General features: G+C 49.9%; 194 protein-coding genes (1 of these 194 cut by a window edge). 100 read left to right on the plus strand and 94 right to left on the minus strand.

Features of this window, described 5'->3' with window-relative positions; translation table 11 throughout:
* Positions 1–89 precede the first annotated feature (89 nt).
* From kduD to J0X00_RS01065, 8 genes are all read left to right on the plus strand, one after another.
* Positions 90–851: a 2-dehydro-3-deoxy-D-gluconate 5-dehydrogenase KduD gene (kduD, locus tag J0X00_RS01030; protein WP_282476774.1), complete on the plus strand. Its 762-nt coding sequence runs from the start codon at positions 90–92 to the stop codon at positions 849–851.
* 22 nt (positions 852–873) lie between these two features.
* Complete coding sequence (locus J0X00_RS01035) at positions 874–1,395, plus strand: YgjV family protein (RefSeq protein WP_282476775.1); 522 nt, start codon at positions 874–876, stop codon at positions 1,393–1,395.
* 14 nt (positions 1,396–1,409) lie between these two features.
* On the plus strand, positions 1,410–1,733 hold the full coding sequence (locus tag J0X00_RS01040) for a cupin domain-containing protein (protein ID WP_020328932.1): 324 nt from the start codon (positions 1,410–1,412) through the stop codon (positions 1,731–1,733).
* Between the two features lie 50 nt (positions 1,734–1,783).
* Positions 1,784–2,419, plus strand: a complete 636-nt coding sequence (locus J0X00_RS01045; protein ID WP_218561541.1) for an RpiB/LacA/LacB family sugar-phosphate isomerase — start codon at positions 1,784–1,786, stop codon at positions 2,417–2,419.
* 111 nt (positions 2,420–2,530) lie between these two features.
* Positions 2,531–3,445 carry an alpha/beta hydrolase gene (locus tag J0X00_RS01050; RefSeq protein WP_282476776.1) on the plus strand — a complete coding sequence of 305 codons (915 nt, stop codon included), beginning with the start codon at positions 2,531–2,533 and terminating at the stop codon, positions 3,443–3,445.
* Positions 3,446–3,618: 173 nt separating this feature from the next.
* Entirely contained in the window at positions 3,619–4,545 is a 927-nt protein-coding gene (locus tag J0X00_RS01055; protein WP_282476777.1) for a sugar kinase, read from the plus strand.
* A gap of 10 nt (positions 4,546–4,555) precedes the next feature.
* Positions 4,556–5,182 carry a bifunctional 4-hydroxy-2-oxoglutarate aldolase/2-dehydro-3-deoxy-phosphogluconate aldolase gene (locus J0X00_RS01060; protein ID WP_218561544.1) on the plus strand — a complete coding sequence of 209 codons (627 nt, stop codon included), beginning with the start codon at positions 4,556–4,558 and terminating at the stop codon, positions 5,180–5,182.
* A 274-nt stretch (positions 5,183–5,456) separates the two neighbouring features.
* A complete protein-coding gene (locus tag J0X00_RS01065; protein ID WP_218561545.1) occupies positions 5,457–5,798 on the plus strand; it encodes a DUF2799 domain-containing protein in 342 nt (113 codons plus the stop codon).
* A 97-nt stretch (positions 5,799–5,895) separates the two neighbouring features.
* Here J0X00_RS01065 and J0X00_RS01070 read toward each other — a convergent pair whose 3' ends face one another.
* From J0X00_RS01070 to J0X00_RS01080, 3 genes are all read right to left on the minus strand, one after another.
* The gene (locus J0X00_RS01070) at positions 5,896–8,463 is read right to left on the minus strand and encodes a pectinesterase family protein (protein ID WP_282476778.1); all 2,568 of its coding nucleotides are present in this window, start codon (positions 8,461–8,463) and stop codon (positions 5,896–5,898) included.
* A gap of 133 nt (positions 8,464–8,596) precedes the next feature.
* A complete protein-coding gene (locus J0X00_RS01075; protein WP_282476779.1) occupies positions 8,597–10,804 on the minus strand; it encodes an exopolygalacturonate lyase in 2,208 nt (735 codons plus the stop codon).
* A gap of 73 nt (positions 10,805–10,877) precedes the next feature.
* Positions 10,878–11,606 carry an oligogalacturonate-specific porin KdgM family protein gene (locus J0X00_RS01080; RefSeq protein ID WP_282476780.1) on the minus strand — a complete coding sequence of 243 codons (729 nt, stop codon included), beginning with the start codon at positions 11,604–11,606 and terminating at the stop codon, positions 10,878–10,880.
* A gap of 529 nt (positions 11,607–12,135) precedes the next feature.
* Between J0X00_RS01080 and J0X00_RS01085 the strand changes: the two genes are divergently transcribed.
* From J0X00_RS01085 to J0X00_RS01130, 10 genes are all read left to right on the plus strand, one after another.
* The gene (locus J0X00_RS01085) at positions 12,136–13,020 is read left to right on the plus strand and encodes a sugar ABC transporter permease (protein WP_020328923.1); all 885 of its coding nucleotides are present in this window, start codon (positions 12,136–12,138) and stop codon (positions 13,018–13,020) included.
* 2 nt (positions 13,021–13,022) lie between these two features.
* Positions 13,023–13,934: a carbohydrate ABC transporter permease gene (locus J0X00_RS01090; protein ID WP_218561548.1), complete on the plus strand. Its 912-nt coding sequence runs from the start codon at positions 13,023–13,025 to the stop codon at positions 13,932–13,934.
* Between the two features lie 33 nt (positions 13,935–13,967).
* Complete coding sequence (ugpC, locus tag J0X00_RS01095; RefSeq protein WP_218561549.1) at positions 13,968–15,110, plus strand: sn-glycerol-3-phosphate ABC transporter ATP-binding protein UgpC; 1,143 nt, start codon at positions 13,968–13,970, stop codon at positions 15,108–15,110.
* A 21-nt stretch (positions 15,111–15,131) separates the two neighbouring features.
* The gene (locus J0X00_RS01100) at positions 15,132–16,418 is read left to right on the plus strand and encodes an ABC transporter substrate-binding protein (RefSeq protein WP_218561550.1); all 1,287 of its coding nucleotides are present in this window, start codon (positions 15,132–15,134) and stop codon (positions 16,416–16,418) included.
* Positions 16,419–16,607: 189 nt separating this feature from the next.
* Positions 16,608–18,245: a pectate lyase gene (locus J0X00_RS01105; RefSeq protein WP_282476781.1), complete on the plus strand. Its 1,638-nt coding sequence runs from the start codon at positions 16,608–16,610 to the stop codon at positions 18,243–18,245.
* 33 nt (positions 18,246–18,278) lie between these two features.
* Complete coding sequence (locus J0X00_RS01110; protein ID WP_256611394.1) at positions 18,279–19,739, plus strand: EmmdR/YeeO family multidrug/toxin efflux MATE transporter; 1,461 nt, start codon at positions 18,279–18,281, stop codon at positions 19,737–19,739.
* Positions 19,740–20,142: 403 nt separating this feature from the next.
* Positions 20,143–21,912, plus strand: a complete 1,770-nt coding sequence (locus tag J0X00_RS01115) for a sodium:solute symporter family protein (RefSeq protein WP_218561552.1) — start codon at positions 20,143–20,145, stop codon at positions 21,910–21,912.
* Between the two features lie 61 nt (positions 21,913–21,973).
* Positions 21,974–23,137 (plus strand): oligogalacturonate lyase family protein, encoded by a 1,164-nt coding sequence (locus tag J0X00_RS01120; RefSeq protein ID WP_282476782.1) that lies wholly within the window; start codon positions 21,974–21,976, stop codon positions 23,135–23,137.
* A 130-nt stretch (positions 23,138–23,267) separates the two neighbouring features.
* Positions 23,268–23,588 (plus strand): heavy metal-binding domain-containing protein, encoded by a 321-nt coding sequence (locus J0X00_RS01125; protein ID WP_218561554.1) that lies wholly within the window; start codon positions 23,268–23,270, stop codon positions 23,586–23,588.
* Positions 23,589–24,164: 576 nt separating this feature from the next.
* Positions 24,165–25,970, plus strand: a complete 1,806-nt coding sequence (locus tag J0X00_RS01130; RefSeq protein ID WP_218561555.1) for an RICIN domain-containing protein — start codon at positions 24,165–24,167, stop codon at positions 25,968–25,970.
* A gap of 197 nt (positions 25,971–26,167) precedes the next feature.
* Here J0X00_RS01130 and ppiC read toward each other — a convergent pair whose 3' ends face one another.
* On the minus strand, positions 26,168–26,446 hold the full coding sequence (gene ppiC / locus J0X00_RS01135; RefSeq protein ID WP_136483792.1) for a peptidylprolyl isomerase PpiC: 279 nt from the start codon (positions 26,444–26,446) through the stop codon (positions 26,168–26,170).
* A gap of 217 nt (positions 26,447–26,663) precedes the next feature.
* Here ppiC and J0X00_RS01140 point away from each other — a divergent pair, with 217 nt between their 5' ends.
* Positions 26,664–27,587, plus strand: a complete 924-nt coding sequence (locus J0X00_RS01140; protein ID WP_218561556.1) for a chemotaxis protein — start codon at positions 26,664–26,666, stop codon at positions 27,585–27,587.
* Here J0X00_RS01140 and J0X00_RS01145 read toward each other — a convergent pair whose 3' ends face one another.
* Together J0X00_RS01145 and J0X00_RS01150 are read right to left on the minus strand one after the other, a co-directional pair.
* Entirely contained in the window at positions 27,588–27,977 is a 390-nt protein-coding gene (locus tag J0X00_RS01145; RefSeq protein WP_136483790.1) for an MmcQ/YjbR family DNA-binding protein, read from the minus strand.
* Positions 27,978–27,982: 5 nt separating this feature from the next.
* Entirely contained in the window at positions 27,983–28,474 is a 492-nt protein-coding gene (locus tag J0X00_RS01150) for a MarR family transcriptional regulator (RefSeq protein ID WP_282476783.1), read from the minus strand.
* 115 nt (positions 28,475–28,589) lie between these two features.
* On the opposite strand from J0X00_RS01150, the gene J0X00_RS01155 reads away from it, so the two are divergent.
* Positions 28,590–29,486 (plus strand): EamA family transporter, encoded by an 897-nt coding sequence (locus J0X00_RS01155; protein ID WP_282476784.1) that lies wholly within the window; start codon positions 28,590–28,592, stop codon positions 29,484–29,486.
* Between the two features lie 167 nt (positions 29,487–29,653).
* Positions 29,654–30,670 carry a GGDEF domain-containing protein gene (locus J0X00_RS01160; RefSeq protein ID WP_136483787.1) on the plus strand — a complete coding sequence of 339 codons (1,017 nt, stop codon included), beginning with the start codon at positions 29,654–29,656 and terminating at the stop codon, positions 30,668–30,670.
* Between the two features lie 217 nt (positions 30,671–30,887).
* Here J0X00_RS01160 and J0X00_RS01165 read toward each other — a convergent pair whose 3' ends face one another.
* Positions 30,888–31,466, minus strand: coding sequence for a hypothetical protein (locus tag J0X00_RS01165; protein ID WP_218561558.1), 579 nt, complete (start codon positions 31,464–31,466; stop codon positions 30,888–30,890).
* Between the two features lie 161 nt (positions 31,467–31,627).
* Between J0X00_RS01165 and J0X00_RS01170 the strand changes: the two genes are divergently transcribed.
* From J0X00_RS01170 to J0X00_RS01185, 4 genes are all read left to right on the plus strand, one after another.
* A complete protein-coding gene (locus tag J0X00_RS01170; protein ID WP_282476785.1) occupies positions 31,628–33,148 on the plus strand; it encodes a DUF3612 domain-containing protein in 1,521 nt (506 codons plus the stop codon).
* Positions 33,149–33,315: 167 nt separating this feature from the next.
* Positions 33,316–34,509 carry an ISL3 family transposase gene (locus J0X00_RS01175; protein ID WP_282476786.1) on the plus strand — a complete coding sequence of 398 codons (1,194 nt, stop codon included), beginning with the start codon at positions 33,316–33,318 and terminating at the stop codon, positions 34,507–34,509.
* Positions 34,510–34,986: 477 nt separating this feature from the next.
* Positions 34,987–35,595 carry an alpha-ketoglutarate-dependent dioxygenase AlkB gene (locus J0X00_RS01180; RefSeq protein WP_136483784.1) on the plus strand — a complete coding sequence of 203 codons (609 nt, stop codon included), beginning with the start codon at positions 34,987–34,989 and terminating at the stop codon, positions 35,593–35,595.
* 185 nt (positions 35,596–35,780) lie between these two features.
* Positions 35,781–36,857 carry a DUF3541 domain-containing protein gene (locus J0X00_RS01185; RefSeq protein ID WP_282477014.1) on the plus strand — a complete coding sequence of 359 codons (1,077 nt, stop codon included), beginning with the start codon at positions 35,781–35,783 and terminating at the stop codon, positions 36,855–36,857.
* A 23-nt stretch (positions 36,858–36,880) separates the two neighbouring features.
* Here J0X00_RS01185 and J0X00_RS01190 read toward each other — a convergent pair whose 3' ends face one another.
* Entirely contained in the window at positions 36,881–37,798 is a 918-nt protein-coding gene (locus J0X00_RS01190; RefSeq protein ID WP_282476787.1) for a DMT family transporter, read from the minus strand.
* Between the two features lie 92 nt (positions 37,799–37,890).
* On the opposite strand from J0X00_RS01190, the gene J0X00_RS01195 reads away from it, so the two are divergent.
* A complete protein-coding gene (locus J0X00_RS01195; RefSeq protein ID WP_136483781.1) occupies positions 37,891–38,787 on the plus strand; it encodes a LysR substrate-binding domain-containing protein in 897 nt (298 codons plus the stop codon).
* Between the two features lie 218 nt (positions 38,788–39,005).
* Complete coding sequence (locus J0X00_RS01200; RefSeq protein ID WP_282476788.1) at positions 39,006–40,193, plus strand: GGDEF domain-containing protein; 1,188 nt, start codon at positions 39,006–39,008, stop codon at positions 40,191–40,193.
* Here the strand turns inward: J0X00_RS01200 and J0X00_RS01205 are convergent.
* Positions 40,159–40,452 (minus strand): hypothetical protein, encoded by a 294-nt coding sequence (locus tag J0X00_RS01205; protein ID WP_218561561.1) that lies wholly within the window; start codon positions 40,450–40,452, stop codon positions 40,159–40,161. The two genes, J0X00_RS01200 and J0X00_RS01205, sit on opposite strands and share 35 nt — an antisense overlap.
* Before the next feature lie 382 nt (positions 40,453–40,834).
* Between J0X00_RS01205 and J0X00_RS01210 the strand changes: the two genes are divergently transcribed.
* The gene (locus tag J0X00_RS01210) at positions 40,835–41,683 is read left to right on the plus strand and encodes a pirin family protein (protein ID WP_282476789.1); all 849 of its coding nucleotides are present in this window, start codon (positions 40,835–40,837) and stop codon (positions 41,681–41,683) included.
* Between the two features lie 288 nt (positions 41,684–41,971).
* On the opposite strand, the gene J0X00_RS01215 is transcribed toward J0X00_RS01210, so the two are convergent.
* Positions 41,972–42,253, minus strand: coding sequence for a pyrimidine/purine nucleoside phosphorylase (locus tag J0X00_RS01215; RefSeq protein WP_136483777.1), 282 nt, complete (start codon positions 42,251–42,253; stop codon positions 41,972–41,974).
* 436 nt (positions 42,254–42,689) lie between these two features.
* On the opposite strand from J0X00_RS01215, the gene J0X00_RS01220 reads away from it, so the two are divergent.
* Complete coding sequence (locus J0X00_RS01220) at positions 42,690–43,076, plus strand: DUF2850 domain-containing protein (RefSeq protein ID WP_282477015.1); 387 nt, start codon at positions 42,690–42,692, stop codon at positions 43,074–43,076.
* Positions 43,077–43,115: 39 nt separating this feature from the next.
* On the opposite strand, the gene J0X00_RS01225 is transcribed toward J0X00_RS01220, so the two are convergent.
* Together J0X00_RS01225 and J0X00_RS01230 are read right to left on the minus strand one after the other, a co-directional pair.
* A complete protein-coding gene (locus tag J0X00_RS01225) occupies positions 43,116–44,483 on the minus strand; it encodes a TrkH family potassium uptake protein (RefSeq protein ID WP_136483776.1) in 1,368 nt (455 codons plus the stop codon).
* Entirely contained in the window at positions 44,480–45,142 is a 663-nt protein-coding gene (locus tag J0X00_RS01230) for a TrkA family potassium uptake protein (protein ID WP_136483775.1), read from the minus strand. Before J0X00_RS01230 ends, J0X00_RS01225 begins: the two co-directional genes overlap by 4 nt.
* Positions 45,143–45,361: 219 nt before the next feature.
* Here J0X00_RS01230 and J0X00_RS01235 point away from each other — a divergent pair, with 219 nt between their 5' ends.
* Positions 45,362–46,480: a mechanosensitive ion channel family protein gene (locus tag J0X00_RS01235; RefSeq protein WP_282476790.1), complete on the plus strand. Its 1,119-nt coding sequence runs from the start codon at positions 45,362–45,364 to the stop codon at positions 46,478–46,480.
* Between the two features lie 84 nt (positions 46,481–46,564).
* Here the strand turns inward: J0X00_RS01235 and J0X00_RS01240 are convergent, their stop codons facing one another.
* Positions 46,565–48,925 carry an ATP-binding protein gene (locus J0X00_RS01240; protein WP_136483773.1) on the minus strand — a complete coding sequence of 787 codons (2,361 nt, stop codon included), beginning with the start codon at positions 48,923–48,925 and terminating at the stop codon, positions 46,565–46,567.
* Between the two features lie 204 nt (positions 48,926–49,129).
* Between J0X00_RS01240 and J0X00_RS01245 the strand changes: the two genes are divergently transcribed.
* Positions 49,130–49,624: a hypothetical protein gene (locus J0X00_RS01245; protein WP_136484000.1), complete on the plus strand. Its 495-nt coding sequence runs from the start codon at positions 49,130–49,132 to the stop codon at positions 49,622–49,624.
* A gap of 63 nt (positions 49,625–49,687) precedes the next feature.
* Here the strand turns inward: J0X00_RS01245 and J0X00_RS01250 are convergent, their stop codons facing one another.
* Complete coding sequence (locus J0X00_RS01250; protein ID WP_282476791.1) at positions 49,688–50,587, minus strand: LysR family transcriptional regulator; 900 nt, start codon at positions 50,585–50,587, stop codon at positions 49,688–49,690.
* Between the two features lie 271 nt (positions 50,588–50,858).
* Between J0X00_RS01250 and J0X00_RS01255 the strand changes: the two genes are divergently transcribed.
* From J0X00_RS01255 to J0X00_RS01265, 3 genes are all read left to right on the plus strand, one after another.
* Positions 50,859–52,553 (plus strand): L-lactate permease, encoded by a 1,695-nt coding sequence (locus tag J0X00_RS01255; RefSeq protein ID WP_282476792.1) that lies wholly within the window; start codon positions 50,859–50,861, stop codon positions 52,551–52,553.
* 102 nt (positions 52,554–52,655) lie between these two features.
* Positions 52,656–53,795: an FMN-dependent L-lactate dehydrogenase LldD gene (gene lldD, locus J0X00_RS01260; RefSeq protein ID WP_282476793.1), complete on the plus strand. Its 1,140-nt coding sequence runs from the start codon at positions 52,656–52,658 to the stop codon at positions 53,793–53,795.
* Positions 53,796–53,905: 110 nt separating this feature from the next.
* Entirely contained in the window at positions 53,906–56,749 is a 2,844-nt protein-coding gene (locus J0X00_RS01265) for an FAD-binding and (Fe-S)-binding domain-containing protein (protein ID WP_282476794.1), read from the plus strand.
* A gap of 92 nt (positions 56,750–56,841) precedes the next feature.
* Here J0X00_RS01265 and J0X00_RS01270 read toward each other — a convergent pair whose 3' ends face one another.
* Entirely contained in the window at positions 56,842–57,675 is an 834-nt protein-coding gene (locus J0X00_RS01270) for a pyruvate, water dikinase regulatory protein (RefSeq protein WP_136483768.1), read from the minus strand.
* A gap of 171 nt (positions 57,676–57,846) precedes the next feature.
* On the opposite strand from J0X00_RS01270, the gene ppsA reads away from it, so the two are divergent.
* Both ppsA and J0X00_RS01280 read left to right on the plus strand, forming a co-directional pair.
* Positions 57,847–60,219, plus strand: a complete 2,373-nt coding sequence (ppsA, locus tag J0X00_RS01275; RefSeq protein ID WP_282476795.1) for a phosphoenolpyruvate synthase — start codon at positions 57,847–57,849, stop codon at positions 60,217–60,219.
* A gap of 242 nt (positions 60,220–60,461) precedes the next feature.
* Positions 60,462–60,728 (plus strand): hypothetical protein, encoded by a 267-nt coding sequence (locus J0X00_RS01280; RefSeq protein WP_282476796.1) that lies wholly within the window; start codon positions 60,462–60,464, stop codon positions 60,726–60,728.
* Between the two features lie 96 nt (positions 60,729–60,824).
* Here J0X00_RS01280 and J0X00_RS01285 read toward each other — a convergent pair whose 3' ends face one another.
* Positions 60,825–61,370, minus strand: a complete 546-nt coding sequence (locus tag J0X00_RS01285; protein WP_282476797.1) for a hypothetical protein — start codon at positions 61,368–61,370, stop codon at positions 60,825–60,827.
* On the minus strand, positions 61,367–61,723 hold the full coding sequence (locus J0X00_RS01290) for a DUF805 domain-containing protein (protein ID WP_282476798.1): 357 nt from the start codon (positions 61,721–61,723) through the stop codon (positions 61,367–61,369). Before J0X00_RS01290 ends, J0X00_RS01285 begins: the two co-directional genes overlap by 4 nt.
* A gap of 223 nt (positions 61,724–61,946) precedes the next feature.
* Between J0X00_RS01290 and J0X00_RS01295 the strand changes: the two genes are divergently transcribed.
* Complete coding sequence (locus J0X00_RS01295) at positions 61,947–62,978, plus strand: AraC family transcriptional regulator (RefSeq protein WP_282476799.1); 1,032 nt, start codon at positions 61,947–61,949, stop codon at positions 62,976–62,978.
* A gap of 672 nt (positions 62,979–63,650) precedes the next feature.
* On the plus strand, positions 63,651–65,255 hold the full coding sequence (gene mqo / locus J0X00_RS01300; protein ID WP_218561572.1) for a malate dehydrogenase (quinone): 1,605 nt from the start codon (positions 63,651–63,653) through the stop codon (positions 65,253–65,255).
* Positions 65,256–65,431: 176 nt separating this feature from the next.
* Here mqo and J0X00_RS01305 read toward each other — a convergent pair whose 3' ends face one another.
* Positions 65,432–65,899 carry an Lrp/AsnC family transcriptional regulator gene (locus J0X00_RS01305; protein ID WP_218561573.1) on the minus strand — a complete coding sequence of 156 codons (468 nt, stop codon included), beginning with the start codon at positions 65,897–65,899 and terminating at the stop codon, positions 65,432–65,434.
* A 112-nt stretch (positions 65,900–66,011) separates the two neighbouring features.
* Here J0X00_RS01305 and rarD point away from each other — a divergent pair, with 112 nt between their 5' ends.
* The gene (gene rarD, locus J0X00_RS01310; RefSeq protein ID WP_136483761.1) at positions 66,012–66,932 is read left to right on the plus strand and encodes an EamA family transporter RarD; all 921 of its coding nucleotides are present in this window, start codon (positions 66,012–66,014) and stop codon (positions 66,930–66,932) included.
* 288 nt (positions 66,933–67,220) lie between these two features.
* On the opposite strand, the gene J0X00_RS01315 is transcribed toward rarD, so the two are convergent.
* On the minus strand, positions 67,221–68,123 hold the full coding sequence (locus tag J0X00_RS01315) for an EamA family transporter (RefSeq protein WP_218561575.1): 903 nt from the start codon (positions 68,121–68,123) through the stop codon (positions 67,221–67,223).
* 108 nt (positions 68,124–68,231) lie between these two features.
* On the opposite strand from J0X00_RS01315, the gene J0X00_RS01320 reads away from it, so the two are divergent.
* The 4 genes from J0X00_RS01320 to J0X00_RS01335 all read left to right on the plus strand — a co-directional run bounded on the left by J0X00_RS01320 (position 68,232) and on the right by J0X00_RS01335 (position 73,378).
* Entirely contained in the window at positions 68,232–69,605 is a 1,374-nt protein-coding gene (locus J0X00_RS01320; protein WP_218561576.1) for a PLP-dependent aminotransferase family protein, read from the plus strand.
* Positions 69,606–69,856: 251 nt separating this feature from the next.
* The gene (locus tag J0X00_RS01325) at positions 69,857–71,086 is read left to right on the plus strand and encodes an aldose 1-epimerase family protein (RefSeq protein WP_282476800.1); all 1,230 of its coding nucleotides are present in this window, start codon (positions 69,857–69,859) and stop codon (positions 71,084–71,086) included.
* Positions 71,087–71,325: 239 nt separating this feature from the next.
* Positions 71,326–72,285: a transposase gene (locus tag J0X00_RS01330; protein WP_282476801.1), complete on the plus strand. Its 960-nt coding sequence runs from the start codon at positions 71,326–71,328 to the stop codon at positions 72,283–72,285.
* Positions 72,286–72,583: 298 nt separating this feature from the next.
* Positions 72,584–73,378, plus strand: coding sequence for a PhzF family phenazine biosynthesis protein (locus J0X00_RS01335; RefSeq protein WP_282476802.1), 795 nt, complete (start codon positions 72,584–72,586; stop codon positions 73,376–73,378).
* A 200-nt stretch (positions 73,379–73,578) separates the two neighbouring features.
* On the opposite strand, the gene J0X00_RS01340 is transcribed toward J0X00_RS01335, so the two are convergent.
* Genes J0X00_RS01340 through J0X00_RS01350 form a run of 3 tightly spaced genes read right to left on the minus strand, consistent with a single transcriptional unit; the run spans position 73,579 to position 77,459 of the window.
* Positions 73,579–74,904, minus strand: coding sequence for a cytochrome c (locus tag J0X00_RS01340; protein WP_282476803.1), 1,326 nt, complete (start codon positions 74,902–74,904; stop codon positions 73,579–73,581).
* 8 nt (positions 74,905–74,912) lie between these two features.
* Positions 74,913–76,697 (minus strand): GMC family oxidoreductase, encoded by a 1,785-nt coding sequence (locus J0X00_RS01345; protein ID WP_282476804.1) that lies wholly within the window; start codon positions 76,695–76,697, stop codon positions 74,913–74,915.
* A gap of 3 nt (positions 76,698–76,700) precedes the next feature.
* Positions 76,701–77,459, minus strand: a complete 759-nt coding sequence (locus J0X00_RS01350) for a gluconate 2-dehydrogenase subunit 3 family protein (RefSeq protein WP_282476805.1) — start codon at positions 77,457–77,459, stop codon at positions 76,701–76,703.
* 420 nt (positions 77,460–77,879) lie between these two features.
* Here J0X00_RS01350 and J0X00_RS01355 point away from each other — a divergent pair, with 420 nt between their 5' ends.
* Both J0X00_RS01355 and J0X00_RS01360 read left to right on the plus strand, forming a co-directional pair.
* Complete coding sequence (locus tag J0X00_RS01355; protein WP_282476806.1) at positions 77,880–78,602, plus strand: helix-turn-helix domain-containing protein; 723 nt, start codon at positions 77,880–77,882, stop codon at positions 78,600–78,602.
* Between the two features lie 115 nt (positions 78,603–78,717).
* A complete protein-coding gene (locus J0X00_RS01360) occupies positions 78,718–79,680 on the plus strand; it encodes a DMT family transporter (RefSeq protein ID WP_282476807.1) in 963 nt (320 codons plus the stop codon).
* On the opposite strand, the gene J0X00_RS01365 is transcribed toward J0X00_RS01360, so the two are convergent.
* Positions 79,668–82,499 (minus strand): alkaline phosphatase family protein, encoded by a 2,832-nt coding sequence (locus J0X00_RS01365; RefSeq protein WP_282476808.1) that lies wholly within the window; start codon positions 82,497–82,499, stop codon positions 79,668–79,670. The two genes, J0X00_RS01360 and J0X00_RS01365, sit on opposite strands and share 13 nt — an antisense overlap.
* Positions 82,500–82,907: 408 nt before the next feature.
* Between J0X00_RS01365 and J0X00_RS01370 the strand changes: the two genes are divergently transcribed.
* On the plus strand, positions 82,908–84,245 hold the full coding sequence (locus tag J0X00_RS01370; protein ID WP_136483751.1) for an MATE family efflux transporter: 1,338 nt from the start codon (positions 82,908–82,910) through the stop codon (positions 84,243–84,245).
* 94 nt (positions 84,246–84,339) lie between these two features.
* Here the strand turns inward: J0X00_RS01370 and aroG are convergent, their stop codons facing one another.
* Positions 84,340–85,392: a 3-deoxy-7-phosphoheptulonate synthase AroG gene (gene aroG / locus J0X00_RS01375; RefSeq protein WP_136483750.1), complete on the minus strand. Its 1,053-nt coding sequence runs from the start codon at positions 85,390–85,392 to the stop codon at positions 84,340–84,342.
* A gap of 178 nt (positions 85,393–85,570) precedes the next feature.
* Positions 85,571–86,215 (minus strand): TetR/AcrR family transcriptional regulator, encoded by a 645-nt coding sequence (locus J0X00_RS01380; RefSeq protein ID WP_240798130.1) that lies wholly within the window; start codon positions 86,213–86,215, stop codon positions 85,571–85,573.
* Between the two features lie 253 nt (positions 86,216–86,468).
* Here J0X00_RS01380 and J0X00_RS01385 point away from each other — a divergent pair, with 253 nt between their 5' ends.
* On the plus strand, positions 86,469–87,530 hold the full coding sequence (locus tag J0X00_RS01385; RefSeq protein WP_282476809.1) for an MBL fold metallo-hydrolase: 1,062 nt from the start codon (positions 86,469–86,471) through the stop codon (positions 87,528–87,530).
* Between the two features lie 47 nt (positions 87,531–87,577).
* Here J0X00_RS01385 and J0X00_RS01390 read toward each other — a convergent pair whose 3' ends face one another.
* The 3 genes from J0X00_RS01390 to J0X00_RS01400 form a co-directional block, all read right to left on the minus strand.
* Entirely contained in the window at positions 87,578–88,651 is a 1,074-nt protein-coding gene (locus J0X00_RS01390; protein WP_282476810.1) for a COX15/CtaA family protein, read from the minus strand.
* Positions 88,652–88,669: 18 nt separating this feature from the next.
* Positions 88,670–89,209: a hypothetical protein gene (locus J0X00_RS01395; RefSeq protein ID WP_282476811.1), complete on the minus strand. Its 540-nt coding sequence runs from the start codon at positions 89,207–89,209 to the stop codon at positions 88,670–88,672.
* A gap of 64 nt (positions 89,210–89,273) precedes the next feature.
* Complete coding sequence (locus tag J0X00_RS01400) at positions 89,274–90,023, minus strand: SURF1 family protein (protein ID WP_240798129.1); 750 nt, start codon at positions 90,021–90,023, stop codon at positions 89,274–89,276.
* Between the two features lie 52 nt (positions 90,024–90,075).
* Between J0X00_RS01400 and J0X00_RS01405 the strand changes: the two genes are divergently transcribed.
* Positions 90,076–90,303: a DUF2909 family protein gene (locus J0X00_RS01405; protein WP_282476812.1), complete on the plus strand. Its 228-nt coding sequence runs from the start codon at positions 90,076–90,078 to the stop codon at positions 90,301–90,303.
* Between the two features lie 40 nt (positions 90,304–90,343).
* Here the strand turns inward: J0X00_RS01405 and J0X00_RS01410 are convergent, their stop codons facing one another.
* The 4 genes from J0X00_RS01410 to coxB are packed head-to-tail and all read right to left on the minus strand — an operon-like array spanning position 90,344 to position 94,641.
* The gene (locus tag J0X00_RS01410; protein WP_282476813.1) at positions 90,344–91,228 is read right to left on the minus strand and encodes a cytochrome c oxidase subunit 3; all 885 of its coding nucleotides are present in this window, start codon (positions 91,226–91,228) and stop codon (positions 90,344–90,346) included.
* Entirely contained in the window at positions 91,221–91,820 is a 600-nt protein-coding gene (locus J0X00_RS01415; RefSeq protein ID WP_136483744.1) for a cytochrome c oxidase assembly protein, read from the minus strand. The genes J0X00_RS01410 and J0X00_RS01415 overlap by 8 nt, the downstream gene beginning before the upstream one ends.
* 11 nt (positions 91,821–91,831) lie before the next feature.
* Positions 91,832–93,475 carry a cytochrome c oxidase subunit I gene (ctaD, locus tag J0X00_RS01420; RefSeq protein ID WP_218561584.1) on the minus strand — a complete coding sequence of 548 codons (1,644 nt, stop codon included), beginning with the start codon at positions 93,473–93,475 and terminating at the stop codon, positions 91,832–91,834.
* Positions 93,472–94,641 (minus strand): cytochrome c oxidase subunit II, encoded by a 1,170-nt coding sequence (gene coxB, locus J0X00_RS01425; RefSeq protein ID WP_282476814.1) that lies wholly within the window; start codon positions 94,639–94,641, stop codon positions 93,472–93,474. The genes ctaD and coxB overlap by 4 nt, the downstream gene beginning before the upstream one ends.
* 322 nt (positions 94,642–94,963) lie before the next feature.
* Between coxB and J0X00_RS01430 the strand changes: the two genes are divergently transcribed.
* On the plus strand, positions 94,964–96,670 hold the full coding sequence (locus tag J0X00_RS01430) for a phospho-sugar mutase (RefSeq protein ID WP_282476815.1): 1,707 nt from the start codon (positions 94,964–94,966) through the stop codon (positions 96,668–96,670).
* Positions 96,671–96,735: 65 nt separating this feature from the next.
* On the opposite strand, the gene J0X00_RS01435 is transcribed toward J0X00_RS01430, so the two are convergent.
* Positions 96,736–97,779: an alkene reductase gene (locus J0X00_RS01435; protein WP_282476816.1), complete on the minus strand. Its 1,044-nt coding sequence runs from the start codon at positions 97,777–97,779 to the stop codon at positions 96,736–96,738.
* Positions 97,780–97,942: 163 nt separating this feature from the next.
* Here J0X00_RS01435 and J0X00_RS01440 point away from each other — a divergent pair, with 163 nt between their 5' ends.
* Positions 97,943–98,524: a TetR/AcrR family transcriptional regulator gene (locus J0X00_RS01440; RefSeq protein ID WP_282476817.1), complete on the plus strand. Its 582-nt coding sequence runs from the start codon at positions 97,943–97,945 to the stop codon at positions 98,522–98,524.
* A gap of 75 nt (positions 98,525–98,599) precedes the next feature.
* On the opposite strand, the gene J0X00_RS01445 is transcribed toward J0X00_RS01440, so the two are convergent.
* Positions 98,600–99,232: a LysE family translocator gene (locus tag J0X00_RS01445; RefSeq protein WP_136483740.1), complete on the minus strand. Its 633-nt coding sequence runs from the start codon at positions 99,230–99,232 to the stop codon at positions 98,600–98,602.
* A 189-nt stretch (positions 99,233–99,421) separates the two neighbouring features.
* Between J0X00_RS01445 and J0X00_RS01450 the strand changes: the two genes are divergently transcribed.
* The 3 genes from J0X00_RS01450 (at position 99,422) to J0X00_RS01460 (ending at position 101,435) form a co-directional block, all read left to right on the plus strand.
* The gene (locus J0X00_RS01450) at positions 99,422–100,258 is read left to right on the plus strand and encodes an AraC family transcriptional regulator (RefSeq protein ID WP_282476818.1); all 837 of its coding nucleotides are present in this window, start codon (positions 99,422–99,424) and stop codon (positions 100,256–100,258) included.
* A 120-nt stretch (positions 100,259–100,378) separates the two neighbouring features.
* Positions 100,379–101,101: an AzlC family ABC transporter permease gene (locus J0X00_RS01455; protein ID WP_282476819.1), complete on the plus strand. Its 723-nt coding sequence runs from the start codon at positions 100,379–100,381 to the stop codon at positions 101,099–101,101.
* A 13-nt stretch (positions 101,102–101,114) separates the two neighbouring features.
* Positions 101,115–101,435: an AzlD domain-containing protein gene (locus tag J0X00_RS01460; protein ID WP_136483737.1), complete on the plus strand. Its 321-nt coding sequence runs from the start codon at positions 101,115–101,117 to the stop codon at positions 101,433–101,435.
* Between the two features lie 162 nt (positions 101,436–101,597).
* Here J0X00_RS01460 and J0X00_RS01465 read toward each other — a convergent pair whose 3' ends face one another.
* Both J0X00_RS01465 and J0X00_RS01470 read right to left on the minus strand, forming a co-directional pair.
* Entirely contained in the window at positions 101,598–102,212 is a 615-nt protein-coding gene (locus J0X00_RS01465; RefSeq protein ID WP_218561590.1) for a fumarylacetoacetate hydrolase family protein, read from the minus strand.
* Between the two features lie 105 nt (positions 102,213–102,317).
* A complete protein-coding gene (locus tag J0X00_RS01470) occupies positions 102,318–102,788 on the minus strand; it encodes a MarR family transcriptional regulator (RefSeq protein ID WP_282476820.1) in 471 nt (156 codons plus the stop codon).
* Between the two features lie 116 nt (positions 102,789–102,904).
* On the opposite strand from J0X00_RS01470, the gene J0X00_RS01475 reads away from it, so the two are divergent.
* From J0X00_RS01475 to J0X00_RS01490, 4 genes are all read left to right on the plus strand, one after another.
* Positions 102,905–103,330 carry an organic hydroperoxide resistance protein gene (locus J0X00_RS01475; protein WP_136483734.1) on the plus strand — a complete coding sequence of 142 codons (426 nt, stop codon included), beginning with the start codon at positions 102,905–102,907 and terminating at the stop codon, positions 103,328–103,330.
* Between the two features lie 176 nt (positions 103,331–103,506).
* Positions 103,507–104,496, plus strand: a complete 990-nt coding sequence (locus J0X00_RS01480; protein WP_136483733.1) for a porin — start codon at positions 103,507–103,509, stop codon at positions 104,494–104,496.
* 400 nt (positions 104,497–104,896) lie between these two features.
* A complete protein-coding gene (locus J0X00_RS01485; protein ID WP_136483732.1) occupies positions 104,897–105,106 on the plus strand; it encodes a hypothetical protein in 210 nt (69 codons plus the stop codon).
* A gap of 477 nt (positions 105,107–105,583) precedes the next feature.
* Complete coding sequence (locus J0X00_RS01490; protein WP_282476821.1) at positions 105,584–106,195, plus strand: glutaredoxin; 612 nt, start codon at positions 105,584–105,586, stop codon at positions 106,193–106,195.
* A gap of 134 nt (positions 106,196–106,329) precedes the next feature.
* On the opposite strand, the gene J0X00_RS01495 is transcribed toward J0X00_RS01490, so the two are convergent.
* The 3 genes from J0X00_RS01495 to uraH all read right to left on the minus strand — a co-directional run bounded on the left by J0X00_RS01495 (position 106,330) and on the right by uraH (position 107,512).
* A complete protein-coding gene (locus J0X00_RS01495; protein WP_256611436.1) occupies positions 106,330–106,464 on the minus strand; it encodes a hypothetical protein in 135 nt (44 codons plus the stop codon).
* A gap of 130 nt (positions 106,465–106,594) precedes the next feature.
* Positions 106,595–106,945, minus strand: a complete 351-nt coding sequence (locus tag J0X00_RS01500) for a hypothetical protein (protein WP_136483730.1) — start codon at positions 106,943–106,945, stop codon at positions 106,595–106,597.
* A gap of 159 nt (positions 106,946–107,104) precedes the next feature.
* Positions 107,105–107,512: a hydroxyisourate hydrolase gene (gene uraH / locus J0X00_RS01505; RefSeq protein ID WP_240798128.1), complete on the minus strand. Its 408-nt coding sequence runs from the start codon at positions 107,510–107,512 to the stop codon at positions 107,105–107,107.
* A gap of 189 nt (positions 107,513–107,701) precedes the next feature.
* Here uraH and J0X00_RS01510 point away from each other — a divergent pair, with 189 nt between their 5' ends.
* Positions 107,702–108,604, plus strand: a complete 903-nt coding sequence (locus J0X00_RS01510; RefSeq protein WP_136483729.1) for a LysR family transcriptional regulator — start codon at positions 107,702–107,704, stop codon at positions 108,602–108,604.
* 198 nt (positions 108,605–108,802) lie between these two features.
* Positions 108,803–110,710: a GGDEF domain-containing phosphodiesterase gene (locus J0X00_RS01515; RefSeq protein ID WP_282476822.1), complete on the plus strand. Its 1,908-nt coding sequence runs from the start codon at positions 108,803–108,805 to the stop codon at positions 110,708–110,710.
* Positions 110,711–110,861: 151 nt separating this feature from the next.
* Here the strand turns inward: J0X00_RS01515 and J0X00_RS01520 are convergent, their stop codons facing one another.
* From J0X00_RS01520 to J0X00_RS01530, 3 genes are all read right to left on the minus strand, one after another.
* Complete coding sequence (locus J0X00_RS01520; RefSeq protein WP_282476823.1) at positions 110,862–112,214, minus strand: peptidoglycan DD-metalloendopeptidase family protein; 1,353 nt, start codon at positions 112,212–112,214, stop codon at positions 110,862–110,864.
* Positions 112,215–112,428: 214 nt separating this feature from the next.
* Positions 112,429–112,728, minus strand: a complete 300-nt coding sequence (locus J0X00_RS01525) for an isoamylase early set domain-containing protein (protein WP_136483726.1) — start codon at positions 112,726–112,728, stop codon at positions 112,429–112,431.
* 227 nt (positions 112,729–112,955) lie between these two features.
* Entirely contained in the window at positions 112,956–113,657 is a 702-nt protein-coding gene (locus J0X00_RS01530; RefSeq protein ID WP_282476824.1) for a hypothetical protein, read from the minus strand.
* A 176-nt stretch (positions 113,658–113,833) separates the two neighbouring features.
* Between J0X00_RS01530 and J0X00_RS01535 the strand changes: the two genes are divergently transcribed.
* Together J0X00_RS01535 and J0X00_RS01540 are read left to right on the plus strand one after the other, a co-directional pair.
* Complete coding sequence (locus J0X00_RS01535) at positions 113,834–115,510, plus strand: SulP family inorganic anion transporter (protein WP_282476825.1); 1,677 nt, start codon at positions 113,834–113,836, stop codon at positions 115,508–115,510.
* Positions 115,511–115,887: 377 nt separating this feature from the next.
* A complete protein-coding gene (locus tag J0X00_RS01540; RefSeq protein ID WP_218561597.1) occupies positions 115,888–117,267 on the plus strand; it encodes a YjiH family protein in 1,380 nt (459 codons plus the stop codon).
* Between the two features lie 354 nt (positions 117,268–117,621).
* Here J0X00_RS01540 and pstB read toward each other — a convergent pair whose 3' ends face one another.
* From pstB to J0X00_RS01560, 4 genes are all read right to left on the minus strand, one after another.
* Entirely contained in the window at positions 117,622–118,371 is a 750-nt protein-coding gene (gene pstB, locus J0X00_RS01545) for a phosphate ABC transporter ATP-binding protein PstB (RefSeq protein WP_136483723.1), read from the minus strand.
* Positions 118,372–118,421: 50 nt separating this feature from the next.
* Positions 118,422–119,285, minus strand: a complete 864-nt coding sequence (gene pstA / locus J0X00_RS01550) for a phosphate ABC transporter permease PstA (RefSeq protein ID WP_136483722.1) — start codon at positions 119,283–119,285, stop codon at positions 118,422–118,424.
* Positions 119,286–119,290: 5 nt separating this feature from the next.
* On the minus strand, positions 119,291–120,223 hold the full coding sequence (pstC, locus tag J0X00_RS01555) for a phosphate ABC transporter permease subunit PstC (RefSeq protein WP_136483721.1): 933 nt from the start codon (positions 120,221–120,223) through the stop codon (positions 119,291–119,293).
* 97 nt (positions 120,224–120,320) lie between these two features.
* Positions 120,321–121,142: a phosphate ABC transporter substrate-binding protein gene (locus J0X00_RS01560; protein ID WP_136483720.1), complete on the minus strand. Its 822-nt coding sequence runs from the start codon at positions 121,140–121,142 to the stop codon at positions 120,321–120,323.
* 404 nt (positions 121,143–121,546) lie between these two features.
* On the opposite strand from J0X00_RS01560, the gene J0X00_RS01565 reads away from it, so the two are divergent.
* Positions 121,547–123,187 carry a methyl-accepting chemotaxis protein gene (locus J0X00_RS01565; RefSeq protein WP_282476826.1) on the plus strand — a complete coding sequence of 547 codons (1,641 nt, stop codon included), beginning with the start codon at positions 121,547–121,549 and terminating at the stop codon, positions 123,185–123,187.
* Between the two features lie 110 nt (positions 123,188–123,297).
* On the opposite strand, the gene J0X00_RS01570 is transcribed toward J0X00_RS01565, so the two are convergent.
* Positions 123,298–124,632 carry a DEAD/DEAH box helicase gene (locus J0X00_RS01570; RefSeq protein WP_136483718.1) on the minus strand — a complete coding sequence of 445 codons (1,335 nt, stop codon included), beginning with the start codon at positions 124,630–124,632 and terminating at the stop codon, positions 123,298–123,300.
* 446 nt (positions 124,633–125,078) lie between these two features.
* Here J0X00_RS01570 and J0X00_RS01575 point away from each other — a divergent pair, with 446 nt between their 5' ends.
* Positions 125,079–125,348 (plus strand): Lpp/OprI family alanine-zipper lipoprotein, encoded by a 270-nt coding sequence (locus J0X00_RS01575; RefSeq protein WP_136483717.1) that lies wholly within the window; start codon positions 125,079–125,081, stop codon positions 125,346–125,348.
* Positions 125,349–125,505: 157 nt separating this feature from the next.
* Here the strand turns inward: J0X00_RS01575 and J0X00_RS01580 are convergent, their stop codons facing one another.
* The 4 genes from J0X00_RS01580 to J0X00_RS01595 are packed head-to-tail and all read right to left on the minus strand — an operon-like array spanning position 125,506 to position 129,622.
* Positions 125,506–126,438, minus strand: coding sequence for a L,D-transpeptidase family protein (locus J0X00_RS01580; RefSeq protein ID WP_136483716.1), 933 nt, complete (start codon positions 126,436–126,438; stop codon positions 125,506–125,508).
* The gene (gene phrB / locus J0X00_RS01585; RefSeq protein ID WP_282476827.1) at positions 126,428–127,855 is read right to left on the minus strand and encodes a deoxyribodipyrimidine photo-lyase; all 1,428 of its coding nucleotides are present in this window, start codon (positions 127,853–127,855) and stop codon (positions 126,428–126,430) included. Before phrB ends, J0X00_RS01580 begins: the two co-directional genes overlap by 11 nt.
* A 23-nt stretch (positions 127,856–127,878) precedes the next feature.
* Complete coding sequence (locus J0X00_RS01590) at positions 127,879–128,679, minus strand: MerR family transcriptional regulator (protein ID WP_136483714.1); 801 nt, start codon at positions 128,677–128,679, stop codon at positions 127,879–127,881.
* Positions 128,669–129,622 (minus strand): DUF523 and DUF1722 domain-containing protein, encoded by a 954-nt coding sequence (locus tag J0X00_RS01595; protein ID WP_136483713.1) that lies wholly within the window; start codon positions 129,620–129,622, stop codon positions 128,669–128,671. Before J0X00_RS01595 ends, J0X00_RS01590 begins: the two co-directional genes overlap by 11 nt.
* A gap of 437 nt (positions 129,623–130,059) precedes the next feature.
* On the opposite strand from J0X00_RS01595, the gene deoD reads away from it, so the two are divergent.
* The 4 genes from deoD (at position 130,060) to J0X00_RS01615 (ending at position 135,529) form a co-directional block, all read left to right on the plus strand.
* Positions 130,060–130,770, plus strand: coding sequence for a purine-nucleoside phosphorylase (deoD, locus tag J0X00_RS01600; RefSeq protein WP_136483712.1), 711 nt, complete (start codon positions 130,060–130,062; stop codon positions 130,768–130,770).
* Between the two features lie 69 nt (positions 130,771–130,839).
* On the plus strand, positions 130,840–132,309 hold the full coding sequence (locus J0X00_RS01605; protein WP_282476828.1) for a lactate dehydrogenase: 1,470 nt from the start codon (positions 130,840–130,842) through the stop codon (positions 132,307–132,309).
* Positions 132,310–132,477: 168 nt separating this feature from the next.
* The gene (locus tag J0X00_RS01610; RefSeq protein ID WP_282476829.1) at positions 132,478–133,965 is read left to right on the plus strand and encodes a hypothetical protein; all 1,488 of its coding nucleotides are present in this window, start codon (positions 132,478–132,480) and stop codon (positions 133,963–133,965) included.
* Positions 133,946–135,529, plus strand: a complete 1,584-nt coding sequence (locus tag J0X00_RS01615) for a GGDEF domain-containing protein (RefSeq protein WP_136483709.1) — start codon at positions 133,946–133,948, stop codon at positions 135,527–135,529. Before J0X00_RS01610 ends, J0X00_RS01615 begins: the two co-directional genes overlap by 20 nt.
* A gap of 105 nt (positions 135,530–135,634) precedes the next feature.
* Here J0X00_RS01615 and J0X00_RS01620 read toward each other — a convergent pair whose 3' ends face one another.
* The gene (locus J0X00_RS01620; protein WP_136483708.1) at positions 135,635–136,810 is read right to left on the minus strand and encodes an MFS transporter; all 1,176 of its coding nucleotides are present in this window, start codon (positions 136,808–136,810) and stop codon (positions 135,635–135,637) included.
* A gap of 140 nt (positions 136,811–136,950) precedes the next feature.
* Between J0X00_RS01620 and J0X00_RS01625 the strand changes: the two genes are divergently transcribed.
* Positions 136,951–137,931 (plus strand): endonuclease/exonuclease/phosphatase family protein, encoded by a 981-nt coding sequence (locus tag J0X00_RS01625; RefSeq protein ID WP_136483707.1) that lies wholly within the window; start codon positions 136,951–136,953, stop codon positions 137,929–137,931.
* A 79-nt stretch (positions 137,932–138,010) separates the two neighbouring features.
* Here J0X00_RS01625 and J0X00_RS01630 read toward each other — a convergent pair whose 3' ends face one another.
* Positions 138,011–138,343 (minus strand): GNAT family N-acetyltransferase, encoded by a 333-nt coding sequence (locus J0X00_RS01630; protein ID WP_282476830.1) that lies wholly within the window; start codon positions 138,341–138,343, stop codon positions 138,011–138,013.
* A 234-nt stretch (positions 138,344–138,577) separates the two neighbouring features.
* Here J0X00_RS01630 and J0X00_RS01635 point away from each other — a divergent pair, with 234 nt between their 5' ends.
* The 6 genes from J0X00_RS01635 (at position 138,578) to sstT (ending at position 144,002) form a co-directional block, all read left to right on the plus strand.
* Positions 138,578–139,225, plus strand: a complete 648-nt coding sequence (locus tag J0X00_RS01635; RefSeq protein ID WP_240798143.1) for a flagellar brake protein — start codon at positions 138,578–138,580, stop codon at positions 139,223–139,225.
* A gap of 410 nt (positions 139,226–139,635) precedes the next feature.
* Positions 139,636–140,556, plus strand: coding sequence for a DUF368 domain-containing protein (locus J0X00_RS01640; RefSeq protein WP_282476831.1), 921 nt, complete (start codon positions 139,636–139,638; stop codon positions 140,554–140,556).
* Positions 140,557–140,796: 240 nt separating this feature from the next.
* Complete coding sequence (locus J0X00_RS01645) at positions 140,797–141,225, plus strand: hypothetical protein (RefSeq protein WP_218561605.1); 429 nt, start codon at positions 140,797–140,799, stop codon at positions 141,223–141,225.
* Positions 141,222–141,854 carry an SCO family protein gene (locus J0X00_RS01650; protein ID WP_282476832.1) on the plus strand — a complete coding sequence of 211 codons (633 nt, stop codon included), beginning with the start codon at positions 141,222–141,224 and terminating at the stop codon, positions 141,852–141,854. The genes J0X00_RS01645 and J0X00_RS01650 overlap by 4 nt, the downstream gene beginning before the upstream one ends.
* 4 nt (positions 141,855–141,858) lie before the next feature.
* Positions 141,859–142,299, plus strand: coding sequence for a copper chaperone PCu(A)C (locus tag J0X00_RS01655; RefSeq protein WP_218562130.1), 441 nt, complete (start codon positions 141,859–141,861; stop codon positions 142,297–142,299).
* Positions 142,300–142,784: 485 nt separating this feature from the next.
* The gene (gene sstT, locus J0X00_RS01660; protein WP_136483702.1) at positions 142,785–144,002 is read left to right on the plus strand and encodes a serine/threonine transporter SstT; all 1,218 of its coding nucleotides are present in this window, start codon (positions 142,785–142,787) and stop codon (positions 144,000–144,002) included.
* A gap of 264 nt (positions 144,003–144,266) precedes the next feature.
* Here sstT and J0X00_RS01665 read toward each other — a convergent pair whose 3' ends face one another.
* The 3 genes from J0X00_RS01665 to J0X00_RS01675 all read right to left on the minus strand — a co-directional run bounded on the left by J0X00_RS01665 (position 144,267) and on the right by J0X00_RS01675 (position 147,942).
* Entirely contained in the window at positions 144,267–145,433 is a 1,167-nt protein-coding gene (locus J0X00_RS01665) for a tetratricopeptide repeat protein (RefSeq protein WP_282476833.1), read from the minus strand.
* A gap of 283 nt (positions 145,434–145,716) precedes the next feature.
* The gene (locus J0X00_RS01670; RefSeq protein WP_136483700.1) at positions 145,717–146,535 is read right to left on the minus strand and encodes a MalM family protein; all 819 of its coding nucleotides are present in this window, start codon (positions 146,533–146,535) and stop codon (positions 145,717–145,719) included.
* Positions 146,536–146,631: 96 nt separating this feature from the next.
* Positions 146,632–147,942 (minus strand): maltoporin, encoded by a 1,311-nt coding sequence (locus J0X00_RS01675; protein ID WP_136483989.1) that lies wholly within the window; start codon positions 147,940–147,942, stop codon positions 146,632–146,634.
* 454 nt (positions 147,943–148,396) lie between these two features.
* Here J0X00_RS01675 and glgX point away from each other — a divergent pair, with 454 nt between their 5' ends.
* The 3 genes from glgX to J0X00_RS01690 all read left to right on the plus strand — a co-directional run bounded on the left by glgX (position 148,397) and on the right by J0X00_RS01690 (position 153,345).
* Positions 148,397–150,397 carry a glycogen debranching protein GlgX gene (glgX, locus tag J0X00_RS01680; protein WP_282477016.1) on the plus strand — a complete coding sequence of 667 codons (2,001 nt, stop codon included), beginning with the start codon at positions 148,397–148,399 and terminating at the stop codon, positions 150,395–150,397.
* A gap of 273 nt (positions 150,398–150,670) precedes the next feature.
* Entirely contained in the window at positions 150,671–152,521 is a 1,851-nt protein-coding gene (locus tag J0X00_RS01685) for an ABC transporter ATP-binding protein (protein WP_282476834.1), read from the plus strand.
* Between the two features lie 119 nt (positions 152,522–152,640).
* The gene (locus J0X00_RS01690) at positions 152,641–153,345 is read left to right on the plus strand and encodes a DUF445 domain-containing protein (RefSeq protein ID WP_282476835.1); all 705 of its coding nucleotides are present in this window, start codon (positions 152,641–152,643) and stop codon (positions 153,343–153,345) included.
* Positions 153,346–153,465: 120 nt separating this feature from the next.
* Here J0X00_RS01690 and J0X00_RS01695 read toward each other — a convergent pair whose 3' ends face one another.
* The 8 genes from J0X00_RS01695 to J0X00_RS01730 all read right to left on the minus strand — a co-directional run bounded on the left by J0X00_RS01695 (position 153,466) and on the right by J0X00_RS01730 (position 164,420).
* Entirely contained in the window at positions 153,466–155,343 is a 1,878-nt protein-coding gene (locus J0X00_RS01695; RefSeq protein WP_282476836.1) for a PhoX family phosphatase, read from the minus strand.
* A 298-nt stretch (positions 155,344–155,641) separates the two neighbouring features.
* Complete coding sequence (locus J0X00_RS01700) at positions 155,642–156,478, minus strand: arginase (protein ID WP_282476837.1); 837 nt, start codon at positions 156,476–156,478, stop codon at positions 155,642–155,644.
* A 6-nt stretch (positions 156,479–156,484) separates the two neighbouring features.
* A complete protein-coding gene (locus J0X00_RS01705) occupies positions 156,485–157,219 on the minus strand; it encodes an IclR family transcriptional regulator (protein ID WP_136483695.1) in 735 nt (244 codons plus the stop codon).
* Positions 157,220–157,503: 284 nt separating this feature from the next.
* A complete protein-coding gene (locus J0X00_RS01710; protein WP_218561611.1) occupies positions 157,504–159,390 on the minus strand; it encodes a methyl-accepting chemotaxis protein in 1,887 nt (628 codons plus the stop codon).
* A 260-nt stretch (positions 159,391–159,650) separates the two neighbouring features.
* Positions 159,651–160,505 carry a hypothetical protein gene (locus tag J0X00_RS01715; RefSeq protein ID WP_136483693.1) on the minus strand — a complete coding sequence of 285 codons (855 nt, stop codon included), beginning with the start codon at positions 160,503–160,505 and terminating at the stop codon, positions 159,651–159,653.
* Complete coding sequence (locus tag J0X00_RS01720) at positions 160,505–161,368, minus strand: ABC transporter ATP-binding protein (protein WP_282476838.1); 864 nt, start codon at positions 161,366–161,368, stop codon at positions 160,505–160,507. Before J0X00_RS01720 ends, J0X00_RS01715 begins: the two co-directional genes overlap by 1 nt.
* Positions 161,365–161,736: a GntR family transcriptional regulator gene (locus tag J0X00_RS01725; protein WP_136483691.1), complete on the minus strand. Its 372-nt coding sequence runs from the start codon at positions 161,734–161,736 to the stop codon at positions 161,365–161,367. Before J0X00_RS01725 ends, J0X00_RS01720 begins: the two co-directional genes overlap by 4 nt.
* A gap of 137 nt (positions 161,737–161,873) precedes the next feature.
* Positions 161,874–164,420 (minus strand): glycosyl hydrolase family 18 protein, encoded by a 2,547-nt coding sequence (locus J0X00_RS01730; RefSeq protein ID WP_282476839.1) that lies wholly within the window; start codon positions 164,418–164,420, stop codon positions 161,874–161,876.
* A gap of 445 nt (positions 164,421–164,865) precedes the next feature.
* On the opposite strand from J0X00_RS01730, the gene J0X00_RS01735 reads away from it, so the two are divergent.
* Positions 164,866–165,480 (plus strand): DUF2057 family protein, encoded by a 615-nt coding sequence (locus J0X00_RS01735; RefSeq protein ID WP_282477017.1) that lies wholly within the window; start codon positions 164,866–164,868, stop codon positions 165,478–165,480.
* Positions 165,481–165,560: 80 nt separating this feature from the next.
* Here J0X00_RS01735 and J0X00_RS01740 read toward each other — a convergent pair whose 3' ends face one another.
* Positions 165,561–166,841: an HD-GYP domain-containing protein gene (locus J0X00_RS01740; protein WP_282476840.1), complete on the minus strand. Its 1,281-nt coding sequence runs from the start codon at positions 166,839–166,841 to the stop codon at positions 165,561–165,563.
* Between the two features lie 211 nt (positions 166,842–167,052).
* Between J0X00_RS01740 and J0X00_RS01745 the strand changes: the two genes are divergently transcribed.
* Positions 167,053–167,589 carry a GNAT family N-acetyltransferase gene (locus J0X00_RS01745; protein WP_282476841.1) on the plus strand — a complete coding sequence of 179 codons (537 nt, stop codon included), beginning with the start codon at positions 167,053–167,055 and terminating at the stop codon, positions 167,587–167,589.
* A 70-nt stretch (positions 167,590–167,659) separates the two neighbouring features.
* Here the strand turns inward: J0X00_RS01745 and J0X00_RS01750 are convergent, their stop codons facing one another.
* The 3 genes from J0X00_RS01750 to J0X00_RS01760 all read right to left on the minus strand — a co-directional run bounded on the left by J0X00_RS01750 (position 167,660) and on the right by J0X00_RS01760 (position 170,806).
* Entirely contained in the window at positions 167,660–169,048 is a 1,389-nt protein-coding gene (locus J0X00_RS01750) for a DASS family sodium-coupled anion symporter (RefSeq protein WP_282476842.1), read from the minus strand.
* 197 nt (positions 169,049–169,245) lie between these two features.
* Complete coding sequence (locus J0X00_RS01755) at positions 169,246–170,103, minus strand: alpha/beta fold hydrolase (protein ID WP_282476843.1); 858 nt, start codon at positions 170,101–170,103, stop codon at positions 169,246–169,248.
* Positions 170,104–170,215: 112 nt separating this feature from the next.
* Positions 170,216–170,806, minus strand: coding sequence for a TetR/AcrR family transcriptional regulator (locus J0X00_RS01760; RefSeq protein WP_136483685.1), 591 nt, complete (start codon positions 170,804–170,806; stop codon positions 170,216–170,218).
* 124 nt (positions 170,807–170,930) lie between these two features.
* On the opposite strand from J0X00_RS01760, the gene J0X00_RS01765 reads away from it, so the two are divergent.
* Positions 170,931–171,887, plus strand: a complete 957-nt coding sequence (locus tag J0X00_RS01765; RefSeq protein WP_136483684.1) for an AEC family transporter — start codon at positions 170,931–170,933, stop codon at positions 171,885–171,887.
* 106 nt (positions 171,888–171,993) lie between these two features.
* Positions 171,994–172,626 (plus strand): START domain-containing protein, encoded by a 633-nt coding sequence (locus J0X00_RS01770; protein WP_282476844.1) that lies wholly within the window; start codon positions 171,994–171,996, stop codon positions 172,624–172,626.
* Here the strand turns inward: J0X00_RS01770 and J0X00_RS01775 are convergent, their stop codons facing one another.
* The 10 genes from J0X00_RS01775 to J0X00_RS01820 form a co-directional block, all read right to left on the minus strand.
* Entirely contained in the window at positions 172,627–173,013 is a 387-nt protein-coding gene (locus J0X00_RS01775; RefSeq protein ID WP_282476845.1) for an MAPEG family protein, read from the minus strand.
* 244 nt (positions 173,014–173,257) lie between these two features.
* Positions 173,258–173,980, minus strand: a complete 723-nt coding sequence (locus tag J0X00_RS01780; RefSeq protein WP_282476846.1) for a hypothetical protein — start codon at positions 173,978–173,980, stop codon at positions 173,258–173,260.
* A 159-nt stretch (positions 173,981–174,139) separates the two neighbouring features.
* The gene (locus J0X00_RS01785) at positions 174,140–174,862 is read right to left on the minus strand and encodes a hypothetical protein (RefSeq protein ID WP_282476847.1); all 723 of its coding nucleotides are present in this window, start codon (positions 174,860–174,862) and stop codon (positions 174,140–174,142) included.
* Entirely contained in the window at positions 174,859–178,125 is a 3,267-nt protein-coding gene (locus J0X00_RS01790; RefSeq protein WP_282476848.1) for a T6SS effector BTH_I2691 family protein, read from the minus strand. Before J0X00_RS01790 ends, J0X00_RS01785 begins: the two co-directional genes overlap by 4 nt.
* Entirely contained in the window at positions 178,122–178,982 is an 861-nt protein-coding gene (locus tag J0X00_RS01795; RefSeq protein ID WP_282476849.1) for a DUF4123 domain-containing protein, read from the minus strand. Before J0X00_RS01795 ends, J0X00_RS01790 begins: the two co-directional genes overlap by 4 nt.
* A complete protein-coding gene (locus J0X00_RS01800; RefSeq protein WP_282476850.1) occupies positions 178,979–181,066 on the minus strand; it encodes a type VI secretion system tip protein VgrG in 2,088 nt (695 codons plus the stop codon). The genes J0X00_RS01795 and J0X00_RS01800 overlap by 4 nt, the downstream gene beginning before the upstream one ends.
* 206 nt (positions 181,067–181,272) lie before the next feature.
* On the minus strand, positions 181,273–181,791 hold the full coding sequence (hcp-2, locus tag J0X00_RS01805; RefSeq protein ID WP_218561622.1) for a type VI secretion system effector Hcp-2: 519 nt from the start codon (positions 181,789–181,791) through the stop codon (positions 181,273–181,275).
* Between the two features lie 299 nt (positions 181,792–182,090).
* A complete protein-coding gene (gene glgB, locus J0X00_RS01810; RefSeq protein WP_282476851.1) occupies positions 182,091–184,280 on the minus strand; it encodes a 1,4-alpha-glucan branching protein GlgB in 2,190 nt (729 codons plus the stop codon).
* 163 nt (positions 184,281–184,443) lie between these two features.
* Entirely contained in the window at positions 184,444–186,624 is a 2,181-nt protein-coding gene (gene malQ, locus J0X00_RS01815; protein ID WP_282476852.1) for a 4-alpha-glucanotransferase, read from the minus strand.
* Between the two features lie 109 nt (positions 186,625–186,733).
* Positions 186,734–189,187, minus strand: coding sequence for a glycogen/starch/alpha-glucan phosphorylase (locus tag J0X00_RS01820; protein ID WP_282476853.1), 2,454 nt, complete (start codon positions 189,185–189,187; stop codon positions 186,734–186,736).
* Between the two features lie 528 nt (positions 189,188–189,715).
* Between J0X00_RS01820 and malT the strand changes: the two genes are divergently transcribed.
* Positions 189,716–192,424, plus strand: coding sequence for an HTH-type transcriptional regulator MalT (gene malT / locus J0X00_RS01825; RefSeq protein ID WP_136483672.1), 2,709 nt, complete (start codon positions 189,716–189,718; stop codon positions 192,422–192,424).
* A 101-nt stretch (positions 192,425–192,525) separates the two neighbouring features.
* Here malT and J0X00_RS01830 read toward each other — a convergent pair whose 3' ends face one another.
* The 6 genes from J0X00_RS01830 to cyoA form a co-directional block, all read right to left on the minus strand.
* A complete protein-coding gene (locus J0X00_RS01830) occupies positions 192,526–192,882 on the minus strand; it encodes a YibL family ribosome-associated protein (protein WP_136483671.1) in 357 nt (118 codons plus the stop codon).
* Positions 192,883–193,003: 121 nt separating this feature from the next.
* Positions 193,004–193,870, minus strand: a complete 867-nt coding sequence (gene cyoE, locus J0X00_RS01835; protein WP_136483670.1) for a heme o synthase — start codon at positions 193,868–193,870, stop codon at positions 193,004–193,006.
* 7 nt (positions 193,871–193,877) lie between these two features.
* Positions 193,878–194,192 carry a cytochrome o ubiquinol oxidase subunit IV gene (cyoD, locus tag J0X00_RS01840; protein ID WP_136483669.1) on the minus strand — a complete coding sequence of 105 codons (315 nt, stop codon included), beginning with the start codon at positions 194,190–194,192 and terminating at the stop codon, positions 193,878–193,880.
* Positions 194,192–194,794 carry a cytochrome o ubiquinol oxidase subunit III gene (gene cyoC / locus J0X00_RS01845; protein WP_136483668.1) on the minus strand — a complete coding sequence of 201 codons (603 nt, stop codon included), beginning with the start codon at positions 194,792–194,794 and terminating at the stop codon, positions 194,192–194,194. Before cyoC ends, cyoD begins: the two co-directional genes overlap by 1 nt.
* Positions 194,784–196,811, minus strand: a complete 2,028-nt coding sequence (cyoB, locus tag J0X00_RS01850; RefSeq protein ID WP_282476854.1) for a cytochrome o ubiquinol oxidase subunit I — start codon at positions 196,809–196,811, stop codon at positions 194,784–194,786. The genes cyoC and cyoB overlap by 11 nt, the downstream gene beginning before the upstream one ends.
* A gap of 6 nt (positions 196,812–196,817) precedes the next feature.
* Entirely contained in the window at positions 196,818–197,732 is a 915-nt protein-coding gene (gene cyoA, locus J0X00_RS01855; RefSeq protein ID WP_136483666.1) for a ubiquinol oxidase subunit II, read from the minus strand.
* Between the two features lie 427 nt (positions 197,733–198,159).
* Between cyoA and J0X00_RS01860 the strand changes: the two genes are divergently transcribed.
* On the plus strand, positions 198,160–198,546 hold the full coding sequence (locus J0X00_RS01860) for a DUF393 domain-containing protein (protein ID WP_282476855.1): 387 nt from the start codon (positions 198,160–198,162) through the stop codon (positions 198,544–198,546).
* A 166-nt stretch (positions 198,547–198,712) separates the two neighbouring features.
* Here the strand turns inward: J0X00_RS01860 and J0X00_RS01865 are convergent, their stop codons facing one another.
* The 5 genes from J0X00_RS01865 to J0X00_RS01885 all read right to left on the minus strand — a co-directional run bounded on the left by J0X00_RS01865 (position 198,713) and on the right by J0X00_RS01885 (position 203,890).
* The gene (locus J0X00_RS01865; protein ID WP_218561628.1) at positions 198,713–199,594 is read right to left on the minus strand and encodes an NAD(P)-dependent oxidoreductase; all 882 of its coding nucleotides are present in this window, start codon (positions 199,592–199,594) and stop codon (positions 198,713–198,715) included.
* Between the two features lie 92 nt (positions 199,595–199,686).
* Positions 199,687–200,403, minus strand: coding sequence for a YebC/PmpR family DNA-binding transcriptional regulator (locus tag J0X00_RS01870; RefSeq protein ID WP_218561629.1), 717 nt, complete (start codon positions 200,401–200,403; stop codon positions 199,687–199,689).
* A gap of 76 nt (positions 200,404–200,479) precedes the next feature.
* Positions 200,480–200,689 (minus strand): DUF3283 family protein, encoded by a 210-nt coding sequence (locus J0X00_RS01875; RefSeq protein WP_168796966.1) that lies wholly within the window; start codon positions 200,687–200,689, stop codon positions 200,480–200,482.
* A 161-nt stretch (positions 200,690–200,850) separates the two neighbouring features.
* Positions 200,851–201,048: a hypothetical protein gene (locus J0X00_RS01880; RefSeq protein WP_136483661.1), complete on the minus strand. Its 198-nt coding sequence runs from the start codon at positions 201,046–201,048 to the stop codon at positions 200,851–200,853.
* 865 nt (positions 201,049–201,913) lie between these two features.
* Positions 201,914–203,890, minus strand: a complete 1,977-nt coding sequence (locus J0X00_RS01885; RefSeq protein WP_136483660.1) for a replication initiator protein RctB domain-containing protein — start codon at positions 203,888–203,890, stop codon at positions 201,914–201,916.
* Positions 203,891–205,163: 1,273 nt separating this feature from the next.
* Here J0X00_RS01885 and J0X00_RS01890 point away from each other — a divergent pair.
* Together J0X00_RS01890 and J0X00_RS01895 are read left to right on the plus strand one after the other, a co-directional pair.
* Positions 205,164–206,381 carry an AAA family ATPase gene (locus J0X00_RS01890; protein WP_136483659.1) on the plus strand — a complete coding sequence of 406 codons (1,218 nt, stop codon included), beginning with the start codon at positions 205,164–205,166 and terminating at the stop codon, positions 206,379–206,381.
* A gap of 7 nt (positions 206,382–206,388) precedes the next feature.
* The gene (locus J0X00_RS01895) at positions 206,389–207,360 is read left to right on the plus strand and encodes a ParB/RepB/Spo0J family partition protein (RefSeq protein WP_282476856.1); all 972 of its coding nucleotides are present in this window, start codon (positions 206,389–206,391) and stop codon (positions 207,358–207,360) included.
* 78 nt (positions 207,361–207,438) lie between these two features.
* Here J0X00_RS01895 and J0X00_RS01900 read toward each other — a convergent pair whose 3' ends face one another.
* Entirely contained in the window at positions 207,439–208,470 is a 1,032-nt protein-coding gene (locus J0X00_RS01900) for a spermidine/putrescine ABC transporter substrate-binding protein (RefSeq protein WP_136483657.1), read from the minus strand.
* Positions 208,471–208,677: 207 nt separating this feature from the next.
* On the opposite strand from J0X00_RS01900, the gene J0X00_RS01905 reads away from it, so the two are divergent.
* The 14 genes from J0X00_RS01905 to J0X00_RS01970 all read left to right on the plus strand — a co-directional run bounded on the left by J0X00_RS01905 (position 208,678) and on the right by J0X00_RS01970 (position 225,293).
* Positions 208,678–210,738: a GNAT family N-acetyltransferase gene (locus J0X00_RS01905; RefSeq protein ID WP_282476857.1), complete on the plus strand. Its 2,061-nt coding sequence runs from the start codon at positions 208,678–208,680 to the stop codon at positions 210,736–210,738.
* Positions 210,739–211,029: 291 nt separating this feature from the next.
* The gene (locus J0X00_RS01910; RefSeq protein WP_136483655.1) at positions 211,030–211,302 is read left to right on the plus strand and encodes an STAS domain-containing protein; all 273 of its coding nucleotides are present in this window, start codon (positions 211,030–211,032) and stop codon (positions 211,300–211,302) included.
* Positions 211,303–211,318: 16 nt separating this feature from the next.
* Positions 211,319–211,678, plus strand: a complete 360-nt coding sequence (locus tag J0X00_RS01915; protein WP_136483654.1) for a response regulator — start codon at positions 211,319–211,321, stop codon at positions 211,676–211,678.
* A 147-nt stretch (positions 211,679–211,825) separates the two neighbouring features.
* The gene (locus tag J0X00_RS01920) at positions 211,826–214,009 is read left to right on the plus strand and encodes a chemotaxis protein CheA (protein ID WP_282476858.1); all 2,184 of its coding nucleotides are present in this window, start codon (positions 211,826–211,828) and stop codon (positions 214,007–214,009) included.
* 75 nt (positions 214,010–214,084) lie between these two features.
* A complete protein-coding gene (locus tag J0X00_RS01925; protein ID WP_256611910.1) occupies positions 214,085–214,558 on the plus strand; it encodes a chemotaxis protein CheW in 474 nt (157 codons plus the stop codon).
* Positions 214,558–215,022: a chemotaxis protein CheW gene (locus tag J0X00_RS01930; protein WP_136483651.1), complete on the plus strand. Its 465-nt coding sequence runs from the start codon at positions 214,558–214,560 to the stop codon at positions 215,020–215,022. Before J0X00_RS01925 ends, J0X00_RS01930 begins: the two co-directional genes overlap by 1 nt.
* Before the next feature lie 10 nt (positions 215,023–215,032).
* Positions 215,033–217,447: an aerotaxis transducer Aer2 gene (gene aer2 / locus J0X00_RS01935; protein WP_136483650.1), complete on the plus strand. Its 2,415-nt coding sequence runs from the start codon at positions 215,033–215,035 to the stop codon at positions 217,445–217,447.
* Between the two features lie 15 nt (positions 217,448–217,462).
* Positions 217,463–218,293: a protein-glutamate O-methyltransferase CheR gene (locus J0X00_RS01940; RefSeq protein WP_282476859.1), complete on the plus strand. Its 831-nt coding sequence runs from the start codon at positions 217,463–217,465 to the stop codon at positions 218,291–218,293.
* Positions 218,294–218,301: 8 nt separating this feature from the next.
* Positions 218,302–218,946: a chemotaxis protein CheD gene (locus J0X00_RS01945; RefSeq protein ID WP_282476860.1), complete on the plus strand. Its 645-nt coding sequence runs from the start codon at positions 218,302–218,304 to the stop codon at positions 218,944–218,946.
* On the plus strand, positions 218,943–219,995 hold the full coding sequence (locus tag J0X00_RS01950) for a chemotaxis response regulator protein-glutamate methylesterase (protein ID WP_282476861.1): 1,053 nt from the start codon (positions 218,943–218,945) through the stop codon (positions 219,993–219,995). The genes J0X00_RS01945 and J0X00_RS01950 overlap by 4 nt, the downstream gene beginning before the upstream one ends.
* Before the next feature lie 18 nt (positions 219,996–220,013).
* The gene (locus J0X00_RS01955; protein WP_218561637.1) at positions 220,014–221,225 is read left to right on the plus strand and encodes a methyl-accepting chemotaxis protein; all 1,212 of its coding nucleotides are present in this window, start codon (positions 220,014–220,016) and stop codon (positions 221,223–221,225) included.
* Positions 221,226–221,264: 39 nt separating this feature from the next.
* Positions 221,265–221,564 (plus strand): STAS domain-containing protein, encoded by a 300-nt coding sequence (locus J0X00_RS01960; protein WP_282476862.1) that lies wholly within the window; start codon positions 221,265–221,267, stop codon positions 221,562–221,564.
* Between the two features lie 39 nt (positions 221,565–221,603).
* Positions 221,604–223,304 (plus strand): fused response regulator/phosphatase, encoded by a 1,701-nt coding sequence (locus J0X00_RS01965; protein ID WP_282476863.1) that lies wholly within the window; start codon positions 221,604–221,606, stop codon positions 223,302–223,304.
* Between the two features lie 315 nt (positions 223,305–223,619).
* On the plus strand, positions 223,620–225,293 hold the full coding sequence (locus tag J0X00_RS01970; protein WP_282476864.1) for a FapA family protein: 1,674 nt from the start codon (positions 223,620–223,622) through the stop codon (positions 225,291–225,293).
* Between the two features lie 115 nt (positions 225,294–225,408).
* Here J0X00_RS01970 and J0X00_RS01975 read toward each other — a convergent pair whose 3' ends face one another.
* Positions 225,409–225,771 carry a hypothetical protein gene (locus tag J0X00_RS01975; RefSeq protein ID WP_282476865.1) on the minus strand — a complete coding sequence of 121 codons (363 nt, stop codon included), beginning with the start codon at positions 225,769–225,771 and terminating at the stop codon, positions 225,409–225,411.
* Positions 225,772–226,075: 304 nt separating this feature from the next.
* On the opposite strand from J0X00_RS01975, the gene pdxH reads away from it, so the two are divergent.
* On the plus strand, positions 226,076–226,711 hold the full coding sequence (gene pdxH, locus J0X00_RS01980) for a pyridoxamine 5'-phosphate oxidase (RefSeq protein WP_218561640.1): 636 nt from the start codon (positions 226,076–226,078) through the stop codon (positions 226,709–226,711).
* A gap of 41 nt (positions 226,712–226,752) precedes the next feature.
* Here the strand turns inward: pdxH and J0X00_RS01985 are convergent, their stop codons facing one another.
* The 3 genes from J0X00_RS01985 to J0X00_RS01995 all read right to left on the minus strand — a co-directional run.
* Positions 226,753–227,469, minus strand: a complete 717-nt coding sequence (locus J0X00_RS01985) for a helix-turn-helix transcriptional regulator (RefSeq protein WP_136483640.1) — start codon at positions 227,467–227,469, stop codon at positions 226,753–226,755.
* A 317-nt stretch (positions 227,470–227,786) separates the two neighbouring features.
* Positions 227,787–229,661 (minus strand): SUMF1/EgtB/PvdO family nonheme iron enzyme, encoded by a 1,875-nt coding sequence (locus J0X00_RS01990; protein WP_282476866.1) that lies wholly within the window; start codon positions 229,659–229,661, stop codon positions 227,787–227,789.
* A 152-nt stretch (positions 229,662–229,813) separates the two neighbouring features.
* Positions 229,814–230,686: the 3' portion of a PEGA domain-containing protein gene (locus tag J0X00_RS01995; RefSeq protein ID WP_218561642.1), read on the minus strand. The gene runs 231 nt beyond the window's last position; the window shows 873 of its 1,104 coding nt (coding positions 232–1,104); the start codon falls outside the window, past its right edge; its stop codon occupies positions 229,814–229,816.

Raw genomic sequence — 230,686 nt, forward strand, 5'->3', positions numbered from 1 at the left:
GGTTTCTTTTTGATCCACGATACAGACATACAAACTGAGATGGCCAACTCGCCGCCACTCAAAAACCAGCTACCACTGAGGAAAACGTTATGATTCTTGATTCATTTAACCTGGAAGGCAAAGTCGCTATCGTCACGGGTTGTGACACTGGTCTTGGTCAGGGTATGGCACTCGGCCTAGCTAAAGCAGGTTGTGACATCGTGGGTGTAAACATTGTTGAACCGACTGAAACTATTGCGAAAATAGCAGAAACCGGACGTAAGTTCGTTGATATCCGCGCTAATCTGATGGTTCTGGACGACATTCCATCCATCATCGACCGTGCAGTGACTGAACTGGGCCGTATTGATATTCTGGTGAACAACGCTGGCATCATCCGTCGTAATGACGCGATTGAATTCAGCGAAAAAGACTGGGATGACGTAATGAACGTCAACATCAAGTCAGTGTTCTTCATGTCTCAAGCGGTGGCGAAACAGTTCATTGCACAAGGCGAAGGCGGCAAGATCATCAACGTAGCGTCCATGCTCTCTTACCAAGGTGGTATCCGCGTCCCCTCTTACACCGCATCAAAGAGCGGTGTCATGGGCATTACTCGCCTGATGGCCAACGAGTGGGCACAACACAACGTCAACGTGAACGCGATTGCACCGGGTTACATGGCAACCAACAACACGGCCGCGCTGCGAGCTGATGAAGATCGCAGCAAAGAGATTCTGGATCGCATTCCGGCGGGTCGTTGGGGTACACCGGAAGACCTGGCAGGCCCAGTGGTCTTCCTGGCGTCGAAAGCATCAGACTACATCAACGGTTACACTGTAGCGGTTGATGGCGGCTGGTTAGCCCGTTAATTACTAGGAAGCATACGAGAAGATGATTGCAGATTTATCACTGGCTCAGGCATTAGGGTTTGTCAGCTTTGGTTTAGGAATCTCCACTTTCTACCAGAAAAACGACCGGCGGCTGAAGATCGTAATGTTCGCCTTCAATCTCAATCATCTTCTCCACTTTATTTTGCTTGGTTCGGCAGTCTCTGCGCTTAGCGCGGCCCTGTCGGCCATGCGCACAGCCAGTTCCATCTACACCTCGTCGAAATATGTGGCGGCGATATTCCTGCTCGCGGGAGCGGGATTAGGCCTTTACATTGCCGACCATTGGTGGGATCTGTGGCCAGTGATTGGTACCATGATTGGTACATTTGCTATCTTCATGTTGCGCGGCATTCAAATGCGCATTGCGTTTCTGGTTGGTGCCTGCTGCTGGCTAACCAACAATATTCTGGTTGGCTCAATTGGCGGCACCTTGCTGGAGCTGACTGTGATTACCGTTAACAGCCTGACCATTTTCCGCATGCTGCGTGAACAAAAACGCGCGCTGGCCAGTCAGGCACTGTAAACAAAGAGGGCATCATGTTTGTCTATAACCAAGATGTAAAACTGGAAGATCTCGGCGCTGGGGTTTCTCGCAAAATCCTCGCCTACAGTGACAACATCATGAGCGTTGAAGTGCATTTTGAGCAAGGCGCGATTGGCCCGATGCACAGCCACCCGCATGAACAGCTGACGTATGTGCTGTCGGGTGAATTCGAATTTACCATTGGCGATGAAACCAAAATCGTCAAAGCCGGCGATGCGCTATACAAAGAGCCGAACGTGATGCACGGCTGCGTTTGTCTCAAAGCTGGAGTGTTGCTCGATAACTTCACCCCAATGCGCAAAGATTTCATTCAATAACGAATTTGCTTTTTAACTGATTGTTGCGGATAAACCGCAGGAGAAACTCTATGAAAATCGCACTGATGATGGAAAACAGCCAGGCTGGCAAAAACGCGATGGTTCTGAACGAACTGAACACCGTAGCGGCACCGCTGGGCCACGACGTTTTCAACGTTGGTATGTCTGATGAAAACGACCATCACCTGACTTACATCCACCTAGGCATCATGGCCAGCATTCTGCTGAACTCAAAAGCGGCCGATTTTGTTGTGGCAGGCTGTGGTACCGGTCAGGGCGCAATGATGTCGCTGAACCTCCATCCGGGTGTAATCTGTGGCTACTGCCTGGAGCCTTCAGATGCGTTCCTGTTTAACCAAATCAACAACGGTAACGCGCTGTCTCTGGCTTTTGCGAAAGGCTTTGGCTGGGCAGGTGAACTGAACGTTCGTTACATTTTTGAAAAAGCGTTCACTGGCGAGCGGGGTCAGGGTTACCCAATCGAACGTGCTGAACCTCAACAGCGCAATGCTGGCATTCTGACTCAGGTGAAATTCGCGGTCGCCAAAGACGTCGTCGAAGCACTGCGCGCTATCGATCAGGAACTGGTGAAAACGGCTGTGGGCGGCGCACGCTTCCAAGAGTGTTTCTTCAGCCACTGTCAGGTGCCGGAAATCGCAGAATACGTACAGTCTCTGCTCGACTAAGCACTGCTTTACTTATTTATCGGGAACTCATCATAAAGCTAGCCTTCGCGCTGGCTTTTTTTATTCAACCGACAGCATAATAGTTCCACCTCTTCGCTTCAAGGATTTGATATGACTGACGTTTCGTTTACTTCTCTCACGCAGTGGTTCCCCGACCACACAGTCATTCCGCTCTGGCCATCGACTCAGCCCGTCCCCGACCTTGCGCCTCGTTTCAGTGACCGCAGCAGTGATGAAGTGGTGCGCGACCGAGAAGTTTCTCAGGTTACCCAGCCAGAGATGGTAGTGGTAACTTCTGAGCACTCCAACGGAATCGGCCTTGTGGTCTTACCCGGTGGCAGCTATCAGCGCGTAGCCTTTGACAAAGAAGGCATGGACACCGCCATCGCGATGAGTGAGAAAGGCTATACCGTGTTTGTGATGACCTACCGTATGCCAGGCGATGGCCATGCGGAGGGTGTGCACGCACCGCTGGCGGATGCTCAGCGCGCCATCAGGCTGGTTCGGGCTCATGCTCAGCGCTGGGGACTTCGTCATATCGGCATCATTGGTTTTTCAGCAGGCGGACACGCGGCGGGCACACTAATGGTACATCACCATCAAGCAGTTTACCTTTTACAGGATTCTGCCGATTTACTGTCGCCACGCCCAGATTTTGCAGCGCTGATGTATCCTGTAATCAGCATGGATGAAGAGATCGGCCACGACGGGTCCCGTTATGAACTGATGGGCGACGATCCGGATACAGCGACTCGTCAGCACTATTCGCTACACACCCAGGTGCGCCCAGATACACCACCCTGCTTTCTGATGCACGCCAGCGATGACAACGCCGTCAAAGCCGACAACAGCCTGGTCTTCTGGCAGTCCCTAAAAGCGTACCATGTCCCAACCGAACTGCACATTTTTGCCCGCGGCGGCCACGGCTTTGGCCTGCGCGGTGTCCAGCATCTGCCCGCCAAACACTGGCCACAGCTACTCGACACTTGGGTACAGAGCTTGTACATCTCGGCGTCCACGCGGTAACTTCAACGTCAAGTAGCACGTAGAGTACATGCCGGCTTTTGCTCTTTAACTTCACACGCAAAAACTCAAATAAAGACCCAATTCACAATTTAAATGAACCATAGTTTTAAATTTATTGTTTCATGTTTTTGTTGTTGTCATAATGACGTCAGATTATTTTGAGGAGTACTCCAATGAAGATGAATCGAGTCGCGGTCATCGGCGAATGCATGGTGGAATTGCAAAAAGCCGACGATCAGCTCAAGCAGAGTTTTGGTGGCGATACGCTAAATACTGCACTCTATCTGTCTCGCCTGACGCAGCAATACGGCATCACCACCTCTTATGTGACCGGATTAGGGAAAGATCCGTTCAGCAAACAGATGTTGACCAGTTGGCAGCAGGAAGGGATCAACACCGATCTGGTACAGATCTCCGAGAGCAAACTGCCGGGTATCTACGCAATTGAAACCGCACCGGATGGTGAGCGCAGTTTCTACTACTGGCGTAACGATTCTGCGGCGAAGTACTGGCTGCGCGAAAGCCCGCTGCTGAGCCTGGCAGAAAAGCTTAGCCAACATCAGGTGGTTTACCTCAGCGGTATCAGCCTGGCGATTTTACCCACAGATTGCCGTAAAAAATTAGTTGAGCTGCTCACACTGTGTCGCAAAGATGGCGTAACCATCGCCTTCGATAATAACTACCGTCCTGCCCTGTGGGAATCTGCCCAGGCAGCGCGCGACATGTACGCCAGTATTCTGCGTTTAACGGATATCGCGTTTCTGACATTTGACGATGAAGTGATGCTTTATGGCGATAGCGCGGAACAGCAGGCGATCGAGCGCACGCAAGGTTTTGGCGTCAAAGAGATCGTGGTGAAACGTGGCGCGGACGAATGTTTTGTCGTGACGCCTGATGATTTTATTGCCGTACCGGCCATCAAAGTGAGCAAAGTGGTAGACACCACCGCCGCCGGTGACTCATTCAGCGCTGGTTATCTGGCCAAACGTCTCACTGGTGGCAGTACCGTCGACTCCGCGGTTTGTGGCCACGCTCTGGCGAGCACCGTTATTCAACATCGTGGGGCAATTATTCCGTGCGATGTCATGCCTCTAATTTAAGGATGGAAAAATGAAAACTCTTAACGAGCAACTGCGCGAAATCAAAGTCGTTCCGGTTATTGCAATCAAAGACGCGGACAAAGCCGTAAAACTTGCCGAAGTGCTGATTGAGAACGGCCTGCCTTGTGCAGAAGTGACTTTCCGTACTGAACAAGCTGCGCTGGCAATGAAAAACATGCGTGAAGCTTTCCCGGACATGCTGATCGGCGCGGGTACGGTACTGACCACAACTCAGGTAGACCAGGCGATTGAAGCGGGTGTCGACTTTGTTGTCAGCCCGGGCTTTAACCCAACCACAGTGAAATACTGTCAGCAGCGCGGCGTGACCATCGTCCCTGGCGTGAACAATCCAAGCCTGGTTGAGCAAGCGATGGAATTGGGTCTGGATACACTGAAATTCTTCCCGGCTGAGCCTTCTGGCGGTATCGCTATGCTCAAAGCCCTGACGGCCGTTTACCCGGTCAGCTTCATGCCAACCGGCGGCGTGAGTCCGGGCAATGTGAAGGACTACCTCGCTATTTCAGCGGTGCTGGCGTGTGGCGGAACCTGGATGGTACCCAACGATCTTATCGACAATGAGCAATGGGATGAACTGGCTCGACTGGTCAAACAAGTCGCCACTGTTGTTGGTGATTAGGTAATCACTCACAAAGCATCGCATTCTGATTTGCTTGTGCCTTAGTTAATCTGGATTGTTATTTTTGCAATATACAAGCTCCTGATTTAACCAGATAAAATACCCAAAAGGTCCATACACAGTATGGGCCTTTTATTTAGCGGACAATATAGTAAAACCATCGTCAGAACGAATAAAGGCACCCGCGAATTTTTACGCTATTTTACATAAAGAGAACAGAGGTTTTCTAGAGTGCCGCCTATACTGTTATTTGGTTACTCACAGGAGAAATCAAATGAAACGAATAATAGTAGTATTAGCTCTCACCGGTTTAGCCGCGTGTAGTTCAAACAGTATGCCGGATTCATATTCAAGCTCTGACTGGCAGAAATTTGGGTATGAGCAAGGAGTTTCCGGGCTGGTAAAACTATCCGGTAAAGAAATGAAGCAAGCTGAATTAATGACTGCCTACAACAAGGGATATGAGCAAGGCCGAAACGTATATTGCCAGCAAGATGCCTTATCACTGGGCAAATTACATCGTCCTTATCACGGCGTATGTGATGAAATTGATCCTACTTTCCGTACGAAATACCGTGAAGGAACGTGGTGGGACGATGGGGCAAGTTTGGAATAGTGCTTCCGTCAGCGGTGAATCGTTCGGGGCTGAGTACATAGAAATCTCTACGCTGATGCTGTTAACTGGCCTTGCCGTGACACGGCAAGGCCTTATTTTATTGTTCAATTTTCAGCTTTCGCGCCAGTTTCTTCAGCGCTTGATTACGTTGAATTTCGTCCAAAACCAGGTCCGCCACCATTTCAGCCCCCTGCTGCTGAAAATGTGTTGTATCCGGTTTTTCCAGGCTACCGGTTCGTCCCAAGTAATACGGAAACTCCGCACTATCAACCGCCAACCACAGTTGACGCCAATTACCATGCTGATTAGCAGCGGAGACAACTCGTTGCTGAATATCCAATAGGGGTAACTGATGATATTGGGCTGTATCCAGCACTGTCTGATAATAACTGCCAACATATTTATATCCTTGCTGACTGTTTTGTCGAGTAATATGCTGATTAGCCGTTATAGGTAATGCCGCTTGATTATCCGCATTGAGAACCCTGGGAACTGATGTGAGTAAAACCGGATGCATCTTATGTTCGAGTGCAAAAGCGATATAACGCTCCAGCGAGTGTTGAAAAGAAAGCAGTTCTTCCCCCTGTTCAAACTGTGGAAGCCCACTGACATCATTGGGATAAGTACACAAATTAGCAACGTCAATGACACCACGTTTGGCTTTAGCGCCATTACATTTTTCATCATTATGCCCAAACTGAATAAACAGATAATCGCCAGGTTTTACTAACGGTCGCAAATAACTCAACCAAAGGCCGTTAATATAATCACGTGAACTACGACCAGAACGGGCGGCATTGACCACCGACAAGCTAGGATTCGCCGTCAATTTCGCAGCCAACGCCTGTCCCCACCCCATACGTGGATAAACATCCGGTTCATAATTAGAAGCCGTCGAATCACCCACGATAAACAGTCGGGTATCCGCTTCTGTTATTCGTTGCTGCGCTAATGCAAGTTGCGTCTTGTTCTTGAGATAATTGGCGCCAGGCTCAAGGCTTAAGATCGGCTGAAATGCCAGGTCGGTCAAAGACACCTGATTAGCCAATCCGGTCTGACTGTTGTAACCCCGATTATGGATCACTTTGTTGGAGAGGGATTTCATTTCTTGATGCCACTGCTCAGAGTAATCCACAGGGCTGAATTTTTCCTCTGTTTGCTGACTAAAATCAATAAAGTTCCGCTTCGTCTGTAACCATACCGAACGTGAAAATACCGGTAGTCCTTCCATCCCAAGCAGCTGTTGCGGGCCATCAATTCCGGCCTGTTCAGCCAGTTCTGAAACTTGCAAATCACTGAATGCGTTGACATTACCTGTGGTAATACCATTATTGACAACATCGGCTACCAGTGCACTGACACAAATCGAACGGGGTTGGTCACTATGCAAGCAAGACGCTCCACTGTGATCATCGGCACTGATCAGGAGGGGAGGTGTCATACCTGCTATCGAAATACGATAGCGTCCGCGCTGGTCCGTATCGACCATGCTCTGCTGACCCAAGGAGTCTTTTACTGTCACCTGCGACGGAAACTGCATCAGTTGATGCAGGACTTCCCCCTGCAATTCGCTCTCACTGCCAAGAGAAAGATCGGGCTCCCAGCCAGCGAGGATCACGTTATCCTGATAGGCCAAATTATCTTCATCACTTAACTGCGGACGTTGCGCGACCGATACCGCTCCCTCACCCCAATTGCCATATTCCCAGAACCGCGAGTCACTTGGATAAAACCAGATAGGCTGCTGATTAATATCCTTCCCGCTCATTCTATCCCAGCCATAAATATGGTTATCCATCTCGCAATTGATAAAGGCGGCATGCCCAATGGCATTGGGATCAGCATAACGGCCATCGCTGAAAGTCGTCGTTGGATGCCAAGGGCGCCCTAAACCATAACTGTTGGCCGGAACCCCCGGTTCTTTAATGATCCGACAATCTTTAAAAACAAGCCCAAAGGGTTGATTAATATTGGTTGAGGGCGCGGTGATGTACCCATACACGCCGCCGCTTTCAACATCATCACGATCACGTGCGATGATCTCCGCTTGCTTAAACAAGCCGGTACCGTGACCAAAAATAAAATCGACCGTGCCGCTGATACGCGACTGTTCAAAGACACTACGCCCGCCACGCAAATATAACGTATCCTGGTAACCGACCAGGTTAACATCCTTAAACTGAGCCCGATCAGCCGTTCTTGACACCATCAATGCAACAGCCTGAGTATGCTGTAGTTTGCTCGGATCATCGTCTGACTTAGCCTGATTAGCAATAAAATCAAAGCCATTTTCAATGGTCAATGTACGCGCTTTAAAATCATTCGCATCAACATATACGGTGCGGCTACCAGACGTTCCCATACGCACGCCATTTTTATCCAAAGTCCCGTTGGCATACGATGCAGTGATAATAGTATGCTCACGATCCTCACCAATCAGGTAAAGGCGGTCACGGCTGATATTTAACCGCTCTTTATACACACCGTTACGAATATAGATAACAAACTGCTGATTATCGCGAGGCGCTGCATCAATAGCCTGCTGAACCGAAATAAAATCACCGCTGCCATCCTGTGCAACCACAACATCATAAAGTGGTACAGCCATTAACCCTCCGCCATAAAGCAATGCAGATACTCCTAACGCTATTTGATACCTATTCATATCACCCTCTTTCAAGTCGTGCGGTTGCTATTCGTCTTTGCCACTCAAAGGAGGCAAAGCCTAGGATTAGTAATAAAAAAGCATGTAATGAGAAAGGGGCTTACTAAGAAAAAAGTAAGCCCGGGACAGACAATTAGTCCATGTTTAAGATGTGCCGGATTTTTTCTACCTGAAGGTCACCCGGATGTACTTCACCGTCTGTTGGCTTCGCGGCTGCTTGCAGTGCTTCCTGTGTTGACCGATCAACTCCTTGTGTTGACTCATCATAGATAAAGCGATTGCCGCGCAACGTTTCACCGTTCACCACATCGCGGTATTGGCTGGCGATATAAAAACGGTACGATTGATTATCAATAAACTCTCCCTGTTTACCCGCGGCTTCGTAAGGGCTCTTACGAAACAAGTAGTTAAATCGAACGTTATCAATCGATACGTTATTTTCCAGCGTCAGTGCGCCCGGGTTGAAGTTATCGGTAAAGCCATCCATATTGTTTCGAAAGGCAAGGTTGTTTTTCACAATGTGTGCAACCGGTAACCCTTCACCGCCGAGCTTAAATCCGTTACCCCGGGTTCCGCCTTGCACGTCAACCTGCAAAGTCTGGCCATTCATATACGATACTGAATCGAGGATCGTCACAACACCATTAGCGCCATCTTCGACCTTATTAAACAGGTCCCATCCGTCATCTATATTGTGGTGTGATATGCAGCGTATAAACGTATTACCATCACCAATGCGCATTTTGGCAGCAAAACCGTCTGCGTTGATCTGCGATTCATCCATATTATTGAAGCTAACACTATCGGTCACCAGGTTATAACTTGCCCACAACGCCCGGCCAATACCATCCGGTGAAGAAATCTGAAAGCCGGTATCCGGAGCGCCATGCGTTACCATGTGTGAAAAATGGTTGTGACTACCATGTACTATGGTACGTGCGCCAGCCACTTCAATATTCGAAACCTTCCAGTAACTGGCTTCATGAAGATACGGACCAACAAAACGGACCTTATTACCCAGAGGTTGCAACGTTTTCATTTTTTCAGCAGTCCCGCTGGCACTGATCGGAAGCTCAAGACCATCATAGTCGCCATCTTCGAGTAGGATCTTACCTCCTGGGGGAAGGAGAATTACGGCTTGCGCTAATGTTAAACGGCCATTGTTCCCTTTGGGGTTAACTCTGATTTCCATCGGGTTATCCAGTACCACTTTTTCTACATTGTACTGGTAACTCATCGGTTGCCTGTCTGGCCCCTCAGAAGGTGTGTAGATCACCTCAAATGGCGTTATCGCCTGCTCCAGTACTGTCGGAAATACAAACATTTCACCCGCTGTAACCCTTTGTTTTTCGACTATAGGCTGACCATTCTGCAACACACTAAATAAACCGGTGTAATTTGCTCGGGCCTGTAAAACATAGTCATCCGTCGCCGATTTATCCGGAGAGGATTGTTGCAGTACCGGGTTGACCAATTTGGCGTGATAGCGTGGAGCATCCACAGTATCGGCTTTTGCGAGCGTCAATGTGACATTGCTGACCGTCATCTTTGCGTTACGAGAGGCAAAAAAGCCCACATACTGATGTTCGCTATCTTGCATTTCGACAATGTTAGCGTTAGCGCCGTTGACCTGTTGGGTTTTAATGATTTGGCCATCATCGTAACTCACAACGTAACCTGAGTTAGTGCGTGTAAGAGACATTTGATAAGTCTTACCCAGACCAAATTCGACACCTTCAACGTAGACATCGCGACTCATCCTGTTACCTGCCGTACCCCAGGGTTGATATATTCCTTCACGATAAGTGGCATCAATATTGACAAGCCCATTGCTCGCTTTTTTATTCGCTCTCACCAGGTTCATCACCATATTTGATGAAGAAGGGAACTCCTCCAGCCCTTCAGGCTGGGGATCCAGGCGAGCTTTGCCCAGAATATCACGCACCATCAAGCCCGCCCCTTCCTGACGGTTGGGGCTGGACCCTGTTTCAGGACCAAGTTGCTCAATGGTTACCTGCGCTGACAGGGTAAAATTAGTGCCGGAGGGTAATTGGGTATAATAAAACGTGCCCCCCTCATGGGAATTTGCAATTTTTCCACCGCGGCTCTCGAGCGTAAATTCGGATGCGATAGGACCGGGCTGAACCAGCTTGCCTTTAGCAACAACCTGGTTCATACCCACTTTTTCAGGAAGAATCGTGGAACCAAAATTCAAATCAGTCGATTGACCGAATGTAATTGCCTGCCAGACCTGACCACTGTCCAGAACTGGAGAACTGGTTGAACAGGCAGAGATTGCAAGTAAAGAAGAGGCACAAAGTACCAAAGGAATCGTTTTCATCGGGTCACCTTTCACAGGAAGAAAATTGGCCCAATACAATCTAATGTTGAGCCAACCTGACATGCTGATGCAATTAAAAACTGTATTTCACACCAGCACGAAAACGTGGGCGGTAGCTATCGACTTCGTCATCATCCTTTCTTGAAGGCGTTACACCGATTTCGCCAAATGGCCTCCAACCGCTTTCAAGCCCTTGATATTCAAATGTAAAGTTAACTTCACTGATACCATCACTGTCATCTTTGTAGACAATCTGCCCTTCCTGCTTCCAGGTGTAGTCCATGGATGCACCCAACGACCAATGTTCAATACCTTTGTATCCTGCTCCGAATGTCCAACGATTGTAGTGAGAGCTTTTGTCCACATTAGGTTTTGTCTCATAGTGATAACGATGGCGGAATGACACACCCCACTCATCATTCACTTTATAATCCAGTTTGAGGTTAAACTGGTTACCCCACTTACCATCGCTGGATTCCCATTTATATTGAGGAGTCAGGGATAACGAGTCAGTCAGTTTATAACGATAGCTAATATTGGCTTGTTGACCATTACCGGCAAATTCACTAAATGGATCTTGGTTCAGTTCACCATCTTTATTATTTGACGCCCACTTAGCTTCCACTTCAAAGCCTACGCCATTCGCAAAACGATGGCTAACGGCCACGCGATCTTTGTGCGATGCCCCCGCCCGGTCACCATGTTCTGGTTGAAACTCATGACGAATATTAATAGTAGCGGCACTTGCTGAAGTTGCAGTTAAAGCAAGTATCATGGCAGAGAACAACATGTTAATCTTCATAATTAAAACACCATTTTGTTTTTATTGATTTGATTGTTTCATTTTATTTATAACACATGAATATGGAAGATTAAGATCAGTAAAGTGTGATCAATGAAACCAGCCAACACTAGAAACAAAAAATATTTGTGACCAAAGTTGAAATATCGGTTCATTTTAATAAAAAAACAACTAATACCAAGCGTGAATAAATTTACAAAATCAATGTGAAAAGCCCACTTTTCATTCCCCCCCTCTTACATTGAACAAAAAACACCACATATATATAAATTAAATCAATAACTTAAACAAAAAAACAATCTAGCCACATTGACCTCGAACAACACTACCCTCTCTACAATCAAAAAAACAAAACACTGTTTCACATTTTTTTATTTAATTGCCCAAAAAAAATAACATCGATCACACTTATCGTTTAACTCTGTAGAATTTCATTATTTATCTGCGTTAAATGAATTTCATAAGCTAATAACTAGAGTCATAAAATGAATCATGGTTTAGCGAAAAATAAACTAACGAGGATGAGAAAATGTATGAAAGTCGTAAGCTAGGATTGGCGTACCTGTCTCCCTACATCATAGGGTTGATTGTGTTTACTGCCTTTCCTTTTGTTTCGTCATTTTTGATGAGCTTTACCGATTATGACTTGATGACCGCACCCAAATTTGTCGGTATCGAGAACTATCGTTATATGCTCACAGAGGACGATTTATTCTGGAAATCAATGAGCGTCACCTTCGCGTACGTTTTCTTGACCATTCCAGTCAAATTAGCGTTTGCGCTGTTTATTGCCTTTATCTTGAACTTCAAGCTCAAGGGCATCGGCTTTTTTCGCACCGCTTACTATATTCCGTCGATTCTCGGCAGCAGCATTGCGATCGCCGTTCTGTGGCGCGCTCTGTTTGCCATCGATGGTGTGTTAAACGGCATGCTGGGCTTTATTGGCATCGACCCGGTCAACTGGCTTGGCGAACCCTCTTTTGCTCTGTTCTCGATCACACTACTGCGAGCGTGGCAGTTCGGGTCAGCGATGGTGATCTTCCTCGCGGCTCTGCAGAACGTGCCGCAATCTCAGTATGAAGCGGCCCTGATTGACGGTGCCAGCAAGTGGCAAATGTTCATGAAAGTGACCGTGCCACTGATCACCCCTGTGATTTTCTTCAACTTCATCATGCAAACCACACAAGCCTTTCAGGAGTTCACAGCGCCTTACGTTGTCACTGGCGGTGGCCCGATGAAGTCGACGTATCTGATCTCACTCTACATCTACGAAACTGCATTTAAGTTCTTCGACATGGGCTACGGCAGCGCGCTGGCTTGGTCGCTGTTTATTGTGGTGGCGATTTTCACTGCCATCACATTCCGTTCATCAAAATACTGGGTGTTTTATTCCGGTGACAAGGGAGGCAAATAACCATGTCTACAACCATCACTGCTCAAAACGAGGCCAGCGAAATCCGTGCCAGTAACGTCGAGAACGAACGCACACTGCGCCGTGAAAAGATCAACGCCACCATTCGCTACACTGTGTTGATCATCGTCGGCATTATGATGCTCTACCCCTTGCTGTGGATGTTCTCCGCCGCCATGAAACCCAACCATGAAATCTTCTCTTCCATGAGCCTGATTCCCAGCGAATGGAGCCTGGAAGGATTCATCAACGGTTGGAAAACCGGTACCGAGTTCACCTTCGCCCACTACATCATGAACACCTTCTTGTATGTGCTGCCTAAAGTGTTCTTTACCGTTGTTTCCTCAACCATCGTCGCCTACGCCTTTGCCCGCTTTGATATTCCGTGGAAGAAGTTCTGGTTCGCGACCTTGATCGCCACCATTTTGCTGCCTCAGTCAGTACTACTGATTCCTCAGTATTTAATGTTCCGTGAAATGGGTCTGCTGGACAGCTACTTACCGCTGTACCTGCCGCTGGCTTTCGCCACTCAAGGCTTCTTCGTCTTTATGTTGGTGCAGTTCCTGCGCGGCGTTCCAACGGACATGGAAGAAGCGGCGATGATTGACGGCTGCAACTCTTTCCAGGTGTTGTGGTACGTCGTGGTTCCGGTGATTCGCCCGGCCATCATCTCGGTAGCGCTGTTCCAGTTCATGTGGTCGGTGAACGACTTCCTTGGCCCATTGATCTACGTATCGAGCGTCGAGAAGTATCCGATTGCCCTGGCTCTGAAAATGTCTATCGACGTCACTGAAGGCGCGCGATGGAACGAGATTCTGGCCATGGCATCGATCGCCATCATCCCATCGATCATCGTGTTCTTCATGTCTCAGAAATATTTCGTGGAAGGCGTGACCAGCAGCGGCATTAAAGGCTGATTTTGGAATTAAACAAGTTTTGGAGTTAAAACAATGGCTGAAGTCAAATTCAACAAACTGGAAAAAGTCTATTCCAACGGATTCAAAGCCGTACACGGCATCGATCTGACCATTCGTGACGGAGAGTTTCTGGTGATCGTCGGCCCGTCGGGCTGTGCCAAATCCACCACCCTGCGCATGCTGGCCGGTCTGGAGAACATCACCGGTGGCGAAGTCACCATCGGCAACAAGATTGTCAACAACCTGCCACCGAAAAATCGCGGCATCGCGATGGTGTTTCAGAACTACGCGCTTTACCCGCACATGACGGTGCGCGAAAACCTAGGCTTCGGTCTCAAACTGCAAAAGCTGCCGAAGACAGAAATCGACCAACGTGTAAATGAAGCCGCTAAGATCCTGGAGATCGAAGAGCTGCTTGAACGTCTGCCGCGCCAGTTGTCTGGTGGTCAGGCGCAACGTGTGGCGGTGGGCCGCGCTATCGTGAAAAAGCCGGACGTCTTCCTGTTCGACGAACCACTTTCTAACCTCGATGCCAAACTTCGTGCCTCGATGCGCGTACGCATTTCGGATCTGCACAAGCACCTGAAAGCGGAAAACCGTCCCGCGACCGCGGTGTACGTCACGCACGATCAAACCGAAGCCATGACCATGGGCGATCGCATCTGCGTCATGAAACTCGGTGAAATCATGCAAGTCGACACGCCGGAAGAGCTGTACAACAACCCGGTCAATATGTTCGTCGCCGGCTTCATCGGTGCACCAGAAATGAACCTGCGCGACGTCACGCTGGATGACATCGACGGCGAGTTAGTGGTATCGCTGGAAGGTCAACACCTCACTCTGCCTGCGGACAAAGCCGCCAGCATCCAAGCCACTGGTTATCACAAAACTGTACTCGGCATTCGCCCGGACAACATCACGCTGGCGCTGACCGACGATATTCCGGAAGGAGTACAGGCGCTGACCGGCGATGTGATTCGCATGGAAAACATGGGCCACGAAGTATTTGTTTACTTCCGTGTCGGTAAAGAAGAGTTCACTGCTCGTGTGCCGATCGACGATGTGAAGGCCAAGCTCAACATGGAATTGAAACGCGGTGTGACCTTCATGGTGGACATGAACAAAGCACACATTTTCGATAAAGAAACCGAAAAGAACATCTCGCTAAAAAAATAAAATAGCTTGGAGGCTAACCCTATGAACATGAAAAGAACACTGCTATCAACGCTGACTGCGCTCGCGCTCAGTGGCATGGCTGCCAATGCCTACGCACAAACTGAACTGCGTATGTCCTGGTGGGGTGGCAATACCCGCCACCAGGCGACCTTGAAAGCGCTGGAAAAATTCCACGAAAAATACCCGGATATCGTCGTCAAAGGGGAATACACCGGTTGGGATGGTCACTTGTCGCGCCTGACCACGCAAATTGCAGGTAACACTGAGCCGGATGTGATGCAGACCAACTGGAACTGGCTGCCCATCTTCTCCCGCGATGGCGGCGGTTTTTACGACATGAACCAGAATAAAGATGCGTTGCAGGTGGCTCAGTTCCCGCAGCAGGCCATCAACATGACCACCGTCGACGGCAAGATCAACGGCCTGCCGGTGAGCATGACCTCTCGCGTGTTCTACTACAACAAGGACATCTGGGCGAAAGCGGGGGTGGGCTATCCGAAAACCTGGGATGAGCTGATGAAAGCGGGTCAGGCATTCAAACAAAACCTCGGCGACGGCTACTACCCACTGGTGATTGAAGCACGTGATGTGTTCGCGATGAACCGCTCGCTGTTCATTCAGAAACATGGCAAAGACATCATCAGCCACGACACCAACCTGCTGGCATTCAGCGACAAAGAGATGACCGAATTCTTCCAGCTTTATGTGGATCAGGTTAAAAACCACGTGTTCCCGTCGACCAAAGAGTTCGCTTCTTACGGCAAGGGTAACCTGTACGAAATGCGTCCTTGGATTGACGGCCGTTTTGGTGGCCTCTACATGTGGGATACCGCGGTTGAGAAATACGTTGACAACCTGCAGCCACCAATGTCGCTGGAACTAGGTCCCTACCCAATGGAAAACAATGCGGTAGAAGCTGGTCTGCTGGCTCGCCCATCGATGATGTTCTCTATCGGCCGCAACACCAAACATCCGCAAGAAGCGGCGAAACTGGTGAACTTCCTGCTCAACGATCCTGACGGTATTGAAGCACTGGGGCTGACACGCGGCATTCCAATGAGTCAGTCGGGGCTGTCGACGCTGCAACAAAGCGGCCACATCGACCCAAGCAGCCTGTCGTACCTTGGTTATGAGCAGGCCAAAGCGCTGCCTCAGAAAATCATGCCAACCACCTACACCGACAACGCACAGTTGATGGAACTATTCAGCGAGGAGATGCAGCATCTCGACTATGGCCAGTCCAGCGTCGAAGAAGCCGCCAAAAACTTCCTGCGCCGCGGTAACCGTGTATTGAAACGTATGAACTAAGCGTTCACGTGGTATCAGCACCCCTTGTCAGGGGTGCTTTTGCAGTTTGTGGCGCAGACGTTTTGAGTCGCCATGGGTAAGTCGCTCACATTGCAAAGGCCACTTACCCTTGTTCGATTTGTTCGAATGCATTATCCGTTGCTACTGCGCGGATCTTCTTATCTCCGAAAACTAAAATGGAGTGGCACTATGGTTTTCACCCGACATTCGCATCTCCCGTTACTGATGGATTACTATCAGCGCCTGTTGCAACTGGCGACCTCTCCTACCTCGCCGCTGCTGGCCGATGGAATTGATATCCACACCTTACAACCGGTGCACTGGACATACCCGGATGGCCAGCGCGTGCCGATGAGCAATTTCGCCAGCCAGCAGAATTTTCTGCGTGGCCTGACCGCACTCAGCACCCTCACTCAAGACCCTGGTTTTGAACAGCAGGCACGCCATATCACAGCGTATTTTTTCGATCATTATGTCGATGATGCCAGCGGCCTGTTTCACTGGGGCGGCCATCGGTTTATTCATTGGCAGAACGGCAATATTGAAGGCCCGGCCAGCAAAGAATGCGTGCACGAACTCAAACACCATTTCCCATTCTATGCCTTTTTACACCAGGTCAATCCGGCGAAAACCGAAACATTTCTCAAGGGGTTCTGGGCTGCACACGTCTCCGATTGGGAAAAGCTCGACCTCAGCCGTCACGGAGAATATGGTCAGCACTTTGATCCTGAGCTATTTACCCGCCACCAGCCGCAGCCTGTGGTTGAGCCAGCGCTCTGGCCTGCACTGCCCGAAACGGTTGGTCTGACGTTTGTTAACGCCGCCACCGATCTTATCTACGCCGCCAGTCATTATTTCCACTACACGCGAGATGAACATGCCAAACGTTGGGCAAAGCATCTTTATCAGCAGTTTGTTCTGGCGCGTCACCCGCAAACGGGCATGCCGGTGTATCAGTTTTCTTCGCCATTGCAACGCCAGCCGATCCCGGACGACGACACCCTGACCTACTCCTGGTTTGGCGATCGGGCAAAACGCCAGTTCGGCCCGGAATTTGGCGAGATTGCCCGTGAAGCCAATGTGCTGTTTCGCGACAGCTGGCCGGTGGTGGTTGATAATCCGCTGGCCATCCTCGAATGTGCTAAGCTGCTGGATGAGCCGCAGATGCGTCAATGGGCGATTGACGGCATCACGGCATACTTTGCCCATGCCTGGGATGAGACCCACAACCAAATGATTCCGATGTGGAACAGCGGCGAAGACATGACTGGCTATACGTTTGTGCGCGACGGTTACTATGGCGATAAAGGCACAACGTTGGCCAGACAGCCGACCGATCCTGCCTATCTGCTAACGCTGATCCGCGCCAGTCTGCAAAGTGAAGACGCCACGCTGCGTGATCTCACCGTGCGTATGTGGAAACGTTTCGGTTTGGGAGAACTCGATACCACCACCTTGCATGCAACACATGTGGCTGAGCAGACTACGCTGACGTCTTCTTATCTGCTCATGGCAATCCTTGAACTGCACGCCGCCAATCACGATGAAAGATTGCTGCGTTTAGCCGACAATATCGCAGAAAATCTGCTGTGCCAGCACTATCATGCCGGCTTCTTCTTGCCCGGACCGCTGCATCGTTATGTTCGACTTGATGATCCGCTGCCTTACGCGTTGCTGGCTCTTGAAGCGGCGCATCAGGGTATGTATGCCGATATTCCCGTGATGATTTCCAAAGGTGGCTACCTGCACGGTGAGCGCCTGGTAGGCGATGCCATCAAAACGGTGTACGACCACGACGTCATTTACAATCAGACCTCAGCGGCCTGAATGCTGTTCTCTTATTATTGATGGAAGTGGATTTTGTCTGACCGTTTTTCTTCAGAAACAGAGCTGGTTACCAGGCCAGACTCCGAACCGCCTTGCTCCCAATCGCCAGCACGCCGCTGGTGTGTGCGCTATCGTCACCGCGTATTAATTCAGCGCAGTATTCTGCCTTTTACCTGGCCGATTCTGGTTGAGTTAATCTGCGTGGTGTTGATGGGGATCGTCAGCACCATTCTGGTCAGCCGGATTGGTAAAGATGCCACCGCCGCGGTGGGGATCACCGACAGCGTGACCTACATTATTCTGTCACTGCTCACGGCAATCGCGCTCGGCGGCTCGGTATTGATTGCTCAAGCCTTTGGTCGCCGGGATCGGCAAAAAGCGCTGTTTGGTGCCAGTCAGGTGATGAACCTCGGCGTGTTGGTCAGCGTCGTCTGCTGCGTGGCAATGTTTCTGTTTGCCAGGCCTATTCTGGCGGTGGTGGCCTACGGCGCAGAGCCAGAGGTGATAGCGCTTGCCGATCAATACCTCAAGATGATTGCGCTGAGCTATCCGGCACTGGCGATCACGCTCTCGGGCAGCGGCATTTTGCGCGCCGTAGGCAATTCGCGCTCGCCCGCAACGACCAATATACTGATGAACATCCTCAATATCATTATCAGCTACCCGTTGATTTACGGCATCGACGCGCTGCACTGGAGTGGCTTAGGAATGCTGGGCGCCGGGATTGGCATCAGTGCGGCTCGCTGGATTGGGGCGGGAATGATTCTGTTTGTGCTCACTCACAACGGATCGCTACGCGTGCCGGCAAATGAGTTTCTCAAACCGTTCAGCCGTCCAATCCTCAGAGAAATCTTGGTCATCGGCGTGCCTGCCAGCGTCGAGTCGCTGATGTTTAACATTGGCAAACTCATTACGCAAATCATGGTTGCAGGCATGGGAACGATTGTCATGGCGGGTAACGTGGTCACTTTTTCCGTCCTGCTGTTTGTCAATATCCCCGGTAATGCGTTGGCTATGGCTGCGACCGTGTTGATTAGCAAACGTCTTGGTCAGAACCAGACCCGCACCGCGCGGTTGGAAATGCAACTGATCCTCTGGTTGGCGAGCGCAGCACTGATCGTGCTGGGCATTATGACCGTACCGTTTGCCCACCCAATTGGCGCCATTTACACCGATGACCCAGCGGTGATTGACGTTGTGGTCAATCTTATCTATCTCAATGCGTTGATGATGCCGATTTGGGCGGCGTCATTTGTATTACCTGCTGCGTTTAAGGGTGCCAAAGACGTGAAGTACAGCATGTGGACGGCAATCCTCAGTATGTGGGGTTGTCGGATTGTGCTCGGCTATCTGCTGGGTATTTATGCGCAGATGGGCATCTACGGGATCTGGCTTGGTATGTTTGCCGACTGGTGGCTACGCGGCACCCTCTATTTATATCGTATGATCAGCCGTCGCTGGCTCAATGTCTATCTCACCAGTCGGGATAACTGAGATCGTTCTAAGCTGACGGCGCCTCGAGACGCCGTCACTTTTTAATCGCTTTCGCACACCAACGCATACGACTTCGCGTATTCTTAACAAAGAACTGAGGATACCGAAGCCGCTATGACTCAGTTCCATTTCACTCGTCCTGCTTTATTTTGATCACTTCTGATTATCGTAGAACGGTTAGTTTTTCAGTCAGTTAATCGCGACAAAGCCTTGCAGCATAAGCTCTAATCCAATATGGATGCGCGCTGACTACGGCAAGAAATTGGGACGGTCTGTTTATGATTCAGATCACTAAATCATTAAAAATATAAAAAATGAACCATTGTTTCGATTTTTATCACATACCATTTCAATTAACCCTCATATAATCATTGAAAATTAAAACAGCGTTTCGAGGTTTAACATGCAATACGATTATCTTGTCATTGCAGGCTACTTTGCCCTGATGGTGGCAATCAGCTTGCTGTTCAAAAAGATGGCCAGCAGCAGTACCAGTGATTACTTCCGCGGGGGCGGTAAAATGCTCTGGTGGATGGTGGGTGCGACCGCCTTTATGACTCAATTTTCTGCCTGGACATTCACCGGTGCTGCCGGTAAAGCGTTCAGTGATGGTTTCGCCGTCCTCGCGGTCTTTATCGGTAACATGGTGGCGTATGTATTCGCTTACTTCTACTTTGCTCGTCGCTTCCGTCAGATGCGAGTCGATACCCCAACCGAAGGCGTGAAACGTCGTTTTGGTGGCGTCAACGAGCAGTTCTTCACTTGGGTGATCATCCCTCTGAGCGTGATCAACGCCGGTGTATGGCTCAACGGCCTGGGGGTGTTTGCCTCGGCGGTATTTGATGCTGACATCGTGACCACCATTTGGGTTACCGGCCTGGCTGTACTGGCAATTTCATTGCTGAGCGGCGCTTGGGGTGTAGTGGCTTCTGACTTTATTCAGACTCTGGTCGTAGCGGTTATCTCTGTCGCATGTGCACTGGTTGCTCTTTACGTGGTGGGCGGTCCGAGCGAAATTGTTAATAATTTCCCTGGTGGCTTCATTATGGGCCCCGATATGAACTATCCACTACTGCTAGTGTGTACCTTTATCTTCTTTGTAGTGAAACAGCTGCAAAGTATCAACAACATGCAGGAATCTTACCGCTTCCTAAATGCAAAAGACTCGAAAAATGCCAGCAAAGCTGCCCTGTTGGCGCTGGGTATGATGGTGGTTGGCGCGGTGATTTGGTTCATTCCACCTTGGGCGTCTGCCATCCTTTACCCTGATGCGGCGACTCAGTATTCGCAACTGGGCGCGAAAGCGGGCGATGCGGTTTACCTGGTGTTTGCACGTGAAACCATGCCTCTTGGCACCGTGGGACTGCTTATGGCCGGTCTGTTCGCCGCCACCATGTCCTCGATGGATTCAGCACTGAACCGTAACTCAGGCATCTTCGTTCGCAGCTTCTACGCTCCCGTCATGCGTAAAGGTCAGGCAACCGACAAAGAGCAGTTGCGCGCAGGTCAAATCGCGTGTCTGGTGAACGGTCTGCTGGTTATTTTCATGGCGCAGTTCTTCAACTCACTGAAACATCTGAGCCTGTTTGATCTAATGATGCAAGTTGCGACGCTACTGCAATCACCGATTCTGGTGCCGCTGTTCCTGGGGATCCTGATTCGCAAGACGCCAAAATGGACACCATGGGCCACCGTGGTATTCGGTATGCTAGTCTCGTGGTCTGTAGTGGAATTCTTCACCCCGGCGAACGTGGCAAGCTGGTTTGGTATCGATGATCTGACTCGTCGCGAAGCCGGTGAAATGCGCACCATCATCACCATTGCGGCACACCTATTCCTGACCGCGGGTTTCTTCTGCCTGACCACGCTCTTTTACAAAGAAGAGAACGACCCATACAAAGTGCAAACGGCCGAGTTCTTCAAAGATGTGGACACGGAATGTGTTGCTGAAGAAGGTCAGGACATTGTAGACCGTATGCAACGCAACAAGCTGGGTACTCTGGTGATGTTCATGGCGGCGGGTCTGTCACTGATGATTCTGATACCGAATCCAATCTGGGGAAGACTGCTGTTCCTGGGTTGTGCGGCGGTGATTGCTTTCGTCGGCTACGCTCTCAAGCGCAGCGCCGGGCTGGACACCGTAGTAGTAAAAAGTGTGATTTCTTCTAACTGATTCAATTGAACGTTCACTGCCAATCCTCGTCGGTTGGCAGTGCCATTTACGGAGATTATTTATGGCTAAAGGTGATGTAATTCAGCTGGCATTCGAATCATTCATCGACAGCGACACCCAAGTAAAAGTGACTCGTCTGACTCCAACGGACGTGATCTGTCATCGTAACTACTTCTATCAAAAGTGTTTTACCAATGACGGCAGCAAACTGCTATTCGCTGGTGACTTTGACGGAGCCCGTAACTACTACCTGGCCGATCTGAACACACAGCAGGCCAAACAGCTTACGGAAGGCAAAGGCGACAATACCTTCGGCGGATTCATCTCTAACGATGACCGTTCTTTCTTCTATGTCAAAAATGAACTGAACCTGATGAAAGTGGACCTCGAAACACTTGAAGAACAGGTCATCTACACTGTCGATGACAAGTGGAAAGGTTACGGTACTTGGGTGGCGAACTCCGAATGCACCAAACTAGTCGGTATCGAAATCCTCAAACATGACTGGCAGCCACTCACCTCATGGGAAAAGTTTGCTGAGTTCTACCACACCAAACCCACCTGCCGCCTGATTAAAGTCGATATTCAATCCGGTGAATTTGAGGTAGTCCATCAGGACAACGCATGGCTGGGTCACCCGATTTACCGTCCATTCGATGATTCGACCATAGGCTTCTGCCATGAAGGTCCGCACGATTTGGTAGACGCCCGCATGTGGTTGGTGAACGAAAACGGCAGCAATGTGCGTAAGATCAAAGAACATGCACCGGGTGAATCGTGTACCCACGAATTCTGGATTCCGGATGGCAGCGCCATGGTCTATGTTTCTTACTTTAAAGGCATGACCGAGCGCGTGATTTACAAAGCCAACCCGGAGACGCTGGAAAACGAAGAGGTAATGGTCATGCCGCCATGTTCACACCTAATGAGCAACTTTGATGGCTCTCTGATGGTGGGTGACGGCTGTGATGCGCCAGTAGACGTGGCCGATGCCGAAAGCTACGACATCGAAAATGATCCGTTCCTGTACATTCTCAATACCAACACCAAGCACTACGCGAAGCTGGCAAAACACAGCACATCGTGGGATGTACTCGATGGTGATCGTCAAATCACTCATCCTCACCCATCTTTCGCACCGGGTGATACGGGCGTACTGTTTACCAGCGATTTTGAGGGTGTGCCGGCCATTTACATCGCCGATATTCCGGCTGAACTAGGTTAAATCCCCTCTATGCTGCGCTAAGCCTTCCTTCACTGCGAAGGCTTTTTTACCCAGCCAGAATACTGCGCGAAGCTCTTGGCTGGTTTACACTTCTAACTCGCGTCAATGATAAAACATAACGGAGTCAGGAATGATCATCACCACAACCCCTCAGATCGAAGGCAAGCGGATCGTCCGCTATTGCGGCGTCATCGCCGGTGAAGCCATTATGGGTGCAAACATTTTTAAAGATATGTTTGCGGGCATTCGCGACATCGTCGGCGGCCGTTCAGCAACGTATGAGCATGAATTACAAAAAGCGCGCACCATTGCACTGCAGGAGCTGGAAGCCCGCGCTGCAGAGCTCGGTGCCAATGCGGTGGTCGGTATCGACCTCGATTACGAAACGTTCGGTAAAACCAATGGCATGCTGATGGTGTCCGTCAGCGGCACAGCCGTACTGGTGGAATAATCGGGTAATTACCGACTCTCTTTATTGACTCGGCAGGGTATTAATACCAAAAAACGTTTTTTCCTGCTCGCTCTCTACAGATAGATAAAAGCTAGGTCCACTGACAGACTTGACTTTGATAATAAACGTGAATGGGAACCACGCTGTTTGGATTTATAGCAAGCTGCATATTCAACCCAAAGATTACGGTTCACCGCCCTGCGGGTTAAAGCAATTTAGCGCAACGTGCATAAATCGTTTATGCCCACCCCTTAAATAGCTGACATAGATATTTAAGATCTGACCAGTTTATTATTTATGCCAATACCAATCCAAAGATTTTAACGTTAAATGCTCTGAATTTAATCTATTTGAAATAATAACCTTAATATATCTAAACTGGATGAGTGAATTATTAAACATATTAGTATTTTCAATATATTTTTTGATAGAGGAAACGTTTTCTTATATCTATAGCGAGTAAGCTGGGTGATAGCTCAACTGCGATCCATTGCTTTAATTAATTATAACAATAGGATCTGTTAAGCCTTAATAAAAATTACACTTTTATCAACATAAAATCTTATAGGGAACCAAATGAAAACTCTACATCATTATCCAAGGTGTAAGATAGCTTTAGCCTTATCTTTCGCTGCGTTGAGTGCTTCTGCATTTGCTGAAAACTGCTCCACCACACCAACTTCTGGTGGCACATACTATTTCATTAATAAAGGTTCTGGACAAGCGCTCGATGTTAATACCACTGATACCAGTACCGTACCTAATGTAATGAGTTACGAATATTGGGGAGGCACTAATCAACAGTTCGTATTGACTAAGCAAAGTGATAACTACTGGGAAATTAAATCTATTTATAACAGTAAGTTATTAGAAGTGTTAAACGCTTCCACTTCGAATGGTGCTAACGTGGATACATACAGTGATTGGGATGGCGATAATCAACGTTGGGAGTTAAAGGTTCAATCAGGTGGTGGGTTTAAAATCGTCAACAAGAATTCTCAGCATTCCCTCACAGTTGCTGGCTCAAGCAATGGTTCAAACGTTTACCAAAATGAAGATGCATCACTCAGTTCGCAACGTTGGTATATCAATCCGGTATCTGGTAGCTGTGGTGATTCATCAAGTTCCAGCGGTTCGTCATCCCCGGATACTTCCAGTTCCTCCGCAGCGCCCACGGCGGATGCGGCAAGAATGGCCGGTGCCAACAGTGAACCACTGACTAATGGTTATCCATCGTTCATAACCAGTGTCAAGTCAGATGCAACCGTCGTTTCAACCCTAGCCGGTGTTGTTGACGCGATTAATAATGCCAGTGCTGGTGATGTTATCTATATTCGCGAAGGTACCTATTATCCTTCCGATACTATCAAGATCCAAAATAGTGGCACTTCGACCAAAGCGATTGTACTGAGTGTATACCCGGGTGATGATCGACCTGTATTTGACTTCTCTGCAATGTCCGAAAGTAGCAGCAACCGTGGTTTTCAGGTCAGTGCTAACTACTGGCACATCTATGGCTTTGATATTACCAAAGCAGGCGATAATGGTATGTATTTGACTGGCTCGCACAATACCATTGAGTTCATGGAGTTTTATGAAAACTCAGATACGGGTCTGCAAATCAGTAGCGGCGGAGCTTATAACTTCATCAAAAACTCCGACTCTTATTACAATGCGGACTCATCACTTGAAAATGCGGATGGATTTGCCGCCAAGTTAACGGTCGGTACCGGAAACTACTTCTACGGTTGTCGAGCATGGAACAATCTTGACGATGGCTTTGATGGCTATCTACGTGACAATGGTAGTAGCGTTACAACAACCTTGGAATACACCTGGATGATTCGCAATGGGTATCAGAAAAACGGCGTGGCGGGCTCAGGTGATGGCAACGGTTTTAAAACCGGCGGAAGTGACGACAAAAATTTAGCTCACAATGGCCTTTATATCAATACCATTTCGGCAGGCAATACCGCAGATGGATACGACCAAAACAGTAACCGAGGTACGGTCACGATCTATAATGCGATTGCTTATAATAATGCACGTAACTTTGGTTTAGGCGATGGTAGCTCTCGAGAGCTGAAGAAGCTCACGCTCAACAACAGTGTGTCTTTAGGTGGCGGTAGCAGCGATAAATTTGGCGCCAGCTCAACCAGCATCAAAAACAACAGCTGGCAGAACAGCCTGTCATTTTCTTCATCTGATTTCGAAAGTGTTGATATAAATAACTTACTTGCCGCTCGTCAGAGTGATGGTAGTTTACCTGTGGTTAAATTCTTCCACCTCAAATCTGGCAGTAAGCTTATTGACGCAGGTACCGATGTTGGGCTGGATTACAATGGTAACGCACCTGATTTAGGTTCTTTTGAATCAGAATAAACGCATGTTCTAATCGCTAATCCTCAACATTTCTAGTTTATCCGGGTGTCTCAGATACCCGGATTTTTTGTTTACTAACCCTAATGTTGAAAAACAATATAGCGTGATTAGTTTTAATGGCATCTCTATAGCTGAATCGTAATCGGCGTCACTTCATTCCAAACTGAGGCAGACAATACTTATGCCGGCTCGGGCTATCATGTCCGATACAACACCTTAATCACGTGCCAGCCAAACTTGGTCTTGACCAGTTGCGGAGTGAGCACTTCGCCTTTAAAACACGCTTTATCAAACTGCGGCACCATTTGGCCCTGGCGAAATTCACCCAGATCACCGCCGCGTTTGCCCGAAGGGCACTGAGAATATTTCTTCGCCAGAGTCTGAAACTTGGCGCCTTTTTTCAGCTGCTGCATAATATCGTCAGCTTGTTCTTTGTGTTTTACCAGAATATGCAACGCTGCTGCCGTTCTTGCCATAACTTTTACCTCACCCGAAAAAGTTGCCTAGTCTAGCGGAACTCCGCACCCGATGCACTCGGCATTGTTTCATTTACATCGTGAAAACATTTTTCAAACAACTGTTCGATTGTTCTCGAACTGGCACTCCGTCTGCACTAAAAAAACCGCGTTACCGTTGCCGATGCGCTATTTTCAGTTAGTATAGAGTGAATAACGATTAATTAAGATACTAGTTATGGCTAAAACTCCCAGTAAGGCAAATCAGTCGCAGGGCATGCTGATGTTCACGCTGAATATGCAAAAACAGCTGTTCGCGATTGGAACATTAAAAGTACGCGAAATTATTCCTTTTATGCCGATGACTCAGATTCCCTACTCACATCACCATGTGGTTGGTACTGTTACCTTCCGCAACACCACCGTGCCGGTGATTGATATGGCAGCGGCGATCGGTTTTCGCCCGATCCACCCGGATGAATATGAAAAAAGCTATCTGATCGTCACTGACTGTCTGCGTACTGTCGTGGCATTTATGGTGCGCGGGATTGAAAAGATCATCGAATGTGACTGGCGCAGTATTGAGCCATCTCCGCCGTCAGCCGGGCGCAATGTTTTCGTGACAGGTATTACCCGCTACGAGCAGAAAATCGTTCAGATGCTGGATGTCGAACTGCTGCTGTCTAAAATTTACCCGCAGTATGAATCCACTAAAGTGCCGATGCTGACCGATGTGGAACGTGAGCGACTCAAAGCCCTCAATATCATGCTGGTGGATGACTCATCTATCGCACGTAAACAGCTGGCGGATGCGCTGGATCGTATCAATATCCCTTACCAGATCTGTAAAAACGGTCTCGAAGCGATTGATATGATGCGCAGACTGGCTGCAGACCATCAGGCGATTGATATCCTGGTCAGCGACATTGAAATGCCGGGACTGGATGGCTACGAGTTGGCATTTGAGGTACAAAACGACGCTCACCTCAGCCATGCCTACTGCATCTTGCACACCTCACTGTCGAGTGAAATCTGTGTCGATCGTGCCCATCAGGTCGGCGCACATGAAGCATTAGAGAAATTTAACGCCACCGAACTGATTGAAGCTATGCTGCGCGGTGCCAAAAAACTGAGCCAGCCCGCGCTCTCTTCCAGCCACTGATCACGCCTTGCCTTGCGGCCACAAACGCTGCAAGGCTTCGCGCTCCCCTTTCCTTAGTTTATTCACAACCAACTGGTAAGAACGCAGACACAGATCTTCGATCATTCCCGGCTCCACATCTCCCTGCAGCGCGACTGAAATCCAGTGACGCTTGTTCATATGGTAGCCCGGCCGAATCGCATTAAACTGGCTGGTGAGAATTTCACCGTCTTGAGGAGTGCATTTCAGGTTCACAAACCACTCCGAGGCCGATTCAAAAAACAGCACAAACATTTTGCCGCGAATTTTATACACCAGAGGCTCAGGACCAAAGGGATAGTCCGCCTGTACCTGCGGCAAGCTTTCGATAAATTCAATCAGCGTCTGCCTGGGTGTGTTTGTCAGCGCCATACGCCTTACTCCTGCGCTTCGAAATCACTCAACCACTGTTTGAGTAACAGTGTCAGCGCCTGCTGCTGCTGCGGGCTCAACGACTGGGTTAACTGCTGCTGAATGTTGACATGTTCCTGCACCAAAGTATTGATTAATAACAATCCCTGCTCACTGAGTTTGACTTCAATACTGCGTCGATCCGCCGTGCTGTGTACGCGGGTGATCAGGCCTTTCTGATCCAGTTTATCCAGCCGGTTGGTCATCGCGCCTGAGGTAAGCATCATAGAAGAAAGCAGCTCTGACGGTGTCAACTGATAAGGGACTCCGGATCGCAGCAACGTGGCGAGCACGTCAAATTCGCCCATTTTCAGACCATGCTGCTTGTGCAGTTCACCCACCGCTGCTTCAAGGTGCTTAATCAAACGCATCATGCGTCCCATGATACCCATAGGTAAAGTGTCTAACTGTGGCCGCTCTGCCTGCCACTGTGCAAGTACGCGATCAATCGCATCCATCGGGTTGTATTCTCCTTTATCGGCTTCGATAATTTACTTTAACATAAAGATACTTTACAAGAAGCATTCTGTGCGATAAATTTCACTTAAATATCTCAACATAAAGATACTTGATATGAACATTTTATTTGCCATGATTCCTGCCTTCCTGTGGGGAACCACCTACGCTGTCACTAAATCTACCTTGGCCGACTGGCCACCTTTGGCACTAGGAGCGTTGCGCGCACTGCCTGCCGGTCTGCTGCTGCTTGCTCTAAAACCAAGCTGGCCTGATAAGACAAGCTGGAAAACGCTGAGTATGGTTGGCCTGGTCAATATTGCCGCATTCTTCAGCCTGATCTTTGTCATGGCTTTAACGCTGCCATCAGCCATTTCGGGGGTCGGTATGGTGTCTGTCCCTGTCTTTGCCATGGGCTACCATTGGCTGGTCCGGCGTCAACGACCATCGCTGATTCAGTTGATGTGCGGTCTAGGCCTGGTGCTGCTCGCCTGGATGTTATTTGATCCTAAAACCCTTAGCCTCAACCCGTTTGGTCTGATGGCCATGCTGGCAGCAATCATGTGCATCATTTTTGGTTCAACCCTGACCAAGGCACTGGGTGGACGCATTCACTGGTGGTCAGTGCTGACCTGGCAACTGATCATTGGCGGCCTGGCGCTGAGCGCGGCTGCACTGGTACACGCTTTGATTGAACCTCATGCCTATCTGGAGGCGCTACATCATTTTTCTGCCCGTAACGCTATCGGCATCCTATGGATAGTGGTGGCCAATACTGTTATCGGTTATGGTTTGTATGTGTGGCTACTGCAACGTATGTCGGTGGTCGATTTTACCTTTGGCGGTATCGCCAATCCGGTGGCCGGTATTGTGTGCGGGGGCTTGTTACTGAGTGAATTTTACCAACCGCAGCAATATGCCTTGATGGCCGGGATGATCGTCATGTCATTATTACCTCAGGTGATCGCGCTGCTGCGTCAGCGCCGCCCGTTAAAACTGGCTGCTCACTCGTGAGCGGCCTAATTTAATTAGGTTTTGATCTGTATAGAAAAAAGGACTTAGCTAAAGCCTAGTCTGACTCATGGAACCTTACATATCATGCGTTTTTTAAAGCATTGCTGACCAAACTCAGCTATTATTTGCTAATCAAATGGTTATCGCCTAGTGACTTCCGATACATAATGACTGACGACGATTTCAAAAAATCCACGGCCAACCTCAAACAAGCCGTTCCACTGATGATCAAAAACCATGTTGCCGCGACGCCTGCCAACTACGCGCTCTGGTACACCTATGTTGATAACAGTATGCCTCAGTTGAACGAGGAGATGGACGCCATTCTGGCCAACTTCGATCTGTTCCCGCCAGCCACTGGTGAGCATCTCTACAAGACGCACATAGCGACCAGAGCCGAAACCAGCGTCAGTGAACTGCGCAACAATATCGAATTGCTGGCCAATGAAATCTGCTGCTCCATGTCAGACACCATGACGGACACCAGTGCATTTGAGGCCGCTATCGATAAAAGTCTGAATGACCTTGAACGGGTTGAGCATGAAGAGCTTTCCATCGAGGAAGTGATGATGATGATCCGTCAGTTTGTCAGTGAATCACACGATATCCGGCACTCGACCCGTTTCCTCAACAACCAGTTACAGAGTGCCAGTCAGGAAATATCACGCCTGAAAGCGCAGCTGGCGACGGTACAGCGCGATGCCCTGTTTGACAGCCTGTCTGGCCTGTATAACCGCCGAGCCTTTAATGATGATCTGGCCGCCCTAATGCATGGCCACCAGCCAATGAGCATTATTTTGCTCGACATCGATCATTTTAAAAGATTTAACGACGAATTTGGCCACCTGTTCGGCGACAATATCATACGCAGCCTGGGTAAACGTCTGCAGGCGAGTTGTCGGGAAGGTATCACTGCTTATCGTTTTGGCGGCGAAGAGTTTGCACTAATCCTGCCGAATAAATCATTGCGCAGCGCACGCCAGTTCGCCGACACGTTGCGCCGCTCAATTGAAAAACTCAAGGTACGCGATCGCCGCAATAATAACCAGGTTGGTAACATTACCGCCTCGTTCGGAGTTTCGCAGCGTGATGACCTTGATAGCGCGCAGTCACTGCTCGATCGGGCCGACCAAATGCTGTACGACGCCAAGCACTTGGGACGTAACCGGGTGATGCCGATTTAAACAGGCACGTCAAGCAGCACACAACAGCTTTGCGAAACGCTGAGACAATAAAAAATCCACCGATTTAACCCGGTGGATTTTTTATTACTGAAGGCCTTACCCAAAGTAAACGCTTTGGCGATGAATCAAGTTACCTAATATCACTGTGCTATGTATCACTCTGATATAAGGCTCTGATTGATATCACTGCGCGGCTTTTCACCGCAACGTTTTGCTATCACAGATTAAAGCAGTAGCTCAGGCAGTAGTCTTCTCCGCTTTTGGACGTGTATTCTTTATCCTCACTGCACGCCTGTGGTCTGCCACGCTCGTCTCCCTTAATAAGGCTTATCCAGTGACGCATCGCAGCGGTCGGTTCCGTCTCATCACACATCTGACAGAAGGTGGTACAGGTCTCAAGCTGGATATCGTCAATCTCTACCAACTCAACGCTGCCGGTGCCTTTCATGCAGCCCAGCAGCACTTCTACATGGCAGCCACTGCCATCACGCAGCAGGATTGAGCACGGATTGTCTTTTCCGCCAGTGTACGCCACAAAGTGTTTCGGATATTTCAGTCCACTGTGAGTACCGTCTTTGAAATAGGCCAGTACGTGACTGTAATCAATCATGTAGCTAGTCACATCTTGGTGTGAGCCATTTTCCAGCGGAAACAGGCGATCGAGCAGCTGTTTGGCTTTGGCTTGTTTTTCACACTGCTTATCAGCGCTGATCGTCTCGACGGCGAAGACAGCTTCAGCGATAAATGGTTTCGGTTGTTGTTGGATTTCTGTTTTATCGAATGTCAGCATATTCATCGTCTTTCCCTCATGGATAACCAAAAATGTTTCGTCCTGTGCATTCACATTAAGCTGGTTAAGTATTTTTGTTTTCCAGTTTGTGACTTGCTTGTTTTGTAGATTAGCGGATTTTTTACTACAATTTCACAACAAAAATTTTACAATGTGAATTTTACAAAATGGCCGTGTCAAAAAGCTTAGTCAGACAGTCTCATTTTCTCGGGACTAAAGTCAGAAACCTGAGAAAACGCAATCACTTAACAATGGAGGATCTCTCCGCACGCTGTATTCGGGTTAATCCGGAGTACGCGCCATCCGTCTCCTACCTGTCGATGATTGAACGGGGCAAACGGGTACCAAGTGTGGAAATGCTCGAGGTGATCGCCAATGTATTTCAAACAGATCCGGCCTGGTTTCTCGATGACGAGCCGGAGCAGGCCGATATCACCCCGGACAAAGGTAACCGGGGCGGGATCAGCGGCATGGCTCTGGAGCCAAGCTTCTTGTTTTCGAACGACATTTTGCAGATCGCCATACCGGAAATGCTGTCACAAACCGGCATTACCGGTCGCCAGTTTGCTCATCTGCTGATCCGAGCCCACCAGGAAAGCCTGCAGAACCATTTTCCCGATTTGGAACGTGCTGCTGAAGAGGTCGGTCTTAAACGTCTGAACCTGGCGGTGGAAGATCTGTTCGATATCGCCAAAAGCCTGGGGCTGAATATTCGCTGGGTACAGCGTACACCTCGTGACGTGGTGGACGAGCTTGGGGTGAGTGCCAAACAGCTTATCACCTCATTTTTTGAACCTCCCGGCACCATTTATCTCAATGAAATCCTGCGCCAGCATCCGACACGGCTTAAATATGATCTGGCGGTCTACATTGGTCACAATGTCCTGCACAGCAAAGACGGCCTGAAAAGCGTACTCACTGTCGGTCATACGCAGGGCTGGGAAGAGCAAGACAGCCAGCCCACTTCAGAGCTTAACTCGCAGGATATTCTGCAGGCGTGGCGAGACTTTGAATCGAGCTTTTTTGCCGGTGCCCTGCTGTGTCCTAAAGTTCCCTTCCGCCAACTACTCGACCGCAATGGCTATGAAATTGATGTGCACCTCAAAGCCGGTGTATCACCGTCGGTCGCGATGCGCCGTATGACGGTCGTTTCACCCTACCCGTACTGGCACTATTTCGATGCTTACGGAGCAGGAAAGCTCAAAGCGGTTTATCGTGGTAATGGTATCCCTCTGCCCTGGGGCAATATGCGTAAAGTTAACGACCCCTGTCAGCACTGGGCGGTTTTCCGTCGCCTCTCTGAGCCTCAACCGGACAGCTCCGCACAGATCTCGATTCTCAACGTCGGGGACGAACCGCGTATTTACTGCTGTGAATCGATCAACATGACCGATCCTGCCGGCAATAACCGGGTGTTGTGCGCAGGTATCGATCTTAACCCGGCCATTGCAGCGCAAGGTGGAGATGCACTGGCCATCGCAGAAGAGCTGAAAGCGTCTTGCGTCAGTCACGGCGGGAGTACTGTGATTCCGGGCACAATTAAGAAAGATTTACTCACTATCGCAAAAATTCTTAATATTAACTGGATTGAACGTGGGATTGAAAATGAAGCCCGCTTGATTTGCTCACGTGGTGCAGTCTGTCCGCGTCAACCAAGCTGCTATGCAAAATGCGATGGAGAAGAGTAAAAGTCACACAACATCCGGCCAACTAAGATATTAATGTAAAAAGTTAATTGCCGGAAAAAGAGCAAAAAAAAAAGGTTCATCGCGGATTAGCGGGAACTTAAAACAAAAACGGTAGTAAGTGATAAGGTTACATCGCCAAACACAACCTTACACAAACTACCGTTTTCATGCCGAATCATACTTTCCTATCATCGTTCTGGGAAGGCTTTCATGTCGTAAAGTCTGTACAAACGTCTTCTCTCATCACGATTACTCTCCAACCCAGCACAACTGCTCGATGTTCATGTGGGCAACATGTTCAAGCCATACATGATTATCAGTGGCGCACGATTAAGGAAGCGATGATTCTCGGCGTACCCGTCGAGCTATCCCTACAAACAAGGCGTATCAAGTGCCCTGACTGCGGTATCAAAACCGAATCTATTTCTTGGCTTGAACCTTTTGCTCGCCTGACTAACCGCTTAAGAAGTTACATTGAGCAGTTGTTGCCTCTTCTTCCTATCAAACATATTGCCCAGATGACGGGGGTTCATTGGCATACGATTAAGGCGATAGATAAGCGTCGGCTGCAACATGTGGTGCCAGAGGTTAACTGGGCAGAGCTGAGACAACTGGTCATGGATGAGTTTGCTCTCTTCAAGGGACATCGTTATGCCACTGTTATCGCGGATGCTAAGACGCATCAAGTGCTTTGGATAGGCGTCGGACGCAGCCGAAAAGATATCCGTCCCTTCTTTGAATTACTCGGTGAGCATAGCCAGAACATAGAAGCGGTTGCAATGGATATGAATACGGCTTTCGACTTTGAAGTGCAGCAACATTGTCCTAACGCCCGCATTGTGTACGACTTATTCCACGTGGTCGCCAAATTTGGCCGGGAAGTGATGGATAGAGTCAGAGTTGACCAAGCTAATCAACTCAAACAGGACAAGAAAACGCGCCAATGGGTGAAACGTTCACGCTGGGTTCTCCTCAAAAACAGAGCTAATTTAGACGGTAAGCAGGAGAGCTATCTGAGTGAGATACTGAGCATGAACAAGGACTTAATGGTGACGTATTTACTTGGCTCTCAGCTTAAAGAGTTATGGAGGTGCCAGTCGGAAAGAGAAGCGGAAGACTTATGGGACGTATGGTGGGAGCAAGTTCAAGAAAGCGGGATCAAGCCGCTTATGGACTTCGCGAGAAAGCTCAAACCGTATCTTCATGGCATCGTTGCTTCTGCAAGCTACCCACTCAATACCTGTACGCTCGAAGGGATAAACAACAAGATAAAGTTAATCAAACGAATGGGCTACGGTTACCGAGATATCGATTACTTTTTTTTAAAGATAAAAGCGGCTTTCCCCGGAAAGCCGCGATGAACCAAAAAAAAGCCAATCGCAATAAAGGCGGTTGGCTATATATAGATGTGAACAAGATGGTTCACTAACAACGTCAGTTGGCTAGGTGACCCTCGGCTTAAAAGGGTCACTGTATATAAAGCACATAGCGTGCCAACTTATAAAATGCTTTAAATACGGGGTTACCGGTGAAAAATAGAACGATTTCATTACAACTGATATCATAATACAATTGCGATTTGCAATTACTTGCATTTTGCAACGCCAATAAGCAATCTAACACTAAGCATGCTAACTCATAAAGCCGCTCGGTAACCTAACGTAACAAGCAGCGCACGGACACCCATTCGTTTACCTGAGGTCAGAGTCATCGCGCTTATCTCCTGTTACTGTGAACGAGCCGCCCCGTTATAGTGGGCGTTATGAAACTACAACAATTAGAATAAACAAATCAGTCGTTAAATCCACACTTAAATTGTTATTTTGGTTGTATAAATTATGGAAAAAGAGACATCAGGATTATTTGATAACAGCCCACAATGGATCGATATTGCAGATGGACGTTTGCTGTGGGTAGAACATTTTCTGCCTCAAGCAGAGGCGGACGAGATTCAGTCCGTGCTGACGCGTGAACTCGCTTGGCAGCAGGAGTCGATCACTCTGTTTGGTAAGAGGGTTATTCAGCCACGCCTGCAAGCCTGGTATGGTGACCACAGTTATACATATTCCGGACTGACTATGGCGCCCACCCCCTGGACTCCAACCCTGAATACGCTGCGCCAACAGTGTGAACTAGCCGCACATTCATCATTTAATTCAGTGCTGGCCAACTTGTATCGCGACGGACAAGACTCTATGGGCTGGCATCAGGACAACGAACCGGAACTGGGCCATCAGCCTGTGATTGCCTCGTTGTCATTCGGTGAAACCCGTCGTTTTGTGTTAAAACATCTGCACAGCAAAGAGAAATTTGAGCTGCTACTTGGGCACGGCTCACTGCTGGTGATGGCAGGCCCTACCCAGCACTACTGGCAGCATTGTGTACCAAAAACCGCAAAGCCCAGAGAGCCGCGTATCAATCTGACTTTTCGGTATATTTACCCTTAGAAGATTTAATATTGCTGTGTTTTTACACAAGCCTGACGTCAGTTTCACTTCACATTAGGACTATCTTCTATGCTTAGTTGTTATGAATGGTCATTTTCAGGCTTACTATGTTGCTACCTCGCTCCTACCTAATCAGCTTACTTTCTGCAGCACTGCTGATGCCTCAACCGGCACTTGCCGCGTCAATGGCTCAGGCAGACAGCGCCAATGAGAATAATAGCGCATCGGTTGACAATTATGCTTACACCGCCGATCTGATTCGAAATACCTTTGAAAGTCAGTTGTACACACTGCCCGCTTTTAAAGAAGGCCACTATGGTCTGAGAATGTATCGCCAGACGCTGGATGACAAATACGCTGCTGCGGTATGGAGTGATATGGCCAGAGTAGCCAGTCAGCTCAACTATTTTGCGGCTGAAGTGAATACGCCCGAGCAAATTTATCTCTATTCGCAACAAAAGCTTGCCAACTACGGCAAAGACCCCTCGATTCGTTCCAAATTGCGTTACACCGTATCGAAACATACCCCGGAATATCTCTACCTTGGTCTTGATCTACTCGGCAGTATGGCGAGGGCCAATGAATATGGCCTCAAACACCGCTCCGATAAGCTATTTAGGAACATCATCCGTCGCTACGACTTCAGCAACTATGCCACGAATCCGGAAATGATCCGTGCCTGGGCAGCACAGTTGGCCAATCAGGTTTACTGGCTACGCCAATTGGGTGAGCAAGATGTGGTCGATAAGTTTATCCAGGCGTTTCGCGCAACCTATCCAGATAATGAGGATGATGACCTGTCACCACAGCAATTTGAAAATAAATTGTATGGCATGACACACATTATTTTCGCCGCTTCGGAATACTATCAACACCTGGTCAGTGAACAGCAATATCAGTGGATATACGATTATCTGCGCGCCAATATCGATACCATATTGCAGCATGCCAAAGAAGATGTGATTGCCGAAGTAGGCATCAGTTTCTTATTAGCAGGACTGGATGATGATCCCGTGGTCGACAAGACCCGCCAGGCCATCGTTCAGGCAATGAATAAAGAAGCGAGCATGGTGCCTTCCGTCAGAGGAGGCACCAACCTTGCCCGGGGCGAACATCGTAATGTGCTGGCGATTATGCTGCTCGACTGGCAGGGCGTACATGAAGCGCCAACGTTCGCCCATCAGCCGGACATTTTTGCCGACTTGCCGTTCGGACTGGAACCGGCCAAAGTCGCTCCAAGCCCCACTCCGGCCATCCAATAAAAGCGCCCCAGACAAGTAACAACTTAAGCGGAATGCAGTTTGTGGGCGGTGGCCGCTTTCCACAACATTGGTAAGACATTAGTCATCATGGTCGCGACAACAATCAGCAGCAGTCCGAGATTCTGAACCGGGCTGTATTGCACATCGAAAAACACCACCTGCAGCACCGCAGAGAACAGCAGATTGGTAAAAATCAGCGGTGCCAACTGAGATCCGGACTCAGCCAGCCGATACGCCTTAGAACGAAAGATCTGCGTATTAATCACCAGCAGGGAAACCGCGAGCAACGAACCGACAATGACCAATAATTGCGGGTTCAAGGTCAATTGGCCTGCGGCTTGCCAGGGCACGAAGACGAGCATCGGCAGCAAAACAATCGATGCGATACCCAAACTCCACAGATTGATATCAACCGAACGCATGTTACTTTTCGATACCCGATACAGACACAGCTGAGAAGCCGCGTTAAGCAAGCCAGCCAACAGGCCTGACATCAGCTCCGGACGCCATTCGACATGTCCGACACTGCCGGACAACATCACCACGCCAGTAAAAGTACTGACTAACCCAGCCAGCGTCGTCAAGGGCATGCGAACACCAAAAAAGAGCTTTTCTAACAACGGAATGAACAGCGGCCCGGTACTGAACAACACCACACTTTCAACCAGCGTCAAATGTTGCAACGAATAGATGAAACAGAGCTGACACGCCGCCAGGCACAATGCACGCATCGCCAGCGGCTTGTACATACTGCGCGTTGGCAAACGCAATTGAGTCAACGCGAGAAACACCAGTAAAATCAGTGATGGGATGGCAAAACGCAGCACACTCAGCAGACTGAGTGGTAATACAGTAGTCAGGTACTTGGTCAGTAAACCTGTGATGGACAGGCTGGCGGTCGACGACAGCATAAACACCACAGGTAATAATTTGTTGGGCATGGAATTCTCCTTCATCTGGCGCTTATATTACGTCAGTGACAGCGGAAAAAATAACGAGTAATATTGACCAAACTTGTTAGAAAAACTTACACATGCGAAAACTACTGCCTCTTAAATCCCTGTACTCATTCATCGCTGTGGCAGAAACCGGCAGCATGACTGAAGCGGCACAGGTACTCAATGTCAGCCACTCAGCAGTAAGCCAGGCGATTAAGTCACTGGAAAGCCAGCTTAATCAGCCGCTGTTTAACCGGGTCGGACGCAGTGTGATCCTCAATAGTGCCGGTAAAAAATATTACCGCCAGATAGCCCCCGCGCTGGAACAGATTGTCGATGCAACCGAGTCCATGCTGGTAAGTAATACCCCGAACCGCCTCACTCTCAACATGATTAACTCTCTGGCGCTGCATTGGTGGATCCCGCGCGTACCCAAATTCCAGCAATTTGCGCCGGAAATTGATATTCGTATCTCGACCCTGACCGGTGCATTTTCACTCGAAGCTGAAGGTGTGGATGTGGCGTTGATCCACGGTATCAAAGAGGAATGGCAAGACTATTATTGTGAAAAGCTGGCGGATGATGAGCTCAGCCTGGTCGCACATCCGGAGTTAATTCAGGCACTGACCGACACCTGCACAGAGTCGGTCATTCAACATTACCCGGCCATTTTTGCCGCCAACACCCGGCGTCAGGACGACTGGAAAATATGGTGCAATGCCAATCAGGTTTGTCTGCCCAAACAGCATAAAAACCTGACGTTTACCACCTCGGCCCAGGCTGTACAGGCGACGATACGCAAACTGGGCGTTTTTGTTACCCACCGCCAGTTTGTGCGCGAAGAGATCGACCATGGTTTGCTGACCGAAATCGGCCAGGTCACTGTACATCCGAAGCAGGGGTTTTATTTTGCCTGCCAGAAAGACAAACTCACTCTTGAAAGCGTCATGTTGCTGCGTACCTGGCTGACACAGGAATTTTCATCGGCGTAATATGATTTGATTAAACTGCAGCAGAATGAGTTTTCAGCCACATCAGGTATCAGCGCCGGACATCCCCTCCCCTTAATATCTGTATTGCTATACGTAAATATCCTTAAATGTTCAAAGGTTGAATTAAGTCACATCCTTTTTTTCATACCTTGCTTCAGACAAAAAAATCTAATCTAGACTTTAATCGAGCGGGTTTACAATATAAGGATATGATACCCATGGGTAATCTGGTCGGAAGTCGACTCAGAGAGATGGCAGAACTGGGCCAGATACGCAAACAACAAATTGTGCTGTTAAGTGCTGTGATTACGGTGTTCGTGCTGGTGCTGTATACGGTGCTCGACGCTGCAAATGCAAGTTGGTGGTATCTGAGCTTTAACATTGCCTGCTCACTCCTTGTGGGTGGCAGTCTGCTCTATTCTTTCAAACACACTTTTAGTCTGGCTGGCTATGTCCTCACTGGGGTACTTTTGGCGCAGGCGGTGATTGTTTTTTTGATGGGAGAACTCCACCCCAACCGACTTTTCTGGCTGTATCCAATTATCGCAACGATCATTTTTATCAACCGCTTTCCTGTCGGCCTGCTGCTCAGTGGCGGATTTTGCCTGTTAAGCGCTCTGACCATCTATAGCCGTCACCCCAGCCTTGGCGGAGAAGCGATGGCTGCCGATCGCTTGATCATCAGTCTGCTGGTGCTAAGCCTTATCTGTAATATTTGCACCTACTTATACACGCAGGCGGCAGAGTATATTCAGTCACTTTATCAGGAAGGATTGGAAGATATGGCCTACACCGATCGCCTGACTGGCCTGGCGAATCGCTGGAGTTTTGAGAACTGGGCCAAAGGCAAGCTGGAGCAGCAAAGAAATCGGGAGTCACTGACTGCACTGGTATTTATTGATATCGATGACTTCAAAATCATTAATGACAATTATGGTCATCAGATAGGTGACCAGGTCCTGAAACACTTTGCTCAACGCCTGAAAAATAACGTCCGACACCGCGCTCAGGGGACAGATCAGGACGACTATTCGATTGCGCGCTTTGCCGGCGATGAGTTTGTCATCCTGCTCTATGGGGTGAAGAATAAACTCGATCTCGACCATATCCTTGAACGTATTAGTCACCTTTTTCATGACAAACTACAAGAAGAAAACCGCACCTTGTTTAAACAGCTCACCGTTAGTGCCGGTGCCGCTCTGTTTCCGAACGACGCCAATAACCTTGAAGAGTTGACCCGCTGCGCAGACAAGGCAATGTACGCCGCCAAGCATCATGGTAAGAATCAGTACTGCTACTACCATACATTATCTGAAACGCATCCTCTCGAAGAAAAGACAGCTCACATCACGACCACACCTCTGCACGCGGTCAGGCAGACATATACATCAACCATAAGCCAGTGATAGCAAACACCACCAGCCAGATAGCATAACGGGCCGTATTAGGTTTGTCAGGTTTGGGCTTGATCAACGGGCGCATCGCCAGCCGTCTGGCTCTGCGGGTCACTTCCACGATCGAGGGCTCTTCAATCTGTCTCAGTTCTTCACGCTTTTGCTCCGCATGATTTGCCGCACGGGTAAAACGCTGCAGCTGATCCAGCGTTAAGTCTTTGTCCGGGTCGTAACGCGGATTCTGATCCGTATGTTTGGGAAGTACCGCCATAGTGACCTCCTCACTATTATCTTTCTCTCGTTAGTCGCCATCCACTGATTTTGTTACAGCATATTGTTTCAAACTAAGTCCAAATCTTTGACTATCAAAACTGCACGACAACGCGTGATGACACGCAAAATATCAACCACAAGTATCACGGGCTTTCAGGGCTTGGCGCTTCACCAAACAGCCACGTTAATAAACCCTATTCTTGTACGTAAAACCTATTCTGTGCTTAAAAAACCGCTGTTCTAAGTATAGTTGAGAGACAGAAATCCGTACAAATCACAAAGTTGTTCAAATATATTGAATGACTGCCTCAACTGTGAAGACTCCTCTTTCTAGTGCACTGCACTACAATTGCCCCATGTTCTACCAACGGAGAAGAACCATGAGTAAAGCAAGAGCCATTCGACAGTTGATCCCTGCACAAGCCACCTCAGACGGTGACGGCGTCAAAATTCGTCGTGTCGTAGGATTTAACAACGCGAGCTTCTCTCCATTTTTGATGGTAGATGAACTGAAATCCGATGACCGCGCCGATTATGTTGGTGGTTTTCCACCACACCCGCATCGTGGTATCGAAACCCTGACTTATATGATGCAGGGCCACTTTCAGCATCGTGACCATATGGGCAATGTCGGCGAGCTTCGCAGCGGCGGCGCACAATGGATGGCGGCTGGACGCGGTGTGATTCACAGCGAAATGCCGATTATGGAAAACGGCGATCTGCACGGTTTCCAGATTTGGATTAACCAGCCGGCTCGCGACAAGATGATCCCGGCTCGCTACCATGATTTTCAGCCGGAGAGCATCACTGAACATAGTACAGAGACACTTGGCGTACTACGCGTATTAGCCGGGGATATCAATGCTAATGGTGACCAACTCCAGGGGCCACTGACACAAACCGGTGTACCGGCAACGGTCGCAGACTGGCGTGCTGGGACAGGCCATACACTGACCATGCGTACCATTGAGACCTACAACATGATGGTGTATGTCTACCAAGGAGTGATTAATATTGATGGCCATCCGGTCAAGCAAGGTGAAATGGCGATATTAACGCATGGAAATCATGCAGAATTGGCAGCCCTGCAAGCCAGCGGCGCACTGATTTTTTATGGTGAGCCGATTCATGAGCCAGTGGTCCATTACGGTCCGTTTGTCATGAACAGCATCGATGAAATTGAGCAAGCAATTAACGATTACAATAGCGGCATCTTTGAGACGTATTAACCGGGGCATCAATCAACCCGGACGTTGATTGACCGAATAAGTGATTCACCGCGCAAGTGATTAAACGATGTTCTGATTGACTGTTTTGCCGAGCCTGTAAGGTTTCAGCTCTCGACACAAAAAGTGAATATCCATTGCCATTCCTTTTTGTTTTTGCCACACTCATTGCGAGTGTGGCATTTTTATTGGCGCTAACTTCTGTGCCTGACGGGGTCGTCACGATAAACAGGACACGCCAATCGATGGCCAGCGGGCAGCATCCGCAAAGCGCTACCCACCAACGACTTATTACAGGTATTCACACAAGTAAGCGGTAGTGGTTGCCACTTTTACATCAAACGATGAATCACCTTCAACATCGAACGCCTCGCCTGCGTTAAAGGTCTGCCAGTCTGCATCCGTGGGACGTTTAATCGTCAGCGCACCGCTCACAACTGTCATACGTTCCGGCGCACCTGTGCCGAACGTGTACTCACCGACAGACATCACACCCACACTGATGGTGTTGGATTCCTGCTCAAAAGCCAGAGATTTTACATTCCCGTCGAAATAGGTGTTTTCCTTAATCATTTTTCTTCCTTGTCAAAGTGTATTCATCACTAACCTGTGTTAGCTGACTGTTTTTAACCTAAGTTTGACCATTACACAAGATGTAAACCATGCTTTATAACAGTCGGCTGCCATCACTACAGCGTAAAACAGGCTAGGCCAGATACGTCACCTAAGATGTGCAGGTAAGTTAACCCAGGGTATTAAGCCGTTACGGCATACCATAGCGGACAATTTGGAATAAGGATCAAGCTTTGATGTGAGGAATTTGCGCTGCAACAGACGCTCAGACACTCTATCTCACATTGAATTTAAGGATATTTCTTCAAACAGAGTCAACACGGGAGTAAACAGCGTGGCGGCAGGTAATCAAGGAAATCGAGCGGAAAGCAGCCCTGCCGGGCCGCGCTTTGGCAGTATAGCCACCAAAGCAGTTTTCTGGCTCACGCTGTGTGCCATGGCGGGTGGATTCGCCGCTCTGATCCTGGTCAGTTACCGTGATTATGTCGATCAGAGCCACGTTTACGGCACCTGGATCGAAATCGGTACGCCGCCCTACCAGACGGATGTTCTGACCCTCAACGATCAGGGCGTATTTCGTAACGGCCGTATGGTCAGCACCCAATTTGAATTTGATGGTAAAACCATCTCCATCAAAACCGGCGGTGGTGTCAGCCTTTATCAGATGGCTGGAACCCCTAACTCACCTCAGCTCAAGCGTCTCAAACCCGACCTGCCTGCCCAGAGCCTTATCAAACAAGGCTATGAACACACCGTCAGCGATGAGCAGGTCGGCGGTCAGGTGCGCCGCGCCGCACTGTCCGAGCATTTCAGTGCAGAGTGAAACAGCGCAGGCGCTCCTAACTCCCGGCGTAAACAGAGCTTAGCCGGTCAGCACGTCGTCTTCAGGATACTTGAGCAGACTTGCCTGCGGGCGGGCCAGCATATAAGCCAGCGTCAGCGGACCAATACGGCCGATAATCATCACCACAATCAGGATGTACTTACCCGGTTCGGATAAATGAGCGCTCAATCCGGCGCTAAGCCCAACTGTCGCAAAGGCAGATATCGTCTCAAACAGCACCTGTTCAAAACTGGCCTGCTCTGTCAGCATGAGTAAAAACATCGCCACGGTCAGCAGGGCTCCGCTCACCACAATGATGGCGAGCGATTTAGTCACTGTTGGCCAGTTCACGCTGCGCTGAAACATTACCACGTGTTTCTTCTGGCGCAAGAATGCCCAGGTCGCTGCCACCGCAACGGCAAACGTCGAGACTTTAATCCCGCCGCCGGTTGACGTTGAACCGGCACCAATCAACATCAGCATGATCATAATCAGCATCGCCGGCTGAGTGAGCTGCGCCACATCGATACTATTAAATCCGGCGGTGCGCGCCGTCGCAGACTGAAAGAAGGCTGCGAGCCACTGTTGCCAGACCGGCAAACTTTGCATTGTCGCCGGATTGTTGTGCTCCAGCAGCCAGAACAACAAGGTACCTGCGACCAGCAGTAGCAGTGTCGCCGCCAGCATAATCTGGGTATGCAGGCTAAAGTAACGCCAGCCGTTGCGGCGATGCATCCACAAATCGCCGACCACAGTGAATCCCAATCCGCCGAATATAAACAGTCCTGCCAGTGTCAGCAGCAGCATCGGCTCACCGGAATAAGCACTCATGCTGTCTGAAAACAGCGAGAAACCGGCGTTATTAAACGCCGATACCGCGTGAAATAACGCATAGAACATGCCCTCTGCCCAGCCCATTTTCGGCACCCAATACCAGCACAGCAGCAGCCACCCGATACTTTCGGCAATCAACGCAAAAATAATAATTCGCCTGACCAGATGCTGCAGGTTAACCGAGCGATCCTGCCCGAGCGCTTCTTTGGCAATCGCCTGTTGCTTGAGGCTCAGTCGCACCCCAAACAGATAAAGCAGTACGGCTGACAATGTCATCTGCCCTAAACCGCCAATCTGCATCAGCAGCATCAGCAGAATCTTGCCTTCCAGCGTAAAATGAGAGCCGGTATCGACCACACCAAGACCGGTCACGCTGATCGCGGAAGTCGCGGTAAACAGAGCATCGGTAAAGCTAAGGCCAGTTTTAGAAAACACCGGCAGCGTCAGCAACACGGCCGCCGGCAGTAACACCGAAAGAAAGCTGAGCAGAATGATTTTCGGCTCCGAGCCCTGGCGCCGTTTTTTGTCCTGAATCGGGGTATAGAATATCCCGCTGCGTTCGTGCGGTATCATAAGTTCTGCAACTGCTTAGTCAGGGTTTGCTGCGGGCCGACTACGATCAACATATCGCCGATTTCCAGCACAGTATCCAGTGAAGGAGAGCAAGTCACTTCCGGTCCGCGTTTAAATCCCAGCACCTGAATGCCTTTTTGATGATAAACCGGCATATCACCGATGCTTTTACCCATCATCTGAGATCCAATGACCACTTCGGTCAGGGCAAGACCACTGCCGAGTTCGATAAATTCCAGCACCCGGCGATCCAGCATCTTACGCGCAACCCTGATGCCCATGTCCCGTTCAGGCATAATCACGTGATCGGCGCCGACTTTGTGCAGTATTTTGACATGATACTTGTCGTTCGCCTTCACCCACACCGATTTGGCGCCGGATTCCTTGACCACTAATGTCGTCAGAATGGAAGCGTTGATGTCTTCACCAATCGCAATCAGCACCATGTCGTACTCTTTCAGTTTGAGTTCAAACACCGTTTCTTCAATCGTACAGTTGGCAACAATGGCCTGCGTGGCAAAATTGAGCGCCATTTTGACTTTGTCTTCATCAATATCCACCGCCAGTACCTGAGCTCCCGCTTCCATCAACTCCTCACACACCGACAGACCGAATTGCCCCAGTCCTATCACTGCAAACTGTTTATCACGAATTTTCATTCTGCTCCCTTATGCCCATCGACGTCATGCAAAGTTTTCTTTCTGCCAAAACTAGAGAGTGCTAAAAAGCTAAATTGTTCATTTTACATACCAAAGTTATATACCAATCTTCAGCATAACCACAATGTCCGCTGCATGTCATGTATAGAGAATGACGAGCTTTTCTGGTAGTTTGTGCGGCAAAACTTTCCTTTCAATTTTACTCACACAAGCACTCTCATGAGCATTGACGAACTAATCCTGCGCTTTGAACAATCCCCTTATCTGAAAGACTGGGACAACAGCGTACTACTGATCACTCTCGCCAGCTTTCTGGCTTGGGGGATATGGCGCCTGGCTTACCGCTACCTGTTTAACCTGACTGAGAAAACCCGGATTCACTGGGATGATCTGCTGCTGCACTCCCTGAAAACTCCCATCAGTACCCTGATCTGGTGCTGGCCAGGCACGATTTCACTCGGGTTGCTGCTGGATGACCACTTCCAGACCAAATTCAACTGGCTGCAAAACAGCAAAAAACTGATGCTGATTGCCATTTTTGTCTGGATTCTGCTGCGTCTGGTCGGTGAGGTCGAACGTCACCTGCTTGTGCAACGCGTCCATGATGAAACGACGGTACAAGCGGTATCCAAAGTGGTGCGATTACTGTTTATTATGACGGGATTGTTGTCGATTATGCAGGCATTCGGACTGAGCCTTAAAGGCCTGCTGACCTTTGGCGGAGTCGGCGGCCTGGTGGTGGGTCTGGCGGCCAAAGACCTGCTATCGAACTTTTTTGGCGGACTGATGATCTATTTTGATCGCCCGTTTAAAGTCGGCGACTGGATTCGTTCTCCGGATCGCCAGATTGAAGGTACCGTGGAGCGTATCGGCTGGCGCATGACCATCATCCGCACATTTGATAAGCGTCCTTTATATGTGCCCAACTCGGTGTTCAGCAACATTGTGGTCGAGAATCCGTCCCGGATGCTCAACCGCCGTATTCATGAGACCATAGGGCTGCGTTACCAGGATGCCGACAAAATGGAACGCGTCATCAACGATGTTCGTGACATGCTGCAAAATCACCCAGATATCGATGCAGAACAAACCCTGATCGTCAATTTCAATAGCTTTGGGGCGTCCTCGCTGGATTTCTTTATTTATACCTTTACCAAAACCATCAACTGGATTCGCTTCCATGAAGTCAAGCAGGATGTGCTGTTGAAGGTGATGGCGATTGTACGCCAGCACGGTGCCGATGTGGCCTTCCCGACCCGTACCCTGATGATTGATCCCGGCAGGCAGTCGCCACAACCCGACCAGGCATTGCGGGGCTCGGTAGCAGAAACGCGTTAAACCGGAGCATTTCGGCCTTATCAGTATGCAGGCCAAAAAATCGCCCCTAGCCGGGGCGATTTTGGCAATCACATCGAAATGTGATTACTTACGTAACGCATTCAACTTAGCTTGTGCCAGACCAAAAATCGTATCCACCGGATAACTGCCGTCTTCGGTTGCAACCCCGGCAGGTTTACCGGTAAACAACTCAATCGCTTCGGTCACGTGTTCAATCGCCCAGATATTGAACTCACCTTTCTCAACAGCTTTGACGATATCGGCACGCAGCATCAGGTTATGCATGTTGGATCGCGGGATGATCACCCCTTGCCCGGCATGATGACCTTTGATTGCACACACATCAAAGAAACCTTCGATTTTCTCGTTCACTCCGCCAATCGGCTGTGCCTCACCAAACTGATTCATCGAACCGGTAATCGCAATTTCCTGACGGTTAGGTTGTTTGGAAAAAGCCGACACGATGGCACAAAACTCAGCCATGCTGGCACTGTCTCCGTCTACACCACCGTAGGACTGCTCAAACGTAATCGTGGTCGTGAGTGGTACCCGGGCGGTTCGGCCAAATACCGAGTTGAGGTAAGCCGACAAAATCATCACGCCTTTAGAGTGGATGCTGCCGCCCAGATCAACACTGCGCTCGATATCAATGATATCGCCGTCGCCGTACGATGTAGTGGCGGTAATCCGGTTTGGCGCACCAAAAGCATGGTCGCTGGTCGCCAGCACCGACAACGCATTCACCTGCCCGACCGCCATACCGTCAGTCTGGATCAGGGTAGTGCCGTTGATGAAGCTCTCCATCACCCCTTCCTGAATCCGGTTAACCCGCAATTGCTGATTATGCAGCGCCTCATCAACATGGCTCTGGCGAATCATATTCGAATTCGCCTGACGCGCCACATAGTTGGACTCACGCAGCAGATTGGCAATATGAGCCGAATGCAGAGAGAGTTTATTTTGATCGCCGGTAATGCGTGAACTGTGCTCAATAATGCGCGCGATGGCTTTACGGTCACAGTGCAGCATATTGTTGTCATGCACTATGCTGGAAATAAAACGCGCGTAATGGAGCTCGCTATCGGCAGTGCGCTTCATCTCATCTTCAAAATCTGCCGTTACCCGGAACAGTTCGCTGAATTCAGGATCATAATGAGTCAGCAGTTCGTAGGTGCGGTAATCACCAAACAGAATGATTTTGACATCCAGCGGAATCGGTTCTGGATCGAGTGAAACCGTCCCCGTCAGGGTGACCTCTTTCTCCAACGATGTAAAACTAAGCTGACGCGAGCGCAACGCCCGTTTAATGCCGTCCCACACATAAGGCTGCTCAAGTACCTTCACCGCATCCATCAGCAATACACCGCCATTCGCTTTATGCAAGCTACCCGCGCGGATCAAGGAGAAATCGGTAAATACGGTACCTTTATAGGTCGCCGTTTCAACGTAACCGAACAGTGAGTGATAGTTGGGGTTCTCCTCGACCACCATCGGAAACTCTTCCGACTGACGACTGACCAGCACGTTGACTTTGTAACGACGTGGCAGTTTTTTATCCAGCGCCGCACCGGCAATTTCACTCTGCTCACCGCTTTCATCCAGGAAGATCTCGACGTTGTCGACGATGTCCTTTTGCAGTTCAGTCAGGTAACTTTTGACTTCCGGATAACGGCTGTAATCCTGCTTGAGCTGCTTGATAAAGTGGCTGATCACATCCAGAGTGACATCGTCGTTAAGTTTCTTGATTTTCTCGCTGTACGACTCTTCCCACTCGGTCAATTGACGCACCATATTACGCAACGCCACTTCCAGCTCGTCAATGATCTGACCAAACTGTTCCTGCTCTTTCTTACTCAGCGCATCAAAGGTTTCTTCGGTATGCTGCTCATCACCATTCATGGCGACAAACTGATAATCGCCCTGGGAGGTAATCGTCAGACTGATGCCCTGCTCGGTAGCAATGCGCGAAATCTCTTCCAGTTCGGTCTGCTGCTTTTGCGCCAGCTGATTCTTGAGTTTCTCAGCGCGGCTGAAATAGATTTCATTATCGAACGCCAGCGGAATCGCGTTCATCAGTTTGACCATCAGTTTTTCAATGTCCTGACGGAACGCCTGACCAACACCGCGCGGCAGCTTCAGCACCCGCGGCGTACGGATATCCTCAAAGTTAGCCACATAGCACCAGTCACACAGATGGCCGACATCGTGCTTATGACGTTTCAGATAACGCAGGATCATGGTGCGTTTGCCAAGGCCATTTCGCCCGATGGCGTAAATGTTGTAGCCTTTTTCCTTGATAGACATGGCAAATTCGACCGCTTTCTGCGCTCGTTCCTGACCAACAATCTCATCAATGGGAGCCAGTTCTTTTGTCGATTTACAAGGCAGTTTTTCAAGCTCTGCTACGTGGTAAAGCTGTGCTGCGTCTAGTTTTTGAATCGCCATCGCTCCGCTCCTTGGGTTTTTATACTTGTTCTTTTGTAGCCTAAGTTTAGAGGCAAAGCATAGACTTTTTAGTGACTTACCCCATATTCACGCCTGAATGGACAAATAATAACCAAATAATGACCTCAATTATAATAACAATTATTTGCAATTGATAATTATTTGCATTTAAATATTCACTGTTGAGTTAAGCGGAGAGTGATGATGGAAATAAAACAGTGTTGGACCAGCTATCAGCAGGCGGAAAATCTGCTCAAACATGGTCACTGGGCGCAAGCACGTTTTCTGTTTGAAGATGTGCTGCATTATCTGCCTGAGCATATTCAAAATGCGGCGCAGAATACCACGACCAAACCGTGCCAGATGGCCTGCCTTATCAGCGTCATGCGCGATGCGGCAATCAAACAGGCTGAGATTCTGACCAGCATGGGCCATCCGCAACGTGCGTTTGCTGTGCTCAATAACTGCTATGCCCTGTTGCAATTCACCTCAATTGAGGAATCCGATCTGATTCAGTCGGTCGCCGCTGTAATGGATCAATCCAGCGAGCTGTTACTCAACCAGATGACGCAGTTTTGCCTGTCACAACGCCAGGCATCCTGGCAGCTGGAACATGAACATCTGACCAAATCCCATCACTATTTCACTCAGCTCAAAGCCTACCGTGAACGCATCAGCTCGGCGGTGATGATCAACTAAATGGGCGCTCGCTGGCTGACCATCTGCCGCTCAATAGCTCAATATCTGCGTAAATAAAGTCACTCAGAAGTAGTGTGAGATCGCGAGGTATCTGGTCCGGATATGCTCAATCAGCAGGCGAACTTTATTGGGTAACTGGCGGGTAAACGGGTAAACCGCATAAATACCCAGCTTTTTCCCCACCTGCTGCGGAAAAATATCCACCAGCTCGCCATTGCGAAAATCGTGATACACCAGGCAACGCGGGACATAAGCAATCCCGTGCCCGCCCAGAGCGGCTTTGCGCAGCGCACGGGCATCATCGGTGGAAAAGGTTCCGGACACCCGCACAATATAGGTCCCTTTCGGGCTCTTGAACTCCCACTCACTGGCTCCCGTGGTCTGATAGGCGTACTGCAGGCAGTTGTGATTAACGAGATCTTCCGGTTTGTGCAGTTTGCCGTTGCGGGCAATGTAGGAAGGAGAAGCGCACACCACCCACTGTGAATCCAGGATATGACGCGCAATCAGACTGGAATCTTCCAGATAACCGGTGCGAATCACCAGGTCAAAGCCACCTTCAACCAAATCAACAAAACGGTTATCGAGCGACATATCCACCGTCAGCCCCGGATGGAGATTGCAAAACTCCGCCACCGCATCCGCCAGGATCAAATCGCCGGAAATACTCGGCACCGACATTTTGATATGCCCGCTGACGTTTTCACCAAATCCGGCCACGGCATCACTGGCTTCCTGGGTGGCTTGCTTCACATTTTTGGCACTGGCCAGCAGCGCCTTACCCGCTTCGGTCAGGGTTAATTTACGCGTTGTTCGATATAATAACTGCACGCCCAACTGCTCTTCCAGACGCGCCATTCTTTTACTAACTACTGAATTTGTAAGGTTATTTTGTTCTGCAACCTTGCTAAAACTGCCCAATTCCACTACCTGGGCAAACAAAATTAAATCATCCGCACGCATTTTATTTATCAACTTTTGGAAATAATCATTTTCATTATTTCTCTATATTGCAAAAAAATAAAGCAGTACATTCACGCCGTATTAACAAACCAATCACAAATATAAAAATTAGCAACCTGAGCTCTAACGTCTTACTTCTGACCAGCCGATGAAAGCGAGAAGACTGAATCGATCAGCACCGTGTTCATCAACAGCCCGTCAGGAATAACCGGTATCCTACAATACGCGTTAATCCACCCAGTGTGGGAGCTCATGGACAAGGAAGGACTCCATGAACGATACTCTGCTAGCCTTAGTGGCTTTTTCACCGATAGTGGTGGCGGCCATTTTGCTGGTCGGCCTCAACTGGCCAGCCAAAAAAGCCATGCCTGTGGCTTTCGCCCTGACCATTATCATCGCCCTCACTTTCTGGGATATGACCACCAACCGCGTGCTGGCCTCGGTCCTTCAGGGGCTGGGCATCACGGTCACCGTACTGTGGATCGTGTTCGGTGCTATCTTTTTGCTCAACACTCTCAAGCACACCGGCGCGATTAGCGCAATTCGTAACGGCTTTACTGACATCTCACCGGATCGCCGGGTGCAGGCCATCATCATCGCCTGGTGCTTTGGTTCATTTATTGAAGGGGCATCCGGTTTTGGTACTCCGGCCGCCATCGCAGCTCCGCTACTGGTTGCCATCGGCTTTCCGGCCATGGCTGCAGTACTGATGGGAATGATGATTCAGTCGACCCCGGTATCATTCGGCGCGGTTGGCACCCCGATTCTGGTCGGTGTCAATAAAGGATTGGATACCCATAACATCAGCGAGGCACTGCTGGCTAATGGCTCGAACTGGGAGGCTTACCTGCAGCAGATTACGGCCAGCGTAGCGTTAATCCATGCCTGTGTCGGCAGCCTGATGCCGGTGTTAATGGCCATGATGCTGACCCGATTCTTCGGCCAGAACCGCAGCTGGCGTGAGGGTCTGAGCATTCTGCCGTTTGCGCTGTTTGCCGGGTTGTCCTTTACCATTCCATACGCATTAACCGGTGTATTGCTCGGTCCGGAATTTCCGTCTCTGGTCGGCGCGCTCTGCGGTCTGACTATCGTCGTCACCGCGGCGAAAAAGGGCTTTCTGGTGCCGAAAACCAGCTGGGATTTCATGCCGGAGAAAGAGTGGCCGGTGGAATGGCTCGGTTCGCTGAAAATGGATCTGGACGAGGTAAAACGCAAACCAATGGGCCTGATGCTGGCCTGGACACCTTATCTGCTGCTGGCTGCGATCCTAGTCTTAAGCCGCATCAGCCCGGAATTTAAACAACTGCTGCTCAGCTTTAGCATCAATGCCAATAATATTCTGGGTGAGAATGGTATCAGCGCTTCCTTTGCCCCTTTATACCTGCCGGGTGGCATCCTACTGTTCACTGCCCTGCTGGCGGTACTTATCCAGTCTCGCAGCCTGAAGCCTATGGCGCAGGCACTGGGTGAATCGAGCAAAACCCTGGTCGGTGCCGGTTTCGTACTGGTGTTCACCATTCCTATGGTGCGAATCTTCATTAACTCCGGAGTCAATATGTCCGACCTGGCCAGTATGCCGGTGACCACCGCGAATTTCGCCGCGGGTCTGGTCGGAGACGCTTTTCCGGCGCTGAGCGCGACCGTTGGCGCTCTGGGCGCGTTTATTGCCGGCTCCAACACGATTTCCAACATGATGTTCAGCCAGTTCCAGTTCGAAGTGGCGCACACGCTGACCATTTCAAGCGTGACTGTGATTGCTCTGCAAGCGGTCGGTGCAGCGGCCGGCAACATGATTGCCATCCATAATGTCGTGGCCGCTTCAGCAACGGTCGGCCTGCTGGGTCGCGAAGGTGCGACACTGCGCAAAACGGTGATTCCAACTTTCTACTACCTTGTAGTAACAGGAATTATTGGCCTGATCGTGATTTACGGCTTTCACGTCACCGATGTGCTGATGACCGCTTAATTGTGTAGCGGAGACCAGCCTGGTCTCCGTCTTTTAACGCCCCAACCTGCCATGATGAAACAGGCGACTGACCTGTCCGACTGAAACGTTAGGAATGTATTTATGATTATCTCAGCCTCTACCGACTACCGCGCAGCAGCAAAAGCCAAGTTGCCACCCTTTTTGTTTCACTACATCGATGGTGGCTCATACAGCGAGCATACCTTGCGACGCAATACCGACGATCTGTCTGATATCGCCCTGCGTCAGCGGGTGCTGAACGACATGTCACAACTCGATGTGTCGACCGAACTGTTTGGCGAGCAACTAGCAATGCCAATCGCCCTCGCACCGGTTGGCCTGACCGGCATGTACGCCCGGCGCGGTGAAGTTCAGGCTGCAAAAGCCGCCTGCAACAAAGGTATTCCGTTTACCCTTTCCACCGTTTCCGTCTGTCCGATTGAAGAGGTCGCTCCGGCGATTGAGCGCCCAATGTGGTTCCAGCTTTATGTACTCAAAGATCGCGGATTCATGAAGAACGTGCTGGAACGTGCCAAAGCGGCCGGGGTGACGACCTTAGTATTTACCGTCGATATGCCAGTACCGGGTGCCCGTTACCGCGACATGCATTCCGGTATGAGCGGTCCGAACGCAGCAGTGCGCCGAGTCATGCAGGCGATGACTCACCCGGCCTGGGCCTGGGATGTCGGCCTGAACGGTAAACCGCATGATCTGGGGAACATCTCCAGATATCGCGGTACACCGACCAAACTTGAGGATTACATTGGCTGGCTCGGTACCAACTTTGATCCGTCGATTTCCTGGCAAGATCTTGAATGGATACGAGATTTCTGGGATGGACCTATGGTGATTAAAGGTATCCTCGACACCGAAGATGCCAAAGATGCGGTGCGCTTTGGTGCCGATGGTATCGTGGTATCCAACCACGGCGGCCGTCAGTTGGATGGTGTGCTTTCCACTGCCCGAGCGCTGCCGGATATTGCCGATGCGGTGAAAGGCGATTTGAAAATTCTGGTCGACTCCGGCATCCGTACCGGTCTGGATGTGGTTCGTATGCTGGCGCTGGGCGCAGACTGCACCTTACTCGGACGCGCTTTTGTTTATGCACTGGCGACCCACGGACAGGCTGGCGTGGAGAATCTGCTTGATCTGTTTAAGAAAGAGATGCAGGTTGCCATGACGCTGACCGGAGCAAAAACTGTCCATGAACTGTCCCAAGACTCTCTGGTCAGAGGAATCTAGTTCAACGCTGAGTTTGCAGGACCTCAGGCCCTGTAACTCTGAGATCAACAGACAAAAAAGCAGGCTTTCAGCCTCCGGTACTGAGAGCCTGAATAAAAACAGGAAGTCATATGAACAAGTCACCTTCTGCAGATCAATATCAGCAACTTGAACAACGGCTCAGTAGCCAAATTGACGCCGAGCGCATCATTACTCAGCAAGCCAAACGTCTGGCCTACGGCACCGATGCCAGTTTTTATCGTCTGGTACCGAAAATAGTGCTGCGCCTCAACTCTCTGCAGGAGGTCATTTTTGCCATTGAGAGCTGCGCTGCGCTCGGTATCCATTTTACCTTCCGTGCAGCGGGAACCAGCTTGTCGGGCCAGGCCGTGTCGGACTCAGTGCTGATCACCCTGACCGACGACTGGCGCGGTCACCAGATCCTCGATGATGGCCACAAGATTCTCCTTCAGCCCGGCGTCATCGGCTCAGATGCCAATAAATATCTTGCCCCCTACCAACGTAAAATCGGCCCGGATCCTGCCTCGATCAATAGTTGCAAAATCGGTGGTATCGCCGCCAACAACTCGAGCGGCATGTGCTGCGGTACCGCACAAAACTCATACCGCACCGTGGACAGTATGAAAGTGGTCTTTGCCGATGGTTTTGTGCTCGATACCCGTGATGAGGCCAGTGTCGCACGCTTTAAACAGCACAAACCGCAGTTAGTCGCAGGGCTACAGGCACTGTGCGCCGAAACCTTAGCCAATACGGAACTGAGCGAACGTATTCGTCACAAATATCGCTTAAAAAATACGACCGGCTACGCGCTGAATGCGCTGGTCGATTTCAGCGACCCGATTGAAGTTCTGGAACACCTGATGATAGGTTCCGAGGGTACATTGGGATTCATCGCGGAAATTACCTATAACACCGTCATTGAGCATAGCCACAAAGCGTCAGCTCTGCTGGTGTTTGCCGATATTGAGCAGGCCAGTCAGGCCGTGACGAAGCTCTCTCACACACCCGTCGCTGCCGTGGAGATGATGGACGGGCGCGCCATGCGTTCGGTCGCAGACCAAAAAGGCATGCCAGCCTTTATTGCCAACCTGGATCTGGAAGCCGCTTCTCTACTGATTGAAACTCATGCCAGTGATGATGCAACCCTGCAGGCACAATGCGACCAGATTCTTGCCGCCCTGAGTGATTATCAGATTCTGGAGTCCGTGCCGTTTACGTCCGATAGCCGCATGGTCGCGACCCTGTGGGGGATACGTAAAGGCATGTTCCCCGCGGTGGGCGCAGTGCGTGAAGTCGGTACGACCGTGATTATTGAAGATGTCGCTTTCCCGGTCGAATATCTGGCATCGGGTGTGCGCGATCTGCAGACGCTGTTTGATAAATACCACTATAGTGAAGCGATCATTTTTGGTCATGCGCTGGAAGGCAACCTGCATTTTGTCTTTACCCAGGGGTTTGAAAGTCAGCAGGAAATCGATCGCTACGGCGCCTTTATGGATGAGGTCGCTGATCTGGTCGCGGTGAAATATCAGGGCTCACTTAAGGCCGAACACGGCACCGGACGCAACATGGCTCCCTATGTTGAGCTGGAATGGGGCAAAGACGGTTATGCGCTAATGCAGAAAATCAAAGCCTTATTTGACCCGCACGGACTGCTCAATCCCGGCGTCATTATCAATGACGATCCTCACTCCCATATCAGTCATCTCAAACCTATGCCTGCCGCTGACGATCTGGTTAACCGCTGTATTGAGTGCGGATTTTGTGAACCGGTCTGCCCGTCACGCACACTGACCCTGTCACCGCGCCAGCGTATCGTGTTGTATCGCGAACTGCAGCGTCGCCGGGCAGCCGGAGAAGAGGTCGAAGCGAGTGAACTGGCCAAAGTCTTCGAGTACCAGGGTATGGATACTTGTGCGGCAACCGGCTTATGTGCCGAGCGTTGTCCGGTCGGCATCAACACTGGCGATCTGGTCAAAAAACTGCGCAGCGCCAAATACGAAAAATTTACCCCAATCGCGCGCTGGACCGCCGAGCACTTTGCCACCACCACCGCGCTGGCCAGAACCGGCCTCAAAGCCAATCAACTGGCGACCAATACTCTGGGCGCAAAAACCGTCGCCGGCCTGAGCAACGGATTGCGTCGCCTGACCAAAGGCAAAACGCCGCTCTGGATACCGGAAATGCCGCAGGCAAACACGCACCCACTTGAGCGGGCGGCATACAATCTTCCGCAACGAGAAAAGAAAGTGGTCTACGTACCTTCTTGTGCCAGCCGCAATATGGGCCAGCAACAAGATGCGCAGGATCAACGTCCGCTGACAGAAGTAATCTTGTCGCTGCTCAACAAAGCCGGTTATGAAGTGATACTGCCGGATGCGCTCAGTGAGCTGTGCTGCGGTATGCCCTATGACAGCAAAGGGATGAGTGAACTGGCCAGCAGTAAGGCGCAGCAGCTGGAACAAGCCATCTGGCAGGCCAGCAGGCAGGGGGAATATCCGGTGCTGATGGACACCAGTCCGTGTGCCAAACGCAGCATTGAGCAGTTTACTCAACCGCTCGAGGTGCTTGAACCGGCTGGATTTGTCAGTAAATACCTGCTCGATCATCTGGCGATCACGCCGAAAGATGAAACAGTGATGCTGCACATTACCTGCAGTGCACGCCGCCTGGGGCTGGAAAACGCCATGCAGGCTTTGGCCAAAGCCTGCGCGTCAGAAGTCGTGGTACCTGAACATATTCAGTGCTGCGGCTGGGCCGGTGATAAAGGTTTTACCACGCCAGAGCTCAATGCAGCAGCGGTTAAGCCGCTCAGAGAGCAGGTACCAAAGCAGTGCACGCGCGGGTTCAGTAACAGCCGTACCTGTGAAATCGGTTTGTCGCATCATAGCGGCATCCCTTATCAATCCATCTTGTATCTGGTGGATGAAGTGGCCCGCCCGCTGGTCAACTGACACTAATCAGGCACGACAGAGGTAAAAGGCCACAATCAGCAAGGCGCTCCCCGGAGCGCCTTGTGATAAAGCTAAGAGCCAGCAGACGATGCTCAGAACAGACGGCGTTTGAGGCCGGATTTCTCCAGAATGCGGGTCGAAATCTCTTCCACCGATAACGACGAGGTATTGATGTAAGGAATCGCTTCGCGCCGGAACAATCCCTCAACAGTCGCCAGTTCAGTCTGACACTGTTGAGTGCTGGCGTAATTGGAGCCGGCGAGACGGTTTTCACGAATTTCGGTCAGACGCTCGGCGTCAATAGTGAGACCGAACAACTTGTGGCGATGCATCTCAAACTCAGGCAACAGGCGCAGCGCACGGATGTCATCGGCAATAAACGGGTAATTGACGACACGCAGGCCAAACTGCATCGCCATGTAAAGGCTGGTTGGCGTTTTGCCGCTGCGCGATACGCCGAGCAGGATAATATCCGCCTGCTCGAGCCCCTTGAGTGATACACCGTCGTCGTGCGCCAGGGTGTATTCTATCGCCGCAATACGGTCAAAATAGGTATTGGTGTCTTTACCGACACTACGCGAGCGCTGCAACTTCGGCACCGGCTCCATCTGAATATCGTCTCTGACACGCTGCACTATGCTGTCCAGCACATCATAGCAATAAGCTGGCGCATTCAGCAGGCGCTCGCGCAGTTCGGGAACGACCATAGAAAAGAACACCAGCGGACGCACACCATTGCGGGTGTAAGAGAGCTCAATCTGTTTGATCAGCTCGCTGAGCTTGTCGCTGGATTCGATAAACGGGAAGGTTTGTTCGTTGGCCGGAAACGGGAATTGTCCCAGAACCACGTGACCAACGGTTTCACAAGTGATGGCCGTTCCATCGGAAACGTAGAATACATCACGACTTTGACTTTCTGTATGCATTTTTGTTTAAAACTTAAAAATAACTTGATTAGGATGTTACACATAATACCGATAATAAAACCCGGCATACCATTACGCCCCCCACAGCTTTAAAAATTTCCTGTGGATTTTTTTAAAGCTGATGCGTAATCGATTGCCACCCTACAAAGCTGCAATGTTCTGGAGAAAGACATGCAAAACAACACCCTCTGGTATAATGGCCTGTCCATGGAAGATGTCGACAAAGTCGGCGGTAAAAATGCATCACTCGGCGAAATGGTATCTAACCTAGCCAACGCCGGTGTTTCGGTTCCTAATGGTTTTGCAACCACCTCTTACGCATTCAACCAGTTCCTTGATTTTGAAGGCCTGGATGATCGCATTCACGAATTACTGGACGCTCTGGACGTCGAAGATGTTGACGCGCTGCGTAAAACCGGCGCCACGATTCGTCAATGGGTACTGGATGCCCCCTTCCCTGCCGATCTGGAGCGCGACATTCGCGACAACTATGAAACATTGATCGAAGGTAACCAGGATCTCTCTGTGGCAGTGCGTTCATCCGCCACTGCAGAAGACCTGCCAGATGCCTCATTTGCCGGCCAGCAGGAAACTTTCCTCAATGTGAAAGGCATTGATGCCGTTCTGGAAGCCACCAAACACGTTTACGCATCGCTGTTTAACGACCGTGCCATCTCTTACCGTGTACACCAGGGTTTTGACCATCGCGGTATTTCACTGTCTGCCGGTATTCAGCGCATGGTACGTTCAGACAAAGCATCTTCCGGTGTCATGTTCACTCTGGATACGGAATCTGGCTTCGACCAGGTAGTATTCATCACTTCAGCCTGGGGTCTGGGCGAGATGGTGGTTCAGGGTGCGGTTAACCCGGATGAGTTCTACGTGCACAAACCGCTGCTTGAAGCGGGTCAGGCACCGATCGTGAAGAAAACCTTCGGATCGAAACAGATCAAAATGATCTACGCAAACAGCCAGGAAATCGGCAAACAGGTGGAAATCGTCGATACCTCTGAACAAGAGCGCAACGAATTCTCTCTGACCGACGACGAAATCAAAGAACTGGCTAAACAGGCGTTGATCATCGAGAAGCACTACCAGCGTCCGATGGACATTGAATGGGCGAAAGATGGTATCGATGGCAAGCTGTACATCGTACAGGCCCGCCCGGAAACCGTCTGCTCCCAGAGCGAGCAGAACGTGATTGAACGTTACGAACTGAACAACAAAGCCGACGTGCTGATCGAAGGCCGTGCTATCGGCCAGCGTATCGGTAGCGGTACTGTGCGTCTGGTTGATTCGCTGGATCAGATGTCTCTGGTGCAAACCGGTGACATTCTGGTGACTGACATGACTGACCCTGACTGGGAACCGGTAATGAAGAAAGCTTCCGCGATTGTCACCAACCGCGGCGGCCGTACCTGTCACGCTGCCATCATCGCTCGTGAACTGGGTATTCCGGCGATCGTAGGTTGTGGTAACGCCACCAGCACGCTAACCGACGGCGCGACTGTGACTGTCTCTTGTGCAGAAGGTGAAACCGGCTATGTCTACAACGGCCTGCTGGACTTTGAAATCCGCCGCTCTTCCGTGGATGAACTGCCACTGCTGCCAACCAAAGTGATGATGAACGTAGGGAACCCGGATCGTGCTTTCGATTTCGCACAGATCCCGAACGAAGGCGTTGGTCTGGCGCGTCTCGAATTCATTATCAATAAGATGATTGGTATTCACCCGAAAGCACTGTTGAACTTCGACGCGCAAACCGACGAACTGAAAGCAGAAATCAACCAGCGTATCCGCGGTTACAAAGATCCGATTGATTTCTACGTCAGCAAACTGACCGAAGGCATCGCGACTATCGCGGCCGCTTTCTGGCCAAAACGCGTCATCGTGCGTATGTCTGACTTCAAGTCAAACGAATACAGTAACCTAGTCGGTGGTAAAAACTACGAACCGCACGAAGAAAACCCGATGCTGGGCTTCCGTGGTGCATCACGTTACATCTCGCCGGTATTCGAAGACTGTTTCGAGCTGGAAACTCAGGCGGTGAAACGCGTGCGTAACGAAATGGGCCTGAAAAACGTTGAGATCATGATCCCGTTCGTGCGTACTCCAAGCGAAGCGGCCTCGGTGATCGACATTCTGGCTAAGTTTGGTCTGCGCCGCGGCGAACAGGGCCTCAAAGTCATCATGATGTGCGAGCTGCCATCGAACGCCGTACTGGCTGACGAGTTCCTCAAGTACTTTGACGGTTTCTCTATCGGCTCCAACGACATGACTCAGCTGACACTGGGTCTTGACCGTGACTCCGGCGACGTTGCTCATCTGTTCGACGAGCGTAACCCGGCAGTCAAAGTGATGCTGAAGATGGCGATCGATGCGGCAACCAAAGCCGGTAAATACGTCGGTATTTGTGGCCAAGGACCTTCTGACCATGAAGATCTGGCTGAGTGGTTAATGGAACAGGGCATCAGCTCAGTATCATTGAACCCAGATACTGTGATTGACACCTGGATTAAACTGGGTGAAGTCACAGACAAATAATTAGCGCTGCTTAAATGAGAAAAACGCCGGTCATCGCCGGCGTTTTTTTGTGTCCTGGTTAACAAAAAACAATGAATATTTCTTTTTTCCACAAATCATACTATTTCCAGCCAAATAGCCATTCCTATACATTAATTTGAATCACGCAATAAATTCAGGTTCTATCCCATATTCCATGAACGGCTTTCTGAATAAAATCCAGACCATGGTCGATAAACAGAAAGGGATCTCACAGACGATTTATGCCAGTGTCTGGATGGCGTTACTACCTGCGTCGACACAGTACCCAGAGCCTAGAATCAACCCTTAATATCGGCACTCTGCTGGGGCAAATTACCCAAATGTCCGGACAGATAGCCACAGCAATGGAAGAGCTGTCCAGCACCTGTCAGCTTCACACCGACAGCATAGCGGCGATTCATCAGGTCACGGAACAGTCACAACACAGTGTCGCCGACATTGAAAACAGCATCGTCAATATCAAACAAGATACCGCGCGCTTGACCTAACTGTCAGCCACGTTCAGCCGTCATTAAGCTTTAGCGATATAATGCGCCAGTATCACAGCACACATGGTGATACTGGCGCTCATCCACTGACTGTATTTATCTTAGCGGCGTACTGTCAGTCGGCCCGCTAGCGATTGTCTTACAACTCGGTTGAGGTTCACCACCGCGCAGCCACGACGTCCAGCGTCGGCGCGGATTAATAATGAAATCCATCTCGCTATCCAGGCCATTGGCAATCTCGATATCAGCTGTTTGTTTTGCGTGAGGCAAAGCAACTCGCCATTGCCGGCTTTCGATCTGCTGCCCGTGTCTGATCTGGCGCGCCAGAACCGGATTGTAAATATTGAGAATGACCGGGCCGCTTTCATCAATCCCAATCGTCCCGAGGCGGATATTACCGGCAATCATAGGCAGCGGTGCCAACATACACAGCTCGCCGTGCTCATTGCGGCTTAGATAGCGTCCTTCTCCGCCCAGGCCATGTAAGTACAATAAATGCCCATGCGCAGCCTTGGGTATGATCACCATTCCCTCTAAGCCAGCGGGTAAGTGATTAATCACTTCCGATTTGCCCTCCGACCAAACGCTCGCACTAATCAGCGTTAAATACCCGCCCAGCAAAACCGCCGTCCATCGCTTCATATCTTCTCCTCCCCTGCCAGACCATACTGATTGGCCTGTTTCTCACCTGGCAGTAACATCAGTACCAGTAAAATCAGCACGCCAATCGCTGGCACCAAAAACACCAGACTCCACCAACCACTGTGGCCAAGGTCATGCAGACGACGCACCGTCAGTGCCAGCAGTGGTAAAAAGCTTGCGACGCTGTAACCTATTTCGAGCCACGCGGACCATAATGACGCTTGGTGAATATCGAGCGCGATCAACAGCAGACTCACCACCAGGTTGACTGCAAAAAAGGCCCAATAAGCATGGCGCGGGACACGGCCGGAAAAATCCAGTCCATGCTGCCAGGCCAACCAATACCATTTCATAGTTTCAGCTCCTTCACGGCTTAAACAGACAAACTGCATTCATCACGCAGTCAGCTCACTATCGCGATAGAAAGGCTTCTTTGCGTCCTCAAACCGGTTTTAGGTCTGCCTGAATCTGGTTTCAGTCCATTTGAGCTTCACTCCGGACGAGGTAATGGTTAGGCTAGCGCAAGTAAAACTTTGCCATTGCACACATTCCATCATGCCAAGATAAGGAAAACCGATGATCGCGATCCCATTGCCGTTTGTGGTCTCTATGCTGTTAATGCTGCTTGCCGTCATCTTGTGGTGCAAACCAGAGAATGACAGCAAACCGGCCAGCGGCTTTAGCGCGTTATGTGCGGTAACAACCGCCGTGGTGGGAATGCGCTGGAGTTTAGATGTAACTCTGTTGCGCTTATTGCAGCCGATCTTAGCCTCTCTGGTGCCGATGACCGCCTGGTACTGTTTCCAGCGTGCCCATCAAACAGGACGACTGTCACTGTTGCACTGGTCAGGTCCGATGTGTATCACTTTCGCGGTATTCAGCTATCCTTACTGGCATGCACCGCTCGACTTAATGTTAACCCTGCTCTATATCGGCTACGGCATACGACTGCTCTACTCATCGCGCGCTGAAGCGCAGCAAGTACGCGTATCTGATTTGGACAAGGTTCGTTATGCCGAGCAGTTGGCCGGTTGTATGCTGCTGTTCTCAGCCTGTATTGACGGTGCGCTGAGCATTGATTTCAGCTTCAACTCTGGCCGATATGCCATGTATATCCTCGCCATTGGCTACAGCGTGTTGCTGCCGCTTCTGGCCCTCAGCGTAATCCTGGTCAGCCGCAGTACTTTGTCTGACGAGCTAAATAGCCGCAGCCAAGCAGAGACAGCACCAGTAGCAGCAGTAAAAACAACCTCAGCGATGGCTACCAGTGATGCGCAGGCTATCGTGCGCAAACTCGACGATCTGATGCATACCCAGCAAGCCTATCTCGACCCGGACCTCACACTTGATCGTCTGGCGAGAAAGCTGACGATCCCGGCCAAACAGATCTCGGCCGCAGTCAACCAGATCCACGGCCGTAACATTTCCAAACTGCTGAACGAATACCGGATTGAACACGCCAAACAGTATCTGGTAAACAGTGATGAGAGTATTACTCAGGTTTACCTCAGATCCGGCTTTCAAACCAAGTCCAACTTTAATCGCGAATTCAGCCGCGTCACAGGACAGACACCCAGCGCTTATCGTCGCACCATGCAAGCCGAATAAGTATTATCGCCAGCCACGATTGTCAGGCCGCAACCATTAACCGGAACGGACGCCGTCCACACAAACATCAAGCAGGACAGACGTCCTCAAAAAGTGGGACAGACACCCTCAAAAAGTGCGGAATGACCGCAATCTGATTGACCCACAGTCAGGTGCCAACCGCCCTTAAACTGATCGTGACGCATTGTGCTCCACCTCTGTTGTTGCCTGTTTAGAACAGCTGAAATAACCATGCCGAATGTATGTGAAAGCGCTATCAATAAACACTGGTTTTAACATAGTTGTCACAAATAAAATCTAGCGATATTACGTAGGTTTTTTACATCATTTATTAATACAATTGATTGAATTATTAATGATTCACCCTAACTATTCATTAGTCCTGTTGTGGCACCTTTGTTGTTAAATAATTGTTATATCGCAAACTTTATCGCATTAGTTGTGCTTTTTTTGCTAAAAAAATCATCAAAAATATGTAACACTTATACTGTTTTGGTTGTTTAGTTACCAAACTCATCAACTAAACACGTTGTCTGTCGCTGGAGCCAAAGGATGTTCTAGAACACCCCGTTCAATAAAAAACCAAATAAAAAATATTGGACGACGGCTATCTAGTGGTCAGGGCGGATAACGGAGTAGTTATTATCTGCAATTGAGAGAGATTTAAGTCCCATGAAGAAGGTATCTGGTCAAAAAGGATTCAACCAGTTCGGCTCTGCTACGTCTGAAAAACTGGTCGATGTGGTTCTTATCGGTGGCGGTATTATGAGCGCAACGCTCGGCACCTTTATCCAGCAACTTGAGCCAAGCTGGACTATCGAAATGTTTGAGCGTCTGGACGAAGTCGCTCAGGAAAGCTCAAATGGTTGGAATAACGCTGGAACCGGACATTCAGCATTAGCGGAATCAAATTACACCCCTCAAACGCCTGACGGCGAAGTCAAGATGGGCAAAGCGGCTAATATTTACCAGCAATTCCAGCTTTCACGCCAGTTCTGGGCATATTTGGTCCAGGAAGGTTTGATTAAAGACCCGGCTACCTTCATCAACAGTGTTCCTCACATGAGTTTTGTGACCGGTGAGCACAACGTAGAATTTTTGCGCAAGCGTTATCAGCGTCTGCGCACGAGTCCTCTGTTTGACGGCATGGTTTTCTCTGAGGACCGTGAACAGATCAAATCCTGGGCTCCACTCCTGATGGAAAATCGTGATCCAAATCAGCCGATTGCTGCGACCCGCTCACGCTTTGGTACCGATGTTAACTTCGGTGCCCTGACCCACCATATGGTCGATATTCTGCAGCAAAGTGAAAACTTTGCGCTCAGCATGCAGCATGAAGTGCGCACGCTTAAACGTCAAAAAGATGGGACTTGGAAAGTCACAGTGAAAGATCTGACCACCAATACCACGCGTACTGTGCATAGCAAGTATGTGTTTATTGGTGCTGGCGGCGCTTCACTGACTCTGCTGCAAAAATCGGGGATTCCTGAAGCTCGTGCCTATGCGGGTTTCCCGGTCGGCGGCCAGTTTATCGTTTCCGACAATCCGGATATCGTCAACCAACACCGCGCCAAAGTGTATGGTAAAGCGGCCGTCGGCGCGCCACCGATGTCAGTACCGCATATGGACACCCGTATCATCGATGGGAAAAAAGTGGTGTTGTTTGGCCCATTTGCCAGCTTCTCGAGCAAATTCCTTAAGGAGGGTTCGTTACTGGATCTGTTTGGCTCGGTACGCCCGTCAAATGTATTGCCGATGACCCAGGTCGGCCTGAAAAGTTTTGACCTGGTCAAATATTTAGTCGGTCAGCTCGTACAAAGCAATGAAGATCGTATTAACGCATTACGTGAATTCTTCCCCAATGCCAAGGCTGAAGACTGGACTCTATGGCAGGCTGGCCAACGCGTGCAAATAATCAAGAATGTCCCGGGTAAAGGTGGGGAACTCCATCTGGGCTCAGAGCTGGTACACGCCGAAGATGGCAGCCTGACTGCGCTGCTTGGCGCATCCCCGGGCGCTTCTGTTTCAGCCTCTGTAATGCTGGAACTGCTGGAGCGCTGTTTTGCCGACCAAATGGCTTCCGATAAATGGCAAAGTAAGATCAAAGCCATGGTCCCTTCTTACGGTCAGTCACTGCAAGATAATCCAGAGCTCAACCAGAGAATTCTGCTTGAGACCAGCCAGGTACTGCAGCTTGAGCAGGATCTGCTTGAGATTCGCGCCGCGAAAGCTCAGAGCGTGCAGGACAATCAGCAAGCTGTTGCCACTCAGGCTTAAACTGTTATTCATTCGACCCATGCCGCCCAACCGGGCGGCATTTTTGATCCCGCATCATGACTGATGTCAATCACCAGTACAAACGGGACACACAGTACAAACGGGACACACAGCAAAAATCACGCCCCGGAACCGAAGAAAATACGATGACCATTGGTATTTACCTGGGTGCTGATTTATCCAATCGACTCAATCGGTACGGACAAGGTGGCTTTAACCCGATCCAGTGCAACTATGGTGCGAAACCACTTTACGTTAGGATTCGAGTGAAACAATTTATCGCAGATTTGCTGAAAACGTTGCATGTTGGGCACCAGCAGTACCAACATGAAGTCGGCCTCTCCGGTCACGTAATAACACTGCTGAACTTCCGGTCCGGAAAAACTGTGTTTTAATAATTGCAGATCAGTGCTGTGGGTTTTGTCGGCCTGCACTTCCACCAGAATCGTGATCACCTGGTTGAGTTTATTCGGGTCCAGCAGCGCAACGCTAGCCTGGATATAGCCGTTATCCTTAAGTTTCTGGATACGACGCTGTACCGAAGCTGTCGACAAATGCACCATCTCCGCCAACTCACGTAACGGAGTTTGGCAATTGTACTGCAGCTGCTGCAATATTGAGTAATCGTACTTATCTAATGTCATGCCCGCCTCACTCCATGAGAAAATTTCTCATAAACACTATGTATTTAGAGCACCTTTATCAAGTAATACGCAATAAAATATCTCTCTATCGAAATGATCACAGACCTGAACCATGCAGACTCAAACGAACACCGCTCTGGGTGTCACTCTTAACGTTATCGCATCAGGCTTCTTTGCCCTGATGTTTGCTTATACTGCTCTGCTGAAAGACGTCGAGGGCACGGAAATTTATGGCTGGCGTATTGTGTTAACCCTGCCTCTGCTGACTCTGTTTATTGTTATGCGCGGTTACTGGCCGCAAGTGACTACCATATTGCACCGCATCATCAATGAGCGTTATTTCTGGGCAACGCGCATCCTGTCATCATTTCTGGTCGGGCTACAGTTATGGTTATTCATGTGGGCTCCGGTGAACGGCTACGGCCTGGCTGTCTCACTCGGCTACTTTATGATGCCGATTACCATGGTTGTGGTCGGCAGGTTTGCGTTCAACGACAAAATGTCACGCTTACAGCAACTGGCATGCGGCTTCGCAGTCATAGGGGTTCTGAATCAACTGATTATTTCTCAAACCTTGGCCTGGCCTACGCTGGCAATTTGCCTGTGCTACCCAGTCTATTTCTGGCTGCGACTGAAAACCGATACTAACAGTATCGGCGGCGTCTGGTTTGATATGCTGCTGAGCGTACCATTCAGCCTGTATTGTCTGATACACAGCGGGGATGTACTTTCAACCTTGACCACCAGCTACCAACTGCTGTGGCTGGTATTCGGGCTTGGGATTATCAGCGCTATGGCGCTGGCGTTTCAATCCCTTTCCGCGCCTCATCTCAATCTCAGCTTATTTGGTTTATTGATTTACGTTGAACCCGTTATGCTGCTATTCGTGGCGCTGTTACTGGGTGAATCCATCAGCCCTAAAGAATGGCCGACCTACATCGCAATCTGGCTGGCGGTTATGGCGTTAGTCATCGAAGGAATTCGCGGGCTAAAAAACACGCGCACCCAACTCAAAATAAGCCGTCATTCGTAACCCATAGCATTTGCCCCCGAACAACCGGGACAGACACCCACCATCCACAGACAAACGGGACACACGCCCAGTCGAGTGGTGTTCTGGTGGCAGAAGCACGAACTGCCATCGTGTGGCATGACCGGCCGCGCCCAGGTCTATGTTGAACATAAACGTCTAAACATAAACGTCTGTCCCTAAAACGATGTCTGCCCCAAAACAACGGCGTCTGTCCCCAACCCCATTCCCCCAACAAGGTACCGAGCGATCGGCTGAAAATCCGCACTGATTTCACCGCTTAATCTGGCACTATAATGCCGTGGGACGCAGGCGCTCTGATTGCGCCGCGCGGGAGACTGCCCGCTGCGGGTAGAGAACCAATATGATACCGCTCAGAAACGCACTGCATGCGACCCACTGTGCGGCCGACAGCTGTTCACCGTAAATAAGATACCCACTCAGCAACGCAAATACAGTCACCATGAGTGTCATGGGTGCCAATTGACTCATTGGATATTTAAGGACCATTTTGTTCCATACCCAATAGCCAAATAAGGTGGTCGGGTACGCCTGGAACAGAACCGATATCCAGGCATTGATACTCCAATGCTGATAGGTTGCGACAACGCCGTCCCAGCCATTGAATGCCACGCTCAGTACAATTAAAGGCACAGGAGCAAACAACATCCCCCAGATATTAAAAGCAAATGCCTGACGGGTACCTGACTGGCGCACAATCACTCCTGCCAAAGGCCAGCACACCGCCGAGATCATGATGAACATCACCCCGCTCCAGGTCACGTTTCCGTTGGTGTAAATAATTGACACCACAAGCCCGGCTAAGGCCAGCAAAATACCCGCAGCCATACGGCGCGATATCACCTCTTTGTACACCAAGACCCCGACCAGGACAGTCGTCAAAACGTCCGTCTGCAGCAGTACTGATGCCATACCCGACGACAAACCAAATGTGATGGCGCAAGACGCCATACCCCAAATCCCGGTACCAAACACTAAACCGTAACTCACCAAATAACGCCAACCAACATTCGGCCGCCGGATGAAAAAGATGATTGGAAACGTGGCACAAACGAAACGCGCCGCAGCGATGAGCAGCGGGTCTAGTGCGCTGACGCCAAGTTTAATCATAGAAAAGTTGAAGCCCCAAATGGCCATTACACTCATGATGAGCAGTAAATCTCGTCCCTGCATGATTATCTTTCCGCATTGTTTGCCTGGGTTTCAGTGTCGCTTGCCAGATAAAAGCAGTACAGATACAATTTTTGTAATTTTAACCAGTACAGTGGAGATGGTCACCGCATGAGCCGATACAAACAGTTGGCCACCAGATTCATTCAGGACATCGAGGCCGGAAAACTTAATCCGGGCGACCGCATGCTGTCTTTGCGCCAGTTTGCCAGACAACACAGCGTCAGTATTTCCACTGCCGTCAGTTGCTACGCAGAACTTGAGTCGCAAGGTTGGCTGATCGCTCGTCCTCAATCAGGCTTTTTTATCACGCGACACACCCACCGTACCCTGCCACCTGACTGGCAGCCTTTTAGCAGTCAACCCATCACCCCAACAGTGAGCAGACAGCGTACGCTCTCTCCCTGTGGCCCGCTAGGCACATCGCGCTTGCAATTAGATTCTCAGACACAGCGAGCTTTAGAGCGTAGCTTGCGGCGCGCGATAAAACGAGCGGCGGAACAGATCACCTTTTACCCCGAACCTCAGGGCGAATCCGCTTTACGCATAGCACTGGCTGAGCACTTTACCCTTAGCGGATTTCCACTCAGCGAGCACGAGCTGGTGATTACCCACGGCTGTATGGATGCGGTCAGCCACGCGCTGCAAATATGCACCCGTCCCGGCGATACCGTTGCGGTGAGCTCACCTTGCTACAATGGATTACTGGATTTGCTCGCCCAGTTGTCTCTGCGCGTACTTGAAATTCCTTCGCTGCCCGATGGAATTGATTTAGACCAGTTTGAAGCCAAACTGCAACAGCACGAAGTGCAAGCCGGCTTGTTCTGCACGACCCATATGAATCCGCAAGGAATTACGCTCTCCAATGTCCAGAAACAGAGACTGGCACAGTTGGCGAATCAGTATCAGGTACCTGTCATTGAGGATGATGTTTATTTTGAACTACCGCATGCCAGCCAGGCGTCACTGCCAGCCTGTTACCATGACGACGGAGGGTACATGCTGTGGTGCGGCTCGGTCTCAAAAACTTTGTCACCCAGTTACCGGCTCGGCTGGTGCCGCCCCGGGCGCTTTTTCCCAGCGTACAACCGCCGAGCGCTTGGCGTTCCAACCCTGATTCAGTATGCTCTGGCAGATTTTATCGCCAGCGGCGCTTACGCAACTCATCTCAAGCGGGCGCGCCAGCAACTTAACCAGCACAAAATAAGCTATCAAAATTATTTGAGCCAGCATCTGCCATCAGACAGTCGAATGACCCAACCCGATGGAGGCTTAGTGCTGTGGATTCAGATCCCTGGCCTGAACACGGAAGCCCTGGGCCAGGCCGCGGAACAAGCGGGGCTGGATATCCGCATCGGCCCTTGGTTTACCGAATCGGACCGCTATCGAGACTGCCTGCGCATTAATATCGGCTTTGCGCTCGATGAGTATATTAAACAAGAGCTACAACAGCTAATAAATCTTATCGAATACCATATAGAATAAACCTTATTTATCAGTAAATTAACAATACACGTCCTGTTTTTCCTCTATATTATTGTGCGACAGGAACACAACTCGCCCTCCGGAATTGCTGAAGTTGATTCAGCAATCAAAATTTAGCTTCACTTCGCGTATCACTGCCAGCAAGATCACATTGCTATCAGTTGCACATTACCGCTTCCCCTTTATCAGGCGTATGTTTTTGCTGAATCGATTCAGTTATTAAAAATAACAACAAAAGATAAGGAAAGAACATGAAAATCAAAACTTCGTACGCTGCCATCCTGCTCAGTTTAGCCGCAATGAATACTCAGGCCGTTGAGTTTGTGCTAACCAATTCTGCCAGCGGTGAAGATGTCGGCAACTGGCAAGTCAGCAACCAATCGTTAGGTTTATCGGCTAACACGCCTTTCTCAGTAGAAAAACGCCGCCTGCATGGCGGAAAGCAGCTGGGGGTGGACGTACTCATCGTTAATAATGGTGAACTGACGATCACTCTTGTTCCAACCCGCGGCATGGGGATACTCAAGGTCGAACGGGATGGCAAACGTATTCTGGGCTGGGACTCCCCGGTCAAAGAAGTGGTTAACCCGGCCTTTATCGATTTGGAAAGCCGCAACGGTCTGGGATGGCTGGACGGATTTAATGAAATGCTGGTGCGCTGTGGTTATGAATGGACCGGACACCCTGGCGTGGATGACAACGGACAACTGCTGAGCCTGCATGGTCGCGTGCAGAATACACCGGCTTCCAGCGTCAAAGTAACTATTGATGACGCTGCGCCGCACAAAATAACGATTGAAGGCGAAGTCTCTGAACGTACCTTCAAAAAAGCAGAGTTGGTTACCCTGACCAAACTGGAGGTGACTCCGGGCTCTAACCGCTTTTCCTTGCATGACACCCTGACCAACCAAGCAGACTATGACGATGAATACCAGATCATCTACCACTCCAACTTTGGCCGCCCCATCCTGGAACAGGGTGCGAAAGTGACCGCCGCAGCGAGTGAAATTTCTCCCTTCAATGACTACGCCAAGGCTGGCCTGAAAGAGTGGCAAACCTACCTCGGCCCGACAAAAAACTTTGATGAGATGGTATTTAACCTCAAACCAATCGGTGATGCGGACGGCAACAGCCTGGCGGTTTTACACAACAAGAACGGCTCTAGCGGTGTTGCGCTGGGCTACAACGTCACTCAGTTACCGGTGCTGACATTATGGAAAAACACCGACACCGAACAACAGGGCTATGTGACGGGCATTGAGCCGGGCACAAGCTATGCCTATAACACCAAGTACCAGCGCCCGCTCGGGCTGGTCCCGACCATCAAGGCTGGCGAAAGCAAACACTTTGATGTCACATACACTGTGCTGCGCAATAACAAAGAAGTCTCTCAGGCGGTGAACAAAGTCAAGGAAATTCAGGGACAGACGCCACTCAAACAGCTTACGCAACCACTGGTTGATTTAAGCAAAGCAGACTAATAGAACAACCGGCAGGGTTAATATTCGCCCTGCCGGTTGTCCCCCCTCCCCCCAATTGTATGTGGGACAGATGTTTTTAACTGGGACAGACGCTCTGCCCTAACACTGCATTTCCCATACTTGAACCACAGCCAAATTGCACGACTCTCCAAGCTGACCCGCAGTTCTTTTATCTCCGGTTGCGAAAACTCTGATTGGATCCACAATCTGTCCATGCCTGTACAAAAGAGTCAACCATCATGACCACAGCCCGTGCCAAACTTATTTGTCCGCAAATAACGCCCTATTATCATTGCGTGTCACGCTGTGTCCGACGTTCATTCTTATGCGGCCAGGATCACGTCTCTGGTCGTTCCTACGAGCATCGCCGCCAATGGGTCGAAGACAAAATCCTTCATCTCGCAGCTATCTACTGCATCGATATCTGCGCCTATGCTGTAATGAGCAACCACTACCACTTGGTGGTGCGTATTGACCACGAGTCTGCGTTAGCATTATCCCCGGCTGAAGTCATCGAACGCTGGAGTATCGATCACCACTTACCGGCAATCATACAGCGATTTAAATCCGCTCAGACAACCCAGCCAGAAAATGATAAGTGCATGAAAATCATAGAGACATGGCGGGAAAGATTGTCTTCTCTCAGTTGGTTTATGAAAGAACTCAATTTTGATATCGCTCTTCAAGCGAACAAAGAAGACGAATGTACCGGACATTTTTGGGAAGGGCGGTTCAAGTCCCAGGCGCTATTGGATGAAAAGGCACTCCTGGCAGCAATGGCTTACGTTGACCTGAACCCGGTACGAGCCAAAGAAGCATCAACGCCGGAAAAATCCAGATACACTTCACTCAAACTGAGACTGAGTAAAGCGGCAAAAGGTCTAACTCAATCGCCGCCATTACTTAATTTTGTTGGCTTTAATGGCTCTTTGCAAACCAAAGGCCTTCCTTTTTCCTTCCAAGATTATCTGCATCTGGTGGATTGGCTAGGCAGACAGATTAAGCCGGATAAGGCCGGGCATATCTCTTCTGCACAACCGGATATCCTCACCCGTTTGGCGTTGTCAGCACATGATTGTCTCTATCTTTGCACCCAACTCGAAGCGAAACCACGCTTGTGGATAGGTGGCGCACAAAAATTACTGAGTGCCAAAAACCGGTTAAATCGCCGCCGCATGGTAGGCCTGGTGATCTCTTAACCCCAATAACGTCCGCTCTCTCGCCTTCAATACTCACTATTTTGATCTCCGCTAAACATATCACTCGCTCTAGTGGCTACAGCACGGTTTCACAACAGCATTAATTCATATTAGCCACACAAGCCTGAGAATTAGCAAGCCATAATAAACATGCCTGTCCTTTACGTCATCTCACCACACAAGCCTGCCGGCACGCCTGTCCCAACAATAACCCCATCAGTGAGAACTTACTTGATAATTCAATGAAATTAAGTAACTTGGCATTAAATATGAGTAGAAAGTCAGACGGAAAACATAGATGGAACTGGATCTTTATGTGGTGGATGCATTCACCCAGCAGCAGTTTAGTGGCAATTCAGCCGCGGTTATACCGATTAACGAATGGCTGAGTGATGAACTCATGCTCTCTATCGCACAAGAAAACAACCTGTCCGAAACTGCATTTGTTAAACGTCTCGGACAAGATCACTACGCGATTCGCTGGTTCTCCCCGATTACGGAAATCGACTTTTGTGGGCACGCCACCCTAGCTTCAGCTTATGTGCTATTTAACCATTTCAACACCGGGCACAAACTGACATTTGATACGCTTGCAGTGGGTACCCTGAATGTCACTCAGGCTGAAGATAAACTGATTTCGATGAGTTTTCCTAATCGAGCGCCTCACCCTATCAATCAAGTCCCAGCAGCGCTGCTCGAAGGACTTTCCATCAAACCGGATGAAATCTGGCTCAGCCCACAAGCCTATTTTGCAATTTATCATGATGAAGCCTCAGTGCTTAACGTGCTGCGTAATAATGAGAATCTCAAACAACTGGCGCCGTTTGATGTTGTCGCCACTGCACTTTCGACCAACTATGATTTCATGTCACGCTACTTTTGGCCGGCCAATGGCGGTGACGAGGATCCGGTAACAGGTTCAATTCACGCGGGTTTGGTACCATTCTGGTCAGAAAGACTCAATAAAACAGAATTGATCGCTTATCAGGCATCAGCACGCGGCGGCATTTTGCATTGCCGTTTAGAAGAAGAAAGAGTGATAGTGGCTGGGCATGCTGTTTTATATTTGCAGGGTAAGATAAACGTCAGCTAAGCGTCTGTCCTGTTTACGTTTCTTTCTATTCAAGTTGCAGGCTTAGATTAGGCGAACGGTGCCTGTCCACCTATAAAACAAGCCTGCCCCGAACAGGGCAGGCTTAATAACATCAGCGAAGGGCAGCATGTACTGGCGCCTGTCCTTGTTAACGCCTGTCCTTGTTAACCCTGTTCGGCCGGAAGCACATTTACTTCAAGCTAGCGCTGCACTTGCGATAACTTATCCGGATTAACGTTACCCAGCAGAGCAGGGTTAGCGCCTTCAATCTCAGCACGAATTGCTTTAACTTGTGCGGCATCCACCGCTTTAGCCTGGTTGCCCCAGCTGGAGCGGATAAAGTTCACTACTTCAGCCACTTCCTGGTCGCTCAAACGCCAGCCAAACGGAGGCATGGTGATCGCACTCGGTGCCTGCTGTGTGCCGGGCAGCGTGCTACCAGCCAACACAACGTGGATCAGCGAGGTTGCATCTTCGGTCTGCACCACGGAATTCCCGCGCAGGGCCGGGAAGAAGTGGTCGTAACCACTGCCGTCACTCTTGTGACAAGCCGCACAGCTATCGATATACACCGCAGCGCCTGGTTTACTGTCATCGCCATGCCACAACGCGTTGGCCACACTGCCATCGGGTTTAAACGACGCTTGCTGCGGATCTTTTGCCGGCAAGGATTTCAGGTAGCGGGCAATCGCAGTCAGATCCTCCTGCGACAGGTATTGCAGGCTGTGCTCAACCACATCCGTCATCCCGCCAAACACGGCGGTATGCGAGTTACGGCCGGTTTTGAGGAAAGTGACCAGCTCCTGCTCACTCCATTGCCCCAGGCCATCTTTATTATCGCCACGCAAATTCTTCGCCACCCAACCTTCCATCGGGTCACCGCCGGATAAGTAGTCCGCTCCCTCGCCGTCGCTCAGCGCTTTTTCCTGCATGGTTATGGCACGTGGGGTATGGCAAGCCCCGCAGTGACCCAGACCCTGAACCAGATAACGGCCACGCTCGGTCGCCACATCCGCATAGCTGTCAGCGCTAAAGTCCTGCACCCCAGGCGCAAACATACCGCGCCACAGGCTCAGCGGCCAGCGCATCGACAGCGGCCACGGAATATCCACGGCATGGTTAGCCTGCTTCACCGGCTTAACCCCTTGCATGAAGTAAGCATACAGTGCACGCATGTCCTGCTTACTGACAATGGCGTAAGAAGGATACGGCATCGCAGGATACAGGCTGTCACCATCCTTTCTTACCCCATGGCGTACTGCCTGGTCAAAGTCCTCAAAGCTGTAGCCACCAATTCCGGTCTCTTTATCCGGGGTGATATTGGTACTGTAGATATTGCCAATCGGGGTCGGCATCGACAGACCACCGGCAAACGGCGCGCCCCCTTGTGCGGTGTGGCAAGCCACACAGTCTCCGGCGCGGGCCAGATATTCGCCGCGAGCCACCAAATCAGACTCAGGCGTCTGTCCCATAGCAGCGGCGCTTAATCCGCCAAGTAACAGGCAAGCAAACAGTTTTTTCATCATGCCTCTCCTTACGCCTGAACCAATGGACCTGGATTTTTCAGGTATTGTTCGCGAATCGCTCTGGCGGACCAGTAGGTCAGTGCCGCAACCATACCGGTCGGGTTGTAACCCAGCCCCTGCGGGAACGCAGAAGCGCCCGGCACAAACACATTGTGCACATCCCAGCTTTGCAGATAGCGGTTCACTGCACTGGTTTTCGGGTTTTCCCCCATCACCGCGCCACCATTAAGGTGAGTGGTCTGATACTTACGGGCATCGAAATGCTCGCCGGCTTGTTTGGCACTGCCGCTCATCGCTTGCGGATTCATCGCCCTGGCAATGTTAGCCATCTTGTTGTGCATAAACTGCGACATCTTGATGTCGTTCTCTTGCCAGTCGAATGTCATACGCAGCAAAGGCTGACCATGCACATCGGTATAGTTAGGATCAAGATCCATGTAATTGACCCGGTAAGACTGGTGCGCGCCGTGCGCGTCCATCGACACATGATGGTTATAAGCCTGCTTAATCGCGCCTTTCCACTCGCTACCCCAGGCAGGAGCACCCGGTGCAGTCGGCAAACCGGAGATTGGCTTGGTACCCGCCTGGTTAACCCAGAACGGTGAGCCGCCCACAAAGCCGTGCGGTCCGTGATCGAAGTTATCAGCGTTGAAGTCATCCACCGCCACCCCAGCACCGCCGGCACCAATGAAGTTATTGGTGTAGGTATTTTGATCGAAAAACGCCTTGATGGTCGACAGGTTCTGATAGGCGAAATTACGCCCCACCACCCCTTCATTGGTGATGGGGTTATAGGGCTGGCCGATACCGGACAACAGCATCAGATGAACGTTATGGAATTGGAACGCCGCCAGAACCACGATGTCCGCCGGTTGTTCGACTTCTTGGCCTTGTGCATCTATGTAAGTCACTCCCGTAGCTTTCTTTTTATCGTCTGTCAGATTCACGCGCAGCACATAAGAGTTAGCGCGCAGTTCAAATTTCGGCTCTTGCTTCAGTGCTGGCCAGATATTCACATTCGGTGATGCTTTGGAATACATGTAACAGGCGTAACCACTGCAGTAACCGCAGAAATTACACGGCCCCATCTGGGCACCATAGGTGTTCGTGTAAGGACCGGAAGTATTGGCTGACGGCAGGTCATAGGGATGATAACCGACGGATTCAGCGGCTTGAGCAAACATTTGCGCTGAATGAGTACGCTTTTGCGCTTGGAGCGGAAAGCGATCGGAACGATCCGGCGCATACGGGTTACCGCCTTTGCCTTTACCGATCACCTGGCCCCTGACCGACCACTCCGAGCCCGAGGTGCCGAACACTTTCTCCGCTTTATCAAAGAAAGGCTCTAGTTCCTGATAAGAGACACCGAAATCCTGAATCGTCATCCCTTCCGGAATGAAGCGCTTGCCATAGCGCTCTTCATAATGGCTGCGCAGGCGCAGCTCGACCGGGTCGACCCGAAAATGCACGCCAGACCAGTGCAATCCTGCGCCGCCTGTCCCGTTGCCGGGTAAAAACACCGCCAGCTGACGGTAAGGCACCGCCGTCTGCGCGTCGTTGTGGCGAAACGTCACTGTACTTTTGGACAGATCTTGGAACAGTTTGCGCCGCGTGTTATAGGTCAGCTCGTCAATAGTTTGTGGATACGCACCATCGGGATAGGTATCGCGCATCGGGCCGCGCTCTAGCGCCACCACATTCAAGCCGGCTTCTGTCAGCTCTTTGGCCATAATAGAACCAGCCCAGCCGAAGCCAACAATCACAGCATCGGCTTTTTTCATCTGTTTTGCCATGCTTTAACCTCGCTGACCTGTAATAGAAACCGGTGGGAATGGGTAGGCCTCATCACGCTCAACCCAGTCCATAAAATCAGCGCGCGCGCCGGGAAACCCAATCAAATTCCAGCCGACCATGTTCTGGTTGCCGCCATGAATCGGATCGCTGAAGAAACCTTCCCGCGTATTCTGCAGTAAGGTGGCAAAAAACAGGCTGGCTGGCAGCTGCTCAAAATTCACCTGATCATTTTCCATCTGGCTGAGCAATTGGGTTTGTTTGCTGACACTCAACTTGGTAAAACGCTGACCCATTTTCTGCTGCGCAACCTTTTCGGCTTCTGCGATGCCAAGCTTATAGATATCACGTGGCACCAGCGGGCGCTGATAGCCCAGCTCTGGAGCGGCCTCCGGGTTAAACGGCCCTTGCATATACCAGTTCGATCCGCTGCCATAAGGCGTATTCATCTGACGGTCGATAAACTCAGGTACGCCCGCTTCCAGAGCGCCCGGACCATATTGGTCATTGGGAATCAACACTGCGACGGCCGCTTCAATAAAAGCAAACTCTTCGCTGCTAAAAAAGGTCGGGAAATAGTCTCGTGCTTGCTGATTATCTGTCTCGCTTGCAGCTTCGGAAGTAAGGGATGCCGCGCGAGCGACTGATGAAGAGGTCAATCCCCCAAGGGAACTGCCAATGGCAACTGTGGGGATCAAGGCTAAGGTCCTGGCCAGAAAATCGCGGCGTAGCGCACTATCCGGCGTGTCATTTTTGTTAGACATTGCTAGGTTCCATTAATAATTATAATAAAATGTGACTAAAATCTCTTTTTTGTTATAAATTATTTCAGGAATTATTTTGTGAATCAGATCTCATATAAAAAATGTCAATACGAAATTGGAACAAAATTTCAATGACAATCGTCACATAAAATTCACCAAAATAATGACAGACATCAAATAAATTAACTCTTCAGATAACATAGATTGCTAGCACTCGTTGTTGACCGAGGTGAGTCCGCGTAAAACTCGCCCACCCAAGAGTCGCAAACTCAACCGCAGCTCAGATTGTTGTCTATGGCTTCTTTGGCTAACATGCACCTTGCCGCATCGCTCTGCCTCCTGATTTAAATCCTTTGTACTCAGTGACCAGCGTCCGTGGCATACCACCGTCCTGCCAACTCATCTCAGGAGACTTCATTCGTGCGCGACCGACTCTCTATCCGCTCTTACAGTGCGCACGCCACCAGCCATCTGCATCACTATCATCAGGTTGTGATCCCGTTATCCGGGTCTATTGAACTGGAACTGGGTGGCAGTGCCAAACCGCTGCGGGCGGGGATTGGGGATTGTGTGGTGATCCGCGCAGCCACGCGCCACGATTTCCGGGCATCGTCAGCTTTTCGCTTTTTGGTCGCCGACCTCTCTCAGCTACCGGATAACCTGGCTCATTCTGAGGTCACCGATTTCATACTCGACGCCCCGGCACTGGCCTTCGCACAGTTTGTCGATTCACAGTTAAGCAGCGAGGTGGACAATAGAATTGAAGATAAAATACTGGATCTTTTTCTCGATTTGCTTGCCCGTCAACGCCTTGCCGCACCGCTAGACAACCGGATTCAGAAGGCGCTGCAGGTAATGCGTGATAATCTGGCCATGCCACTCACCATAAATCAGTTAGCCCGTGTCGCCTGTCTGAGCAGTACCCAATACAAGACTCTGTTCAAAGCCAGTATGGGCATGACCACTTTTCAGTACCTGACCAAGCTACGTATGGAGCGGGCACGTGCTCTGTTGTCTCACTCCGATCTGCCGATCGCTCTGATTGCCGAACAAGTCGGTTTTGTTGACCCCTCAGCATTTAGCCGTAGTTTCAGCCGTTATTTTGGCCAGCCGCCAAAATACTTTAATGCCCGAAGAGGCTAACCACCGCCGGACGTAACACCATCGTTTCAGCGTAGCAAAACGTCTTGTCAGCACAATTTTTTCTTTTGATTGCTATACGATTTCCCGGTCAATATTGATTTCATAAGGCCGGTTTATGCGAAACAAGCACACACTCTATTCTCAGCAAACACTGACCGCTCTGGCACCGGTGCTGTTCTTATTGATGTGGAGCAGCGGAGCAGTGATGGCCAAAGTGGGGTTGCAACACGCCTCCGTATGGAGCTTCCTGATTGCCCGTTCAGCCATTTCTTTGCTTCTGATTTTACTGCTGTTAGGTCTGTTCAGGGGCTGGCGATCTATTCGTTTACCGACGCTCGACTGGTCAACGGTCTGCAATGTGCTGGGCGCGGGCCTCCTGGTGCAGGCTGGCTATCTGAGTGGTTATTTTCTGGCTCTGCAGCACGGTTTATCGCCGGGTATTGTAACCGTGATCCTCGGGTTACAGCCGTTACTCACCCCATTGCTGACCCGACAAAAACAGAGCGGCTTGGCCGTATTGTGCCTTTTGGGTGGCTTTTTCGGACTATGTCTTGCTGTCGCGGGTTCTTCCTCTGGTGCTGAACTAAACTGGACAGGGATCATCTGCGCGGGTCTGGCGCTGCTGGCCATTACCTGGGGTACGATTTTTCAAAGCCGTATCACGCTCGATACCATGGATTCGATATGGTATCAGAATAGCCTGGCACTACTCGTGTTTAGCCTGATTCAGTTATTCCAGCCCTGGCACATGGTCTGGAATCAGGAACTGATCGCTTCGTTGCTGTGGATGAGCGTTATCGTATCAAGCGGGGCTTTATTGCTACTGATGCTGATGCTCAAACAGCGTTCTGCCAGCCAGGTCAGTGTGTTGTTTTACGCGATTCCTGCCCTGGCCATGCTGTTTGATTTTATCTGGTTCGATACCCGTTTATCACTGCTGTCACTTTCAGGTCTCGCGCTGGTCGCGGTCAGTGTCTGGCACTATACCCGGTATCAGGCTCGCTTACAGCAAGCGAGTCCGGCTCGGCAACCATGCCAAACCGAACTGGTTAACGCTCCGGGGCATCACAAGGGCTGAATATCCAGCCGGGAGAGCAGAGAGGGGAATCCCCAGCCATCCTGCCCCGCATGCACGGGCTCCCCCGTCAGGTACTCATAAATGGTCGGCGCCAGTGACCCGTTGGCCTGACTATGAATCGGCCCGGCATTCGGGCCGATCGGCGTCCCCCAGAAGCCGAGAAAAGCGTCTTTTTCGAGGTAACTTTCACCGGCATGACGACCCGGAACCTTGGTGTTGTAGCCTATCCCCTCGCGCGGAAACAGGTTCACACTACCCGCCCTGTCCTCTTCATAAATCGCGGCCAACTGGTTGACCGAGTCGGGGCGGGCACTGAAACGGGTTAAATCACGCCACTCAGCAGACGTGCACCAACTGGTGACATCACCTTCGCGTGCGCGGTACAGGCATTTATCCACCAACTGGCTATAATGATCGAGCGCTTTGTCATCCGGTGCAGGCAAATACGGATTGAGCACCTGAACATCCAGTAAACGAGCCTGACTGTCCACACCAGAGTAATACAGTCGATCGCCGCGGCGGCGAATGATCTCATCAAGCCGCTGGCCGTCACGTTCACCAACCAGACGCACACTACACAGCTTGCTGTCACAAGCCGATTCACGCACCACCAGATAATCGAGGGTATCACCCAAGCGCCGGACACTTTCACTAATGATATCCAGCGCTTTGTCTGCCTGCGCGGGCTGCCAGCGGGTCAGTTGCTGATAAACCGGCTGAACCTCCCATCCGGCACGGGCATTAAAGAAGTCGAGCATATAGTTGCCGCCAGCTGTCGATGCCACCACGACATCCACTCCGCGGTAGGCCGGCGGATCAATCGCATTGGTCAGTTTGGGGCCTTCGCCTTCATCCGAAGAGATTTTCTCAACCACTATTCGGTAGCCCAGATCCTCCTGCAGCGCTGTGAAAATCTGTTGCTCCGGATTAAGCGTGTAATAAACCGGAGCCAGGCCATGGTCACCGGCCATCCCCCACAACGTGCGGTCGTATACCCCGGCCTGACGATACACATCCTCAAGTCGTCCCAGCCAATAATCCAGCCGGTTAAGTTCGCCGGTCGGCATCAGAATCTCATCGCTGAACGGCCCGGTAAAATGAGCGAAGTGATCCGGCCAGGGATTATAGATCAAGGTGTAATCCGGCATACCCTGAATGTCCTTGCTGGCGTAATCGCGCAAGGCCTGCTGCAATGTCCACTTACGACTCAAACGGGTCAGAACATCCCATTTACCGATCTGCTGGTAACCCTCAATTTGTTCAATCAACGCCCGGCGCATTGCACTAAGTTCTTGTTCCACCCCGGCACGGACTGCCAGTTCACGCAGACAGCGCTTTTCACCAAAATCGCGCTGCGCTTCTCCGACGCCAAGATTAATCAGGCTATCGTAAGTCACATGGGCGTTCCAATCATACTGGGCATTACAATTGAGTGTTTTGAGGTAGTCGAGACGATCAAACATGGTTTTCATCCCGCGCTCACCGGCCAGTCTGTCCAGTTGCAATGCATCATTGCCGTAAAAATAGTAGGCCCTGTCTTGCTGCCGGTCGACGAAATGGAAGTTAGGAATCCCGGTTCCGCCCAGTCCGGAAACTTTAGCACCCGTTTTTATCAGGGGTAAATTACGCACACTGATGGTCGGCGTTGAAGAAATCCCGACTTCAGCGATCGCGCTATGCCGACTGTGGTACAGCCGTTTAAAGAACGGCAGATAATTGGGATCGCGGTAAGTCTGCTCAGCCAGCGTCTGCAGAAAACGAGTCTGCTGCTGATGATCAGGACTGGACGTAGTGAGCGGCGATTTGAGCTCAGGCGCTGCCAGATGTCGCTGATAGGCGTGGCCGAGAAAAGGCAGCTCCGGCTGAACCAGGCCCTGCATCAACCCTTGCTGCAGACCGTCAACCGTCACTTGAACCGCCAAACGTCGCTGCTCCAGGCCTTGTAAAAACGCTGCCACTTGAGCCGGAGACTCATCCAGTGTATCCACCAGCCAGTCATTGAGGCGCTGAGTGCGTTCCTGCCGGTAAACGTACTGTCGATAACCTTTGAGCACATTGAGGCGGACAAAATCAATCAATGAAACCGTTACGGCCTCAGCTTTGTTGTTGTTTTTGTTTGCATTTTCCGGTTTGGCATCGTCCAGCACCGCCTGCACGGCATGCTTGATGTCGCCCTCGTCCATTCCGTCTGCTGCTCTTGTAAGCAAGCCGACAACGATAGGCTCAATTTTGGCAACTAATGCCCTGTCCTGCTCGCTATCAGTCAGATACTGGTAGTGCGCTGGCAGCTGCTCGAGATCCTGCCACTCACCAATATCCACCAGCGCATCGTACAAGGTCACCAGGGTCGCAATAAACTCACGATCAACTTTAATCCCTTCCTGATGGGCCTGGTCCTTGCTGTGAGTGGCCGGCGCAGATTGTGCCTGCTCACCAAGATGATACAAGCTGTGCTGAAAACCGGTTAACGCTCTGTCGTCATAAACGCCGCTCAAATACGATTTGAACTGATCGCCCGCCGCCATTCCGCTGTAGCGGTCATAGTACTGGTATAAAAAGTAGCCCAGCGGAATGGCATAAGCCGGATTGGAAATTTGGCTGATCACCCGCGCTTTTACGCCCGCCTCCAGTGGCAGCGTCAGTATATAGCTGTCCAGTGTCACTCCGGCGATGGTAAACAGCGTCGCATCACGCGCCACCACAGTGGAATAGCTCAGCGTTGAGACCACCTGATTTTTGAGGATTTCACCTGCATTGAATACCCCGCCAATCACCGGCACTTCGCCCAGTGCGGCATACGCTGGTGACGTAAGACTCATGCTACATGCAGCAGCCAATAGCGACCGCCGCAAGGCACGCTGTGCTGTTTTCTTTATGATCATCAGATCTTTCCAATTCATCCTTTTGCATATCTGGCCCTAACCATAGCACCGGCGTCTAAATTTTCGATGTTGATGACCAAGATTTGTGAAATGCACTCTATAACCAGATAGCGATGCTAAGTTCATTATAAAGATCATAAGGTTATGGAAATTAGATTCTGCGCGGCTGATGACATGGTAACCGTGGCGGAGAAAGAGTTCTCGTTTTGACATAGCGACGGACGGACTACGCTGTTAACATACTCCACCTAAAGTTGACCCGGTTACCAGGGCATTACGTTTATCTGCGCAGACTACTCCTTCCGCAGTCACTTTTTTATCTTATCAACAAGCAGAATACACCACATGCAAAACCCCGAAATCTCCACTTCGCCTTCACTCTCTCGTCAGCTGTTTAAAATGACCTGGCCAATGCTGTTTGGCGTCTTATCCCTGATGAGTTTTCAGTTGATTGACAGTGCCTTCATCGGCCAGTTGGGCGTTCTGCCTCTGGCGGCACAAGGCTTTACCATGCCGATTCAGATGATCATCATCGGGGTCCAGGTCGGTCTGGGTATCGCGACGACTGCGGTGATTTCACGCGCTTTGGGTGCAGGTCAGGCTAAGTACGCCCGTCAGCTTGGCGGTTTAGTGGTCGCCATAGGGAGTATTGGCGTGGCCGTGTTCGGTATCCTGCTTTACTGGCTGCGTGAACCGATTTTAACGCTGCTCAGCGCACCACAAACAATCTTCAGTATTATCGACAGCTACTGGATTTGGTGGGTTATCAGCGCCTGGACCGGTGCAGTGCTGTATTTCCTCTACAGTCTATGCCGTGCCAACGGTAATACGATGTTGCCGGGCACCATCATGATGCTGACCAGCGTGCTCAACCTGGTACTCGACCCGCTGTTTATTTTCGTGTTTGACTTTGGCATTAACGGCGCCGCCATGGCAACCATTGTGGCCTTTGGCATTGGTATCGTGATCGTGGCGCCGCGTGTGTCCTCGAAACACTGGATGCTGTTTGACTGGAGCGATCTCGATATCGCCCAAAGCATTCGCTCTATCGGTCACATCATGGGGCCGGCGATGCTGAGCCAGTTGCTGCCGCCACTCTCTTCGATGCTGGCGACCAAATTACTGGCCGGGTTCGGCACTGCGGCGGTTGCCGCGTGGGCGCTGGGATCGCGTTATGAATTTTTTGCCATTGTGTCTGTACTGGCGCTCACTATGTCCATTCCGCCGATGGTGGGTCGCTTGCTGGGTTCGAATCAGGTCGGTGATATTCGTAAACTGGTGGCCATCGCTATTCGTTTTATCCTGATTTTCCAACTGTTTATTGCATTGGTTACCCTGGCTTTGTCCACCCCGCTGGCCAGCCTGATGACCAGCGAAAGCAGCGTTGAATCAATTCTGAACTGGCATCTGATGATTGTACCGCTCAGCCTTGGCCCGTTGGGTATTTGTATGCTGATGGTGTCCGTCGCAAACGCTCTAGGTAAATCGTATGTCGCGCTGACCATTTCCGCTCTGCGCCTGTTCGCTTTCTTCCTGCCATGTTTATGGCTGGGCGCACAACTCGGTGACTTAAAAGGTCTGTTTATCGGTGCTTTTATCGGTAATATTCTGGCCGGGGCTTCGGCGTGGAGCCTTTACCAGCGCACTTTATACCGGATTGAACATCAGGCAGCCCGCGCTTAACCTGGCCGCGATCCAATAGATACTCTGACCATTAAATCTGACCATTAAAAAAGGCGCTCTGATGAGCGCCTTGACTGTATTGATTTCGGCTAGATTAGCGGTTGCGACGAGCTTCAACTGCATTGGCCAGTTGGCGCAGCAGTGTCTCGGTATCTTCCCAACCGATACACGCGTCAGTAATCGACTGACCGTAAACCGGCGCTTCACCATCCACCAGATCCTGACGACCTTCGACCAGGTGAGATTCAACCATCACTCCGAAAATAGCATTTTCGCCGTTTGCAATCTGACCCGCAACGTCTTCACCCACCACCATCTGGCGCTGGTACTGTTTCGAGCTGTTAGCGTGGCTGAAGTCTATCATCACTTTCTGAGACAGACCTGCACCCTCGAGTTTATGTTTCACTTCACTGACGTGTGCTTCACTGTAGTTCGGCTCTTTACCACCACGCAGAATGATGTGACAGTCAGGGTTACCCGCAGTTTCCACAATCGCAGAATGACCGTACTTAGTCACTGACAGGAAGTTGTGTGATGCACTGGCTGAACGGATTGCGTCCGCAGCGATCTTGATGTTGCCATCAGTACCGTTTTTGAAACCAACCGGGCAAGACAGGCCAGAAGCCAACTCACGGTGAACCTGAGATTCAGTGGTACGCGCACCAATCGCACCCCAGCTGATCAGATCGGCCACATATTGCGGGGTGATCATATCCAGGAATTCGCTTGCCGTCGGCATACCCATATCAGTCAGATCAAGCAGCAGTTTACGCCCAATACGTAAACCATCGTTGATCTCGTAGGTATCGTTCAGGTACGGGTCGTTGATAAGGCCTTTCCAACCAACAGTGGTACGCGGTTTTTCGAAGTAAACACGCATCACCACTTCCAGTTGACCGCTTAACTCCTCACGCAGTGCTTTCAGGCGTTTGCCGTATTCCAGCGCTGCCTGTGGATCGTGAATCGAACATGGACCGACAATCACCAGCAGGCGATCGTCTTTATCCTGCATGATGTTATGAATCGCGCTTCGAGCCTGAAAAGTGGTAGAAGAAGCAACTTCAGTCGCCGGAAACTTCTCCAGAACAGCAACTGGCGGTAATAACTCTTTAATTTGTTTAATATTTACATCATCGGTTTGGTACATTGCTTACTTCTTCCTGTTACGTCTTGCTGCTGACTATTCGAACGGAAATAGTCTCTCCCAGAGCAGGGTCGACTTGCTACCCTCGTAACTTATCCACTTCGACCATCAAGAGCAAGCATTATTTCCCACCAAAAGCAATATATGTAAATTATTTACACTTTGCATTGGGTGTAATTATTTATTTACAGCCATAACAGCTGAGGAAAAAACGACTTGTTTCTAATGCAAGCTTTTGTTTTTCATCAATATTAAGTACTGGTTTCAGCCCCATCAGTTGCGGCCAGAAACAACCACCTTTAATCAGGCTGTGCAACTGCACATTGGCAAACTCAACGTCAGCAATATTGAGTTGCCCTTTGTCCGCCTGATGTTTCAGCCAGCGCGCCAGCTGAGTTTCCTTACTGGCCATTTGCTCTGAATGCTGAGCCAGTTCCTGCGGTCGATACAGATAGTGCCCCAGCACCACACGTGCCAGGTCAAGGTATTCACCCGAACTCAGAATATCAATTTCACTTAGCAGCAACTGCTCTAGTTGTTGCTGCAACGGCAGTGACGCAAGTTGGTCTGAATCAATAAGATTAGCCGTTGCCTGCCACAGATTGGCCAGTAAGGTCATCACCAGCGCCTCTTTTGAAGCAAAGTGATTGTAGACGGTACGCTTAGACACCTGCGCCATCGCGGCGATTTTGTCCATACTGGTGTTCTGCGCACCAAATTCGCGAAAAGCGTCCATTGCGGCTTGAAGTATCGCTTCGCGCTTCAATTCACTACGGGTCTTTTTCATTTCGACTACCTGGTTCATTTCAATTACCTGGGTGTTCATGTTCGTTTTCTCAATAATACACTAACCGAGTGAGTTACACTATGTAGTGTACTTTACTAAACTTCTCGGTGTACTTTATTAAACTGAATGGTTTACTTTATTACACTAGATAGTTTACTTTTTGGATTGAGATATGTAAACTACACCGACTAGTTTACTTAGAATCTTATTGCAATCGTCACAAACGTTTCATTTTTTTGGTGAACACTATGCCTGAACCATTTGTGTGATTGCGACAACAAAAAGGACGCCTATGAATATCGAATCTACATACGAAACTTCCCAAGAGCTCCCGATGCGCAACGGCAAATTTGCCAACAGCGAAGTCGTCAATAAAAACACACTGCGTGATTTTCTCTCGATCTCTTGGGCCTATCTGACCTCTGAGCGTGAGGAGAACACACCAAAAAAGCCAATGCCTGTTCAGGAGATCACTGCTGAACAGCTGAATGAAGAAAGCCAAGATGTGGTTTACCGTCTCGGCCATTCCACCGTTTTACTGAGACTGGACAACCAGTGGATCCTGACCGATCCCGTGTTCAGTGACCGGGCATCACCGGTGCAGTGGATGGGCCCTAAGCGTTTTCACCAGCCACCGATTGCCTTAGAAAATTTGCCGTACATCGATGTGGTGCTGATCAGTCATGACCACTATGATCATCTCGACAAAGCTGCGGTCAAAGTCCTGGCTGATAAAGTCGGCTGTTTTCTGGTTCCGCTTGAACTGGGTAAACTGCTGATCAAATGGGGCTTACCGGCAGACAAAATTCACGAGTTTTCCTGGTGGCAAAGCGCTCAGCTAGGCTCAATTGAATTTGCCTTTACCCCGACCCAGCATTTCTCTGGTCGCGGAATCAATGATCGAAACAACACTTTATGGGGCAGTTGGGTCATGAAAGGCACACAGAAGTCGGTATTTTTCAGCGGTGATTCCGGCTATTTCAGCGGCTTTAAACAGATCGGCGAACGTTTTGGCCCGTTTGATTTAACCCTGGTTGAAACCGGGGCGTACAGCTCGCTGTGGTCGGAAGTTCACATGTTCCCCAACCAAAGCCTGCAAGCGCATATCGATTTACGCGGTAAAGTGATGTTGCCGATTCATAACAGCACATTTGATTTGTCCCTGCACCGCTGGTACGAACCGCTGGAACAAGTCGCCGCACTGGCGCACAACCTGAATGTTCAGGTCACGACTCCCATGATAGGCGAGCGCATGGTGCTGTCCCAGCCTAAACCACTGGAAAAATGGTGGCGCAGCAGCGTAACCACACCTGTCGCCGATGTCGCGCCACAACAGGCGTATGACGCGACCTAATCCCCATAAATGACAATACCCACGACGGTCCTAGTAGATACGATGGATTAGCGCGACACCCGGGTCAGCACAGTCCGGCAGGGTGACGATGCCCAGAGCCGATAATTGCACTTTACCACCGCCAGCAGCAAAAATGCCGCGCACAGGTTATGTAACACTGCCGCCCAAAGCGGCAAGCTCATCACGACATTGGCCATGCCGAGCAGCACTTGCAGCATCAGGACGCCCAGCACATGACCGGCCAGTTTATTTTCCTCTGCTGCCCGCAGTGTCATCACCAGTATACCAACGACCAGGATAGTCAGTATGGCACCAAATCGGTGAGCAACATGAATGGTCAGCCGCGGTCCATAATCCAGCACACCAAATTCATAGCTGTCATGACCATAGTGAATCGGAGTAAAGGCCGTTTTGAAATCGAGATGCTGAGTCCAGTTACCTTCGCATATCGGTAAACTGCTGCACATCAACGCGGCATAATTGGAAGACGTCCATCCTCCTAACATGATCTGCCCCACTACCACCACAAGTGCAGCACCAGCCAGGGCACGCAACGTACCACTCTGCGCTCGCATTGGCTGAGAATTCAAACCCGGTGATAATTGCCAGTAAAGCAGAAACAAGGCACACAACAGGCTCAACCCTCCCAACAGATGCCCCATGACCACCAGAGGCAGCAGCTTGAGTGTCACCGTCCACATGCCGAGCACCGCCTGAAAAATAACGATGCCAGTAATCAGAATCGGTAGCCCGACCGCTACCGGCCGATAACGGATACACAGGGTTGTAATGGCAAACACCACCAGGCCCAGCGTTGCTGCGAAGTACCGGTGGATCATTTCGGCCCAGGCTTTAGCTGGCTCCACCTCCAGATGCGGATAGAGAAACTCAGCCTTCTTCAGGGCCTGATCTGACAGGGGAACCGTAAAATGGCCATAGCATCCGGGCCAGTCCGGACAACCGAGTCCGGCATCGGATAAACGGGTATAGGCTCCGAGAATGATCACCATCAACGTCAGTAGCAGGCTGAAACGCACCAGAGAGAGCAAAAGAGTTGAACGGGCTGTCTGCCTATGGGTGATGGCAGATAACCTGTGTTTGTCTGTTGGATGAGTCAGCATAACCTTCCCCTGTCCTGGTTAACCCACGCGGGATAACTTAAGTAGCTTGCGCATATCAGCCAGCACACTGCGACTGAGCGCTACCTGCTGCTCCGCCGATGCGGTATAGCCCATAACTAACTGACCAAGCGGGTCAATAATCACCAGTTGCACAGCGCCGACCGTTTGTATAAAGCGTTGATTGACCGTTATGCGGGGCAGAGTCAGGTCACGAATAGCGTTCAAATCACTGCCTGCACTGAGCAAAAGTACCGGGCTAACCCGGCCCTGCTCTTTACCTAATGCGGTATGGCTTTGGGTCAGCAGATGAAGTTGCTGGCGGCAAGCATCATCACATTGAACGGGAACCAGATAAGCCATCTGCCAGCGACTGTGCTGCAGGGGATTGTCTATCCCAAGCTGGCTCAGCGTGACACGCGGTTCAATTAAAGTGCCTTTATTGGTGATACCGCTCTGATACCAGTGGTTGGAGAGCACCGCTTTCGCAACCAACGCCGGCAGCGCGAAAAACAGCACGATGGCGATAAGAATTACCCGGCCTTTGGTTTTTGCTTGCATATATGCCTCCTTACTTCGCTTGGCTTCGTGTGGCTGAGCTGTTTCAAATCCGGCCCGCACCGGCTCACTGCGAGTTTGGCTGTTTGGTTTGATGCTTTGCGTCCGGACTTTGTTTTGTCTTGTCCGCACTGGACAAACGCATATCGCGGGCCCGCCGCCGATACTTTTTCAACAGCATCAGCGAAATCATTGCCAGTACGGCCGCCATAGTGAACCACTGCAGCGCGTAGCCAAAATGCTTGTGCGAACTCATCGCCAGAGGCTGCCAGGGCTGAGCATAGGGCCAGGCAGACTGCTGAGGTTGCAGCACCGCTGCAACCACCGGCTCTCCAAGCCAGCGCGACAATTCGGTCAGATTGAGATTCTGAATCCGGTGCGGAGTGTCAGCCTCAATGAGTAGCTTCGAACTAAGCGGATTGGATGAACGGGTGTACAGCCGGCCGGTTAAACTCTGCACTTGATGCAGCCATTCGACTTGCGGCAGCATACTGCGCTGCAATCCGGCGGCGACAAAACCAAGTTCGACCAGCAACCAATCACCATCTACCGTGCGTCCCAACTGATAGGCCAGATACCCCACCTGTCCGTCCATTGTCTGATTATCAAGTAAAAAGGTCCGGGTTGTATCAGGTTCGAAAATGACTTTTACCCTCACGCCGGTTATCTGCTCCGGGGCATACGTTGCCAACGCCTGCTTAAGACTCACTGGGGCCATCTGCTGATAGTCGGCCAGGCGCGATTCCAACAGCTGCTTTTCCTCGCCACGAGCCCATTGCCATAGTCCCAATTTGACCAACAAGATAAATACAGCCACAGTTAATGCTATCCCCAACCACAATTTTCCCCACCCGCGCAAAGGAGGCACCATGCTGCCACTGGCTGTGAAAATCGTTTTGGTCTTACTCTTGCTGTTCATCATCGTTAATCTCGCACGAGCCTTGATCCAGATGGTCAGAGAACCGGATGAGGGAGAGAACCAACGTCCGATGAGTCACTATCTCGGACGGCGCCTGATCCTGTCCGCCTGCGTGGTATTGCTGCTGGTCCTCGCTTTGTTAAGTGGCTGGTTGCATCCTAATGCCAGCCCTTACTGACGCCCTCCGCGCCTGGTCCTCTTTTTCTGCGGCCGCCGCTTTAAAGCACGTAAACAAATACAAACAGACACAGCCACACCACATCCACGAAGTGCCAGTACCAGCTCCCGGCCTGAAAGGCAAAATGGTCTCTGGGCGTAAAATGATCCTTGGCAATACGACCCAGCAAAACGATGAGAAACAGCGTGCCCAGACAAACGTGCATGCCGTGAAAACCGGTCAGTAAAAAGAAAGTGTTACCGTACACACCGGATTGCAGGGTGAGCCCCATCTCATGGTAAGCATGGGCATACTCAACACCCTGGAAGTAGAGGAAAAACCCGGCCAGCACTATGGTAATTTCCAGCCATACAATTAAGGCCATACGCCGGTTACGCTCCAGACTGAGATGGGCCATATGTAACGTCACCGATGACGCCAGCAGAATAATGGTGTTTTTCAGCGGAATACCTTGCCATGGCATTGCCTGAGTGGTTGTGCCATCTGGTGTGCTCAGTAGTGGCCAGATGGCCTCAAAACCAGGCCACAAGACTTCATGGGTCATCGCATTGTTACTGGCTCCGCCCAACCAGGGTACCGCTATCATACGGGCGTAGAAAAGCGCACCAAAAAATGCACCAAAGAACATCACTTCCGAAAAAATGAACCAACTCATCCCCTGACGAAAGGAGCGCGCTATCTGCGCCGAGTAAAGCCCAGACATCGACTCCATAATCACACTACGAAACCAGCCAGCCAGCATAAACAGCAACACAAAAAAGCCGCCAAACAGAATAATTTTGCCGACCACGCCACCGGCGCTGTCACTACCGGCATGCTGCACCGTGATACCCGCTCCAAGCGCCAGCAAAAACAGGGCGACGGCCCCCACAATCGGCCAGTGACTCTGGGCCGGAACATAATAAGCAGGGCTTTTATTACTCATGATTTGCTCCTTGAGTCACCGCTTGCCCCAACCGGGCCAGTGACTGTGGATCAGCTTTGGCAGTAATGTTATACAGCGTATAAGAGAGGGTCAGGGTGTGAATCGAAGCCGGTAAGTCCGGTTCAAGGTAAAAAATCAGCGCCATCTCGGCTTCACCTTGTGCTGCCAGCGGCTGCTGATTGAAACAAAAACACTCGATTTTATTAAAGTACCCCGCCCCCAGCCCTGGTGATACCGAAGGCACGGCCTGTCCGACGATTGCAGATCCTGATACATTGTGGGCACGATAGGCGGTCTGTATTACTTCGCCCGGATGCACATCCATATGAGTAACTTGCGGGGTAAATGTCCACGGCATGTCGTGGGTAACGTGAGCCATAAACTCAACCCGAATGGTACGCGACTCGTCAATTTGCATTCCTTGCGGCTGAATGCTGGCCTGGTTGCTGGTTTTACCGTTGATGCCCAGTTGCTCGCACATAATGTCGTACAACGGCACCAGCGCAAAACCGAATCCGAACATCAGGCACACCGCCAGCAGCAATTTGACGGTCAGCTTGCGATTGCGGGTCTCAGAGCAAGGCGTGTTCATACTCTGCTCCCCTAATCCACTTTCGGCGGAGTTGCAAACGTATGGTGTGGGGCCGGACTCGGAACTGTCCATTCCAGGCCTTCTGCCCGTTGCCACGGTTTTGCCTCAGCGGGCTTACCACCACGAATGCACTTGAGCACCAGCCACAAAAAGATCAGTTGCGACAAACCAAATGCAAACCCACCGATAGAAACTATCTGATTCACATCAGCAAACTGAATCGCATAATCCGGGATCCGGCGCGGCATGCCGGCCAGTCCCAGAAAGTGCATCGGGAAAAACAGTACATTGACCGAAATCACCGAGCACCAAAAATGCCAGCGGCTCAGGCGCTCGTCATACATGTGTCCGGTCCACTTTGGCAACCAGTAATAAGCCGCCGCCATAATCGAAAATACCGCTCCCGATACCAACACGTAATGAAAGTGTGCCACGACAAAATAGGTATCGTGATACTGGAAATCAGCTGGCACAATCGCCAGCATCAGCCCTGAAAATCCGCCGATGGTGAACAACACGATGAACGCAATCGCAAACAGCATCGGCGTTTCAAACGTGAGCGAGCCGCGCCACATGGTCGCCACCCAGTTAAAGACTTTGACACCGGTCGGCACTGCAATCAGCATGGTGCAATACATAAAGAACAGCTCAGCGAAGACCGGCATGCCGGTAGTGAACATATGGTGTGCCCAGACCAGAAATGACAGCAGTGCAATACTGCTGGTCGCATAGACCATTGAGTGGTAGCCAAAGAGCTTCTTGCCGCTAAATGCAGGAATTATCGCCGAAATTATACCAAATGACGGCAAAATCATAATGTATACTTCAGGGTGGCCAAAGAACCAGAAAATGTGTTGGAACATCACCGGATCGCCACCACCAGCCGCGTCAAAGAAGCTGGTTCCGAAGTATTTATCGGTCAGCACCATGGTCACAGCCCCCGCCAGCACCGGCATCACCGCAATCAGCAGAAACGCTGTGATCAGCCAGGTCCAGACAAACATCGGTAGTTTGAACCAGGTCATGCCCGGCGCACGCATATTGACTATGGTCACAATAACGTTGATCGCGCCCATAATGGAGCTGATACCCATAATATGCACCGAAAAGACGAACAGTGCCGTACTGTCCGGCCCATAGGTAGTCGAAAGCGGCGCATAGAAAGTCCAGCCGAAATTGGGTCCGCCGCCCTCAGTAAATAACGACGCAAGCAGGATCAAAAATGCAAATGGCAATATCCAGAAACTGAGGTTATTCATGCGTGGCAGCGCCATATCCGGCGCGCCGATCATCAGCGGGATCATCCAGTTGGCGAGGCCGGTAAAGGCAGGCATCACCGCACCGAACACCATAATCAAGCCATGGACTGTGGTCATCTGATTAAAGAATTCTGGCTCGACCAACTGCAGACCGGGCTGAAACAATTCTGCCCGGATCACCATCGCCATCGCACCGCCGGTCAGGAACATGATAAAGCTGAACCAAAGATAAAGCGTACCGATGTCTTTATGATTGGTGGAATAAATCCAGCGCGCCAGACCCGAAGGCGCCGCGTGATGAGCATGCCCCTCCAGCACCGCGCTACTGTGGGAACGGGTTATATCTGCATCGGCAGCGGGTGCCGATTTTGCGTGCTGTTCGGTCGACGGTTTCATTGCGCCTCCTCGCCAGTGGCTTGTCCCTGAGTTTTAAACGCGTTGATATCCGAAGCCTGCACCGTATCTCCGGTATTATTGCCCCAAGCGTTACGCTGATAGGTGATCACCGCGGCCAGTTCTTTATCGCTGAGCTGGTTACCAAAGGCCTGCATTGCCGTGCCGGAACGGCCGTTTACCACAACACCAAGATGCTGCTCCAGCGGGCCTGTCGCAACCGGGCTGCCTTTAATGGCAGGGAAAGCGCCGGGAACCCCCATACCGGTCGGTTGATGGCACACCGAACAACGCTCAAGATAAATTTTTTCGCCCAGGGCCATCGACTCTTCCAGAGAAACGGAGCTTTGTAGCGCTTGCTGTGCCTCTGCCCGGGCGGCAGCAATCTGCACTTTTTTATCCGCCAACCACGCTTCGTAATTCTGTTCCGTCATGGCATGTACCACAATGGGCATAAAACCATGGGCGCGCCCGCACAGTTCTGCACACTGACCACGGTACACGCCGGGTTTGTCGATCCGGGTCCAGGCTTCATTGATAAAACCGGGGATGGTGTCTTTTTTAACGGCAAAATCAGGCACCCACCAGGAATGGATCACATCATCTGAGGTGAGCAGAAAACGGACTTTGCGGTTGATGGGCAGCACCAGTGGCTGATCCACTTCCAACAAATAATGCGCGCCTTTCTCTTCATTGCCCTCGATCTGTTGCTGAGAAGTGGCTAACAGACTGTAAAACTCGACATCCTGATCGAAGTAGCTGTAGTGCCACTTCCACTGGGAGCCGGTCACTTTAATGGTCAAATCCGACTGTGAGGTATCTTCCATCGCAATGAGTGTGGTGGAGGCAGGAATCGCCATGCCAATCAGGATAAGTACAGGGATGATGGTCCAGATGATTTCGACTTTAGTACTTTCGTGGAAATCAGCCGCGACTGCGCCTCTGGACTTGCGATGTTTGAAAATGGCATAGAACATAGCGCCAAACACCACTAAAGCAATGACGACACAGATATAAAAAATCAGCATGTGCAAATGGTAAACCTTGCCACTGATCTCGGTTACACCTTGTGTCATATTCAGCGAATGTTCAGCAGAAATAGCAGGAGCAGCCAAACTAATCAGCAATACATCAGTCAGCAGCCACAGGTTGATGACGAACCTTCTCAAGAGATCTCTCCTTCGCTAAGCCAGCGTAAACTGCGCGTTTCAGGATCCACTCCGTGTGAACATCGAACTCAACACGACTTGTTATATTTATGTTAACCAAAGACTAGTAAGTGTTTCAATTTTGTTCAAGCACGTAGCACGGAAAGTCTTGCGGCCAGATAAGTAACTGAAAATTTGTCCTAAGATTGCTATAGGTTAGGATGACAATACTGGCAGGCGGCTACTCCATTCGCTTGCAGTCGGTTTAGCGATTGCGCCCTCATAACCGAGAATCAATATCACTTAGACTAAAACTTACAATACATTCAACAAGGTGATCGCCATGATGCAACAAGTCACGCAATGGTTAGCAAAAGACCCCGACCCGAAAACGCGCCAAGAACTGCAACGCCTGATTGATACTCAGGCCACAGAGGAACTGGCATCACGCTTTCAAGCGCGCCTCGAATTCGGTACAGCTGGCCTGCGCGGCAAAGTCGGTTGCGGACCAAACCGGATGAATCGTCTGGTGATTCAGGAAACAGCCACCGGACTGGGTGAATACCTCATCAAACACGTCGATAATGCCAAGATGCGAGGTGTAGTCGTCGGTTACGACGGACGCCCTGATTCAGAGCAATTTGCCCATGATACCGCTGCGGTGCTGACTGCCCTTGGCATCAAAGTGTATCTGACCCATAAAGTCGCGCCGACGCCTGTTGTTGCCTTCGGGGTCAAACATTTCAAAGCGGCCGCTGCCGTAGTTGTTACCGCCAGTCATAACCCGCCAGAGTATAATGGCTTCAAGGTTTACTGGGAGAATGGCGCGCAAATCATACCGCCTCATGATGGTGGTATCGCCGCTGAAATAGAGCTGGCTGCAACCCGTGCCGTCCCCTTGATGGCACTGGATGATGCCCATCAGATAGGCCTGCTGGAGTGGTTAGATGATGCGTATTACCAGACCTATCGCCGCACTCTGGAAAGCAGTAAGTTACTCAACAATCATACGAATCCGCAAAGTATTACCCTGGCTTATACCGCCATGCACGGTGTTGGCGCGGACATGGCAGAAAGTCTGTTGCGTGATGCCGGATTTAAAAATGTCCTGAGCGTCGCTGAGCAACGTGAGCCGGACGGCCGCTTCCCGACCGTCAATTTCCCCAACCCTGAAGAAGCCGGCGCGATGGATATGGTGATCGCCCTGGCCGATTCTGTTGAGGCCGAGCTGGCCTGCGCCAACGATCCCGATGCTGACCGCTTTGCCGTCGCAGTGCGCCGCAGCGATGGCGAGTATCAGATGCTGACCGGCGATCAGGTCGGAACGCTGTTCGCCGAATACCTGCTCAGTCACACCGATGCCAGCAAGCAGCTGGTCGGCAATACCATCGTCTCTTCCAGCCTGCTGGGCAAAATTGCTGCGGCACACGGCGCACAATATTACCAGACCCTGACTGGCTTCAAATGGCTGACCAATGTCGCGATGCAGCAACAAAGCCCGCAGCATCAGTTCCTGTTCGCTTATGAAGAAGCGCTGGGTTATACCCTGGGGCAAACCGTGTGGGACAAAGACGGCCTCTCAGCGCTGGTTGGATTTGCCCAGCTTGCCGCCGAGCTTTACAGTCAAGGTAAAACCATCTGGGATCAGCTCGAAGCCATCTATCGTCAGCACGGCCTGTACGTCACCGCTCAGTGCAGTATTGCGCTCGATCCAACTCAGCCAGCGGTCGGTGACAGACTGCGTGCCGAGCCTCCGCACGAGATTGCCGGTCGGGTAGTCACTGTGATGGAAGATCTGAAATCATCAATACGCTATCTGGCTGATGGCAGCACAGAAAAAATCGACCTGCCTGCCAGTGATGTGCTGATTTACCATCTTGAAGGGGGGGCGCGTGTCATCGTCAGACCGTCCGGTACTGAACCGAAACTAAAATGTTACTACGAGGTGGTGGGCAGCTTCTCTCACAACGAGAGCTATGCCAGTGCCCAGGAACGGGCTGATGAACTACTCTCGCTGCTCATGAGTGAACATCAGCACAGCCTGACCTGAGCCATCAACGACAAAGCCCTGCCAGATAGGCAGGGCTTTGCTCTTGGTATCAGACCAGCCGTCAGTTATACCAAAACATCCAACATGCTAGCATCGTACTCTTGCAGCGGCTGGGCGTCACGAACCAATTCCACATAGTTCGGGTTAGCAATAAACGGACGACCAATCGCCACTAACTCGAAGTTGCCCTGTTCTATCGCTTGTGCACTGCTTTGTGCCGTAAAGCCGCCTGATGCCATCAGCGTACCTGAATAGTGTTTGCGCATATACTCCGACACTTTGCCATCCAGATAGTCAAATTCCATGCTGTCATCAAACATGCCTTCGTGCAGGTAAGCCAGTTCACGTTTGCCAAGCTCAGCCAGCAGGTAATCGAACACCGCACGATCACGGGCATCCGGGTTGATATGGGTATACGCACCCGGTGACAAACGCAGGCCAGTGCGCTCACCACCGATACGAGCGATGATCGCATCAATAACCGCCAGAGGAAAACGCGCCATATTCTCCGGCGTTTGACCAAATTCATCCTCACGCTGGTTGGTATCAAAGTGCAGGAACTGGTCAAGCAGATAGCCGTTAGCGCCGTGAATTTCCACCCCATCAAAACCTGCCACAAGTGCGTTTTCCGCAGCCGTCACATAATCTTCGATCAGTTGCTCAATCTCTTCTTTACTGGCGGCTTTCGGCACCACATAAGTCAGGTCACGACGACGCGGGACACTGCCATCAAAGGCAAGCGCAGACGGGCCAATCACCTCAGCACCACCAAAAAACTCCGGATGAGCCACACGGCCGGTGTGCCATAACTGGGCGAAAATCTTGCCGCCACGCTCATGCACCGCCTGAGTCACTTTAGTCCATCCTGCGATCTGCTCATCGCTGAACAGTCCCGGGGTATCCGGATATCCCTGACCATCGGGGCGGATAATAGTGGCCTCAGAAATAATCAAACCCGCGTCAGCGCGGCGCGCGTAATAGGCCGCCATTTCGTCAGTGGGTATCAGACCAGCAGCGGCCATACAACGCGTCAGCGGCGCCATCACAATGCGGTTGCTTAAGGTGATCTGCTCATTAAGAGCATAAGGTTGAAACAATAAATCGGTCATAGAACTATCCTGGTATTTGAATGCTTACTTTACTTGCGTGCCACTATGCTAGATCAATTTTGAATGATCATTCAAGATATATTTTGAATGACCGTTCAAGATACTTTGTCAGCCTGACAAATTCAGAGTAGAATCAGCCTATCCATTCCAACAGAGAAACGTTGTGCGCGTAGCCGAATTTAACCGAGAGCAGGTATTGCGTTCTGCGATGTATGAATTTATGTCGAAGGGCTTTAATAAAACCAGCATGCAAGATCTAAAAAAAGCCACCGGCCTGCATCCGGGGTCGATCTATTGCGCTTTCGAAAATAAACGTGGCTTACTGCTCGCCGCTCTTGAACATTACGCCAGTGAACGTGAAGCGGAATTCAACGCCATCTTTGCCGCGCAGCCAAGTGTCATGGACGGGTTGAACAGCTATTTCTGTATGGTCATCGACGAATGTGCCCAGGACACGGTCAAAGATTGTCTGCTGCAAAAAGCGCAAAGTGAGTTATCGCAGCAGGATGATGAAGTGGAATCTGTGATTCGTGACACGCTCAATATCTGGAAACAGGGTCTGCGTGATCAGTTGCAACTTGCTCGTCAGCGGGGCGAAATCAGTCCGGAATCGGATTGCGATTTTCTGGCTGATTATCTGGTGATGGGCATCTATGGATTACGCACCTTTGCACATGGTAAACCGAGAAAAGAATTGTTGTGTAAGATGGCTGAACAGCTGCTGGCAACCATCAAAACCCAGTAAATGAACCACTAATATAGCCGTATAGCTAAGGCACATCCTGTGCCGGATTATCCATGGTTGGTTGAACTCATTGGTTTAAAACAAGCCGTCACTCAGCATCCAGCCCGCCAGCAGTAAAAAGATAACGCCCATGACTTTATGCTGATACGTGCGAAAGCGACGATTGTCCAGTAGCGGACGACCAAATACCCCGACGGCAGCAACCAACAGCAGATTAAATACCAATCCCAGACAGTTAAGCAGCAGACCAAGACTCAGCATCTGCTGGGCAGAACTGGCGGCAATATTGGCTGACACAAACTGAGGTAAAAACATCACAAAAAACAACAACGCCTTCGGGTTGAGCAGGTTACTGACCAAGGCTCGCTGATAAAACGTGGTCGCCAACTGATGTTTATCGTCCAGTTGCGGAGCGTGTTCGGCCCGGGCGCTGAGACAATCCACACTCAACTTGAGTAAATACGCGCCCCCCAACAGATGCAGTACGCTTAGCGCTAACGGGCTGACGGCAATCAGTGCCGACACGCCTAACGCGGCCAGCAAAGTCAGAATAATGCCTGAGGTGGCATTACCCAGGCTGGCAAATACGCCGATTTTTTTTCCATAGCTGAGGCTGGAACTGGCAATCAGCAGCATGTCAGGCCCGGGCAGCAGTAACAGCGCAATCACAGCGGTCAGATACACCGGCAGCACAGTCGGATCAATCATAGTTATCATGTTGTCAAAATCAAAAGGTGGCGGATCTTATATTAATAACAGACGCAATAACAACACCATTAACTGAAAAAATTCAATTAAAAAGACTATAGTTTCATATGAACGATTGAGAGCAATTTTGTACAAAAATTCTGCCCGCTGATGCAGTAGACTGGTGAATCCTGCCATTACGAGGCCACGATGAATAAGCCACACGACGAACGCAGCAAAGAAAGCGCCCGCTTTCAGAGAGCAGACGAGCTGGGCGGTATCGAGCTACTTGATGCTGAATATCATAAGCAGAACTTCTCCCGTCACAGTCACGAAGGGTTCACGGTGGGCGTCATTGAACGTGGGGCTCAGCGTTTTTATCGTACCGGCGGAGAACACGTCGCACCTCAGGACAGCATTATTCTGGTTAACGCCGATGAAGTGCATACCGGCCATTCAGCCGTGGAAGGTGGCTGGGCTTATCGGGCGATGTACCCTCTGCCACAACAGTTTGCCACTATAGCCCGTGAAATGGGCGCCACCCGCTACGGCTCACCCTATTTCCCCAGTGCCGTGGTCAACGATGCCGACCTCGCAAATCAGTTTCGTCTGGTGTTTGATACTCTACAGCATTCAGATAACCGCCTGTTGCGCGAAACGCTGATCTACGCCAGCCTGGTAAAACTGATGACCCGGCATGGTAAACACACACCTCAGGCGCGTGACACAGGCAAACTGCAGCAACCGCTTAAAGTGGTAAAAGAATTTTTGGATGACTTTCCGCAAGCCGATGTATCCTTGGATGAATTAGCACAGCTGGCTGGTATCAGCGCGTTTCATTTAGTCCGAGCATTTCAGAAAATGTTTGGCCTGCCGCCACACGCTTATCAGATTCAGTCGCGTTTACGCTACGCCAAAACCCTGCTGCGTGCAGGTCATTCGATTGCCGATACCGCTCAGCAGTGTGGTTTTCACGACCAAAGCCACCTGCACCGCCATTTCAAACGAGCCATGGGCATCACTCCGCGCCAATATCTGCAAAGCTGAGCAATTTCATCCAAGTTTTTCTCTGTTCCATGTGGCTAACTCGGAACAATAAACACCACCGGTTACGCTGCATTACGCAGCCAAATTAGTATAATGTCGCCTTCACAATCAGGATGATTTATGAGTAGTACCGTTTTGTCACATGCCAACCCCAATCCTTCTCGCGCCCGCCTGTTCTGGCAGGGCACTGTTGCCATGCTTCCGCTCAGTGTGGCGGTATTGCCCTGGGGACTGTTAGCCGGTTCGTTCGCCATCGATGCGGGTCTCAATTCACTCGAAAGCCAGGCCTTGTCAGCGATCCTGTTTGCAGGTTCGGCGCAGTTGGTGGCCACTGGCATGTTTAAAGCGGGCGCAGGTCTGCTGACCATGCTGATCACCACCCTGTTTATCACCTCACGTCACTTGCTGTACAGCATTTCAATGCGCAGTAAAATCAGTCCGTTACCGACCCGATGGCGCTTAATTCTGGGCTTTCTGCTCACGGACGAATTATTTGCTTTGTGCGGACAACAAAATGAACAGCAATTTAATCGCTGGTATGCACTCGGTGCAGGTCTGAGCTTCTATCTGTGCTGGAATCTGGCCACACTGGCAGGTATCGTTGCCGGCAGTTACATCCCGGCGCTGACTGATCTTGGTCTGGAGTTTGCGGTCGCAGCCACTTTTATCGCGATTGTCGTGCCCAATATCAAAAGTGTGCCGGTTTTGGTGTCTGTGATAGTCGCCCTGGTGCTGTCGGTAACACTTAATGTATTACAGATAGACGGTAGCCTGATGATTGCCAGTATCGGGGCCATGCTGGCCGGTTTTGCCACTGAACAACTTTTGCCACTAAACAACTAATGGGAGGCCGCGCATGATCCTGCTTTCAATCCTCGCCATGACTGCTCTGGTGTTTGTCAGCCGCTACGTTTTTCTCGAACCCAGACTGCCGCTGCGCCTCAGCCCGCGTCTGCAGCGTCTGCTCAGCTACTCGGGCCCGGCGGTTCTGACGGCAATTTGGGCTCCTATCGTTTTTACTCATGAGCACACACTGTGGCTTGGCCAAAACAACCCTTATCTGTGGGCTGCGGCACTGGCTGCCCTGCTGGCCTGGAAAACGAAAAATGTTCTGCTCACCACCGTACTGAGTATGGCTGTCTTTCTGTTCCTTAATCTGGTTACCTTTGCCGCTTAACCAGCAACGGACGCAAATCAGTGGCTGCCAAAAACAAAAAACCACCGCGAAGCGGTGGTTTCAATCAACACTGATATCTTCTAATGCCATTCAATGACATAGAAAGCGATTCACTAAAATAAACCGTTATTCACCAAAATAACACGTTATTCAGCTCCGTTGCTACTCAGCAACCCATTCAATTTCCATCAGGGTTTTATCAGCGCATTTCAGGCGCGCCAGAAACAGGTCATCTTGATGCACCACACCAACTCCGGACGGAGTGCCCGTCATCACGATGTCTCCATCGGCTAACGTCGTATAGGATTGCAGGTCATCCAGAATCACGTCGGGTTTGAACATCATCTGACTCACACCACCGCACTGAACTCGTACACAGTTAATATACAACTCCAGTGAGAGCTGTCCGATGTCCAGGCCTTGTAAAGAGATAAAACGGCTCAGAACCGCAGAACCATCAAATGCTTTGGCTCTTTCCCACGGCAGCTGCTTGCCTTTCAGCTGTGACTGAAGTTCACGTTTGGTCAGATCTAAACCCAGACCGACAGCGCTAAAACGGCCATTTTCGACCACAAAACAGATCTCAGTTTCATAATGGAGAGCTTCCTGATGAAACGCGTGCAGAGTGCTGGAAATACTGCTATTGGGCTTATTAAACACCACCATCTGGTCCGGAATGACATTGTTGAGCTCTTTCACATGCTCAACATAATTACGCCCGACACAAACCACTTTTGACGGGTAGACCAACCTCTCATCAACACGAACCGAATTCATCTCTCTTCCTTGAACTATGGTGAAAGGAAAAGTGTACCGGATCCGACAGGCACTCCCATCAAATTCTGTCGATGCGATGCCAAAATTAAGATCTGCCGCCCACTCTTAATTCGCAATCTTGCCGATGACTTTTTCACATAACTGCTTGAGCTGAACCAGTTCTGCAACCTCCAGATCAAATTTGCACATCATCGCAGCCGGCACCGTCAGTGCCCGCTCACGCAGGCTTTGTCCCTTTTCGGTCAGGCACAACTCACGCGCCCGTTCGTCAATCGCACTGCGACGGCGCTCGAGTAGACCTTTCCCTTCCAGGCGTTTCAGCAGCGGCGTTAAGGTCCCCGAATCGAGATAAAGTTTTTCGCCCAGCGTTTTTACGCTGATCGCATTTTGCTGCCACAGCACCATCATCACCAGATACTGAACATACGTCAGATCCAGGGCGTCGAGCAGTGGTCGGTAAGCCCTCACTACCGCATTAGCCGCGCTATAAAGAGGGAAACAGAGCTGGTTATCCAGCACCAACATGTCATCGCTACTGGCAGGTAAATCAGTTTGAGAGGAACGGCAATCACTCATTTTTATCACTCGCAATTAAATTGCGCACAATATACTTGCCTTATGAGCAAAGATCGATCTAATATTGCTTACAATTAAATTGCGTACAACTTAAATTACCCTATAGGAGAAGAAAGATGAGTGCTCTATACACAACCAAAGCCACCGCATCAGCAGGTCGTAACGGCAAAGTCAGTACTGATGACGGATTACTGACCCTGGACTTAAGCTACCCGAAAGAGATGGGTGGCACCGGAGCCGCAACCAATCCGGAGCAATTATTTGCCGCAGGTTATGCAGCCTGTTTTTCGAACGCGATTTTACACGTCGCAAGAGAAGCCAAAATCAGCCTCAAGTCGGCCCCGGTCAGTGCGGAAGTCGGTATTATCCAGAACGAGAACGGCGGTTTCGCTTTGACGGTAAATTTAGCGGCAACATTGGAACTGCCGGAGCAACAGGCAGTCGAACTGGTAACTAAATCACACCAGGTTTGCCCTTACTCCAATGCAACCCGCGGCAACATTGCCGTCGGCGTCACTGCCAACGGTATCAAAATTGCCTAATTGGGAGCAAAATTGCACAAAAAGCCGCCACCTGGCGGCTTTATTCATTTTTCTTCAATAAAAACAAAACCTAAACGTCACAAAGCAGAAATCAAACCGTCATTTAAAAATCCTACCTTACTCACATCCAAACGAAAGAGCACCGAAGCTCGTGAACTATGAATAAGGTAATAACAATGAAACAAGCAGCAGTGGCAATCGCCGTTTTCGCAGCCCTGGCATCAGGCTCAGCAATGGCAGCAACCGTTTACAAAGCCGATGGTACCGAACTGAAAGTTGGCGGTCGTATGGAGTTCCGTGGTGACTTCAACGGCACCACCAAAGGCGAAGAAATCGAAGGCACAATGAAAAACAAAAGCCGTATGCGTCTGAACGTGAAAGGCGAAACGGAACTGGCTAACGAGATGAAAGGCTTTGCAGTTTGGGAAGCAGAGCAAGGTGTTAACTCATCTGCTGATAACGACGAAGAATCTGATTTTGACCAACGTTATATGTACGTGGGTCTGAAAGGCCACTTCGGCGCAGTCTCATTCGGCCGTCAGGACAGTGCTGGCGTGCAAATCTCTAACATGTCAGATATTGCTACCTTTACTGGCGACCAAAAGGCATTCATCAACTCAGGTAACGAGCAAATCAACAACACGATTGCTTATGGCTACGAGTTCGACGCTGTCAGCCTGAAAGCAAGCTACATTGCCGGCGAAGAAAAAGATACTGATGGTTTTGGTATCTCTGCAATCTACAACACCCCATTTGGTCTGGATATCGGTCTGGGCTACTCATTCAATGACAATGGTGAAGGTAACGGTTCTGCTGACCAAGTTATCGCAGGCCTGGGCTACACCATTGATCAACTGTACCTGGCAGCAACCTACACCACGGGTGACCTGGACGACGATGCGAACCAGGAGTTTGATGGTGTGGAACTGGTTGCTCAGTACAAACTGACCAAAGAATTTCGCATGATTGCGGCGTACCAGAAACAAACTGAAGAGACCAACGGTGTTGATGAAGACACAGCTGACTTTTTCGAACTGACTGGTCGCTACGACTTCAATAAAAACTTCCGTGGTTACCTGTCTTACATGCTAAACAACCTGGATGAAGAAGACACTGGTTACGATGTAAACGACACCGTTCGCCTGGGTCTGCGCTACGACTTCTGATCCCTCCCTTAATCTTGTGGGATACTGTCCATTGGCCAAGCTTCGCTTGGCCTTTTTTGCACTTCGTGAGTGCAGTATGAGCCGAAACAGTGCTGAGAAAATGCTCAGCCGCTGAATCAAGATTCACCACACAGGTTAATCAACGGATATTATTGGCTTTTCAAAGTTGGCATGAGGAATGCTTAGTAGTTAGTACAAATGCAGGCAGCGTTTGTGCTTCTTTTCAGTGATAAGGCAGAAATCACTGATCACTTCATGTTCTTTGACCTCCTTCTGGGAGGTCTTTTTTTGCACCAAATTCATCACCTTGCCCAAAAACAAAGCAATCATCTGTGTACCATTGCGATAAGAGTAATTCTAACCACTTGATATTAATCAAAATTTAAACATGGCACACTAAATGCTTTATTATTTAGTACAAATGCAGGCAGCGTTTGTGCTTCTTTTCAGTGGTAAGGCAGAAATCACTGATCACTTCATGTTCTTTGACCTCCCTCTGGGAGGTCTTTTTTTTGCACCAAGTTTACTCTCATGCCCTAAAACCAAGCAGCAAAATTGGTTCTACCTCAGCGATAAAAACCTCAATCATCTGATTTTATTGGCTTTATAAAATTGGCATAGAGAATGCATTGCTATAATTACAAATGCAGGCAGCGTTTGTGCTTCTTTTCAGTGATATGGCAGAAATCACTGATCACTTCATGTTCTTTACCTCCCTCTGGGAGGTTTTTTTTTGCGTGTCATGTATCTGACACCGAAAGGATACTAGTCGCTTTAGCTTGCTCGTTATTTGAGCGGCATCAATATTTTCAAAATCTACGCCTCCTGAAACACAAATGGCATCGACAAATGTGGCGCAGATCAGACCAATACAAAATCAATTGCATAATAAAAATCCCGTTTAGCACCGATAGCGAGCTGTGTTTGCGGCAACCTGTCTCTGTCAACCAATCCTGCGTTAAAAATAAACTGAAAGAAAAACACCAAAATCTCTGTCTTAACCTTTAACTCACCCGATTGCACAGCTGACAGCGAATGCTTATGCTGATGATTAATCGGGCTCAAATCAAGATTCAGAGGAATGAGGATGACCAAGCCAATTAAAGTGACACTTTATCGGTGGGCTGGGCAGTTTGGCCCGTTTAAAGTCAAAATACCATGCGGTGAATGCACATTAAGCAAAGATATCCTGGAAGATAGTTTACGCAATGAACTACTGGATGTACCGGTCGATCTGGAAATCAAAGACTGGCTCAGCAACTGGTGGCAGCCACTGCGCTTCGGCGCATGGCACGCACCTATTGTGACGGTGGAAAATCGGGTCGTCAGCCAGGGAGAAGCCCTCAACCGGGGAGCGTTTATTCAGGCTGTGATCAGCGAATGGGTCAAACGCGACAGATTACAGGGCAATATTGTCTTTGGTAAATACAACTGCCCATATTGTCAAAAAGCCAAGAAGCTGCTCGATACCGCTGGTATTCGCTATCAGTATCATGATGTTGTGAAAGAGAGTGCCGCCCTGTATCGTATGATCCCGGAAGTCAAAGCGCATATCGGTGGTAAAACTCCGGTCACCGTACCGCAGATCTGGCTTAACGGTGACTACATTGGCGGTTGTGATGCGCTTGAAGATTGGCTCAAAAGCCATACGGACAGCAACAATGTTATCCACTTCTCAAGCCCGGTCAGTGGTGAATAGCACAGCATTGCTCTGGAGTTACCATCCCATGTTTCGATTCCATATAGTTTCGATGCCATATAGTTTCAACCCCGGATAAAAACGAAAAGCCCCGGTTGTGACAACCAGGGCTTCGATAATATTGATGGCTCGCGTTAGCGGCTGATCTTCTTCCACAATGTTTTGATGAAAGACTTTTTCTTCGGCTTAATTTTGCCGTACAGCTCTGCATGCATCAGCTGCTGACCGATCACTTGACTCATGTACAGTGCACCTAAATCATTACCCATGATTTCCTCCCACACTAAGATGTAATTTAACTACATATTGAAGTTAATATAGCATCAAAATGGGATAAAACAAGACACAGGTCACACTTTAAAGTAATTAAACAACGAAAAGCAGTAATTACACAACAAATTAGCTGCGTTTAGGCTGTTTATAGGTCTTACCCGCCGCCTGATAAGTGTCCTTCACTTTGACATCAAACAGCGCCTCAAAGAACCAGGCTACAAACTTAATCACATCTTCACCTTCGTTCATGATGTGCTCAACGTATTCCTGCTCTACGCCCTGTTCATCAGTCTGCACAAACACATGATAGATACGTTGTTCACCTTCAATATCAGCCAGAGCAAACTGACCACTCAGAGAGTGTGCCGCTTGCGCGATATCCGCGTCATCCGATTGCTTCAGCAATTCGAGCGCTTGTGGCAGTGATTCTTTCGCACATAGTTCTTTTACCAGCGCTTCAAACTCATTCTGTTGCATCTTGCTTCCTCTTTGATTGCAGTGCCGGATTATAACGATAAGGTGCCCGGCCTGCATCAGCAATACGACATCCCCGGTAATTATCTTTGCGCTGGGCGAACCGCCGGGCATTAAAAATGGGTGGCCAAAGCCACCCACGCGTTATCGCTCAAGCTTAACTTAATTGCCGCGGTAAGTAGAATAAGCGTAAGGGCTCAATAGCAGAGGAATGTGATAATGTGCGTCTTTATCCGTCACATTGAATTCAACCGGAATTTCACTGTAGAAACTGTCGATATGTTGCTTGTCAAAGAATGGAGCAACATCAAAAACCACCCGGTAGTGATCTCCGTCGCCTAAAGCAAAACTGTTGATGCGTCCCTGAGCATTAGTGGTTTGCTCGGACAGTAACTGCCATTCACCGTTCAACTGCTGATAGAAACGCACATCGACGCCTTGCCCTGGTAAACCCTGATTGGTATCCAGCACATGCACGCTGACATCAGCCAAAGCTGGCACACTAATCAATAAAGCAGCAGCCGCCAAGCTACGTTGAATAAACCGGGTCATAGGTGTTTGCTTAACCATTTATAGTTACCTCTGTTTGTAATGAATATGCCCATCACAAGACCCGGAGACTGCGATAAATATTTCAACTGATGCAAAATTTTTCCGTACGGCTAAGGGTTTATTCCCGGAGAAAAGTGTTTATAGTGGTGCTCTTTAACCATTGGCTCAGTTTTCCCCACCGAAAAGAGCGCTCGATAGGAATATGTTATGGATTGGCTGCAAAGTGTTACCACTTATACCCGCGTGGTTGAGGAAGGCAGCTTTAATGGTGCGGCACGCAAGCTCAATACCACCAGCTCAGCGGTCAGCAAACGTATCCATTGGCTAGAGGAGCGCATTGGCGTTCAACTGCTCAAGCGAACTACCCGCTCGGTCACCCAGACCGAAGCTGGTGCACTTTTTTATCAGCGAGCCAAGTCACAGCTGGAAAGCTGGCAATCTGTCGTCGATGAAACCCGCTCGCTCAACCAAAGCCCGGCCGGACTGCTAAAAATCGGTGCCACTTTGGCGGTAGGTTCAAAATTCCTGATGCAATATGTCGACGAGTTTCTTCATCTTTATCCCGATATTCGTATCCAGTTGACGACCACAACGCCAGGCCAGTTACCTGAACTGCATCTTGACCTGTTCATCAGCCGTGAAATCGAGCAGCTCAATTCCCTCAGCTTTAAAGCGACAGCCCTATTTGAGCATCACGCCGGCTTTTACGCCTCTCCGCAATATCTGCAGCGGAACGGCATGCCAACCCGGCTACAAGATCTTAATAACCACAATGTCTTATGCTGGGGTGAGCAGACCCGGCGCGAGATGAAAACCAGTAATAATCAACGTATCACGGTATCGGGTAACTTTGCGACGACCAACCCTGAAGCCCTGTTTTATGCCGGTAAATGTGGCATGGGTATTGTGGTCTCCAACCATGTCATGCTGAAAGAAGAACTCAGACAAGGAGCATTGGTGCGTATTTTACCTGACATTACTATCGATCAGGCCACGGTCTATGCCTACTACCCGAAACTGGATTATCAGCACACGCGCACCCAGTTGTTTCTCAATTTCCTCAAACAGAAACTGGCTCAGTCACAGGACAAAATGCTCACCTTTGGATAATGTCGCAAACCGAAAAAAGCATTCATTCAGGTAAAACTAAGTAACATGTTGATTTGCGATAACTAATACTACTTATCTGCGCAGAGCCGCGCAGATAGTGGAAAATTGTGATAATTTCAGCCATAGTAACCAAGAGCATAATATGATATCAGTTACTTAATTCCCATCAGTCTGTCTGAGACAACGTGAGTGCGAATTATGACTACAACGTCACTGGCTAGAAACGCCGTTAGTCTGGAAACCATAAACGAATTGCTTCTGCTGGAAGAGCACGCATTGCTGGACAGAGCGGCCAGAGTGCTGCATTCGCATTTCAGCACGTTTTGTACCTGCATTGTCGAACTCGATAAATCTCATTACAAGGCCCATCCTCTCTCCTATGCGGCCGGCAAGGAACTGAAAGTCAGCCCGTGCTACCAGTTGAAAGGCACCCCTTGTGAGCAGGTGGCAAAATCTAAACAGGAGTTTTGCCTGTTTCCCTCTCAGGTCAGTAAGATTTTTCCGTTTGATGATTTTCTGGCAGACAATCAGATTGAGTCGTATATCGGCGTACCTTTGCGCACCAACAATGGCGAAGTGCTGGGGATATTGATTTCAACCTTTACCGAAACCATGCACGATGAAGGGAGCATGGTGGAATACCATCGTATTATTGCGCGCATCATCGTCCATTCGCTGCGTAACAAATGGTTATCTGAGCGCTCTGACAGCCTGGTCAATCAGCTGAGTTATGAAGTGTCGCATGACAATCTGACCAACCTGATGAACCGCAATTATCTGTCAGATAAATTAGAGCGTCTGGTCGAGACCAGCAGTGAGCCGTTTACGCTCGCCTACCTTGATATTGACAATTTTAAGGCCATCAATGACCTGTATGGGCACTATATTGGCGACCAGATCATTCGGTTTGTCGCTAATTCGATCGTGCAATGCGTGCGTGAGGAGAACCTGACATTTCGGATTGCCGGCGATGAGTTCGCATTTATCACCTACTCATCAGACCCACTCAAAATTTGCCGTTCCATTCTCGATAAACTCGAACAAGGCTACTTCGATCCGTCCCATCGCATCAAAGTCAGCCTCAGTATCGGTATTGCGAAAAAAGGACCGGAAGCGATTAGCGCTGACCAGCTGATACTCAATGCCAGCCTGGCGCTGAAAGATTGTAAACAGAGCCGCAGCAGCCAGATTCGCTGCTATGACACTCACCTGAGCAGTCAGTATCACCGCCGCACTCAAATCATTGACGCTCTGCGCAGTGAACTGGATAAAACCAGTGTCACCGAGGCGGAAATTTTTATAGTCGTACAGCCCATCGTGCAGCGTGGCCAGAGCGATTGGAACTATTATGAAGTCCTGGCGCGCTGGAACCATCACAGCATGGGCTTCATTTCTCCGGTTGAGTTTATCGAAGCGGCCGAGCAGTCCGGGCTGATCATTGAACTTGGGGAGCGTATTGTCGAACTGGCCTGTGAAGCCAAGGCCGCGTTAGAGGCGGAACTGGGTTACAAAGTTAAGTTAGGCCTCAACTGCTCTGCGTATGAATTAACCAATTCGACCCGTTATCTCAATCACTTAATGCACACACTCAACCGTTATCAGTTCGCTCCTCATGAGTTCACCATTGAGCTGACCGAGACGGTGCTATTATCACAAACCAATGAGGTGAAGTATATTCTCGACCGACTAAGAGAACTCGGTTTTACCGTCGCACTGGATGATTTTGGCACCGGCTATTCCAGTCTCAATTACATCCATAGTTATCCGATCGACTGCATCAAGATAGACGCCAGCTTTATTCGCAACATGTTGTGCAATGAAAACTCGGAGCGGGTCGTCTGGCTGATTATCCAGCTCGCCAAACAGTTACAGGTCGACTTGGTCGCCGAAGGCGTGGAAAGCCAGGATGAGTTAGACAAGCTCTATTCGATGGGCTGTGAGCAAATTCAGGGCTACTTTTTCTCAAAACCGGACAGGCCGGCCCACATTGCTCAGCTGTGGCGTGAAAACCGCGCTAAGCTGGCCGGTACCCGTTCAGAAAACGCCGAACAGACCAGTCGTCCCGATCAAAGTAATCATCCCGATCAAGACATTTATCGCGATTAACCCTCATCATCGCGGTTAACACGGCGGCGAGGTTGGTGGTGGTCAACGTGGTTTGGCCGGGCGAGCGCATAAAAAAAGGCCCTGTAATACAGGGCCTTTGTCATACAACGCTGGTGATACCCGGCAACCTATTGACCCGGCACACTGCTCATTAAGAGCCTGATTCCGGTGTTGCTTCGCTGGCTGAAACTTCATTGGCGGACGATGTCTCGGCCTGGTTTGCGGCCAGTAAACCTTCCTGCTGTTCCAGCATGGTGTCGAGCTGATCACGACGCGCGATAAAATTCGCCATATCCTTTTTCGGCACTGAATTTGCCATTGGAATTTTCGCCGTCATCGGATTGACCGGATGTCCGCGTACAATCAACTCATAATGGATATGCGGCCCGGTAACTCGACCGGTAGCACCAGACAAAGCAATACGTTGACCACGGGTAATCTTCTGGCCTTTGTGAACCAGAATTTTACTCAGGTGCAGATAACGCGTGGTATAGGTACTGCCATGGTTAATCACCACGTACTTACCGGCGTAAGGATGGTTGCGGGTCATCACGACTACACCATCACCGGTTGCTAAGACCGGTGTGCCGGTCGGCGCAGCAAAGTCAGTGCCGTTATGCGGCGCGATGCGACCAGTCACCGGATGACGACGCTGCGGATCAAACGGTGAAGACATACGCCACTTGTGAGCACTTGGATAGCGCTGGAAAGCGCGTTGCAGGCTCTCACCATTTTTATCGTAATACTGACCATCTTTGTAAAGATACGCGGTGACTTCATTACTGCGACCCAAAATCTTAATCGCCTGAATCTCACGGTTGCCCGTCAGTTTATCGCCAACGTATTGACGCGATAGCACAACTTCGAACCGGTCACCGGCACGCAAATCACGCCCAAAATTAATTTTATCTTTCAGCAACGTCACTATCTGATCGATATCTGAGCTTCCCAGACCCAACTGATTTGCCGACTGCGAGAAACTGCCCTGAATTTCACCAATCAACGCAAACTCTTTCCATTTGCCCGGAATTTTAACGTCCTTGAACTCGTAGCCACCATCCGGTGTTCGAGAATACACCGCGCGCTCGACCATGCTGAATTCCAGCTCCATTTTGGCCAGGCTCTTACCATCCTGACCTTTCCAGAAGCGCAAAATATTGCCCGGTTTCAGCGTATCCAGTGCGAGGTAGTTTAAATCGGTTTCCATTACCTTCATCATTTCCTGGTAGGTAAATCCCAGTTGCGTGAAGATAGAGCTCAGATTATCACCAGATTGAATCTCATATTCATAATCCGGATAGACCCGCTGTGAGTCTGCCGAATCAGACAGAATCGACTCCACGATTTGCGATTCTGGAATCGACAATTCGATAGTTCGTGGATACGAAGGACTGTTAAGCGAAGATGAGATGGCTGCCACTGCCAGTAGGGGTAATCCTACAACTGATGCTTTCTTGCGTTTAGAAAGCTCAGAAAATCGTAATATTAAAGACTTCGGTAGCACAATCTAACCCGTGGATAATGTTAAAAGAGCACAAAGAGTAAGTTTTTTTTGGCTAAAAGTCACCTGTAGAGTGTCATACAGTGTCAATCGCAGATTAAAAAGGCACCGCAGTGCCTTGTAAGATTTATGTTAGATTTCGCTGATATTATGCTCGCCCACCCGGATAGAATGGCTCACTAAGCAGGGGGCGACATCTCAGCAACGGATAAATTGGCTACTGATACGTTTTCACCAGGCAGTTATCTTCGCCAAAACCGTTCGGGATGTATTGATCGGCCTCAGCATCATTGACCCACTGCTCAGTATCGAGCAGATAGCGGAACTGATACTCACCATCTTTAGGTAAACGCGTTTTGTATTTAAAGGTGCCGGTTTTGGCCACTTTTTTCATGGGTTCAGGCTGCCAACCAAGAAAATCAGCCACAATTTCGACCGTTGAGGCTTGTGACGGAACGTCCAGCTCAAACGTCACTTCCACTTCATCTTTGGTTTTAAAGAAACGCTTATTAATCATGTCAAAACTCCATTTTTGAAAAAATCACTCCGCTCGCTGACTATAAAACTAACCTGCTGTAGAAAAAAGCATCATCTGCAGATAAGAAAATCAGCTCTGTATAAAGTCGTCAGTCATACGTGAAACGAACCAGCCACAGATGTTCAGTACGCATCAGCGGCTTTGGACACCCGGCAGATATTGCACAGTCCGGGCACTACGCCTGCAGTGACACTGGCTGTTCATTGTTATTGAATTAACTGATATTTCTGCGATATACCCACTAGTATAGACTTAAACTTTGTCGGGACATCACTCACAGCCTGATTCTCATCATGAGTCAGCAGAGAAACGTTAAGTTGGTCATCCTTTTGTTCTAATGCCTGCACCACAATACGATCGCCTAACCAAAGACTGTCAGTCATCACCATGCGTTGCCGCTGGGCATCAAACTCAAACAAGGCGAGATAGTACATCAGAGCACGGCTCTGATCAGATACCCGGATAATACCGGCATAGCCATACCGCTGAGAGTATTGCGCCAGTTTGAGCACAGTCCTGGCATCGAGCGCCACCTCGCCACGTTGCTGACCTGAATCGTAAGAACCCAATAGCAATCCCCGGACATCATCGCGACGATTGATCAAGGCAAAAGCAAAAGAGCCAGGCACGCCAATCGTTAAAGGTGCACTAACCTTAACATCAAATAATTGTTCGACAATCTCATCGCTGCTGGCCGGACGGGAAGGAAATTTGGCCAGAATGTCATCATCCGACAAAGAGAACCGATACACCCCTGCGGCTACGACCAACACCAACAACAACAGTGGCGTCAGTAATATTAAAGGAATCGGCAGCCCGCGTTTTCTCATTGTTTTTTCTCCCAAGCGTTTATCTTCCAAGCGATTCGCCTCCAGGCGGTTGCCTGCAAAAAGCGGGCTCTTCATCATTCTGGCCTCGCTAACCACCCCAATACACCACGATTAGCGGGCACTATACCTCAATCTTGACCCCGGTTTACCGGAGCACAAGCAAAATGTGCAGCGCCCCGGGTTTCACTTTACAGCGTTAGCAATGAGCGTAGAATCCACTCGCTCATCACCATTACTTTTGTAAGGTTTTTCTTATGTTTGCCATCTATGAGTCCTATCAGGCCGGCTTACTTAAATCCGGCCACTGGACACGTAATCTCGTTGCCGGTCTGATCGTCGGTGTCGTGGCGCTGCCACTGGCCATGGCATTTGCGATTGCGTCCGGAGTCAAACCCGAGCAAGGCATTTATACTGCCATTTTTGCCGGTATCATAGTGTCGTTATGCGGTGGATCCCGGGTTCAGATAGCAGGCCCCACCGGCGCATTTATTGTCATTCTGGCGGGAATAGTCTCTGAACACGGCATCGTGGGGCTACAAATCGCCACCATGATGGCCGGAGCCATTTTACTGCTGCTCGGCATCAGTAAGCTCGGCAGTATCATCCGTTTCATTCCCGATCCGGTTATCGTCGGATTTACCAGCGGCATCGGTGTCATCATCTGGGTTGGTCAGTGGCGCGAATTTTTTGGTCTGCCCGCAATTCACGCCGAACATTTTCATCAGAAACTGCTGGCTCTGCTGCAAACGTTGCCGCATCTGGATCTCACCACTACGCTGCTGGCGCTGTTATCTCTGGCCTTGGTGCTGCTCACGCCTAAAATTCCGCGCTTGAATAGAATTCCCGGCCCTTTAGTCGCTGTGGTTGTGGTCACCGTGCTGCAATATTGCCTCCAGTTCGAGGGGGTTCGAACCATAGGGTCTGCATATGGCGGTATTCCCCAGGGCCTGCCCGATTTGTCCGTCCCCGATGTCAGCCTGGCGCAAGTTCTCAGTCTGATTGGACCGGCCTTTGCCATCGCCATGTTGGGTGCGATTGAATCTTTGCTGTCTGCGGTCGTCGCTGATGGCATGGCGGGCACCAAACACAACTCCAATCAGGAACTGGTTGGCCAAGGCATCGCGAATATGATTACTCCCCTGTTTGGCGGCATCGCCGCGACCGGAGCAATCGCACGCACTGCAACCAATATCCGTAATGGGGGCAACAGCCCGATTGCCGGCGTGGTGCATGCCCTGACTCTGGTGGTGATTATTCTGGCCCTGGCGCCGCTGGCCGTTAACATCCCGCTTGCTACACTGAGCGCGATATTGTTTGTGGTGGCGTGGAATATGAGTGAGGCAGGCCACTTCGTGAAACTTGTCCGCCGGGCGCCACGCGCCGATGTGGTGATCCTGCTGATAACTTTCTTGTTGACCGTGTTTGCCGATCTGGTCGTCGCCGTCAATATCGGGGTTATTCTTGCTATTCTGCATTTTGTCAAACGCATGGCAGCCAGTGTTGAGGTCACCGCCAATACCAGTCAGGATCTCAGCCAGGAACTTCGCGAGTACAACCTGACCGTATTACCTCGCGACATCGCGGTCTACGCTCTGGACGGCCCCTTCTTTTTTGCCGCCGCAGAGAGCTTTGAGCGAGTCATGACCAGTATCGCCCAGCCGCCCCGTATTTTGATCATTCGTCTGAAGTGGGTGCCTTTTATGGATATTACCGGCTTGCAGACACTGGAAGAGATGGTGAGCCGCTTCCAACACCAGCAGGTTAATGTCTTGCTCTCCGGTGCCAATCCCAGAGTGGCACACAAGCTGCGTCGGGCAGGAATTGTCGCCTTGCTGGGTGAGCAGAATATCCAGCCGGATTTTCATCATGCCCTGGGCGCTGCGCTGGCCATGACAGAAGCGGCCACAGACAAGAATCCATCCTTCAACTGAACATTACTAATTACCCATTTTGTCCTCTCCACCCCTGAATTTACAAATCAGGGGTGTTTTTTGACCGCAATGCTGAGTTATTAACCTCTTTTGTGTTCTTTCACCATAACGCGCTATGGGACTGTGTTCATGGTCACATAAAAAGCACAAACCATTTTAAACATTCCATTCACCAATGTAACAATAACCAAACAATTAACTATATTGCAGCCACTCACTAGTGAAATAAAGTGAATATTTAACGATATTTAATGAATAGTATTGCTCAAAACATAAAAACTAGATATTCTTGCGTGCATGAGTAAATAGGGATATTGAGTGAATGACTATGCCAGGGAGTGGGTATTACTTGAACCAGTGGTATCACGAGAGACGCAATGCAAGATAACGCTCAAACTATTAAATCACCGGCAGAAAACACTTCTTCCGGCAGCTTCTGGATGTTCCTGATCCCTTCTCTGATCGGGCTTTTCCTGTTTATGGCACCGATCAGCTATCAGGACTCTCTGACGATTCCTGTCGCTATTCTGGCCAAATCGATTCAAGCGGTACTGGGTGACAGCCTGGTTGCTATCGTGACCATCATCATCGCTTTTATGTCGGTTGCTTCCGTGTTGACCAAACTTTTCCAGCCGGCCTGGATCACTCAACGTCCGTTTCTGAATGGCCTGTTCAATCCGAACTGGATCTGGCTCGTGGTACGTATCATTGGCGGCGCGGCAGTGATCATGACCTTTTTCCAAATTGGTCCTAAAGCGGTTTGGGAAGAAAACACCGGTGGTCTGGTGCTGGAAGGCCTGCTACCGACCTTGTTCTCAGTATTTATTTTCGCTGGCCTGTTGCTGCCGCTGCTGTTGAACTTTGGTTTGCTGGAACTGATGGGTGCATTGCTGAGCAAGATCATGCGTCCGCTGTTTAACCTGCCAGGACGCAGTGCGATTGACTGTGTGGCTTCTTGGCTGGGTGACGGCAGTGTCGGTATTCTGCTGACCAGTAAACAGTACGAAGGTAAATTTTATACTCAACGTGAAGCTGCGGTCGTTGGCACCACCTTTTCTGCAGTATCAATTACTTTCAGCCTGATCGTCATTGCACAGGTAGGCCTGGAGCATCTGTTCTTGCCATTCTATGCCGCTATCTGTCTGGCTGGTTTGGTTGCTGCAGTGATCATCCCTCGTCTGCCACCACTTAGCCTGAAGAAAGATACCTACATCGATGGCAGTAAGCCGCAAGCAGATCAAGATGCGGTACCACAAGGGCATACTGCGTTTTCATGGGGCATGGATCTGGCGCTGGCTAAAGCTGGACAAGTTGGTTCGCTGAAACACGTATTGGCTGAAGGCGTACGCAACGCTGTTGATATGGTATTCGGGGTACTGCCTGTGGTGATGGGTCTGGGTACGATTGCGCTGGTTATCGCTGAATATACCTCTGTGTTCTCGATTCTGGGTCAGCCGTTTGTGCCTTACCTAGAACTATTGGGCATTCCGGAAGCAGTTCAGGCATCACAGACCATGGTTGTGGGGTTTGCCGACATGTTCATTCCGGCAATTCTGGCCGCTTCAATCGATAACGAAATGACCCGTTTTGTGATTGCCGCCATGTCGGTAACACAGCTGATCTACTTATCCGAAGTGGGTGCTTTGCTACTGGGCAGCCGTATTCCGGTCAACATTGTCGAGCTGTTCGTGATTTTCATCCTGCGCACCCTGATCACACTGCCTGTGATCGCTGGTGTTGCCCACCTGATTTTCTGATTCCGGTTGTAACAAAACGATGCAAAACAGCCTCACTGTGTGAGGCTGTTTTGGTTTATCACCGGCTTACTTTCCATTCACTCCTATCAACAAAGCGCCTAGCGAAAACCGCTCTATATCCTGTGCTTTGGCCATCATACTCCGCCAATCGTTAAAACAGCCCACATGCGGGGATGGTAAACAAACGTTGGTTTGTGCTATCGGTGAACAGATGAATGCGTTCAAGCATAAAGAGCTGTATACAACAGGCTGATGATCCGATAACGCCCGATAAGCAAACAAAAAAAGCCCCTCAAGATGAGGGGCAAGGTTACCATCGCTTTATAGTTATAATCCGTTCAACAGTGAGGGGGCTTAGCCAAAGTCCCCATTCACATAGCCGCGAGTGCGATCGTCTCTCGGCTCATTAAAGATATTCTGAGTTTCATCGTGTTCCACCAGCTCTCCCATCAGGAAGAAGGCCGTGCGATCGGAAATACGACGAGCCTGCTGCATGGAGTGCGTCACAATGACGATGGTGTAGTTCTTCTTCAGCTCTTCCATCAGCTCTTCAATTTTGTGGGTCGCAATCGGGTCCAGCGCGGACGTCGGTTCATCCATCAGGATCACGTCAGGCTGCATCGCGATAGTACGAGCAATACACAAACGTTGCTGCTGCCCACCAGACAGACCAAACGCATGCGACTTAAGACGATCTTTTACTTCATCCCACAGCGCCGCACCGCGTAGCGAGCTTTCAACCACTTCATCAATGTGTTTTTTGTCTTTGATACCCTGCGCACGCAGGCCGTAAGCAACGTTTTCATAAATGCTCATCGGGAATGGGTTTGGCTTTTGGAACACCATACCAACGCGAATGCGTAAATCCGCGACATCGATATTGCCATACACGTCGTCGCCGTCCATGGTCAGCTTACCGGTAATTTTAACCCCTTCAATCAGGTCATTCATGCGGTTAAGACAACGCAGTAGCGTCGATTTACCACAGCCGGACGGGCCGATCAGCGCCGTTACCTGACGAGTCGGGATTGGCAGGTTGATCGATTTCAGTGCCTGGTTTTCACCGTAAAACAGGTTCAGGTTTTCAATGTTGAATTTGTTCATTGTGTTATCTCTTCAATTCTGTCAGTCGTAGTACACGAGTAAATTACGGATTAGTAAGTCGCCGTATTGAATCGCTTGGCGATCAATTTGGTAATCATGTTGATGAGCAACACGACGACAATCAGGACCGTTGCTGTACCGTAAGCCTGGTTCCACTCTTCAACAGTGAACAGCTCGGTAGTCAGCTTGTAAAGGTGAACCGTCAGGGTACGCCCGGAATCCATTAATGAATCCGGAATACGTGCCACCATGCCTGCGGTCAGAAAGACCGGAGCCGATTCACCGATCACCCGACCGATACTCAGAATGACTGAAGTCAGAATACCTGGCATTGCGCTTGGCAAAATCAAACGCCAGATAGTATAGATTTTAGAAGCACCAAGGCCGTAGGAGCCTTCACGATAGGTTTGCGGTACAGACATCAACGCTTCTTCTGTGGTACGGATAATGACGGGCAGAATCAGAATACTCAGCGTCAGCGCGCCCGACAGAATTGAAAAGCCCAGCCCCAGAATCGCAACGAAGAAAGTCATACCAAACAGACCGAAAATAATCGATGGGATACCGGCCAGAGATTCAGTACAGAAACGAATCACCTTAACCAGGCGACTGCCGACTTTGGCATATTCGGTCAGGTAAATAGCCGTCATAATACCGAGCGGAGCGGCCACAGCAATAGAGGCCACTACCATATAAATGGTTGAGACGATCATCGGGAAGATACCATGCTCTTCCCCGGTACGAGTGTAATTGTCGCTGATGAAATTCCAGTCCACGTGCTGCAGGCCGTTAGACAGAATGTACCAGATGATCCAGAACAGAAAACCAACGGTCAGTGCCGCCGCAATCCAGATCAAGCTGCGCAGTACGTTATCTTTAAATTCACGCGCTTGTTTCAGTTTTACACGATCCATGGGGATTACCTCGCTTTCTCGCGGTTCAGGTACAGCAATGCCGCATTGAGCATCATGATAAACACCAGCAATACCACGCCGGTGGCATACAGCGCATTGGCGTGAACACCGCTCGCGTATGACATTTCGATCGCAATGTTCGCGGTCAGGGTACGCGCAGAATCAAGGATGCCCTGCGGCATCGCCGGCGCATTCCCCATCACCATGATGATCGCCATGGTTTCACCCAGAGCACGACCAATGCCCAGAATCACGCCGGTCATAATCCCTGAACGAGCAGCAGGCACAAGCAACTTAAAAATGGTGTAGATATTCGATGCGCCCAGCGCCAGAGAACCTTCTTTATAAGTTTTCGGCACGGCACGAATGGATGTTTCAGAAACGGTAATCACGGTTGGCAGGATCATCACACCCAGCACAATAATACCGGCCAGAATGGTGTTACCTGCCGGAACCTGAAAGATGTTCTGAATCAGAGGAACAATGATAACCAGACCAAAGAAGCCGTAAACCACCGAAGGAATACCTGCCAGCAGCTCTACCGCCGGGCGAATGATGTCCGCGACACGTTTAGGAGCAATCTCAGCGATAAAAATAGCGGTCAGGACACCAATTGGCACCCCGACAATCACGGCACCAAAGGTAGAGACAACGGAGGCGACAATCATGGTCGCCACGCCGTACAGTGCCGGTGGCAGCCAGTTTTGGCCCAGAACGATACCGGATACACCGGCTTCCTGAAATGCGGGAATACTTTCCCGGATGATAAAATAAGCAATAATCGCCAGAGAGACGATACCGATGACGGCACTGGTTAAGAACAAACCGTGGAAAATGCGCTCTCTCCAGTCGATACGCTTTTTCTCACGCAAAGTGCGTTTGGATAGCTGTGTCGATTCACTGTTCATAAGCTGATCACTATTTGTCGCGATGGTCATATTCATCTCACTTGTCGAGCGAGTCGATGTGGATTGAAAACGCTCAGCCCTAAGCAAGCGGGCTGAGCAAACTACTGATTGGTTGTAACGGAATATCTTACTTCACAGAGATGTAGTGGTGAGAACCTACGATTTCCTGTGCTTCATCAGTCAGCATCCAATCCAGGAATTTCTGAGTCTCTGCTGAAGGCTGGCCTTTCTTGTACAGAACCAGGAATGGACGAGCTACTTTGTAAGAACCGCTCTTCACATTGTCAACACTGGCATTCACACCGTCGATTGCCAGAGCGTGTACTGAGTTGTCAACCGTACCCAGAGAGATGTAGCCGATTGCGTATGGGTTAGAAGCAACCATAGTTTTCAGGCCACCGTTACCGTTTGCAACCTGAGCTCGCTGAGAAATCGCAGACACAGTTTTACCAGAAACTTTCATTTTCAGTTCCATGATTTCTTCAAATGCGCCGCGAGTACCTGATGCTGTGTCACGAGTGATAGCAACGATTGGTTTGTCTTCGCCACCCACTTCTTTCCAGTTAGAGACTTCACCTTTATAAATAGCTGAAACTTGTTCAGCGGTCAGGCCTTTCACTTTGTTGCTTGGGTTAACCACAACCGCGATACCATCGCGAGCAATGACTTCTTCAACCAGGTTTGATTCTTTTTCAGAATCTTTCAGGTTACGAGAAGACATGCCGATATCTGCGCTGCCGTTCTTCGCAGCTTTAATACCCGCTGACGAACCCGGGCCTTGTACTTCAATAAACACGTCTGAATTCTTTTTCATGTATGTTTCAGAGAAAACTTCCATCAGTGGTGTTACGCTGCTCGAGCCAACTGCAGAGATGGTCTCTTTTGCTGAAACTGGATTTACTGCCAGAGCACCTAGCAGAGCGATTGCACCGATTACTGTCTTTTTCATCACAATTTCCTTTAGTGGCTTTATTGCCGTTGTGTGTCACTTGAACGAGTGTCACTTTAGGCCGCGAATATGACAATTATGTTTCAATAAATTGAACAGTGCATGACAGAGTGTCATACCGGCAACCAAGGTAAATCAGCACCACAGTTAACTTCGTTAGCAAAACCAATCACTTAATAAGTGAATTCTGATGCAGCCCGCTTTTATTGATCTTGTGACAAAATCAATAACATTCCTCTGTTGAAACTAAGACCAAAAGGAATAAGTCAGATGACTTTTCTATTAAATCCCTATTGATATCTTGTAGTTAGCCGATATCATCAGCGAATTATTTTAATAATCAAAATAACATCCTAGTTAAGTGTTAATTCATTTTTATCTCATATTTCAGAAGAGGAATTTCAATGCGCCAGCTACTCAGCGGTTTGTCGATTAAACTGCAGGTGGTGGTACCGGTATTTATGACAATGCTGTTACTCATCTCCGGCATTATATACAGTACATCCACCCTTAAAGATGCGTTTCGTGACATGACCCAATCAACCGAAGCGCTGATCAATCACAAAGACGAAGTGACTAAAATTATAGACAACACTTATGCAATGCGTATTAGTGCCATCTATAGCTTATTCAAGCCGGAAGAAGTCAAAGTCCTGCCATCCGTATTAAAACAGCGTCAGAGTGACAACCTGGCTCACCTGCAGTCGATTGGCACTATTCCTGAACTGAACGAAGAAGTGCAACAGCTGAAAAACGCGATGCAGGATTATGTGGATTACTCAATTAAAACCATGATTCCCCTGCTTAACGTCAAACATCACCAGCAGACTTCAGCCGCATTTGACGCCGAATATACGCGGGCGATGGATGTGTATCGTGATCAAGGTGCTGTCATGATCAAAGCCATTGATGCTCTGTCAAAAGAGCTTAATCGTTTAGCGCTCGAAAAAGTCCATCTGAGCGAGGAACACAATCACAGTGTGATGAACATGTCGATAACCGGCCTGATTTTTGTTCTGCTGTTTGCCGCGGCGTTCGCATGGTATCTGGCCGGCGTTATCGTCACCCCGATTCAAAAGCTGCAGAGTGTGGTGCGTGAAGTTGCACAAGGCAACCTGTTAGTAAACGCAGACGAAGACGGTGATAACGAAGTGACGCTGCTGGCACGCGATATCAACAGTACCGTGACTCAGTTGCGCAGCACTGTCGGCGCATTGGTACGCATCAGTGATGACGTGGCCTCTTCGGCAACGGAACTGGCTGCGGTAATGACGCAGTCCAGCGTGAACTCCGATCAGGAAAAACAGGAAGTCGAGCAAGTTGCTTCAGCGGTAAACCAGATGGAAATTGCCGCCAGCACCGTGACCGATAACGCGACTCAGGCCGATCAGGCCGCTAAGAGTGCCAACCAGCAGGCACAAAGCAGTATGGCCATGTTTGAACAGAGCAACCGTGCTAACGCGCTGATGGCTGACAAACTGGGTGATGCAGCCAACGTGGTGAACAACCTGAAAGAGCAGTCCGAAAAAATCGGCAAAGTGATTGAAGTGATTCAGGGCATATCTGAACAGACTAACCTACTGGCGCTGAATGCAGCCATCGAGGCTGCGCGTGCCGGCGAAAGCGGACGCGGCTTTGCCGTGGTTGCCGACGAAGTGCGTATGCTGGCAGCTCGAACCCAGGATTCGACGAAAGAAATCCAGGCCATTATTGAAGACCTGCAGGATCAATCCGGTATCGCCAACGACAGCATGAACTCCAGCCTGAAAATGCTGGAAGAGAACCAATCTCTGTCAGCACAGGTCAGCGGTGCACTGCAAGCGATTAACCAGGCAATCGCAGAACTGAGTGCGCTCAATACCCAGGTTGCATCAGCGTCTGAAGAGCAAAATCAGGTTACCTCAGATATTAACCGTAACCTGGGCAATATTTATGACCTGGTGAGCCAGAATGTCACCGGCATTACCCAATCAGCCACCGCCAGCCAGGAACTATCCGCCCTGGCCGAACAGCAGAAACAGCAGTTGGATTATTTTAAGGTATAGAAATACCCGCTTTCACTCAAAATAATCAGGCCGCCCCTGCAAAGGGCGGCCTTATTATTTACCGATAACACTGACTAATTGTTAAACCAACCGGCTTGACTGAACAGTCATTACTCGCCGTCATCAACCTTAGGGGCAACTTTCTTTTTCGGAATAAATACCGAATCACCGACTGCCACATGATCATAGAAACCTTTATCGCGTTTGACCGGTTTCTTCGCGACTTTCTTCGCCTGAGGTTTCGCTTTCGCGTTGCGTGCCGTAACCTTGTCATTCTGTGCCTGACGCGGTTTCAACCCTTTAAACTTACCTTGCAGGCCTTCCAGCACATCAAACTGAAGATCCTGTTGCAAAAAGGCCTCAACCCGCTTAAAGCTGTCCCAGTCTTTCGGCCCGACCAGAGAAACTGCATCGCCTTTATTGCCGGCACGACCGGTACGACCAACCCTGTGTACATACTCTTCCGTATGTTTAGGCATATCAAAGTTAATCACGTGGGTGACATTCGCGATATCCAGACCGCGCGAAGCAACATCGGTGGTCACCAGAATCTTAAATACCGCACGCTCAAACTGACTCATGATGGTATTGCGCTGCGTCTGATTCAGGTTACCGCTCAGTGCCACCGCTTTGAGTTTTTGCTCGTTCAACTTGGCCGTCAGGCGCTCGGTATCGTTACGGGTCGCAGTAAAAATAATGACCTGACGATAATCGGCATCACTGAGCACACGTTCCAGTAACGCCTCTTTGTGATCCAGATGATCACACAGATAAAAACGTTGGGTAATATCTTTGTGCTGTTCGTTGGCACCACCAATGGCAATGCGCTTCGGCTCATTCAGCATTTCATACGCAATGTCATTCACCTGAGCATGATCCAACGTCGCAGAGAACATCAGGGTCTGGCGGCGACGGTGCTTTGCCACGTTGTGGATATGACGCAACTGAGGAGCAAAACCCAGATCCAGCATGCGGTCCGCTTCATCGAGGATCAGGGTGTCCAGACCTTCCAGAAACAGTGAACGATGCTCAAGGTGGTCAGCGAGACGTCCGGGAGTCGCTACGATGAATTTCGGACCACGGCGCAGTGCCTTAACCTGGTCATTGAAGTTTTCACCACCGGTAATAAGGGTCGCGGTATAGCTCAGTCCCGACAGCACTGAACGCAGTTCACTGTACACTTGCTTGGCAAGTTCACGGGTTGGTACCAGAATCAAACCACGTGGATCGCGAGCAGACAATGCCTTGGTTTTTAATGCTTTATGCAGCATCGGCAACAAAAAGGCTAGCGTTTTACCCGAACCCGTTTTGGATGAAGCCAGAAGATCTTTTCCGGCTATAGCAACAGGAATAGCCTGCTGTTGGATTTGGGTCGCCTGCTTGAAATCATAATGTGCCAGTGTTTTCAGTAAGCGATTATCTAAACCTAAGTCTTTGAACTGCAAAGGATTCTCCAATATCGTTATCAAGCCTTGCGCCGCAAGGCAGGGGTCAAAATTAAAAACGCGGTATGATAACGCGAATAGAACATCAATAGATAGAGATCACACAAAATAATCTGGTTTTCATTACGGTTAAGCCTCTCCTGCCTTCATTAGTGCCCCCATGAACCTTCATCAAAACAAGGATAAAGCTCTCAAAGCCTTATACGTTAAGGCTTGTGTGATTACCATCTATACTTAATTTAGCCCAAAATCGGCCTTTAGATAACGAAGCAAAGCAAGACTCAGCTTGAGATGAAGGTCAATTATTTGATTAATTGGTAAAAATTTGGATTATTTTGACTTTTTCCCGGTAGTCGAAGGCTAAAATAGTGTCTACACTTTAATTCGTCACTATATGGGCAAAAATGTATAGGGCGTTTTTGATAAATGTAAACAAGGAGTTCAGCATGAACAAAATGTTAATCGCAGCTGCAGCGTCATCTGTACTAGTACTGGCTGGCTGTGCATCAGGTCCAGACGAAGCAACCTCTTCTAAACTGGATCAACTTAGCAACCAAGTAAGCGATCTGAGCAATCAAGTATCTTCTCTGCAAAACAGCCAATCTCAAATGATGTCTAAGCTGAATGCAACTTCTGATGCTGCAATGTCAGCTCAGGAAGAAGCTGCACGTGCAAACGAGCGCATTGACAATATCGCACAGTCTTACACCAAGTAAGCCTTTGTAGAATTGAAAAAAGAGCCTCTGATGAGGCTCTTTTTTTATGTCTGCATTCAGCGCTAACTTGTTGACTGTGTGACAAAACATCTGACTAAATGGCCAGCGGCAACACGGCGACAAATGATAAACGTGTTCAACGGCAGAAAAACAGTGCTCAGTTGACCTCGGCAGTTTCCGTTTTCAGGTCCGGTGCGACCACTTCAACCGGTACCCCGTTTTGAGCCAGAATCACTGCGCGCGCTTTTGTGTCAGATTTATTGAATTCATCCATCCACCATTTCAGCTCCATTGGCATCGCCAGAGATTTCTTACTGCCGTCGCTGCGGGTCAGTGGTTCATGCGCTTCGACAAACACGCTGCGATCCGGTTCCAGTGCCACTTTGACCGGCTCGTCGATGACACGTACTTTTTCGCCGCGATCAACCTGCTGGAATAACCATTCAATGTCTTTCGGCTCCATACGAATACAGCCTGAGCTGACGCGTAATCCAATGCCAAAATCTTTGTTAGTACCATGGATCAGATATTCACCATGCCCATAACCAAGACGCAAGGCGTATTCACCCAATGGGTTATCCGGGCCGGCCGGCACGACTGCGGGCAGTTCGATCCCTTTCTTACGATATTCCTGGCGAATATTTTCAGTTGGCGTCCAGGTCGGAGCCGGACGTTTCTGACTGATCACAGTTTGCATTTCTGGCGTGTCACGCCCGATCCGGCCAATACCGACCGGGAAAATATGGACTTTGCCTGAGTCAGGCTCGAAATAGTACAAACGCAATTCGGCCAGATTAACCACAATGCCTTCGTAAGGAACATCCGGTAAAATCACCTGGGAGGGAATGGTCAGGACATAGCCTTCCTGCGGCAAAAACGGGTCAACCCCTTTGTTGGCGGCCATCAGAGCCAGGAAACCCACATCATAGTGCTTGGCAATATTGGCCAGTGTCTCCCCTTTCTCAATCACATGGTATTGAGTATGGCCGACCATGCTGCTGCCTTCATGGGGCAAATCGTAAGTCGCAGCCCACGCACTGGTTGCAAAACTGGTGGTCAATGCTCCCCACAGCAATAACTTACGTAACATGATCGCTATTATCCTTCGCTTCTTTATATAAGCGTAAGGTTACTTCTCTTTCCGCTTTGTGATCAACTATTGGCTGCGGATATAACAGAGAGTTAACACCGGACCAGAGCCATGGCGCGTGAATATACTTTTCCGGCACCTGATTGAGCTCTTCGACCCACTGGCGAATAAAGCGTCCTTGCGGATCAAACTTTTCACTCTGGGTCACAGGATTGAAAATACGAAAGTAGGGCTGGCCATCGCAACCGGTGGAAGCACACCACTGCCAGCCACCATTATTGGCTGCATAATCACCATCAATAAGCTGTTGCATAAAGTAGCGCTCACCCCAGCGCCAGTCGATGTGTAGATCTTTGGTCAGAAAACTGGCGACAATCATGCGCAGCCGATTATGCATCCAACCAGTCTGGTTGAGCTGACGCATCGCAGCATCAACAATCGGATAGCCGGTTTTGCCTTCACACCAACGGCGGAATTTCTCCTCATCCTGCCACCATTCCAAGCGGGCGCCCCAATCGAGAAAATCTTTGCTCTTCGACAGACGTGGTTCAAACACCAATAAGTGCTGGTAAAACTCGCGCCAAATCAGTTCACTGAGCCAGGTCTGCGCCCCTTCCGACAACGCGCCCATATCAGATTCTGCATACAGACGAGCAATACACTGACGAGCCGACAGGGCGCCGATCGCCAGATAAGGGGAAAGCGTACTGGTGGCCGCGCGAGCAGGAAAATCCCTCAGTTGCTTGTAATCCGTCACCTGCTCCTGACAAAACGCGCGCAGGCGTTGACGCAAATCATCAAATTCAACCGGCCAGTCGCTGCTGTCCACTCGCGGGTGAGAAAAAGGCTGCGTGTCATCCCATACCAACGCGCTAAGAGAGGCATCCAGCTCCCAACACGCGGCTTTAGCCGGTGACTCAATTCTCGGCGGAGAGAAACGTGTTAGCCAGGCACGCTTAAACGGCGTGAACACTTTAAAATAAGCCCCCTGCTTATTGAGCACGCTGCCGGGCGCCAGAACGCATTTATCGTGTTCCGAGTGCCAGTCAATTCCTTTCGCCGTCAGCAATTCAGCAGCCAGAGCATCACGCTGCTGTTCATTGAGCTCATAATCTCGATTCACCAGCACCTGGCCCGCATCGAGTTGCTGCGCTATGTCGGCAACACATTCAGCGGCCTGGTTAAAGTCATCGACTTCTTTATACAGCAGCGGAATGTTCAGCGCCTGCAACTCGCGCTGCAACGCGAACAAGCGGCGGTAAATGAGATCGGCCTGAACCGGCGCCAAATCATGTTGCTGCCACTGGGCAGGCGTCGCGATAAACAGTGCACATACCGCTTCACCACTGCTGATCGCTTGATTAAGCGCGCCGTTATCTACCGAGCGTAAATCGCGACGTAACCACACCAGCTTCATATCGGTTCCTCTTCAAAACAGGCTTACTGTTGAGTCAGGGTTTGTAACACATCTGACAGAAATAACTGCTCGCCAAACCGGCTGACCAGTTGATGCAGCGTCTGAACCTGGTTCTCAGCCAGACTGCGATGAGAGAACAGCGCCACAGCGCTATATTGCGCCAGGAACTCATGCTCCTGCAGCCCCGTCATGTCCTCAACACCATCCAGGAAGGTGACGTTATAGCCTTGCTCGGCCCAGGTCAGCGCCCAAAGCCACGCCAGCACACTGCCCACAGGATCGAAACTCACCACCAGGCAGCGCCCTTTATGCGCTGCTTTATTTTCCGACTCCATGATGCCCGATAACTTGGTCAGCATAATCGATTGCAGCAGACCTTTTTGCAGCGAGCGCAGCGGACCTTTTACCTTGTCGACCGCGTCAATCACCGGCAACAAGAACTGACGCTCGACGATATCAAGCGGATACTCTTTCATCACGGTCGAAATCACACTTTCAGCCTTACCACGATTGAGCTGCGCCAGTGCACTCAACAGGGCTTCACACTCTTCCAGTTCCGTTTGAGCCGCTGTCAGCTCACCCGGTTCAAGCAGCGCTCCCTGCAACAACTGGCTGACCTTTCCGATTGAGACACCTTTAAGCAGCCAGTTTTGAATTTGACGTATCGTCTGAATATCCAGGTCGGTGTACAAACGGTGTCCTTTCTCCGTGCGCTGGGGTTGCACCAGGTTGTAACGACGTTGCCAGGCTCTGAGCGTGACCGGTTTAACCCCGGTAATTTCTGAGACTTCGCGAATCGCGTACAACTTCTCTTCATAAGCCATAACGTAATTTCAACTCCTGAGGATGAGGATCCAGATAACGCTGTTTACTCAGGTACGCATCCGGATACATGGATAAATAATGTTTAATCAGCGTCAGGGGTGCCAGCAGCGGCAAGGTGCCGAGACGATAATCATGGATCAGACCCGCCAGTTCTGATTTCTGCTCGGCATTTAGAGAGCGCTTGAAGTAGCCTTGCAGATGCATCAGTACATTCGTATGGTTTTTGCGGCTGGCACGATGTGACAGCGCCTGCATAAGGCCCAAGCGGTATTCACGCACAAACTCTTGCGGATCATGATGACTGACATTGGCCACCAGCCTGCCCAACGCCCGGTAAGAGAGCGGATGATGAGCCATAAGCGACAATTTATAGCGGGAGTGGAAGTCGACCACTTTGCCTGCGCTCGGCTTATCACCCATGCTCTGATAGAAATCATGCAGGCAGAACACCCGGGTAATAAAGTTTTCGCGCAATACAGGATCATTGAGCCGGCCATCTTCTTCAATCGGCAGCCAAGGCATCGCCTCTTTCAATTTCTGAGTGTAAAGTCCGACGCCCTCTTTTTCCGCGCCATGCTCTTTATACACTTTAACTTTCTCCATCCCGCAGGTAGGCGACTTGGCGCAGACAATGTATCCCCGTAGCTGCTCGTGCTGCAGCTCAGCAATTTTCTGCTCAGAATAGGCCAGCAGGCCAGCCGTGTGATCACGACTCGGGTCTTTGGTCTCAACCAGAGCGATACGCTCTTGATCCGAAATCAGCCGGATAGTCGGGCGGGGAACAGGTAATCCCATGCCTACCTCCGGACAAACCGCAACAAACTCAAAGTACGGAGCAAGCTCGTCGGTCACAAACCGGCTCTTTTTATGCCCAGAGTCAAAACGCACCCGCTCCCCCAGCACACAGGAGCTGATTCCGACTCGAATACCTTGCGATTCCATACTGGCCTCCAAATTGTACAATTAAAAACTTTGTATAAGATATAGCATAACTGCTAAAGGTTATACAAACAAATTTCTTGTATAAAAATTCGGTCTGATGTGTTTGCATCATCCCCGTTTCCATCCAGACAACGCGGGTTGCCAGTTTGCAAATATCGCGGTTGAATCATTCGATATAGAGCCAATCGATAGGCAGCAAATCGATTACGTTAGCACTTTCAACATAAATAGTTATCAAAGTAATTCATTCTCGATCACCAACACCATTTTGTGACCAACATCGCAAGGATCCTTGCTATTACTGATTAGTATTGCCACAACAAATCATTCATGAGTCAACAATATAGGTAATTACACTTTCACGATCGGTAACCACACCTTCATGTCAGTGAATTAATCTCAGTTGACGAAAGACTGTCCAACTTTGGAGAACAACAATGGCCACCCCACACATTAATGCCGAAACCGGTGATTTTGCAGAAACCGTGCTGATGCCAGGTGATCCCCTGCGTGCAGAATTCATCGCGCAAACCTATCTCGATGACGTAAAGAAGGTCTGCGATGTACGTAATATGTTTGGTTACACAGGCACTTACAAAGGTAAGAAAGTGTCGGTAATGGGACATGGTATGGGCATTCCGTCCTGCAGCATTTACGTGCATGAACTGATCGCAGAATTCGGCGTGAAAAACATCATTCGTATTGGTAGCTGTGGCGCGGTGCGTGATGATGTCAAACTGATGGATGTGGTCATTGGCATGGGCGCGTCGACCGATTCCAAAGTAAACCGCATTCGTTTCAGCGGTCATGATTTTGCCGCAATCGCCGACTACGACTTACTGGAAACGGCGGTTAATCAGGCGCGAGCTCAGAATGTTGCGATTAAAGTAGGGAACGTCTTTTCCGCCGACCTGTTCTATACCCCGGAACCTGAAATCTTTGAAAAGATGAAGAAACTGGGCATCCTGGGTGTAGATATGGAAGCGGCCGGCATCTACGGTGTGGCCGCCGAACTGGGCGCACGCGCACTGACTATTCTGACTGTATCCGATCATATCCTGCGCGGTGAAAAACTCAGCGCAGAGGATCGTCAGAAATCTTTCCATGACATGATGCAGGTCGCACTGGAAACGGCGATCAACATCTAAGGTAAATTCAACTTATCTCACCGCCACTGTAATTAACAGTGGCGGCTGACAAACTCCGAGGGGGCGATCGTGTCTTACGACCAATTACCGGTGGATGCGGATGGTCTGCAACTTAACTTTTGTAAAACATTGGCGTGTGACAACTTTGGATTAAGTGATGCTGAACGTTATATTCTGCAACGCGCAAACCCCAAGCGTCCTACCATGGTTTGTCGTGAATGTGGCGCCTTCCCCCCCTTACTTAACAATCGCGAAGTACTCAACGAGCTGCACCGTCTGCGCCAATTGCACAGTGACGGCCTGCCCGCGTGTCGCCAGTCTGAGTGCGCTAATTTCGGCCTGTCGGTTCATACCCATAAGCACTTGTATCACGCTTTTGGTTACAGTGGTGATCGTCAGCGTTACCGCTGCAAAACCTGCCAGTCGACGTTTGTCGATAAATGGTCGGGAGCCAATCACAAACTCCAGGTACAGGAAACCCTGCTCGGCCTGCTGTTTACTGGCTACTCAGTGCGCGAAATCTGCCGTAAATTAAACATTAATCCTAAAACCTTCTATGACCATGTCGACCACATCGCCAGTCGTTGCCGGCGCAAACTGGCCGTCATGGATGCACGCTGGATTAATCACACCGACAGCTATCAATTTGCGTCACGCTTTATGCCGCTGCAACCGCACAGTAATAATGGCGCGCTGTGGATAACGACCGGTGACGCTCGTAGCGGCTACATTTTGTGCCAACATGTCAATTACTCCGCCGATGAAGAGCCACAAGGCCCGGTGGATCACGACCCGTATGCCTTTCCGGCCCGGTTTGTGTCCCGTCAGCAGTCCGCTGAAGCCAGTCTGGAGAGTGAGCCGCCTTCTCCGCATCTGCGTCAACGTATCGATCAGAAATACCAAACCATTCTAGCCCGCACCAATGTGGAAGATCCGATGGGCAATCTGACCCGTTTTCAGTATCCATCCAAAGGTGCTTTGATTCACCCGCCGTATACTGCCTACGCGCACTATCTGCATTTGTTGGATATGTGTAATGAGAACAAGCGGATAACTCTCTATATGCCGCAGGATCCTCTGCTGCGCTCGGCAGCACTCAGCGTTTGTCTACCACGAATCAGAACCAACCGTGTGGATCTGATGTATGTGGAGGAAGACAGCCAGTGGATCACCGGCCACACGTTTGAAAAAGTCGACATCGTACTTATGGGATGGTGGCGTGACCGCTGGGCAATCACTCATCAGCAATCAGGCAGCAAAGGCATCTGTTATCTGGCCGGCGATAACCCAGAGCCAACTTACTGGCTGGAGCAAGCCTCAATCCGCCAGATTGAATTTTATCAGCTGCGCTTCCAACTGCTGTTCGATGGCTTTATCAACGAGCCAAGACGCAAACTCAGACCGGGCGGGTTGCTGCCGTTACTGGACATTTTCCGTGCCTGGCATAACCTCTGTTATCAGGATAAACACGGCTTTACCGCGGCTCAAAACCTGGGCGTAACACAACACCCCCTTACATTAAAAGAACTTTTGTCCTAAACTTTCGGCGAATTCCCAAACGTAAATTTGTGAACTATGGTCAATAAATACAGTGACTCATTGTAAAATAACTAAAATTGTTGCACTAATACGTTTGAAGTCATGTCGGCATTTTACCCGGGGGAAATTCGGCCAACTGCTGACCACAACGCCAAGGATCTCATCAGTTTGGATAAAAACCACTACCTAATCGATCTTGAACTCGACCAATTGCGCAATAAAATTGAGTCAGAACCCCAGCAGACACTGCTGGTGGCTGAGCAGTGTCTGGTGCGTTCAAAACAACTCGATTACTCCGATGGTATTATCCAGGCACTGATTATTCTCTCCCGTTGCCACTGGCTTGAGCACAATCACGGCCAGGGGCTGAAAACCATCAAACAGGCGCTCAGTTACCAGAACAGCCTGGACACCGATGATTATGTTCCCGAGATATTGCATATCCACGCCTTACATTTCTGGGGACAAGCAAAGTTCTACACCGCACAACAGTTTTGGATCAATGCCCTTGAGCAGGCCGCACTGGTCGATGAACATGGCATTATGATCGAGTGTCTGATCGGTTTGGGTAATGTCTGGCGAACGACCGGCGAGCATAAACTGGCCGCTTCAACCCATGAGCTGGCCGTCAAGGTCGCCAACAACACGCGCATTCACTGGCTGGAAGGCAAAGCCCGCATTTTATGGGCCTGGGATCTCTACCTGCTCAATCAGTTTGTCGACATGCTAACTGTACTTGATGGTGCTGAAGAAGTACTGCAAGGTCATCAGGACCGCACCTGGCAGGCTGAAGTATGGGATTTCAGAGCATTAGCTTTACTCGGGCTGGAAAGGCTCAGTGATGCCGATGAAGCCACCAAACGCGCGCATGATCTAGCGGTCAAACACGATTTAGTCTGGATGACCGCTCACTCCTACATCAGCCGTGCACGACTGGAGATGCTACGCCATAATCTGGACGAGGCGACTCGGCTGCTGCATGCCGCCGAACGCTCAGCCGACGATGCCGATAACCGGGAATTGTTGGCACAAATCTGTTATCAACAATCTTTAATCGCCGAAGAACGCGGTGACTACCAAAGCGCCTTGCGGGCATTTCGTCATTATCGTCTCCACTCGACCCGCATGCTACGGGAGCAGACGGTACAAATCGGGCTCGATAAAGCTCGTATGTCCAAAGATCAGCTTGAGCAGCGCGCCAGAAAGCTGATTAACCGCATCCGCACCCAGTTCGAATACGACCCGGAAAAGCATCTGTCCAATATGGTGTCAGAAACCTACTGGTGGGAACAATTAGTTCAGTTCAAAGCGGAGCTGAACCATGCCAATCACTCGGTGATTACCATTTTGCATCCGGATCCCTACTTTCTCGACATTTGTACCGAGCTGGTACACACCTTGTGTGCTTCACAGGACTTGTTGTCAAGACTGAGCACTCATCGGCTGGGACTGCTGGTAAAAGAAAAAGACCGCGCCGCAGAGAAGCTCTATCAGACCTTGCAACAGATGATCGACATCTATCCCTGGCAGCGTAAAGGGCTGCATCACGAGATGCCGGATATTCAGCTGTACGATATTCTCAGTTTTCCATTTACCCTAGAGCAGTTAGAACAGATACAAACACAGGAAAAGTCGTATGGAAGTCCTACTCAATAAAATTCAGGACGCGGGACTGGACGCCACGTCGGTCACGGGCGAAGGTGCGATCATTTTCTGGAATCATGTACGTCAGCATATTGCGACCACACCGGAAGAAAAAGCCCTGTGTCTGATATTCAGTGCAGAATGCCGCGCTGAACTCAATCAGTTAGCCCAAAGCAGCGAGGAGTTGCGTTCGGCACTGAAACTATTAGCAGCCAGTCATGACTATGAACTTATCCTGTCACTGAAAAACAGCCTCAGTGAACGTTTGATTGAACTTGGCGACTACTCCGCGGCACTGACAGAGTATATTTCTGCGTCGGGCCTGGCGGTGGAACACAGCCTGATTGACGACTACGTGCTGGCCGTGCTGGGCATGGGTAGCTTATGCGATGACTATGGCGATCATACCCGGGCACTGCGCTACTACCAGAAAATAGACGGGATTGATCATGCCATCTCCAGCCGCTCTTTACGGCTGAGGTACAAGCTGAATATGTTGGGCTGCTATCTGCATCTGCATCGCTACACCGCCGCCAACGATTTGATTAAAGAGTGCGAAGAGCTGAGTATTCTGGTCAACGACAAAAATCTCGCCGGACAAATCCTGCTTTATCGGGCTACGTTATATCGCCAGCAGAATAAACTGGAACTGGCGATAGCGACTCTGGGCAGCGTCGCGAACCAGGTCGGTCAGGTGCATTCATTGTGGCTTTCCGTCATGCTGAGAATCGAAAAAGCCTACTGCTTGCTGCAGTTAGATAAGTATCAGTACGCCACTTTGGTACTGCAGGCAACGGAAAAACGCCTGCCAACCAAGATCACCTCGGTGCTTGAACAACGCCTTTATCGTGCATTCAGCCAAATCAGCGAGCAGCAGGGACAGTTTAAAACGGCACTGGCTTATGAGAAGAAAGGCTTTCGCATAGAATCCGATCTGATGAAACAGATCCCGATCGGCGAACTGGGCTCGCCGCAACTGCGCCGCTTATCTCGCTTTGAACTGCAACTGAAACTCATCTTATCTGAACTGGAAAACCGCGAGCTCAAAGAAACCACAGAGAATCAGAAACATGCCGTGGCGCAATTGCAGCAAGACGTCTACACCGATCCGATGACCAAGCTGCACAATCGGCGCTGGCTGGATAGCAAACTCAAAGATCTGCTGCTCAACGCAACACCATTCGCCTTTCTGGTCGTCGATATCGACCATTTTAAATCGATTAATGATGAACTCAGCCATCTGGTCGGGGATAGTGCTATTGTCAGTGTCTCATCCGAACTGGCGCGCTATTTCCGTTTTCGTAATGCGTCATGTGTTCGTTTTGGTGGCGAAGAGTTCCTGGTGATTATCGAAAATGCGACTCTCGAACAAGCCCATGGCCATGCGGAAATGTTTCGCGAACGCATTAACCAGTTTGATTGGGAAAGTATTCTTGGTGAGCGCCGCCTGACCGTCAGTATCGGCGTCACTCTGCATCGAGAGGGTGAAAACACCCAACGCACTTTCTATCGTGCCGACAAAGCGCTGTATCGTGCCAAAGCCAACGGCCGTAATCAGGTCTGCACGGAGAACTGAATCCTCCCGGCGAGCGCAACGCTCGCCAACCTCTTAAGCCTGGACTGATTGCACCCGGCGCCCTTATTCCCCAAAGTCCTTTTATGCAATCAATTTGAGCCGCTATCAGCTCCAGCGCAGGATGCGCACTTCGTTGCCTTCCTGCGGCTGACCAGGAATATTGAGAGAGAGCAGGAAAGAAACTCCGGCCATCGCAGCCCCGATCAGAAATACCGCGGCTGGCGAAACCAGCCACAGCAGACCAAAGGTCACCGGAATCACGACCGCTGCGATGTGGTTAATCGTAAACGACACACCCGCAGTAGAGGCCATATCAGCCGGATCAGCAATTTTCTGGAAATAGGTTTTCACCGCCAGCGCCAGCGCAAAAAACAGATGGTCAACCACGTACAGGCCCGCAGCCCAATGAGCATCAGTCACGAAAGCATAGCTAACAAACACACAAATCAGCCCAAGGTACTCAAACATTAGTGCTTTGCGTTCGCCAACAATGCCAATAAAACGACCAATACGCTTAGCAAACAGGAAGTTGAACACATAGTTGATCAAAAATAGCAGGGTAATATCAGCCGCCGAATAGCCAAATTTTTCCACCATCAGAAAACCGGCAAACACGGTAAATATCTGACGCCGTGCGCCACTCATAAAAGTCAGCGCATAGTAAAGCCAGTAGCGTTTACGCAGCACCAGTTTCTTGTTCTGCGGTGTCTTAGCCTGAAATTCAGGAAACAGTAATGCGATGGCAATCACCAACACCAAACCGGTCCCTCCTGTGATGCCATATACCCATTTGTAACTGAGCTGTAATTGCTCCAGCATCACCCAGACAACGCCATAGGTGATGAGGGAAGCCAACGCGCCAACCGAGATAAATTTACCCAGCATTTCCGGCGCTTCTTCTTTAGTCAGCCATTGCAGCGAGAGGGACTGTTTTAATGTTTCAAAATAGTGGAATCCGATCGACATGATCAACGTGGTAAACAACAGACCGGTCAGAGTCGGGAACCATCCGGTCATGGTCACTCCGAAAGTGAGCATCGCCAGCGCGATGATCATAAAACGCTGTTCACGAATGAACAGCAGAACAAAGATGGCGGTGAAGGCGAGAAAGCCCGGAATTTCACGCACACTTTGCAGCAAGCCGATGTCTGCACCATTAAACTGCGCTTGCTCAACCGCAAAATTGTTGAGCAGAGCCATCCAGCTGGAAAATGCAATCGGCACGATAATCGAAATTATCAGCAGAAAATTTTCAGGAGTTCGCCAATTTTTAGCTTCCATGGGTATTATTATCATCCTAGCGTTTAACAGGCGGCCAGTTTACCTAAACTTCTGTGCACTGTAACCTTTCTGTAGCACAACATTAACACCAATACCTGTTGAACGAACGCTGACATCATACCTGACTGCCGAGGACTGCTATGCATATCCGATTTGCTACTGCCAATCTGCTCAATTATCTGGCGCCGCCGAACGCGTTTTATGACTTTAACAATATTTACGAAGCTGGCCAGTGGCAGCAGAAACAAGCCTGGCTAAATCGTAAACTCGCCGCGCTGAATGCCGATGTGATTGGTTTCCAGGAAGTATTCACGCCAGAGGCTCTGCAACAGCAAGTGACGGAGTTGGGGTACCCTTATTTCGCGGTGGTCGATCAACCCAAAATCAGCGATGGCTACATTTATTCATCGCCTGTCGTCGCGATTGCCTCGCGTTTCGAACTGATCGAGGTCAAGCAGATCGATGTGACGGTGGAGGGGTTCAGTTTTCAACGTCAGCCGCTACGTGCAACCCTCATCCATCCGGCGCTCGGCCTGGTGGATGTGTATGTGGTACATTTTAAATCCCAACGTTCAATGCTGGAAAGCGAGGAAGACGCCAGGTTGGTTGATGCCTGGCAAACAGAGCTCTACGGACGCTGGCAATCCGCGATGCAACGAGGACAAGAGGCGCACCTGCTTCATCAGGCCATGGTGCAGCGCAAACGCCAGTATGGCCATCCCATGGTACTGATGGGCGATTTCAACCAGGTGCTAAGCAGCATGGAATTCAATGCGCTGCGCGCGACTCATCGTTTCCGCCAGCCTGATACTTTTGCACCTTTACTGCCCTATCATCTGCACGACAGTTGGGAGCTCTTTAGCCATAGTCACGCAGGAACACGGAAACCGACCCATTACAGTGGCGCCAGTGGTCAGGTGCTCGACTATATCCTGCTCAGCAGCGACTTTACCCAGGACGCCGACCATCCGGTGGCAACCGTGGTCGATTACCATGTGGAAGATCACCATCTGGTCAATCCGCACTCAGAAGCCGACCGCTTTGCCAGCGATCACGCCCTGGTTGCCGTGACCTTGCAGTGCGCTAAAACCATAGCCGGGAATAGCGAGTTGCCGCTTTAAATAATAATGAGCGCTATCACTGCCCGGTTCACCTTAAAGCATCGCAAGGCGGACAACATTGATCCTTGCCTCAGGCAGATTATAATCCCGCCGTCTTGATCAAGTGCTGCCATCGGGAATGGTGCTGCAGATAGTGTGCAACGTAACTACAACGTGGAATCAGCTGCCATTGTCTCGCTTCCAGCAACGGTAGAATGCACTCCATCATGACTTGTCCGTATCCCTTGCCACGCAGTGATTCGGGAATTCGGGTTGAGGTTATTGTCATCACTTTCCCCTCCAGGTAATAGTCCATCCGGGCCCAGTCGTCGCCCTCCAGATGCACCCGAATCTGCTGCTGTTGTTGATCAAACACCACTTCATGGTAATTGCCAGCCTCATCCGACGCCGTATGCGAGCTGTTCCGCTTCATTTTTGCTCCAATTTTGATAAATAACTCAAAGAAATTGTCGCCTCATCACATTGAATCTCAAATTATCTAAACATAAAATGTGCTTAACTGCAGAAAAAAAGCATAAAAGCAGTCAATAATACGGAGACCATAATGCGCGCACAGTCAGTGGCAACACCGCAAGAGCATGGAAGCTCGAAGTCCAGCGCCCGACAAAAAAATGTGTCGACTCTCAACAGCACAGATGCGTTGGCGATGGTGGAACACGGCAGTGAGCTGACTTTAAGCATCACTACCCCGGTCGGAACTAAATTCAGTTGTAAAACCCCTTTTATTGGCACGCATTCTGATACTTATCTGTTGATAGAGATTCCACAGGTCTCAGCAGAAGATCTCAACTTTTTCTTTCAGGAAGGATTCTGGATCAACGTCCGAGCCATTTCCCCACGTGGGGAAGGCGCTATGCTGCATTTTCGCAGCCAGCTACTGCACATTATGCAAGAGCCGATAGCACTGGCGATGCTGTCCATTCCCAACACCATGCAAGTCACCCAGCTACGTAAAGAACCGCGTTACGAGGTCAACTTGTCCGGCAAGGTTTACCTGGGTGAACAAAAAGCGGAATGCGAAGTCCGGGATCTGTCTAAAAGTGGCTGTCGTTTCATTACCGCTCCGGTTGGCCGTACCTATCAGGTGGGAGATCTGGTCTCCGTCGAGCTGTTTGCAGACCGCAGAAGCAGTAAAGTGTTTGCGCCGCTGACTGGTAAAATCTGTAACTTACAGCGCTCAATGCATTATGCCCGTTACGGCTTGGAATTTAACGATCAGGGTAAGACCAACGCTAAAAATTTGCTGGCACGACTCAAATTCAACGGTACGAAATTAACCTTGAACGTGGAATAAAGACTAGCCCCAAACGACTTGGAGTTGCAGGCAGGATTGACCAACGACAGATAAAAAAAGAGCCAACCGCAAATGGTGCGATTGGCTTATATATGATGTGAACAAATATCGATTCACTAACAACGTCAGTTGGCTAGGTGACCCTCGGCTTAATAAGGGTCGATACATATTATGCATTAAGCGTGCCAACTTGAAAAGCGCTTTTTCGGCCTGTTCTGCGCACATTCACCTCAATCTTCAGCATGTTTTTGCATTTTAAAAATTGCAAAATGCAAAAACACGCATTTTGATACGCAACTCATCACTTAATCTACGCTGACATTGTTTAACGATAATTTCAATTTATCGGTCGGATTTGACTCGCCTTTTTGGGTATACTGCCGTCATCAGTTGGTCTAATAAGGTTAGTAATGAATTACATCACTACATTTTTAAAAGGTATCGCCATGGGCGCTGCGGATGTTGTACCCGGCGTGTCAGGGGGGACTATTGCTTTTATTACCGGCGTATACGATACCCTGTTAGAAAGTATTCGCCGCATTAACCCACGTTTACTCGGCTTATGGAGACGAGAAGGTTTTGCTGCCGCTTTTCGTCATATCAACGGCGGATTTCTGATCGCATTGTTCGGCGGCATCATCACCAGCATCGTCAGCCTGGCGAAACTCATCTCCTGGCTGCTGGAAACCCATCCCATCCCGACCTGGTCTTTCTTCTTCGGTTTAATTTTGGTCTCTGTGTACCATATTCTGCGTCAGGTTCAGCAAAAAAGTGTGTCCCGCTGGTGCTGTCTGGCACTCGGGGTGGCGTTCGCCTATTCGATTACCGTAATCAAGCCTCTTAGTATGGATTTTACCAGCCTCAATATTCTGCTGGCAGGCAGCATTGCCATCTGTGCGATGATTCTACCCGGTATATCCGGTAGCTTTATCCTGCTGCTGATCGGTATGTATACGCCGATTATTGATGCGGTGAAATCGTTGCAAGGCAGTGTGCTGGGATTGTTTGTGCTCGGTTGTGTGGCAGGCTTGCTCTGCTTCTCTCACCTGCTGTCATGGCTGCTGAACCACTATCGTGACGTCACGCTGTCTTTTCTCACCGGCCTGATGCTGGGGACTCTACCGAAAATCTGGCCCTGGAAAGAGACTCTCAGTTGGCGCACCAATTCACACGGTGAACAAGTACCGCTGCTGCAACATAATCTCAGTCCTTTTGAATTTGAATCCGTAACATCCCAGCCAGCTCAACTAGGTATCGCTATCCTGTTCATGGTATGTGCGATTGCTCTGGTATTAGGCCTGGAGAAATATGCCAGCCGTCACGACATGTGACCAACTGACCAACACAAAAGGTGGCTGCGGCCACCTTTGTTATTCATATCGCCCCTGCGCCAGGCCCAGATTTCTACCGCACTATCACAATTTTCCCCTTTGCTCACAGCCACTTATTATGCAATGTGCTAGTCTTGCCTTAATTACGTCATTCCCGTGACTGGCGTAACTGTGTTGTGATGTTAAACCTGGCAATAGCAGACAACGTCGCTGTAGCCTTCGATGATCTGAGCCGTCCGAATGCAAAGAACACTTCACATTGGCTGCATCCTTTTAGCGCTGACCGGCGGCTTTTTTGCCGCCCAGATGACCGATTTTTCTCAGCAGGGACATCGCCCGGCTGACTTGGGCGATTACTGCACCCTGTCCACCATCAGTTGCCAGCAACACAACGTCACCATGACAATGGCCGACGACCATGTGCAGCCACTGGTTGCAACCCTCATTCACATAGACTGGCCTGACACCGCTGCAGAGACTCTGCTGCTCTCCATGCAAGGTCTGGAAATGGAGATGGGAGAAGTGCGCTTTAAGTTGCAGCGCAATCAACAGGGGATCTTTACTGCTGATATCGTCCTGCCAGTCTGTACCGCAGGCGATATGACCTGGCTTGGTACTCTGACCGATGGCAGACAAACTGTCTATCCGGCAATAAGGATGCAACGATGAGTAAAAACTGGTCTCTGATCCTGGTGGTGGCTTTTGCGCTTGGCTTCGCGCTAAAAAACTATCTCGACACACATCAACAGCAGCCGATGCCACCGCCACAGAACGCAACACAGCTTAAGTCGGTGGTGTTATATGGTGAAAATAATAAAGCGGTCGAGGTGTTTGACCGAAACGACAACCGTATCCGCATTCTCTATTTTGGCTTCACCCGTTGCCCGGACGTGTGTCCTACCTCACTGGCGATGTTAGCCGGAGCGCTGAATCAGTTGGATGATACAGCTCTGCATCAATTACGCCCGATGTTCATCTCTCTTGATCCGGAAAGAGATAACGCCGCCGACTCGGCCAAATATGCCCATTACTTCCATCCGATGCTGGAAGGTTTGTCTGCCCCGCTCGCGGTGACGACGGCTCTGGCTCATCAATATGGCGTGATCTTCCGCAAGACTGAATTACCTGACTCCAAGCTGCAATATACCCTGGACCACAGCTCCTATTTCTACTTTATTCGTCCGGATGGCAGCCTGATCACTAAGGTGCCTCACACCCAGAACCCGGCGCCGCTCATCGCCGCAATTCAGCAAGTTCTGTCTGCAACGTCGAATATCCCCCCATCACAAGGAGAGTAAAGTGATGATCAAAATGTGCTTATTAGCGGCCGTCCTGCTAAGTCCGATGACACTATCAGCCACCACCCTGGAAGTGAGCCAGGCGTATGCCCGCGCGACCCCGCCCAATGCGGTCACCAGTGCCGTATTCGCCACTATCAGCAACCATGACAACCAGGACCATTCCATAGTGGCAGCGCTGACACCGGCAGCGGGCAAAGCAGAACTGCATGACGTGATCACCGAGGGTGACATGATGAAAATGCGTCAGGTCACTTCTTTTAAACTACCGGCCGGCGGCTCGCTGCAACTCAAACCCGGCAGTTTTCATATTATGTTGTTTGATTTACCCCAGCCCCTGATGGCAGGTATGAACATTGAGGTCGAACTGCAATTAGAAAATGGCGACCACTACCGTTTTGATGCCCCGGTAAAAAAGGTGATGGCAGGAATGCATCAGCATTAATATGGCGTTCAGTGCCGCGCGCTTGAACTGCCGGCACTTTTACTTCCCGCTCTTTTTCTTCATCACGCCACGGATATCTGCTGCCCCCGCCACCATTCAGAAAATGTAACCAGAACGTTAATGACACCTTATTCCACTCGCTTTTGGAACCAAACGGTCATTCGGTGCTGGCTTTGCGCACTCAATAACAAACCAGACGCATAGCAGTCAGAACAAGGGACTGCGCTCTTTTCTGAGAGCGGTACAATAGTCTGAAAATAATTCAACACACCAAATACCTGACCAATCCGCTCACAACCAAGTCAACTACAAATATTTAACAAAAATCCTAAAATGTGTTGCAATCCAACATAAGCGGTAATTTTTTGTTCTAACGAACAATTAATCCTAGACACATTATCCCGTGACGTTAATATTGGCTACCTTCAGTGATATTCACTGAAATAACTACAAACTGAACTTTATTTTCATCTCAGGGATAACTAATGCAAAGCAACAATATTTTTGCCCGTTTTGCGCGCGGTAACCTGGTGCTGCAAATCCTGGCAGGTATCATCCTTGGTATCCTGCTGGCACTCGTCGCACCGGAATCTGCACAAAACGCGGGTTTACTCGGAAGCCTTTTTGTAGGTGCACTCAAAGCCGTTGCACCAATTCTGGTGTTTATTCTGGTTGCCGCGTCTATCGCCAACCAAAAGAAAAACCAGCATACCTTTATGCGCCCGATCGTCATTCTATACCTTTTGGGAACCTTTGCCGCAGCGCTGACCGCTGTATTACTGAGCTTCCTGTTCCCGACCACTTTGACGCTGGTGGCTGGTGCTGAAGGGGCAACGCCACCACAAGGCATTGCTGAAGTTTTGCATACTCTGCTATTCAAACTGGTCGACAACCCGGTAAATGCCCTGATGTCTGCTAACTACATCGGTATTCTGGCCTGGGCTATCGGCCTTGGTCTGGCGCTGCACCATGCTTCTGCAACCACCAAAGCGGTATTTGAAGATCTGAGCCACGGCGTCTCTCAAATCGTGCGTTTCATTATTCGTCTCGCGCCATTTGGTATTTTTGGCCTGGTTTCTTCGACCTTCGCGACCACAGGTTTCAGCGCGCTGGCTGGCTACGCGCAACTGCTGGCGGTTCTGCTTGGCGCAATGCTGATCATTGCCCTGCTCGTAAACCCGCTGATTGTTTACATCAAAACAGGCACCAATCCATACCCGTTGGTTCTGCAGTGTCTGCGTGAGAGCGGTGTAACTGCGTTCTTCACCCGTTCAAGTGCAGCCAACATTCCGGTCAACATGGCGCTGTGTGAACGCCTGAAACTGGACGAAGACACCTACTCTGTATCGATTCCTCTGGGTGCAACCATCAACATGGGCGGCGCAGCGATCACGATTACCGTTCTGACTCTGGCTGCAGTGCATACTCTGGGTATTCAAATCGACCTGATGACAGCGTTGCTGCTAAGCGTGGTTGCGGCAATTTCTGCCTGCGGCGCATCAGGTGTTGCAGGTGGTTCACTGCTGCTGATCCCACTGGCTTGTGGTCTGTTTGGTATCCCGAATGAAGTTGCGATGCAGGTTGTCGGTGTCGGTTTCATTATCGGCGTGATTCAGGACTCAGCAGAGACTGCACTAAACAGTTCGACGGACGTTGTGTTTACCGCAGCAGTATGTCACTCAGAACATAAACCGGCTGCTTAATCACTAAGCTGCTCGTTAGACATGAAAATGCCCCGCTGTGTCGGGGCATTTTTGATCTGTCTTATGTACTCACTGCTTGTACTCACTACTGACCGTTGATCAAGGTCAACGGTCAGTAATCGGCGTCTGAATGAAACAGGGTACGGTGTCATGACCTCAGGCGACAATTAGCCTGAGTCATTGTTGAAACTGAGTCATTGTTGAAAGACAGTTACTGTTGAAAGAGAGTTACTGTCGGCGATAAGCCGGAAGCGCTCTCAGGTACTAATAACGGTCCATCGGAGTGTGCGAAAAATTCACTGCTGGTGACGGCTTCGTTTCCGTCTGATCCGCGGGTAACTGCGTCGGTTGGAGCAGTTCGCCATCAACGCCAAACTCATCACGGTGCAGCCCGGGCTCTTGCGTATCCTCACTGGGATCCGCCACATCGGGTATCGGCACACCGCGTTTATACAGTTTATTCAGCGCACGGATAATGGAATGTTTCCGTACCGTACCGGAGGCAATTTTCTTCTGCAAAGGCTTAGCCAGCGACTGCAGACCAACCACTGAATCCACACCTATCTGACTGCCTACCTGATCGCGCAGAGCCTTGGCAGGTTCGTAACCGAATAATACCGACAGAAACAACCAGATGTAGGCATTCGCTTTACCGTGAGCACCACGTTCGATCCAAGCCTGACCACAATGATACATGGCTTCAGCATGACCTTTTTCACAAGCCCGCTCAAGCCAGTAAATACCTTTGGCAAAATCACTGCTTACCCCGACGCCTTTGATATAATTCATCCCCAGTTTCATCATACCTTCCAGGCTATGCAGGCTGGCTGCCTTGGAATACCAGTAAGTCGAGTCACCCGGAGCTGGCGCTATATTATCGTGTGACACGCACCACTCGCCCATAAACAACATGGCGTCGATATAGTGTTGTTCAGCCGCTTCCTGAATGATAGCGATACCTTTGGTGACATCTGTCTCCACACCGCGACCATGAAACAGTGCACGTCCTGCCTCATACTTTGCGGCGTTGTCACCTTCCACACCACGGAGGTAATTCTGCCAGAACTTGGCTTTTTCTTTTAAAATCACATCGTCACGCATCCGTTGGCATAATCTTACGATGCCATACATGCCGGGAATGCTGTCGCTCTGGGCCGCTTTTTCATACCAGAACAGAGCTTCGCGCAAATTGCTGCGTTCCGCTTCTTTGGCCAGAAACAGCATGGTCGGTACATGGCCGGACTCTGCTTTTTGCAGGCGCTCTTTACGCTCCAGATCTCGCTGACGCTCCAGCGCTTTACGATACGCTTCTTCACGCGCTTTTTTCTCAGCTTCCAGGCGCTTTTTACGCACCGAAAGTGAAATCATCCAGACAAAAATCAGTATCAGTGATAAGCCTGTCGCGCCAATCGCGATCCCTATGGTATTCATACAATTAATTCTTTATCTGTACTTTGTGCACTGTATCGGCTGAAACGCCAAAAGATTGAGTCTGATATGCGCTAACAGTGCTGAGTAAATGAAGGCCTGCGTAATATCATCCCAGCAGGATAGATGACCATAGTACCGCACTCCATTAGAGCGCGGTACTGACAATCTTATTGAAGATAGGATTTGAGCGCAGACACATGGGGCTCGCAACGTGTCTGGCTAGTGACAAACAAATTAAGGGTGAACCGCAATTAACTGTTCACCCACTGTGGACAGAAAAAAATCACTGAGCCGATTTACGATTCACCGCTTTAACAAACACTTCCTGAGCCCCCTGGATACCCAGTGCTTTGGCTTCATCGAGTAAGCTCAATGCTTTGGGAATATCGTTGGCTTCGACCGAACGCTCAATCGCGGTGTGGTAATACCCGGTCAGCTCAGTACCCTGTGGTATATTGTCGTTCTGGTTAACAATCTTGCGATTGATGATATCGTTGGCTGACACAGACAAACGAAATTGGCCTAATGAGCTGTGCTTGGCTTGCGGGTCGGCGATATCAGGCGGCTGAGTATGACGCGCAATCGCGAACGCTTTGGCCGGATGCATGATGGTACTGCTGCCTTTGATATCCTCAGCAGTGGTGTAAATCAGCACGTGCAAGTCCTGACCACTCATGTCAGGAATCACGTTGAAATCTAGAACAAATTTGTCGTTGTCGAGCAGCTTGGCCGGAACATATTTAAACTGGGCAAAATCTGCATGATAAATCGACTCACCCTTGCTGTTCAGCACCTCGACATTTGGTGCATAGAACTGCATATCCTGGCTGACAAACGTTTCGATCTGCATATCCAGGCTACCGCGGTTGCCCGGGATCTTAAAGCCCGCAATCGCGCCGGCACTGTGACCATCCAGCAAAATCTGGCTTTTCTCGGTGAGCGCAAACTCAGTCGTCACCGGCACCGCGAGCGGAGTCCAGCTGATCTGTTCTGCCTGAGTAATGACTTGCTGCGCCCCCTGCGAATCCATTTCAACAGGATCTACGGATGTACAACCGGTCACCACCATCCCTAACAATATGGGAGTAAGCCATTTTCTCATTAACGTTTACCTCAATATCTGCTTGAAAGAAATACAGCCAGAGTCTATCTGGCTGTATTAGTTTAGGACAGTTTATTAGTTTTAAAAATCAGATAATTACCACCAAGCTTCGGCTTGTACACCAAACTGGAATGAATTATCAGAAGTACCATTATCGAACACGTTGGAATCGCCATCGTTATCGTTAGTCAGGTAAGACGCGTACAGACGGATTTCAGGACGAGCCCAGAAACTTGAACCGGCAGACCAGGCTTGCGCCACTGTCAGCTTACCAAATTTATTTTTGTCTCCGTCGTTGTCATCAACTGCGTAGCCTGCCTCAAAGATAGTCTTATTGTACTCATCCCATTTGTAAACAGGACGAACCACAACGGACATCGCTTCGTATTTGTCCTGACCATCCCACATGTCCTGGCCAACACCATACACAAGTTGGTGACCCAGTTCCCAGCTGTCACCCAGGCCAACCACACCCATGTTGATCAAACGGTAACCATCAGCGCCACTCTTAGCTTCTGCACCGTACCAGCTGCCGTCACCATAGAAGGCCATGGTTTTAGAATAACCTTCGGTACCGTATTGGACGACCGTTTTGTTGAAACCGTTCGCCAGACCCTGAGTCAGTTCAGCGGTCAGCATCACGCCGTTTTTCGCATCTTTTGCAGCCTGAGAAGCGCTGTCCGTTTCATTTACGATCGCGTAATCCACACCGACTTCCAGTGAGCCGTTGTCCCACAAAGGGATACCTGCATAACGCGCGTCCAGCGTATTCACGTTCACAGCGCCGCCACTGTTGCCGCTATCCGGAGTATCACCTGGGTTATTTGAACCTAAACTAAAATTGTCGTTGCGATCACTACGCACCCAAGCCAGAGATAATTTACCCGGACCAGTTTCGATACCTTCAATACCTGCACCGGCACCGGAAATGTTCCAGTAGTAGAAGTCACTGATGTGGATGTCGTGACGTTGGTAGAAGCGTTTACCGGCCCACAGTGTGGCTTCCGGTGCAAAGCCCAGTACCCCTTTCGCCTGCACGTTGAACTGACGCAGCGCAAATTCAGCATCATCAACACAATCCACACCATCACCTGCGTCATTCAAACCACAGTTAGTACCAGTACCTTCCCAGTCATTCGAGCCGTTAGAGGTCATCGCAACCATAGAGTCAACATAAAACGTTTTGCCGTTGTTGTTGTAGACTTCCTGACCCAGCTGAACTTCGCCGTAGATATCACCTTCGTTGCCCAGACGACCAACTTTATTCTTCTCATAAGTTACTTGTTGACCACCGTCGGCGCTGACACCGACACCAGCACGCATGTAGCCATGAAAATCCACTGCGAATGCGGAACCTGCTGCCAGAGAAGCAGCCACTGCGGCAGCGATTACACTTACTTTTTTCATCATTAACTCCATTTAGGGTCGTTTTTATCGGAATTTTCGTCACTCTCTGGCGGGCTAAACGTCTCTAAAAGGCAGAAAAGATGGGTTTAACGTCAGAGGGTGATGGGGTAAACCCCGTTTGTTTCAACTGCAACTCAGATTACTTGACGGCCGACAGGCACACTTCCTCCACCCCTTGAGATTATTAAGGGGGAGTAGAAAGGCGTAGAAAATTACAGGTATGGTCTTTCTTTAGGGCTGATCACGAATTTCGGGGCGGAGGAGATCATTAACTTCCAGGATCCTGGAATACAAAATGCATATTTGATCACAATTTCAACGCATTAGCCATGCACTTCTGAAATAAAATTACATTATAAAATATGTGACCAGGCTCTTGACCTTGAACGGCCAAAGCCTTTTACTTAAAAAATGATGGTTAATATTACGCCAATAACAACAACGACTGGATATGATGAAAACGACTCGTTCTCGCCCTTACCCTTTAGGTGCAACACTTGATCCAGATGGATGCAATTTCGCTGTGTATGCACCGGCTAACAAAAACCTGTTACTGGCGTTGTTCAACTCTGACGGCAGTTACCAAACTCATCCCTTTGCAGACCAACACGCCGGGATTCAGCACATTTACCTCGAAGGTATTCAGGCTGGTCAACGGTACGGCTTTTTAATCCAGAGTGATGAAGAACTTTTCTATATTTCCGACCCCTATGCGAAAGCATTGGACAAAAACCTGACTTACAAAGTTCCGTTTCAACTGCGCGATAGTTTTTCTCTGGCCAAATGCGTGGTCACGGATGGTCACTTTGACTGGCAGGATGTCGCGAAACCCAATCGTCCGCGCGACGAAATGATCCTGTTCGAAACCCATGTCAAAGGCGCGACCAAACTTCACCCGCAAGTCGATAGTGCGCTGCGCGGCACTTATCTTGGCCTTGTCAGCGAACCTATGCTGGAGTTTTATCGTCAGCAGCAGATCAATACCCTGCAACTGCTACCGATTGCCGCATGTATGCATGAGCCACATTTACTTGAGATGGAGACGGTTAACTACTGGGGTTATAACCCGTATCTGTTTATGGCGCCGGATCCGCGCTATGCCAGTCAGGATGCCGTCACCGAACTTAAAACCACCATCCGGGAGCTGCATAGGCAAGGTATCGAGGTCATTCTGGATGTGGTCTATAACCACACTGCAGAAGGTGGTCAAGATGGCCCGGTGTTTAACCTTAAAGCGCTTGATCCCAGCTACTACCTCAAACATGGCAAGCATTACGCTAATTTTACCGGCTGCGGTAATACCTTAGATCTCTCTTATCAGGCATCACTCAACCTGGTGATGGATACACTGCGCTACTGGGTTAGTGAATTTCATGTTGACGGCTTTCGCTTTGATCTGGCGGCGACTCTTGGCCGTATCGGCGATGATTTCAGTCGTGACGCCGCTTTCTTTAAAGCGGTGGCTCAGGATCCGGTACTGCGTCAGGTCAAGCTCATCGCTGAACCCTGGGATATCGGCCCCAACGGCTATCAGGTCGGTAACTTTCCATTTGGCTGGAACGAGACAAACGACAAACTACGCGATATTACTCGCAGTTTCTGGCGTGGTGATCAGGGCTACCTGAAAGAGTTCGCCACCCGATTAATGGGATCGCGCGATTTATACAGTGCCGCCAACTGGCCGTATAAACTGACCGTTAACTACATTACTTATCATGACGGTTTTACCCTGCAGGATTTGGTGTCATACAAGCTCAAGCATAATGAAGCCAACGGCGAGCAAAACCGGGACGGTCACGGTGATAACCGCTCAGATAATTATGGGGTCGAAGGTGAAACCGACAACATGGTTATCCGCACTATCCGCGAGCGGCAAAAGCGCAACTTTATGGCCAGCCTGCTGTTTGCGTTCGGTATCCCGCATATTCTAACCGCAGATGTACTGTCCCACAGCCAGAAGGGCAATAACAACGCCTATTGTCAGGATAACGAGATCAGTTGGCTCGACTGGACACCATCAGAGCGTAAGTCTTATTTCAAGAACTGGCTGGCTGAGATGGTCGCAGCCCGTCAGACTTACATGGTGCCTTTCATTCGCGCTTTCAGTGGTGAGGAGCGCAATTTTAACCGTATATTCTGGCGTCGTGTCGACGGTCAATTGATGGAACATGACGACTGGAACCGGCTGAGCTGCGTGGCACTGCACATCGGCATTGGTGAAGAAGGCCAAGAACTGCTGTATTTGATTAACCAGACCAACGCTCCGGCCCGATTTGTTCTGCCCAATGATCGTAAGCAGGACTGGAAAATCATCTGCGATACCAACATGCGTCAGGTTCAGCCCGGGCATGCCGAAGGTGAAGTACTGCAGTTGCCGATATCAATGGCTATTTTACATTATCAGCCCAAGACGCACGCTAAGAAAAATCCAGCCTCTGGTGCTAAAAAAGCCTGAGGCCGGCACATTATCTGCCCCCCTTGCACAGCGCCCGCCAGCCGGGCGTTGTCATTCTCTGCGACAAAATCGCCCGTTATCAGCCCGGCCTATGCGCTTAAATTCTGCCCGTAACTACGGATTCAGGTTATACTGGTAACGACTCAAAAAACAATCAGTTGCATAATACTGGCAGCCGAAGCCATCGGGTCGTCAAACCCTTGCCCCGTCACTGTGAGCCCATTCTTGTCCGGCAAGCAGAAGCGCGTTACGGGACAATTAGAAGGATGTTTCATGTATAAATTGTTTGAAAGCTTTACTCAGGCTTTCCCGAAAAAAGAGCCCCAACGTCCACCGGATACGTTGTGGGCATTCTGCCGCCACTACACCCGAGGCTACGAAAAGCCACTCTTGGTCATGGCGCTGATGAGCACCACCATAGCGATCATCGAAGTGTCGCTGTTTGGTTTTATGGGTCAATTGGTCGACTGGCTTTCATCGAGCAATCCGGAAACCTTTTTCCAGGATAATCGCAATACCCTGATTGGACTATCACTCCTGCTGTTGGTTGGCATGCCGATACTGGTCTCGGTTTATTCCATGCTGATTCACCAGACCATGCTCGGCAACTATCCGATGTCGATCCGCTGGCTGGCACACCGCTATCTGCTCAAACAGAGCCTGTCGTTCTATCAGGATGAATTTGCCGGACGCATCGCCACCAAAGTGATGCAAACCGCGCTGGCAGTGCGCGAAACTGTGATGAAAACGCTGGATGTGTTTGTCTATGTCGCGGTCTACTTTACCGCCATGCTGGTCATGCTGGCTCAGGCAGACTGGCGCCTGATGATGCCGATGCTATTGTGGCTGGTGGCCTACATTGCCATTCAGGTTCGTTTTGTGCCTAAATTGAAAAAAATCTCAGCTGAACAGGCAGACGCCCGCTCAACCATGACAGGACGCATTGTCGATAGCTACACCAATATTGCGACCGTAAAACTGTTTTCACACAGCCGGCGAGAAACCCAGTATGCCGAAGAAGGCATGGAGGGTTTTCTCGATACGGTATACCGCCAGATGCGTCTGGTGACCGGCTTTAATATCTGGGTGGAAATCGCCAACTATATGCTGGTATTTTCCATCGCTGCGATTTCGATTTATCTGTGGATGCACAGCGCCATCAGCGTAGGTGCGATTGCCATTGCCATCAGTCTGGCACTGCGTATCAACGGTATGTCGAAGTGGATCATGTGGGAAGTGGGCGGTCTGTTTGAAAATATGGGTACCGTGGTCGATGGCATGAAAACACTGTCCCAGCCAATCAGTATCGAAGACAAGCCCGGCGCACGCGAATTGAATGTATCAAAGGGCGGCATCGAGTTTAACGACGTCAGCTTCCATTACGGCGAAAACAAAGGGGTTATCAACCACCTTAACCTGCACATCAAACCCGGGGAAAAAGTCGGCCTGGTTGGCCGCTCCGGAGCTGGAAAGTCGACCCTGGTTAATCTGCTGCTGCGTTTCCACGATGTGGAAAGTGGTGAAATACGCATTGATGGTCAGAACATTGCAGGCGTTACTCAGGATTCGCTGCGCCGTCAGATAGGTATGGTGACGCAGGATACCTCTCTGCTGCACCGCTCAATCCGTGACAACATTCTCTACAGCCATCCGGATGCCAGCGAGGCAGACCTGCTGCGCGCCACCAAACAAGCACATGCGCACGAATTTATTGAGACCCTGACCGACCCCTACGGTAATGTTGGGTATGATGCGCAAGTCGGCGAGCGTGGCGTTAAACTGTCAGGCGGGCAACGTCAGCGTATTGCCATTTCGCGGGTATTGCTCAAAGATGCACCGCTGCTGGTCATGGATGAAGCCACTTCAGCGCTTGACTCTGAGGTCGAAGCGGCGATACAGGAAAGCCTCAATCAGCTGATGAAGGGCAAAACCGTGATTGCTATCGCCCACCGCCTGTCCACCATCGCGGCCATGGATCGCTTGATTGTCCTGGATCAGGGCCGCATCGTTGAGCAGGGATCCCACCAGCAGTTGATTGAACAAAATGGAATCTACGCCCAATTATGGGCGCATCAGACCGGTGGCTTTATCGGCTGCGATGAGACCGAAGGCGAAGTCGCTTAACCGCTGCCAGCCAGCAATTCACCCAGAACCCGGGTCAGCGTGTATGCGCTGACCCTTTTCCCGCCAGACATTTTCTCTTAAAATTCAGTTCTCTTTCTTTTCACTCTGAATGCGTTGTTATGAATAAAAGCTTTATTACCAATTTTGTCGCGCTGGTCTTGCTGGCGAGCGGCTACGCTCTCGACAATCGACTGGCCCTGTATGCCGGTCTGTTTGCCTTCTCCGGTGCCATCACTAACTGGCTCGCCATTCATATGCTGTTTGAAAAAGTGCCCGGATTGTACGGCTCAGGGGTGATTCCGGCCCGCTTCGAAGCCTTTAAAGCAGCGATTAAACAGCTGATGATGACGCAGTTTTTCAGTGACGCCAACATCGACCGTTTCCTCAATCAGGAAATGGCGGGCGACAAAGCACTCGATCTTGAACCTGTGATCGCTAAGATCGACTTTAACCCGACCTTTGATTCTCTGGTTGAAGTGATTGAAAACTCTTCCTTTGGCGCCATGCTGGCGATGTTTGGCGGCCGTGAAGCGCTGCAACCGCTCAAACAGCCGTTTGTCGAAAAAATGCAGGATGCCGTGGTTGATATCAGCCAGAGTGATACGGTGAAAAACGCGCTCAAAGAGCAGCTTGAATCACCGGCGATGCTGAATGAAATTAAAACCAACATCGAGAACATCATTGATCAGCGCCTGAGCGAGTTAACCCCGCAGTTGGTCAAAGAAATGGTACAGACTATGATCAAAGAGCATCTGGGCTGGCTGGTCGTTTGGGGGGGTATTTTTGGCGGTGTGATTGGTATCTTGTCCACTTTTGTTGCTTGATCTGCGCAATAAAAGTAGTCTGAAAATCAACAAAGCGTAAACAGAAATCCCGGCCAGAGCCGGGATTTCTGTTTTGTCATCTTCAGGTTACGCTTGATAGCGGATTACGCCGGCACACCGTTATGCACCAATCACGCCGCCATCTTCGCGGGTAATCATCATCACCGTAGAACGGGGTTTGCTATTCCCACCAGCCGGGAAATGCGACGGAGCATTGTCTTCGCCCGGGTGCTGCACACCAATAAACATGGTTTTGTAATCCGGAGAGAACGTCAGGCCGGTAATTTCGCACGCAATCGGACCGGTCAGAAAACGCTGTACTTCACCCGTGATCGGGTCACCGCATAACATCTGGTTGTTACCCTGCCCCGCAAAGTCACCCTTGTTGGAGTAGTTACCATCGGTTTGAATCCACAAGCGACCTGATTGATCGAAACCAATACCATCCGGGCTGTTAAACATGTTTTCAGCGCTGATATTGGCACTACCTGCATACAAATCGCTATGATGAACCGTCGGGTTACCGGCAATCAGATACAGATCCCAGGCAAACATATCGGCCCTATGGTCGCCATTGACCGGCATCCAGCGTAGGATCTGACCGTAATGGTTCTCAGCACGCGGGTTCGGTCCGCCAACTGGCTGGCCATCTTTCACACCACGGTTTTTGTTGTTGGTCAGGGTACAGAATACATGCTTGTTGTCCGGGTGAATCGCCACCCACTCAGGACGGTCCATGGTCGTCGCACCGACCAGAGTCGCGGCGCGGCGGGCAAAAATCAACACTTCAGCCTGGTTGTTAAAACCATTTTCTGCCGTCAGGCCATTTTTGCCAAAGGTCAGCTCAATCCAGTGGCCCTGGCCTTTGAGCTCCTTGTCATCCATCTCAAATTTGGCGACATACAGCGTGCCTTCTTCCAGCAGAGCGCGGTTAGCCGCATCATTACCTTCCTGATAACGATTTTTAGACACAAAGCGGTACAGGTGCTCACCACGTTCATCATCGCCCAAATAAACGACAGCATGACCATCGCTGTTGAGGGTGAACGCGGCGTTTTCATGCTTGAACCGGCCCAACGCCGTACGCTTCATTGGCGTGGAATCCGGGTTATGCGGGTCGATTTCTACAATCCAGCCAAAGCGGTTAGCTTCATTCGGGTTCTTGGTAATATCAAAACGTTCATCGTGGACATACCACTGATAGTCGTTTGGTTTGGCTTCAATGCCGTAGCGCTTCTGATCCGCCGTGACGGATGCTTCCTGACTGGCGCCAAAGAAATCATCAAAGTTCTCTTCACAGGTCAGGTAAGTGCCCCAAGGCGTCTGACCATTTGAACAGTTGTTAAACGTTCCTAAAGCCAGGACACCTTTAGGATCCGCTTGGGTTTTCAGCATGTCATGTCCGGCAGCCGGCCCCGTTAGCTGCATCGGCGTATTGGCGGTGATACGGCGGTTACGCTTGCCTGAGCGATCAATGCTCCATTGACCGTTGCTACGTACGATCTCCACGATGGTGATACCCACTGCTGCCTGGGCTTTGCGCACATCATCGGCGCTCATCGCCTTACCCTGATGAGCGAACAGGTACTCGTAGTTGGTGTATTCGTTATTGATGGCCAGTACCGCGCGGTCGTCGCTGATTGGGAACAGGCTCATACCATCGGTGTTATCACCAAACTGCTGCGCCTGGGCACGGGAGTCCTGTTTACCGCTTGGATCAAATTCTGGTGCATTAGCGAAGATAGGATCACCCCACGACATCAGTGGTGTCGCTTTATAGCCTTTTGGTACCACCAGGGTATCAGACGTGGATGCGGGTACCGGCTCGAAGTTGAGTAATGAAGACTGAGGCTGGGCAGCCATCGCTTTAGCAACCGGGTTCAGAGACAAAAAAGCGCCCGCACCAGCGGCGGCAGTACCAGTCAGAAAACGACGGCGTGATAAACGCGCGTCAATCATTGCGCTAAACTGTGAATCTTGCTCATCACGGTTCCACATAGGGTTGCTCCTTACTTTCGTGATTTATAGTTGCGCAGTCGTTATGTTTGTTTGCGCAAATTAGTCTTATGTTGCATCAATGCAATTTGATGATGGCAGGAGCTTAGCGGCAATAAATGACGCTTAAGTGAAAGATATATTGCTAAATAATGACAAGCCAGGGTGAAAAAATTCGCAGCGATAGCGAGACGGGCCATGCGACCTTATAGATATTTTTCTTAATAAACAGGGACTTTCTCTTAAAGCAAAAAGAGATGAAGTAAAAACGCCACCCCAGGGTGGCGTTGGATAGGTGGTGTTATTCGCTAACAGTAACTTCCGCCGACAGAGCACACAACTCATCGACAATTGCTTTGGTCTGTTTGGAGTAGATAAGCTTATCTTTGGCCCCGACCAGTTGGATCATACGCACCTTACCGGATAATACTGCGTGTCGAACCACCCGTAATACCATTTGCAGGTCCAACACCGCATGGTCATCCAGACTGCGTCCCGGCACCAGAGAAGCCAAATCAATATTGAGCACCAGTTGGTCACAGTGCTGCATATAATGGTTGAGCTGGGTTTTGAGCTGACTGCGATGACGGAACTGAGACTCCTGATGCGTCACCCAGTTACAACCCAGATCTTCGGCATATTCCAGCATCGGACCAGCTACACGCTCGGGGTCTATCCCCATGTAAAACAGACGTACATTGGCAAAACGCGACAGAGCAAAGTGAAACACTGAGCCAACCTGAGGTTCCAGGCTCTGTTTTAAGGCAAGCTCGTGACCAATATGAATAATGCCAACTTCATCATTATCCAGCACAATCACAGGTAAGGCTTTCAGCAGCACTTCATGGCAGTTGGCCAGTACTACAGGCACCGAACTCAGTGCCAGATTGCGGCTTATCAGATCCTCAAAGCGGAAATCCGCTTTGTCTTCAATCACTATGTGGCCTGCATCGGCATAGTTAGGGTTGCTCTGCTGCTGATAAAGCCACTCTGATGATAACTCAAGGCTATGCTGGGCAAATTCAAACTCAACGCGAGACATGGGTTTCACGCGTTCACATACGGTCATAAAGGTAAAAGCCGAAATGTGTGGAACCGCACTGCGGCTCAATCGGTAACGTTTGAATAAGCTTAACATGATGAATTACCTTTCCGGTGGCAACGCTCTCGCGGCCTGCAACACATGTAAAATGATCCGTTGCTTGTGAGTCTCAACCCGGTGTACCGGAGCCATCACAGAGATCGCACCAATCAATTTACTCCCTTTCATCACCGGAGCGCTGATACCAGATACCCCGGTATCAATTTCAGACTCACTCACGGCATAACCATGGCGGCGTATTTTTTCCAGTTCGGCTTGCCACTTTTCCATCTGGTGCTCTTCGCCGAAATAGCGCAGGATCTTTTCACAACGCTGCGCCGGCATATACGCCAACATGACTTTGGATGAGGCGCCACGAAGCAGGGGTTGACTTTGACCCTGGACGAAGCTGCATCGAAGCGCCTGCATACTTTCTTTCTGGCTGACACACAAAGCCCGGTAACCGACCGGAACCATGTAGGCTGCCATTTCTCCCGTCTGCTTCTGCAGCCGGCTTAAAACCGCATCAACCGCATCTAAATTATGCTGACTGGTTTCGTAACTGCGCATCAGTAATAACGCGGCAGGACCAATAATCAGTGTCTTGTCATGCGGGCTTTCCTCAATGAGGTTCCACTCTTTAAGCAATTTGAGATGCCGATAGAGGCTGCTCAAAGGAACCTGGAGTTGCTCGCTTAATACTTTGGCTGATACCGGTTCATCATTTACCGCAACCTGCATCAGCAGCTGCAGTGATTTTTCGTTAACCTGATTCGCAGTGAGCTTTGTTTCTTTCATAACGATGTTTTAGCCTTTATCCTTGATAAGCTCAAACCTGAATTCCTATATAGCGAGAATTTAATTTTAATTAAAGCATTGTATTCTCATCTGGTGGGAATATCCATAAAATTGGATTGTTTTTTGCCGAGTCTGCGCCAGATTCAAACGAACAACAAGCATGCAATATCGGTGTAAAGTGACAGCACATCCGCGTTTTGCAGCGATAAAAAAAGCGACGCTAATGCATCGCTTTTTGAACGGGTCACGCCAGGCGGTATCCGTTGCACAGAAGGAACCGCTAATCAGGCCAACTTAAACGTCGCCACTTTCGCGCTCAGTTCTGCCGCCTGATGACGCAGATCATTTGATTGATTCAAGCTATCGCTGGCGCCTTCAGCTAACTGCTCAGTCACATCCTTAATCGCGGTAATATTCTGAGTAATTTCGCTGGTGACATGAGTCTGCTCTTCTGCAGCGGTGGCAATTTGCGTCGCCATATCGCTGATTAACGCGACTGCGGCGTTGATCTCTTCCAGCGCATGCGCAGCTTTATCGGCATCCTCGACTGAACTGACCGCCAGGTCAGAACTGCTTTGCATCATGGTCACCGCACGTCCGGTCGTCGCCTGAAGCGTATCTATTGTCGACTTAATCTCTTCGGTCGAAGTATGAGTGCGTTGCGACAACACCCGTACTTCATCAGCGACCACAGCAAATCCTCGCCCCTGCTCTCCGGCACGAGCAGCCTCGATGGCAGCGTTGAGTGCCAGCAGATTAGTTTGCTCGGCGATACCCTGAATCGTCGCCAGCACAGCAGAAATATCCTGAGCATGCTGATTGAGAGCGACAATCACCTCTCCAGCCTGACCCACTTCCTGTGCCAGATTACTGATCGACGCGCGGGTATTTTGCACCAGAGTGCGGCCATTACTGGTACTGGTAGAGGAATTCTGCGCCGCGTGCGCAGTCTGCTCTGCGTGAGAGGCGATCTCCTGAGTAGCCGACGCCATCTCCGTCACTGCAGTGGCCACCATAGTAATTTCCTGCTGCTGGGTGCCAAGCTCCGCAGCGGACTGATTGGCGCGCTGCGCGCTGTGTTCAGCCTGGCCACTTAACTGCTGTGACTGATGGCGAATATGACCGATCAACTGCTGTAAACTGGCCACAAAGGTATTAAAACTATAAGCCAGCTTGCCAACCTCATCGTTATTTTCGACCTCAATCCGCTGGGTCAGGTCACCGCTACCGTTGGCAATTTGCTCCAGTGCCTGGGCGACATTCTTAAGTGGCCGGAACAAGACATTACACAGCAGGTTAAACAGTACAATACAGACCACCACCACGATAAGTGTCGCCAGTAGCTGGCCCCACAATGCATCAAACAGAGGGGAAACCAGTGAGTGGTAATTAATCACAATCACCGTACTGAGCTGACTGCCGGCAATCGCCTTGGCATACAGAACATAGGTTTCGCCGTTGATCTCAACCTGAATATCTTCCCCTGAGTTCTGCGCACGCTGAATATCGGCAAAAGAGAGACCAAGCTCAGCAACACTGCGATTGAGCAGGCTAGGATCAGAATGAGTAAAAATATTACCCTGCTGATTGGCAATAAACATATAGCCTGAGCCCGGTAAAATAACCTGCTGCATGCTGTTGAGAATATCAGTAATCTCCACATCAGCTCCCAACACCAGCGACTGGCCATGCAGCTGCATGGCTTTCCCTAAAGAAACCACATTGGCTCCGGTTGCAGCCGCTACCGTAGGATTGTCCATATACACCTGCTGCGGATTGGCCTTCGCATTGATATACCAACCCCATTTACGCGGGTCGTTATTATCTGGCGGTAAGGTCACACCATTGGCATTTTGCTGCGAACCATCAGGATAGGCGAGAAAGACATTGTCAAACCCGGCAGCATGCCTGAGCTGCTTCAAGTGTGTCACTATCGCATCCGATTGCATCTCCTCAGACAACGACGTCAAAGCCAACTGCTTGGATTCCAGCCAGTCGGTCACATACTGGTTGTAAGACGCCGTGGTGCTTTGCAAACGCTGCTCCATTTCAACATCGAGTCGCTGAAGTGAAGCGTTAAACGATAACGTTTCCACCAGAACACTGCCGATGACAATCGCAGCACTGGCCGAAATGGCCAGTTTATTTTTTAAAGAAAGATTTTTGAACATAGACTATCCCGTTTGCATCCTGTTTAACCTGATCAACAAAGTCGCTCTAATAACGAATAAAATTATAGTTTTTTGGAATTGATGCCAATTAGATCTGGCTTACGAATCGGGCAATTACTTTACGTTGCCAGACCTAAAATCTAATCTGCATTTCATTCTGTAAAAAATCAGCCGATATTACTACGCTAAAGTATCTCCCCTCGAAAGTGAGATTAGAAAAAAGGGAGCAAAAGCTCCCTTTGAAAAAATTAAATCTGCGCTTAGCGCTTCAATAGTGCCCGCCAACTGGTCTCATCGGTTTGATAAAGCCGTAGGCTGGCGATAAAGCTCAGCGCTCCGACCGCAAAATAAATCAGCAAATTGAGCATACTGATTTGTGTCATTAATTCTGCCATATCGCTGTCGGTCAGCAAATGCAGCGGCAAAGCGAAAATTTGGTCAAAGAAACGTTCAAACCAGTCACTGCCCGTCAGGCCAAACGTCACCCATTGCAGCGCATACACGCCGACAAACATCACCATAATCGGCGCACTGACCAGCTGAGAAAGCAGCAGCGTAAAACAGGCCAGCGGCAACAGTGCCAGCGCCACTAACACCATCCGCAACAGAAACAGCAGCCAATGAACAGGGATGAACAGCACATCACGCTGATTGTAAAATAGCGTGATCGCATCGTCTGTCATCACATTCACCACCCACAACAGGCTATCAACCGTCACCACTAACAGCGAGCAAATCAGCGGGATCACCAAAAGTCCAAAGCCGAGTTTAACCAAATGAATACGTAAGTTACTGACCGGCATACTGCGCCAGAACATAAAACTGCCTTCCTGACGCTCTTTACGCAGTGTTTTCGGGAAATAGAGCGTACTGAGCATTACCGACAATAAACCCACGCCAGCCATCAGCAACGAGCTGAACTCATCAACAAACTGCAGATCAAAATCTTCAAAGCCACTGCTGCTGATTTGAAAACTGAAATTAGCCGATAATCCCCCATTACTGAGCAGTCCGGCGAACAAAACCAACACGCAAATCAAGACAAACAGCGGGATTCGGGTGACAGATTTGTGCTCCAGCCACTCTTTTTCTAGCATATAAAACGCAGGATGCATCAGTTGTTCTCCTTTTGCAGCGCCAGAAACAGGTCGGCCAGTTTTACAGTGTAAATACGCCCCAGGGTTTGCACCTGAGGCAAACATTGCGCAGCCAGCAGCCAACGCGTAGTGCCTAAACCTGGCTCAGAGGCCAAAGGCTGATAAGGAGCAATCTGATCCGCCAGCGTCGATGGCGCCTCCAGCACAAAATACCCCTGCTCCACATCGGCCATGCTCTGTTGCAATACAACCTTGCCCTGTTTGAGAATCAATACATCCGTCAGCAGGTGTTCGATCTCGGCCACTTCGTGACTGGCAATGATCAGGCAACGCTGCCCGTCATGAAACCACTCCAGCAGGTGACGGTAAAACGTATCACGATAAATCAGATCCAGCCCCAATGTAGGCTCATCCAGAATCAGCACCTTAGTATCCGTCGCGATGACCAGGGCAAGATGAAGCTGAACCTGCATCCCTTTCGACAGTGACTGAATCTTGCTGCGTGCCTGAATATTGGTTTTACTCAACACCGCGTTGGCTTTTTCCAGATTAAATTTCGGATGCACCCCGGCGGTATAACGCAGCAATTGCTGCACCGTCATCCACTGTGGCAGCACGTTGACATCTGAAATATACGCCAGGTTCTCCATCACTTTGTCACGCTGTTGAATCGGGTCCAGGCCGAGAATGGCGATCTCTCCCTGAAAACGATGAGCCCCAAGCAGAGCTTTAATCAGTGTCGATTTACCAGCACCGTTATGCCCCAACAAGCCCAGCACCTGTCCGGGGTTAAGAGTAAAATTCACCTCCTGCAGGGCCGCAGCCGTGTCAGCACCGGCATACTGTTTAGACACATGTTTCACTTCAACATATGGATTCATGATTCACCCTTGACGTGTTGTTTAAGCTGCTCAACGAATTCATCCAGCGACATATCGATTTGGGCCAGCGTTGCGGCGATGTGCGGAATTTGCTGCTGCAGAAACTGCGCACGTTGCTGACAGCGCAGTGCCGATACGGCGCCTTCGGCAACAAACATACCCTGCCCGCGACGTTTTTCGACCAGTCCTTCATCCACCAGCAACTGATAACCTTTCATCACAGTTAAATGATTAATTTTCAAATCCGATGCAATTGTACGCACCGAAGGTAAAGCCTCACCTTCCGGCCACAGACCCTGCGCAATCTGCGCGATGAGTTTATCCGCCAGTTGGCGAAAAATCGGCTGGCTATCGTGCCACTCAGTCACTATCATACACCGATATAGTGTTATACATAGATATAACACTATATCGAATCTGGCAGATACGCAACCCTAAGCTTTCGCGATGCAGAAATCAAAAAGCTCTGCCGAGGCAGAGCTTTGTATCAATCAATATTCAGTGATCAGTTGACGGTACAGTCCGAACTACCAATCCGCTGCCACACATCCCACTGGCCGGACAACGTAGGATCATTACCCTGGGTCCACCACTTGGCCTGCCACACACTGCCTGCCCAGTTCACCTGGTCACCGCCAACATACACCGCACCGGCTTGCCACAGGTTATCGCACTCTCCGCTGACGGGTGCCGATTCATGTACAATGATCCGAATGGTTGCTTCGCTAGTGCTCTGACCATCGCTGACCATCACTGTGAAGGTTAGCGTGGTGTTTTGGTTATACGCAGGAGCGATAAACGAAACACGGCCACCGTTGACACTCGCCTCAATCCCTTCCGGAATCTGCCAGTTGAAAGTCAGGGCATCACCATCGGCATCACTGGATGCTGAAGCATCGACCACAACACGGTCTCCGGCCTCAGCCTCAGCCGGGGCAGTCAGCGTTACCACCGGTGCATCGTTTTCAGTTTCTGTAGCGGCAGGCTGCACACTCACGGTGATACTGTCTGACGCGGTTGCGCCATCGTTATCTGTCACTGTCAGCTGAAAAACCAGTGTCTGCTCCTGTTGCACCTCATCGACAGTAAAACTTGGCTCAGCACCGGAGGCATCACTCAGCGCCACCACAGGACCGGAGGTCTGCTGCCAAGTGTAGTGTGTAATAGTACCATCACTGTCCGTTGAAGCGGACCCATCCAGCACCACCACGGCCGGACCGATCACCACCTGATCCTGACCGGCGTCAGCAGACGGCATACGATTGGTCACTGGCAGCCCGGAGCCGGATAGTCCCTCATGCATCGCGTTGAGAATATCGCCGTTGTCACCGTCAATTTCCCACGAGAACAGACCCGCCAGCCCTAGACTACGGGCATAATCCGCTTTGGCTTTTACTGAGCGTGCATCATCAAATGAAATCAGTTGTCCGGTCTCACGGTTCCAGACCCAGGCAGCTTCCGCCTGTTGATCATAACCATATTCAAAGCCATTGATCCCCTGATTGTCGCTGCCCAACATATTGGCTTTAATACCTTTGTAATCGATCACGCCCGCTTCCCATACACCCTGAGCATTGGTGCCGGTCAGTTTACCTTGTCCACTTCCGGTCATCGGGTCGGACGGTTCGCTCAGACTCGATGGCATAACGCCGTCCCAGCCACGCCCATACATCGCGGTACCGAGTACCAATTTACCCGCCGGCACCCCTTGTGCGAGTAAAAGCTTTATCGCGTTGTCTGCGGTATAAGCCGGCCCTGCGTATGCCACACCGCTGGCATCGGTGCCATCACCTTGGCACTGGCCCGGGCGCATAAAGCTTCCGCAGTACAATGCCGCCTGATGACCAGGAACATTATTCCAGCCGCCGTAGAAATCGTAGGTCATCGCAAAGATGTAATCCATATATTGCGCGGCCTCGGCGTAGTTCACGTCTTCAATCTTGTCATAACCGGATCCGATAGCCGACGTCAGCTCATAAGAACGCCCGGTGTCGGCTTCGAGTTCATCTAGCATAGCGCGTAACTCACGCATCAGCGCAACGTAAGCCGGACCATCGTTTACCGGATCACCCAAGGTTGCTGAAGCACCGTCCCCGCCGGGGAATTCCCAGTCAATATCCACGCCATCGAAAAACTTCCAGGTTTGTAAAAAGCGCTTCACTGAAGCCACAAAGACATCGCGGTTGGTCTGACTGGTGAAATCAAAAAAAGGGTCGGACAAAGTCCAGCCACCAATCGATGGAATGATTTTCAAATCCGGGTAACGCTGTTTGAGCGCCATCAGCATCCCATAATTCCCTTTTATCGGTGAACTGAACTCATGACCAGCCTGCGGAAAGCTTTTCTGATAGGCAGCCCAAGGATCATGAATGACCACTTCATAGTCCGGCACTCCCTGACACGCGGTCATCAAAGCGTTATAGCTGTTGCCGCCGACCGATTTTACGGATTCATTCGGACCGCAAATCGGAATAAATCCGTACAGAATATGGGTCAGGTTCTGAGCCGGAATGTTATCCACGCTGTAGTCACGACCGTAAATCCCCCACTCGACGAAATAACTGGCTACGACGCCATCCGCTTTTTCCGCATAAGTTTTATTGTTGGGATCGATGTTCATCGGCAGCGGTTCCAAATGAGCACCATCGGTGTCGGCAATGAGCAACTGAGTCGGAGCACTGACGCTACACCCGCTGTCATCACAAGCTGCAACTTCAAGTTGATACTTACCCCCCTCACTGTAACCAAAACTGGCCGTGGTCTGACTCGAGGTAATCGGGCCGGTCGCGACTTCCTGACCATCAAAGTAAATTTTATAGTGGTCGCCGGTTTCAGCGCCCCATTGGTTGAAAAGGATGCTGATCGCCGCTTCATCCTGATAATGTACCATCTGCGAATAGCCTGCGGTCGCCCCCATATCCAGCTCAATTTTGGAAAACTGCAGATTATTTGAGCCATAAACGTCAATACTCGGTGTCGAAGGGAGCGCGACTGCCGCTCCGCTGATCGATATTGCCACACACATGACGCCCCATGAGACACGATTTATCATTGTTTTTAAATTCCTTTGTTAATAGAAGCTTAACCTGCGCCATACTCTGCATAAACGATTAACAGAATGACGTTCTGTTAACTATAGGGAGTGTTTATTTCCAATAGAAAAAAACATCATAAAAACGGAGTCGGAATCACAGTAAATAATGACCAAATGATAAATTTATTAATCATAAATCATCAAAATAACGTCCTAATTCCAAAAAACATAACCTCGAAAAAACGAGTTTATTTTTATTGACAATAAAGAAACCGGACAGAAAACTGATGATTCAGCGATAACAGAACGTGAGCGCTGACGAGCCCGATAAATCTGAGGTTAGGTTAAGTTTTGATGAAATCTGGCCTGGAGTCGCGCCGAAAACTTGCTTTTCTTCGCTACAATCGGCACCCTTTTCGCTGATTACGCGAAAGCGGTTTAAAGGATAAAACTCATGAATATAATCAAACCCTTAACATGCATTATAGCTATCGCTTTCAGTGCAACAGCAACGGCAAAAGTCACGCTGGCGATCCCTGATACGATAGAAATGCTGGTCGTGAACGGCCAAAAACCAGAAACGTCAGGCAGCATTTTTTCATCGGTGACCTCAGTGGAACTGAAAGACGGCGAACAACAAATCGTGTTCCGCTATCACCCATATTACAGCCAGGGTAGTGAAAGAATTGGTGTGGAAGGCGATGTTGTCATTGCCAAATTTGATGCAGCAGACCAATCTCTGAGCTTCGACATGCCGACATACCGCAACGCGACCGAAGCAGAAGAAAACATCAAATCTATGCAGTGGTCACTGCGTGATGATAAGGGACAGGCGCTGCAGGTCACACAAGACCGCCTGATTAAAGAAGGCATGCAGATTGGTCGTGACTACAAACAAGAAACGTTTGAGTACAACCTGAGTGGCGGTGAAGCCGCTGTCGGCACCGCCTTCATCAAAACCGGTAAATCGAGCAATGGCGCGGCCAACGATACGACAGCCGAAGAAATGCTGCATTTCTGGTACAACAAAGCCGATGCGGCAACCAAAGCGCGCTTTAAAGCTTACGTCAACAAGTAAGCCTCTACGTGATTTAAAAAATAAACGGGCTGTTCAGCGCCCGTTTATTATCTCTGTTTTTAAGCCCGACACCGTGTTTTTCAGCCCACCGCCGACTGCAACCCAACTTCATTCTCATCAGCCGATAACCAGTAGCAGTGCTCGGCGTTATGCTGCAGACAGGCGAACACATCACCATCAAGCTGATGATTCGCAACCTGCTCAGCAATAATGTTTAATGACTGCTCGAGCGACATACCTTGCCGGTAAGGCCGTGACTGGGTCAGCGCCTGAAACACATCAGCCACCGCAACAATACGGCTCGGGCCATCCAGCTCCTGCGCGGTTTTTCCGAGCGGATAACCGGAGCCATCCAGTCTTTCATGATGATTCGATGCCCAATCGCACACCAGTGATGAGGTATGAATGTTCTGCAGAATAAATCGCGTATCCGTCGCATGCCGCTTGATGCAGGTATACTCTTCAGCCGTCAGTGTTCCCTCTTTATGCAGCACGAAATCTGGCGTTCTCAGCTTGCCGATGTCATGCAGCAATCCCGCCAGGTAGAGCAGTTTCTGCATTTTGGCAGAATAGCCCATTTTCTTAGCCAGAAATTGTGATAACAAGGCGACCTTCAAAGAGTGTTGGAAAGTAAACGGACTTTTGGCGTCGACGATCTTAGAAAACAGCTCGGCAATTTCAATCCGTTCATTGAGATTCAGATTACGGGAGAACAGAGGTGCGGCTTCGAGTCGTAACAGAACGGCCTCAATGTGCTGGGGATGCATTGAAAACCAAAAATCATCATTGCCCACCAGATCGGCCATAACCTCAACCATATCAGCCGCAAACAGAGTGCCCGAATGAGCCTGCAATTGTTCGATGATTTGGCGTTTACCGGCGGCAGAAAGGTTGCCAAATAGGTCTTTATGCTGATGAAAATAGAGATGATCAACCCGGTTGGCGAGATAAATCAACCCGGCAATTTGTTTGTCGTGCGAATCCATTGCCAGCGTTTGCAATTCATACCAGGCCGTATGATGGTAAAGTATCGGCAAAGCAAAACGGGATAGCGGCCCACATGCACTCAGCAGATTAAATCCTTTTTCACAGTGGCGGGCAAAACTACCAGGCCGCCGAGTGGCCGCAAAAGTCATCAATGCGGAATGCTGAGTAGAACCGCAATCATGAACCAAACCGGCAGCAAAAGAGAGCTGAGCCAGCTCTTGATCCCAGCCCATTCGTAATGCGCACCGGTAAGCCATATACCCGACCCGATGACTGTGATGGAGCGTATCAAATCCGACGTCATCCAGAGCCTGTGCAATACTCAGCAAGACCCGGCGCAGATCAATGCTGACTTTTTCCTCACAAGTTTCCATAAAGCTAACTGACTACTTTTTTATATAATAATGTCAGCAAAGACTAATACAAACTGAGTTATCCGTCCCTAGTTTTATTAAGGTTTTGATGTATTCTGTGACGGTAATTGTGTGCTACTGAGAACTTGTTGGAACAGCATTCTAATAAAGTTTGAGCAGCTCCTTGTTAATGCTACAGTTTGCACACTTTTCACCCACCATGGATCCCGTCATGTTTACGTTAACGGTCGATAAAAATCTGCAGCTGGCTCTGATCGAAGAAACCTTTGCCCCCCTTTACGCCTACTTGGTTGCTGCGCATCGGGACTATCTATGTCAATGGCTTGCCTGGCCGGCTTACTGCCATTCAGAGCAGGACTTCCGCCTGTTCGCCCAAACGATGCTGCACGATTATGCCGATGGTAAATCGATGACATGCGCCATCTTTTACCGCGATGAACTGGTCGGCAACTGCAGCCTGCAAGAGATCAACACCGATCTGCAAAAAGCCCGGCTGGGCTATTGGCTGGCCGAGAACCAACAGGGCAAGGGCATCATCACCCGCTGTGTGGCAAAGCTAATTGACGTGGCATTTACCCGCTATCAACTGGAAAAAGCAGAGCTGGCTATCGCAAACGGTAATCAGCCTAGTCAACAAGTGGCAAAACGGCTTGGATTCCGTCAGGAAGGCATCATCACCCGTGCGGAGAATCTCAACGGGCGAATTGTTGACCATGTGATTTATGGCCTGTCGCGCACTTCCAGGTAAGACCTTTATTTCATCGCTAAAAAAACGGAGCATCTTGCTCCGTTCTTGTAGCGGGGGAATCTTGACGGCTTTACTGCCAGAAGAACATCGCAATCGCAGTCAGTAGCGCGATACAGGCGATATTCAGGAACATACCCACCCGCATCATCTCACTTTGCTTGATGTGTCCGGTCGCAAACACAATCGCATTCGGCGGCGTCGCAACCGGCAGCATAAAGGCGCACGACGCGGCAACCGCGATCAGTACCGACAGCAGTACAGGCGAGATACCAAAGGCTTCTGCCACGCTGGCAAACACCGGGATAAGCAGCGCCGCACTGGCGGTGTTACTGGCAAACTCGGTCAGGAAGACCACAAACGCAGCGATCACCAATACAATCACGAACAGACCCAGATCAGCAATCATCGAACTCAGCTCATTGGCCAGGAAAACACTGGTTCCGGTCTGCTTCAGTACATTACTCAGACAAATACCACCACCAAACAGCAGCAATACCCCCCAGTCAGCGGTTTTCTCAATGTCTTTCCAGTGCACAACGCGCGCGAAGCTGACCAGAATAATCGCACCCAGTGCAATGATGGTATCAAAACTCTTGAAGCCACCCAGCATCGCATTCACCGGCTTACTGAAGATCCACAAAAAGACAATCAGGGCAAAAATCGCCAGCGTCACCACTTTACCTTTGTCCCACTGGACCGGGTCATGGTTAAGCTCAAAATGGCCACTCAAATCCGGTTTAAGCAAAAAGTACAGCAGGGTAATCGCCATAGGCAGCATGACAATGGCTGTCGGCAGACCAAATTCCATCCAATCGGTAAACGAAAGCCCCACTTCCGCGGCTGCGATGGCATTAGGCGGACTGCCCACCACGGTCGCGATCCCGCCAATACTGGCGCTGTAGGCAATACCCAGCAGGACAAACACGTAAGTGCTGTGACCACGGTCATCATCGACCTTGCTCAGTACACCCAGTACCAGCGGCAGCATCATCGCCGCGGTCGCGGTATTACTGATCCACATCGACAGTATGCCGGTGACACCAAACAGCATAAATACCGCTACACTCATCTTACCGCGCGCCATGATCAGCACTTTATCGGCGATGACTTTATCCAGCCCCTGACGATGCATGGCCGCCGCCAATGCAAACCCGCCCAGAAACAGGAAAATAATTGAGTTGGCAAAGTTGTTCAGTGCAGCCTGGGTGTCAAATACGCCAAACAGCACCGCCATCACCGGTACCAGGATCGCGGTTACCGTGACATGCAGTGCTTCGGTCAGCCAAAGTACGGCAATAAACGCCAGCATACTGATACCCAGCACGACATTGGCTTCAAATGGCAGAGTATTAAACAGGATGGCAAACAGGGCGACATCCGCCAGCACGATCAGACTATTACGGTTAAAAAACCATTCTCGGGTATTGTTAGGTAAAGGGACACTATCATTTCTATTCATTATTATGCTTCCTTGTGGAGGCCATACGGCAGTTCTATGTTCACATAGTTTGCCAGCTCCGGGGCAATTATTATTGCCAAATTGTTAAGCCAATCAAAACTCTTACACCCAATTTAACATCATGAAATAAATAGAATTAATAAAGATCCAAAATTTAACAAAAATGAAAAACACCCGTTTCATTTAAAAACATTTATCTAATCAATGAATTTAACAATATTGTCAAATGCATTTAGCACTTCATTTCCTTTCATGATACGCCCGTGCCCCTGATTCTGCGTGGTAATCAGCATGACATGTTCTATTTCACGCGCCGCTTTTTCCGATTCGGCGTAACGGGCAAATTTATCATTTTCATCATGAACAATAATCGTCATTCCCTGGCGCTGTCTGAGCTTCTCCAACGGCTGAATAGAATGAATAGGATAATGATACTCATCCTGTACCTGATTCACGACTTCTTCAAACAGACGCATCGAATAGCCAGAACGGGCCACAGTACCAAATAGGTTATCGAGATAGTCCAGCACTGGTGCAATCAGCAGCAGTGGACACTGGGCCAGCTTGACATGACGGCACTCCAGCGCGGTGACGTTACCCATACTGTGTCCGATAAGGCCAGCCACGTTATCTTCACTGTCGAGAATACTCTCCAGACCACGGACGAACGCAGGAATATGACCAAACATACCTTCACTTTCACCATGCGCCGGGTGATCGTAAGCCAAAGCTGTAAAGCCCTGCGCCGCAATGTGTTCCATCAAAGGGAAGAACTGGCTAGATGATCCGGACCAGCCATGGGTCAGAATCCATACCGGGCCCTGACCAAGACGGTAAGTCGTCAGTTTGCCCTCCGAAGAATCGACCTGTGATTTGATCAGCCGTTGCGGCAGCGCATTTTTGCCCGTCATGCGTGCCGGTGTCAGCAGCAGCTTGCGCGCGGTTTTACGGGCATGGGCCGGGGCCAGCGTGTGGTGCAGACGGGTGGTCCAGTTGATCATCCGGCGGCGCAGATGCAGACCACGGGAAGTATTAAAGTAAATCTTGTCACTCATTATGTTGTCCTTGACGAGGGCTCAACAAAAGAACGCTCGTGCTTTTTAATCCTAAATTTTTTCGCCTCAGACGAAGAATGAAATCAGGCCACCAGACGACTCCGGCCCGTGCCTAACCTAACCAACTGGCAAACAGCCTATCCACCCCTTGCCAGAAATGCTGCTCACTTCGTTCCTGGCCATACAGGGAGTAAAACAGATGCGCGCTGAGATACAAGCCATACAATTCGTAACTGGCCTGCTCAATCGCGAGATCACGCTTAAACTCACCGCTGATCACGCCTTTGCCAATCTGGATTCTCAGGTACTCTATCCAGCTGGCAATGGTCGCTTTCAGTGCTCGCTGCAGGGCACATTCGCTGTGTCCCGCTTCACGCCACGCATCAAGAAACATACAACTGCCCTGAAAAGACTGATTCCAGTTGAGCCAGTTGGCCAGGATATGGCGCAGTTTACCCTGCATATTGCCGTCATCCAATTCACGCGCCGGGGCGATCACCCGCGCCACGAAGGTCTGATTGGCATAGTCAAGCACCGCCAGCTGCAAATTCTCTTTGGCGTTAAAATGCGCAAACAAGCCACTTTTGGACATCCCGCACTGCTTGGCTAACTCGCCAATCGTCAGGCTCTCCAGACCATTGGCGCTCGCCAGCTCAAAAGCCGTAGCGAGAATATTATCGCGGGTGATTCTACCTTTGCTCATATTGACCACTATTATCGAATATCCCTCCATTTTTAGCACGTTCGTTCTATTTTGCAAATAGCATTTCTCGCCCTGTTGAAACTATGAAACAATGAACAAACTTCACCCGCGTTTAAGGAAGGATATGCAAGGCATTCTCGAACAACTGCAATTTTCTGCTTCTATCACCGGACCAATCTGTTTAATGCTGGCGCTCGGTGTCATCTTCAAACGGATGAACTTAATCAATGAGAATTTTATCGACGTCGCATCACGCATGGTGTTCCAGGTTACCCTGCCTGCCCTGCTGTTTTTGAGCATAGTCGGCTCTAAGCATGACTTCTCATCCAGTATGCCGCTGATCCTGTTTGGTCTGATTGCCAATTTTGCCTTCTTCCTTTTCACCACCTGGACCACCAAACGCACCGTACCGAACCCGAAAGATCAGGGCGTGGTGATTCAGGGTGGTTTTCGCGCCAACACCGCGATTATCGGTCTGGCTTACATGGCCAACACTTACGGTAACAGCGGCGTAGCGCTGGCGGCGATTTACGTGGCCTCAATGACCATGCTGTACAACATTCAGGCCGTGATCACCCTGACGCCAAAAGGCAGTACCAGCGGCCTGCAGGCGGCGAAACTGATGGTCAAAACCCTGACCAAAAACCCGCTCATCATTTCGATTGTGCTCGGCATGATTTGCTACTTTCTCGCCGTGCCAATCCCGCAGGTGGTTGAAAAAGCCGGCCACTACTTTGCCAACATGACACTGCCACTGGCGCTGCTGTGCACCGGCGGCTCGCTCGATATTCGCTCTCTTCGGGATGATAAAGTCGCGGCATGGATTTCCACGGCTTACAAACTGGTACTGGCACCGCTGATGATCACTGTCGCCGCGATGATTTACGGCTTCCGCGATATGGAACTGGGCCTGATTTTCCTGATGAGCGCGTCCCCAAGCGCCGCCGCCAGTTACGTCATGGCGCGCGCGATGGGCGGCAACGCGGCACTGGCGGCCAATATTATCGCCATGACCACGGTCTTTTCACTAGTGACCTGTACCCTGGGAATATTTCTGCTGTCGACCTTCCAGTTGCTGTGAGGCGCTGCCTGATGAAATCAGCCAGATAAAAACGGCACAGCAGCGCTGAAACCCCTAAGCTTTACAAATACAAGTTTTAACCCGCCCAGAGCGTAAGGGAGCAACAATGCGAATCCGCTGGTTATGTTTGCTATGGCTGCTGTCAGTCTGTACAGCACAGGCTGACAGTCCACAACGATGGGAAATAGCCAAAAACGAGGATGGTATTACCATTCACACCCGCCATCATCAGGATGGTCTGGTCGAAATCCGCGCCCAGATGTTTGAGCAAACCAGCTATGCGGCTTTTCTGGCGCTGCTGGAAGACAGCGCCAATCTCCCGAACTGGATAGATAACGTCTCTTCCAGCCGTGTACTCAAACAGCTCTCACTCAATGAGAATATTGTTTATACCCGCTTCAGCGCCCCTTGGCCGGCGCGCAATCGCGATATGGTAACTTATTCCCGCTTTGAACAACCGAACGGCGCTTTTATTCTCACCATCGAAGATGCTTCAAAGCGCTACCCGCCACAGCCGGACTATATTCGCATTAAAGGGGTCAAAGCGACCTGGACACTGGAAAAACTCACCAACGGTCTGACTCATATTGACTACATTGCCTTCGCCGATCCGGGCGGCAACCTGCCAGACTGGATGGCCAACAAGCTATCCGTCTCCAGCGCCTTTAATACCTTTCAGGGCCTCAGACAGCAATTGCCCAAATACCAGCAGCGCCAGCATTCTCAAGTCAGTGAGTAATTACCACAGCTTGGCATAAGGCAGATAAATCAGATTCAGCACCATCAACAGCGTCATCACCCCAAACGTCAGCTTCATGCCGATCACGCGGCCTTTGAGCTGATCATTTAATATTGCTTTAGCATGCAGCATGCGACCGACCATAAAAGCAATCCCGCACAGATGAATCCACCATACGGCGGCACCATTCGTTTCGGCCAGCCCCATCAAAATCAAAGTGATCGGTACATACTCAGTCGCATTGCCCTGCGCACTGCACGCCAGGGTCAACGCATTCACACCACCGTCCCTATACTTCACTCGATGGCGCCGACGTTGCTTGATGACCTGCACCGCCAACCAAATCATCAACCCAGCCAAAATGACGGCATACAACGCTGTAACCATAAGATTTCCTTAGTATCAATTGAGGAGATAAGTGTAGATGAAAAGAAAGCGAAAAGCGCTGCTCGGCAACGCTTTGAGTATGAGTGTAGATAGCATCAATATCAGGCCTGTTTCTCTTACCACGCCTGCATGTAGAGACTACACGCATCACCGATACTAAAAAGGGTATGACCTTGGGCATATTCATGAAAATCCAGCATATCTAATATTGTTAAACGACATCTATCAAGCAAACGAATTTAAACTAGTCATCTGTTAATTCTCGATTAAACATTGGATGTTTATATTGATCTTTTAAACGTTCTAGACGAATGTGCTCAACATTATTATGAACATTTTTTAGCTCAGATATAAATTTATTTTTCTCCTCAAAAGAACTGAAAAAAAATTTCCGACTAAACCTTGGATGATCCATCGTTTCTGTGTTTATTTTTATTATTGTATCGTTAATAAGGTCAAAAATAACCAAATGTTCAGAGAAATAAACGTCTAATTCTTCCACTTGAGGCTTAAAGTTTGTCAAACCAAAGGAAAGCAATGCACAACCTCCCACGCCAACGAAGGCTAAAGGGCCAATCAGGACTAAAGCGACAATACATACTGCCATTCCCACCCATGCAAATCCCCTCACTACTGTGTAAGCCGTATCAGGAACCGCTACTTGCTCTGTATAATGAATACCCACAGGGGTTAAATTATATCGAAAGTATCTATCAGCCATAAATAGATATCTCGCAGCAAACACTCCAATCAAACAAATTAGACTCAATATCCAAAAAAGAATATCGTCTGTAGATGCTCCCATGACTAAAAGTAAAATGAAAGGCATCAATCCTGAAAAAATTGCACCTATCCATCTTGCTATAGCTGCACGACGTCCTCCAAAACCGGTATATTCCCAACTAAAAATAACGTTACTGCTATATAATTCATCTTTTAATTGGTTTAATTCTTGTTCTGATATCATTGAGCTATCTCTATCTAGTTTTGAACCAGCTGTTTATTCGATATTGAAAATATATATTCTGCTGCATAATGCTACTCGAGACCGATTTATTTTTAATTAGACCCGTACAGGACTGTAGAGTTCATCTAGCTAGATGAACTCTACCAAGAAAAATTTAAACTAGTCATCTGTTAATTCTTGATTAAATATCGGGTGCTTATATTGATCATTTAAGCGTCTCAGAAGATTATGCTCAACATTATTATGAACCTTTTTGATCTCAGATATAAAATTATTTTTCTCATCAAAAGAACTGAAAAACAGTGTCCGACTAAACCTTGGATGATTTGTCGTTTCTGTATCTAAGTTTATTATCGTATCTTTAATCGGGTCAAAAATAACTAAATGATCAGAAAAATAAAGTTCTTTTTTTAAAACTTCTGGCTTAAAGTTTGTCAAACCAAAGGAAAGCAATGCACAACCTCCAACGCCAACAAAAGCTAGAGGACCAATCAGAACTAAAGCGACAATACATACAGCCATCCCCACCCATGCAAATCCCCTCACCACAGCGTAAGCCGTATCAGGAACCGCTACTTGCTCTGAATAATGAATACCTACAGATGTCAAATAATAATGAAAACTTCTATCAGAAAAGAATAGATACCTCGTGGCAAACATCATACCAACACAAATAATGATATTAATCCAAAATAAAATATCATTGAAATTAAGATCACTTACCACAAGAAAAACCAAAGGAATTAGACCCGCGACAATAACTAATAACCAACGCCAGATAATAGCAATACGTGATCCTATACCGGTATATTCCCAGCTAAAAATACTTTCACTGCTATATAATTTTTCTTTCAATTGTTGCAACTCGTTCTCTGATATCATTTACTTTTCTCTACATTTACAATTCTTGTTGAAAAATCTTTTTCGTTTATCGGCTCCAATTCCAACTCACCATTACTGGAACCTTGCGCACAAAATTTCATCGCTTGATTATCCTGATTTATCCAGTTAAATGGTAAAGAAATACAAACACCAATAATATCTTTATCACTGCCACCTAAATTCAATCGATACACCAAATTATCATCCTCAGATTCCCAATTTCCCAACTGTTCATTAATAAGTACTGGTGAGCTTGATTTCGGTATCTGATATGAAAGTGTCTGCTGCTTTGGAGAGCGTGTAATTTGTAATCCAATTACCTTATTTTTAAGATATGAGGGAACTTTTATTTCAATCTGCCACTGCATGTTAAAATTATAACGTTGATTATGAGGGAGATCTTTCAACACTGATTTTAGCCGAATAACGGGGCGATGAACCAACCGTTCCAAATTGATCAACTCTTCCGTTGCTGTCCAAGACTCCGGGTCTTTTCCCCAAGTTGAATCCCTTAGCCAGTTTTCTAAATCAGAACGCTTAAAAACATTGGTTATGATGACAGCAATCAGATAAATAACACCGATAACAGCCATGCCCGTTAACATCCAACCAGCGCTGATCCAACCTATAGTAAATATTCCAAAAAAACGGCTACCTAACCAAGCTCCCAACTGTATACCAAATATGGCACTCTGTGCGAGAGTTGCAGACCACTTTAGAGCATAACCAGCTCTTTCCATTGGTGCTCTGGAAGTATCCTTGAATCGCACATAACTTTCCCATGTTTCTAATGCGCTGGAAATCAAACCGATAGTTGAGACTAATGCAATAGATTTAGAAAATACCTTTAGCGCGCTCTTTGTACTAACTGATTGTCCTTTATTAATTGTTTCCTTCAATGATTTGTCTAGAAGATCTTTTTGAACAATTGTGTCCCAAGCTCTCCCAGCACTAATGGCTCCGGCTGCCACCACGGTATAACCAGTTGCATATATCGCTTCTCCCACTGCAGGGTTATCTAGCGGATCTAAACTCGAATTGTCGGCAAGTTTTTGAGGTAAAGCCTCCAGCACCGCCATGGTGTTCCATAAGTTCAGGGCAAACACCAATCCACCCAGGCCTCCTAAAGAATTACTGACAGAAGTAGTGTTCACTTTTGTTTTTTGCCACACAGCTTCAAGCTTTTCATTTACGGACTGCTGGAAAGTCTTCATCGCCGCTTGTTCTTTGAGCGTGACCATCATAGGTAACTCTTTACTATACAAATTTTCAAGCTTACGCCTGGCTGCGTTAGCCATACCAACCTGATGATTTTTGGGACTTATTTTTCCCGGTTTGAGATTAATCGCCCCATCGATCTCTTTGAGTATATTGTTCAGTTTAACTCCAAAATTTCCCAATTCTTTTGCATAGTTGGGGTTAGACTTAAGAACCGCATCTTCATTAACGATGTTTTCTACTAAAATCAGCCTGATGTTTGAGAGCAAGCTCTGTGTACCCGGTTTGCGTGCATATTGATACGGGAACAGCAGTTCCTGCAACGCTCCCCAGCTGTCTTTTGCCTGGTTAGCAATGGCGCTTTGCATCGCAGAAAAACTAAGTTGAATCGGATCAATTAAGGACTTAAACCAAGCCTTCTCCTGAATACGGCTATCGCCGGTGAAAGTATCCCAGTTCGCAATAGCAGTGGATAGCGCCACCATATCACTCGGCGTCGAGAGGGAGAGAAACGAAGTACTAAAATCTTTGACATGCTCATTAATTGCTTTATTGGCTTCAGCAGAAAAGCCAGCAGAGGCTAATGCCATCAAATTTTTCGGCGAATCGAAAGATAACTCTTTCTTAAGCCTTGCCAGCCCCTTCTCACTGCTGTTGGCTTGGGTTACCACTGCTAAAAATTGACTCACCAAATCCATTAAATAGGCTTGCTGATACGCATCCTGATTATCGATTCCCAGTGAAACAGGATCAGTGCCAAGCTGATTAAACGCAGCCATAAATTTGGCATAATGGGCTTGTATTTGTTCATCCAATCCTTCTAATTGGGTGTAATGCTCAATAAGAAAATTATCCAGGTCATCCCACCGGACTTCATCATGGAACACATTGTTTTTTGTCTTCCAGTCACGCATTTGTTGGCTGCTAGGCGAGAAATTGTACATTCTCTTCAGTTCCGCCAACTGCTGATCAGCCTCTTTATGTATGGGAGAGTCAAAGATAGGCACTACCCCCTGACTGGCGGCATCGGTAAATTCTATTTCAGCTAACTCAGCGGTAGAAACGTACTCGGTCAGCGCTTTTTCAAACTCTAAGAGACGAATCGGATCTTGCTTTATGTATTCAGGCAGGTCTTTCTCTTCAACAGTCACTCGCCCCAGAGAACGCGTTAATGCCGCCATTTGCAGCTTATGCTGTTTATCTTCATCCCCCATCAATTGACTACGACTCCCAACTTGTTTAGCAAATTGAATAAAGAGATCTGAGGTGTCTGCCAATGGATCATCCAAGGCCACAAAAACCGCACTGGTTTGCTCTGGCAGATCGCTAAGATATTCACTACTGGCTGCGGCAGGTTTAACTGCGACCAAATTAAACTCACTCTCGCTCGGGGTATCGTCTTGCTGCTCAGAAGCGGATAGCGGAGTACACGTATCGTCAAATAGTTTATTCTGATCTGAAACATCGATATCAGCGACATAATCGCCTAAATAGCGGGCGAATTGAGCATGAGGAAGCGCTGAATTTTCATCACACTGATTTAAGCTTAACTTGCGCATTAAAGCATTGCGACTACCTGAGTCAGAGCGCATATGCTCGCAAACCCGCCAGGTCCAGCGCTGATGCGCGTAACCAATAAATAGCATATGTGTTGAGGGATAAAACAGGCAACTTTTTGTCTCACCTTCACTCCCCCGCTCAGCAGCGGGTTTTGTCGCTTCCTCTGATGACCAGTCAATCTTGATAAACTTACAGCCAAGCACCTGATATTCATGAAAAGTATTGGCTGTTTGATCAAACACGTAAATCCAGCCATCACGCAATTGCCTCAAAGTATAGTGGCGCTCGTCAGACTTGAACCGTCCTTGCCATCGCTTGCCATCGTCGGGGAACGGATGCAGCTGATCACCATGTTCATCATTATCATCAAACGCATATCGAACCGGAATAATACCCAACATAGACAGCTTAAGCGGACAAGTACCGGCCGGATCCTGAGAATCTTTTGTCTGGCCGGATTTGGCTGAATTCATTGCGCCACTCATGCTTGTCTCTCCTGCGATTGTGAATACTGGTATGCCAGGTTTGCTGCTGCTTCAATACGTTGTGATGGGGTTTGTTGCGAAGATTGATGAATCAACTGGTAAATATCCGCATAAAGCGGCTCTTGAACGGCCTGCAGGCCGACAAAGCCGATGACATTAAAAAACATCAACAGGTCACGCTCAGAGCTAAAACCTTGCTGATAGGCATTTTCGGCCTGTAACGCCAGCCAGTCAGGCTGAGAGGCTTGTTGAGCCAGTGTTTCCGGAAACCAGCGCAGCATATGATTTTCGATACTTTCCAGGGTATTACACCAGGTTACCTGACCCAATAAGCGCCACTGCTCATCAGAAAGCTTGTAGGTGCCTTGCTCCGCCGCAAGCAGCGCGTCAGGTTTTACCAAGTGCTGCCAGCCTTTTCGGGTGGGTAGCCAGGCCTGATTCATCACCTGCCACAAATTGGCCACTCCGGTACTGAGCAATATGTATCCACATTCTGTGTTCGCCATTTTGGCAAATACTAAAGAGCCATAGGGGGATTCGACCTTAATCAGACTTCGTAACCCATCGGCGACCTGATTGAGGGTCAGTGATGAGGAAAAGAAATACCCCGCCATCGCTTCATTTAACTCTAAAAACCAATCTGTTACCGATTGTGTCGCTCTGATGACATACGGCGAAACCGGCAGCAATTCCTGATACGGAGCATCGAGATAAATCGGCTCCAGATCCAGCTCACCTTTGAGGCCATACAGCTTAACCGCAAGATGTTCAATCTGCGCACCATCGACCAAAAGGTAAAGCACCTCATGTGAATCGATAGTCATATCTGGAACTGTGGTCACTAAGTTTGCTTTCATGCCTGCTCTTTTGCCTCTTCACACACTTCACAAACCGGGTCTTTACCTTTCAGCGCTTCAATCTGCCGGCTTTTCAGCAGCGGCGACATCGATTGCTGACTGGCGGTGATGCTCTGCGCTTCAGCGGCTTCCGGCGCAGCCACCGCCTCTATCCCCCCTGGCAATACAGCCGTCAGGCCGCCGTAGCCAGAGCCTGAACTGGCACTGCCGCCGGAGTTGAGGTTGATAGCTGAGCCGACCGCGTGTACGCCAGCCGGGTCAATTTTGATGAAGCTGCCGCCGCCCTGAATGGTGATCTCGCTTCCTGCGTCCAGTACCAGTTTGTTGCCCGCTTTAAGGTGAACTTCGCTGCCGGCTTCAAAGATGGATTTGGCGCCGACTTTCAGCTGCAGTCCGCCGCCAATGTCGACGCTGTTATCAAGGGCAATATTGGTCCGGCTTTCGCCGCCGATGGTGAGGTGCTGGTTGTTGTGCACCTGAGTAAAACTGTCATTAGTGATGGTCTGATGTTTATCGTGCTTGATGCGGTAGGTCTGGTCGTTTTCAATCAGGCGCTCGAGATCTTTCTGCGCATGCAGATAAATCTGCTCACTACCAGCCTGGTCTTCCAGGCTCAGTTCGTTATAGCCTTCGCCCTGATGGGTCTGGGTGCGCAACACAGTTTTGGTTTTATTGTCCGGCAAGGTGTACGGCGCTACATTCGTCGCGTGGTAGGTTCGTCCGGTGACAATCGGCTGATCCGGGTCGCCGTTTAAGAACGACACGATCACTTCATGGCCGATACGCGGGATAGCCAACATACCGTATTGGCTGCCGGCCCAGTCCTGAGCAACCCGCACCCAGCATGAGCTGTGCTCGTCGCGGTTGGAATTGCGATCCCAGGGGAAATGCAGTTTGACCCGGCCATGCTCGTCACAGAAAATCTCTTCACCCTGCGGGCCGACCACAGTGGCTATCATCGGGCCGTCTACTTGAGGTTTGGTTTGCGGCGTGGCGCGCCAGTTCATATTGCCCGGAATAAGCTTAAACTGGTTGGCATAAGTCGTGGCACCGCTGCCGCCAGCCTCTTCCAATGCCTGTGGCTGCCTGCCCTGATGCGCAATACTGACCACCAGCCACTCGCGGTTGAGACTGTCATCGCTGTGCTCAGTCAGGGCAAACTTCACCCCGGCGCGCAGCAGCGGCTGATTACTGCGCCCGCTGGCGCTGTGGGCGTCACGGCGCAGATAGTCGAGGCGGATCTGGCTGTACGCTTTGCCGTTGGCATCATCTTTATAGCGCCCCGGCGCATCAAAGTGTTGGTAACCGTCCTGCTGATAGGCCATCTCGGTGCCGGTCGCGCTTTGGGCAAACGAGTAAGCCGGCTTTTTAAAACTGTAGTCACGCAGCGCTGTGTCGCTGACTTCCGCCTGGGTATTGCTGCTGAGTGCGGAGATGTAAGGCGTATCCATCACGCCGCCGGCTAACGTGTTGTAGGGCACCGGCACGCCGAGTGACGGCAGAGAGTCTGACGCATCACTGAATAACAAGGTGTGCTTGCCTTCTTGATGCACAAAGCTGTACACCAGCCCTTCTTCGGCGGCGAGACGATGAACGAAATCGAGGTCAGATTCGCGGTACTGGACACAAAACTCACGCTGCGCGCAATCGCGGGTCATGGAAAAGGCATACTCATTAATGTCCATCTCCTGCAGCAGCACAGCGATGATCTCCGGCACGGTTTTAAGCTGGAAAATCCGGCTGTTGTAACGCAGTGACAAACGCTCCAGCGCCGGCACCAATGTCAGTGAGTAGAAGGTATGGTGATGACCGGTATCGCCGCGGCTGAAGCGGCGCACAATGCCGTTGACGCGCTGGACCAGCACATTGTCGCGATAAAACGTCAGCTCTGCGGTTTTGTCGACGATGGCGTCAGCGCTCAGGTTCGGTTGCCGGCTGGCCAGTTCAATCTGATAGCGGAAACCATGACAGGGCGCACTGCCCTGCCCCTCACTGGACAAGGTTTCCTGCCCGTTAAACGCATGCACCACCAGGGTGTCGTCTTCCAGCCCTTCGACCTGAATTTGATAACTTAACGTCGCCATGCTGCCATTCCTTGCTACTCGGTAAAGGTGGGTAACTGCTGAGTTAAACCGGTTGGCGCTGTGCGCTCAGCCGGACAAATTTTTGCTCACCCCTAAACGCAAAACACCCGTGTCCATGCTGAAACAGAATGGCGCGGGTCAGATACTTTGGGTTTAAGGCTGACAAAGTTGCCCGCCAGCGGCGGGCAACTGAGTTCGAGCGTGACTTACGCTTCGACAGGCTTACGCCAGTCATCAGAACCTGAAGTACCCGCGTTAACGTGATCCCAGGTGATTTTGCGGTAAGACATAGACACAGTCAGGTTCTGAGTGAAATCAGATTTCGCCGGATCCTGACAGTGTGGCATTTCGCAGTGAATATCCACGATAGAGGCGTTCTCCAGCTTAGTGGTGAAGAAGTTCTCTTGTTTGCCTTCAATAGAGGTACGGTACCATTTCAGCTCAACGTTGGTCATCTTCTCACCAGACGCCAGTGCGTTGTAAAGCAGAGGAACCGCTTTGTTCAGAGACACAGTGAATTTAAACGGCTTGTGTACACGCTGACCAGAAGGCTGACCAGATTGTGGGTCAGTTGGTACAGTTACGTTGTGATCGAACTGCTGAACCAGCATTTGGTCTTCGTGACCTTCAACGAATGAATCGCCGATAGAATCCGCAGTACAAGCGCCTGCAGTGATAAGACCCTGGGTTTGACCTTCGATAGAGATATAACATGGAGTTGGCATTGCTAATTCCTTTCTAACTGATGATGTCGTTTAAAGCGACGATGATTGAAATATGCGCCGGGCGCGAATTCAGTCATAAGGGAGCAAGGTCAATGCCAAAAATACAACCATTAAAAATCAGTTAGTTATATTGAATTAACTATTGTTAGAGCAACAAACTGCCTCCGGGTGAGCAACATTTTGCTTGGCGGGTAAACTTCTTCCTGCGCTGATGGATTGAGACAGATATGAAAAAGCCCGATTTACACTATAAATCGGGCCGGTCATTCAGGCGATGGTCAATCTATTGCGCCTGAGAATCAAGCTATAAATTTATACATCAGTGTCGCCAGCGGCGGTACGCGCAGTTCAAGCGACTGCGGCAAATCCTCGCTCGCGACTGTTTCGGTCGCGACCAGATCTTTGACTTCAAAATCGCTGCCGTCATACTTGCTTGCATCGGTGTTGAGCAGCAACTGATAACGTCCTGTTACCGGTACACCGAGTCGGAATGCGTCATGCGGCACCGGAGTGAAGTTCGTAATAATCAGAATCCGCTCGCCGTCCGCACTGAAACGTTCATGGGCAATCACGCTGGCGTCAGCCGAGTCCTGCAGACGCCATTCGAAGCCTTTCGGTTCGCAGTCCAGTTCATGCAACGCCGCTTCACTGCGATAGAGGTGGTTGAGATCGCGTACCAGACTCTGCACGCCTTTATGACGCGGGAAATCCAGCAGGAACCACTGCAGCTGGTCGTCATGATTCCACTCTGCAGTCTGGCCGAATTCAGCGCCCATAAAGTTAAGTTTTTTACCCGGCTGACCATACATATAGCCCATGTAAGCGCGCATGTTGGCCGTTTGCTGCCACTCGTCTCCGGGCATTTTGTAGATCAGCGACCGCTTGCCGTACACCACTTCGTCATGAGACAAGGACAACACATAGTTCTCACTGAACGCGTAGATAAGCGGGAAGGTCAGCGTATTATGGTGGTACTTACGGTGCACCGGATCTTCTTTAATGTACGACAAACTGTCGTGCATCCAGCCCATATTCCACTTAAAACCGAAACCTAGCCCGCCCATAAAGGTTGGCGCGGACACGCCCGGAAAGGCGGTCGACTCTTCGGCAATGGTCATTGCATTCGGGAAGTATTTGTACACTTCCTCATTCATCCATTTCAGCGTGGCGATCGCATCGTAGTTTTCCCGCCCGCCGTCAATATTAGGTATCCACTGATCGTGGCTGCGCGAGTAATCGAGATATAGCATAGAGGCCACCGCATCGACACGAATGCCATCGATGTGGAACATCTCAAACCAGTACAAGGCGTTCGAGACTAAGAAACGACGTACATGCTCGCGCCCCATATCGTAGATAAACGAGTTCCAGTCCTGGTGCCAGCCGCGGCGCGGATCCGGATCGTGATACAGCGGCGTGCCGTCAAAATTAGCCAGACCATGATCGTCAGACGGGAAATGCGCCGGTACCCAGTCGAGCACCACGCCTAAGCCGGCCTGGTGACAGACATCGACAAAGTATTTAAAGTCATCCGGGCTGCCAAAACGGCTGGTTGGCGCAAACAGTCCGACTGGCTGATAGCCCCACGAGCCGTAAAACGGATGCTCCGAGACCGGCATCAGCTCGACATGGGTATAGCCCATATCAACCAAGTAAGGCACCAGTTGATCGGCCAACTCGCGGTAATTAAGGAAGCGGCCATCTTCACCGCGTTTCCAGGAGCCGGCATGCAGCTCGTAAAACGACAATGCTTCTTTACGTTTTTCGGTTACCGCGCGCGTCTGCCACGCCTCATCCTGCCACTGATAGCCCTGATGATCATAAACCACGGAGGCAAACGATGGATACTGCTCGGCATAACTGCCCCACGGATCGGCTTTGTGTGGCAAACCTTCTCCATGCGGGCCCTTGAGTTCAAACTTGTATTGTACACCGGCTTGCAAGCCAGGAATGAACAGGCCCCAGATGCCGTAATCGAGACGCTGCATCGGATGGCGGCGACCATCCCACTGGTTAAATGATCCAACCAGGCTGCAGGCGGATGCATGCGGCGCGTAGACTAAAAAACGTACCCCGGAAATCTGGTTGCCGTCGCGCTCCACAGTGACAAACTGTGAGCCCATATGGTGATACATGGCTTTGGGCGTATGCAGATCATCATACTCGGCGTAAATCCCGTGATACTGATACGGATCATCGATGATCTGCTCGACCCCATCCCAGTCAATCGCCAGCTGATAATGGGTAAAGCGTAAATCACGCTCTGCGTTGAGCACAAAGCCGGAATCCAGTTCACGTTGCAGCTCAATTCTCGCTTCACCCTCAATCAGAAGTTCTACTTTACTGGCTCCGGGCATCCATACCCGCAGTGCTCCCTGCTGTGCGGGAATAAAAGGACCGAGAAATGCGAAGGGATCAGCAAAGGCAGCGCCGGCAAGTTGCTGATAAGCCAATTGCAGCTTGGACGGCTTCTTTTTGGTCGGTTTCAATATTCCTACTCCTAAACCTGAACTTACCTAAGGAAAAAAAGGCCCGCTAAGAAGCGGGCTGCTAGCATAAAACCATCTTATCGAACTCATCCTGGTCGTGGAGTGACCCAGGCTAAACTTCTCAGCGTAAGTAGTGAGAAATCATAAATCACTCCACAATCATTTACTTGCTCGCTGTGGCTCGGACTTCACTCAGTTTAGAGGCAATGCGGTTTACATCCTCGCGAGCAAAAATCTCATCCAGATTCATCGACAATTTACGCTGCCAGTTAGGATATTCATTTACCGTGCCAGGAATATTGACCGGCTTATCCATCTCCAGCCAGTCCTCAAGCTGCACACTCAGCAGCGCCGAGGAACCCGCTGCCACATGCAGTTGCAGCGCTTCACTCAGATAAGAGTCCATCGGTACCAGGCTGGCATCACGCCCGACACCTGCTGGCAGAAATCCATGCCAGGCCACCGAATCAAGAATGCCCTGCTTGCATTTGAGGCGGTCAGCAAACAGGGTTTCAAGCTGCTCTTCGTCCGGATACAGGCCGATCTCACGCCCCATTTTCAGGTCATCACAGTGCCAGAAGCCACGCAGGGTAGGCATATCGTGGGTACACAGCGCTGCCATGGATTGATCCGCATAATGAACCGGCGAGATAAAGCCGCCGTCTTCTTTGGAGGTTTCAAAGAAGAACACCTTGTAGGAGTGCACACCGGCATCGCGCAGTAACTCCACGATTTCATCCGGCACGGTGCCGAGATCTTCGCCAATCACACTGCATTGGTGACGATGCGATTCCAGCGCCAGAATCGCCAGCATGTCACGTACCGGATAGTAGACATAAGCACCTTTACTGGCATTTTCACCTTTCGGGATCCACCACAGACGCAGCAGGCCAAGCACATGGTCAATGCGTAGCGAGCCGCAATGCTTCATATTAGAGCGCAGCAGATTGATATAAGCGCGATACGCGGTTTGCTCCAGCACCTGCGGATTGAGTGGTGGCAGGCCCCAGTTCTGCCCCAGAGGACCAAGAATATCCGGCGGTGCACCAATACTGGCATCCTGCACCAGAATCCCCTCATCCGCCCAGGTTTCCGAACCGGCATCAGACACACCGACCGCCAGGTCACGGTACAGGCCGACCGCCATGCCTTTCTCTTCAGCCAGAGTCTGCACTTCACTGATCTGAGTATCGGCAATCCACTGCAGGTACATATAGAGATGCACGCTGTCCTGGTTGTCTTCGATAAATTTCTGTACCGCCGCCAGATCAAAGCGGCGATATTTTTCCGGGAACACCGGCCAACCCCAGACGTTGCTGTCTTCGGCATGCAACTGGGCGTGCAGCGCATCAAACGCGGCCTGATGCAACAAACTGTCACCGCCCTGCTCAACAAAGCTCAGAAACGCGGCAGCGCGGTCACTATTTTTATCCAGATGACGAGTTTTAAACTCTGCAAACAACAAAGGCAGCACGCTCATCTTCATCGCTGCGACTTCGCTGTAGTTGACCCAATGCTCTTCACGCACTTTTTGTAGGCGCTGCTGGAAATCCGGACTGCCGACTTTTTGCTGCGCCTCAGCACTCAGCGCAAATTCCGGTACCGAGCTGACATCGATGTAGAGGATATTGAGCCAGCGACGCGATGACGGGCTGTACGGACTGGCCCCTTCCGGGTTAGCCGGAAACAGCGAATGAATCGGGTTGAGACCGACGAAATCACCGCCACGTGAAGCAATGTCCGCTACCAGCTGTTTAAGGTCGCCAAAATCGCCCATACCCCAGTTGTGCTGGGTACGCAGGGTATAGAGCTGCACACTCGGGCCCCACAGTTTTTTGTGTTGCTCAAGAGCCGGCTGCTTGTAACAGGCTGACGGAGTAATAATCAGCGTCATGCTATAGGGCGCTTTACGACGCTTGCGGGTGATCAACAGGGTGTGATATCCCCAGGCCAAATCACTGGGCAAAGCAAATACCAGAGGGCCACCCTCGGCACGCTCGTCCCGAACGATCTGCGACTGAAGATAGCCTTCAAGTACTTCTCCCTGCTCGGTTTCCAGGCGCCAGTTAAATTCACTTTCACGCGCACTAACGCCAAGGTATAACGGCACTTCCACCGCTTCACCGTCGCGGATCACCAGCACAGGATCGAGCACATCTTTCTTGTGCTTTTTCTCCGCCGATTTGAGTAGTGCGTCGTCACTACTGGTGTCATAACCCAGGCAACCGAGTAAATGGCGAATCGTCTCATCCTGTACGTGCGCTTCGTCGCCCCAGGCACTGATATAGCGGTTGGATATATTCGCCATTTCAGCGACCTGCATTAACGCATTATTGTCTTTCATCGCTCTCTCCGAAGGGAATTGCCACCCTTCAAATCATGTAGGGTTTATTGTAATTAATATGATGAAGGCACAGCCCGGGACGTTGGCCCGGACTGGTTTGGAATCAGGCTCAGCGTTTGATCGCTTCCAGTTTCCAGATGTTATTCACGTAATCACGAATACTGCGGTCGGAACTGAATTTACCTACCAGCGCCGTATTAAGAATCGCTTTCTTAGCCCAACCGGCCTGATCGCGGTACTGCTCATCAATTGCCTGATGCGCCGCAACGTAAGAAGCGAAATCAGCCAGCACCAGATACGGGTCACCACCATCCAGCAGGCTGTCATACGTGGTGCGCAGTTTACTCGGCATACCCGGGGTAAACTCGTCACCGAGCAGCAAGTCCAGTGATGCTTTCAGCAGCGGATCAGCATGATAGAAGTCGTACGGGTTGTAACCCTGCGCCCGCAACGCTTCCACACCGTCCACTTCCAGACCGAAGATGTAAATGTTGTCATCACCGACCTCTTCACGAATTTCAACGTTCGCGCCATCCATGGTGCCGATGGTCAGCGCACCGTTGAGTGCCATCTTCATGTTGCCGGTACCGGAAGCTTCTTTACCGGCGGTCGAGATCTGCTCGGACACATCAGCGGCCGGGATAATGATTTCCGCCATGCTGACCCGGTAATCCGGAATGAACACCACTTTCAGCTTGTCACTGACACGCGGGTCATTATTGACCTTCTCGGCAATCTTATTAATCGCGTAGATGATCTCTTTCGCCAGGTGGTAACCCGGCGCCGCTTTCGCTGCGAAGAAGAATACCCGCGGGTGCATATCAAAACTGGCATCGTTCACCAGGCGATGGTAAAGCGACAGAATGTGCAGCATGTTGAGATGCTGGCGTTTGTATTCATGCAGACGTTTGATCTGAACATCAAAAATCGCATTGGTATCGAGCTCAATGTCCATGTGCTCTTTGACCCAATCCGCCAGACGCTGTTTGTTCTCTTTCTTGACCGCCATAAACTGCTGCTGGAATGTCTTGTCATCCGCGTACTGCGAAATGGCTTCCAACTGGTCGAGATGCGCCGGCCACTCGTCACCGATCTTAGCGCTGATCAGGGCTGACAGGCCCGGGTTACAGAATTTCAGCCAGCGACGCGGGGTAATACCGTTAGTGACGTTTTGCAGACGGCCAGGATAGAGTTCATTAAACTCAGGGAACAGATCGCGTTTGACTAACTCAGAGTGCAGTGCTGCCACCCCGTTGACCGCGTACGAACCGATAACGCACAGGTTGGCCATACGCACCATACGGTGGAAACCTTCCTCGATAACCGACAGTTTTTGCTGTTTAGACACATCGCCCGGCCATTTAGCGCGGACTTCTTGCAGGAACAAGTGGTTGATCTGGTAAATGATTTCCATATGGCGCGGCAGCAAACGCTGGATCAAAGATTCGCTCCAGGTTTCCAGCGCTTCCGGCAGCAGGGTGTGGTTGGTGTAAGCAAACGTATGCGAACAGATAGCCCACGCCTCATCCCATGACAACTCACGCTCATCGATCAGAATACGCATCAGTTCCGGAATGGCGATGGTCGGGTGGGTATCATTGAGCTGAATGGTTTCCTGCTTAGGCAAATCAGCCAGAGCAAAACCGGCCGCTTCGTGACGACGCAGAATGTCGCGCACTGATGCCGCACTGTGGAAGTACTGCTGCATCAGACGCAAAGTTTTGCCTTTTTCATGGTTATCGTTCGGGTACAGCACTTTAGTAATGTTACCCGCATCGATCAGCGCGTGCTGCGCTTCAAAGTAGTTACCGTTGTTAAAGCTCTCCAGTGAGAACGGCGCAATCGCGCGGCACTCCCACAAACGCAGCGGATAAACGGTTTCACTCTGATAGCCGACAATCGGCAAATCCCACGGCATCGCCTGCACCAGCATACCCGGCACCCAGCGTCGTTTCTCGACTCCGTTTTCCTGGGTGACTTCGACATGGCCGTAAAAACCGATTTCCTGTTTCAGTTCCGGACGGGCCACTTCCCATGGGTAGCCTTCCACCCCGCCCCACGCATCCGGCGCTTCTTTCTGGTGGCCATCTTCAAATGACTGCTTGAACAGGCCGTATTCATAATGCAAACCGTAACCGACGGTCGGGTACTCCTGCGCAGCACAAGAATCCATGTAACACGCCGCCAAACGTCCCAGGCCGCCGTTACCGAGTGAAGGGTCACGCTCTTCTTCCAGGATATCGGTCAGGCTCAGGCCCAGCTCCGCCATAGCTTCAGCGATCTGTTCATACAGACCCATGCTGATCAGGTTGTTACCGGTCAGGCGGCCAATCAGGAATTCCAGAGACAGATAGTTGAGGCTCTTAGCATTAACAATGCGCTCATCCTGCTCAGTTTCCAGCAGGTCAAAGGTGGTCAGCTCAGCCAGGGCACGTCCCATCGCCAGGTACCACAAACGGCTGTTGGCATGTTCAACGGTACTCGCGTAGGTGGCAGTCAGATGGCGTTTCACGTTGTCTTGGAATAAAGCTTTATCAAATGTTTTTTGTTGCGTAGGTTTCATGGAGAAATCTCACTTATGGTTCTAATCCAGCTGGGACATATCCTGCATCTAGCGCGCCAGCAAAACATCCTCCCACAACACCGCTCCCACGGGAGTAGGAGTAAGGGCGTAGAGGAGGAGCTCCCGGGTTTGAGTGATCCATCTCTCACAGAAACCAGCCAGTAAGAATTTCTGAGTGACCAGGATCACAGCAAACTGCCTTTAAAGCGTACGGAGATTTTATGAAAGCAAGGTGATTGATGGATGGACCCGTTGCTCAAAATGCAACATTGCTCACATTTCAAACAGAGCAGAAACCGCTAATGGCGCGCGATTTGGTGGAAGACCACCGCCATAACGGTGCACAACTGCATCAAATTGGTGATCAGACTCACACTTACAGGGCGTAGTTCGGTAAGAAGTGTGAATCCTGCTTAAATCTCGCCGCGGATCAATAAACGTAGGCAATGACATCAAGTAACATTCTTACATCAAGACGTGAGCTGACTCACTTCATATAACAAAAATGACAGAACGGAACGTATTAACATGTGGATACCTTCTAAACTCACGCGTCCCGGGCGGTTGCATAATGCCATCGTCCGGCCACGTGTTCTGGAACTGCTCCAGCAGGCGCCCTACTACAAACTGGTGTTGTTCCGCTCTCCGGCCGGCTACGGCAAAACCACCATGGCAGCGCAGTGGCTGGCCGATAAGCCCAACGTCGGCTGGTACAGCATCGATGAAAGTGATAACGATCCGTTTCGCTTTATGAATTACATGCTGCAGGCGCTCAATAAAGCCACTCATCAAAGCTGCCCGAATGCGCAGAAACTGGCCGAGCGACGTCAGTTCTCTACCCTGCACTCGCTGCTGAGCGAACTGTTTGCAGAAATGTCCGAGTTCCAGCAAGAGTGCTATCTGGTCTTAGACGACTATCACCTGATCAGTGACGAAGATATCCATGAAGTAATGCGCTTCTTCCTCAAGCATATGCCGGATAACCTGACCCTGGTAGTCACCAGCCGTATGATCCCACCGCTGGGTACGGCCAACCTGCGGGTACGCGATCTGATGATCGAAATCGGCAACGATCTGCTGGCGTTTGATAATGAGGAGACCACACGCTTTTTCAATCAGCGTGTTGCCGAAGGCATTGATGACAGCACCGCAGTCAGCCTGCGAAATTATGTCGAAGGCTGGCCGTCCGCACTGCAGCTGATCGCGTTGCAGGCTCAGCACCAGAGACGCACCCTGGCCCAGTCGGCCGAATCTGTCTCTCAGTTTAATCACGCCCACTTGTGGGACTACCTGGTCGAGGAGGTGTTTGATCTGCTCGACAAAGAGACCCGCCACTTCCTGATGCAGTGCTCGGTCCTCGATCACTTTAACGATGCGCTGGTCGCCGCGTTAACCAAACGTGATGACGCACTCAACATGATAGAGCAGCTCAACCGTTATGGTCTGTTTATCTATCCGCTGGAAGGCGAACATAACTGGTATCGCTTTCATAACCTGTTTGCCGAATTCCTGGCTCACCAGCGCCTGGCTAATATTCCGCAGCAGGAGCAGGAATTGCATCGGGCTGCCGCGCTTGCCTGGCTGGAAGCCAATACGGCGCATCAGGCCCTGCTCCATGCCCGCTTAGCCCAGGATTCAGATTTGCTGGCACGAATTCTGGTTGAACATGGCTGGAAAATGTTTAACGAAGGTGAACTGGAAATTCTCGAAGAAGCGATTAATCTGCTCAGCCCGACCCAGCTCTACAGCCAGCCGAAACTGTGCCTGCTGCAAGCCTGGCTGGCACAAAGTCAGCACCGCTACAATGCCGTCGGCGATCTGCTGGCACGTGCGGATCAGGAGATGAGCGCCCTGAATATCAAGCCCAGCAGTAAAGAGCAGGGTGAGTTCTGCGCTCTGCGTGCCCAGGTCGCCATCAACCAGAATGAACCGGAGAAAGCGCTTGAGCTAGCGGAGCAGGCACTGGGCCAACTCGATAACACCATCTACCGCAGCCGCATTGTCGCCACGTCGGTGGTCGGCGAAGTCAACCATGTGCTCGGCAATCTCAGCCGTGCTCTGTCTATGATGCAACAGACGGAAAAGCTGGCGCGCCAGTATCAGGTCTACCATCAGGCGCTATGGGCACTGCTGCAGCAGAGTGAAATTCTGATTGCCCAGGGTTATGTTCAGGCTGCCTTTGAAGTGCAGGATAACGCATTTAAACTGGTGGAAGATCAGCATTTGCACCAGTTGCCGCTGCATGAATTCCTGCTGCGTATCCGCGCTCAGATCCTGTGGTGCTGGAACCGCCTTGATGAAGCAGAAGAGTGCGCTTATAAAGGGCTGGATGTATTGGGTAAACAGTCACCCAGCCAGCACCTGCACAGTTACTCCATGTTGGCGCGCATTGCGATAGGCCGGGGTGAACTCGATAAGGCCGGCCGCTTTATCGAACAGATTCAGCATCTGCTCAAGCAGTCCAATTACCATGTCGACTGGACCGCCAATGCGTCACTATCCCTGCTCCTGTACTGGCAGGCACGCGACGATCAAACCGCGATTGCAGAATGGCTGCAAGGCAGTATTCGTCCGCAGCATGCCCGCAACCACTTCCAGCAGATGCAGTGGCGCAACATAGCCCGCGCGCAGATAAACCAAGGTCAATATGATGAAGCACGCGAGACTCTGGCGTTTATGCAAAGTGAAGCGGAGCAGTACCAGTTGGTGACCGATACCAACCGTAACCTGATCGTCGAAGCGTGTCTGGCCACTTCCTGCGCGCAGGATGACGTGGCACGCGACAAACTCAAAGCCGCACTGCGCCTGACCAACCAGACTGGCATGATCGGTAATTTCCTCATCGACGGGAACAAGATAGGTCATCTGCTGGAAAAACTCTCCCACCGGGTTGATTTGGGCGATCTGGAACGTCACCGCGCTCAGCAACTGATGAAAGAGATTTCCACCACTCAGCGCAGCCGCTCCGTGCACTTTGACGAGGAGTTTGTTGAGAATCTGATCAATCACCCGAACATTCCTGAGCTGGTGCGCACCAGCCCGCTTACACAGCGTGAGTGGCAGGTGCTTGGTCTTATCTACTCCGGGCTGAGTAACGAGCAGATTGCGCAGGAACTCGATGTGGCCGGTACCACGATCAAAACCCACATCCGTAATCTGTACCAGAAACTCAACATCGCCAATCGTAAAGAAGCGGTGCGTACCGCGGAGAATCTGTTGCAGCTGATGGGATATTAAGCCCCGAGGTGCCATCAGAGCCGCTAAAACGCAAAGAGCCAGCAATCTGCTGGCTCTTTTTATTCCGGCCCGTTTACAGGCCCTCAGGACGCATTGGTCAATTAAAACGACTTCGGCGCGAAACCTGTCATCGCCTGCAGACGCAGGGCTTTACCGATTTTAGTCATCGGGTGTACCACCACCAGACCTTTCACTGATTTTTTCAGCTTACCCAAATCAGACTGTTCAGCTTTGGTCAGCTCACGCGAGAACGGCATATCCGCCAGTTGCTTGCGTTCTTTATTCAGTTCGTAATCTTCTTTGCCTTTGAGGCCGTTGAGCTTTTTGCTCAGCTGATCCAGGTCATCAGTGAATTTGCTGATCATCGCGCTGTCGCCGCGAGTCTTAGCGGCATCCAACTTGCGACGGCAAGTATCCAGGCGGTTGTTCAGTTGTTGAATGTCGTTTTTCAGACTCATGGGAAAACTCTCTTCGTGAAACGGGCACGGAGTATAGCACAAAGGTCCGCTCAGAGTGGTATTTGTAAAAAAGAAAAGGCACCCGATTGGGTGCCTTTGGACGCTTTAAATGGCGGGACCGTTAGATAGAGATAGGAATAAGTTCCAGTCCGAGAACCGAACTGATCCCCATCACGACCAACAATGACACTTTGAACACCGATTTTGACCACTGGACATAATTGTCTTCGGTCACCGGGCGGAATGTCACTCGGGTCCACATGAAGCATACGGCTGACGCAACGGCCAGATACTCGTAACCGCCTTCACCGGCCAGGAACAGAGCAAACGCCACAACGTTAAACGCCACAACGTAAGCCATCATATGCTTGCGCGCTTTCTCGATGCCGGACACAACAGGCAACACAGGGATGCCCGCCGATTTGTAGTCCTGCATACGAAACATCGCGATTGCGTAAGAGTGTGGCATCTGCCACAGACCAAACAACGCGAACAGCAACACAGCTTCCAGGCTGATGTAGTTGGTCACCGCAAGGTAGCCGACCAGGGGCGGAACTGCTCCCGACACACTGCCGACTAACGTACCGTACACCGAGGTACGTTTGTACCACATGGTGTAGAAGAACACGTAAAACACGTATCCCAGCAACACCACCACTGTCGACAGCGGATTGGCCAGCAGGTACAGCTCAGCTGTGCCTGCTAACAGCAACACAATGGCAAACACAAACGCATGGTCAGCATTGATCTCGCCTTTCACCAGTAATCGGCTTTTGGTGCGATCCATTCGCGAATCGATATCACGATCGAAAATGTTGTTTACCACACAACCTGATGCAATCACCATTGCCACCCCTGCCAGGGTGTAGGCCAGCAGCGCCACATCGGCCGTCTCTGATTTAGCTGCGAGGAAGAACCCCGCAGCCACAGAGATAAGGTTACCGATGATGATGCCTGGCTTAGTGATAGAAACGTAACCTTTAATCATGAAACGCCTACATCTTCATATTGACGTTGAGGTTCCACATAATCCAGATTGAACCACCAATCAGGATCAGTACCACAATTGCAGTAAACATCAGCGACACGAAGTTCCAGCGCCCTTCTTCAGTGCGGGTTTCCATGTGCAGGAAGTATGCAAAATGGACAAACACCTGAACAAGTGCACAACCGAACATTACCGCGTAAGTCGCCGCTGCAGGCAGAGTTTGTGCTGCAACGAAATAGAACGGAATGGCGGTCAGGATCAGTGACAGGATAAAACCTTTGACGTAATCCTTTTTACCAGTATCTACATGTTGGTTGCTCATTACATTACTCCCACTAGGTAGACGATGGTGAATACACAGATCCAAACGATGTCCAGGAAGTGCCAGAACAAGCTCAGGCAGTTCAGACGCGTTTGCATCATGTCGTTCAGACCTTTAGTCGACAGCTGCCAGTAGCACACTGCCAGCCAGATCAGACCAAAGCTTACGTGCAGACCGTGCGTACCCACCAGCGTGAAGAACGCTGACAGGAATGCACTGGTGTCAGGACCCGCGCCATGGGCGATCAGGTGATGGAATTCGTAGATTTCCATCGCGATAAAGCCAGCGCCCAGCAGGAAGGTCACAGCCAGCCAACGTTTCAGACCAGCCAGGTCCTGACGTTTCATCGCAATCATGCCGAAACCGAACGTGATACTACTAAACAGCAGCAGCATGGTTTCAACAAATACGAACGGCAGTTCAAACAGGTCTTTACCGGTTGGGCCACCCGCAGTTGCGTTCGCCAGTACTGCGTACGTTGCAAACAGAGTTGCGAACAGTACACAGTCACTCATCAGGTAAACCCAGAAGCCGAACAGCTTGTTGCTACCGGTATCGTGGTGATGATCATGCGCGTGCGCATCATGAGCATTAGCGTGCATAGGTCACCTCCATATCGTCGTCTTTCTGACCTGCGGTGTTGTTAGCTTCAGCCACACGCTTACGGTGCGCTTCTTCAATTGCTTTGATTTCATCAACCTGAACATAGTAGTCCACGTCTTCGTTGAAGCTGTGCTTGATACAAGTCACAACCACACCGATGAAGCCAATCGCGGCCAGCCACCAGATGTACCAGATCATCGCGAAACCGAAGACCAGAGACCAAGCCGATACGTACATACCCGTCGGGGTGTTCTTCGGCATGTGGATTGGCTCGTATTCCACTTCTTTGTTCAGGTCGTGCTCACCACGCTCTTTCTGGTACCAGAAGGCATCCAGTTCATCGCCTTTCGGCAATTTAGCGAAGTTGTAGAACGGCGGTGGTGAAGAGGTTGACCATTCCAGAGTACGGCCACCCCATGGGTCACCGGTCACGTCCAGGTTCTCTTTACGGTCACGGACACTTACGTAAATCTGGATGAACTGACACAGTACGCCCAGTGCAACGATAGCAGTACCAAAGGCAGCAACCGCCAGCAGAGGGAAGAACTCTGGGTCAATGTTCTGGCTGATACGACGAGTCATACCCATGAAGCCCAGCGCGTATAGCGGCAGGAATGCCAGGATGAAACCAGTGATCCAGCAGTAGAACGCACGTTTGCCCCATGCTTCGTTCAGCATGAAACCTGTTGCTTTCGGGAACCAGTAAGTAATCGCTGCGAAACAGCCGAATACCACACCACCAATGATAACGTTGTGGAAGTGCGCAATCAGGAACACTGAGTTGTGCAGTACAAAGTCAGCACCAGGAACCGCCATCAGTACGCCGGTCATACCGCCGATAGAGAACGAAATCAGGAAGCCGATGGTCCACATCATAGGGGTAGTGAACTTGATACGACCACGGTACATAGTGAACAGCCAGTTGAAGATCTTAACCCCGGTCGGGATAGAGATGATCATGGTTGCAATACCGAAGAACGCGTTCACGTTTGCACCGCCACCCATGGTGAAGAAGTGGTGCAGCCATACAACGAAGGCCAGAATGGTGATAACGATTGTCGCCCAAACCAGAGAGGTGTAACCGAACAGCTTCTTACGCGAGAAGGTTGCTGTTACTTCTGAGAACACACCAAACACCGGCAGAACCAGGATGTATACTTCAGGGTGACCCCATGCCCAAATCAGGTTGACATACATCATCATGTTGCCGCCCATGTCATTGGTAAAGAAGTGCATGCCCAAGTAACGGTCCAGAGTCAGTAACGCGATGGTTACAGTCAGGATTGGGAACGAAATGATGATCAGGATGTTGGCACAGAATGATGCCCAGGTGAATACCGGCATCTTCATCAGTGGCATAGACGGCGTACGCATACGCAGAATTGTCACGAAGAAGTTCACACCAGTCAGCGTGGTACCTACACCGGATATCTGCAGCGCCCATATCCAGTAGTCAACCCCGACCCCCGGACTGGCATCAATGCCAGACAGTGGCGGATACGCAAGCCAACCAGTACGGCCGAACTCACCCACAGCCAGCGACATGTTGGTCAGGATAACACCGACCACAAACAGCCAGAAGCTCAGGTTGTTCAGGTATGGGAATGCAACGTCACGAGCACCGATTTGCAGCGGAATGACGATGTTCATCAGACCGATAACCAGCGGCATCGCCACGAAGAAAATCATGATCACGCCGTGCGCGGTAAAGATTTGATCGTAGTGGTGCTGAGGCAGGTAACCTGCTTCACCCGCTGACGACAGCAATTGCTGGCTACGCATCATCACCGCATCGGCAAAACCACGAATCAACATGATCATTGCAACGGCGATATACATAAAGCCTAGTTTTTTGTGGTCTACTGACGTAAACCATTCATTCCATAGGTACTGCCATTTACCCATACGAGTAATGGTAGCCAATAGCGCGAGACCAACAAGCGCAATTACAGCTACAGTAATTACGACGATAGGCTCGTGATATGGAATGGAATCTAATGTAAGTCTTCCAAACATTGTTTGTTACCCTTTGTGTTCTGCCATGTTCATATGACCGTGAACTTCCTTTTTCTCATCATCATTGAGAGAACCCATAAACTGCATCACAACAGATGAGAACAGGTCTTGAGGAACTTCAGAGAAGTAAGTCACAGGAACGTCTTCGCTCGGCTTAGCCAGCGTTTGGTAATCACTGAAATCGTTCAGCTTCTTAGGCTGAGCTTTCACGTTTTGTACCCACTCATCAAAGCTTGCTTGATCAGGCAGGGCACTGGCCGTGAATTTCATGTGGGAGAAACCTTCGCCGCTGTAGCTGGAAGAAATACCTTTGTACTCACCTTCATGATTAGCAATCAGATGCAAACGGGTCACCATGCCTGGCATAGCGTAAATTTGACTACCTAATCGAGGGATGAAGAATGAGTTCATGATGTTGTCAGAGGTGATTTTGAACTCCACCGGCACATCTTTAGGGAACGCGACATAGTTGACTGTGGCAATATTCTGCTCAGGGTAGATAAACAGCCATTTCCAATCCAGTGACACAACTTCGATTGTCATATGATCGACGTCGCTTTTCAGAGGAACAGATGGCTCGAGCTCATGGGTAGAACGCCAGGTAATCACGCCCAAAATCGCGATGATGATGATTGGAATCGTCCAAACCACCACTTCGATCTTGGTCGAGTGTGACCAATCTGGTGTGTACTCTACGTCAGTGTTGCTCGCACGGTATTTATAGGCAAAGTAGATTGTCATCAAAATCACAGGGATCACGACAATCAACATCAGAACAAGAGCTGTGATGATCAACTCCTTTTCACGTACCCCTACCATGCCCTTTGGATCAAGCAAAGCAGATTGACATCCCGAGAGGAGCAAAATTGCAATGAACAATCCGGCTCTCGACAAGATGTTTTTATATCTTGAGGCTTCCATTGACTTTCTCGACTGTATTTGCGGGATTCCAGAGACAAAAGTTGGCACTTTTAAGAACCCGCGGTTGATGTTTATGAGTTTTTATGTGTAATTGAGCTTGCACAAATGTTTACTTCATGTAACATTTATGTATACGCCACTCAGAATTCCGACATTCGTCATTTTCTCTGCCATTCGCGCATATACCCAAATGCCACAGCCGCATACAAATTGTTACATCCGACGCATTATGCGGTCATTGTTTGTCGATCACAGTAGACGAAATTGCAATCTAATCTTGCAAAAATGGAATCATAAGCAAATATAAACCTTTATCAAACCATGGTTAAGGACGTCAACTTCCTGTTATTTAAATAAACTTTCTTTGACCTCAGTCAATAACTGTCATCATTTTGTCAAAGAAAAGGAAAATAAATATTCTTAAAACATGTCACAAATTACGATTTTTTTTGACGGCAAATGTCCGCTTTGTGTACGCGAAATGCGTGCCTTAAAACGCTACGACGATCACAATCTGATTGCGCTCATCGATATCAACAGCGACCAGATGGCGGACTATCCCGACATCGATCCGGCCGAGGCACAGCGAATCATTCTTGCTTACAATAACCGTAACCAATTGATTCGCGGTTTGGATGTATTACACCAGGCTTGGAGACTGGTCGGAAAAGGCTGGATTTATGCACCGACACGTTGGCCGCTTATTAAGACGTTAGCCGACCAGTGTTATCTTCTGTTTGCTAAGCATCGTTACACCATATCACGCTGGCTGACAGGTCAAAGCCGCTGCGACAACAACCAATGTGGTCGATAGACGCCATATTTTAATATTTGTGCCTGTCTTATTGGCCAACAACAGCGCTTAAAAAAGCGACGGTTTTACACTGTAAACCGTCGCTTCTGGAACATTAAAACTTTGAACAAGATCTCTTTGTTATCAAATAGTTAATAACCATTCTCGTGTAACATCAATCTGTTAATTACGCTGTTTTTTGGCTATCGTTTTTAACGGCCTTAATCAATACCGATGTGTCCATTCTGCCATCGCCTTGCGCTGACAATGCCCGGTACGCCTGGGCGGTTTTTTCGGTCATCGGCAAACGGATTCCCTGCCGCTCAGCTTCATCGAGACAGAAACCGAGATCTTTAATCATCCAGTCAATCGCAAAACCGAAATCAAACTGATTCTCGGCCATGGTTTGCGCCCGATTTTCCATCTGCCACGAGCCGGCAGCACCATTTTTCAGGCAAGCGACCAGAGTAGCAATATCCAACCCGGCATTTTCAGCCAGAATCAGCCCCTCTGACAACCCGTTCAGCACTCCGGCAATACAGATCTGATTGACCATTTTGGCACGTTGCCCCTGCCCTACCGCGCCCATCAGCACCGACGAGCGACCATAAGCATCAAACACCGGCTGCAATTGATCAAACAGCGCTTTTTCACCGCCACACATAATGGTCAGAACCCCATTCTCAGCCCCGGCCTGGCCACCGGAAACCGGCGCGTCCATAAAACGCACACCAACGTGTTGCGCCGCTGCGGCGAGTTCTTCAGCCAACAATGCAGAGGTAGTCGTATGGTCGACCAAAATTGCACCTGGCTGCATAAATGCTAAAGCACCGCTGGCGCTGGTGGTCATGCAGCGCACGTCATCGTCATTCCCAACGCAGGTCAATACTACCTCGGCATGGCGCACACACTCTTCAACCGTCGCTGCATAGTGGCCACCAAACTGCTCAGCCCACGCTTTGGCTTTCGCTTCGGTGCGGTTGTAAACCGTCACGGTAAAACCAGCTTTGACAAGATGACCGGCCATCGGATAGCCCATCACACCTAAACCAATAAAACTGACATTCATAATTGACTCCTTATTGAGGCTGCCCTTTTCACCGCGCTGCCATCACAAATTGCAGACACAAAAAAGCCGGGCTCAGCCCGGCTCTTCAATGATTAGATTTCAGCGTTGTGGTAAACCTGCTGAACATCGTCACAATCATCCAGCATATCCAGGAACTTCTGGAATTTCTCAGCATCTTCACCGGCAATCGCAGTGCGGTTCTGAGGAACGAACGTGACTTCTTCAACGTCGATAGTTAGATCCGGGAATGCGGTACCCAGAGCAGTTTTCACTTTGAAGAATTCCGTGTTTGGAGCAAAGACAGTGATCACACCATCTTCCAGCTCGATATCAGTCACGTCAGCATCTTCCATCATCAACGCTTCCAGTACGGCTTCTTCATCGTCGCCCTGGAACTGGAATACAGCCTGGTGATCAAACATGTGTGAAACCACACCTGGCGTACCAATCTTAGCGCCGGTCTTAACGAAACACTGGCGAACATCCTGGAAAGTACGGTTACCGTTGTCAGTCAGACAGTCAACGATCACGCTGATACCGCCAGGGCCAAAACCTTCGTAACGTGCTGGTTGGTAATCTTCACCACCGCCGCCACTGGCTTTATCAATCGCCTTTTCGATAACGTGTGCTGGTACCTGGTCTTTTTTCGCCTTAGTGATCAGGTGACGCAGAGACAGATTCATCTCAGGGTCTGAACCACCGTTCTTAGCACACACGTAAATTTCTTTACCGTATTTGGAATAAACTTTAATTTTTGCGCCTTGAGTTTTCGCCATTGAGGCTTTGCGCACTTCAAAACTTCTTCCCATCGGGATGTTCTCTCTAGTTCAAAATTTAATGCGACGGATTTTAGCAGAAAATCAAATTTCTGCAGAGGGCCAAGCGTTACATTACGCCCATCACTCGTTTGTACTTATCAACCGACTGTTGAAACCACGCTTTCTCCGCCTCGGAGCTGAGCTTGGCTAGTTGCTTAGTGATCTCTTCCGGTCCGCCTTTTGCCTGCTTCATCTTCCAAACTAAAAAAGAAGCCTGTTTATCGAGTTCAATTTTGTTTTTCTCTGCAGCATCCAGCAGCGCAAGGTTGAAAGACATTAGTAAGCCCACAGTAGATAGATAAGGTGGGGCGAAATATAGCATAGGAATGGTAAAAATTAAGAGTCAAAATGTCGCTTTAAGCGGCTTTCATCAATAAAAGCGCTAAAAATACAAAGGGTGGCTTACGCCACCCTTGTCAATATGCCGATCAGGTTGTGTTAATGCAACAGACCTAATTCCTTGGCTTCCTCGATGGATAATCCGCTTTCCCGGATCTCGCGCAGTGTTTCGATACGACGGCGCGCTTCCGCTGATTTCAGATTCTTCACCGGACGTTGAGTCTCGACTTCTTCAGCGAGATCCCAACTACTTGCAATATGTGTCATTTCATCATGGTCAATTGAATTGATGGACATTCTAACCTCCGAACAAACCATGCCAGGGACAGCTAATCTGTAGCAAACGGGTAAATCGTTGTTAAGCAGATTTAGACCAGAATGTGATTCAAACGATAGTTCAGAAATCTAAATTTGTCCGCCTGCATTTATCTTTTGCCGACCCGCAAAACTCGAAGTACATTTAAAAATCGTCGCCTGAAAATAAAGCCGATCCAGTTCTCATTTCTCATCCCGTTGATTGCTCACCAGCGCAGCAAAACACCGTGTCAGCCGTTATACAACAAGACTCCTAAACTTTTTCCAGTGCCACTATCATCCGTGTCCTGAGCATATTTGGTCCTGCATAACCAACTGCTGTTTTACTGCTCTTACACACCACAGTTCCTGAACGTACGAAAGCATGATCAAGGAGTGGCAGAAACAGCAGATCAATCACCCTCCCCTGCGATAAGATTCAGCGTTAACGACCCGAAACTCGCTAGACGGAACAATGATCAAGGCGATAATGATCAAGAGCAATGCCCGGTCTGTTTACCCCGATCCCTTCATTCAGCCGGGACAGTTGCCTGTTGCGGGATCGATTTTTGGTGCTCGAAGATTGCGCGATATAGCGCAACGATCAGCAATTCACGGACACATGATCAAGGAAATCGCTCCAGGAAGGTAAAACGGATTAAAGTGATGTGATTGAATTTAAGACAAAAAAAAGCGAGTTCTTAGGGAGAACTCGCAAAATAATTCAGAATGAATCTAACAATATGAGCCAATCTATTAATTCATCAGATAGGGCAAAAGGTTGTCTATTCGCTAATAACGATACGCAAACCTGTCACCGCTTTTGTCAGGCCTTTGTCAGGGTTGTGTTCAGTGTTGGTTGAGGTTTTCACACTCCGATTGCGACCTCATCCAGGGCGCGGAATACCATGTCATCCAGATGGCCTTCAAACACCTGCTTACACACTTTGCGTCGCACTGCCAGGCCAGAAATCAACCGCTCGACCGACAGATGCTTGTTCTGATTTTGGGTGTTATACAACTCAATCACCTTACTCAGTGTCTCGTACGGAATAACGTTGTCATCCACACGCAGCCAATCCAGCTTATCTATCAGCTCCACACACTCTTCCCGGATAGAGGAAGGGGAATGCCCTGTCATAGCGGCTAAAGCCGTTATACTGCGTTCCAGAGCCTCTGGAGAGGTATATTTGGATAAGGTTATGGTAATCTCGTCCGCGTTGATCTCTACCAGGTGTTTACGTTGCTTAACCCGACGCCCTAGTTTACCGCGCGGAGAAGGCGCTTTACGCTGAATAGGTTCAAATTCGCCATCGATGATTTCTGACAGTTCATCCAGTTTCTGACGTGACACCATTTCATGTCTCAGCGGATTCGGAAGGGTTGGCGCCATATTACGTTTGCCAGCATTGGTGGTTTTGGCTCGTGAGTAACGCAGTACTTCTTCGACATCACATTTGATATCAACCTGATAATCGATCACTTTACCTTTGTCGATCGAAGTGGTGATCGTCAAATGGTAACCCCACAAATTCACCACAAACAGATCGTCGGTCCCTTTACCGTCTGACAAGCGCTTGAGTTCGCGGATCAGATCCATTGAAAAGCGCCGCCATTCAATATTACGCGCCAGCTTCTGGTTAAGTTCGCTCAGCAGCATCACATCCGTGTGGCGACGTGACATACGGCTACGAAAATAAGAGTAGAGCTGGAATACCAGAGTGTGTTGCTTCAGGATCTCCGGCGGGAACAAGAAGAAGTAGTCCCGGGTCATCAGCTCTTCGAAGAATGAAGGTTCCCATACCAGAATATACAAATTCGGTTTGATCTTAATTTCACCATCACTCCCTTCCGTCGGTGCTTCTTCGGATGCGGTAATGGTGCGGGCCAGAAAACGAAAACGATCACTTTTGAAGCCTTCCGGCATGTTTTCACTCAGCCAGCGTCCGGTCAGTTCGTGCAATTGAAAGTCGGTAAATTCAATTCGATCAATACTGTCACGAATAGAATCGCGCGCCGGGCCACTGTCTTTTTTACCGCGCAATGAGAGAATATCGGTGATATAGAGCGGTGTTTTATTCGGTACGTGGCTGGCATTAAGTTGATAGTCTTCATGATGATGATCATGATACTGAACGGTCAGGGTAAACAGAGCAAACAGAGTCATCAGATCGTCAACCGTCATGATATTCTTTGACGATCGTGTTTCGATCACAGCTCGGGTACCGGAGATCGACACCATGGATTTTTGGTAACTTTTACGCGTTCGTGGCGGAGCCAGCGCCTGATCGATAATACCCGCCCAATTCGTTGGAGAAACAACGAACTGATCTGCTTCATCTTTCATTGCTGGTGGCGTATTCAAGCCGTGTTCCGTGAGTAAACGTTGATTTACCTGAGTTTGGGCCAGCGCTTTGGAGCGTTTGCGTTTTTCGGTCTGCTTAACGGATTCTGTCATCAGGCTGGTTGATCCTAATACTGAGATCAACTGATTGGGGTTAACAAACCGGTGCAGCATGGTTTTCCCCGCCAGGCCCTCTTCGAAACGCACCGGGACCTGTTTAAACAGACCGATCGATACCGCAGCGCGCAGGCGTTGCTGGATCGCAGCACGTGTCAGCTGACCATCGGTGGCATCGATCAATTCAGTGGTTGAAACTAAGCCATCCCTACTACGAAAGCCTCGTAGTGAGATCAAGTTCAGGAGTTCAACAATACTCTTAGTTACACCTTTAAAATGCTGATATTGTTCAATCCAGTCTACTGCTGTTTCAGAAACCTCAAAGAGATGTCCATCTTTGTGGCTTCTGGGTGCCTTTATCAGCAATTTATTTTCTGATGCCATTATTCGATCCGTATCACACTAGCCGTAATATCGCTATAGTTCCAAGAGAATAAAGAAAAAGAGATCATAAATAAAGAAAAAATTGTTGGTTTTAAATAACTGATCTTTCTGATTATATTGATATAAGATGATTAGAGTGATCATATGATCTGAGTCCAAAGTTACCTCTAATGCATTGTTTTAGCTTGTCTTTTTTTTACACCTCTCGAAAGCATGATCATAGTAATTTCGAAACGATGATCATTAACTTATTGAAAGCATGATCAAACTTCTCTGAAACCATGATCATGAACAGCATGAATCAATGATCAACGCATTCTGCAAACGATGATCAAGGCCGATACACACTTTATCCACAAGCTGAGAAATAACAGTATGTTAAACCTGAGCTGTTTCTCATTTTCTGTTCGTGATCTTAGCGGAAGCATGATCAAGAGTTTCATCAATCCGGGTCAGTGTGCGGCTAAAATCGCCATTTTCTGAATCCATCGACAGGCTCGTACTTATCAGCGCTTGCTTATTGTGGTGTGAAACTGCATCGAAAGCATGATCATGGCCTGTATACTGTCAACGCTGTTACTTGAATAGGATTCATCACCGGGCTTTGAATGGCCGTATTCGTCGCTAACCCTGATTGTAATTGACGTTGTCCGTAGTTCTGCCGGAATTTTTCATGCTTCCGTAAATGCATTGCTCTTGATCATTGATCCGATCCAGGATCAACTTGGCGGGGATGAATTGGCGCTGCGAGATGATCAAAAATAACCTTGATCATGTTTCCTGTACCAGCCATAGTGACCGGAAGCATGATCATCATTGTAGCCTTGATCATGCTTTCATTGCTAACTTGCTGAGTGCGCTCAATTCGGTCTAATGATCAAGATACGCACCTTATGCTCGGATTTTGTTCTGGTAGGTGAATGATTGAAATTGAAATGACAGGCTCCGTAATTTAAGCCGCACAGATAATCGTTCCGGTAAAATTAGGCGAGTGCATCACCAGAGAGACGCAGTGGGCGAATTGATGTACTTTGTAATGGTTTTACATTGTAAATAAGTGACGCTGTGACTTTTTAAAAGTTTGCGGGTTTGATTATGTTATTACGCTAGTTTTAAACGATGATTTTTCAGCCTTTAAGTCTTATTCGATAAAAGTTGTGTTAAAAATCTATTTAATGTGATTGTTATCTAAAAGTGATTGTTCACCTTTTTATTGTATATAGTTAATATTGCTGTACAATTCGACTTAAAGCACTAATCACGGAATTTGGCTATGAAAAGAGAACAAACGATAGACAATCTCTACCAGCTAGCGGAACAGACACAGCAAGTCCAATCTGACCGAATTGAGATTGTGTTGGAGGAACGTCGTGACGAACACTTTCCTCCGATGTCCAAGGCGCTAATGGAAACCCGTTCAGGTTTGACACGTCGTAAACTGGATGAGGCAATAGCAAAAATGGAAGAGGCCGGGCATCAGTTTACAAAAAACAACGCCAACCACTACTCCATTTCTCTCTCTGAAGCACATATGCTGATGGATGCGGCGGGTATCCCCAAATTCCACCAACGTAAGAAAAATACGGATAATAAACCGTGGATTATTAACGTTCAGAATCAGAAGGGTGGTACCGGTAAGTCGATGACAGCGGTCCATCTGGCGGCGTGTCTGGCACTCAACCTCGATAAACGTTATCGCATTTGTCTGATTGACTTGGATCCCCAAGGCTCACTGCGTTTGTTCCTTAACCCGCAGATCAGCCTGGCAGAGCACAACAACATCTATTCAGCGGTCGACATTATGCTCGACAATGTGCCGGAAGAAGTTGAGGTTGACAAAGCATTCCTGCAAAAAAATGTGATGCTTTCGACTCAGTATCCAAACCTGAAAACCATTTCTGCGTTTCCGGAAGATGCGATGTTTAACGCGGAAGCGTGGCAATACCTGTCTCAGAATCAGTCGCTGGATATTGTGCGTTTGCTAAAAGAAAAGCTGATTGACAAGATTGCTGACGAGTTCGATGTCATCATGATTGATACTGGCCCGCACGTCGACCCGCTGGTGTGGAATGCGATGTATGCTTCGAATGCGTTATTGATTCCATGTGCCGCGAAGCGTCTCGACTGGGCATCGACCGTGAACTTCTTTCAGCATTTACCGACCGTGTATGAAATGTTTCCGGATGATTGGAAAGGGCTGGAATTTGTTCGTTTGATGCCGACCATGTTTGAAGATGACAACAAGAAACAAGTGTCAGTCCTGACCGAAATGAACTACCTGCTCGGTGATCAGGTCATGATGGCAACCATTCCGCGTAGCCGTGCTTTTGAAACTTGTGCCGATACTTACAGCACTGTATTCGATCTCACCACGGGTGATTTTGAAGGCGGTAAGAAAACGCTGGCCACGGCTCAGGATGCAGTGCAAAAGAGTGCGCTGGAACTGGAACGCGTGCTTCACTCAAATTGGACTTCACTTAACCAGGGGTAAGTAACACATGGCAATTAAAACGTCTGATCTGAATGCAAAACTGTTTGGCAAGGCCAATAAACGTCGTGCGTCAACACCCGCGGAAGCTCAGGCTGCAGCCAAAGAGCAGGCGCAGGTGATTGAACTGTCTGTGGCCGGTGAAGAGCTGGTGACTTTCGAACTGGTACGTATACCTGCTGACGAAGTAGAGAGTCAGACCCGGGTATTTGCCGAAAACGCCCGTGAACAGGCTTTTCTTAACGAGCATGCCCTGTCGGATGTCCTGACCACCTTACGTGAACGTGGGCAACAGTATCCGGCGGTCGGACGCCGTTGTGAGGATGGCCGTATTGAGGTTCTCGATGGCAGCCGTCGTCGTATGTCTTGTATTTTGGCCGGCCAAGAGTTCTTGATTTACGTTGGTGAGCACATTAATGGCGAACACGCCAAGTTCCTGTCTGACGTAGCGAATGCGCATAAACCTCTGTCGCTGTATGAGAAAGGGCGTGAAATGCAGGCCAAACTCGACAGCGGTGAAGCAGAAGATCAGAAAGCGCTGGCTAAGATATTCCAGTGCAGTGAAGCTCTGGTCAGCGGCGCGCTGAAAGCCGCGGCACTGCCACTTGAGTTGCTGCAGGCTTATCCTAATGTGGTAGAACTGGGTCGGCCGACCATCGTCAAGCTGCATAAGCAGTTTAATGACCTGAGTGAAGCCCAGCAGCGCGAGCTGTTGGCTAAGTGTCATCAGAGTGATGGTTTCGTCTGGCAGCGTTGTGATGCTCAGGGTGTTGCCCGTATCACCAAAGAAGTAACTGAGACGCTGGAATCCTGGATTCAGGAACTGGTCCCCCCCAAGCGTGCCGTGAGCAACAAGGTTGATCTTATCAAAGGTCGTGCAAGTTATGCGCGCAAAGGCTCTAATCTGGCGCTGAATCTGAAAAAAGTCGACGATGCGTTGATGAAAGAGATTCTGGAATTTGTTGAGCAGAAACTGAGTTGATACAACCTGGCTCTCGCCTGTGCAAAAGCCCGCTTATGAAGCGGGCTTTTTTGATAGGTGTAGGTTACGGCCAGAGCTTTAGTTTCTCAGGCGCTGCCAGTATTTTTCGTAGATAGCCAGCGCTTGCGGGCCGACATCATTGATGAATTCGCCTTTCGCCATATCTTCATCAGAAGGGAAGATAGTGGTGTTGTTACGCAGCGCTTCCGGCAGCAAGGCTCGTCCGCCTTTGGTTGCTGAGGCATAACCCAGGCTGTTGACGATTTCGGCCTGGTTTTCAGGCTGGTACATAAAGTTGATAAACTTATGTGCCAGGGCTTTTTGTTGGCTGCCGGACGGGATGGTGAAGTTGTCCATCCACAATACCGCCCCTTCTTCCGGCATAACAAACTTCAGTTCCGGCATATCTTGTTGTCCCTGATAGGCGTTGCCGTTCCATTGCATACCTAAGGTCGCTTCACCTGATACGTAAGGTACATGCGGCGCGTCTGAGTTATACAGCAAAACGTTATCTTTCAGCGCTGCGAGAGATTGGTACGCTTTTTCAATTTCTTGCTCGTTTTTGGTATTGATGCTGTAACCATTCATTTTAAGCGCCATACCAAACACATCACGGATGTCGTCGATCAGCATGACTTGCTGGCGGTATTGGCTGTCCCATAAATCTTGCCATTTAGTGATGCCTTGCGGGATGGCTGTTTCGTTGTAACTTAATCCGGTCACCCCCCAGATGTACGGCAATGAATACTTGTTTTGTGGATCATGAGCCTGACCAAGCAGGGCAGGCACCGTATCCTTCATGTTCGGGATTTGGTTGTGGTCGAGTTCGCTCAACAAACCTTCACGGCCCATTTTTTCGATAAAATAGGCGGAGGCGAACACCACATCATAACCACTGCCTTTGAGAAGTTTGAGCTTGGTATACATCGACTCATTATTCTCGAAAGTAGAATAGTTGATGGTGACACCTTCTTGCTGTTCAAACTTTTTCAACGATGCTTCAGGCAGGTAACCGCCCCAGGCATACACGTTCAGGCTTTGTGTTTCAGCGTTGACTTGCGACGCCGCGACGGCCGCAGCCAATACCAATCCTTTGATGAAATGTTTCATTGCATTTGCTTTCCTCTGGCCCAGCACCATACTGGATTTCTGTTGCATCATTAGTGAAATCAGGTTCTTAATAAAGCAAATATAATTTGTCGTTTTGGCAAAAAATTTTCACTGTGGAGCGCGATTCTGTTGCTACGCAACGATAGCGCTCTTATCGCTGCTGATGCGTGTGCTAACATGGAGCCAGGGTTATTCAGAGCAAAGTTTATGACAATTTCCAGTGCAGACATTTCTCACTTTCTTTTGCAATTATCACAACAAGCCAAACAGCAGCATTGCCGCTTTGGGGTGCGTATTGCTGCCACAGTGCCATGGCATGACTCCATATTAGCAGATTGTCTGAGTGACAAATCTTCGGTTGCAACTGTCTTTCAGTTGGGCGGTGAGCATGTGACGCATGCTGAACATGTTGCCTTTAACAAAGGCCAGCAGTTTCTCGGACGTGAATGCCAGTTGCTGATTTGTGATGTCTCGGCGGGGCTGGACGCAAATAGTTTCAGTGCGGCGTTAGGGACTTTAGTCGGCGGCGGGCTGTTGATTGTGCTAGGGGAGCTACCGCAAAAAAACAGTCCCGCCACGCAGTGGCTGAATCGCTGTCTGGATGAACTGCCAGTGATTACGCCGCGACAATTACCGCTAATGCCTGCCCGGCAACAGCCATTCGGCGATATCGATTTTTCTCAGCAGAATGACGCAATCGATAATGTCGAACGGGTAGTCAGCGGGCACCGTAAGCGGCCACTGGTGTTAACCGCCGATCGCGGACGCGGGAAAAGCAGTGCACTGGGCATGGCGGCGGCGCGTTTAATGCAAAGCCGTAATTTGCACATCCTGGTTACGGCGCCGTCTTTAGCCAGTGTGGCTCCGCTTTTTCGACATGCCGAGCTCGGTTTACAAGACGCGGTGATAAAAAGAGGGGAGATTCGATTCGGACAGTCGAGTTTGCGTTTTGTTGCACCGGATGAGTTAATCAGTCAGACGCCGGATTGCGATCTGTTGTTGGTCGACGAGGCGGCGGCGCTGCCACTGCCTTGGTTAATTGCGTTGGTGGACCGTTATCATCGCGCGGTGTTTTCTACCACGATTCATGGTTATGAAGGATGCGGGCGTGGCTTTACGCTCAAATTCCTTCACTGGCTACAGCAAGAGCGTCCGCAATTTCGCAGTCAGCATATTGACCAACCGATTCGCTGGAGCCTGGGTGATCCGCTGGAAGCATGGCATCGACGCGCGTTTTTACTTGATTATGAATTTCCAGCTTTGGCTGCAGATTTCTCCATCGCTGCGGTTGGTTATCAGCAGGTGAGTAAACAGCAACTGTTGCAGCAGCCACAACTGCTGTCTGAGATCTTCTCTTTATTGGTCAATGCTCATTATCAAACATCACCTAACGACCTGCTGCATCTGCTGGGTGATGAGGCCATGTCGGTGTATGTTGCTAAATCTGGGCAACAGGAGGCTAAATTTGGACAACAGATCGTGGGCTGCATTCTTGCGGTGCGCGAAGGTGGCCTGAATGCTGAGCTGATTACTCAGATTCAGCTCGGCGCCCGGCGCCCGAGAGGTCAGTTAGCGCCAGTGACGTTAGCCAATCAACTCGGGCTGACTGAGGCTGCGCAGCAAGCCTGTTGGCGGGTAATGCGGATTGCTGTGCACCCACAGTGCCAGCAACTCGGGCTTGGGTCTCAATTACTGCAGCACTTTATTGCGCACAATCCGGCGGACTATTACGCGACGAGCTTTGGCGCGACCAAGCATCTGATTCACTTTTGGCTCAGCAACCAATTTCGAGCGGTCAAGCTCGGCTCGCAGCGCGATCAAGCCAGTGGCTGTTATTCACTGTTAATGGTCCGGGCGTCTGGTGGTGATTGGATGTCATCAGCTGAGCAGCAGTTTTATCAGCATCTGTGTTATGAATTAAAAGATAGTTTGCAGGGATTGGATACGGGGCTGGTGCAAGCGTTGATGGCGGCACGCCAGTCAGCAAGTTCTGACCAGACCGTCCCCTATCACTTATTGTCCGGCTATGCTCACGGTGGCGCGAACTACGAAAGTGTTGCCGTTTGGATTGAGCAACTTTTACTGGCTTTAGCGCCGCAGCAGTGGCTGGAGCTATCTGAGCTGATGATTGCGAAAGTGGTCCAGCAACGGTCATGGCAAGAATGTGCCAGACGTTATCATTACACTGGTCGTAAACAGGCCGAACAGGACATCCGTACGGAGTTGGCTAAGTTACTGAGTAATTTACACTGTAAACTGACAGCCTGAAGTTATTCGAGTGTAAATCGCGTTACCCGATTTACACTGTAAATGGGTGTGATCAACCCGACATAACAAAAAAGTCCTATTGGTCTCATTGAACCGGTAGGACTTTTTGATTTGCTAATCAGATAAAAATTTCCTTTCTAATTTAATCGCTTATAACGCATCTTGTTTAAAAGCACCGGTTGCTGCATCCCGTATAAACGTTGTGGAGAATTTGCTAATTAAGCATTAGTTTCTACACTCATTTCATAAGACCAAAATTCGCATCCACGCACGTCAGTAAGGTGAAACTTCATGTTTTCTCTCAATGAAAGTCTGGATATCAGCAATGTCGTTGATTGCAAGGTTCAATATACCCAGTGGCTTCAACAGCACAGTGATGATGTCATTGTGCTTGATGCTGCCTGCGTGAATCGTGTTGATGCGGCTGGATTGCAGCTGCTGGTTTCATTTCATCATTCTGCTCGGGTGGCCGGAAAAGATTTACAGTTTCAAAACGTATCTGAGACGCTTGAGGAAGGCCTTAAAGTCTTGGGACTGGACAGCATACTTATGGGTGCTCAGTAATGAGAAGGAAAACGTGATGACTAAAATTCTCGCCGTCGATGATTCGATCTCTATTCGCCAGATGGTCAGTCATACTCTTAAAGACGCTGGCTTTGAAGTAGAAACGGCCAATGATGGCCAGGATGCGCTAATCAAGGCGCAGCGTACTAAATTTGATGTGATTATTTCCGATGTCAACATGCCTAACATGGGCGGCTTCGAATTGGTTAAAGCGATTCGGGGTAATCCACAGTACAAGTTTATTCCTATTCTGATGTTAACCACTGAAACCAGTACCGAGAAAAAACAGCAAGGCAAACAGGCCGGTGCGACCGGTTGGATAGTCAAACCGTTTAATCCGGACACGCTGCTCAAAACGCTGCAACGAGTCCTGTAACCACTGGGTAAACGCAGATTCTACGGGTAAGGATAAATTGTTAAATCAAAATCTGGTTAACAACCCAGAGCTCAACATCAGATAAGCAGTACTAGAAAAGATAAGCGATTTGGGCGTCACGAATAACGTTAATTGGTAGGGCAGGGTATGGCTTTAGATATGGAGCAACTGCGCAAGATGTTTTACGAGGAATGTCGTGAAAATCTTGAAGTGCTGGAAAATGTGTTACTACATCTCGACCCGCAACAGGCCGATGATGAAACCATTAATACTATTTTTCGGGCCGCCCATTCTATCAAAGGCGGTGCCGCGACATTCAATTTACTCGATATCAGCGAGTTTACCCATTCCGTTGAGGCTTATCTTGACCTGGTTCGCAACCATCAGACGCAACTCAGCAGTAACAGCGTCGATGTACTATTGAAAAGTTGCGACATGATACGCGAGTTACTTCATGGTCATGAACAGGGCTCTCCGTGTGACACGGCAATGACACATCAAGTCGGGCTCGAATTGAGCGCCTTGCTCAAAGGCACGGAACATCAAACGGGACAAAGTGGTCAACAAGCCGCAACGCCACTTCGTTCCGGCAGTGATTCCTCTGCCCACTCCGCGCCCGGAGAATGGCAATTACAGTTTGTACCTCATCGCGAGTTGTTCTTCAGTGGTAATGATCCGCTGCGTATTTTGCGTGAGTTGCAACAGCTTGACCCGCAATGCCAGCTCGACGTCGATAGCCGTGCTTTACCTGAATTGCTCGAACTCGAGCCTGAGCTGTGTTATCTGGCGTGGCGGATCCGGCTCAGTGCAGCGCTCGAAGAGAGTGACATTCGGGAGATATTTGAATGGGTTGAAGATGAATGTGACCTGCATCTTAATCGAATAGCGTCTGAGCTGCCGGGCAGCGAGGACATGGCTGCCGGTGACAATGATGCGCAAGGTGCAGCTTCGTCATCAACCCCGGCAGTCAATACCGCTGGTGACTTAACGCGTGTTGGGCAGGTTGAGGAAGGAGCGAAGGTCGCCACGCCTGATGTGAGTGCTGCAGCTAAGGTGAGTGCGGCGCCTATTCTAGCGGCTGAGCCTGTAGTCAAAGCGGCAGTGAAACCAGTCAAATCTGAATCCAGCGTCACTTCTATCAGGGTGGATATCGATAAAGTTGACAGCCTGATTAATCTGGTCGGCGAACTGGTGATTACCCAATCCATGTTAACCGAAATTGGCAACGACTTTTCGATGGATAAGCTGGAAAAACTCAAATCCGGCTTGGCGCAACTACTGCAAAATAGTAAAGATCTACAGGAAAACGTACTCAATATTCGCATGTTGCCAATGAGTTTTGCGTTTAGTCGCTTTCCCCGCTTGGTACGTGATTTGTGTGGCCGGCTGGAGAAAAAGGTAGAGCTTAAAATTGAAGGCGAAAATACCGAACTCGATAAAACCGTGCTGGAGCGTATTGTGGACCCGCTGGTTCACCTGGTGCGTAACGGCATTGACCACGGTATAGAGCAGCCACACCAGCGGCTGCAGGCCGGTAAATCAGAAACCGGTTGTGTGGAACTGAAAGCCTACCATCAGGGGGGCTCAATTGTTATTGAAGTCAAAGACGATGGTGCCGGGATTGATTGTGAGCGAATCTGGCGCAAGGCGGTGGAGAAAGGTGTGTTACCCGCAGACAGCCGACGCGAAGATATCAGTGATAAACAGGTGATGAGCCTGATTTTCGCTCCGGGATTTTCCACCGCAGAACAGGTGTCTGATATTTCCGGCCGCGGGGTGGGCATGGATGTAGTGAAACGCAACATTGAAGAGCTTGGCGGGCATATTGAGCTGGATTCTGAACTGGGACGCGGCAGCCATTTTACTATCAATCTGCCGCTGACCCTGGCTATCCTCGACGGCCAACTGGTTAAGGTTGGTCAGGAGGTCTACATCATTCCTCTGCTGACTATCATCGAATCGATCCAGATTAACCCCGCCTGCGTCAAACTGGCTTCCGGCGGTGTCGAACTGTATCGCTTGCGGGAAGACAATATTCCGATACTGCGCCTGCAGGATGAACTGGAAATGGGTGCCAGCGGCCCGCTGGATAAGCGCTTGCTCTGTTTTGTTGAAGCGGCGGGCAACCGGGTCGGTTTGCTGGTTGATGAGTTACTTGATCAGCAACAGGTGGTGATCAAGAGCCTGGAGTCCAATTATGCCAAGGTGGCCGGTATCTCGGGAGCAACCATTCTTGGAGATGGCTCGGTGTCTTTGATCCTGGATATTCAGGGGCTGATTACCAATTATCTGAAACGTCGCAGTCAGACCCAGAAAGTGATTGCTGCCTGATAACAAGGAGAGTTAGGAATGGATATCGAACATGCGCATCCGCTGCAACATGAATCCGTGGTTCATGCTGCGTTGATGGCCAGTCATGATGCTTCGGCAATGAATGCCGACTTTCTCAGTTTTCGTCTGGCCAGTGAATTGTATGGCGTGGCGATTTGCGACATTGAAGAAATCCGCGTCTGGGAGCATCCTACGCCGATTCCTCGCGCGCCTCATTTCGTCAAAGGAGTGATTAATCTGCGCGGTATGATAGTTCCTATCATGGATTTGCGTCTGCGTTTCGGCATCGGTTCTAACGATTATCTGCCGACTACCGTGGTGTTAGTGGTGCGCAGTGAGTTCGGTGAACAAACTCGTCTGATGGGCCTGGTAGTGGATGCGGTCAGTGACGTCATCGGCCAGGGTGACAACGAGTTGTTTCCCGCTATCGGCGAGACGTCAATTGCTCCGTATCTGCAAGGCCTGCTCAATGTCGGTGAAGAGGTGATGTCGCTGCTGGATACCGAAGCCCTGCTGGATATCCAGCGTTTACTGGGCGAGGAGGCGTGATGCACAGTCAGGAATTTTTAAGCTTCATTCTGGCACAAGATGAATATGGCGTACCCATTTTAGATGTACGTGAAGTGCGTGGCTGGAGCGAGGTACGTTCCGTCCCCAACGGTCCGGATTACTTACTCGGCGTTCTGGATATTCGTGGTGAATATGTGCCGATAGTTGATTTACGGCGTCGTTTCAATCTGGAACCGGCCTGCATTAGTGCCACCACCGTGGTGATTGTCCTTAATGACAGTGCCAAACAGCCGCTCGGACTTATCGTGGATGGTGTCGCTGAAGTGTACGAACTGTCGCAACAGCAGATAAAACCTGCGCCCGGTTTATCTTGTTCACAGCCGCAGCCTTTTATTAAAGGCATCGCCTCGGTCAAAAGTGGCCACCTAATTTTGATTGATGTTGAAGCTCTGTTTGATGTGAGCAAGCTGCAACACCATTCCGTCGAAGCTGCAATCATGTGAGGGAATACTCATGCCATTCTGGAACCGCAAACCCCAACAACAAAAACACGATAGCGCGCCAGTCAGTCACGTGGTGCAAGATGAGACTCCGGCCAAGGCGAGTTTTGGTATTTCCAATCAACATCTGCTGTCGGCGTTAAATGCTGCACAAACGGCATTAATGATGATCGACCGTGATTTCAAAATCACTTATGTCAACAAACAATCGATGCTGTTACTCAAACAGCATGAGAGCCTGTTCAAATCGGTATGGCCTAACTTTCGTGCTGAGGAAGACTTTTTACTCGGCTATTGTATCGATCTGTTTCATGCTAATCCGGCCCACCAGCGTCAGATGTTATCAACACCGGCTCGTCTGCCCTATATCACGACCATAGACATTCGCGGCGTTAAGATCGAACTTAACGTCGGCGCGATACTCGATCATGACGGACAGTATGTCGGTAACACCCTGGAGTGGCGTGATGTCACGGCAGAACGGCAGCAGGAAAATGAAGTGGCACGCCTGCGCGCGGCCATCGATCAGGCCCAAACCGCGATGGTCATGATTGATCGTGATTTCAATATCACTTACATCAACCAGGAAACGCTGAATCTGTTTGGTAAGCATGAAGCGAAACTACGCACTGTCTGGTCTGGTTTTACCGCTTCGTCAGACTGGCTGATGGGGCGTTGTATTGATGAGTTCCACCGCAATCCGGCCCACCAGCGCAAGATGCTCAGCGACCCGGGTAATCTGCCATACAGTACTGATATCGCCATCAGCGATATCAAAATAGAACTCAATGTTGCGGCAATTTTCGATAAGGGCGGTGCCTATATTGGCAACACGCTGGAATGGCGTGACGTGACCGAAGAGCGTGCGATGGACATGCAAATCGGTCGTCTTGCTTCTGCCGTTGAGGGCATGACCACCAACCTGATGATGGCTGACCCTGAAGGCATCATACGTTATCTCAATCCGTCGTTGACGGAATTACTGCGCAGCCGACAACGGGAGTTGCAGCAAGCATTTCCAGGTTTTGATGTTGATCATCTGGTCGGACGCAACATTGATGTTTTCCATAAAAACCCAGGCCATCAGCGTAATATCATTAATAATCCTGATCGCCTGCCATTCAGTTCCAATATTGCGGTCGGAGCGCTGGAGTTCAATCTGACCTGTATTGCGATGCATGACAGCAAAGGCAACTACATTGGTCCGGCACTGCAATGGGTGGATATCACCGAGCAACAGGATGGCCAGCGTCAGGTGGAAAGTCTGATTCAGAAAGCGATTGATGGTCAGTTGCATGAACGCATCAACACGGCCGCTTACAGTGGATTTATGCGGGAGCTGGGCGATGGTATTAATAATCTGCTTGATACTCTGGTTGAACCGCTTGGCCAGTGTATTGACGTGATGAGTGAGGTGGCTGAAGGCAACCTGAATAATCAGATGCCGTCTGATCATCAGGGTGAATTTGGGCGACTGGCTGAAGCGGTCAATACTTCGATCATCAACTTGCGCAATATGGTCGATAAGATCACGAAATCCTCGGCACGGGTGGCGACTGCCTCGACCGAAATTGCCGACGGGAATAATGACCTCAGTCAGCGCGTTGAAGCCCAGGCGTCAAATCTGGAGCAAACGGCAGCCAGTATGGAACAAATGACCGCGACAGTGCGCCAGAACGCTGATAACGCTAAAGATGCCAACACCGTGTCAAACGATGCGGCGAAAAAAGCCAGTCAGGGCGGCCAGGTGGTCGGGCAGGCTATTAACGCGATGAGCGAAATCAACACCGCGAGCAAGAAGATTGCTGACATCATCGGTGTGATTGATGAGATTGCATTCCAGACCAATCTGCTGGCGCTGAACGCCGCTGTCGAAGCGGCGCGGGCCGGTGAACAAGGGCGTGGATTTGCGGTTGTGGCGGGTGAAGTACGTAACCTGGCACAGCGCAGTGCCGCGGCAGCGAAAGAGATTAAAGGCTTAATTAAAGACAGTGTCGAGAAAGTGGATGAAGGTTCACGCCTGGTGAATGAATCCGGTGCTACGCTGGATGAGTTAGTTGAAGCGGTGCAGAAAGTTTCGGTACTGATTAGCCAGATCACGTCATCGAGTATAGAGCAGTCGACCGGTATTGATGAGATCAATCGCGCGGTAACCGCCATGGATGAGATGACGCAGCAAAATGCCTCGCTGGTTGAGGAAATTTCGGCGGCGAGCCAGTCGCTGAAAGACGAAGGTAAAGAGCTGCTTAATCTGATGAACTTCTTTGCCACCGACAGCAACATTACGACCTTTGAGACCAAACGATCTCCAATCGCAGCCAAGCCAACCGGCAAGCGTGGCAATGTCAGGGATTTACGTGCCAGTGGAAAAGTTGCCAACGCCAAGATGAATCTCAGTGACGATGGTGATGAATGGGAAGAGTTCTAATAAAGGGTTCAGGCTATGTTGGCGGTGAGTGAACAAGAATTTGAACTGACGGATAAGGATTTTAAGTTCATCCAATGGTTCATGCATAAGCGGGTCGGCATCTATTTGGCGGACACCAAGCGTGCCATGGTGTATGGCAGAGTCAGCCGCCAGCTGAGGCGGCGTGGATTAACCCGTTTTAAAGAGTATCGGGCACTGATAGAGAATGATGAGCAGGAATGTGTGCATTTCATCAACACACTGACGACCAATAAAACCCAGTTTTTCCGTGAAATTCATCATTTTGAGTTTCTTGAAAAAGTGGTGGTGGAAGGTTGGCGCAGTTTAGGTAATACCGAGATTAAGATCTGGTCTGCCGGCTGTTCAACCGGTGAGGAGCCATACAGCATAGCCGCGACCCTGTGGCATGCCGGTGCTTTTGAGTTTGCTCAGTCAGTGAAAATCTTTGCCACGGATCTCGATACTCAGGTACTTGAGCATGCCAAACGCGGCGTCTACCCGAAGGAAGCGTTGGCGACGATACCGAAACAGTACCTCAGGCAATGTTTTATGCGTGGTAAAGAGGCGCAGAGTGGGAAGATCAAAGTGGCTAACCGGTTGCAGCAGTTTATTCAGTTTCAGCCGATCAACTTGATCGAACCCTGGTCGCTGCCGGAGCAATTTGATCTGATCGCTTGCCGTAACGTGATGATCTATTTCGATAAACCTACTCAGGAGCAGATACTCAGGCGTTTTCATGCTCGCCTCAAGCCTGGCGGTGTATTGTTCCTCGGCCATTCTGAAGGATTGGGAGGGTGCAGTTCGTTGTTCCATCATCTCGGCCAGACAATTTACGTCAAAATGTAGGACAAACCATGGTAAGTGAAGTCGTAACCCATACACCGTCATTGCAGACATCTTTTGAGCGTTTCCCGCACAATAGGTCCGACCTGCCGTGGGTTAAGGTTGCGCCCGGTCAGGTATACGTGACCGGGAATCATGAAATCATAACCACAGGACTTGGCTCTTGTGTGTCCGCCTGCATTTGGGATCCCAGCGCAGGTGTTGGTGGGATGAACCATTTTCTGTTGCCGTTTGATACCACCGCCGAACTGCATCATTGGAAAGCCGATGAACTGTTATCGAATGCCTCCCGCTACGGGTGTTATGCAATGGAAAATATTATTAATCAATTGCTTAACATTGGTGCGCAACGCGGTCGCCTGAATGTGAAACTGTTTGGCGGCGCGCAATTGCTGGGGTTCAAATCACTGATTGGAATTAAGAATGTGGAGTTTGTTCTCGGTTATGTACAGCGTGAAGGCCTCAATGTGGTCGCTAAAGATCTGGGCGGAGTCGACCCGCGCCGCGTACTGTTTGACCCTAAGTCGGGCCGAGCCTGGCTGAAACGTATTCCGTGTGCGGAAGTGATGCAGATTCGCCGCAGTGAAGAGTGTTACTCCAGCCAGGTGGCGCAGCAAATGCCTGATACGGGCAAGAATGTGGAGTTATTCGAATGAGCAAAATGATCAAAGTGTTGGTCGTGGATGATTCTCCGGTATTCAGAGCGCTATTGACCCAGCTGATCGCATCCGATCCGGATCTTGAAGTTGTCGGCAGCGCGGAGGATCCTTATCAGGCGCGTGATATGATCAAGCGCCTCAATCCGGATGTGCTGACGCTGGATATCGAGATGCCCAAAATGAATGGCGTACAGTTTCTGCGTAATCTGATGCGTCTGCGTCCGATGCCGGTGGTGATGATCTCTACCCTGACCCAGCATGGTGCTGATGCAACACTCGCGGCACTTGAAGCCGGTGCAGTGGATTATTTTCCCAAGCCTTCAGTCGATAACACGGCGGATATGGTGAATTACAAAACGCTGGTGAATGACAAACTCAAAATGGCGGCCGGGGCGAATGTGGCCAGCAGCCCGAAGCCGTCAGCAAAAGCTCCTGTGACAATAACGCCTTGCTCAACCCGGATCCAATTGTTGGCCATTGGTGCTTCAACCGGCGGTACGGAGGCGCTGAACAGCGTTTTATCTGCATTACCGGCAGGTTTACCGCCCATCGTGATCACCCAGCATATCAGTGCCCAGTTTACCCCTTCATTGGCTAAAAGGCTTAATGCCAATAGCGCGGTTGAAGTGGAGGAGGTCAAACAGCGTCAGGTATTGCTGCAAAGTGGTCACGCCTATCTTGCGCCCGGAGATCAACATATGGTGGTCACTCGCCGCGGTGCCGAGTTGTACGCGTTGCTGGATGACCGCGATCCGGTCAATCGTCATAAACCCTCAGTGGATGTGATGTTTGATTCGGTGGCAGAAGTGCTCGCAGATAAGGCGTTGGCGATGTTACTGACCGGAATGGGACAAGATGGCGCTAAGGGGATGCTTAAAATGCGCCAGAAGGGCGCGGCAACCGTCGCCCAGGATGAACGTAGTTGTGTGGTGTGGGGAATGCCCAGAGTGGCCATTGAACTGGGGGCAGCCAAGGATGTGCGGGCACTCAGCGCGATGCCGCAATGGATTGGTGAACATATTCACCTAAATAAAATTAACCGATAGCGGCCAGCAGGAGTCAGTATGCGGAAAAGTAAAAACTTTATCAAAACAGGCGGCGTCGCGTTGTTACAGCTGGGGCTATTGGCTGGCATCCTGACGCAGGATGTGTCAGCGGGGCTCGGGAGTGCGATTGTGCTGATTGCGCTTTTACCCTGGTTGCTGACAGGCTCGTCGCCTTCCTCGGCTTATGCAAGCCGCGCTGCTTCAACGGCGGATTCGGCACAGCCCAAATCCAGCGACAAACATAACCCCCAATCTGCTGTCGCTTCGTCTTCCCAGTCTGGGCGAGGTGATGCCGCTCAGGTGAAACGTTTGCAGGCCGTGATTAATCAGAATATCGAGCGTATCAAAGAGCCTTTGATCAAACAGCACAATATAGTGGATGAGTCGGCCGAAACTTTAAATGAAAGCTTTTTTGGTTTGCAGATGGTCAGTGAGCAGCAGTCGGAAATATCCAGCACCTTAGTGAACAATCTGCTCGCCAATCAGAACAGTCAGTACAACTTGAAAACGGTCCTGCCACGCACCGAAGCCATCATTAATGAGTTTATTGCGACCCTGCACAATGTGTCGCAAAAAAGCACGTCAGCCGTGAGCAGTATTCATGATATGTCGGACAAGCTGGATGTGGTGTTTAAGCTGCTCAACGAGGTTCGTGGATTATCTGAGCAGACCAATCTTCTGGCGCTGAACGCGGCAATCGAAGCGGCCCGCGCCGGTGAAGCCGGCCGAGGCTTTGCTGTGGTCGCGCAGGAGGTACGCAATTTGTCAGTTAAAGCGGAAGCGCTCAATAACCAGATTGAAAAAGAAATTCAGATTGCGCAGCAGACCGTAAAAGCGGCCAATCACACAGTGGGTGAGATGGCGACCATCGATATGTCTCATATCGAAGCGTCGAAGCAGTCGGTCGATGACATGCTGCAGGGGGTTCAGCAAGTCAATACTGAAATCGAACGTGAAGTGCAGAAAATACAGGAGCTGGGTCAGATTCTGGTGCAGCATGTGGGCGATGGAGTACGTTGTCTGCAATTTGCCGACATCGTGATGCAGCAAGGCGATTATGCGCAGGATTCTTTGCATTATCTGGAAGAGGCGTTGCAGTTACTCGATAAGCTTCACCACGGTGGCGTGGAGAGTGCACACCTCGAACAACTGGAACAGAAAACTTCTAATCGCAGTGCACCGGCGGCCAGTCAAAGCAGTATGGATGAGGGGGAAGTTGAACTGTTTTAAGGACGGACGTATTAAAAATGAGCGTTTTAAGGACGAGATATGGCCATTGAAACTAGGATAGATAACGATAACAAGCATGTCACCATTGCGGTGGAAGGGACCTTTTGTTTCAACCTGGTGCAGGATTTTCGTAGTAGTTATGCTAAACGGTTTGATCATCAGTTTACGGTTGATATGCGTAAAGTTGATTATATCGATAGTACCGCTTTGGGAATGTTGTTGAATATGAAGAACTATCTTGAGCAGCCCGATGGCATGATTCGCATCGTCAATACGCTCCCTCAGGTGCGCAAAGTATTGATGATTTCGCGTTTTGATAAGAAATTTACCATCGAATAAACGCCTGACTATCGAATAAGCAGGGAGAGTCACATACCTATGCGCGTAATTGTTGTGGATGACCATGCAACCAACCGTCAGTTGTGCCGTTTTATGCTCGAGAACGTCGCGGAGCATATTGATGTCTTTGAGAACGGTGAAGGTGTGGTGGCTGCCATGCAGCAGATGGAAATGCTGCCGGATCTGATTTTGCTGGATGTGATGATGCCGGTAAAGGATGGCTTTGTTACCGCGCAGGAGATAAGAGAGTCGTTTCCCAACCACTACATTCCCATCATTTTCCTCACGGTACTGGATGATCATGACTCGTTTGAGCGCTGTTTATCGCTTGGCGATGATTTTATTCTCAAACCGGTTGAGCGCAGTGTATTGATTGCTAAGGTTCAGGCACATTACCGGGTGGTAAAAATGCACAAAGAGGTGATGGAACAACGTGACCAGCTGCAACGATTTCGTGATAAGGTGCAATATGACTTCGCTATTTCTGAGTCCATTTTTTCCAATCTGATGGAGGAGATGGGCGAGCAGGTCGAACACATTTTCGGTATTGAATACATCTCGACTCCATCGACTATTTTTAACGGCGATCTGATAGTGATTGCCAGCCGGCCTTACGGTGGTATCTATGTGATGATCGCGGATGCAACCGGTAATGGACTTCCGGCTGCGATTTCAACTCTGCCCGCCACTCGGACTTTTTTCTCAACGGCAGCGAAAGGTTTGTCCTTAGGAGAGATGGTTTCAGAACTTAATCGCTCTCTGGAAAGTTTTCTGCCAACTGGGATGATGCTGGCCGCCAGCGTATTTGAAATCAGGGCCAATGGTTTTGAAGTCTCCTGGTGGGGAGGCGGATTGCCGGATGGCTATATTCTCGACAGCGACGGCAGTGTGGCTAAGCGTTTGATTTCGTCTCACATGCCAATGGGCGTACTTAAACCGGATGAGTTTGAAAGTGATGTGATGCACTTTAAACTCGATCCGGACCAGCGCATTGTCTGTTATACAGACGGTATTACCGAAGCGCAAAATGACGTCGGGGAACGGTTCGGTGAGCAAAGATTGGAGGCCTTGTTGAGTAAGGTGTCGCAAGGTGCCTTGATCCCTACCTTGTACGAAGAAGTGCAGCGTTTTGCTAAACCGGGCAAAGCCGATGATCTATCGGTATTAACCATGACGTTTCCCTTGGTGAATGTGAATCAAGGCCAGGTGAATCAGCCGTTGATGCTGGGCAACGTTCCCCTGAAAACCTCACTTAGCTTTCCCGCTTTGGTGCTGAAACGCATCGCAGTAATGAATGAAATACGCACTTATCTGAAAGGGATCGTGCTGGGTGGTGAACATCTCGACTTACTGTGTTCGCTGCTTTCAGAGCTGTTCAACAATGCTATCGATCATGGCTTGCTTGGCCTTAATTCTGAGATGAAAGATGATCCGGACGGTTTCTTACTCTATTACCAACAAAGAGAAGAACGTTTACAGCAACTGGATGAATCGCACTCGATTCGGCTCGACATCGATTTTCAGCCGCAGCGGTCGCGGATTGAATTCATGCTTGAGCACAGTGGCGTGGGTTTTGATTATCAGCAAAATCGGGCTGAAAACCCCGATATATCTTATGGGCGTGGCATCCTGTTGGCCTCGACACTGTGTGAATCACTGCATTATTTCAATGAAGGTAAATGTGTGCATGCCGTGTACCTGTTTAACGAGGAGCAACCGTTCCCTAACCTGATTACTTAACTCTTCCTTTTGATTACTTCACGGTCCTTTTTGATAATTTAACTATTATTCCTGATGACTTAACTATTTTTCATAGTGACTTAACTATTTTTTATGGTGATTTAACGACAGCAAGAGCGCGCTGCGCATCGGGGGGAGGCTGACACATTTACACTGTAAACCTGGTGACAGGCTGCGGCTTGACTCTCTCTGCAAGATACACTGCGGTTAAGAAGTGACGTAAGCCTGACTTTGCTACTCGTTTTATTCCGACCTTGTCTCAATTTCTATACACTGTATTTCAAAACGACAGGTATGCCGTGAAGGTTATTCAGGATGTGGAATGAATTGATTGTTCTCTCCGAGGACAAAACCCAGGTGATTGCAAAACTGAATGGCGACAAAACCATCGCCAAGGAGTTATCTGAGCAGGGATTGAGCGATGCTTTGGGTCAGATCGGGGCAAGAAAATATTTTGTTGACCAGGATTCAGTGAAACGTTTTATTCATTGTGCCAAGGAAATGAAAAGTGAAGCCTACGACGGGATAGTCGTGGCGCTGCAGCGTAATGCTCAGGTGGAAGTCGTACTGACCGAGCAGGATATGTTGGCCAGTATGCTGGTCACCGGCGCGTATGGCGGCCGAGGTTTGTATGGCAGTGAACTGGTGCAGGCGTTAGCGGATGCTCAGGTAGTGAAAGGGATAAATAAATTAGCCCTGAAGAAAGTCCTGCTGATGGGTAACACACTCAAGCCCGGAGAAACCTTCACTCAGCCTGTCGCGCGTGGCAAAGAAGCGATACAGGGGCAGGACAGCCAGTTTATTGCGCTGGTGGAGGATGTCAGCAAACGCATTCTGGCGCCGCAAGAGCGTAAAAGTGACGATAAAATTGATATGCGCAACCTCGGTGAGACGGTGACCGTTAGCGAAAACGAGCCGGTCATGCGACGTCAGCCTGCGACCGAGGGGGAAGCCGGGTACACGGTGCAGGGCAAAGTGATTGCGCCGAGACCCGGTATCAATAGTGAGCTGTTGCCAGGCCGTGGTACGCACATTTCTCCTGAGGATCCCAACCTTTTACTGGCGAGTCAGTCTGGCCTGCCCATCATTAAAGGCAAAACGATTGATGTCGATAACGCGCTGTGCCTCAATAACGTCAGCATCGCGACTGGGCACGTAAAATTCAAAGGCAATGTGGTTATAGCCGGTGATGTTGAGCCGGGCATGGTCGTCCGAGCCACAGGTTCAGTCACCGTTGGCGGGTTTATTGAATCGGCTGATGTGCAAGCTCAGGGAGACATCGAAGTTGGCAAAGGCATCATAGGTCATACCGTCTCCGAAGGTGAAGCGAAAAGCTGTGTGGTGAAATCCGGTGTCAGTATCAAAGCAAACTACGCTCAGTTCTGTGAATTGCAGGCGGCGGAAAATATTCAGATCGCTGTCCACTGTATGGGCGCGGATGTGCGCTGTGGGGGAGATTTGCTGGTCCTGGACGATGGAGAAAAGCAGGGCACGTTAAGCGGTGGTGTGACTAAAGTGGGGGGGAAAGTGACCTGCCTTAACTTAGGCGTTGAGGGAGATACCGCGATGAACGTTGAAGCGTTTGCACGCTTTGCCTGGTACAAAGACCGGATGGTTAAGCACAAGGAGCAGTACAAACTGGCTCAGGAAGAGACCATGGACATTATTCGTCGCGAGCTGGAATTCAAAAAACGCCCTAAAGCCGAACGTAGTGATGAAGAAGAACTTGAGATTGATAATTCCAAGGATCAAGCCAACGCCAGGCTGGAAAAAGTCAAATCGGCGCTGGATGTTCTTAACGATGAATTTCAAATCGCACTGGAAAATAACGTGGTTGACGTGAAGGGTAAGGTATTTACCCATGTTACCGTACAATTTGGCGATGAACGAGTGACGACAAAGCGGGTCCATGGGCCTTCCATTTTCAGCTACAATCAATATGAAATTCAGCTGTCGTCTAAACTCGATGAGGAAGATATCGGGGTTTAGTCGCAACTGGAGCAACGCAGAACTCGGTGCTTATGAGCAGAGAAATCGGTCATGACCTCCAACCCATCTGACTGCATAAAAGGGAGCCCGGCTCCCTTTTGTCATTTTCCCCCAATCATTTTCGGGCTGAGTTGCTGTAGGCAGGTGTATGAAAGAGCGGCTCAGCGGATTGCAGTTTATCGACCATGGTCTGCAACACATATTCATCAAACAGATGAGTGGCGTGCAGTTGCTCCAGCGCGAAAAGATACTGGTTCGCGCTGTATCGGACATGATCTTTTTCAAGCGCAGAACACACTTCACGGTGAAACGTGTGTTGTGATTCGTCGTTGGCGGCCTGGAAACGGAACGTAAACCAGTCGTGCTGAATAGCTTCTTCGACCAAAGCTTTCCACTGTTGCTTACCCAGCACTAACTGATTATCGGAGCTGGCGATAAAACCATAATCAAGTTCAGGGTTGGCGTTAGAGGCGGCCACTGCGGTCTTGTCCGGGCTTGGTAGCGGATCACCGATTCAGCGGCTACGCTATCTTTATTTTCCAGATAAGGAGCCAATGCCAGTCCGATCGTATTGATGGTATTGCTGACTTCGGAGCGCTGCTGCTCAAGATTATTGCGCGTGGTTAAAGTTTAGACCGTTTCTTGTCGTTTAAGCGGGGAATACGTTAAGAGCCGTGCAACTGTCACAGAGTGTGAAGTGATCGATACAGGCTTTCACTTGTCGTGGCTTGAGTTATACGTCGTATAGGCGCACAATCGGCAAAAAATAACGAGGAGTAGAAATGGAACTTTCAGACATTCGCCGTGAATACATTCAAGGCGGTTTGCGCCGCAAAGACTTGCTGGCCGATCCGGTGCAACAGTTTAATTTATGGCTGCAGCAGGCGATCGACGCGAAGTTAACCGATCCGACCGCGATGACAGTTGCCACAGTGGATGAACAGGGTCAGCCATTTCAACGTATTGTGCTGCTGAAAAATGTCGAAACTGACGGTTTCGTGTTTTATACCAACCTGGCCAGCCGCAAAGCGCAACATATCCAGCACAATAACAAAATCAGCCTGCATTTCCCGTGGCACCCGCTTGAGCGCCAGGTCCATATTACGGGTACGGCAGAAAAACTCAGCGCGCTGGAAAACATCAAGTATTTTACCTCACGTCCGAAAGAGAGCCAGATTGCGGCGATCGCCAGCCATCAGAGCAGCCGTATTTCTGCCCGTGGCGTATTGGAAGGCAAGTACCTTGAGCTGAAACAGAAGTTTGCTAAAGGTGAGATCCCGGTACCGAGTTTCTGGGGCGGCTTCCGGATTCGTCCGCACAGCATTGAGTTCTGGCAGGGTGGCGAACATCGCCTGCACGACCGTTTCATTTACACCCGTCAGGAGAACGGTTGGGACGTGGATCGTCTCGCACCGTAGCCGACACGCTTTGCTTGGTCATATCGTTTTCACACGCCGCTTTATGCGGCGTGTTCGTTGTTCAGCACCACGGAAAGCTGGGTTTTAAGTAGGGTTTGCGGGATCACCGAGCCAAAACCGAGGTCCAGAGCCCGGTCGAGCAGGCTCTCTTTACTGGGGACACCGAATTTGGTGCGCAGGCGTGCCTCGTAGCCTTCCACGGTTTTGATTGAAATTCCCATCACGCGCGCGATGTGTTGCGGTTTTTTGCCGTATAGCAACAGAAACAGAGTTTCCGATTCACGGGTTGTGAGCTTGGGCAGTTGCAAGTCATCATGATTGGCACTTTTGAGCGCTGAGCTTAAGCCTGTTACGCGACATACCCAGTGTCCGACTTCAAGAATAGCGGTATCTGTCAGTTCCTGGCCGTAAAAAATGGTGCCGCGGACTTGACCCTGTGCATCGCGCCACGGGCTTTTGGTAAAGATGTGAGCATGCCAGCGACCATCCGGGTATGGGTGGATGTCGAGCACTTTCAGTGAACGGCCGGTTTTGATCACGTAGCGATCCTGCTCCTGAAAATCAGCGGCACAGGCCACGGTCGGACTTGGCATATCAAAATCGGTCAGACCAACACAGTGCTGCATGCTCTCCACACCGATCAGCGCAGAATAGGCCTCATTGGCATAAACAAAAACAGAGTTCAGATCTTTACAGCCCCAGTAACCGGGTAACTGTTGAAACAGTGATAACTGTTCTGCGGTGAGTGGATTTGACACAACATAATTCCCTTGTATGCAACCGGATTATGATACCAAGGTGGTGGGTTAAAGTAAGTACTCAGTGCGGGTTTACGGGACGAAAACATAAAAAAAGCCAGCCTGAAGACGGGCTGGCACAAATACAAGAAACATATCTTGTCGACGTGTAGAAGAGGTTCTATGAATTCAGCGAGGGTCTGCCGAAAACACAGAGGCATCAATAAGATACCCGGCGTCAAGGGACCCTTAACGCCTGGCGACAACTATATTAAAGCTGCCAGTAACGCAAAAGGGGGGAAATCCCCCCTTTTGGCTATTTTGCGCAAATAGTTGCGTTACAGTTCACGTAAAACCCGGAAGCCAACGTAATTAGCGGCCGCGGAAGGGGCAATAAACAGCTGACTGTCCGCTTTAGCCATCTCCGGAGAGAAGCTCCAGGCGCCGCCTTTCGCCAGGCCACGTGTATCTGTGGTCCATTGCCAGACGTTACCGACGACATCATAGAGCCCCAGTGGGTTAGCAGCAAAAGCGCCGACCGGAGAAGTGCTCTTGTTTGACCACGGTGTACCGCCCCAGCCAGTATTGGCTTTTCCGCTGCCAAAACGCTCACCCCACCAGTACGCTGTTTTACTGCCAGCGCGGGCGGCTGCTTCCCATTCATCTTCACTTGGCAGGCGATAATGGAAGCCGGTTTGTTGTGACAGCCATTGAGTATAAGCCTTGGCATCGTTCTGGCTGATACATACCACCGGGGATTGCCCTGACTGCTTAAAGCCAGGATTGCGCCAGTAACTGCCCGGCATCGGTGCGACTTCCGCCTTATCGACCGTAATGCAGAGTTTTTGCAATTCGGCATCGGTCTGATAGCCGGTCTGGTTAACGAAGGTTTCAAACTGAGCCACGGTTACCGGTGTGGCGCTGACTGCGAAAGCATGATCAAGGTGAACCTGACGCGATGCATTCTCACCCAGCAGGTATTCGCCGCTCAGTAATGTGACCATTTGCGGCGCTTTGACATCGCCTTTCAGCAAGTCGGCAAAAGTATGTCCCGCTTTAAGCGGGTTAGCCTGCTCGCGCAGCACAGCACGCAGCGTATGGTCCGAGTTGATACTCAGTTCCTGATGGAAGGCACGGTAGCCCTCTTTGGCCACCGTAATCATGTGACTGCCGACCGGCAGCATAATATCGACGGGTGTGCTGCCGTAGCTGACGCCATCCACTGAAACGGAATCCTGGTACTGGTTCGAGCGTATCAGCAAATTGACCCAGGCGACTTCTTGTTGTGGTTGGGGCTGTGCGCTATCTCCGGGTGCAAAACAGTACTGTGATTCGACGTCCAGCAGTTTACATGGGGTATTTTCCGCCGGGCGGGCATTCAGCTGCGCGGCGATCACGGTTCTGAATCGGCTGCCGTCAAAGAAACCGGCATCGCTGACTTTATGGCTCAGCACGTGAATATTGAGCGCGACATCCCCCAGATGCTGTCTGACCTGTTTGGATTCTGTGGTTTGATCGAGCAGCCAGCTTTGATACTGGGTGACTGCTTTTTGCAGCGCCAGATCCGTGGTCTGTTGGGCACACTGGGCCAGGGTCATGTCGGCCTGGCAGGCGTTGGTGAAACTGACCGTCTGCTCGCCTTCACGTTTCAGTTCGTTTCTCAGCTGTTCAACCCGGGCGCGTACTTTGTCTTCAGCAAGCCGGGCGATTTTCTGCTCAATTAATTGCTGTGCGGCTTTGGCCTCGCTCAGCGCGGATTGCTGTTCCTGAAGTTGCTGCTCTGCTTGCAGACGTGCCTGTTGATTCTGTTTCACCTCAGCCCAGGCTGCCTGATAGGCATTCTGAGCCGCAGAGATATCCAGATCCGGCTCATTGATCATCGCCTGATACTGCTTCGCCAGAGTGGCTTTGGCCTGCTGCAGCGCTTTGTCGAGCTTGGCAGCCTGCTGCGTCAGGCGGTTGACCTCACTGAGCTGATTGTCTGCAGCCGTTTGCTGAGCCTGAGTGCTCTTTTGGGCCTCACGCAATGCGCTGTGCTGGCTGAACAGCGCATCGTCGATGGCGACTACGCTGGAGCTACTCGCCACGTTGGAACTATTGGCCACGTTGGATACATTGACAACGTCGGATGCCGAAGCTTGTTCTGCCATCAAAGGTGTTGCGAGCATGTATGGCGAAAGTGCAAATAACAGAGCGGGTAAACCTTGTCGCATGAGTGTCTACTTCAGTTAAAATTGAACAAATCCTGACGCTATTCTAAATGTAAACGCCATCTTGTCATCAATTAGCTTTCAGTAACCTGATGACAAAATGGCGTTATCGCGACAGGCGGTAATGGCGCAGCCAAGGCAGTCAGTCCGTTTTATCAGCTGTCTTTATTGGGTCTGAGTTTAACCCACACCGTGTCATTACCGTTGACGGTGATCACGCGGTTGTAACTTTCGAAACCGTCTTTGGCTACGGTCACCTGGTGGCGACCTGCCGGCAGAACGATTTCAACCGGCGTGCTGCCATAGTTGATGCCATTGATGGTGACGGAATCATTGTATTGATCTGAGCGTACCGTGACGTTGGCCCACGCCTTGCTCTGCTTACTGCTTTTGCTTTCAGCGGCGCCCTGCAGACAGTAACGGCTGGAAACATTGAGCATTTTACACGCTGCGACTGCTTCCGGTTTGGCCTGCAACTGTGCCTGCATCTGAGTAAAGTACTCGCTGTTGCCTTCAAATCCGGCCCGCTGAATCTGGCTGTCCTGAACGTGAATGTTCAGCTCGACACCACTGAGATTTTGCTTAGCGATCACTGACTCACTCAGACTGTCGAGCAACTGGGCACGGAAGGTTTTGACCGCTTTTTGTTTGGTCAGGTGCAGGCCCTGGCTGGAACATTCACCCAGTGTCATCGTGGTGGAACAGGTGGTTTTATAGCTGGTTTCCACGACAGCACTTTCGCGCAGTTCGGCTTCAAGGCGTTTTACCCGTGCCTCGATCTTGCTCTCTTCGAGGTTGGTGTATTCGGTTTTCAGGCGCGCTTGTTTCTGCTTAAGCTGAGAGAGGCGCATTTCACTTTCGGCGATGGCCTGTTGGTTAGACAGCTGTTCTGACTGATTCTGTTTGACTGCTGCCCAGGCGTCCTGATACTGCTTCTGGAAAGTAATCAGATCGGTCTCCGGGTCTTCCAGCAAGCGGCTGTACTGTTTATCCAGAGCCGACTTCGCGCGGTTACGCTTGGCATCCAG

It is taken from the genome of Vibrio sp. ABG19, from assembly GCF_029962385.1.
Lineage (GTDB): Bacteria > Pseudomonadota > Gammaproteobacteria > Enterobacterales > Vibrionaceae > Vibrio > Vibrio ostreae.

Bases quoted from the DNA above. Each gene is read 5' to 3' on its own strand.
- kduD (WP_282476774.1), top strand. From the start codon at position 90: ATGATTCTTGATTCATTTAACCTGGAAGGCAAAGTCGCTATCGTCACG.
- J0X00_RS01035 (WP_282476775.1), top strand. From the start codon at position 874: ATGATTGCAGATTTATCACTGGCTCAGGCATTAGGGTTTGTCAGCTTT.
- J0X00_RS01040 (WP_020328932.1), top strand. From the start codon at position 1,410: ATGTTTGTCTATAACCAAGATGTAAAACTGGAAGATCTCGGCGCTGGG.
- J0X00_RS01045 (WP_218561541.1), top strand. From the start codon at position 1,784: ATGAAAATCGCACTGATGATGGAAAACAGCCAGGCTGGCAAAAACGCG.
- J0X00_RS01050 (WP_282476776.1), top strand. From the start codon at position 2,531: ATGACTGACGTTTCGTTTACTTCTCTCACGCAGTGGTTCCCCGACCAC.
- J0X00_RS01055 (WP_282476777.1), top strand. From the start codon at position 3,619: ATGAAGATGAATCGAGTCGCGGTCATCGGCGAATGCATGGTGGAATTG.
- J0X00_RS01060 (WP_218561544.1), top strand. From the start codon at position 4,556: ATGAAAACTCTTAACGAGCAACTGCGCGAAATCAAAGTCGTTCCGGTT.
- J0X00_RS01065 (WP_218561545.1), top strand. From the start codon at position 5,457: ATGAAACGAATAATAGTAGTATTAGCTCTCACCGGTTTAGCCGCGTGT.
- J0X00_RS01070 (WP_282476778.1), bottom strand. From the start codon at position 8,463: ATGAATAGGTATCAAATAGCGTTAGGAGTATCTGCATTGCTTTATGGC.
- J0X00_RS01075 (WP_282476779.1), bottom strand. From the start codon at position 10,804: ATGAAAACGATTCCTTTGGTACTTTGTGCCTCTTCTTTACTTGCAATC.
- J0X00_RS01080 (WP_282476780.1), bottom strand. From the start codon at position 11,606: ATGAAGATTAACATGTTGTTCTCTGCCATGATACTTGCTTTAACTGCA.
- J0X00_RS01085 (WP_020328923.1), top strand. From the start codon at position 12,136: ATGTATGAAAGTCGTAAGCTAGGATTGGCGTACCTGTCTCCCTACATC.
- J0X00_RS01090 (WP_218561548.1), top strand. From the start codon at position 13,023: ATGTCTACAACCATCACTGCTCAAAACGAGGCCAGCGAAATCCGTGCC.
- ugpC (WP_218561549.1), top strand. From the start codon at position 13,968: ATGGCTGAAGTCAAATTCAACAAACTGGAAAAAGTCTATTCCAACGGA.
- J0X00_RS01100 (WP_218561550.1), top strand. From the start codon at position 15,132: ATGAACATGAAAAGAACACTGCTATCAACGCTGACTGCGCTCGCGCTC.
- J0X00_RS01105 (WP_282476781.1), top strand. From the start codon at position 16,608: ATGGTTTTCACCCGACATTCGCATCTCCCGTTACTGATGGATTACTAT.
- J0X00_RS01115 (WP_218561552.1), top strand. From the start codon at position 20,143: ATGCAATACGATTATCTTGTCATTGCAGGCTACTTTGCCCTGATGGTG.
- J0X00_RS01120 (WP_282476782.1), top strand. From the start codon at position 21,974: ATGGCTAAAGGTGATGTAATTCAGCTGGCATTCGAATCATTCATCGAC.
- J0X00_RS01125 (WP_218561554.1), top strand. From the start codon at position 23,268: ATGATCATCACCACAACCCCTCAGATCGAAGGCAAGCGGATCGTCCGC.
- J0X00_RS01130 (WP_218561555.1), top strand. From the start codon at position 24,165: ATGAAAACTCTACATCATTATCCAAGGTGTAAGATAGCTTTAGCCTTA.
- ppiC (WP_136483792.1), bottom strand. From the start codon at position 26,446: ATGGCAAGAACGGCAGCAGCGTTGCATATTCTGGTAAAACACAAAGAA.
- J0X00_RS01140 (WP_218561556.1), top strand. From the start codon at position 26,664: ATGGCTAAAACTCCCAGTAAGGCAAATCAGTCGCAGGGCATGCTGATG.
- J0X00_RS01145 (WP_136483790.1), bottom strand. From the start codon at position 27,977: ATGGCGCTGACAAACACACCCAGGCAGACGCTGATTGAATTTATCGAA.
- J0X00_RS01150 (WP_282476783.1), bottom strand. From the start codon at position 28,474: ATGGATGCGATTGATCGCGTACTTGCACAGTGGCAGGCAGAGCGGCCA.
- J0X00_RS01155 (WP_282476784.1), top strand. From the start codon at position 28,590: ATGAACATTTTATTTGCCATGATTCCTGCCTTCCTGTGGGGAACCACC.
- J0X00_RS01160 (WP_136483787.1), top strand. From the start codon at position 29,654: ATGACTGACGACGATTTCAAAAAATCCACGGCCAACCTCAAACAAGCC.
- J0X00_RS01165 (WP_218561558.1), bottom strand. From the start codon at position 31,466: ATGAATATGCTGACATTCGATAAAACAGAAATCCAACAACAACCGAAA.
- J0X00_RS01170 (WP_282476785.1), top strand. From the start codon at position 31,628: ATGGCCGTGTCAAAAAGCTTAGTCAGACAGTCTCATTTTCTCGGGACT.
- J0X00_RS01175 (WP_282476786.1), top strand. From the start codon at position 33,316: ATGCCGAATCATACTTTCCTATCATCGTTCTGGGAAGGCTTTCATGTC.
- J0X00_RS01180 (WP_136483784.1), top strand. From the start codon at position 34,987: ATGGAAAAAGAGACATCAGGATTATTTGATAACAGCCCACAATGGATC.
- J0X00_RS01185 (WP_282477014.1), top strand. From the start codon at position 35,781: ATGGCTCAGGCAGACAGCGCCAATGAGAATAATAGCGCATCGGTTGAC.
- J0X00_RS01190 (WP_282476787.1), bottom strand. From the start codon at position 37,798: ATGCCCAACAAATTATTACCTGTGGTGTTTATGCTGTCGTCGACCGCC.
- J0X00_RS01195 (WP_136483781.1), top strand. From the start codon at position 37,891: ATGCGAAAACTACTGCCTCTTAAATCCCTGTACTCATTCATCGCTGTG.
- J0X00_RS01200 (WP_282476788.1), top strand. From the start codon at position 39,006: ATGGGTAATCTGGTCGGAAGTCGACTCAGAGAGATGGCAGAACTGGGC.
- J0X00_RS01205 (WP_218561561.1), bottom strand. From the start codon at position 40,452: ATGGCGGTACTTCCCAAACATACGGATCAGAATCCGCGTTACGACCCG.
- J0X00_RS01210 (WP_282476789.1), top strand. From the start codon at position 40,835: ATGAGTAAAGCAAGAGCCATTCGACAGTTGATCCCTGCACAAGCCACC.
- J0X00_RS01215 (WP_136483777.1), bottom strand. From the start codon at position 42,253: ATGATTAAGGAAAACACCTATTTCGACGGGAATGTAAAATCTCTGGCT.
- J0X00_RS01220 (WP_282477015.1), top strand. From the start codon at position 42,690: ATGGCGGGTGGATTCGCCGCTCTGATCCTGGTCAGTTACCGTGATTAT.
- J0X00_RS01225 (WP_136483776.1), bottom strand. From the start codon at position 44,483: ATGATACCGCACGAACGCAGCGGGATATTCTATACCCCGATTCAGGAC.
- J0X00_RS01230 (WP_136483775.1), bottom strand. From the start codon at position 45,142: ATGAAAATTCGTGATAAACAGTTTGCAGTGATAGGACTGGGGCAATTC.
- J0X00_RS01235 (WP_282476790.1), top strand. From the start codon at position 45,362: ATGAGCATTGACGAACTAATCCTGCGCTTTGAACAATCCCCTTATCTG.
- J0X00_RS01240 (WP_136483773.1), bottom strand. From the start codon at position 48,925: ATGGCGATTCAAAAACTAGACGCAGCACAGCTTTACCACGTAGCAGAG.
- J0X00_RS01245 (WP_136484000.1), top strand. From the start codon at position 49,130: ATGGAAATAAAACAGTGTTGGACCAGCTATCAGCAGGCGGAAAATCTG.
- J0X00_RS01250 (WP_282476791.1), bottom strand. From the start codon at position 50,587: ATGCGTGCGGATGATTTAATTTTGTTTGCCCAGGTAGTGGAATTGGGC.
- J0X00_RS01255 (WP_282476792.1), top strand. From the start codon at position 50,859: ATGAACGATACTCTGCTAGCCTTAGTGGCTTTTTCACCGATAGTGGTG.
- lldD (WP_282476793.1), top strand. From the start codon at position 52,656: ATGATTATCTCAGCCTCTACCGACTACCGCGCAGCAGCAAAAGCCAAG.
- J0X00_RS01265 (WP_282476794.1), top strand. From the start codon at position 53,906: ATGAACAAGTCACCTTCTGCAGATCAATATCAGCAACTTGAACAACGG.
- J0X00_RS01270 (WP_136483768.1), bottom strand. From the start codon at position 57,675: ATGCATACAGAAAGTCAAAGTCGTGATGTATTCTACGTTTCCGATGGA.
- ppsA (WP_282476795.1), top strand. From the start codon at position 57,847: ATGCAAAACAACACCCTCTGGTATAATGGCCTGTCCATGGAAGATGTC.
- J0X00_RS01280 (WP_282476796.1), top strand. From the start codon at position 60,462: ATGCCAGTGTCTGGATGGCGTTACTACCTGCGTCGACACAGTACCCAG.
- J0X00_RS01285 (WP_282476797.1), bottom strand. From the start codon at position 61,370: ATGAAGCGATGGACGGCGGTTTTGCTGGGCGGGTATTTAACGCTGATT.
- J0X00_RS01290 (WP_282476798.1), bottom strand. From the start codon at position 61,723: ATGAAATGGTATTGGTTGGCCTGGCAGCATGGACTGGATTTTTCCGGC.
- J0X00_RS01295 (WP_282476799.1), top strand. From the start codon at position 61,947: ATGATCGCGATCCCATTGCCGTTTGTGGTCTCTATGCTGTTAATGCTG.
- mqo (WP_218561572.1), top strand. From the start codon at position 63,651: ATGAAGAAGGTATCTGGTCAAAAAGGATTCAACCAGTTCGGCTCTGCT.
- J0X00_RS01305 (WP_218561573.1), bottom strand. From the start codon at position 65,899: ATGACATTAGATAAGTACGATTACTCAATATTGCAGCAGCTGCAGTAC.
- rarD (WP_136483761.1), top strand. From the start codon at position 66,012: ATGCAGACTCAAACGAACACCGCTCTGGGTGTCACTCTTAACGTTATC.
- J0X00_RS01315 (WP_218561575.1), bottom strand. From the start codon at position 68,123: ATGCAGGGACGAGATTTACTGCTCATCATGAGTGTAATGGCCATTTGG.
- J0X00_RS01320 (WP_218561576.1), top strand. From the start codon at position 68,232: ATGAGCCGATACAAACAGTTGGCCACCAGATTCATTCAGGACATCGAG.
- J0X00_RS01325 (WP_282476800.1), top strand. From the start codon at position 69,857: ATGAAAATCAAAACTTCGTACGCTGCCATCCTGCTCAGTTTAGCCGCA.
- J0X00_RS01330 (WP_282476801.1), top strand. From the start codon at position 71,326: ATGACCACAGCCCGTGCCAAACTTATTTGTCCGCAAATAACGCCCTAT.
- J0X00_RS01335 (WP_282476802.1), top strand. From the start codon at position 72,584: ATGGAACTGGATCTTTATGTGGTGGATGCATTCACCCAGCAGCAGTTT.
- J0X00_RS01340 (WP_282476803.1), bottom strand. From the start codon at position 74,904: ATGATGAAAAAACTGTTTGCTTGCCTGTTACTTGGCGGATTAAGCGCC.
- J0X00_RS01345 (WP_282476804.1), bottom strand. From the start codon at position 76,697: ATGGCAAAACAGATGAAAAAAGCCGATGCTGTGATTGTTGGCTTCGGC.
- J0X00_RS01350 (WP_282476805.1), bottom strand. From the start codon at position 77,459: ATGTCTAACAAAAATGACACGCCGGATAGTGCGCTACGCCGCGATTTT.
- J0X00_RS01360 (WP_282476807.1), top strand. From the start codon at position 78,718: ATGCGAAACAAGCACACACTCTATTCTCAGCAAACACTGACCGCTCTG.
- J0X00_RS01365 (WP_282476808.1), bottom strand. From the start codon at position 82,499: ATGAGTCTTACGTCACCAGCGTATGCCGCACTGGGCGAAGTGCCGGTG.
- J0X00_RS01370 (WP_136483751.1), top strand. From the start codon at position 82,908: ATGCAAAACCCCGAAATCTCCACTTCGCCTTCACTCTCTCGTCAGCTG.
- aroG (WP_136483750.1), bottom strand. From the start codon at position 85,392: ATGTACCAAACCGATGATGTAAATATTAAACAAATTAAAGAGTTATTA.
- J0X00_RS01380 (WP_240798130.1), bottom strand. From the start codon at position 86,215: ATGAACACCCAGGTAATTGAAATGAACCAGGTAGTCGAAATGAAAAAG.
- J0X00_RS01385 (WP_282476809.1), top strand. From the start codon at position 86,469: ATGAATATCGAATCTACATACGAAACTTCCCAAGAGCTCCCGATGCGC.
- J0X00_RS01390 (WP_282476810.1), bottom strand. From the start codon at position 88,651: ATGCTGACTCATCCAACAGACAAACACAGGTTATCTGCCATCACCCAT.
- J0X00_RS01395 (WP_282476811.1), bottom strand. From the start codon at position 89,209: ATGCAAGCAAAAACCAAAGGCCGGGTAATTCTTATCGCCATCGTGCTG.
- J0X00_RS01405 (WP_282476812.1), top strand. From the start codon at position 90,076: ATGCTGCCACTGGCTGTGAAAATCGTTTTGGTCTTACTCTTGCTGTTC.
- J0X00_RS01410 (WP_282476813.1), bottom strand. From the start codon at position 91,228: ATGAGTAATAAAAGCCCTGCTTATTATGTTCCGGCCCAGAGTCACTGG.
- J0X00_RS01415 (WP_136483744.1), bottom strand. From the start codon at position 91,820: ATGAACACGCCTTGCTCTGAGACCCGCAATCGCAAGCTGACCGTCAAA.
- ctaD (WP_218561584.1), bottom strand. From the start codon at position 93,475: ATGAAACCGTCGACCGAACAGCACGCAAAATCGGCACCCGCTGCCGAT.
- J0X00_RS01430 (WP_282476815.1), top strand. From the start codon at position 94,964: ATGATGCAACAAGTCACGCAATGGTTAGCAAAAGACCCCGACCCGAAA.
- J0X00_RS01435 (WP_282476816.1), bottom strand. From the start codon at position 97,779: ATGACCGATTTATTGTTTCAACCTTATGCTCTTAATGAGCAGATCACC.
- J0X00_RS01445 (WP_136483740.1), bottom strand. From the start codon at position 99,232: ATGATTGATCCGACTGTGCTGCCGGTGTATCTGACCGCTGTGATTGCG.
- J0X00_RS01450 (WP_282476818.1), top strand. From the start codon at position 99,422: ATGAATAAGCCACACGACGAACGCAGCAAAGAAAGCGCCCGCTTTCAG.
- J0X00_RS01455 (WP_282476819.1), top strand. From the start codon at position 100,379: ATGAGTAGTACCGTTTTGTCACATGCCAACCCCAATCCTTCTCGCGCC.
- J0X00_RS01460 (WP_136483737.1), top strand. From the start codon at position 101,115: ATGATCCTGCTTTCAATCCTCGCCATGACTGCTCTGGTGTTTGTCAGC.
- J0X00_RS01465 (WP_218561590.1), bottom strand. From the start codon at position 102,212: ATGAATTCGGTTCGTGTTGATGAGAGGTTGGTCTACCCGTCAAAAGTG.
- J0X00_RS01470 (WP_282476820.1), bottom strand. From the start codon at position 102,788: ATGAGTGATTGCCGTTCCTCTCAAACTGATTTACCTGCCAGTAGCGAT.
- J0X00_RS01475 (WP_136483734.1), top strand. From the start codon at position 102,905: ATGAGTGCTCTATACACAACCAAAGCCACCGCATCAGCAGGTCGTAAC.
- J0X00_RS01480 (WP_136483733.1), top strand. From the start codon at position 103,507: ATGAAACAAGCAGCAGTGGCAATCGCCGTTTTCGCAGCCCTGGCATCA.
- J0X00_RS01485 (WP_136483732.1), top strand. From the start codon at position 104,897: ATGCTTTATTATTTAGTACAAATGCAGGCAGCGTTTGTGCTTCTTTTC.
- J0X00_RS01490 (WP_282476821.1), top strand. From the start codon at position 105,584: ATGACCAAGCCAATTAAAGTGACACTTTATCGGTGGGCTGGGCAGTTT.
- J0X00_RS01495 (WP_256611436.1), bottom strand. From the start codon at position 106,464: ATGGGTAATGATTTAGGTGCACTGTACATGAGTCAAGTGATCGGTCAG.
- J0X00_RS01500 (WP_136483730.1), bottom strand. From the start codon at position 106,945: ATGCAACAGAATGAGTTTGAAGCGCTGGTAAAAGAACTATGTGCGAAA.
- uraH (WP_240798128.1), bottom strand. From the start codon at position 107,512: ATGGTTAAGCAAACACCTATGACCCGGTTTATTCAACGTAGCTTGGCG.
- J0X00_RS01510 (WP_136483729.1), top strand. From the start codon at position 107,702: ATGGATTGGCTGCAAAGTGTTACCACTTATACCCGCGTGGTTGAGGAA.
- J0X00_RS01515 (WP_282476822.1), top strand. From the start codon at position 108,803: ATGACTACAACGTCACTGGCTAGAAACGCCGTTAGTCTGGAAACCATA.
- J0X00_RS01525 (WP_136483726.1), bottom strand. From the start codon at position 112,728: ATGATTAATAAGCGTTTCTTTAAAACCAAAGATGAAGTGGAAGTGACG.
- J0X00_RS01530 (WP_282476824.1), bottom strand. From the start codon at position 113,657: ATGATGAAGAGCCCGCTTTTTGCAGGCAACCGCCTGGAGGCGAATCGC.
- J0X00_RS01535 (WP_282476825.1), top strand. From the start codon at position 113,834: ATGTTTGCCATCTATGAGTCCTATCAGGCCGGCTTACTTAAATCCGGC.
- J0X00_RS01540 (WP_218561597.1), top strand. From the start codon at position 115,888: ATGCAAGATAACGCTCAAACTATTAAATCACCGGCAGAAAACACTTCT.
- pstB (WP_136483723.1), bottom strand. From the start codon at position 118,371: ATGAACAAATTCAACATTGAAAACCTGAACCTGTTTTACGGTGAAAAC.
- pstA (WP_136483722.1), bottom strand. From the start codon at position 119,285: ATGGATCGTGTAAAACTGAAACAAGCGCGTGAATTTAAAGATAACGTA.
- pstC (WP_136483721.1), bottom strand. From the start codon at position 120,223: ATGACCATCGCGACAAATAGTGATCAGCTTATGAACAGTGAATCGACA.
- J0X00_RS01560 (WP_136483720.1), bottom strand. From the start codon at position 121,142: ATGAAAAAGACAGTAATCGGTGCAATCGCTCTGCTAGGTGCTCTGGCA.
- J0X00_RS01565 (WP_282476826.1), top strand. From the start codon at position 121,547: ATGCGCCAGCTACTCAGCGGTTTGTCGATTAAACTGCAGGTGGTGGTA.
- J0X00_RS01575 (WP_136483717.1), top strand. From the start codon at position 125,079: ATGAACAAAATGTTAATCGCAGCTGCAGCGTCATCTGTACTAGTACTG.
- J0X00_RS01580 (WP_136483716.1), bottom strand. From the start codon at position 126,438: ATGTTACGTAAGTTATTGCTGTGGGGAGCATTGACCACCAGTTTTGCA.
- phrB (WP_282476827.1), bottom strand. From the start codon at position 127,855: ATGAAGCTGGTGTGGTTACGTCGCGATTTACGCTCGGTAGATAACGGC.
- J0X00_RS01590 (WP_136483714.1), bottom strand. From the start codon at position 128,679: ATGGCTTATGAAGAGAAGTTGTACGCGATTCGCGAAGTCTCAGAAATT.
- J0X00_RS01595 (WP_136483713.1), bottom strand. From the start codon at position 129,622: ATGGAATCGCAAGGTATTCGAGTCGGAATCAGCTCCTGTGTGCTGGGG.
- deoD (WP_136483712.1), top strand. From the start codon at position 130,060: ATGGCCACCCCACACATTAATGCCGAAACCGGTGATTTTGCAGAAACC.
- J0X00_RS01615 (WP_136483709.1), top strand. From the start codon at position 133,946: ATGGAAGTCCTACTCAATAAAATTCAGGACGCGGGACTGGACGCCACG.
- J0X00_RS01620 (WP_136483708.1), bottom strand. From the start codon at position 136,810: ATGGAAGCTAAAAATTGGCGAACTCCTGAAAATTTTCTGCTGATAATT.
- J0X00_RS01625 (WP_136483707.1), top strand. From the start codon at position 136,951: ATGCATATCCGATTTGCTACTGCCAATCTGCTCAATTATCTGGCGCCG.
- J0X00_RS01630 (WP_282476830.1), bottom strand. From the start codon at position 138,343: ATGAAGCGGAACAGCTCGCATACGGCGTCGGATGAGGCTGGCAATTAC.
- J0X00_RS01635 (WP_240798143.1), top strand. From the start codon at position 138,578: ATGGTGGAACACGGCAGTGAGCTGACTTTAAGCATCACTACCCCGGTC.
- J0X00_RS01640 (WP_282476831.1), top strand. From the start codon at position 139,636: ATGAATTACATCACTACATTTTTAAAAGGTATCGCCATGGGCGCTGCG.
- J0X00_RS01645 (WP_218561605.1), top strand. From the start codon at position 140,797: ATGCAAAGAACACTTCACATTGGCTGCATCCTTTTAGCGCTGACCGGC.
- J0X00_RS01650 (WP_282476832.1), top strand. From the start codon at position 141,222: ATGAGTAAAAACTGGTCTCTGATCCTGGTGGTGGCTTTTGCGCTTGGC.
- J0X00_RS01655 (WP_218562130.1), top strand. From the start codon at position 141,859: ATGATCAAAATGTGCTTATTAGCGGCCGTCCTGCTAAGTCCGATGACA.
- sstT (WP_136483702.1), top strand. From the start codon at position 142,785: ATGCAAAGCAACAATATTTTTGCCCGTTTTGCGCGCGGTAACCTGGTG.
- J0X00_RS01665 (WP_282476833.1), bottom strand. From the start codon at position 145,433: ATGAATACCATAGGGATCGCGATTGGCGCGACAGGCTTATCACTGATA.
- J0X00_RS01670 (WP_136483700.1), bottom strand. From the start codon at position 146,535: ATGAGAAAATGGCTTACTCCCATATTGTTAGGGATGGTGGTGACCGGT.
- J0X00_RS01675 (WP_136483989.1), bottom strand. From the start codon at position 147,942: ATGAAAAAAGTAAGTGTAATCGCTGCCGCAGTGGCTGCTTCTCTGGCA.
- glgX (WP_282477016.1), top strand. From the start codon at position 148,397: ATGAAAACGACTCGTTCTCGCCCTTACCCTTTAGGTGCAACACTTGAT.
- J0X00_RS01685 (WP_282476834.1), top strand. From the start codon at position 150,671: ATGTATAAATTGTTTGAAAGCTTTACTCAGGCTTTCCCGAAAAAAGAG.
- J0X00_RS01690 (WP_282476835.1), top strand. From the start codon at position 152,641: ATGAATAAAAGCTTTATTACCAATTTTGTCGCGCTGGTCTTGCTGGCG.
- J0X00_RS01695 (WP_282476836.1), bottom strand. From the start codon at position 155,343: ATGTGGAACCGTGATGAGCAAGATTCACAGTTTAGCGCAATGATTGAC.
- J0X00_RS01700 (WP_282476837.1), bottom strand. From the start codon at position 156,478: ATGTTAAGCTTATTCAAACGTTACCGATTGAGCCGCAGTGCGGTTCCA.
- J0X00_RS01705 (WP_136483695.1), bottom strand. From the start codon at position 157,219: ATGAAAGAAACAAAGCTCACTGCGAATCAGGTTAACGAAAAATCACTG.
- J0X00_RS01710 (WP_218561611.1), bottom strand. From the start codon at position 159,390: ATGTTCAAAAATCTTTCTTTAAAAAATAAACTGGCCATTTCGGCCAGT.
- J0X00_RS01715 (WP_136483693.1), bottom strand. From the start codon at position 160,505: ATGCATCCTGCGTTTTATATGCTAGAAAAAGAGTGGCTGGAGCACAAA.
- J0X00_RS01720 (WP_282476838.1), bottom strand. From the start codon at position 161,368: ATGAATCCATATGTTGAAGTGAAACATGTGTCTAAACAGTATGCCGGT.
- J0X00_RS01730 (WP_282476839.1), bottom strand. From the start codon at position 164,420: ATGATAAATCGTGTCTCATGGGGCGTCATGTGTGTGGCAATATCGATC.
- J0X00_RS01740 (WP_282476840.1), bottom strand. From the start codon at position 166,841: ATGGAAACTTGTGAGGAAAAAGTCAGCATTGATCTGCGCCGGGTCTTG.
- J0X00_RS01745 (WP_282476841.1), top strand. From the start codon at position 167,053: ATGTTTACGTTAACGGTCGATAAAAATCTGCAGCTGGCTCTGATCGAA.
- J0X00_RS01750 (WP_282476842.1), bottom strand. From the start codon at position 169,048: ATGAATAGAAATGATAGTGTCCCTTTACCTAACAATACCCGAGAATGG.
- J0X00_RS01755 (WP_282476843.1), bottom strand. From the start codon at position 170,103: ATGAGTGACAAGATTTACTTTAATACTTCCCGTGGTCTGCATCTGCGC.
- J0X00_RS01760 (WP_136483685.1), bottom strand. From the start codon at position 170,806: ATGAGCAAAGGTAGAATCACCCGCGATAATATTCTCGCTACGGCTTTT.
- J0X00_RS01765 (WP_136483684.1), top strand. From the start codon at position 170,931: ATGCAAGGCATTCTCGAACAACTGCAATTTTCTGCTTCTATCACCGGA.
- J0X00_RS01770 (WP_282476844.1), top strand. From the start codon at position 171,994: ATGCGAATCCGCTGGTTATGTTTGCTATGGCTGCTGTCAGTCTGTACA.
- J0X00_RS01775 (WP_282476845.1), bottom strand. From the start codon at position 173,013: ATGGTTACAGCGTTGTATGCCGTCATTTTGGCTGGGTTGATGATTTGG.
- J0X00_RS01780 (WP_282476846.1), bottom strand. From the start codon at position 173,980: ATGATATCAGAACAAGAATTAAACCAATTAAAAGATGAATTATATAGC.
- J0X00_RS01785 (WP_282476847.1), bottom strand. From the start codon at position 174,862: ATGATATCAGAGAACGAGTTGCAACAATTGAAAGAAAAATTATATAGC.
- J0X00_RS01790 (WP_282476848.1), bottom strand. From the start codon at position 178,125: ATGAGTGGCGCAATGAATTCAGCCAAATCCGGCCAGACAAAAGATTCT.
- J0X00_RS01795 (WP_282476849.1), bottom strand. From the start codon at position 178,982: ATGAAAGCAAACTTAGTGACCACAGTTCCAGATATGACTATCGATTCA.
- J0X00_RS01800 (WP_282476850.1), bottom strand. From the start codon at position 181,066: ATGGCGACGTTAAGTTATCAAATTCAGGTCGAAGGGCTGGAAGACGAC.
- hcp-2 (WP_218561622.1), bottom strand. From the start codon at position 181,791: ATGCCAACTCCATGTTATATCTCTATCGAAGGTCAAACCCAGGGTCTT.
- malQ (WP_282476852.1), bottom strand. From the start codon at position 186,624: ATGAAAGACAATAATGCGTTAATGCAGGTCGCTGAAATGGCGAATATA.
- J0X00_RS01820 (WP_282476853.1), bottom strand. From the start codon at position 189,187: ATGAAACCTACGCAACAAAAAACATTTGATAAAGCTTTATTCCAAGAC.
- malT (WP_136483672.1), top strand. From the start codon at position 189,716: ATGTGGATACCTTCTAAACTCACGCGTCCCGGGCGGTTGCATAATGCC.
- J0X00_RS01830 (WP_136483671.1), bottom strand. From the start codon at position 192,882: ATGAGTCTGAAAAACGACATTCAACAACTGAACAACCGCCTGGATACT.
- cyoE (WP_136483670.1), bottom strand. From the start codon at position 193,870: ATGATTAAAGGTTACGTTTCTATCACTAAGCCAGGCATCATCATCGGT.
- cyoD (WP_136483669.1), bottom strand. From the start codon at position 194,192: ATGAGCAACCAACATGTAGATACTGGTAAAAAGGATTACGTCAAAGGT.
- cyoC (WP_136483668.1), bottom strand. From the start codon at position 194,794: ATGCACGCTAATGCTCATGATGCGCACGCGCATGATCATCACCACGAT.
- cyoB (WP_282476854.1), bottom strand. From the start codon at position 196,811: ATGTTTGGAAGACTTACATTAGATTCCATTCCATATCACGAGCCTATC.
- cyoA (WP_136483666.1), bottom strand. From the start codon at position 197,732: ATGGAAGCCTCAAGATATAAAAACATCTTGTCGAGAGCCGGATTGTTC.
- J0X00_RS01860 (WP_282476855.1), top strand. From the start codon at position 198,160: ATGTCACAAATTACGATTTTTTTTGACGGCAAATGTCCGCTTTGTGTA.
- J0X00_RS01865 (WP_218561628.1), bottom strand. From the start codon at position 199,594: ATGAATGTCAGTTTTATTGGTTTAGGTGTGATGGGCTATCCGATGGCC.
- J0X00_RS01870 (WP_218561629.1), bottom strand. From the start codon at position 200,403: ATGGGAAGAAGTTTTGAAGTGCGCAAAGCCTCAATGGCGAAAACTCAA.
- J0X00_RS01875 (WP_168796966.1), bottom strand. From the start codon at position 200,689: ATGTCTTTCAACCTTGCGCTGCTGGATGCTGCAGAGAAAAACAAAATT.
- J0X00_RS01880 (WP_136483661.1), bottom strand. From the start codon at position 201,048: ATGTCCATCAATTCAATTGACCATGATGAAATGACACATATTGCAAGT.
- J0X00_RS01885 (WP_136483660.1), bottom strand. From the start codon at position 203,890: ATGGCATCAGAAAATAAATTGCTGATAAAGGCACCCAGAAGCCACAAA.
- J0X00_RS01890 (WP_136483659.1), top strand. From the start codon at position 205,164: ATGAAAAGAGAACAAACGATAGACAATCTCTACCAGCTAGCGGAACAG.
- J0X00_RS01895 (WP_282476856.1), top strand. From the start codon at position 206,389: ATGGCAATTAAAACGTCTGATCTGAATGCAAAACTGTTTGGCAAGGCC.
- J0X00_RS01900 (WP_136483657.1), bottom strand. From the start codon at position 208,470: ATGAAACATTTCATCAAAGGATTGGTATTGGCTGCGGCCGTCGCGGCG.
- J0X00_RS01905 (WP_282476857.1), top strand. From the start codon at position 208,678: ATGACAATTTCCAGTGCAGACATTTCTCACTTTCTTTTGCAATTATCA.
- J0X00_RS01910 (WP_136483655.1), top strand. From the start codon at position 211,030: ATGTTTTCTCTCAATGAAAGTCTGGATATCAGCAATGTCGTTGATTGC.
- J0X00_RS01915 (WP_136483654.1), top strand. From the start codon at position 211,319: ATGACTAAAATTCTCGCCGTCGATGATTCGATCTCTATTCGCCAGATG.
- J0X00_RS01920 (WP_282476858.1), top strand. From the start codon at position 211,826: ATGGCTTTAGATATGGAGCAACTGCGCAAGATGTTTTACGAGGAATGT.
- J0X00_RS01925 (WP_256611910.1), top strand. From the start codon at position 214,085: ATGGCCAGTCATGATGCTTCGGCAATGAATGCCGACTTTCTCAGTTTT.
- J0X00_RS01930 (WP_136483651.1), top strand. From the start codon at position 214,558: ATGCACAGTCAGGAATTTTTAAGCTTCATTCTGGCACAAGATGAATAT.
- aer2 (WP_136483650.1), top strand. From the start codon at position 215,033: ATGCCATTCTGGAACCGCAAACCCCAACAACAAAAACACGATAGCGCG.
- J0X00_RS01940 (WP_282476859.1), top strand. From the start codon at position 217,463: ATGTTGGCGGTGAGTGAACAAGAATTTGAACTGACGGATAAGGATTTT.
- J0X00_RS01945 (WP_282476860.1), top strand. From the start codon at position 218,302: ATGGTAAGTGAAGTCGTAACCCATACACCGTCATTGCAGACATCTTTT.
- J0X00_RS01950 (WP_282476861.1), top strand. From the start codon at position 218,943: ATGAGCAAAATGATCAAAGTGTTGGTCGTGGATGATTCTCCGGTATTC.
- J0X00_RS01955 (WP_218561637.1), top strand. From the start codon at position 220,014: ATGCGGAAAAGTAAAAACTTTATCAAAACAGGCGGCGTCGCGTTGTTA.
- J0X00_RS01960 (WP_282476862.1), top strand. From the start codon at position 221,265: ATGGCCATTGAAACTAGGATAGATAACGATAACAAGCATGTCACCATT.
- J0X00_RS01965 (WP_282476863.1), top strand. From the start codon at position 221,604: ATGCGCGTAATTGTTGTGGATGACCATGCAACCAACCGTCAGTTGTGC.
- J0X00_RS01970 (WP_282476864.1), top strand. From the start codon at position 223,620: ATGTGGAATGAATTGATTGTTCTCTCCGAGGACAAAACCCAGGTGATT.
- pdxH (WP_218561640.1), top strand. From the start codon at position 226,076: ATGGAACTTTCAGACATTCGCCGTGAATACATTCAAGGCGGTTTGCGC.
- J0X00_RS01990 (WP_282476866.1), bottom strand. From the start codon at position 229,661: ATGCGACAAGGTTTACCCGCTCTGTTATTTGCACTTTCGCCATACATG.